The 228,421-nt window shown below is 71.8% G+C and carries 195 protein-coding genes, 4 pseudogenes and 1 riboswitch (1 of these 200 cut by a window edge); of the genes and pseudogenes, 103 read left to right on the top strand and 96 right to left on the bottom strand.

Going from position 1 to position 228,421, the window contains the following annotated elements; all coding sequences use genetic code 11:
• Together Q8A52_RS22240 and Q8A52_RS22235 are read right to left on the bottom strand one after the other, a co-directional pair.
• Nucleotides 1-1,142, bottom strand: the 5' portion of a protein-coding gene (locus Q8A52_RS22240) for an acyltransferase family protein (protein WP_316754451.1). 58 nt of this gene lie to the left of the window's left edge; only the first 1,142 of its 1,200 coding nucleotides appear in the window; it begins with the start codon at nt 1,140-1,142; the stop codon falls past the left edge of the window.
• Between the two features lie 255 nt (nt 1,143-1,397).
• Complete coding sequence (locus Q8A52_RS22235) at nt 1,398-2,237, bottom strand: chitosanase (protein ID WP_316754450.1); 840 nt, start codon at nt 2,235-2,237, stop codon at nt 1,398-1,400.
• Nucleotides 2,238-2,521: 284 nt separating this feature from the next.
• Here Q8A52_RS22235 and Q8A52_RS22230 point away from each other — a divergent pair, with 284 nt between their 5' ends.
• From Q8A52_RS22230 to Q8A52_RS22145, 18 genes are read left to right on the top strand one after another with little or no spacing between them, the layout of a single operon-like run.
• A complete protein-coding gene (locus Q8A52_RS22230) occupies nt 2,522-4,033 on the top strand; it encodes a phage tail sheath C-terminal domain-containing protein (RefSeq protein WP_316754449.1) in 1,512 nt (503 codons plus the stop codon).
• A 1-nt stretch (nt 4,034) separates the two neighbouring features.
• Nucleotides 4,035-4,547 carry a phage tail protein gene (locus Q8A52_RS22225; RefSeq protein WP_316754448.1) on the top strand — a complete coding sequence of 171 codons (513 nt, stop codon included), beginning with the start codon at nt 4,035-4,037 and terminating at the stop codon, nt 4,545-4,547.
• Between the two features lie 23 nt (nt 4,548-4,570).
• Nucleotides 4,571-5,266, top strand: a complete 696-nt coding sequence (locus tag Q8A52_RS22220; RefSeq protein WP_316754447.1) for a hypothetical protein — start codon at nt 4,571-4,573, stop codon at nt 5,264-5,266.
• Nucleotides 5,263-6,027, top strand: coding sequence for a hypothetical protein (locus Q8A52_RS22215; RefSeq protein WP_316754446.1), 765 nt, complete (start codon nt 5,263-5,265; stop codon nt 6,025-6,027). The genes Q8A52_RS22220 and Q8A52_RS22215 overlap by 4 nt, the downstream gene beginning before the upstream one ends.
• Entirely contained in the window at nt 6,024-7,214 is a 1,191-nt protein-coding gene (locus Q8A52_RS22210; RefSeq protein ID WP_316754445.1) for a DUF4255 domain-containing protein, read from the top strand. The genes Q8A52_RS22215 and Q8A52_RS22210 overlap by 4 nt, the downstream gene beginning before the upstream one ends.
• Nucleotides 7,211-9,292 carry an AAA family ATPase gene (locus tag Q8A52_RS22205; protein ID WP_316754444.1) on the top strand — a complete coding sequence of 694 codons (2,082 nt, stop codon included), beginning with the start codon at nt 7,211-7,213 and terminating at the stop codon, nt 9,290-9,292. Before Q8A52_RS22210 ends, Q8A52_RS22205 begins: the two co-directional genes overlap by 4 nt.
• Nucleotides 9,289-9,687: a hypothetical protein gene (locus Q8A52_RS22200; RefSeq protein WP_316754443.1), complete on the top strand. Its 399-nt coding sequence runs from the start codon at nt 9,289-9,291 to the stop codon at nt 9,685-9,687. The genes Q8A52_RS22205 and Q8A52_RS22200 overlap by 4 nt, the downstream gene beginning before the upstream one ends.
• Entirely contained in the window at nt 9,684-10,364 is a 681-nt protein-coding gene (locus tag Q8A52_RS22195; protein ID WP_316754442.1) for a hypothetical protein, read from the top strand. The genes Q8A52_RS22200 and Q8A52_RS22195 overlap by 4 nt, the downstream gene beginning before the upstream one ends.
• Nucleotides 10,364-10,681: a LysM domain-containing protein gene (locus tag Q8A52_RS22190; protein WP_316754441.1), complete on the top strand. Its 318-nt coding sequence runs from the start codon at nt 10,364-10,366 to the stop codon at nt 10,679-10,681. Before Q8A52_RS22195 ends, Q8A52_RS22190 begins: the two co-directional genes overlap by 1 nt.
• Nucleotides 10,671-11,777: a hypothetical protein gene (locus Q8A52_RS22185; RefSeq protein WP_316754440.1), complete on the top strand. Its 1,107-nt coding sequence runs from the start codon at nt 10,671-10,673 to the stop codon at nt 11,775-11,777. Before Q8A52_RS22190 ends, Q8A52_RS22185 begins: the two co-directional genes overlap by 11 nt.
• Before the next feature lie 42 nt (nt 11,778-11,819).
• Nucleotides 11,820-12,410: a phage baseplate assembly protein V gene (locus tag Q8A52_RS22180; RefSeq protein WP_316754439.1), complete on the top strand. Its 591-nt coding sequence runs from the start codon at nt 11,820-11,822 to the stop codon at nt 12,408-12,410.
• A 10-nt stretch (nt 12,411-12,420) separates the two neighbouring features.
• Complete coding sequence (locus Q8A52_RS22175; RefSeq protein ID WP_316754438.1) at nt 12,421-12,768, top strand: hypothetical protein; 348 nt, start codon at nt 12,421-12,423, stop codon at nt 12,766-12,768.
• Nucleotides 12,765-13,133 (top strand): GPW/gp25 family protein, encoded by a 369-nt coding sequence (locus Q8A52_RS22170; protein ID WP_316754437.1) that lies wholly within the window; start codon nt 12,765-12,767, stop codon nt 13,131-13,133. Before Q8A52_RS22175 ends, Q8A52_RS22170 begins: the two co-directional genes overlap by 4 nt.
• Nucleotides 13,130-15,949, top strand: a complete 2,820-nt coding sequence (locus Q8A52_RS22165) for a putative baseplate assembly protein (protein ID WP_316754436.1) — start codon at nt 13,130-13,132, stop codon at nt 15,947-15,949. The genes Q8A52_RS22170 and Q8A52_RS22165 overlap by 4 nt, the downstream gene beginning before the upstream one ends.
• A 6-nt stretch (nt 15,950-15,955) precedes the next feature.
• Complete coding sequence (locus tag Q8A52_RS22160) at nt 15,956-18,535, top strand: putative baseplate assembly protein (RefSeq protein ID WP_316754435.1); 2,580 nt, start codon at nt 15,956-15,958, stop codon at nt 18,533-18,535.
• Nucleotides 18,532-20,643, top strand: a complete 2,112-nt coding sequence (locus Q8A52_RS22155; RefSeq protein ID WP_316754434.1) for a hypothetical protein — start codon at nt 18,532-18,534, stop codon at nt 20,641-20,643. Before Q8A52_RS22160 ends, Q8A52_RS22155 begins: the two co-directional genes overlap by 4 nt.
• Before the next feature lie 11 nt (nt 20,644-20,654).
• Entirely contained in the window at nt 20,655-21,938 is a 1,284-nt protein-coding gene (locus tag Q8A52_RS22150) for a DUF6519 domain-containing protein (protein WP_316754433.1), read from the top strand.
• A 15-nt stretch (nt 21,939-21,953) separates the two neighbouring features.
• Nucleotides 21,954-23,888: an eCIS core domain-containing protein gene (locus Q8A52_RS22145; protein ID WP_316754621.1), complete on the top strand. Its 1,935-nt coding sequence runs from the start codon at nt 21,954-21,956 to the stop codon at nt 23,886-23,888.
• Here Q8A52_RS22145 and Q8A52_RS22140 read toward each other — a convergent pair.
• Both Q8A52_RS22140 and Q8A52_RS22135 read right to left on the bottom strand, forming a co-directional pair.
• The gene (locus Q8A52_RS22140; protein WP_316754432.1) at nt 23,866-24,093 is read right to left on the bottom strand and encodes a hypothetical protein; all 228 of its coding nucleotides are present in this window, start codon (nt 24,091-24,093) and stop codon (nt 23,866-23,868) included. The two genes, Q8A52_RS22145 and Q8A52_RS22140, sit on opposite strands and share 23 nt — an antisense overlap.
• Before the next feature lie 71 nt (nt 24,094-24,164).
• The gene (locus Q8A52_RS22135) at nt 24,165-24,920 is read right to left on the bottom strand and encodes an AfsR/SARP family transcriptional regulator (RefSeq protein WP_316754431.1); all 756 of its coding nucleotides are present in this window, start codon (nt 24,918-24,920) and stop codon (nt 24,165-24,167) included.
• 263 nt (nt 24,921-25,183) lie between these two features.
• On the opposite strand from Q8A52_RS22135, the gene Q8A52_RS22130 reads away from it, so the two are divergent.
• Together Q8A52_RS22130 and Q8A52_RS22125 are read left to right on the top strand one after the other, a co-directional pair.
• Complete coding sequence (locus tag Q8A52_RS22130; RefSeq protein WP_316754430.1) at nt 25,184-28,063, top strand: LuxR family transcriptional regulator; 2,880 nt, start codon at nt 25,184-25,186, stop codon at nt 28,061-28,063.
• A gap of 161 nt (nt 28,064-28,224) precedes the next feature.
• The gene (locus Q8A52_RS22125; RefSeq protein ID WP_316754429.1) at nt 28,225-29,130 is read left to right on the top strand and encodes an SGNH/GDSL hydrolase family protein; all 906 of its coding nucleotides are present in this window, start codon (nt 28,225-28,227) and stop codon (nt 29,128-29,130) included.
• A gap of 28 nt (nt 29,131-29,158) precedes the next feature.
• On the opposite strand, the gene Q8A52_RS22120 is transcribed toward Q8A52_RS22125, so the two are convergent.
• Both Q8A52_RS22120 and Q8A52_RS22115 read right to left on the bottom strand, forming a co-directional pair.
• Entirely contained in the window at nt 29,159-30,082 is a 924-nt protein-coding gene (locus Q8A52_RS22120; protein ID WP_316754428.1) for a serine hydrolase, read from the bottom strand.
• Nucleotides 30,079-31,080, bottom strand: coding sequence for a LysR family transcriptional regulator (locus tag Q8A52_RS22115; RefSeq protein ID WP_316754427.1), 1,002 nt, complete (start codon nt 31,078-31,080; stop codon nt 30,079-30,081). The genes Q8A52_RS22120 and Q8A52_RS22115 overlap by 4 nt, the downstream gene beginning before the upstream one ends.
• A gap of 81 nt (nt 31,081-31,161) precedes the next feature.
• Between Q8A52_RS22115 and bla the strand changes: the two genes are divergently transcribed.
• Nucleotides 31,162-32,079 (top strand): class A beta-lactamase, encoded by a 918-nt coding sequence (gene bla / locus Q8A52_RS22110; RefSeq protein ID WP_316754426.1) that lies wholly within the window; start codon nt 31,162-31,164, stop codon nt 32,077-32,079.
• Between the two features lie 80 nt (nt 32,080-32,159).
• Here bla and Q8A52_RS22105 read toward each other — a convergent pair whose 3' ends face one another.
• From Q8A52_RS22105 to Q8A52_RS22085, 5 genes are all read right to left on the bottom strand, one after another.
• Nucleotides 32,160-32,417, bottom strand: a complete 258-nt coding sequence (locus Q8A52_RS22105) for a hypothetical protein (RefSeq protein WP_316754425.1) — start codon at nt 32,415-32,417, stop codon at nt 32,160-32,162.
• Nucleotides 32,404-32,718: a DUF6400 family protein gene (locus tag Q8A52_RS22100; RefSeq protein WP_316754424.1), complete on the bottom strand. Its 315-nt coding sequence runs from the start codon at nt 32,716-32,718 to the stop codon at nt 32,404-32,406. Before Q8A52_RS22100 ends, Q8A52_RS22105 begins: the two co-directional genes overlap by 14 nt.
• 78 nt (nt 32,719-32,796) lie before the next feature.
• Nucleotides 32,797-33,870 (bottom strand): NAD(+)/NADH kinase, encoded by a 1,074-nt coding sequence (locus Q8A52_RS22095; protein WP_316754423.1) that lies wholly within the window; start codon nt 33,868-33,870, stop codon nt 32,797-32,799.
• Nucleotides 33,871-34,006: 136 nt separating this feature from the next.
• Nucleotides 34,007-35,671, bottom strand: a complete 1,665-nt coding sequence (locus Q8A52_RS22090; RefSeq protein ID WP_316754422.1) for a serine/threonine-protein kinase — start codon at nt 35,669-35,671, stop codon at nt 34,007-34,009.
• A 93-nt stretch (nt 35,672-35,764) separates the two neighbouring features.
• Nucleotides 35,765-36,790 carry a GlxA family transcriptional regulator gene (locus Q8A52_RS22085; protein ID WP_316754421.1) on the bottom strand — a complete coding sequence of 342 codons (1,026 nt, stop codon included), beginning with the start codon at nt 36,788-36,790 and terminating at the stop codon, nt 35,765-35,767.
• 216 nt (nt 36,791-37,006) lie between these two features.
• Here Q8A52_RS22085 and Q8A52_RS22080 point away from each other — a divergent pair, with 216 nt between their 5' ends.
• The 5 genes from Q8A52_RS22080 to Q8A52_RS22060 all read left to right on the top strand — a co-directional run bounded on the left by Q8A52_RS22080 (nt 37,007) and on the right by Q8A52_RS22060 (nt 42,095).
• The gene (locus Q8A52_RS22080) at nt 37,007-37,180 is read left to right on the top strand and encodes a CsbD family protein (RefSeq protein ID WP_316754420.1); all 174 of its coding nucleotides are present in this window, start codon (nt 37,007-37,009) and stop codon (nt 37,178-37,180) included.
• Nucleotides 37,181-37,247: 67 nt separating this feature from the next.
• A complete protein-coding gene (locus Q8A52_RS22075; protein ID WP_316754419.1) occupies nt 37,248-37,931 on the top strand; it encodes a DUF899 family protein in 684 nt (227 codons plus the stop codon).
• Nucleotides 37,932-38,059: 128 nt separating this feature from the next.
• A complete protein-coding gene (locus tag Q8A52_RS22070; RefSeq protein WP_316754418.1) occupies nt 38,060-39,466 on the top strand; it encodes a hypothetical protein in 1,407 nt (468 codons plus the stop codon).
• 131 nt (nt 39,467-39,597) lie between these two features.
• Complete coding sequence (locus tag Q8A52_RS22065; RefSeq protein ID WP_316754417.1) at nt 39,598-40,863, top strand: AAA family ATPase; 1,266 nt, start codon at nt 39,598-39,600, stop codon at nt 40,861-40,863.
• A complete protein-coding gene (locus Q8A52_RS22060; protein WP_316754416.1) occupies nt 40,860-42,095 on the top strand; it encodes a vWA domain-containing protein in 1,236 nt (411 codons plus the stop codon). Before Q8A52_RS22065 ends, Q8A52_RS22060 begins: the two co-directional genes overlap by 4 nt.
• Before the next feature lie 76 nt (nt 42,096-42,171).
• Here the strand turns inward: Q8A52_RS22060 and sbnA are convergent, their stop codons facing one another.
• From sbnA to Q8A52_RS22035, 5 genes are read right to left on the bottom strand one after another with little or no spacing between them, the layout of a single operon-like run.
• The gene (gene sbnA / locus Q8A52_RS22055; RefSeq protein WP_316754415.1) at nt 42,172-43,194 is read right to left on the bottom strand and encodes a 2,3-diaminopropionate biosynthesis protein SbnA; all 1,023 of its coding nucleotides are present in this window, start codon (nt 43,192-43,194) and stop codon (nt 42,172-42,174) included.
• Nucleotides 43,195-43,231: 37 nt separating this feature from the next.
• Nucleotides 43,232-44,302, bottom strand: a complete 1,071-nt coding sequence (gene sbnB, locus Q8A52_RS22050) for a 2,3-diaminopropionate biosynthesis protein SbnB (protein ID WP_316754414.1) — start codon at nt 44,300-44,302, stop codon at nt 43,232-43,234.
• Entirely contained in the window at nt 44,299-45,303 is a 1,005-nt protein-coding gene (locus Q8A52_RS22045) for a TauD/TfdA family dioxygenase (RefSeq protein ID WP_316754413.1), read from the bottom strand. Before Q8A52_RS22045 ends, sbnB begins: the two co-directional genes overlap by 4 nt.
• Before the next feature lie 38 nt (nt 45,304-45,341).
• Nucleotides 45,342-48,605, bottom strand: a complete 3,264-nt coding sequence (locus tag Q8A52_RS22040) for a non-ribosomal peptide synthetase (RefSeq protein ID WP_316754412.1) — start codon at nt 48,603-48,605, stop codon at nt 45,342-45,344.
• Nucleotides 48,606-48,618: 13 nt separating this feature from the next.
• A complete protein-coding gene (locus tag Q8A52_RS22035) occupies nt 48,619-51,174 on the bottom strand; it encodes a Pls/PosA family non-ribosomal peptide synthetase (RefSeq protein WP_316754411.1) in 2,556 nt (851 codons plus the stop codon).
• A gap of 382 nt (nt 51,175-51,556) precedes the next feature.
• On the opposite strand from Q8A52_RS22035, the gene Q8A52_RS22030 reads away from it, so the two are divergent.
• Both Q8A52_RS22030 and Q8A52_RS22025 read left to right on the top strand, forming a co-directional pair.
• Nucleotides 51,557-52,660, top strand: a complete 1,104-nt coding sequence (locus Q8A52_RS22030) for a PP2C family protein-serine/threonine phosphatase (RefSeq protein WP_316754410.1) — start codon at nt 51,557-51,559, stop codon at nt 52,658-52,660.
• 129 nt (nt 52,661-52,789) lie between these two features.
• Nucleotides 52,790-53,473 (top strand): hypothetical protein, encoded by a 684-nt coding sequence (locus Q8A52_RS22025; protein ID WP_316754409.1) that lies wholly within the window; start codon nt 52,790-52,792, stop codon nt 53,471-53,473.
• 64 nt (nt 53,474-53,537) lie between these two features.
• Here the strand turns inward: Q8A52_RS22025 and Q8A52_RS22020 are convergent, their stop codons facing one another.
• The 6 genes from Q8A52_RS22020 to Q8A52_RS21995 all read right to left on the bottom strand — a co-directional run bounded on the left by Q8A52_RS22020 (nt 53,538) and on the right by Q8A52_RS21995 (nt 60,262).
• On the bottom strand, nt 53,538-55,397 hold the full coding sequence (locus Q8A52_RS22020; RefSeq protein ID WP_316754408.1) for a M1 family aminopeptidase: 1,860 nt from the start codon (nt 55,395-55,397) through the stop codon (nt 53,538-53,540).
• A 234-nt stretch (nt 55,398-55,631) separates the two neighbouring features.
• Entirely contained in the window at nt 55,632-56,138 is a 507-nt protein-coding gene (locus tag Q8A52_RS22015) for a hypothetical protein (protein ID WP_316754407.1), read from the bottom strand.
• Nucleotides 56,122-56,613, bottom strand: a complete 492-nt coding sequence (locus tag Q8A52_RS22010; RefSeq protein ID WP_316754406.1) for an RNA polymerase sigma factor — start codon at nt 56,611-56,613, stop codon at nt 56,122-56,124. The genes Q8A52_RS22015 and Q8A52_RS22010 overlap by 17 nt, the downstream gene beginning before the upstream one ends.
• Nucleotides 56,614-56,698: 85 nt before the next feature.
• Nucleotides 56,699-57,310: a class F sortase gene (locus Q8A52_RS22005; protein WP_316754405.1), complete on the bottom strand. Its 612-nt coding sequence runs from the start codon at nt 57,308-57,310 to the stop codon at nt 56,699-56,701.
• On the bottom strand, nt 57,307-57,672 hold the full coding sequence (locus Q8A52_RS22000) for a sortase-dependent protein (RefSeq protein ID WP_316754404.1): 366 nt from the start codon (nt 57,670-57,672) through the stop codon (nt 57,307-57,309). Before Q8A52_RS22000 ends, Q8A52_RS22005 begins: the two co-directional genes overlap by 4 nt.
• Before the next feature lie 118 nt (nt 57,673-57,790).
• Nucleotides 57,791-60,262: a SpoIIE family protein phosphatase gene (locus Q8A52_RS21995; RefSeq protein ID WP_408649231.1), complete on the bottom strand. Its 2,472-nt coding sequence runs from the start codon at nt 60,260-60,262 to the stop codon at nt 57,791-57,793.
• 413 nt (nt 60,263-60,675) lie between these two features.
• Between Q8A52_RS21995 and Q8A52_RS21990 the strand changes: the two genes are divergently transcribed.
• Entirely contained in the window at nt 60,676-62,742 is a 2,067-nt protein-coding gene (locus Q8A52_RS21990) for a SpoIIE family protein phosphatase (RefSeq protein ID WP_316754402.1), read from the top strand.
• A gap of 21 nt (nt 62,743-62,763) precedes the next feature.
• Here the strand turns inward: Q8A52_RS21990 and Q8A52_RS21985 are convergent, their stop codons facing one another.
• A complete protein-coding gene (locus Q8A52_RS21985) occupies nt 62,764-65,052 on the bottom strand; it encodes an ATP-binding protein (protein WP_316754401.1) in 2,289 nt (762 codons plus the stop codon).
• A 354-nt stretch (nt 65,053-65,406) separates the two neighbouring features.
• Nucleotides 65,407-66,210 (bottom strand): intradiol ring-cleavage dioxygenase, encoded by an 804-nt coding sequence (locus tag Q8A52_RS21980; RefSeq protein WP_316754400.1) that lies wholly within the window; start codon nt 66,208-66,210, stop codon nt 65,407-65,409.
• Nucleotides 66,211-66,445: 235 nt separating this feature from the next.
• Between Q8A52_RS21980 and Q8A52_RS21975 the strand changes: the two genes are divergently transcribed.
• Nucleotides 66,446-67,966: a M1 family metallopeptidase gene (locus Q8A52_RS21975; protein ID WP_316754399.1), complete on the top strand. Its 1,521-nt coding sequence runs from the start codon at nt 66,446-66,448 to the stop codon at nt 67,964-67,966.
• Nucleotides 67,967-68,160: 194 nt separating this feature from the next.
• The gene (locus Q8A52_RS21970) at nt 68,161-70,152 is read left to right on the top strand and encodes an N-acetylmuramoyl-L-alanine amidase (protein WP_316754398.1); all 1,992 of its coding nucleotides are present in this window, start codon (nt 68,161-68,163) and stop codon (nt 70,150-70,152) included.
• Between the two features lie 21 nt (nt 70,153-70,173).
• Here Q8A52_RS21970 and Q8A52_RS21965 read toward each other — a convergent pair whose 3' ends face one another.
• The gene (locus Q8A52_RS21965; RefSeq protein ID WP_316754397.1) at nt 70,174-70,971 is read right to left on the bottom strand and encodes a hypothetical protein; all 798 of its coding nucleotides are present in this window, start codon (nt 70,969-70,971) and stop codon (nt 70,174-70,176) included.
• Between the two features lie 96 nt (nt 70,972-71,067).
• Here Q8A52_RS21965 and Q8A52_RS21960 point away from each other — a divergent pair, with 96 nt between their 5' ends.
• From Q8A52_RS21960 to Q8A52_RS21950, 3 genes are all read left to right on the top strand, one after another.
• Nucleotides 71,068-71,811 carry a class I SAM-dependent methyltransferase gene (locus Q8A52_RS21960; RefSeq protein WP_316754396.1) on the top strand — a complete coding sequence of 248 codons (744 nt, stop codon included), beginning with the start codon at nt 71,068-71,070 and terminating at the stop codon, nt 71,809-71,811.
• A gap of 97 nt (nt 71,812-71,908) precedes the next feature.
• Nucleotides 71,909-73,345 (top strand): WGR domain-containing protein, encoded by a 1,437-nt coding sequence (locus tag Q8A52_RS21955; protein ID WP_316754395.1) that lies wholly within the window; start codon nt 71,909-71,911, stop codon nt 73,343-73,345.
• Nucleotides 73,346-73,580: 235 nt separating this feature from the next.
• Nucleotides 73,581-73,796 carry a hypothetical protein gene (locus Q8A52_RS21950; RefSeq protein ID WP_316754394.1) on the top strand — a complete coding sequence of 72 codons (216 nt, stop codon included), beginning with the start codon at nt 73,581-73,583 and terminating at the stop codon, nt 73,794-73,796.
• A gap of 100 nt (nt 73,797-73,896) precedes the next feature.
• Here the strand turns inward: Q8A52_RS21950 and Q8A52_RS21945 are convergent, their stop codons facing one another.
• Entirely contained in the window at nt 73,897-74,598 is a 702-nt protein-coding gene (locus tag Q8A52_RS21945; RefSeq protein WP_316754393.1) for an SDR family oxidoreductase, read from the bottom strand.
• A 177-nt stretch (nt 74,599-74,775) separates the two neighbouring features.
• Between Q8A52_RS21945 and Q8A52_RS21940 the strand changes: the two genes are divergently transcribed.
• Nucleotides 74,776-75,777: a sporulation protein gene (locus Q8A52_RS21940; RefSeq protein WP_316754392.1), complete on the top strand. Its 1,002-nt coding sequence runs from the start codon at nt 74,776-74,778 to the stop codon at nt 75,775-75,777.
• Between the two features lie 134 nt (nt 75,778-75,911).
• Nucleotides 75,912-76,367, top strand: a complete 456-nt coding sequence (locus tag Q8A52_RS21935; RefSeq protein WP_316754391.1) for a tellurite resistance TerB family protein — start codon at nt 75,912-75,914, stop codon at nt 76,365-76,367.
• Between the two features lie 49 nt (nt 76,368-76,416).
• Here the strand turns inward: Q8A52_RS21935 and Q8A52_RS21930 are convergent.
• The 6 genes and pseudogenes from Q8A52_RS21930 to Q8A52_RS21905 form a co-directional block, all read right to left on the bottom strand.
• Nucleotides 76,417-76,602: pseudogene (locus Q8A52_RS21930) on the bottom strand (M56 family peptidase); the annotation flags it as partial.
• A gap of 12 nt (nt 76,603-76,614) precedes the next feature.
• Nucleotides 76,615-77,004: a BlaI/MecI/CopY family transcriptional regulator gene (locus tag Q8A52_RS21925; RefSeq protein WP_316754390.1), complete on the bottom strand. Its 390-nt coding sequence runs from the start codon at nt 77,002-77,004 to the stop codon at nt 76,615-76,617.
• Nucleotides 77,005-77,122: 118 nt separating this feature from the next.
• A complete protein-coding gene (locus Q8A52_RS21920) occupies nt 77,123-77,851 on the bottom strand; it encodes a TIGR03943 family putative permease subunit (protein WP_316754389.1) in 729 nt (242 codons plus the stop codon).
• Entirely contained in the window at nt 77,848-78,882 is a 1,035-nt protein-coding gene (locus Q8A52_RS21915) for a permease (RefSeq protein WP_316754388.1), read from the bottom strand. Before Q8A52_RS21915 ends, Q8A52_RS21920 begins: the two co-directional genes overlap by 4 nt.
• Nucleotides 78,883-78,997: 115 nt before the next feature.
• Complete coding sequence (locus Q8A52_RS21910; protein ID WP_316754387.1) at nt 78,998-79,819, bottom strand: lysozyme; 822 nt, start codon at nt 79,817-79,819, stop codon at nt 78,998-79,000.
• Nucleotides 79,820-79,971: 152 nt separating this feature from the next.
• Entirely contained in the window at nt 79,972-81,198 is a 1,227-nt protein-coding gene (locus Q8A52_RS21905; protein WP_316754386.1) for an NUDIX hydrolase, read from the bottom strand.
• A gap of 207 nt (nt 81,199-81,405) precedes the next feature.
• Between Q8A52_RS21905 and Q8A52_RS21900 the strand changes: the two genes are divergently transcribed.
• From Q8A52_RS21900 to Q8A52_RS21870, 7 genes are all read left to right on the top strand, one after another.
• Nucleotides 81,406-81,810, top strand: coding sequence for a hypothetical protein (locus tag Q8A52_RS21900; protein ID WP_316754385.1), 405 nt, complete (start codon nt 81,406-81,408; stop codon nt 81,808-81,810).
• A gap of 97 nt (nt 81,811-81,907) precedes the next feature.
• Nucleotides 81,908-83,518, top strand: coding sequence for a multicopper oxidase family protein (locus tag Q8A52_RS21895; protein WP_316754384.1), 1,611 nt, complete (start codon nt 81,908-81,910; stop codon nt 83,516-83,518).
• Nucleotides 83,519-83,771: 253 nt separating this feature from the next.
• Nucleotides 83,772-84,785 carry a sugar ABC transporter substrate-binding protein gene (locus Q8A52_RS21890; RefSeq protein ID WP_316754383.1) on the top strand — a complete coding sequence of 338 codons (1,014 nt, stop codon included), beginning with the start codon at nt 83,772-83,774 and terminating at the stop codon, nt 84,783-84,785.
• A 69-nt stretch (nt 84,786-84,854) separates the two neighbouring features.
• Nucleotides 84,855-87,260, top strand: a complete 2,406-nt coding sequence (locus Q8A52_RS21885) for a sensor histidine kinase (protein ID WP_316754382.1) — start codon at nt 84,855-84,857, stop codon at nt 87,258-87,260.
• Nucleotide 87,261: 1 nt separating this feature from the next.
• Nucleotides 87,262-87,690: a roadblock/LC7 domain-containing protein gene (locus Q8A52_RS21880; protein ID WP_316754381.1), complete on the top strand. Its 429-nt coding sequence runs from the start codon at nt 87,262-87,264 to the stop codon at nt 87,688-87,690.
• Between the two features lies 1 nt (nt 87,691).
• Nucleotides 87,692-88,051 (top strand): DUF742 domain-containing protein, encoded by a 360-nt coding sequence (locus tag Q8A52_RS21875; protein WP_316754380.1) that lies wholly within the window; start codon nt 87,692-87,694, stop codon nt 88,049-88,051.
• Between the two features lie 31 nt (nt 88,052-88,082).
• Nucleotides 88,083-88,697 (top strand): GTP-binding protein, encoded by a 615-nt coding sequence (locus tag Q8A52_RS21870; protein ID WP_316754379.1) that lies wholly within the window; start codon nt 88,083-88,085, stop codon nt 88,695-88,697.
• Nucleotides 88,698-88,746: 49 nt separating this feature from the next.
• On the opposite strand, the gene Q8A52_RS21865 is transcribed toward Q8A52_RS21870, so the two are convergent.
• The 3 genes and pseudogenes from Q8A52_RS21865 to Q8A52_RS21855 form a co-directional block, all read right to left on the bottom strand.
• Nucleotides 88,747-88,935, bottom strand: coding sequence for an SDR family oxidoreductase (locus Q8A52_RS21865; protein ID WP_316754378.1), 189 nt, complete (start codon nt 88,933-88,935; stop codon nt 88,747-88,749).
• 160 nt (nt 88,936-89,095) lie between these two features.
• A pseudogene (locus tag Q8A52_RS49085) lies at nt 89,096-89,287 on the bottom strand (SDR family NAD(P)-dependent oxidoreductase); the annotation flags it as partial.
• A gap of 16 nt (nt 89,288-89,303) precedes the next feature.
• The gene (locus tag Q8A52_RS21855) at nt 89,304-89,450 is read right to left on the bottom strand and encodes a hypothetical protein (protein WP_316754377.1); all 147 of its coding nucleotides are present in this window, start codon (nt 89,448-89,450) and stop codon (nt 89,304-89,306) included.
• A 166-nt stretch (nt 89,451-89,616) separates the two neighbouring features.
• Between Q8A52_RS21855 and Q8A52_RS21850 the strand changes: the two genes are divergently transcribed.
• Entirely contained in the window at nt 89,617-90,633 is a 1,017-nt protein-coding gene (locus tag Q8A52_RS21850; RefSeq protein WP_316754376.1) for an NAD-dependent epimerase/dehydratase family protein, read from the top strand.
• 135 nt (nt 90,634-90,768) lie between these two features.
• On the opposite strand, the gene Q8A52_RS21845 is transcribed toward Q8A52_RS21850, so the two are convergent.
• On the bottom strand, nt 90,769-91,875 hold the full coding sequence (locus Q8A52_RS21845) for a sensor histidine kinase (RefSeq protein ID WP_316754375.1): 1,107 nt from the start codon (nt 91,873-91,875) through the stop codon (nt 90,769-90,771).
• Between the two features lie 2 nt (nt 91,876-91,877).
• Nucleotides 91,878-92,624 carry a response regulator transcription factor gene (locus tag Q8A52_RS21840; protein ID WP_316754374.1) on the bottom strand — a complete coding sequence of 249 codons (747 nt, stop codon included), beginning with the start codon at nt 92,622-92,624 and terminating at the stop codon, nt 91,878-91,880.
• 114 nt (nt 92,625-92,738) lie between these two features.
• On the opposite strand from Q8A52_RS21840, the gene Q8A52_RS21835 reads away from it, so the two are divergent.
• Complete coding sequence (locus Q8A52_RS21835) at nt 92,739-93,446, top strand: glycosyltransferase family 2 protein (protein WP_316754373.1); 708 nt, start codon at nt 92,739-92,741, stop codon at nt 93,444-93,446.
• Nucleotides 93,443-94,060 carry a TIGR04282 family arsenosugar biosynthesis glycosyltransferase gene (locus Q8A52_RS21830; RefSeq protein ID WP_316754372.1) on the top strand — a complete coding sequence of 206 codons (618 nt, stop codon included), beginning with the start codon at nt 93,443-93,445 and terminating at the stop codon, nt 94,058-94,060. The genes Q8A52_RS21835 and Q8A52_RS21830 overlap by 4 nt, the downstream gene beginning before the upstream one ends.
• A gap of 260 nt (nt 94,061-94,320) precedes the next feature.
• Here Q8A52_RS21830 and Q8A52_RS21825 read toward each other — a convergent pair whose 3' ends face one another.
• Both Q8A52_RS21825 and Q8A52_RS21820 read right to left on the bottom strand, forming a co-directional pair.
• Nucleotides 94,321-94,788, bottom strand: coding sequence for a hypothetical protein (locus Q8A52_RS21825; protein WP_316754371.1), 468 nt, complete (start codon nt 94,786-94,788; stop codon nt 94,321-94,323).
• The gene (locus Q8A52_RS21820) at nt 94,788-96,014 is read right to left on the bottom strand and encodes a molybdopterin-dependent oxidoreductase (protein ID WP_316754370.1); all 1,227 of its coding nucleotides are present in this window, start codon (nt 96,012-96,014) and stop codon (nt 94,788-94,790) included. Before Q8A52_RS21820 ends, Q8A52_RS21825 begins: the two co-directional genes overlap by 1 nt.
• A gap of 177 nt (nt 96,015-96,191) precedes the next feature.
• Between Q8A52_RS21820 and Q8A52_RS21815 the strand changes: the two genes are divergently transcribed.
• A complete protein-coding gene (locus Q8A52_RS21815; RefSeq protein ID WP_316754369.1) occupies nt 96,192-97,586 on the top strand; it encodes a hypothetical protein in 1,395 nt (464 codons plus the stop codon).
• A gap of 78 nt (nt 97,587-97,664) precedes the next feature.
• On the opposite strand, the gene Q8A52_RS21810 is transcribed toward Q8A52_RS21815, so the two are convergent.
• Together Q8A52_RS21810 and Q8A52_RS21805 are read right to left on the bottom strand one after the other, a co-directional pair.
• Nucleotides 97,665-99,581 carry a collagenase gene (locus Q8A52_RS21810; protein WP_316754368.1) on the bottom strand — a complete coding sequence of 639 codons (1,917 nt, stop codon included), beginning with the start codon at nt 99,579-99,581 and terminating at the stop codon, nt 97,665-97,667.
• 146 nt (nt 99,582-99,727) lie between these two features.
• Entirely contained in the window at nt 99,728-100,687 is a 960-nt protein-coding gene (locus Q8A52_RS21805) for a LysR family transcriptional regulator (protein WP_316754367.1), read from the bottom strand.
• Between the two features lie 515 nt (nt 100,688-101,202).
• Between Q8A52_RS21805 and Q8A52_RS21800 the strand changes: the two genes are divergently transcribed.
• Entirely contained in the window at nt 101,203-102,657 is a 1,455-nt protein-coding gene (locus Q8A52_RS21800; RefSeq protein ID WP_316754366.1) for a glyceraldehyde-3-phosphate dehydrogenase, read from the top strand.
• Between the two features lie 95 nt (nt 102,658-102,752).
• On the opposite strand, the gene Q8A52_RS21795 is transcribed toward Q8A52_RS21800, so the two are convergent.
• The 3 genes from Q8A52_RS21795 to Q8A52_RS21785 all read right to left on the bottom strand — a co-directional run bounded on the left by Q8A52_RS21795 (nt 102,753) and on the right by Q8A52_RS21785 (nt 104,321).
• Nucleotides 102,753-103,223 (bottom strand): VOC family protein, encoded by a 471-nt coding sequence (locus tag Q8A52_RS21795; RefSeq protein WP_316754365.1) that lies wholly within the window; start codon nt 103,221-103,223, stop codon nt 102,753-102,755.
• Nucleotides 103,224-103,385: 162 nt separating this feature from the next.
• The gene (locus Q8A52_RS21790) at nt 103,386-103,814 is read right to left on the bottom strand and encodes a DUF7144 family membrane protein (RefSeq protein ID WP_316754364.1); all 429 of its coding nucleotides are present in this window, start codon (nt 103,812-103,814) and stop codon (nt 103,386-103,388) included.
• Nucleotides 103,815-103,847: 33 nt separating this feature from the next.
• Nucleotides 103,848-104,321: an SHOCT domain-containing protein gene (locus Q8A52_RS21785; protein WP_316754363.1), complete on the bottom strand. Its 474-nt coding sequence runs from the start codon at nt 104,319-104,321 to the stop codon at nt 103,848-103,850.
• Nucleotides 104,322-104,806: 485 nt separating this feature from the next.
• Between Q8A52_RS21785 and Q8A52_RS21780 the strand changes: the two genes are divergently transcribed.
• A complete protein-coding gene (locus Q8A52_RS21780; protein WP_316754362.1) occupies nt 104,807-105,331 on the top strand; it encodes a potassium channel family protein in 525 nt (174 codons plus the stop codon).
• A gap of 3 nt (nt 105,332-105,334) precedes the next feature.
• On the opposite strand, the gene Q8A52_RS21775 is transcribed toward Q8A52_RS21780, so the two are convergent.
• From Q8A52_RS21775 to Q8A52_RS21765, 3 genes are all read right to left on the bottom strand, one after another.
• Complete coding sequence (locus Q8A52_RS21775) at nt 105,335-105,541, bottom strand: hypothetical protein (protein WP_316754361.1); 207 nt, start codon at nt 105,539-105,541, stop codon at nt 105,335-105,337.
• A 232-nt stretch (nt 105,542-105,773) separates the two neighbouring features.
• A complete protein-coding gene (locus Q8A52_RS21770) occupies nt 105,774-106,292 on the bottom strand; it encodes a hypothetical protein (RefSeq protein WP_316754360.1) in 519 nt (172 codons plus the stop codon).
• 44 nt (nt 106,293-106,336) lie between these two features.
• Entirely contained in the window at nt 106,337-109,072 is a 2,736-nt protein-coding gene (locus tag Q8A52_RS21765) for a LuxR C-terminal-related transcriptional regulator (RefSeq protein ID WP_408649230.1), read from the bottom strand.
• Between the two features lie 116 nt (nt 109,073-109,188).
• On the opposite strand from Q8A52_RS21765, the gene Q8A52_RS21760 reads away from it, so the two are divergent.
• The 3 genes from Q8A52_RS21760 to Q8A52_RS21750 all read left to right on the top strand — a co-directional run bounded on the left by Q8A52_RS21760 (nt 109,189) and on the right by Q8A52_RS21750 (nt 113,456).
• A complete protein-coding gene (locus Q8A52_RS21760) occupies nt 109,189-110,646 on the top strand; it encodes a purine-cytosine permease family protein (protein WP_316754358.1) in 1,458 nt (485 codons plus the stop codon).
• Nucleotides 110,647-110,725: 79 nt separating this feature from the next.
• Nucleotides 110,726-111,715 carry an aldo/keto reductase gene (locus Q8A52_RS21755; RefSeq protein ID WP_316754357.1) on the top strand — a complete coding sequence of 330 codons (990 nt, stop codon included), beginning with the start codon at nt 110,726-110,728 and terminating at the stop codon, nt 111,713-111,715.
• Nucleotides 111,716-112,370: 655 nt separating this feature from the next.
• Entirely contained in the window at nt 112,371-113,456 is a 1,086-nt protein-coding gene (locus Q8A52_RS21750) for a glycerophosphodiester phosphodiesterase family protein (RefSeq protein WP_316754356.1), read from the top strand.
• A 52-nt stretch (nt 113,457-113,508) separates the two neighbouring features.
• On the opposite strand, the gene Q8A52_RS21745 is transcribed toward Q8A52_RS21750, so the two are convergent.
• From Q8A52_RS21745 to Q8A52_RS21715, 7 genes are all read right to left on the bottom strand, one after another.
• Nucleotides 113,509-114,015, bottom strand: a complete 507-nt coding sequence (locus tag Q8A52_RS21745) for a hypothetical protein (RefSeq protein WP_316754355.1) — start codon at nt 114,013-114,015, stop codon at nt 113,509-113,511.
• 189 nt (nt 114,016-114,204) lie between these two features.
• On the bottom strand, nt 114,205-114,678 hold the full coding sequence (locus tag Q8A52_RS21740; protein WP_316754354.1) for an SRPBCC family protein: 474 nt from the start codon (nt 114,676-114,678) through the stop codon (nt 114,205-114,207).
• Between the two features lie 171 nt (nt 114,679-114,849).
• Entirely contained in the window at nt 114,850-115,656 is an 807-nt protein-coding gene (locus Q8A52_RS21735) for an aminotransferase class IV (RefSeq protein ID WP_316754353.1), read from the bottom strand.
• A 199-nt stretch (nt 115,657-115,855) separates the two neighbouring features.
• Nucleotides 115,856-117,382 carry an AMP-binding protein gene (locus Q8A52_RS21730; protein WP_316754352.1) on the bottom strand — a complete coding sequence of 509 codons (1,527 nt, stop codon included), beginning with the start codon at nt 117,380-117,382 and terminating at the stop codon, nt 115,856-115,858.
• Complete coding sequence (gene pabB, locus Q8A52_RS21725; protein ID WP_316754619.1) at nt 117,379-119,496, bottom strand: aminodeoxychorismate synthase component I; 2,118 nt, start codon at nt 119,494-119,496, stop codon at nt 117,379-117,381. The genes Q8A52_RS21730 and pabB overlap by 4 nt, the downstream gene beginning before the upstream one ends.
• Before the next feature lie 509 nt (nt 119,497-120,005).
• Nucleotides 120,006-120,653: a class F sortase gene (locus Q8A52_RS21720; protein ID WP_316754351.1), complete on the bottom strand. Its 648-nt coding sequence runs from the start codon at nt 120,651-120,653 to the stop codon at nt 120,006-120,008.
• Nucleotides 120,654-120,761: 108 nt separating this feature from the next.
• The gene (locus Q8A52_RS21715) at nt 120,762-121,334 is read right to left on the bottom strand and encodes a hypothetical protein (protein WP_316754350.1); all 573 of its coding nucleotides are present in this window, start codon (nt 121,332-121,334) and stop codon (nt 120,762-120,764) included.
• 179 nt (nt 121,335-121,513) lie between these two features.
• On the opposite strand from Q8A52_RS21715, the gene Q8A52_RS21710 reads away from it, so the two are divergent.
• The 4 genes from Q8A52_RS21710 to Q8A52_RS21695 all read left to right on the top strand — a co-directional run bounded on the left by Q8A52_RS21710 (nt 121,514) and on the right by Q8A52_RS21695 (nt 127,822).
• Nucleotides 121,514-121,939 (top strand): VOC family protein, encoded by a 426-nt coding sequence (locus Q8A52_RS21710; RefSeq protein ID WP_316754349.1) that lies wholly within the window; start codon nt 121,514-121,516, stop codon nt 121,937-121,939.
• Between the two features lie 121 nt (nt 121,940-122,060).
• Nucleotides 122,061-122,969 (top strand): DUF6424 family protein, encoded by a 909-nt coding sequence (locus Q8A52_RS21705; protein WP_316754348.1) that lies wholly within the window; start codon nt 122,061-122,063, stop codon nt 122,967-122,969.
• A 58-nt stretch (nt 122,970-123,027) separates the two neighbouring features.
• Nucleotides 123,028-125,199, top strand: a complete 2,172-nt coding sequence (locus Q8A52_RS21700; protein ID WP_316754347.1) for a TerD family protein — start codon at nt 123,028-123,030, stop codon at nt 125,197-125,199.
• Between the two features lie 136 nt (nt 125,200-125,335).
• Nucleotides 125,336-127,822: a DEAD/DEAH box helicase gene (locus tag Q8A52_RS21695; RefSeq protein ID WP_316754346.1), complete on the top strand. Its 2,487-nt coding sequence runs from the start codon at nt 125,336-125,338 to the stop codon at nt 127,820-127,822.
• Here Q8A52_RS21695 and Q8A52_RS21690 read toward each other — a convergent pair.
• Nucleotides 127,819-128,277 (bottom strand): hypothetical protein, encoded by a 459-nt coding sequence (locus Q8A52_RS21690; protein ID WP_408649229.1) that lies wholly within the window; start codon nt 128,275-128,277, stop codon nt 127,819-127,821. The two genes, Q8A52_RS21695 and Q8A52_RS21690, sit on opposite strands and share 4 nt — an antisense overlap.
• Before the next feature lie 69 nt (nt 128,278-128,346).
• Nucleotides 128,347-128,805 (bottom strand): flavodoxin family protein, encoded by a 459-nt coding sequence (locus Q8A52_RS21685; protein WP_316754345.1) that lies wholly within the window; start codon nt 128,803-128,805, stop codon nt 128,347-128,349.
• Nucleotides 128,806-128,967: 162 nt separating this feature from the next.
• Here Q8A52_RS21685 and Q8A52_RS21680 point away from each other — a divergent pair, with 162 nt between their 5' ends.
• Nucleotides 128,968-129,648, top strand: a complete 681-nt coding sequence (locus Q8A52_RS21680) for a lipoprotein (protein WP_316754344.1) — start codon at nt 128,968-128,970, stop codon at nt 129,646-129,648.
• Between the two features lie 74 nt (nt 129,649-129,722).
• Here the strand turns inward: Q8A52_RS21680 and Q8A52_RS21675 are convergent, their stop codons facing one another.
• The gene (locus Q8A52_RS21675; protein WP_316754617.1) at nt 129,723-131,720 is read right to left on the bottom strand and encodes a DUF1996 domain-containing protein; all 1,998 of its coding nucleotides are present in this window, start codon (nt 131,718-131,720) and stop codon (nt 129,723-129,725) included.
• A gap of 523 nt (nt 131,721-132,243) precedes the next feature.
• Between Q8A52_RS21675 and Q8A52_RS21665 the strand changes: the two genes are divergently transcribed.
• Entirely contained in the window at nt 132,244-132,387 is a 144-nt protein-coding gene (locus Q8A52_RS21665; RefSeq protein WP_316754633.1) for a hypothetical protein, read from the top strand.
• A 149-nt stretch (nt 132,388-132,536) separates the two neighbouring features.
• Nucleotides 132,537-132,708: riboswitch (cyclic di-AMP (ydaO/yuaA leader) on the top strand.
• Nucleotides 132,709-132,716: 8 nt separating this feature from the next.
• A complete protein-coding gene (locus Q8A52_RS21660) occupies nt 132,717-134,282 on the top strand; it encodes an NlpC/P60 family protein (RefSeq protein WP_316754343.1) in 1,566 nt (521 codons plus the stop codon).
• A 31-nt stretch (nt 134,283-134,313) separates the two neighbouring features.
• Here Q8A52_RS21660 and Q8A52_RS21655 read toward each other — a convergent pair whose 3' ends face one another.
• Nucleotides 134,314-135,366, bottom strand: coding sequence for an NAD-dependent epimerase/dehydratase family protein (locus Q8A52_RS21655; protein WP_316754342.1), 1,053 nt, complete (start codon nt 135,364-135,366; stop codon nt 134,314-134,316).
• Nucleotides 135,367-135,613: 247 nt separating this feature from the next.
• Here Q8A52_RS21655 and Q8A52_RS21650 point away from each other — a divergent pair, with 247 nt between their 5' ends.
• The 5 genes from Q8A52_RS21650 (at nt 135,614) to Q8A52_RS21630 (ending at nt 141,667) form a co-directional block, all read left to right on the top strand.
• Nucleotides 135,614-136,978 (top strand): FAD-dependent oxidoreductase, encoded by a 1,365-nt coding sequence (locus Q8A52_RS21650; RefSeq protein ID WP_316754341.1) that lies wholly within the window; start codon nt 135,614-135,616, stop codon nt 136,976-136,978.
• 1,107 nt (nt 136,979-138,085) lie between these two features.
• Nucleotides 138,086-139,051 carry a DUF1152 domain-containing protein gene (locus Q8A52_RS21645; protein WP_316754340.1) on the top strand — a complete coding sequence of 322 codons (966 nt, stop codon included), beginning with the start codon at nt 138,086-138,088 and terminating at the stop codon, nt 139,049-139,051.
• Between the two features lie 308 nt (nt 139,052-139,359).
• Complete coding sequence (locus Q8A52_RS21640; RefSeq protein WP_316754339.1) at nt 139,360-140,517, top strand: hypothetical protein; 1,158 nt, start codon at nt 139,360-139,362, stop codon at nt 140,515-140,517.
• A 123-nt stretch (nt 140,518-140,640) separates the two neighbouring features.
• Nucleotides 140,641-140,928, top strand: coding sequence for a YkvA family protein (locus tag Q8A52_RS21635; RefSeq protein ID WP_316754338.1), 288 nt, complete (start codon nt 140,641-140,643; stop codon nt 140,926-140,928).
• Between the two features lie 43 nt (nt 140,929-140,971).
• A complete protein-coding gene (locus tag Q8A52_RS21630; RefSeq protein WP_316754337.1) occupies nt 140,972-141,667 on the top strand; it encodes a 2-phosphosulfolactate phosphatase in 696 nt (231 codons plus the stop codon).
• Nucleotides 141,668-141,681: 14 nt separating this feature from the next.
• Here the strand turns inward: Q8A52_RS21630 and Q8A52_RS21625 are convergent, their stop codons facing one another.
• Nucleotides 141,682-142,686: an AraC family transcriptional regulator gene (locus Q8A52_RS21625; protein WP_316754336.1), complete on the bottom strand. Its 1,005-nt coding sequence runs from the start codon at nt 142,684-142,686 to the stop codon at nt 141,682-141,684.
• Between the two features lie 303 nt (nt 142,687-142,989).
• Here Q8A52_RS21625 and Q8A52_RS21620 point away from each other — a divergent pair, with 303 nt between their 5' ends.
• The 3 genes from Q8A52_RS21620 to Q8A52_RS21610 all read left to right on the top strand — a co-directional run bounded on the left by Q8A52_RS21620 (nt 142,990) and on the right by Q8A52_RS21610 (nt 149,707).
• A complete protein-coding gene (locus Q8A52_RS21620; RefSeq protein ID WP_316754335.1) occupies nt 142,990-145,500 on the top strand; it encodes a SpoIIE family protein phosphatase in 2,511 nt (836 codons plus the stop codon).
• Nucleotides 145,501-145,716: 216 nt separating this feature from the next.
• Nucleotides 145,717-148,323, top strand: a complete 2,607-nt coding sequence (locus Q8A52_RS21615; RefSeq protein ID WP_316754334.1) for a SpoIIE family protein phosphatase — start codon at nt 145,717-145,719, stop codon at nt 148,321-148,323.
• Between the two features lie 64 nt (nt 148,324-148,387).
• Entirely contained in the window at nt 148,388-149,707 is a 1,320-nt protein-coding gene (locus tag Q8A52_RS21610) for a hypothetical protein (RefSeq protein ID WP_316754615.1), read from the top strand.
• A gap of 72 nt (nt 149,708-149,779) precedes the next feature.
• Here Q8A52_RS21610 and Q8A52_RS21605 read toward each other — a convergent pair whose 3' ends face one another.
• On the bottom strand, nt 149,780-151,288 hold the full coding sequence (locus Q8A52_RS21605; protein ID WP_316754333.1) for an FG-GAP and VCBS repeat-containing protein: 1,509 nt from the start codon (nt 151,286-151,288) through the stop codon (nt 149,780-149,782).
• 165 nt (nt 151,289-151,453) lie between these two features.
• Nucleotides 151,454-153,289, bottom strand: coding sequence for a glycoside hydrolase family 15 protein (locus Q8A52_RS21600; protein ID WP_316754332.1), 1,836 nt, complete (start codon nt 153,287-153,289; stop codon nt 151,454-151,456).
• 168 nt (nt 153,290-153,457) lie between these two features.
• Between Q8A52_RS21600 and Q8A52_RS21595 the strand changes: the two genes are divergently transcribed.
• Nucleotides 153,458-153,664, top strand: a complete 207-nt coding sequence (locus tag Q8A52_RS21595; RefSeq protein ID WP_316754331.1) for a hypothetical protein — start codon at nt 153,458-153,460, stop codon at nt 153,662-153,664.
• 162 nt (nt 153,665-153,826) lie between these two features.
• Here Q8A52_RS21595 and Q8A52_RS21590 read toward each other — a convergent pair whose 3' ends face one another.
• Nucleotides 153,827-154,984, bottom strand: coding sequence for a sulfite oxidase (locus tag Q8A52_RS21590; protein ID WP_316754330.1), 1,158 nt, complete (start codon nt 154,982-154,984; stop codon nt 153,827-153,829).
• 149 nt (nt 154,985-155,133) lie between these two features.
• Between Q8A52_RS21590 and sthA the strand changes: the two genes are divergently transcribed.
• The 3 genes from sthA to Q8A52_RS21575 all read left to right on the top strand — a co-directional run bounded on the left by sthA (nt 155,134) and on the right by Q8A52_RS21575 (nt 159,281).
• A complete protein-coding gene (gene sthA / locus Q8A52_RS21585) occupies nt 155,134-156,543 on the top strand; it encodes a Si-specific NAD(P)(+) transhydrogenase (protein ID WP_316754329.1) in 1,410 nt (469 codons plus the stop codon).
• 294 nt (nt 156,544-156,837) lie between these two features.
• Nucleotides 156,838-158,310 (top strand): APC family permease, encoded by a 1,473-nt coding sequence (locus tag Q8A52_RS21580; RefSeq protein ID WP_316754328.1) that lies wholly within the window; start codon nt 156,838-156,840, stop codon nt 158,308-158,310.
• Nucleotides 158,311-158,321: 11 nt separating this feature from the next.
• Complete coding sequence (locus Q8A52_RS21575; protein WP_316754327.1) at nt 158,322-159,281, top strand: hypothetical protein; 960 nt, start codon at nt 158,322-158,324, stop codon at nt 159,279-159,281.
• A 361-nt stretch (nt 159,282-159,642) separates the two neighbouring features.
• Here Q8A52_RS21575 and efeB read toward each other — a convergent pair whose 3' ends face one another.
• Together efeB and efeU are read right to left on the bottom strand one after the other, a co-directional pair.
• Entirely contained in the window at nt 159,643-160,914 is a 1,272-nt protein-coding gene (gene efeB, locus Q8A52_RS21570) for an iron uptake transporter deferrochelatase/peroxidase subunit (protein ID WP_316754326.1), read from the bottom strand.
• 77 nt (nt 160,915-160,991) lie between these two features.
• Nucleotides 160,992-163,406 (bottom strand): iron uptake transporter permease EfeU, encoded by a 2,415-nt coding sequence (gene efeU, locus Q8A52_RS21565; RefSeq protein ID WP_316754325.1) that lies wholly within the window; start codon nt 163,404-163,406, stop codon nt 160,992-160,994.
• Between the two features lie 239 nt (nt 163,407-163,645).
• Between efeU and Q8A52_RS21560 the strand changes: the two genes are divergently transcribed.
• The 4 genes from Q8A52_RS21560 to Q8A52_RS21545 all read left to right on the top strand — a co-directional run bounded on the left by Q8A52_RS21560 (nt 163,646) and on the right by Q8A52_RS21545 (nt 167,129).
• Nucleotides 163,646-164,308 carry a DedA family protein gene (locus Q8A52_RS21560; protein WP_316754324.1) on the top strand — a complete coding sequence of 221 codons (663 nt, stop codon included), beginning with the start codon at nt 163,646-163,648 and terminating at the stop codon, nt 164,306-164,308.
• Nucleotides 164,305-164,907 (top strand): phosphatase PAP2 family protein, encoded by a 603-nt coding sequence (locus tag Q8A52_RS21555; RefSeq protein WP_316754323.1) that lies wholly within the window; start codon nt 164,305-164,307, stop codon nt 164,905-164,907. The genes Q8A52_RS21560 and Q8A52_RS21555 overlap by 4 nt, the downstream gene beginning before the upstream one ends.
• Entirely contained in the window at nt 164,904-165,644 is a 741-nt protein-coding gene (locus Q8A52_RS21550; RefSeq protein WP_316754322.1) for a phosphatase PAP2 family protein, read from the top strand. Before Q8A52_RS21555 ends, Q8A52_RS21550 begins: the two co-directional genes overlap by 4 nt.
• Nucleotides 165,645-165,917: 273 nt before the next feature.
• Complete coding sequence (locus Q8A52_RS21545; protein ID WP_316754321.1) at nt 165,918-167,129, top strand: serine/threonine-protein kinase; 1,212 nt, start codon at nt 165,918-165,920, stop codon at nt 167,127-167,129.
• A 15-nt stretch (nt 167,130-167,144) separates the two neighbouring features.
• Here the strand turns inward: Q8A52_RS21545 and Q8A52_RS21540 are convergent, their stop codons facing one another.
• Both Q8A52_RS21540 and Q8A52_RS21535 read right to left on the bottom strand, forming a co-directional pair.
• Nucleotides 167,145-168,092: a lysylphosphatidylglycerol synthase domain-containing protein gene (locus Q8A52_RS21540; RefSeq protein ID WP_316754320.1), complete on the bottom strand. Its 948-nt coding sequence runs from the start codon at nt 168,090-168,092 to the stop codon at nt 167,145-167,147.
• Nucleotides 168,089-169,576, bottom strand: coding sequence for a hypothetical protein (locus Q8A52_RS21535; protein ID WP_316754319.1), 1,488 nt, complete (start codon nt 169,574-169,576; stop codon nt 168,089-168,091). Before Q8A52_RS21535 ends, Q8A52_RS21540 begins: the two co-directional genes overlap by 4 nt.
• Nucleotides 169,577-169,762: 186 nt before the next feature.
• On the opposite strand from Q8A52_RS21535, the gene Q8A52_RS21530 reads away from it, so the two are divergent.
• The 3 genes from Q8A52_RS21530 to Q8A52_RS21520 are packed head-to-tail and all read left to right on the top strand — an operon-like array spanning nt 169,763 to nt 171,198.
• Nucleotides 169,763-170,146, top strand: a complete 384-nt coding sequence (locus Q8A52_RS21530) for a BlaI/MecI/CopY family transcriptional regulator (protein WP_316754318.1) — start codon at nt 169,763-169,765, stop codon at nt 170,144-170,146.
• Entirely contained in the window at nt 170,143-171,036 is an 894-nt protein-coding gene (locus tag Q8A52_RS21525) for a M48 family metalloprotease (RefSeq protein WP_316754317.1), read from the top strand. Before Q8A52_RS21530 ends, Q8A52_RS21525 begins: the two co-directional genes overlap by 4 nt.
• 33 nt (nt 171,037-171,069) lie before the next feature.
• Entirely contained in the window at nt 171,070-171,198 is a 129-nt protein-coding gene (locus Q8A52_RS21520) for a hypothetical protein (protein ID WP_316754316.1), read from the top strand.
• 126 nt (nt 171,199-171,324) lie between these two features.
• Here the strand turns inward: Q8A52_RS21520 and Q8A52_RS21515 are convergent, their stop codons facing one another.
• Both Q8A52_RS21515 and Q8A52_RS21510 read right to left on the bottom strand, forming a co-directional pair.
• The gene (locus Q8A52_RS21515; RefSeq protein WP_316754315.1) at nt 171,325-173,667 is read right to left on the bottom strand and encodes a glycoside hydrolase family 65 protein; all 2,343 of its coding nucleotides are present in this window, start codon (nt 173,665-173,667) and stop codon (nt 171,325-171,327) included.
• The gene (locus Q8A52_RS21510; RefSeq protein WP_316754314.1) at nt 173,664-174,404 is read right to left on the bottom strand and encodes an HAD family hydrolase; all 741 of its coding nucleotides are present in this window, start codon (nt 174,402-174,404) and stop codon (nt 173,664-173,666) included. The genes Q8A52_RS21515 and Q8A52_RS21510 overlap by 4 nt, the downstream gene beginning before the upstream one ends.
• Before the next feature lie 94 nt (nt 174,405-174,498).
• On the opposite strand from Q8A52_RS21510, the gene Q8A52_RS21505 reads away from it, so the two are divergent.
• Together Q8A52_RS21505 and Q8A52_RS21500 are read left to right on the top strand one after the other, a co-directional pair.
• A complete protein-coding gene (locus Q8A52_RS21505) occupies nt 174,499-175,188 on the top strand; it encodes a nucleoside/nucleotide kinase family protein (RefSeq protein WP_316754313.1) in 690 nt (229 codons plus the stop codon).
• A 73-nt stretch (nt 175,189-175,261) separates the two neighbouring features.
• On the top strand, nt 175,262-175,528 hold the full coding sequence (locus Q8A52_RS21500; protein WP_316754631.1) for a hypothetical protein: 267 nt from the start codon (nt 175,262-175,264) through the stop codon (nt 175,526-175,528).
• Here the strand turns inward: Q8A52_RS21500 and Q8A52_RS21495 are convergent.
• Nucleotides 175,485-175,697 (bottom strand): annotated as a pseudogene (locus tag Q8A52_RS21495) (hypothetical protein); the annotation flags it as partial. The gene Q8A52_RS21500 and the pseudogene Q8A52_RS21495 sit on opposite strands and share 44 nt — an antisense overlap.
• A gap of 664 nt (nt 175,698-176,361) precedes the next feature.
• Between Q8A52_RS21495 and Q8A52_RS21490 the strand changes: the two are divergent.
• The 4 genes from Q8A52_RS21490 (at nt 176,362) to Q8A52_RS21475 (ending at nt 182,266) form a co-directional block, all read left to right on the top strand.
• The gene (locus Q8A52_RS21490; protein WP_408649235.1) at nt 176,362-177,930 is read left to right on the top strand and encodes a phospholipid carrier-dependent glycosyltransferase; all 1,569 of its coding nucleotides are present in this window, start codon (nt 176,362-176,364) and stop codon (nt 177,928-177,930) included.
• Between the two features lie 128 nt (nt 177,931-178,058).
• Nucleotides 178,059-178,982, top strand: a complete 924-nt coding sequence (locus tag Q8A52_RS21485; RefSeq protein WP_316754312.1) for a MurR/RpiR family transcriptional regulator — start codon at nt 178,059-178,061, stop codon at nt 178,980-178,982.
• Between the two features lie 403 nt (nt 178,983-179,385).
• Nucleotides 179,386-179,766, top strand: a complete 381-nt coding sequence (locus Q8A52_RS21480) for a hypothetical protein (RefSeq protein ID WP_316754311.1) — start codon at nt 179,386-179,388, stop codon at nt 179,764-179,766.
• A gap of 82 nt (nt 179,767-179,848) precedes the next feature.
• Nucleotides 179,849-182,266, top strand: coding sequence for a SpoIIE family protein phosphatase (locus Q8A52_RS21475; RefSeq protein WP_316754310.1), 2,418 nt, complete (start codon nt 179,849-179,851; stop codon nt 182,264-182,266).
• 279 nt (nt 182,267-182,545) lie between these two features.
• Here Q8A52_RS21475 and Q8A52_RS21470 read toward each other — a convergent pair whose 3' ends face one another.
• Nucleotides 182,546-183,241 carry a peptidoglycan-binding domain-containing protein gene (locus Q8A52_RS21470; RefSeq protein WP_316754309.1) on the bottom strand — a complete coding sequence of 232 codons (696 nt, stop codon included), beginning with the start codon at nt 183,239-183,241 and terminating at the stop codon, nt 182,546-182,548.
• A 55-nt stretch (nt 183,242-183,296) separates the two neighbouring features.
• Nucleotides 183,297-184,145 carry an ATP-grasp domain-containing protein gene (locus Q8A52_RS21465; protein WP_316754308.1) on the bottom strand — a complete coding sequence of 283 codons (849 nt, stop codon included), beginning with the start codon at nt 184,143-184,145 and terminating at the stop codon, nt 183,297-183,299.
• A gap of 190 nt (nt 184,146-184,335) precedes the next feature.
• On the opposite strand from Q8A52_RS21465, the gene Q8A52_RS21460 reads away from it, so the two are divergent.
• Nucleotides 184,336-184,908, top strand: a complete 573-nt coding sequence (locus Q8A52_RS21460) for a MarR family winged helix-turn-helix transcriptional regulator (RefSeq protein ID WP_316754307.1) — start codon at nt 184,336-184,338, stop codon at nt 184,906-184,908.
• A gap of 15 nt (nt 184,909-184,923) precedes the next feature.
• Here Q8A52_RS21460 and Q8A52_RS21455 read toward each other — a convergent pair whose 3' ends face one another.
• From Q8A52_RS21455 to Q8A52_RS21410, 10 genes are all read right to left on the bottom strand, one after another.
• Complete coding sequence (locus tag Q8A52_RS21455) at nt 184,924-185,625, bottom strand: gamma-glutamyl-gamma-aminobutyrate hydrolase family protein (protein WP_316754306.1); 702 nt, start codon at nt 185,623-185,625, stop codon at nt 184,924-184,926.
• A complete protein-coding gene (locus tag Q8A52_RS21450; RefSeq protein ID WP_316754305.1) occupies nt 185,622-187,112 on the bottom strand; it encodes an aldehyde dehydrogenase in 1,491 nt (496 codons plus the stop codon). The genes Q8A52_RS21455 and Q8A52_RS21450 overlap by 4 nt, the downstream gene beginning before the upstream one ends.
• Nucleotides 187,113-187,171: 59 nt before the next feature.
• Nucleotides 187,172-188,629 carry an APC family permease gene (locus Q8A52_RS21445; protein ID WP_316754304.1) on the bottom strand — a complete coding sequence of 486 codons (1,458 nt, stop codon included), beginning with the start codon at nt 188,627-188,629 and terminating at the stop codon, nt 187,172-187,174.
• Between the two features lie 160 nt (nt 188,630-188,789).
• Nucleotides 188,790-189,410 (bottom strand): TetR/AcrR family transcriptional regulator, encoded by a 621-nt coding sequence (locus Q8A52_RS21440; protein ID WP_316754303.1) that lies wholly within the window; start codon nt 189,408-189,410, stop codon nt 188,790-188,792.
• A gap of 28 nt (nt 189,411-189,438) precedes the next feature.
• Complete coding sequence (locus Q8A52_RS21435; protein WP_316754302.1) at nt 189,439-190,284, bottom strand: fumarylacetoacetate hydrolase family protein; 846 nt, start codon at nt 190,282-190,284, stop codon at nt 189,439-189,441.
• Nucleotides 190,285-190,296: 12 nt separating this feature from the next.
• The gene (locus Q8A52_RS21430; RefSeq protein WP_316754301.1) at nt 190,297-191,244 is read right to left on the bottom strand and encodes a 3,4-dihydroxyphenylacetate 2,3-dioxygenase; all 948 of its coding nucleotides are present in this window, start codon (nt 191,242-191,244) and stop codon (nt 190,297-190,299) included.
• A complete protein-coding gene (locus Q8A52_RS21425; RefSeq protein WP_316754300.1) occupies nt 191,237-192,697 on the bottom strand; it encodes an aldehyde dehydrogenase in 1,461 nt (486 codons plus the stop codon). Before Q8A52_RS21425 ends, Q8A52_RS21430 begins: the two co-directional genes overlap by 8 nt.
• Nucleotides 192,698-192,819: 122 nt before the next feature.
• Nucleotides 192,820-193,632, bottom strand: a complete 813-nt coding sequence (locus tag Q8A52_RS21420) for an acetoacetate decarboxylase family protein (protein WP_316754299.1) — start codon at nt 193,630-193,632, stop codon at nt 192,820-192,822.
• Nucleotides 193,633-193,642: 10 nt separating this feature from the next.
• Nucleotides 193,643-194,851: an NAD(P)/FAD-dependent oxidoreductase gene (locus Q8A52_RS21415; protein ID WP_316754298.1), complete on the bottom strand. Its 1,209-nt coding sequence runs from the start codon at nt 194,849-194,851 to the stop codon at nt 193,643-193,645.
• Nucleotides 194,852-194,854: 3 nt separating this feature from the next.
• The gene (locus Q8A52_RS21410) at nt 194,855-195,043 is read right to left on the bottom strand and encodes a ferredoxin (RefSeq protein ID WP_316754297.1); all 189 of its coding nucleotides are present in this window, start codon (nt 195,041-195,043) and stop codon (nt 194,855-194,857) included.
• A gap of 368 nt (nt 195,044-195,411) precedes the next feature.
• Here Q8A52_RS21410 and Q8A52_RS21405 point away from each other — a divergent pair, with 368 nt between their 5' ends.
• From Q8A52_RS21405 to Q8A52_RS21385, 5 genes are all read left to right on the top strand, one after another.
• Complete coding sequence (locus Q8A52_RS21405) at nt 195,412-196,761, top strand: glutamine synthetase family protein (RefSeq protein ID WP_316754296.1); 1,350 nt, start codon at nt 195,412-195,414, stop codon at nt 196,759-196,761.
• A gap of 89 nt (nt 196,762-196,850) precedes the next feature.
• The gene (locus Q8A52_RS21400) at nt 196,851-198,137 is read left to right on the top strand and encodes a cytochrome P450 (RefSeq protein WP_316754295.1); all 1,287 of its coding nucleotides are present in this window, start codon (nt 196,851-196,853) and stop codon (nt 198,135-198,137) included.
• Nucleotides 198,138-198,251: 114 nt separating this feature from the next.
• Nucleotides 198,252-198,977, top strand: coding sequence for a TetR family transcriptional regulator (locus Q8A52_RS21395; protein ID WP_316754611.1), 726 nt, complete (start codon nt 198,252-198,254; stop codon nt 198,975-198,977).
• Nucleotides 198,978-199,121: 144 nt separating this feature from the next.
• Nucleotides 199,122-199,544: a Zn-ribbon domain-containing OB-fold protein gene (locus Q8A52_RS21390; protein ID WP_316754294.1), complete on the top strand. Its 423-nt coding sequence runs from the start codon at nt 199,122-199,124 to the stop codon at nt 199,542-199,544.
• Between the two features lie 221 nt (nt 199,545-199,765).
• Nucleotides 199,766-202,528, top strand: coding sequence for an alpha/beta hydrolase (locus tag Q8A52_RS21385; RefSeq protein ID WP_316754293.1), 2,763 nt, complete (start codon nt 199,766-199,768; stop codon nt 202,526-202,528).
• A gap of 31 nt (nt 202,529-202,559) precedes the next feature.
• Here the strand turns inward: Q8A52_RS21385 and Q8A52_RS21380 are convergent, their stop codons facing one another.
• From Q8A52_RS21380 to Q8A52_RS21370, 3 genes are read right to left on the bottom strand one after another with little or no spacing between them, the layout of a single operon-like run.
• Nucleotides 202,560-202,946 carry a PPOX class F420-dependent oxidoreductase gene (locus tag Q8A52_RS21380; protein WP_316754292.1) on the bottom strand — a complete coding sequence of 129 codons (387 nt, stop codon included), beginning with the start codon at nt 202,944-202,946 and terminating at the stop codon, nt 202,560-202,562.
• Nucleotides 202,947-202,956: 10 nt separating this feature from the next.
• Nucleotides 202,957-203,715 carry a type 1 glutamine amidotransferase domain-containing protein gene (locus tag Q8A52_RS21375; RefSeq protein ID WP_316754291.1) on the bottom strand — a complete coding sequence of 253 codons (759 nt, stop codon included), beginning with the start codon at nt 203,713-203,715 and terminating at the stop codon, nt 202,957-202,959.
• Between the two features lie 49 nt (nt 203,716-203,764).
• A complete protein-coding gene (locus Q8A52_RS21370) occupies nt 203,765-204,943 on the bottom strand; it encodes a MalY/PatB family protein (RefSeq protein WP_316754290.1) in 1,179 nt (392 codons plus the stop codon).
• Nucleotides 204,944-205,251: 308 nt separating this feature from the next.
• On the opposite strand from Q8A52_RS21370, the gene Q8A52_RS21365 reads away from it, so the two are divergent.
• From Q8A52_RS21365 to Q8A52_RS21355, 3 genes are all read left to right on the top strand, one after another.
• Nucleotides 205,252-206,091: an SAM-dependent methyltransferase gene (locus Q8A52_RS21365; protein ID WP_316754289.1), complete on the top strand. Its 840-nt coding sequence runs from the start codon at nt 205,252-205,254 to the stop codon at nt 206,089-206,091.
• A gap of 117 nt (nt 206,092-206,208) precedes the next feature.
• Nucleotides 206,209-207,591 carry a S1 family peptidase gene (locus tag Q8A52_RS21360; protein ID WP_316754288.1) on the top strand — a complete coding sequence of 461 codons (1,383 nt, stop codon included), beginning with the start codon at nt 206,209-206,211 and terminating at the stop codon, nt 207,589-207,591.
• A 128-nt stretch (nt 207,592-207,719) separates the two neighbouring features.
• The gene (locus tag Q8A52_RS21355) at nt 207,720-208,403 is read left to right on the top strand and encodes a class I SAM-dependent DNA methyltransferase (RefSeq protein WP_316754287.1); all 684 of its coding nucleotides are present in this window, start codon (nt 207,720-207,722) and stop codon (nt 208,401-208,403) included.
• 243 nt (nt 208,404-208,646) lie between these two features.
• Here Q8A52_RS21355 and Q8A52_RS21350 read toward each other — a convergent pair whose 3' ends face one another.
• Nucleotides 208,647-208,832: a hypothetical protein gene (locus Q8A52_RS21350; protein ID WP_316754286.1), complete on the bottom strand. Its 186-nt coding sequence runs from the start codon at nt 208,830-208,832 to the stop codon at nt 208,647-208,649.
• 100 nt (nt 208,833-208,932) lie between these two features.
• Nucleotides 208,933-210,093 (bottom strand): ROK family transcriptional regulator, encoded by a 1,161-nt coding sequence (locus Q8A52_RS21345; protein ID WP_316754285.1) that lies wholly within the window; start codon nt 210,091-210,093, stop codon nt 208,933-208,935.
• A 127-nt stretch (nt 210,094-210,220) separates the two neighbouring features.
• Here Q8A52_RS21345 and Q8A52_RS21340 point away from each other — a divergent pair, with 127 nt between their 5' ends.
• The gene (locus Q8A52_RS21340) at nt 210,221-211,423 is read left to right on the top strand and encodes a Gfo/Idh/MocA family protein (RefSeq protein ID WP_316754284.1); all 1,203 of its coding nucleotides are present in this window, start codon (nt 210,221-210,223) and stop codon (nt 211,421-211,423) included.
• A 36-nt stretch (nt 211,424-211,459) separates the two neighbouring features.
• Here the strand turns inward: Q8A52_RS21340 and Q8A52_RS21335 are convergent, their stop codons facing one another.
• Together Q8A52_RS21335 and Q8A52_RS21330 are read right to left on the bottom strand one after the other, a co-directional pair.
• Nucleotides 211,460-212,158, bottom strand: a complete 699-nt coding sequence (locus Q8A52_RS21335; RefSeq protein WP_316754283.1) for a L,D-transpeptidase family protein — start codon at nt 212,156-212,158, stop codon at nt 211,460-211,462.
• A gap of 214 nt (nt 212,159-212,372) precedes the next feature.
• Nucleotides 212,373-213,758, bottom strand: a complete 1,386-nt coding sequence (locus Q8A52_RS21330) for an aminotransferase-like domain-containing protein (RefSeq protein WP_316754282.1) — start codon at nt 213,756-213,758, stop codon at nt 212,373-212,375.
• Between the two features lie 61 nt (nt 213,759-213,819).
• Between Q8A52_RS21330 and Q8A52_RS21325 the strand changes: the two genes are divergently transcribed.
• Nucleotides 213,820-215,211, top strand: coding sequence for a pyridoxal phosphate-dependent decarboxylase family protein (locus tag Q8A52_RS21325; protein WP_316754281.1), 1,392 nt, complete (start codon nt 213,820-213,822; stop codon nt 215,209-215,211).
• A 4-nt stretch (nt 215,212-215,215) separates the two neighbouring features.
• Here Q8A52_RS21325 and Q8A52_RS21320 read toward each other — a convergent pair whose 3' ends face one another.
• Nucleotides 215,216-216,013 carry an SDR family NAD(P)-dependent oxidoreductase gene (locus tag Q8A52_RS21320; protein ID WP_316754280.1) on the bottom strand — a complete coding sequence of 266 codons (798 nt, stop codon included), beginning with the start codon at nt 216,011-216,013 and terminating at the stop codon, nt 215,216-215,218.
• Between the two features lie 50 nt (nt 216,014-216,063).
• Here Q8A52_RS21320 and Q8A52_RS21315 point away from each other — a divergent pair, with 50 nt between their 5' ends.
• Nucleotides 216,064-216,591 carry a hypothetical protein gene (locus Q8A52_RS21315; RefSeq protein WP_316754279.1) on the top strand — a complete coding sequence of 176 codons (528 nt, stop codon included), beginning with the start codon at nt 216,064-216,066 and terminating at the stop codon, nt 216,589-216,591.
• A 1-nt stretch (nt 216,592) separates the two neighbouring features.
• On the opposite strand, the gene Q8A52_RS21310 is transcribed toward Q8A52_RS21315, so the two are convergent.
• From Q8A52_RS21310 to Q8A52_RS21300, 3 genes are all read right to left on the bottom strand, one after another.
• The gene (locus Q8A52_RS21310) at nt 216,593-217,507 is read right to left on the bottom strand and encodes an SDR family oxidoreductase (RefSeq protein ID WP_316754278.1); all 915 of its coding nucleotides are present in this window, start codon (nt 217,505-217,507) and stop codon (nt 216,593-216,595) included.
• Nucleotides 217,508-217,593: 86 nt separating this feature from the next.
• Nucleotides 217,594-218,223 (bottom strand): MBL fold metallo-hydrolase, encoded by a 630-nt coding sequence (locus tag Q8A52_RS21305; RefSeq protein ID WP_316754277.1) that lies wholly within the window; start codon nt 218,221-218,223, stop codon nt 217,594-217,596.
• The gene (locus Q8A52_RS21300) at nt 218,223-219,311 is read right to left on the bottom strand and encodes an S-(hydroxymethyl)mycothiol dehydrogenase (RefSeq protein ID WP_316754276.1); all 1,089 of its coding nucleotides are present in this window, start codon (nt 219,309-219,311) and stop codon (nt 218,223-218,225) included. The genes Q8A52_RS21305 and Q8A52_RS21300 overlap by 1 nt, the downstream gene beginning before the upstream one ends.
• Nucleotides 219,312-219,515: 204 nt before the next feature.
• Between Q8A52_RS21300 and Q8A52_RS21295 the strand changes: the two genes are divergently transcribed.
• Nucleotides 219,516-221,225 carry an MBL fold metallo-hydrolase gene (locus Q8A52_RS21295; protein WP_316754275.1) on the top strand — a complete coding sequence of 570 codons (1,710 nt, stop codon included), beginning with the start codon at nt 219,516-219,518 and terminating at the stop codon, nt 221,223-221,225.
• A complete protein-coding gene (locus Q8A52_RS21290) occupies nt 221,222-221,983 on the top strand; it encodes a sulfite exporter TauE/SafE family protein (RefSeq protein ID WP_316754274.1) in 762 nt (253 codons plus the stop codon). Before Q8A52_RS21295 ends, Q8A52_RS21290 begins: the two co-directional genes overlap by 4 nt.
• 7 nt (nt 221,984-221,990) lie before the next feature.
• On the opposite strand, the gene Q8A52_RS21285 is transcribed toward Q8A52_RS21290, so the two are convergent.
• Nucleotides 221,991-222,278, bottom strand: a complete 288-nt coding sequence (locus Q8A52_RS21285; protein ID WP_316754609.1) for a metal-sensitive transcriptional regulator — start codon at nt 222,276-222,278, stop codon at nt 221,991-221,993.
• Nucleotides 222,279-222,369: 91 nt separating this feature from the next.
• Between Q8A52_RS21285 and Q8A52_RS21280 the strand changes: the two genes are divergently transcribed.
• Together Q8A52_RS21280 and Q8A52_RS21275 are read left to right on the top strand one after the other, a co-directional pair.
• On the top strand, nt 222,370-222,957 hold the full coding sequence (locus tag Q8A52_RS21280) for a rhodanese-like domain-containing protein (protein ID WP_316754273.1): 588 nt from the start codon (nt 222,370-222,372) through the stop codon (nt 222,955-222,957).
• A 36-nt stretch (nt 222,958-222,993) separates the two neighbouring features.
• Entirely contained in the window at nt 222,994-224,754 is a 1,761-nt protein-coding gene (locus Q8A52_RS21275) for an ABC transporter ATP-binding protein (protein WP_316754272.1), read from the top strand.
• 83 nt (nt 224,755-224,837) lie between these two features.
• On the opposite strand, the gene Q8A52_RS21270 is transcribed toward Q8A52_RS21275, so the two are convergent.
• Nucleotides 224,838-225,131: a hypothetical protein gene (locus tag Q8A52_RS21270; protein ID WP_316754271.1), complete on the bottom strand. Its 294-nt coding sequence runs from the start codon at nt 225,129-225,131 to the stop codon at nt 224,838-224,840.
• 171 nt (nt 225,132-225,302) lie between these two features.
• On the opposite strand from Q8A52_RS21270, the gene Q8A52_RS21265 reads away from it, so the two are divergent.
• Both Q8A52_RS21265 and Q8A52_RS21260 read left to right on the top strand, forming a co-directional pair.
• The gene (locus Q8A52_RS21265; RefSeq protein ID WP_316754270.1) at nt 225,303-225,668 is read left to right on the top strand and encodes a nuclear transport factor 2 family protein; all 366 of its coding nucleotides are present in this window, start codon (nt 225,303-225,305) and stop codon (nt 225,666-225,668) included.
• A 396-nt stretch (nt 225,669-226,064) separates the two neighbouring features.
• Nucleotides 226,065-226,295 (top strand): annotated as a pseudogene (locus Q8A52_RS21260) (bifunctional 5,10-methylene-tetrahydrofolate dehydrogenase/5,10-methylene-tetrahydrofolate cyclohydrolase); the annotation flags it as partial.
• On the opposite strand, the gene Q8A52_RS21255 reads toward Q8A52_RS21260, so the two are convergent.
• Complete coding sequence (locus Q8A52_RS21255; protein WP_316754269.1) at nt 226,296-227,270, bottom strand: CU044_5270 family protein; 975 nt, start codon at nt 227,268-227,270, stop codon at nt 226,296-226,298.
• Entirely contained in the window at nt 227,263-227,814 is a 552-nt protein-coding gene (locus Q8A52_RS21250; RefSeq protein WP_316754268.1) for an RNA polymerase sigma factor, read from the bottom strand. Before Q8A52_RS21250 ends, Q8A52_RS21255 begins: the two co-directional genes overlap by 8 nt.
• Before the next feature lie 105 nt (nt 227,815-227,919).
• Here Q8A52_RS21250 and Q8A52_RS21245 point away from each other — a divergent pair.
• On the top strand, nt 227,920-228,421 hold a 502-nt coding region (locus Q8A52_RS21245), incomplete at its 3' end, for a cbb3-type cytochrome c oxidase subunit I (RefSeq protein WP_316754267.1).

Raw genomic sequence — 228,421 nt, 5'->3', positions numbered from 1 at the left:
GGGGCGGGCGGGGTCGGCCGGGGCTCGGCGGAGCGGCGATTGCGGAGGAGCAGCCGTCTCGCGGGACGCTCCACCGCCTCGTACAGGACCCAAGAGAGGATGAGTGACACCGTGAACAAGGCGGCGGTGACGGCCAGGCCCGCCGCCACGCCGAAGTGCGGGTACTTGCCTAGCACACTGGTGGCGGCGCGCAGCACCAGCAGGTGGGCCATGTAGAAGGCGAACGAGAGCTCTCCGAGCCGGACCAGCCGCCGGCCGCGCCACAGGGAGGGCAGGCCACGCAGGTCCGCCACGGCGGCCGCCGGGATGAGCAGGGCGAAGCCGGTGAGGGTGCAGGCGGTGGCGGGGTATCCGACGGTGACCTGGGGGACGAAGAAGTAGCCGATGATGGCGAGGGCGAGGGAGGCCTCCAGGCCGGGCCCGCGCCACCGGCCCAGCAGCACCAGCCTGGCCGAGGCGGCACCGAGGACGAACTCGGGCAAACGGGCGGCGGGGAAGGAACTGATCGGCTGGTCCGCCCAGTGGTGCGCCTCCGCCCAGGCCAGCACCAGGACCGACAGCGCCGAGAGCCCGGCCAGAGCCGTCAGCCCCCGGGCGCCGAGGCGGCGCAGCAGGAGTGCCAGCAGCGGGAAGGCGGCGTAGAAGAAGGCCTCGCAGGCCAGTGACCAGCTGACCGGGTCCAGCGTCTGCCACCACGGGCGCCACCAGGAATGCACCAGCAGGACGTTGGCCAGCGCCTGGGGCAGCGTCGGCTTCGGCTGGCGGGCCAGTGTGTACGCCATCAGCAGCGCGATCGCGGCGGTGGCCAGATGGACCGGGTAGATGCGGGCGATGCGGCGCCGCCAGAAGGCGAGCGCGCGATCGTTCGGCCGTGCGGACCAAGTCAGTACGAACCCGGACAGAACGAAGAAGAACGAGACACCGACGGCGCCGGCCCCCAGTCCCCATGTCACGATCCGGCCGCCGTCGCCTCCGAAGTAGCCGAAGTTGCGCACATGCAGTCCGAAGACCAGCAGCGCGGCCACCCACCGCAGTCCGGTCAGGGACGGCAGCGAGGGCATCGAGGCGGGCGGGGGCGTCGTGGGGTCGGCTGCGGTGGCACTGGTGGACGGTAGCCTCGGCACCCTGGTCGCCGTCGTCATCGTGTCACCTGCCGGGGGATGTTCGTTTGGGGCATGAAAGGGAACGTTGCCCATTCGCCCCCCTTCATTCCGGCGTTTTAACAAACATCACACCTGTGCCGAAGAACATCGTCGACCTCACACGTTCAACGGCGCGGAACACACCCGAATGGCTGACCGAGCGGGGGCTGGGGTTACGCCACGGAGCAGGACGAGGCGCCGGGGCGGTCCGACCGCGGTCGGACCGTCCCGGCGCCTCGTGTCGTGCCCCTGCGATCAGCCGATGTGATAACTGTCGCCGTAGACCTTCCAGTCCAGCGGCGTGTTCAGGTCGAGGTTGCCCTTGCGCAGGAAGACACGCTGCTCGGTGTCGACCCGGCTGGTGTCGCTGTGGGCCTCCTCCTGCTTCATGGCCCACACCCGGGCGTCGAGGAAGGCGTTGAGGTACGCCGTCTCGTCGCCGCCCTGCGCCGGCGGCTTCGCATGACGCAGCGCCCGCTTGCGGATGCTGCCGAAGCTGGTGGGGTCGTCGCCGTCGCCGTGCATGACGATGGCGTCGTAGTACGTGAACTGGCCGAGCGCCCGCAGTCCGTCCGCCTTGCCCTGCCGCACCGCGGGGTTGAAGTAGACGCGGTCGCGCTCGTCGTTCTGCGCCTGCTGGAACGCCGAGTCCTGTGCGGCCTTGCGCCAGTCCCGGGGGAAGTTCGGGTCGAGCCCGTCGTGCGAGTCGCTGCCGTTGACGCGGCGCAGCGCGGGCAGGTACTTGGCGAGGACGTTGCCGGGCTTGCGGTCGGTGTAGAGCTGAACGAGGTCGAGCATGTCGCCGGTGCCGGAACAGAAGCCGATGATGCCGGCGGTGTAGCCGCGGCCGTCGCCTATGTCCTCGATGTACTTGTACTGCGCCTTCCAGTCGAGCGAGGAGTTCTCCGCGCTCGACACGAGCTTCATGGCGATTTCCTTCTTCGCCGGGTCGTCGAGGCCCGGGGCGGCCGCCTGAGCCGCCGTGGCGTGCTGCGCGGCCAGGAGACCGCCGAGGGCCACGGCGCCGGTCAGGGCGACGAAGGTCCGGCGGGAGGGGCCGGACGGGGATGCTGCATGATGGTCGAGGTGCACCACGGGGGCTCCAACTGAAAGTGGGGGGTGGGAAGTTGTCCCTCTAGCGTACTGACAGGAAGGTTTCCTATTAGACGCTCCACTGAAAGCCCTAGGGTGGAAGTTCGTAGCATCGAACAAGCCGAAGTCGTGACTCAAGGGGCGAGTCGGCTTCCTCCCGTCGGGGGAGGCGCACGCTGGGTGGTGCGGCGTTGACGCCTCGGTGACGGCCCGGTGACTGGTGTCTCCCACCATACGAATCACCTGCCGGCGGCCCGATGCCGTCGGGTGAGGGAGGCAACGGCGCCATGACGCAATTCTCCTATCCCGGTGTCTATATCGAGGAGATCGAGAGCCCGGTACGGCCGATCGCCGGTGCGGAGACCTCGGTGACGGCATTCGTGGGGCTCGCGTCGGCCGGACCGAGGACGCCCACGGCGGTGGAGAGCTGGGCGGACTTCGAGCAGCGGTTCGGCGGCCTGTGGACCGGCAGCGAACTGAGCTACGCCGTCTATCAGTTCTTCCTCAACGGCGGGAGCAAGGCGGTCGTGGTCCGCGTCGGCGGCGACCCGGCGTACGCGCAGGTCGACCTGGGCGACGGGGTGAAGCTCAGGGCCAGGACACCCGGCACCGCCGGCAACTCGATCAAGGTGACCGTGAAGCACGACTCGGGCGAGCCCAAGCGCTACACGCTCGTCGTCTCCGACGGGAGCACGACGGAGTCGTACGTCGTCTCCGTCGACCCGGCGCTGGAGAGCTCACGCCTGGACCGGGTGCTCAGCACCTCGCAACTCGTCGAGCCGGACACCCAGGTCTTCGGCACACGTCCGGCCGCCGTGGAGAACAAAGCCTTCACCGGCGGTACCGACGTCGCTCTGACGAGGTCCGACATACTGGGCAGCGCGACGCCGTCCCCGCGCACCGGTCTGGAAGCACTGGCCGACGTCGACGTCTTCAACCTGCTGGTGATTCCGAACCAGTTGGCGAAACCCACCACGGGAACGGACACCCGTGACAGCGACTGGGCGCCGGTGATCGACGCGGCTGCCCGGCTGTGCGAACAGCGGCGGGCGATGCTGCTGCTCGACCCGCCGTTCGGCTGGGACACCGTGGACGCGGCCGTACAGGGGGCCCGCGGCGGGCTGCCCGTCGGCGGCGTGACGGCACGCAACGCGGTGGTGTTCTTCCCGAGGCTGAGGATCTCGGACCCGCTCGGCGACGACCGCGAGGTCGGCCCCGCCGGCACGGCCGCCGGTGTGATGGCTCGCACCGACACCCGGCGCGGCGTGTGGAAGGCGCCGGCCGGGACCGACGACGGCGGACTGCTGGGGGTGCGCTCGCTCACCTTCCGGCTGACCGACCAGCAGAACGGCACCCTCAACAAGCTCGGCGTGAACTGCCTGCGCACCTTCCCCGTCTACGGCAATGTCCTCTGGGGCGCCCGCACCTGCCGAGGCGGCGACGACTTCGGCGACCCCTGGCGCTATGTGCCGGTGCGGCGCGTGGCCCTGTACATCGAGGAATCGCTGTTCATCGGCACCAAATGGGTGGTGTTCGAGCCCAACGACGAGCCCCTGTGGTCCTCGATCCGGCTCAACGTGGGCGCTTTCATGGACCGCCTCTTCCGCCAGGGCGCCTTCCAGGGACGGACCGCGAAGGAGGCGTACTTCGTGCGCTGCGACGCCGGAAACAACCCGCAGGACGCCATCGACCGCGGCGTCGTCACGGTCGACGTGGGCTTCCAGCCGCTGTCCCCCGCCGAGTTCGTCCACATCCGTATCCAGCAGAAGCGCGACGACGCGACGACCCAGGGGAGCTGAGATGGCGCAGTTCACGGTCAACACCGCCCGCCTGGACCCGTACAAGAACTTCAAGTTCCGGGTGAAGTGGGACGGCAAGTACGTCGCCGGCATCAGCAAGGTGAGTGCGCTCAAGCGGACCACCGAAGTGGTCGAGCACCGGGACGGCGGAGACCACTCCACCGCCCGCAAGTCACCCGGCCGCACCAAGTACGAGGCGATCACCCTGGAGCGCGGGGTCACCCACGACCCGGAGTTCGAGGCATGGGCGAACAAGGTGTGGAACTACAGCAACGACGTCGGTGCCGAGATCGCTCTCGCGGGCTTCCGCAAGGACCTGGTGATCGAGGTCTGCAACGAGGCCGGTCAGCCGGTGCTGGCCTACCAGGTCTTCCGCTGCTGGGTGTCGGAGTACCAGGCGCTGCCCGACCTCGACGCCAACGCCAACGCGGTCGCCATCCAGCACCTGAAGCTGGAGAACGAGGGCTGGGTGCGGGACGTGGGGGTCACCGAGCCCAGCGAGCCGAACTTCTGACGGCACGTCAGCGGGGGATGAGGATGGACACGGTGAGTGCCGTCGAGTTGCTGGACGCGTGGGAGGCGGGCTGGAGCCGCGATCCGCTGCGGCGCGGTCTGGCCCTGCTGGCCGCGGCCCGGCGCACCACGCCGACCGCCGCAGCGGAGGTGTCCGTGGGCCGCCGGGACCGCGCCCTGTTCGCGTTCCGCGCCGCCCTGTTCGGTACCGCCGTGGACGCGGTGTCCCGCTGCCCCGGATGCGACACCGAGGTCGAAGTCGCATTCGACCAGCGGGAGTTGCTTGCCGAGAACGAGCCTGCGGCCGGAGACGCGGCGACCGTGCGAGCAGGCGGCCGGGACGTCCCGGTGCGCATGCCCACGAGCGCCGACCTGGCCGCCGTACTCGACGCGGACGTCCCCGATCCCGAGGAGGCCCTCGTACGCCGGTGCGCTCCCCCCGGAGAGCCGGCCCCGGCGGCCGCAGCGGTCGCCGCGGCATGGACGGCCGCCGACCCGCTGATCGACCCGTGCGTCGGCCTCGCCTGCCCCGACTGCGGCCTGGCCTGGGAGGAGCCCTTCGACATCGTCGGATACCTGTGGGCGGAGCTGGACATCTGGGGCCGGCGGACCCTGCTCGAGGTGCACGAGCTGGCCCGCGCCTACGGCTGGACGGAGGCACAGACCCTCGCGCTCAGCCCATGGCGCCGTCAGTGCTATCTGGGGCTGGTGGGCACATGACCGGCCCCTTGACGCGCCTCGTCGGCCGCAGCCGCTCCCCCGTCCCGGGCCTGCGACCCCGCCCCGTCTCCCGCTACGAGCGCTCCTCCCCGGCAGACGGACCGCCCCCACCGGCCCGCCCCGACGCCCCGGAGCCCCCCGCGCGGCAGGCGGCGGCCATCGACGGCACCGACCCGTCCGTCGAGGAGGAGGGGCCCCGGGCACCCCTGCCGACCGGAACCACCGACGCCGAGCCCGCCGTCCCGGGCCGGGAGCCGCCCACCCGCGCCCTCTCCGTCGTCCGGCACCCTGCCGTACGACGAGAGGACGTATCCGTCGTGCGGGAACGTCCTTCCGCCCTACGCCAGGACGTCCCCGTACGACGCGAGGAACCGGCGCCACTCCCCCACCCCGTCCCAGCCGAGGCCACGCAGGAGCCGGGCCGCCCGGCGGATCCACGGCGCAGCTTCCTGCAGAGCCCCGAGCAGGAGACCCCCGAGCCTCCTGGTCACCACGCCCCGCACGCCGTCGTCGCCTTCGACCGGCCGCTGCTCCACGCCGAGGCACCGCCCCCGCTCGTCGCCGGCGCCCCGGCGGCCGCGTCCGCCACGGCGGCGGAACCGGCTGTCGTGGTCGAGGTCTCCATCGGGCGTCTGGACGTCCGTGCCCCGGCCCCGCCCGCACCGCCGCAGCCGCCGGTCCCGCGGCGGGACGCGCAGGCGGACCACGCCAAGGCGCTGCAGAACTATCTGCGCCGACGCGCCGAGGGGGAGCTGGGATGAGCAACTCCCTGGCCATCGCGGCCGTCACGGCCACCCTGCGGGCCCGGCTGTTCGCCCGGCTCGGCGGCCCCAGGGTCACCGTCGCCCCACCCAACAAGGCGCCCGACGCGGTGAGCGGCGACCATGTGAACCTCTTCCTTTACCGCGCGGACCTCAACCCCGCCTTCCGCAACGCCGATGCGTCCGGCGCGCGTCCCGGTGAGTCGCCGAAGCCGCTGCTGCCGCTGGTACTGCACTACCTGCTCGCCGCGTACAGCGACGACGAGGGCAAGGCGCACGAGCTGCTCGGGGCCGCGATGCTCGCGCTGCACGACGAGCCGCTCCTGTCGGGCGACGAGATCCGGGCGGCGACGGCCGCGGCACTGCCGGGCAGCGATCTGCATCTGCAGCCCGAGCGCGTGAAGATCAGCCAGGAGACCTTGAGCCAGGACGACATCGCCAAGATGTGGACGGCGTTCGGGACACCGTTCCGGATGTCGTCCGCGTACCAGGTGACGGCCGTCCTCATCGACAGCGCCCTGCCCGGCCTCGCTCCGATGCCCGTGCTGAGCCGGGGCCCGGACGACCGGGGAGCGGCCGTGCGGCCCGACACGGGCTCGCCTGCGCTGCTCGGAATCCGTTGTGCCGCCGCGGGGCAGGTCGATGCGCTGCCCGGGGAGCGGGTCACGCTGCTGGTGGAGCAACTGCCGACCACGGCACTGAGCGTGCGGCTGCGGCATCTGCGTGTGCCCCGGACCGCGAACGTGGCGCTGCCGGCGCCCGCCCCCGGGGCCGGCGAGGTGACGCTCACCCTGCCCGCCACGGGACTGCCCGCGGGGCCATGGGCACTGGACCTCGGCCCCGCCGATGGCGGCTCGCCCCGCACCAACGAACTCGTCCTCGGCGTCGCCCCGGCGGTGACCGCGCTCGCGGCCGAGGCGGCCGGCGGCACCCCGGCGCGCACGAAGGTGACCGTGACGGCCGCGCAGCCGGTGCTGCCCGGTCAGCAGGCCGCGGTGCTGGTCGGAGCACGGCAGCTGGCGGTGGGGCTGCTGACCGCGGGCTCCAGAACGGTCTCGGTGACCGCCGTCCTGCCGTCCGGGAAGACCCGGGTGCGGTTGCGGGTGGACGGCGTCGACAGCGAGATCGTCGACCGGGCCGACGGCACGTTCCGGACCGGGCCGACGGTGGAGGTGACGATCCCGTGAGCATCGGCGTTCCGGCCGACCTCCGCTGGGAGGAGGCCAACAGCCGTTATCTCAAGGCCTCGTTGGCCTGGCTGCGGGCCCGGCTGGAGGCGTTGTCCCGGTTCCCGGACGCGCCGGAGCCGACGGACGGCGGCAGGCGCCGCCCGCCCTGGCGGGAGCGTCGGCCCGAACTGCCGGCCGCCGCCCCGGCCCTGGCGGACACGGGTGTCCTCGGCCGGCTCGCCGCGGCGCGGGAGGCCGCGGCCGCCGAACCGGACACCGCGCCGCCCGCGCTGGTACAGCTCGCGGACCGCTTCGGGCTGACCGACTTCGAACGCGACGTGCTGCTGCTGGTGGCCGCTCCCGCCGTGGACCCGGGCATCGGCGCGGAGATCGCCGCCGCGCACGGCGATCCGCTGGCGACCGCGCCGACGTTCGCGCTGGCACTGCGTCTGTTCGACGACGCGCGCTGGGACGTGCTGTCGCCCCTGCGGCCGCTGCGGCACTGGCGGCTGGCCGAGGCCGTGCCCGCTCCCGCGCAGCCGCTGCTGACGGCACCGCTGCGGCCGGACGACCGGATCGCCAACCTGGTGCGCGGCCTCAACCACCTCGACGAACGCCTCGCTTCGGTGCTCGAGCCGGTGGCCGATCCGGCAGTCGGCGTCGCCTCGACCGATTCCGTGCGGCACGCGGAGGACGCGGTGACGGCGGCCGTGCTCGCCGAGACCCCCGACGGCCGGTTCCCCGTCGTACAGCTCACGGCCCGCGACACGGACAGCGCCGCACTCGTGGCCGTACGGGCGTTCGCGCGGCTGGGACGTGAGGTGTACCGGCTGCGGGCCGGGGTGCTGGGCCGGGAGGGACGGGACCCGGAGACGGTGGCGCTGCTGTGGCACCGGGAGAGTCTGCTGCTGCCGGTCGTGCTGCTGTTGGACGCGATCGACGCCGACCCGGACGACACGGCCCTGACCACCGCCGTGCGACGGCTGCTGCCCCGCACCGGCGGGCCGGTCGTCCTGGCCGCGCGTGAGGTGTGGCCGGTGGAGGGGAGTTCCACGGCGGTGGTCGATGTGACCGTGCCGCCGCCGGGCGAGCAGCGGGCGCTGTGGGCCGCTTCGACGGGGCTGGACCCCGGCGGGGCACCGGTCGCGCTGGCGGCGCAGTTCCGGCTGAGCCTGCCCGCGCTGCACCGCGTCGCGACCGCCCACCGGCCGGGGCCGGACGGCCCGACCGCCGGAGAGGCAGGGGACCGTTTGTGGGCCGCCTGCCGGGACGCCGCACGGCCCCGGCTGGAGTCCCTGGCGCAGCGGATCGTGCCCCGCGCGCGCTGGAGCGATCTCGTGCTGCCTGAACCGCAGATGGAGACCCTACGGCGGATGGCCGGTCATGTTCGGCACGGCGCCACCGTGTTCACGGACTGGGGCTTCGCCGAGCGGACGAGTCGGGGGCAGGGCGTGACCGCGCTGTTCTCCGGTCCCAGTGGCACCGGCAAGACCTTCGCGTCCGAGGTGCTGGCGCACGAACTCCGGCTGGATCTCTACCGCGTGGACCTGTCGGCGGTGGTCAGCAAGTACATCGGAGAGACCGAGAAGAACCTGCGCCGGGTGTTCGACGCCGCGGAGTGCGGGGGGTCGCTGCTGCTGTTCGACGAGGCCGACGCGCTGTTCGGGCGGCGCAGCGAGGTCCAGGACAGCCACGACCGGTACGCCAACATCGAGGTGAGCTATCTGCTGCAGCGCATGGAGGCCTATCGGGGTGTCGCCGTGCTCGCCACCAACCTGCGGGCGGCGCTGGATCCCGCGTTTCTGCGGCGGCTGCGGTTCGTCGTGGAGTTCCCGGTGCCCGGGGAGGAGGAGCGGCGACGGCTGTGGGAGGCGGCCTTCCCCGATTCCGTGCCCCTGGCGAGCGGCCTCGACCTCGGCCGGTTCGCCGAATTGCCGGCGACCGGCGCGGCCATCCAGGCGATCGCGCTGGGCGCGGCCTTCTCGGCGGCGGCGTCCGGGCGTCCGGTGGACACCGCGATGGTGATGGCGGCCGCCCGCGCCGAGTTCCGCAAGCTGGACCTGCCGTTGCCCGTGCTCGTCGGGGAGGGGTCATGACGGTCCGGAGGATCGTGGTGCGCATCGACCTGATGGTGCTCGACGCCGGTGTGGCCGGGGGCTGTTCGGCGGCGGAGGCGGCCGAGGTGCTGCGGGCCGCGCTGCGGGCGGACCTCGCGGCGGCGGAGACGACGGCAGCCCCGGCCGGCGAGCGGGCGGGGGGACCCCCGAGCGGGCGGCTGAGCGTCACGGCCGAGGACAGCGGCCTCGACGCCGTCGCACGAGCGGCCTCGCTGGCGGTGGGCCGCGTGGTGGCGCACACGGTCGCCTCCGGCCGACCGCCGCGGGACGCGGACATGGGGAACGCGGAAACACGGGGCATCGAGACACAGGGCACGAGGACACGGGGTACGCAGACGCGCGGTTCTGGCGGTTCGGGCGGTGAGACCGGATGACCTCGTCCTTCCTGCCCGGCACCCCCGTCGTCCCTCGCGGTGCGATCGTGCTCCTCGACCCCGCGACCGGCGCCGTCCTGCGGGTGATCGCCCTGCAGTACAACCCCGACACCGTCACCCGCACGCTCCAGCCGCAGGGCGTCGGCGCCGAGGCCGGGGAGCGGAGCGAGGCGCTGCGGCTCAAGGGGCCCGCGCACGAGACGGTGAAGGTCGAGGTCGAACTGAACGCCACGGATCAGCTGGAGGACCCGTCAGGTGCCGACGCGGACGTGGTGGCCCGGTTCGGGCTGCTGCCGGTGCTGGCCGCGCTGGACCAGCTGGTCAACCCGACCGCGCGGGCGCTGCTCGACCAGGACGCCGCGGCCCGCTCCGGGGCGTTCGAGATCGCGCCCATGGAGTCGCCGCTCACCGTCTTCGTGTGGAACCGGGACCGTGTCGTACCGGTGCGGATCACGGAATTCACGGTCACCGAGGAGGCGTTCGACTCCCGGCTGCAGCCGATCCGGGCCAAGGTCGGCCTCGGACTGCGCATCCTCACCATCGACGACCTGGGCTTCACCCACCGCGGCGGCGCCCTGTTCCTCGCCCACCAGCGGCGCCGCGAGCAGCTCGCGGCGCTGCACCGCTCGGCCCGCCCGGGTCCGACGATTCTCGGCACCCCACCGGGAGGCAGCTGATGTTCACCGCCGCGAGCCGCTATCACGGCATCGAGGTCGCCCGCTACGAGCCTCCGGGCGGCGGCGACCCGGTGCCGTACGTCCGCCGCAGGCTGCTGCCCGACCCGGCCTCGCTGACACCGCTCGGCTTCCACCCGGTGGCCGAGGGCGACCGCCTGGACCGGATCGCGGCCGCCGGGCTGGGGGATCCCGAGCTGTTCTGGCGGATCGCGGACGCCAACCCCGTACTGGATCCGGAGGAGTTGACGGCCCGGCCCGGCCGCCGTCTGCTGCTCGCGCTGTCCGCCGCTGCCGCCGGGAGCACCCGTGGCTTCTGACCTGCTGCTGGCGCTGCGGCTCGGCGCCGTGCGCGCGGAGCCCGTGCCGCCCGAGGTGGTGGACGCCCTGCTGTCGGTGCAGGTGACCGAGGGCGTGGGCAGATCCGGCGGTTTCCAGCTGCAGTTCGCCACCGCCAAGCGGTCCCTGCTCTTCGCGGAACTGCTCCCGCAGGGGGCGCTGGACCCGCCCGCGCGGGTGCAGCTCGTGCTCACCGTGCGTGGACGCACGACGGTGCTGATGGACGGTGTCGTCACCCGTCACGAGGTTGCCCCTTCGGCCGAGCCGGGGCAGGCGAAGCTGACGCTCACGGGCGAGGACGTCTCCCGGATGATGGACGTGATCGACTTCAGCGGGGTCAAGTACCCGTGCCTGCCGCCCGAGGCGCGGGTGGCGGTGATCTGCGCCAAGTACCCGATGTACGGGCTGGTTCCGGCGATCGTGCCGAGTGTGTTCATGGTGCCGCCCAACCCGCTCAAGGAGGTGCCCAGTCACCAGGGCACCGACCTCGCCTACGTACGGCAGCTCGCCGCGCAGGCCGGCTATCTGTTCTTCGTAGAGCCGGGGCCCGAGCCGGGAGTGAACATCGCCCACTGGGGACCGCCCGACAAGCTGGGGCTCCCGCAGGACCCGCTGCTGGTGAACTGCGACACGGCGAGCAACGTCGAGAGCCTGTCCTTCTCCTTCGACGGCTTCTCCGCCACCCAGTACATCGTGCTGATCCAGAACCCGGAGACCAAGTTCCCGATCCCGGTCCCCGTTCCCGATGTCACCCCGCTCAGCCCGCCCATGGGCCGCCGTCGGCCACGGCCGCTCAAGGTGGAGCCGATCCACGGCCTGGCCAAGCTGACCCCGCCGCAGGCGGCGGGCGTTGCCCTGGCCCGGGCCGCGGACAGCTACGAGGTGATCTCGGGACAGGGCAGTCTCGACGCCCTCCGCTACGGCCGGCCGCTGCGCCCCCGCCGGCCGGTGCCGGTGCACGGCGCGGGCACGGCGTACGACGGGACGTACTACGTCAAGAGCGTCACGCACTCGATCAAACGCGGCGCCTACACCCAGCAGTTCAGCCTGACCCGCAACGCATTCGATCCCCTGTGAGCGGTCCCGCTGCAGACGATCGGCGCGAGGAGACGAGACGTCATGACGAGTATGGACGACATCGGTTATGTGGAGTCCCCGGGCCTTCTCAGCCCGGCACAGCGCGAGGACGGCGAACCGCCCGGCGCTCGCCGCTTCTACGGCAAGTACCGCGGCTCGGTCGTGCAGAACACCGATCCGCTGGGCATGGGGCGGCTGCTGGTGAGCGTGCCGGACGTGTTCGGGCTGTTCCCGAGCAGCTGGGCGATGCCCTGCGTACCGCTCGCCGGGCTGCAGTCGGGGGTGTTCGTGGTGCCGGCGCCGCAGGCCGGGGTGTGGGTGGAATTCGAGGGCGGCAACCCCGACCACCCGATCTGGACGGGCTTCTTCTGGGGCAGCCGCGCCGAGACGCCGACCACGGCCAGCACACTCGTCCCCGCCTCCCCCGCCTTCCTGGTGGAGAGCACGGGCAAGAGCAAGGTCGTCGTCAGCGACACCCCGGTGGCGCCCATGAAGGGCGGCGGGGTCCTGCTGCAGTCCCCGTCCGCGGCGATCACCGTGGACGGCTCGGGCGTGACCATCACCGCTCCGACCATCAACATCGTCGGCCTCGTCAACATCAACAACGGCGCGCTCGTCGTGAAGACGGCGTGAGGAGACCGCCATGCCGGGTTTCGCCCTCACCACGGCCACCGCGCTGACCTGCGCACACCAGGGGCAGGTCACGCTGACGCCCGGTCAGCAGCAGGTGCTCGCCGGTGGCGCGCCCGTGGTGACGACGGCCGACGTCAACGTCGTCGCACCGTCCTGTGCACTGTCCTCGTCCACCCCTCCATCCCCCTGCGTGAAGGTCGACTTCGCCCTGGGCGCCTCGGCCCGGGTCCTGGTACAGGGCCGCCCGCTCGTCGTGCAGCCCGCCGGGCCAGCCACGGGCCTGTGCCTGTCCGCCGCACAGGTGCCGCAGGGCCCGCCCGTCGTGTCGGCGATCCAGCAGTGGGTGGTGGCCACATGAGCGCGCACCTCGACTTCCCCTTCCACATCGACGCGCACGGGCGGTCTGCGGGCACCACCGACGAGGGCCATGTCCGCGATCTGATCGAGCAGTTGCTGTTCACCGTGCCCGGCGAGCGGGTGAACCGCCCGGACTTCGGCTCGGGTGTGCTGCAACTGGTGTTCGCCCCGGGCAGCCCGGAACTGGCGGGTGCGGTCGAGTACTCCCTCCAGGCCGCGCTCCAGCGGTGGCTGGCCGACGTGATCCAGGTCGAGCGGGTCGAGGTCGAGACCGAGGAGGCGGAGCTGCGGATCACCGTCGGCTATGTGCTGCTCGCGACGGGCGAGCCGGGCACGGCCGTACTGGAACGGGGGACGGGAGCATGACCGACGTACGTGACCTGCCGCCCTGTCTGCCCGGCGAACGCGCGGACCTGACCCGGGACAGCGGGCTCGGCGCGGTCGTCGCCGTGGACGTCGACCGGGCCACGCGCACCCTGCGGGTGCTGCTGCTCGGCGCGGCACCCGAGCCGCTGCCGGACGTCGGGTGCGTACGGATCGACGGGCCGGGGCGCGCGGTGCACCCGGTGGACGTACGGGTGGAGGGCTCACCGTCGCCCACCCGGCAGGCCACGCTGCTCGTCGCCCTGGACCGGCTGGGCGACCGCTCCCCCTACACGTTCTCCCTCGTCGACCCGGCCCGCCCGGACGCCCCGTTCCCCGGCTTCGACCCCCGGCACAGCGGCGCGCCGTTCACCTTCACCGCCGACTGCGGCGAGGAGGCCGACTGCGCGCCCTTGCCGGACTGCGCGTCCCCCGCGGGGCCGGAGCCCGCCCTCGACTACCTGGCCAAGGACTACGCGAGCTTCCGCCGTCTGATGCTCGACCGGCTCGCCCTCACAGCGCCCCAGTGGGCCGACCGGGAGGTCCCGGACCTCGGCGTCACGCTCGTGGAACTCCTCGCGTACATCGGCGACCGGCTCTCCTACCGGCAGGACGCGGTCGCCACCGAGGCCTACCTCCACACCGCTCGGCTGCGCACCTCGGTCCGCCGTCATCTGCGACTGGTCGACTACCGCATGCACGACGGCTGCAACGCCCGTACCTGGATGCACCTGGAGGTGGAGAAGGCAGCGGTGCTGCGTGCGGGAACATACTGGTTCGCCACCGCACTGCCCGCCGGGCCGCTGGTCTCCGAGGCCGAACTTCGCCACGTCCCGGCGCACTTCGAGCGGTACGAGCCCGTGGTGCGGGCCGATCTCGCGCTGCGCCCGGCGCACAACCGGATCCGGCTGTGGACCTGGGACGGCGAGGAGTGCTGTCTGCCCGCCGGGACGACGTCCGCCACCCTGGTCGACCCCGGAACCGCGGACGCACGCCTGCTCGCGCTCGCGCCCGGCGACGTACTGGTCCTGGAGGAGGTGCGCGGACCGGCCACCGGTGCGCCCGGCGACGCCGATCCACGCCACCGGCAGGCCGTACGGCTCACGGCCGTCGAGAAGACAATGGATCCGGTGCACCGGCAGCCGCTGCTCCGGGTGAGCTGGGCCGCGGAGGACGCGCTCACCTTCCCGCTGTGCCTGGCCGCCGTCGGCGGTGAGCGGTGCTGTCTCATCGCGGACGTCAGTGTGGCCCGCGGCAATGTGGTGCTGGTCGACCACGGCGGCAGCGGCACGCCTCCCGTCCGCCTGACCGCGCCCGCCCCGGCGGCCCGCCCGGTGGTCTGCGACGGACCCGGCCGCCCACGGCACACCGAGCGGCCCCTGCGGTGGCAACCCCGCCTGGACACCGGCCCGCTCACCCGGCGCGCCCCCTACCCCGGCCCGGCCCAGATCGCCGCCGCGCAGGCGAAGACGCTGGACGCGATCCCCGTGCGAGCGGCCAAGGCAGTCGAGGACATGTACCGGCGGGTGACGGCCGGCGGCCCGCTCACCGGCGCCGACCTCGCCCTGGCCCGCACGCTGTGGGGCGAGCGTGCGGTGGCCGGCGCGGGCCTGGACAGGGCCCGCGACGCCCGGGAACGGCGGGCCGCACTGGTGCTGCTGCGCTCCCGGTCCGCCGCGCTGCTGGCCCGCCGCACGGCACGGCTGGCCACACTCGCCGCGCACGCCCGTAGCGGCGCGCCGCTCGACGCGGAGACGGCCACCGAGGTCGTGGCGGGCTGGGGTCCCGTGCTCGCCGCCGGTCTCGATCCGGCCGATCCGAGGGCCGCCGGGCCCGCATCCGCCGCTCTCACCCAGGATCCCCGGCTGGCACTCCCCCAGCTGACGCTCACTTCGGCGGGCGAACGCTGGGCCGTGCGGGCGGACCTGCTCGACAGCGGCCCCGACGATCCGCACCTGGTGGCCGAGGCCGACGACGACGGCACCGCCCGGCTGCGCTTCGGCGACGGCCGGCTGGGCCGGGCCGTGACGGCCGGACAGGAGTTCAGGGCGGCCGTCCGGGTCGGCAACGGGCCCGCGGGCAATGTCGGGGCGGACACCGTCGTGCACCTCGTCGTCGGCGCGCCGACCGGCGCGCATGTCACCGCGGTACGCAATCCCCTGCCCGCGATCGGGGGCACGGCGCCCGAACCCGTCGCCGACGCCCGGCTGTTCGGGCCCACGCAGTACCGGCACCGGCTGGAGCGGGCGGTCACCGCGGAGGACTACAGCGCGCTCGCGGGCGAGCTGCGCGGGGTGCAGCGGGCGGCCACCGGCCTTGCCTGGAACGGCAGTTGGTACGAGGCCGAGGTGGCGGTCGACGCGCTCGGACGTGGCGAACCGCCGCTCGCGCTGCTGCATGCGGCGCGCGACCGGCTCGCGCTGGTCCGGCGGATCGGCCACGACCTGCGCGTGGACCCGCCCCGTACGGTCCCGGTGGCGGTACGGCTGCGGCTGTGCCTGGCACCGGACGCCCGGCGCGCCGCCGTGGAACGCGAGGTGCGCGCCCGGCTCGGCAACGGCCCCGGAGGGCTGTTCCACCCCGACCGGCTGACCTTCGGCAGTGACCTCTACGCCGGGCGGCTGGTCGCCGAGGCCATGGCGGTGCCGGGTGTGGTGTCGACGACGGTGCTGCGGCTGGGCCGTGCGGAGGCGGCCGTGCCGCTCGTCCCGGACGACGGGGTGCTGGCCTTCGGGCCGCTGGAGATCCCCTCGGGCGGCGCCGATCCCTCGGGGCCGGGCGCCGGGGTACTGCGGATCGATCTGGTCGGAGGACGGTGAACCCCCATGTGCGCTACCGGTGAGGGCCCCTGCTGCTGCACGACGCAGGCGCAGACCCCGCTGCCGAGGGACAACCCGCCCGGCGCGGCGGCCCTGCACGCCAGGGCGGGCACACACGCGGCGTTCCTCGCCGCGATGACCCGGGCGCTCGCCGGCTCCGCACACCCCGCACTCGCCACCCTCACCACCCGGGACCCGGCCGACCCCGCCCTGGCCCTGCTGGACGCATGGGCCTGCGTCGGTGACGTCCTGACCTTCTACCAGGAGCGCATCGCCGACGAGGGCTACCTCGGCACGGCCACCGAACGCCGCTCCCTCGTCGAACTGGGCCGGCTCATCGGATACCGCCCCCGTCCGGGCCTGGCGGCCGACGGCTGGCTCGCCTACACCCTGGATCCCGATCCGGCGGACGTGGCGGTGACCGTTCCGGCCGGATCGCAGGTGCAGAGCGTTCCGGATCCGGGTGAGCAGCCGGTCGTGTTCGAGACGGCGGAAGAGCTGGTGGCGCGGCCGTCGTGGGGAGTGGCGCGGGCCCGGGTACGGCGTCCGACGGCGTTGACGCGCCGTACTCTGCGGGGACGGCGGGTGGTGTACGTCGAGGGCGTGAGCACCGGGCTCGCCCCCAACGACCGGCTGCTGTTCCACTTCGACGACGGCGAGCCACCGGACGTCAGGATCGTGGAGTCCGTCCGCACCGACCCGCTGGCCGGCACGACCTCCGTCGGTTTGGTGGGGATCCCCGACGAGAACGATCGGCAGCGCGGGGACGGTCCCGGAAGGAGGGGCGACGCGGCATTCGTACGGCTGGACGCGCTCCGTGTGAGGGCGGCACCGTACGGCGCCGCCGCGCCCCTGATGCGCAGCGCCCCTCCCGTGATCGGAGCGACCGCCGCGGTCCAACTGGACTTCGAGGAATGGCCGTTGGACACGAGTCTGTACGACCTGCCCGATGCCCGGCGGCGACTGCTTCCGCTCGACGGGGACCACCCACGGATCCTCCCGGGCAGCTGGATCGTCGTCGACCCGCCGGGCGCCGACGGCGTGCCGCACCGGGTGCGCGACGCGCGCAGCACCGGCCTCACGTCCTACGGAATCTCCGCGCGGTCCACCGTGCTGGCCCTGGACGAAGAGTGGTTCACCTCGGCGCCGCACGGCCTGAAGGATCTCCGCGGCTACACCGTCCACGCCCAGGCCGAATCCCTCCCCCTCGCCCCCGAGCCCGTCACCGACGGCGTCACGGGCACATGCATCGACCTCGACCGCGTGATCGACGGGCTGCCTCCGTCCCGCACGGTCCTGGTCACCGGCTCACCCACCGACGGCTCCGCCCCCACCGGCGAGGTCGCCCACGTCGAGTCCGCGCTGCCCGGCGACGACCCCGAACGGCCGGGCGCCCCGCCGTACACCGTCCTCACCCTGGCCGCCCGTCTCCGCCGCACCTATCGCCGCGACACCGTCACCGTGTGGGGCAATGCCGTACGCGCCACCCACGGCGAAACCAAGGACGAACCCGCGCTCGGCAGCGGCGACGCGGCCCGGCCCAGCCAGAGCTTCACGCTCGGCGCGCATCCACTGACCTACGTGGCGGCGCCGGACGCCGACGGCGAACAGGCCGAACTCACCGTCCGGGTGGGCGAAACGGCCTGGCACGAGACGGACGAGATCGCACGCAGCGGCCCGGCCGACCGCTCCTACGAACTCCATACGGACCCCACCGGCACCGCCACCGTCACCTTCGGGGACGGACACCGCGGCGCGCGGCTGCCCACCGGCGCGGCGAACGTCGCCGCCCGCTACCGCGTCGGCATCGGCCGCGCCGGCAATCTGCGGGCCGGGCAGCTCAGCCAGCTGCGCACCAAGCCCCTCGGGATCAGCGCCGTCACCAACCCGCTGCACACCGGCGGCGGCACGGACGCCGACACCGACGCCGCGCTGCGCGGCCGGGCCCCATTGCCGACGCTGGCGATGGACCGGCTCGTCGGCCTGCGCGACTACGCCGACTTCACGCTCGCCCGGGCCGGCATCGGCAAGGCGGCCGCCACCCGGCTGGCCGTCGGCGGCCGCGAACTCGTCCATGTCACCGTCGCCGGTGTCGACGACGCCGGCCTCGACCCCGACTCGGCAGTCCTCACCTCCCTGCTCACCGCGTTCCGCCGTTACGGCGACCCGGGCGTGCCGGCCGCCGTCGCGCCCCGCACCCGCTGGAACCTCGTGTTCCAGGCCCGGATCGGCATCGATCCCGACCGGTCCCCCACGCTGCTGGAGCCGCACGTCCGGGCCGAGTTCGAGCGGGTCTTCGGCTTCGAGGCGCGGGAGTTGGGCCGGAGCGTCTACCTGGCGGAGGCCGTGGCCGCGCTGCAGGGCGTGCCCGGGGTCGTCTTCGTGGACGTACGGAGGTTCGGCGCGACGCTCGGGGACACGGTGGCCGATGCGGACGCGGTCACGGGGGTGGCGCAGCGCGTCCTGGCCCGCCCGGCACGGGTCGAGGGCGACCCGCTCTCGCAGTCAGTGCTCCCGGCGGATCTCGTCACCGCCGCCCCCGGCCTTCCCCGCTTTGTCGTACTGGATCTGGAGGTGGCCTCATGACCAGCCCGCCCGCCGATCGCCTCTACGAGCTGCTGCCCGCGATCGACCGCATCCGCGACGAGGAACAGGGTTTCCCGCTGCGGGCGTTGCTGCGGATCGTCGAGGAGCAGGTCCGGGTGATCGAGGACGACCTCGACACCTGGTACGCCAACTGGTTCGTCGAGACGTGCGAGGACTGGGTGGTGCCGTACATCGGTGCCCTGGTCGGCGCCCGCCGTCCGCCGCCCGGCGCCGCACCCGGGGCGATCCGTGCCCTGTCCCCGCGCCGGGACGTCGCGGACGCCATCGCCAACCGGCGCCGCAAGGGCAGCGCGGCGGCGCTCGAAGCGGTCGCCCTGGACAGCTCCGGCTGGCCGGCGCGGGCGGTCGAGCTGTACCGGCATGTGGTCCGCGCCCAGCACGTACGCCACGTACGGCTCGACCGTCCGGCCACTCTCGCCGTGCGCGACGCCCTCGCCTGCGCTCGGCTGGGCGGTCCCTTCGACGACGCGCCGCATCTGGTCGACGTGCGGCGGCCCAACAGCGCGGCGACCCGGGGGCTGCACGGCATCCCGAGCCTCGCGCTGTTCGTCTGGCGGCTGCGGGCCTTCCCGGTGACGAAGGCGCCCGCGTTCTGCATCGACCAGCGCTACAGCCGCTACCTCGTCAACGTCCTCGGCATCGACACCCAGTTGTTCACCCCGGCTCCGCAAGGTCCGGCGCCGGCCCGGGTGTCGGGTCCGGGCGATGTGCCGCACCCGCTCGGCCGGGAGGAGTTCGCGGACGCGGTATCCGAGTACTACGGCCCCGGCAGGAGCCTGCGGATCTGGCGGGACACGCTCGACAACCCCGTACCGGCGGAGCGGATCGTCGTCGCCGACCTCACTGGCTGGCGCTACCGCCCGCAACCCGGGCAGGTCGTCGTCGACCCGGTGCTCGGCCGGATCGCCTTCCCGCCGGACGAGGCTCCGGAGGACGGTGTCTGGGTGAGCTGGTACTACGGCTTCGCCGAGGCCATGGGCGGCGGCGCCTATCCGCGGCCGGTGACACCGGTCGGCGAGCGCCGGCTGTACGCGGTCGGCGGTACGGACGGGCTGGGGTCCATCACGGCGGCGCTGCGGCAGTGGCGAAGGGACAAGACCGCGGACCCGTCGCTGCACGAGGCCCTGATCGAGATCCGTGACTCCGCCGACTACACCGAGGCGCTGCGGATCGATCTCGACCCGGACGACCACCTCGAAGTACGCGCCGCACCTCACCAGCGCCCGGTCGTGCGCCTCCTCAACCAGAAGGCCAACCGCTTCGACGCGCTGACCGTGCGCGCCACGGCGAAACTGCCCCCGCCCGGTACGGTCGCCGACTGCCCGCCGCCGGCCGCACGCCGCCCCCGCCTGATCCTGGAGGGCCTGACGGTGACCGGACGCAGCCTGGACGTGGTCGGTCAGCTCGGCGAAGTCGTCCTGCGTCACTGCACGTTGGTGCCCGGCTGGGAACTGGACCACGACTGCCGCCCCCGCTGGGGCGCCGAACCGTCCGTCGAACTGCGCCGCACCACCGCGCGGTTGCGGGTGGAGCACTCGGTGATCGGCACGATCGTGGTGGACCAGGACGAGACGAAGGGCAATCCACTGGACATCGAGATCCTGGACTCGATCGTCGACGCCACGGCCCACGACCTTCCCGCGCTGACGGCCCCCGAGGACCGCTTCGCGCACGCCGCGCTCACCCTGCGCCGGTGCACGGTGCTGGGCGACGTACGCGTCCATCTCCTCGCCCTCGGTGAGGACAGCATCGTCACCGGCTGTCTGCACACCTGGCGGCGCGACACCGGATGCCTGCGGTACTCGTACGCGCCGGTGAGCCACCCGGGCCCACCCCGCTACCGCTGTGTGCCCGGCCCGGGAGCCACCGCTCCCCGCCCCCGCTTCACCAGCACCCGCTACGGCCACCCCGCCTACTGCCGGTTGCACCCCTCCTGCGACCCGCTCATCGCCGCCGGTGCCTGCGACGGTTCCGAGATGGGCGCCTTCCACGACCTGTACCAGCCCCAACGTCTGAGCGGCCTCGTCGACCACCTGGCCGAATATGTGCCTCTCGGCGTCGAGGCAGCCGTCATCACCGCCACCTAGGGGGACGCGCCGTGCACGGTGACTTCTCGAACATCACCTTCTCACCCGACCGCAACTACTCGACCGTGTTCGACCTTCAGGGCCGGGTGGGGCTGGACGCAAATCGCAATGAGCAGACGGCGATTCTGCTGCACTACCTGCGGACGGCGATGACCGATCTCGTGGGGCCCCACGCGGGACCGGCCGCCGATCTCGGGTTCGTCGTCAAGGACTTGGCGGACCTCGACTTCACCATCAAGGGCGGCCGTTACTACGTCGACGGGATCCTGGTGCACAATCCCGCCGACGTCGCGTACACCGCGCAGCCGCACGCCTTCATCGACGCGCGCGGCCCCGACAAGCTGACCGGCCGCCGCTACCTGGTCTACCTCAAGGTCTGGGAGCGCCATGTCACCGAGGTGGAGGACCCTGCGCTCCACGAACCCGCACTGGGCCTGCACCACCCCGACTCGGCGAGCCGGGCCCAAGTGGTGTGGCAGGTGCGGGCGCACCCCCTCACCGGCGACGAGGAACCGGACACCTGGCTGGACGCCCAGCGCTCAGCCGACCGGACCGGCGCCCTGCAGGTGCGGGCCACCCGGGAGGAGGGCGCCGACGACGACCCGTGCACGGCGCTCCCCGGCGCGGCCTACACCGGTGAGAACCAGCTGTACCGCGTCGAGATCCGCAGTGGGGGCACGGCGGGCGAGGGCGCGGGCTTCGTCTGGTCCCGCGACAACGGCTCGGTGATCTTCCCGATCAGGGGCTGCGAGAAGGACACGGTCCAGGTGACGACCCTGGGCCGCGACTGGCACACGGCACTGGAGCCGGGCCAGTGGGTCGAGGTGGTCGACGACGCGGTGTCCACCCGGCGGGAACTGGGCACGCCCGCCCCGGCAGCGCCGCTGCACCGGGTCGAGGACATCGACCTCGACACCCTGACGGTCACCCTCGCCACGGCGCCCTCGCCACCCGGCCCCGAGCGCCACCCCTATCTCCGCCGCTGGGACCACGTTCCCCCCGCGAAGGCCCCCGACGGTGCCGTCCCCATCACGGAGGGCCCCTGGATCCCTCTGGAACACGGCATCGAGATCCGGTTCGCCCCGGCCCCGGACGGTCCGGCCCATCAGTACCGCAACGGTGACTACTGGACCTTCCCCGCCCGGCGCACCCTCGCGGACGTCGTCTGGCCGCACCCGCAGGGATGTCCACCGCACGGGGTGCCGTACCACTACGCTCCGCTGGCGCTGGTGACGGGCAGCAAGGTGAGCCCGCTGCTGACGTCGTTCGCGGTGCCGCTCTCGCCGGGGGCGTAGGGGTGCGTCTTGAGCATGCACGACCACACCTGCACCACCGCGTCATCGCGGGAGATCCGGTCGCCGGGCGCCCTGGACCAGGGGCGTCCGCTGGAGCGGCGCACGCGTACGGCCTTGGAGCCGAGGTTCGGCTTCGACCTCGGGCATGTCAGGGTCCACACGGACGCCGGAGCGGCCACGACGGCACTTGTGAGGGGAGCCGAGGCGTACACGACCGGCCCGGACATCGTCTTCGCACCCGGCCGCTATGCGCCCGGTACACGGGCCGGGGACAGTCTGATCGCCCATGAACTGACGCATGTCGCACAACAGCAGGGCACCACAAGGGCATTGACGCCGCCGGGCGTCGCGCCCGTCGACAGTCCCGGCGAAAGAGAGGCACGGAGCAACGCCGCAGCGGTGCTGAGCACCGGTCCCGGTGCCGGATCCCCGCTCCCGGTGCGGACCCGGGCGACCGCTCCGGTGCTCCAGTGTCAGGAGATGTCCCCCGAGGACCAACGGGCCGGCACGATCACGGCGTTCCGGAACGCGGTGCGCGGTCGGGACTGGGGGACGGCCGCGCGCCTGCTGGCCGAGATGAGCACCGGTCAACGGCAGACGGAACTGGGGCTGCTCCCGTCGGATACGCGCGCTGTGCTGCGTACGGCCTCCGCGGCACTGGACCCCGGCCCGGACAACCCGGTGACCCGGCAGATCGAAGCCATTGAGCACGGCGGCGGCGCCGAACCCGCCGAAAGGATCTCTCCGGCACCGGAGCGTCTCGACGTCGCCCGGATGAGCAGCGTCGACAAGTTGCTGCGAGCCTGGGAGTACGCCAAACCCCGGATCGGCGACGATGTCCGCGAGCAACTGGCCGGTCTCGTCACGCCCCAGTCCCTTGCCGCGATGGCATTCTTCGTCGCCCTCTACATCGGCTCGCAGGTGACCCCGGTCGGCTGGGTGGCCGACGCGCTCGCGCTGGCGGGGCTGACCGTCTCGGCGGTCTTCGCGGGGCGCGTCGTCTTCGACGTGGCCACGGACGTCACCCGGTTCTTCCTCGCGATCAAGGCCACCGACGAGGCCGGACTGCGCACCGCGGGCGAAGCCCTCTCCCATGCGATCGCGGTAGGGGGCGTGGCCCTGGTCATGGAACTGCTCACCAGGTCCGTCCGCGGCACGGGCGGCGCGGGCCGTTCCGGTGGGGGCGCACCGCCCACGGGCTATGCGCCGGCCGTCACTCCGGAAGGTGTGCGGATCTGGGTGCCGGTGGCGGCGGCCGAGCAGGCGGTGGCCGCATCGCGTCTGCAGCGGGCCGCCGCCACGTACATGGTGGCGGCGCCTCCGCCACGGGGACCGTCCTCGAGCGGCGCACGGGAAAGCACACCCGCGGCCGGGGGAACGCGACCGCAGCGGGGACCCGAGGTCTTCGACGAACTCTCCGAAGAGCTGGGGCTGGAGGCGGAGCGGCAGCAGGCGGGTACCGGCAACGCGGTCCAGGATGCCCAGCAGGCGGGCTTCGTGGGCGAGGAAGGCGCGCCCGGCACCGTGGACGCGGCATTCCAGCAGCACGGCGACGCCTCGGCCGTGCGGTCCGAGTACGGGGTGTCGGGCAAGGAGGTCGAGTCCGCGCACATCGGTCCCACCTCCTTCCTGAAGAAGGTGGGCGGCTACAGCCGCCGGGCGGCCGAGACGCTGTTGCTCAGACGTAAGGTCCACGGCGCGTTCGACCGCTACTGGAAGGACTGGGCCAGGGACCAGCGCCGGGCGGGGCGGACGGAGGTGACCGTGGCGTCGCTCTACGAGGTGATGCTCAAGGCCATCGACCAGATCCCGGAGCTGGAGCAGCGGACGAAGAACGCCCTCGCGTGGCGGCTCGAACTCGAGTTGTTCCGCGATCTCGGGCTGCAACCGCAGGACACGGTCCCGCTGCCCTATCCGAACGTGAAACCTACTGGTCCTGCCGCCCCGTGAGGTCGGGCGCGCGGGCCGGGCGGAAGTCGTCGAGCCAGTCCCTGACGCGCTCCACGATGTCGTCACGGCCCGTCAGCAGAGCGGACTCACCGGCCACCCGCGCGTCCGTCGTCGCGACGACGCGGGCGCGCAGCGCGGATGTTCCCGGTTCCGACCACACGGTGATCAGCAGGATGGCGGTGGGGGTCTCCGGTATCTCGGTCATGCCGGTCCGCTCGTCGGGAAGGGCCGTGGGCCGGCCCGGGTCCAGGGTGGCCGACCCGTGTCACATGCCCGTCAACCGCGGGTCACTGCGGAGACCGGGAGACCTGGAGACGGGGAGACCGGCAGCATCGCCGTGAATCCGGGGGAAGGACCGATTCCCAGTTCTCCGTGGAGCAGGTCGCGAAAGGCCCGGTAGTGCCGGATCGCCTCCAGCACGTTGTGCTCGGCGAGATGGACCGCGACGACCGCCCGGTGGGCGCTTTCCCGCAAGGGCTCGATGTGGACGCTTTCGAGGGCGGCTTCCAGGGCGAGGGCGTGGTGGCCCTGGGCGAGGAGGCGTTGGGCCAGGGCCTCCAAGGCGTGCAGGCGGAGCTGGCGGAGGCGTTCGCGTTCGAAGAGGATCCAGTCGTCGTCCCAGCCGGGCAGGAGGTCGCCCGCCCGCAGGAGGTGACGGGGCGGGTCGGGCGGTGGGGCGGTTGCGGGGGACGACGCGCCGACCATGTGCAGGGCCGAGTCCATGAGGGTGCGTACGTCCACCGTGACGGTCTCGGTGAGCGAGAGGGTGTCGCCCTCACTGCACACCAGCGGCTCGCGCCGTCCCCGGTGCAGCCGCCACAGGGCCGTGCGCAGGCTGCCCAGCGCGCGTTCCTCGGTGACGTCCGGCCACAGGGTCCCGGCGACGACCGTGCGGCTGCCGTGATGGCGCAGGCCGAGGTAGGCGAGAAGGCGTTGGGCTCCGGTGCCGACGTCGACGGCGGTGGGGCCGTAGGTGAGGGTGAAGCGGCCGAGCAGGCCGACCCGTGGGGCGAGGGTGTCGGCGGTGCTCATGGTGTGGTCCCGGCACCGTCGTGCGTCGTCCTGGACCTGCTGTCCTCGGCCATGGCACCTCCCCCGGCGCGGTGTGCGGGCCTGTCGATGCAACCGCATCGGGAGTTCGGCCGCATCGGGGAGTTCCCCATGCCCGTATGCATTTTCACTAATCGCCAATACCGGACAAGGATGCTCAATCACCCACATCGATCACCTTCGCGGGGCATCCTGATGACGTGGCACCCGGCCGCGTGGGGACGGCGGGGGTACCGGGGGGCGTCATGGACGATACGGCGGTCGTGGTCGGCGCGGCGGTGGCGGACAGGGCGATGCGGGCCGCCGGGGACGGGCCTGTTCCGGTGGGGCGTGATCATGAACGCGACCTGCTGGAACGACTGTTGGACGGGCTGCCGGACAGCGGCGGAGCGCTGATCCTCAGCGGGGATCCGGGGATCGGCAAGAGCGTGCTCCTGCAGTACGCGGTCGACCGGTGCCGGACGACCGTGCTGCGGGCCGGCGGGGTGGAGTCGGAGGCCGTGCTGCCGTACACGGTCCTCGCCGATCTGCTGCTTCCCCTGCGCGCCTACTTCGCGGAACTCCCGTCGGCGCAGCGGCGGGCGGTGGAGGGCTGTCTCGCGCTGGCGGACGCGGGCGAGCCGAATCCGTACGCGGTGTGCGCGGGCGCGCTCGGCGTACTGACCGCGGCCGGGGAGGAACGGCCCCTGCTGGTCGTCGTCGACGATCTGCACTGGGTCGATCCGTCGTCACGGCAGGTGCTGCAGTTCGTGGCGCGCCGGCTGACCACGGAGCGGGTCGCGCTGGTGATGGCCACACGGACCGGCACCGACGAGGACGGCGCCTGGGAGAGCGTGCCCCGGGCGGCGCTCGCGCCGCTCGTCGACGACGACTGCTGGGCGCTGTTGCGCAGGCACGGGCTCGACCGGGCGGACGCGGCGGCGGGCCGGCTGGTCCGACTGGCGCAGGGCAATCCGCTGGTGCTCGTGGAGTACGGGGCGGCGCTCGCCCGGTCGCGTGCCATGGGGGCCGACCCCTGGGACCAGGCCTGGGAGGCTCCCGGACCGCTGGTGGAACGGGCCTGGCGGGGACGGCTACGGGCACTGCCCGGCCGTACGCAGCAGGCGTTGGTCTATGTCGCCGCCTGTCGCACACCCGAACTGACCCTGCTGGCAGGGGCCTTGGCGGGACTCGGCATGGGACTCGACGCGCTGGACGCGGCCGAGGAGGCGGGGCTGGTGCGGCTGCGGGACGGGGTCTGCGAGCTCCGGCACCCCGTGCTGCGGCCGGTGGTGCTGGCAGGGTCTTCAACGGCCCGGCGGCTGGAGGTGTACCGGCGGCTGGCCGCGCTGTCCTCCGGCGAGCTGCAGACCTGGTACCTCGCCGCCGCCGCGCCCGGCCCTGACGAGGAGGTCGCCGCCCGGCTGGCCGAGGACGCCGAACGGGCCCGCGGGCGGGGCGCCTTGGCGGCTGCCGCGCACGCCTGGCACCGCGCGGCCGAGCTGTCCCCGGACCCCGCCGACGCGGCCCGCCGGCTCCTCGACGCCGCCCGTGACGCCTTCTACGGCGGTACGACGCGTGACGCCGCCCACTGGTGCGAGCAGGCCCTGGCGTACAGCCGTGACCCTCGGCTGACCGCCGACATCGAGTTGCTGCGCGGGCAGGCCTGCACCTGGCTCGGTGACCCGGCGCGCGCCCATCGGCTGCTGGTCGACGCCGCCCGCGCGGTGCAGCCCGTGGACCGCTCCCGGGCCTGTCTGCTGTACGGGGCGGCGGTGGCGCCCGCGACAATGGACGGCCGGTTGCGGCGTGCGTCCGACATCGCGGCCCACTGCCAGGTACTGGCCGACGGCGGCCGCGACACCCAGCGCCGGCATGCGGCCGTGATGCGGGCCAAGGCACAGGCGCTGGGCGGCGACGTCCGCGCGGGCCGCGCGGCGCTGCTCGCGCTGCTGGACGAAGGCCTCGCCGCGTCGGCCACGGACGCCGGGCACGGGCCCGCGGCACGCGTCCGGCACCTCACGGAGGACATCGCCCACAGCCCGGAGGAACGCCAGGTCGCCATGGACCTCGCCCAGGGGCTCGCCTGGACGGACCACGAGGAGGTCGCCCGCCGTGTGCTGGACGCGGTGATCGAGGTTACCCGGCGCGGCAGTTCACCGACCCTGCTACCGTACGCGCTGCTGGGGCGGTGCGAGGTGGAGATGTGGACCCGGTGGCCGACGGCACGGGCGGACGCCACCGAGGCGCTGCGCTGGGCCGAGGAGTTCGGCCATCTGGCGATGACGGGCTATGCGCTGATGCAGCTGGCGCGCCTGGACGGACTGCGCGGCGACACGGCGGGCTGCGAGGAGCGGGTGGCGCAGTACGAGCGCTGGTGCGGCGACCGGCTGCGCGGCCTGAGCATGTTCGCGCAGGGGGCGCTGGGCACGGCCGCGCTGACCGCGGGCGATCCGGACGGCTGCCGTACCCACTTGGAGGCGGCCTTCCACATGGCGGACGAGATGGGGCTGGTCAACCCCAATCTCATGCCATGGGTGGCCGATCTGGCGGAGGCATGTCTGCGCACCGGTGCCAGGAAACGGGCCGTCGCCATCGCCGACTGGCTCGCCGAGCGCGCCCGGGCGACCTCGCTGGCCTGGCCCGCGGCCGCCCACGCCCGGTGCCGGGTGATGCTCGCGCGGTCCGCCGACGAGGCCGCCGACTGGCTGTCCACCGCCGAACTCGCCCACGCCCGGCGGGAGATGCCCTTCGAGAGGGCACGCACCCGTCTCGTCGGGGGCGAGGTGCTGCGCAGGCTCCGTCGTCCGTCGGCGGCACACGAGCCGCTGCTGTCCGCGCAGCGGACGTTCAGCGCGCTGGGCGCGCTGCCGTGGGCGGCCCGGGCCGGGGCCGAGGTCGCGGCGGCCGGGCACCGCACCGGCGTCCGCCGGGCCGAGCCCGATGTGCTGGAGTTGCTCACCCCGCAGGAGTTCCAGGTGGCGCGCGCCATCGGCGAGGGCCTGAGCAACGTCGAGGCCGCCGCGTCCCTGTTCCTGTCCCGCAAGACGATCGAGGCCCATCTCACCCGCGTCTACCGCAAACTGGGCGTCCGCTCCCGCTCGGATCTCGCCCGCTGTCTGGCGCACGCCGGGCTCGTGGGGTGAAACGCGCCGACGCCCTGTGGCCCCGCACCCCGGTGCGGGTTACTCGGTTCCGACCTCTGGCCCCCGGGACATACCGAACGGTATACAAGCCTGGTCGAACGCGCGAGAGCCGCCTGCTGGTGTCGGCCGCGCGCGATGTTCCGTGCTCAGGGGGGTCTTCGATGGTGAACGACACACATCCGGGCGAATCGGCAAGACCTCGGCGGTGGCCGGTCGCGGTGGGGGCGGCGCTCGGCGGCTGCACCCTCGTCGCCGCTTCCGCCGTACCGGCCTCGGCACACCGCCACGACACGCAGTACGTGTCGCTCGGGGACTCCTACACCTCGGGCCCCCTCATCCCGCGGCAGGTGGACGCGAACTGCGCCCGCTCGGATCACAATTACCCCTCGATCGTGGCGGCACAGCGCGGTGTGTCCGCGTTCAAGGACGTGAGCTGCGCCGGAGCGACCACCGAGGAGATGTGGAAGCCGCAGGGCACCAACGGTCCCCAACTCGGCGCGGTGCGACGGGACACCGACCTGGTGACGGTCCAGATCGGCGGCAACGACGTCGGCTTCGGCTCCATCATCCAGACCTGCGCCCGGCTCGCCTCCCAGGACCTGGCGGGAAACCCGTGCCAGCGCTACTACGCCTCGTCCGGGACCGACCAGTTGACGCTCAACATCGTGCAGAGCGCGCCGAAGGTCGACCGTGTGCTGCGCGCCGTGCACGCCAGGGCGCCGCACGCCCGGCTGCTCGTCGTCGGCTACCCGGACCTCCTGCCCGACGACGGCAGCGGCTGCTACCCCTCGGTGCCGTTCGCGTCGAAGGACTTCCCCTATCTGCGGGACACCGAGAAGCGCCTGAACCTCATGCTGCGCCTGGTCGCCGCCTGGAACCACGCGGAGTACGTCGACACCTACGCGCCCACGCGCGACCACGACATGTGCAAGGCCCCGGCCGACCGCTGGATCGAACCACTGCAGCCGGCCTCGCCCGCGGCCCCCGCACACCCCAACGCCACGGGTGAGCAGGCCATGGCGGGTGCGGTACTGGAACGCCTGGAGAAGGGGCGCGGACGCGACTGAGCGGACCGCCGGCCGAGTGGCGACGCCTTCAGCGGCGTAGCGCCTCGAAGGCCTGCCGTGCGGCGATTCCGATCGCCAGGTCGACGTCCGGCGCCAGCTTGGCCCGGCGGTCGGAGCGGGTGAGCGCGGCCATCGCCGCCCGGTCGCCGGATTCGGCCTCCACGACGCCGATCTCGTGCCTCAGGTGGAGGAAGGTTCCGGTCTTGCCGCTCACCCGGAGTGTGTCCGCGCGCAGTTCGCTCGCGAGCCGCTGGGTGAAGACCTGCAGGCCCATGAGCCTGCGCAGTTCGGACGTGGCGTCGGGATGCGCGATCTCGTCCCGCCACACGCGCTCGAGGAGATCGACGAGCGCCGCCGCGGTGCCGAGGTTGGCATGGGCCGGATCCAGCGTCTCGATGGAGTGACGCCCCGAACGGTCGTCGCGGATGGCCAGTTCGAGGGCGAGCGAGAAGTCGTTGCCCGCCGCGCCGGCGGCGCATTCGTACATGCGGTTGAGCCGGTGGCGCATCCGGATGCCGGAGCACTCCCAGGTGCGCAGACGGGCCTCGACGTCCTGCACCGGCAGGAGGTCGAGCAGCGCGTCGGCAGCGGCGTTGTCGCTCACCGAGAGCATGAGGAAGAGGAGGTCGCCGACGGCCACGGTGGCCGGGTGCCGGAATGCCGCGAGCCCGGTGGCACCGACGCTGCTCGTGTCCGGCTCGACGGTCACCGGCCGTGCCGGGTCGAGTTCTCCGCTCGCGATGCGGTCCAGCGCCACGAGGGCGAGCGGGACCTTCACCACCGAGGCCAGGGGCACGGGCTCGTCGACATCGAAGCCGAGCTGCTCGCCGGTGTCGATGCTGCGGGCGAGGAACGATCCGTGGACTCCGAGGGCCGCCCAGTCCGCGGCGATCGCCTCGGCGACCTCCAGCAGGGCACTGTCGCTGGCTACATGGCTCGGGCGGGGGCTCATCCGTGGGCCGCCAGCCGTGCGGAGGCGTCCCGGCGCCCTGTCCCGGGGGGCGGCGTGGCCGGGGTGCTCCGCGCGGCTCCGACGGCTGCCGCCAGCAACATGACCAGCCAGTCCGGCACGCTCGTCACGCCATCGTGACGCCGTGTGGTGCCGGGGTCGTACCCCCGGTGCAGCATCGCGTCGGCGAGCGGCGCCCAACGCGCCCCGTGCAGCCGCGCATAGGACTCCGCGCACAGCAGGGTGACCCGGCCGGCCAGGGTCTCGGCCAGCGCGGTCGCCGTGGGGCCGGCCGCACGGATCAGCCCTTCGGGCAGCCCGGCCCGTGCGGCCGCGCGGGTCAGCCGGTCCTGTGCGTAGGGGACCTGGTCCTCCGCCATGGTGAGGATCGGAACCGCGGCCGGCCGCCGGAGTCGGCCGCGCGCGGGCCGCAGGTCCTCCAGGTGGACCGCGCGCGGACGGGGCCGCTGCCCGCCCTCGACCGGTTTGGTGCGGGTACCGTCCGGCCCGTTGGGCGGCGCGGACGCCAGGCCGAGGGGCACGCGGAGCGCGGCGTTCTCCGGGGGTACGCGCAGCAGTGCGTACGTCAGCGATCCGTCGGCCAGACCCACCAGCCGCTCCTGCGGCGGCAGTTCGTGCACACGCAGCGTGGTGCCGCGTTCGGCGCCCGCGCGCATGACGCGCGCCAGTGCCGCCGGACCGCAGTCCGCCGGTACTCCGACCGCGCCTGCCGCCGCCTCGCGGGCCGACCGCGCGACGTGCCGCAACCGCTGGGCCCGGTCCAGGACGTCCTGGGCGTACGGCAGCAGGAGTACGCCGAACTCGGTGGTAGTGATCCGACGCCGTGAACGGTCGAACAGCGAGCCGCCGAAGTGCGCCTCGAGCGTCTTGATGCGCCGGCTGAGGAGCGGCTGGGCGATCCCGAGCCGGTCGGCCGCGCGCGAGAAGCTCGATTCGTCGACGACCGCGACGTACGCCTCGAGGTGTGCGAGCAAGTCCATCCAGCAGTCATATCAATTGGTTATGGTGCGTTCAAAGTTCACTCTTGGACATGGGTGCGGTTCTGCTGTTTACCTCTGCACATGACCACTTCCGCATTCATGCCGCGGCGCGGCCTGTTCAGGGCCGGCCTCGCCGCCTCGGCCGCCGCACTCACCCCCACTGTCACGGCCTCGTCCGCTTCGGCGCAGGAGCCACCCCAACCGGATGGCGTCGTAGGTGAGTTGCGCGAACTCGAACAGCGATACGCCGCGCGCCTCGGCGTGTACGCCCGTAACGTCCGCACCGGGCAGGTGGTGTCCCATCGGGCGCGGGAGCGGTTCGCGATGTGCTCGACGTTCAAGGCGATCGCAGCCGCGGCGGTCCTGCGCGAACAAGGCCGCTGCTCACCGGTGGACAAGGTGATCCACTACCCGCCCGCGGACCTCCTGGCGAACTCCCCGAAGACCGAGGCGCACGTCGACATCGGCATGTCGCTGGGCGACCTGTGCGCGGCCGCGATCCAGTACAGCGACAACACGGCGGGAAACCTGCTGCTGCGCGAGATCGGCGGGCCGGCCGGGCTCACCGGGTTCTTCCGTTCCATCGGCGACCGGGTGAGCCGTCTCGACCGCTGGGAGACCGACCTGAACACCGCTGTGCCCGGCGACCTGCGCGACACGACCACGCCGGCGGCGATCGGCGGATGCATCGAGCGGTTGACGCTGGGCCGTGCCCTGGCCGACGAGGATCGCAAGCGACTGGTCACCTGGCTGAAGGGCAACACGACCAGCGGCCAACGGTTCCGCGCGGGCCTGCCCGGCGACTGGGTCGTCGCGGACAAGACAGGCACCGGTGACTATGCGACTGCGAACGACATCGGCGTCGCCTGGACCACACGGCGCACACCGGTCGTGCTGGCCGTGCTGTCGTCGAAGACCGCCCAGGACGCGCCGGTGGACAACGCACTGATCGAGTCCGCGGCACGGATTCTGGCGCACGCGCTCGCTCCGGGCGAGTGAGGGGTCACTGCGGGACACGTTTACGCTGAGGGTCCGCCCGGTCGCCGTACGTTACGCCGAGTCCTGTGCGGCGCCGCCGATCACTGGCGGCGCAGGCCGCTGGTGATGCGCTCCCAGCGGGAGCGGGTCGCGCCGAAGCCGGTCTCGTGCTCCCAGATGTGGCTGCACGACGGGCACTGCAGATGGAGCAGGCTGCCGGTGTTACGGAGCAGATACCGCCAGTGCTCGGAGCAGGTGCGGCGCTGCTCGCAGGTGTCGCACCCCTGGCTGTCGTCGCAGTTCGGGCAGCTGACCCAGGCGCGGCGCCCGATGTCGGCCTGCGGGTCAAGCGGCAGCACTGCCGTGTCCCCTCCTCGGCAGCACACCGGCCGCGACCAGGTCGTCGTACACCTGTCGCTGTTCCTCGCTGAGGCCGGAGTACAGCAGGTCGTATGCCGCCTCCTCGTCCTGGAGCACGGCGACGGGGTCCCAGTCGGGGCCGAGGGCATCCAGGACATGGGCCCGCCGCAGCACCTCGTGTGCGCCGAGGTCGACGGCGAAGTCGACCGGCGCGGAGGTGTCCGGCCGTCCGGCGCCGTTCCCGCGCACCGCGTCGGGTTCGTCCGGATCGACAGGATGGGTCGGGCCGTGGGAGGACATGTCACCGAACCTAGGTACGCCCCCTGGCCTGCGGCAAGAGCAGGTGGGAGAAGTCACAGCCGGTCCACCGGGCCGCACCTAGGGAACCCGGGACGGATCGTCCGGTCCCCTCAGGAACTCGAGGTGGGCGAGGTCGCCGGGCGGCGGGGTGGTGACCGACCACAGCGGGGCGGCCGTCCCGTCGGCCACGGCGGCCGGGGCGTCCGTCAGGTTCATCCGTTCGCGCAGCCGGCCGTAGAAGTCCATCGGCCCGAGCCGCACGGCCCGCAGCCTCTGCGGCGCGGCGTACACCCCGATCCAGTCCCCCGGATCGAGCACGCCACGCAGCTGGCCGTCCACGCTGACCGCCGCCCGGCCGGAGCGTTCGAGCACACGCAGTCCGATGGGCTCGTCGGGGGCCGTGACGACCGACCGGTTGAACGTCATGTGCGGAGCGACCGGTGTGAAGACCAGCGCCTCCGAGCGGGGCGACACGACCGGGCCGCCGGCGGCGAAGCTGTAGGCGGTCGAGCCCGTGGGCGTGGCGACCAGCAGCGCGTCGGCGGAGTAGGACGCCAGGAGCCTGCCGGAGATGTAGACGCCGACCGAGACCTGCCGGTCCCGCGACAGCTTCTCGACGACGACGTCGTTGAGCGCCGTGACATGAAGGGGGATGCCCCAGTCCTTGTCTGCCTCGCACTCGGGGCGCACGCTCGGTGGCGGCAGCAGGGGGCCGCGGCCGTACCGCAACAGCCCCTCCACGTCCGAGGGCACTTCGAGGCGGCACGACGCACGCATCGTGAGCAGCATGCGCTTCTCGACCTCGTGCCGCCCCTCCCGCACGGCGTCCAGAGCCGGACGCACCGCTGCCACGGGGGCCTCCGTGAGGAAGCCGACGCGTCCCAGGTCGAAGCCCAGAACCAGGGAGTCGTTCGCGGCGGCCAGCCGGGCGCCGCGCAGGAACGTGCCGTCACCCCCCAGTGTGACGATGAGGTCCGGGTCGCCCGCGGAGTCGAGCTCGTCATGCGTACTGTGCCTGCCGCCGTCTCCCCACACATCGATGTCCGTGCACGGCACGTCGTGCTCGGCACACCACGCGCGTACGGTCCGTGCGGCCTCCACGGCTTCCGGACGCCCACCGTGCACGACCAGGCCGAGCCGATTCACCGTCATATCTGCCTCCAGACAACCCAGCGGAACGGCCAGTAATCCTCACTGGCAACAGGTGTACCGCGGTGAGTGCCACGCCGCTGCGGGCGGGAGTGTCACGAGCATGCGTTCTCGCACCCCGCTCGTGAAAAGGATGCGGTCAGCCGTCGTAGGGCATCGTCTTGGTCACTTTGCCCTGCGGTGAGGCCTCGAGGTAGCCGCCCTGGCTGTACTCGTTGCTGATGTAGACCGCCATGCCCAGCTGGGTGTCGGACAGCGTGTTCGGCTGACGGAGGAGCAGATAGCGGGTCGTGGGCTTGTCGACGTTCAGCTTCTTCTCCGCTTGGGCGAGCAGGGACGGAAGGGCGTCCCAGTTGAAGTTCTTGAGGCTCACCGGCTGGTCGCCGCCCATCAGGGAGCCGGAGATGATGTCTTTCGACACGCCTCCGTCGGTGCGATAGGTGTAGGAGTCGTACTGGGTCCGGCTGCCGGGGGCCATGAGGTCCGCGGAGACGTAGTCGGGGTAGACGGTGAGGTCACCGTAGCTGTGGCGGCCCGTCTCGTCCTCGATGGCCTTCAGCGCGGTGCGGATGCCGTCGGGGGTGAGCAGGTTCTTCGTCTTGCCGGACGTCTGGTGTTCCGCCGGGCTCGGACTCGTGGTCGCTGCGGTCGCATGGGAGGTGGCCCCGGCCGGCGTGCCGGTGGCGCCGGGAGTTCCGGAGGCGTCGTCGCGGTTGCCATCGGCCAGCTGCCCCCTTACCAGGCTGCCGGCCACGATCGCGGCGACCACCGAACCGACGACGACCGCACTCCGGATCCGCCGCTGCCGCTTGACGTTCTTGTCGGCCGGGGAAAGAGCGACATCCGCCGTGGTCATACCCGGAGGGGGGCCAAAGGTCGCCGTGCCGTACGGCGGAGGGGGCGTCGGGGGTGCGAGCGGGGTCGGCGGTGCGAGCTGATACGAGGTGGTCGCCTGCCCGGGGGCGGGTTGGGCCGCGGCGGCGAGCATGCGCTCGACGGTCTCGCCGTCCGGCCGCGCCGCCGGGTCGCGCACCAGGAGGGCGTTGAGCACGGCGGTCAGGGCGCCGGCGTGGCTGGGAGGCGGTACGTCGTCGTAGAGCACTGCGGCGAGCGTGGCCAGCGTCGTGGCCTTGCGCAGTGGGTGGTGACCCTCGACCGCCACGTACAGCATCATCGCCAGGGACCACAGGTCCGCCTCGGGGCCGCCCGGCTGGCCCGAGATGCGCTCAGGTGCCATGTAGTCGGGGGTGCCGATCAGTGCTCCGGTGGCCGTGAGCGTGGTCGACTCACGCACCGCGGCGATGCCGAAGTCGGTGAGGACCGGGCGGCCGTCGCGGCGCAGCAGGACGTTGGCGGGCTTCACGTCGCGGTGCTGGACGCCGGCGGCGTGGGCCGCGCGCAGCGCCGACAGGACACCCTGGCCGATGCGGGCCGCCTCCGCGGGAGCCATGGCGCCGTGGCTGAGCCGGTCGGCGAGCGAACCGCCCTCGACGAGCTCCATGACGATCCACGGGTAGGAGTCCCCGCCGCCGTCGACGATGTGGTGGATGGTCACGACGTTCGGGTGCTCGACCCTGGCGAGCGCGCGGGCCTCGCGCAGGACCCTCTCCCGCAGCATCCGCGCGGCCTCCGGGTCGTACTCGGCAAGACCGGGATCCTGTGGCCGTACTTCCTTGATGGCCACACTGCGGTGCAGCAGCAGGTCGTGGGCGCGCCACACCGTGCCCATGCCGCCGCCACCGAGCCTGACCTGCAGTTCGAAGCGGCCGTCGACGATCCGTCTGCCGCTGTCCCCCTCACTCATGCCCAGGAGAATAGCCCGGGTCATTCCGCCCGGCGCTGAGGGCCCCTGTCGCACCCGCCCGGGCCGGGCGCAGCAATTGCACGGCTCCGGGAGCTACAACTCGACGGGCGTGCCCTTCGCGTCGGCGGTGACACGGAACGTGCGCCGGTATGCGGTGGGCGTGACACCGAGGGCCGCCTGCAGGTGCTGGCGCATCGACTGGGCGGTGCCGAAGCCCGCATCCCGTGCCACCTGGTCGACGGAGAGGTCGGTGGACTCCAGCAGATGCCGGGCGCGTTCCACGCGCTGCTGGGTGAGCCATTGGCCGGGGCTGACGCCGGCCTCCTCACGGAAGCGGCGGGTGAAGGTGCGTACGGACATGGACTCCTGCTCGGCCATGTCCCGCAGCTGAATCGGCTCGTGGAGCCGGCCGAGCGCCCAGGCGCGGGCCGCGGTCGTGGTGGCCACTTGCGGGTCCGGCACCGGGCGGTGGATGTACTGCGCCTGACCGCCGTCGCGGTGGGGCGGTACGACGGTGCGGCGAGCGACGTCGTTGGCGACGGCGGTGCCGTGGTCGCGGCGCACGATGTGCAGGCACAGGTCGATGCCGGCGGCGACCCCCGCGGAGGTCAGGACGTCGCCGTCGTCGATGAACAGGACGTCGGCGTCCACCTTCACCTGGGGGAACAGCCGCTGGAAGCGATCGGCGTCCGCCCAGTGCGTGGTCGCCGGGCGGCCGTCGAGGTAGCCGGCCGCCGCGAGGACGTACCCGCCGGTACAGATCGCCGCGAGCCGGGTGCCGGGACGGATGTACGCGAGCGCGGCTGCCAGCTCGTCGGTCAGCAGACCCTTCTCGAAGACCGGCCCCAGTTCGTACGAGGCCGGGACGACGACCGTGTGGGCCGTGGCCAGGACCTCCGGACCGTGCCCTACCTGGATGGCGAAGTCGGCGTCGGTCTGGACCGGACCCGGCGGCCGGACGGAACAGGTGATCACCTCGTACAGGTGCCGCCCCTGCGCGTCCTTGGGGCGCCCGAAGATCCGGTGCGGGATGCCCAGCTCGAAGGGGAGCAGGCCGTCGAGGGCGAGGACGACGACGCGATGCGGACGGAAGCCGGAGGCACGGTCGTTGCTGCGCATGGCCCGATCCTAGCGGACAGCACCGATCGCGCCAGATGAGCATCCGTTCGCAATAAACCGAGACCGACCGGCGAGCGACAGACAGGAGAAATAAAATATTTCAACTTTCCAGCCGATTTATCGTGCCCGCAATTCCCATTCCTGTGTTTGAACCAGCCTGCAGTGGTGAGTCGAATAAACGAACCAGGCGCCGACGAGACGTTGGGAGTGAAACCAATGGCCGGCAACCAGAAGGCGAAGGCCAAGGCCGAGCAGGCCAAGGGCAAGGTCAAGGAGGCCGCCGGGCGCGCTGTGGGCAACGAGAGCATGGAGGCGGAAGGCCGCATGAAGCAGTCCAAGGGCGATGCCCGACAGGCGAAGGAGAAGACCAAGGACATCTTCCGCCATTGACCGGGGAAACTCGACAGCCGCAATAGACTGGAATGGCCCTGGGGGTCGGCCATTCCAGGAGGAAGCGATGTTGCGGCACACCCGACTGTCCGGCGAGTCCGACGACTATCTCGCCGCCCGCGAGGAACTCCGCCGCGCCGAGATCGACCTCATGCGCCGGCGCGAGGAGGTCGCGGCCCGGCGACGGGCGCTGCCCCAGGGGCCGGCCGTCGACGACTACGTCTTCCTCGAGGGCCCGGCCGATCTCGACGCCGGCGACACCCCCGTCCGCGAGGTCGCACTGAGCGGGTTGTTCACCTCGCCGGACCGGCCGCTGATCGTCTACCACCTCATGTACGGCAAACTGCAGACCGACCCGTGCCCGATGTGCACCCTGTGGATCGACGGCTTCAACGGCGTCGCCCACCACGTGAACCAGAACGCCGACTTCGCCATCGCCGCGGCCGCCGACCTGCCCGCCCTGCGGCAGCACGCCCGCAACCGCGGCTGGTCCCGGCTACGCCTGCTGAGCTGCGGGGACAGCTCCTTCAAGTACGACCTGGGCAGCGAGGACGAGGACGGTGCGCAGGACTCGACGATCTCCGTCTTCACACGGGACGACGACGGCACGGTCCAGCACCGCTACTCCGCCCACCCGCGCCTGGCCAAGGACATCGCCGAGCGCGGCATCGACCTGCTCGCCCCGGTCTGGCACCTCCTCGACCTGACACCGGCCGGCCGCGGCGACTGGTACCCGCAACTGTCCTACTGACGCAGGCTCGCCGGCTCGGGGGCTGCCCAACGCACCTGACAGATCGTCGTGACGGACGCTATGCTCGCCGCGATGACCACTCACTGTGTTGACAGATTGGGGGTCCCGTCCGCGCAAGGTGAGTGCTGATGCTCACCCGGACCGCGAACGGGGATTCCCGTACTTCCTTCTGGCTGCGCGTGCGCGAGTTCGCCGTGCCGCCCTCCATGATCGAAACCGCGACCGCCCGCCGCCGAGCCGGTGATTGGGCCGGGGCGTGTGCCGCCGCGGGTATCGATGTCGATCTCGGTCTGCGTTCCGTGGCACGCACGCAGGGCCGGGACCTTGTCGCCCGACTCCGGGCCGATCTACGGCATTTGGCGCCGGACCTGTTGCGCTGGCACATGCCGAGGATCGCTCCCGACGGACTGCTGCGCCCTGGTCTGACCGTCGCACTGGCCCGGTACGACGCGGCGGGGAGAGACGGCCCGTACCCGGTGCACCTCGTGGCCCGTACTCCCCCGGCCTGGGCGGATGCCGGGCAGCGGATCAGCCTCACGCTGTGGGACGGGTCCCACGGCGAGCCGAGCGCCCGCCGCCATCCACACCCCCATCCCAGCCCCCGGTTCCGCCTCGACCTGCACCGCCACCTGTGGGACGCGCGCAGGAGCGATGAGTTGAGAGTCCGGTCCGGGTTCGACGGGCTGCCCTCGGGCAGTTCTCCCGGCGTGGACCCCGATCTGCTGGAAAGGCTGCCGCCGGACCGCAGTTGTGCCGTCCACCGGTGGGCGGCCGAGGCGGGAATCCTGCTTCACGACGAGGGTCGTCCGGCCGACTGCGGCGTGACGGTGCGGCTGGGCGGGCGGCATCGGCTGATGCTGGATCTGGTCGCGGACGGGCACGGTGTCGGGCCGCCCGGCCTGCGGATCGTGGCGGAGTCCGCGCGTGGCGGGGACTCCGGGCTGCCGGTCCTGCCCGACGCGGCGACCTGGGTGCCGCCCGACGTCGAGCTGCTCCGCGCGGGTCTGATCGAGGTCGATCAGCTGCACCCACTGGTCGCCTCGGCGCTGGTACCGGGCCGTGCACCGGTTGATCCGGTCCGTGACGCGGACCCGGCGGGACAGCCGCGCATCGTGGAGTGCCGGGGAGCTCAACACCGGATCGGTCTGGTCGACGGGGTCCTGGCCCCGCTGGACCACGACCCCGCCGAGGTCCGGCGGGAGGAGCTGCTGGCCGCGCTGGCCGGTACTCCGCTCCCCTGCCTACAGGCCATCGACGAGGCGCACCGTCATCCGGACTGCCTCACGGGCGTGCGTGAACGCCTCGACCACGGAGACACTGCCGGCGCGCTGGCCGTCGTCGAGGGGCTGCTGGGCCCCGACGCGGTGCTGCGCAGCGGCGCGTTGCGCGACGAACTGGAGACGGCCGCACGACGGCGGATCACCTACGGGCTGTTCAGGGCCGGCCTGATCGGACCGGGGCCCGACCGCTTCCGTCCGGAGCGCCCCCCTCCCCGTGGCCGCCGCTCGCACCCGCGCCACGCGATCGCTCGCTGACCCCGCACGCCGCCACTCGCCGACCCGTCACGCCACCACTGGCTGACCCACGCCACGCGGCCATTCGCTGCCCGAAGGACTCCGGTCCCGCTCACCCACACGTCTCACCACGCACCCAAAGGTGATCACACATGCCCTCATACAGCCCGTTCGTCATGACCGACTCGCTCTGCGACCCCACCCCCACCTCCCAACTCGACGTCGCCGGAGACTTGTTGGCGCTGCTGCGGGACACCACGACCGAACCGCGCCCCGACACCCAGCTGGAGGCGCTGACGCTGGCCGTGGCCGCCGACCTGCCCGTGCTGTTGTGGGGTGAGCCGGGCATCGGCAAGACCGCGGCCCTGACCCAGCTCGCCGAGGCCCTGGACCTGCCGCTGACCACGGTGATCGCCAGCGTGCACGAGCCGTCCGACTTCTCTGGGCTGCCCATCGTCGGGGACGACCCCGCCGAACAAGGTGTCCCGATGGCCCCGCCGGACTGGGCCGTACGACTGGTCCGGGCCGGCCGGGGGCTGCTGTTCCTGGACGAGCTGTCCACCGCGCCGCCGGCCGTTCAGGCCGCACTGCTGCGTCTCGTACTCGAACGCCGGATCGGCGCCCTGCGGCTGCCGCCCGGCGTCCGGATCGTGGCCGCCGCCAATCCGCGGTCCTCGGCGGCCGACGGCTGGGAGCTGAGCCCTCCGCTGGCCAACCGGTTCGTGCATCTGCAGTGGGCGCACGACCACGAGGTCGTGGTGCGCGGCCTCGGTGGGACCTGGCCCCGGGCGACCCTGCCCCGGCTCGATCCGCGGAGGCTGCCCGAAGCGGTCGACCTGGCCCGCCGTGCGGTGTGCGGGCTCCTGTCCGCCCGTCCCGCTCTGGTGCACCGGCTGCCCAGCAGTGAGACGCGCCGGAGCGGCGCATGGCCGTCGCCCCGGAGCTGGGACATGACGCTGTGTCTGATCGCCTTCGCAACCGCGGCAGGCTCCTCCCGAGAGGTACTTTCCCTCCTGGTCAGGGGCACGGTGGGGGACGGCCCGGGGCTGGAGCTGCTGGCCGCTCTGGACCGGTTGGACCTTCCGGATCCCGAGGTGCTGCTCGCCGATCCGGCGGGTGCCGAGCTGCCCGAGCGCGGGGACCGGCGCCAGGCCGCACTCGAAGGAGTGGTGGAGGCGGTCCGCAACCGCCCGGAGAAGGCCCGCTGGGACGCGGCATGGGCCCTGCTGGTCCGTGCGGTGGAGACCGGAGCCCCGGACCTGGTGGTCGTCCCCGCGACCACCCTCGCCTCGCTGCGGCAGCAGGACTGGGACGTACCGGAATCCATCGAGCGGCTCGCCGGGGTGGTGTCGCTGTCGCGGCGTGCGGACCACGCCACGGCACGGGCCGCCGCACTCACCTCGAAGGCGGGCCGATGACGACGGACACGCCGGGGACACTGGACTTCGACAAGCTCTTCGCCGCCCGGCTGCACGCCGCCCGGGTCCGGCCCTACTTGGCGACGGCACTGTTCGCCCTGCACCCCGTCGAGTCGCGGCAGGTGCCGACGATGGCCGTCGACCGGTACTGGCGGTGCTATGTCTCACCGGTGTTCGTGGACCGGATGCCGGTGGAGGAACTGGCCGGGGTCTGGGTGCACGAGGTGTCGCACCTGCTGCGCGACCATCACGCACGCAGCGACAGGGTCGCCCGGGAACGCGGGCTGACCGGTCCCGGGGAACGGCTCCGGATGAACATCGCCGCCGATCTGGAGATCAACGACGATGTGTTCGGCGACGGGCTGGTCCGCCCGGAAGGCGCTGTCCGGCCGAAGTCGATGGGGCTGCCCGACGGGGAGCTCATGGAGGACTACCTGCACCTGTTCCGGCTCGGGCCGTGGCTGGAGAACCTTTCCTGGCTGGACTGCGGCAGCGGTGCCGACGGGCTGGACCGGGAGTGGGACCTGGGTCCGGACGGCGCACACGGGCTGAGCGCGCAGGAGCAGGACGGCGTCCGGTTCCGGGTGGCGCAGGGCATCACCGGCCGTCCCGGCAACGCCCCGCAGGGGTGGCGGCGCTGGGCGGAGGAGGCGTTCCATCCGCCGCAGCCGTGGCGGGAGTTGCTGGGAGCCGCGGTCCGCTCGGCGGCGTCCGGCTCCGGCGCGGGCGAGGACTACTCGTACGGCCGGCTGGCGCGGCGCTCGGCCTCGGTGCCCGGCACTGTGCTCCCGAGCCTGAGGCGCATGCCGCCTCGGGTCTCGGTGGTCATCGACACGTCCGGGTCGGTCAGCGACGCCGAACTGGGCAGCGCGCTCCTGGAGGTCGCCGCGATCTCCCGGGCCGTGGGCGGCCGCCGCGACCTGGTCACCGTGCTGCCGTGCGACGCGTCGGCCCGGATCGTGCACCCGCTGTGCCGTGGTGAGGGCATACCGCTGATGGGTGGTGGCGGCACGGATCTGCGCACGGGCTTCGCCCGGGCCCTGCGCATCCGGCCGCGGCCGGATGTCATCGTGGCCCTCACCGACGGGCAGACCCCCTGGCCGGCGACACGTCCACCGTGCCGGACCGTGGTGGGTCTGTTCCCGCGCGCGCGGCCGTCGTGGGACGAGGACGATCCCGACTATGTGCCGGACTCACCACCCGCGTGGGCGCGGGTGGTCCACATTGGGTGAGTTCACGACGGCCCAGGTCCTGTCGTCAAACTCCCGTCGTCGGTCCGAAGGGCAGAAGGGAGTTTGACGACAGGGCCTAGGATCTGCGTCGGCGCGCCGACTCCGGCGAGACCGTCTTGGCCTTGCGGGAGGCGGTCAGCGCCTCGGAGTCGAGGATGTCGTCCCCGTACAGATCCTGGAGCCAGTTGATCTGGTAGATGGTGTCGAGATAGCGCTCGCCGAGGTCCGGCGCGATGGCCACCGCGGTGACGTCCCGGGTGTCGTGCCGGGTCAGCCAGTCGAGCGCGCCGCTCACCACGGTTCCGGTGGAGCCGCCGAACAGGAAGCCGCGTCGGGCCAGCCGGTGGCACATACGGATGGTGTCGGCCTCCTCGACCCGGATCACCTCGTCCACGTAGGCCTCGTTCAGCAGCGGCGGGCGCATGCTCATGCCCAGGCCCGGAATCATCCGGCGGCCCGGCTCCCCGCCGAAGGCCACCGAGCCCACGCTGTCGACGGCGACGATCCGTACCGGGCGGTGCCACCGCCGGAAGTAGCGGGCGCAGCCCATCAGGGTCCCGGTGGTGCCCGCCCCGATGAACAGCACGTCGAGCTGCGGGAATTGCGTGGCGATCTCCGGTGCCGTGGTGCGGAAGTGCGCCCGCCAGTTGCCCGGGTTGGTGTACTGACTGAGCCACACATACCGGTTGTCGGACGCGCACAGCGAACGGACGTAGTCGATCCGTTTGCCGAGGAAGCCGCCGTTGGAGTCGAGGTCGGCCACGATGTGCACCTCGCTGCCCAGTGCCTCCATCAGCAGCCGGGTGGACAGGTTGCAGCGGGAGTCCGTGACGCACAGGAACCGGTATCCCTTGCTCGCGGCGATCATGCTGAGCGCCACGCCCAGGTTTCCCGACGAGGACTCGACGAGGATCGAGTCCGGCGTCAGGATTCCCTCACGCTCGGCGCTCTCCACCATCTCGTTCGCGGCCTTCAACTTGATGGAGCCGGCGAAGTTGAAGCCCTCGCACTTCAAGTAGAGACACACCCCTAGGATCGACTCGAGGTCGACGTAGAGCCCGCCTTCGTTGAAGGCATGCGGCGCGGATATGACGGGCACTTGGGCCTCCTGGTGCCAGGGCCGACGAAGTGGGGTTTCAGCCGTACCGGCGCAGGTCGTGGAAGAAGTTGTCGATGAGGCGGAGTTGTCCCGCCCTGGCCACCTCGTCGTAGACGTACTTGCCGACGGCGAGGTCGAGTACGCCGAGTCCGAAGGGCGAGAAGATCACCGTCCGGTCGGCGGGCAGGATGTGCCGTGCGCACATGACGTCGTCGAGGGTGCCGTCGAGGAAGTCGCGGCTGCCGGTGAGCTGTTCGGCCAGATGCGGTGAGGTGTCCGCCTTCAGGCAGTGCTCGACGTCGTCGACGACGTTGGCCGAGGCGAGCAGGATCTCCGGGGCGAGGTCGCGCAGGGACACATGCAGAACCAGCGGGTGGTGCGCGAACCAGGCCTGGTCGGTGACGTGGGGTTCGCCGGCGACGGTGGCGAAGACCACCAGGTCGCTGGAGCGGATCAGCTCCTCGGCGGTGTCGTGGACCTGGACCTGTGCGGTGGTGCCGGCCTGTCGCAGGTAACCGGTGAAGCCGGCGGTGCTGTCGGCGGACACGTCGTACACACCGATCTGGTCGAACGACCAGCCGGTGCCGGCCAGGAAGGTGTGGATGTAACGGGCGATCAGACCCGTGCCGAAGAAGCCGATTCGGGTGGGGCGGGGCCGGCTGCGGCTGAGCCAGTCGGCTGCCAGTGCGGCGGATGCCGCGGTTCGCGTGGCGCTGATGATGGAGCTCTCCAGGCAGGCGAACGGGTAGCCGGTGTCGTGGTCGTTGAGGATGAGGACCGCGGACGCACGTGGCAGGCCTGCCGCCACGTTGTCAGGGAAGCTGGAGACCCACTTCAGACCGTCGACATGGTCCTCGCCCCCGATGGAGGCGGGCAGCGCGATGATCCGCGACTTGGGCCGGTCGGGGAAGCGCAGGAAGTACGACGGGGGGTTGACCGAGTCTCCGGCACCGTGCAGCCGGTAGGTGGCCTCCACGAGCTCCACGATCTCCTTCTCGCGGCCGGCGAGTGCCTGCTGCACCTGTGCGCCGGAGATCACCGCGAACGTCGGCGTCGTGGCCGGGTGGGACTTGGTCCGCCGGGTGGCGGGTGACAGTGTGTCGCTCATCGTCGGCTTGCCTCCGGGGTCGGGACGCAGTCGGTCAGGCGGCAGGGCTCGGCCATGCCGACCAGCACCTGACGTTCTCCGCCGTAGGGCTCTCTGCTGTGTGCGGTGCGAATGTTGTCCACGAGCATCAGGTCACCGGCCTGCCAGGGCTCGCGACGGGTGTGCTCCTCGTAGGTGGAGTTCAGGAGCTGGACCACGTCTTCGCCGATCGGAGTGTCGTCTCCGAAGCGGGTGTTGAACGGCAGCCCGTCGTCGCCGTAGACGTCCACGAGGTACTCGCGCACCTCCGGGGCCAGCGTCCACTCGTTGAGGAAGGCGATCTGGTTGAACCAGCAGCGCCGGCCGGTGACCGGGTGCCGCACCACGGCGCTGCGGCGCTGCCGGGTGCGCAGTGAGCCGTCGGGCTGCCAGGCGAAGTCGATGGCGTGGGCCCGGCAGTAGCGTTCCACGGCGGCGGGGTCGTCGGTGCCGAAGGACTCCGCGAGGGATGCCCCGATCTCGTCGTTGTAACTGCGGGTGAGCAGCCAGCCCTCGTGCTCGAACCGCTCGCTCAGTGTGCTGGGTAGCGCCTGGAGCACTTGCTCCGCGTCGGCCACCGCGGTCGCCCCGCCCTCGGCGGGCGCGGTCAGACACGCGAACAGCATCAGGCCGGGAACCTCGACGGTGTAACTCAGCTCGTGGTGCATGCACATCGGCTGGTTGGCCGGCCAGGTCGAGGAGGAGTACAGCCCCGGGCCGTACGCCTCTCGGGGGGCGAAGGCTTCTCGCTCCGTCATCAGACCGCCCGACAGGGCGGCGAAGACGGCGCCGACCTGATCCGTCTCGCGCAGTCCCAGGCCGCGGACGAGCAGCGCACCGTGCTCGGTGACCTGCGCGCGCACCGCCTCCCGGTACTCGGCCGCCCACCTCGCCGCGTCGCCGGGGGAATCGATGTGCAGGATCGGAGGTCTGTCCGGTTTCAGCTCCACGTCGAGTGGTGCAGCCAGCGGTGAGGACGACATCTCGGTTTCCCTTCGGTTGCCCGTCTGGGGCTGGAGGATCAGGAGGAGGTGAGCGATTCGGCTGCGCCCAGGACGATCTGTGCGGCTTCGGCCGGACGGGTGCGCAGGAAGTAGTGGCCGCCGTCGGCGAGCTCGTGCAGGTCCACGTGCTCGGCCAGCAGCCGCCAGTCGCGGTGCCGGTCGCGGGGGCCGGGCGTGTTCGGGTCGTCAGCGGCGATGACCACGGTGACCGGCGCGGCCAGCTTCACGGCCGGCGGGCGTTCCAGGGCGTCGGCGAAGTAGCGGTGTGCGGACACGCAGTCGTGACGGTAGGCGGCACCGATGTGCCGGGCGTGCTGGGCGTTCAGTTCCCCGAGCTCGGTGTAGCCGCCGTCGGCCGTCAGGTGGGCGGCGATCTCCGCGTCGCTGCGGCCGGTCAGCTCGTCCACGGCGGCGCGGCGGTCGGCGGCGGTGCCGAGCAGTTGCGCGCCGAGGAACACCCGGGAGACGTCGGTCCCTCGATCCTGCAGTCTCCTCGCCGTCTCCACGGCAAGGGCTGCGCCCGAGGAGTGGCCCCACAAGAAGACCCTGGCCGGGCCGAGCCTGGTGATCTCGGTGACGACCTGCTCCGCCACTTGGGTGAGCGCGGCGAATGGCTCTTTGTGGGCGGCCAGGTCATGACCGGGCAGCTCCACCGCGTAGAGCGCGGTCCCGCTGCCCGCCAGAGCGGTGGCCATCGGCTGGTAGTTGACCGCGTTGCCGCCCGCGTAGGGGAAGCAGACCAGGGCGCACTCCGGTACTCCGCCCGCGTCCGACAGCGGCTGGAGCAGTTCCGGGCGCTTCCGGCCGGAGCCGTCGAGGAGCGCGGCCAGGTCGGCGAGTACCGGGTGCCGGGTGATGTCCTTGAGGGACACCGCGCGGTCCAGGGCGATGGTGAGTTTCACCGCCGACAGTGAGGTGCCTCCGGAGTCGAAGAAGTGGTCGGTCCTGCCGATCCGTTCCTCGGGGACCCCCAGCAGTTCCGCCCAGGCGGCCGCCAGCTTCCGCTCGGTCGGGGTGAGGGCGGAGCGGTCGGGCGGCCCGGCGGCCTCGCTCTCGCCGGTCGGCTGTGTCTGTTCGGCGAGCGCGGTCAGAGCCTTCTTGTCGGTCTTGCCGTTGGGGGTCAGCGGCAGGCCGGACTGCCAGTGGAAGGCCGAGGGGACCATGTAGGCGGGCAGTGCCGCACCCAGCGCCTCGCGCAGTACCTCGGTCTCCTGACGGCGGCCGGTGTAGAAGGCGACGAGGTGCTTGCTCTGGTCGGCCCGCTCGGCGACGACCACGGCGCCGTCCCGTACCCCCTTCACCCGCAGGAGGGTGTTCTCGATCTCCCCGATCTCGATCCGGAAGCCGCGGATCTTGACCTGGTTGTCGCGCCGGCCGAGGAACTCCAGCTTGCCGCCGGGGTGCCAGCGCCCCCAGTCACCGCCCAGGTAGAGCCGCTCCCCCGGGAAGTACGGGTTCTCCCGGTACGCCTCGCGGGTCCGCTCGGGGTCGTTGACATACCCGCGCCCCACGCAGACACCGGAGAACGCGATCAGTCCCGGCGCGCCCAGCGGCACGAGCGACAGATGCTCGTCGACGACGTGGACGTGCACGTTGTTGACCGCCCGCCCCAGCAGCACGCGTTCGGGCACCTCTGTCATGATCTCGTGGTTGGTGTCGTCCGAAGTCTCGGTCAACCCATAGGCGTTGACCAGCTTGATGCCCGGCTGGATCGCGAACCAGCGCTGGACGAGCTCCCGTTTGAGCGCCTCACCGGTCACCGACACACATCGCAGGTCCGGCAGTTCCCGGGGATGCCGCTCGAGATACGACACCACCACTTCCAGGTAGGAGGGGACGACCTGCACCGCACGGGCCCGGCCGCGGACGATCGTGTCGAGGAACCGCTCGACGTCCACGATCGCGTCCTGCCCGACCAGCAGTGTCCGCCCGCCGACCAGCAGTGCGGAGATCAGCTGCCACAGGGAGATGTCGAAGCACTGCGGTGCCGTCTGCGCCACCACGTGCCCCTGGGCGATGTCCAGGTCGTCGATCTTGGCGTAGAGATGGTTGAGCATGCCCGCGTGTTCGCACATCGCTCCCTTCGGCTCGCCGGTGGAGCCGGAGGTGAAGTAGATGTAGGCCAGTTGATCGGCGGAGATCTCCAGCCCGAGGTTGCTGTCGGCATGCTGTTCCGCACAGGCCTCCTCGATGAGCAGCTTCTCGACTCCCGGCAGGCCGGCGAGGGCCTGGTCGAGGGTGTCGGTGCTGCCGGGCTCGGTCAGCACCAGCCGGCATTCGGCGCGCGAGAGGGTCGCCGTGATCCGGCCGGCCGGGAAGTGCGGCTCGATCGGCAGGTACACGCCTCCGGCTTTGAACACCGCCAGCACCGCGGCCAGCCAGTCGAGATTGCGTTCGGTGACCACCGCGACGACGTCTTCCCGGCCCAGCCCCCGCCGCAGCAGCGCCCGCGCCAGCCGATTGGCGCGCGCATTGAGCTCCGTGTAGGTCCATTCACGCTCGCCCTGGGCCGCCGCCACCGCCTGCGGATGCTCGCGCACACGCTGCTCGAACAGCTCGTGTGCCCGTCCCTCCGGGAGTCTGCGACGGGGACCGGCCAGCCCGTCGAGCTGCTCATGCACCTCGTCGTCCGACAGGAGGCTCTGCCGCGAGTGATCGGCATCGATGTCATCCGTCATCAACCGCAGCGCGGCCAGGTGATAACCCCCGATCCGGGCCGCGCACTCGGAGTCCAGCGTCTGGGTGCGGTACCGCAGCCGCACGAACAGCCGCCCGCCCTCGTCACACCAGGCGACTCCCAGTGCGGCCTCGTCGACCAGTCCGCTCTCGGCCCCCGCGGGATCGAACACGATCTCGTACGACGGTCCGGTCACCCCCAACTCCCGGCGCAGCTCGGTCACCGGGAAGTCACGGAACGCCAGCAGCTCGGCCTCGACGTGATGAGCACGCTTCACCAGCGCGCGCCATGTCCCCGGTGCCACGGTCAGCCGACAGGGCAGCGGGCCGCCCCGGGCCCCGGCGGCATAGCCGGTCACCACTTCGCGCTCACCGGACAGCGCGGCCAGCACCCTGGCATGGGCCGCCAGCAGCACCGCGCTCAGCGGGACCCCCGACTCCCGGGCAAGCCCGCGTACCGCCCGCGCCACGTCCTGCGGGACTGCGGCCTCGTACTCGGCCACTCCGGCCATCGACAGCCGGACCCACCGCGGTACGGCGGTAAAACCACCGGCGGTCAGCACACCGCTCCAGAACTCCCGGTCGGCTTCCACGCGCGCTCCCATCGAATGGCCTTCCTCAACTCATCGTCTTCGTGGCGCCGTTGGGCGCGGACAGGGCCGCTGCCGGGCCGATGCCACAGGACTGTTCGGAGGCGTCGGGCATGTCCACGGCGGGGTTGCCACCCCACCGTGCGTTCGGCGGGACTTCCTCGCCCTTCATGAGGAAGGAGTCGGCCGCCAGCACGGCACCGTCGCCCAACGTCACGCCGTAGTGCACATGGGAGCCGACGCCGAGCGTGCAGCCGGCACCGAGCGTCGTGGTGTCCGACTTGAAGGTGCCGTCCTCCTGCGAGTGGCACTGGATCTTGCTGCCGGCGTTCAGGGTGCACCCGTCTCCGATGGTGCTGAGCGTCCGCTCCGTCATGTAGCAGCCGTCGTCGAACACCCTGCTGCCGACGCGGGCACCGATCATCCGCCAGAACAGGGTCTTGAAGGGGGTCCCGTTGAAGATGTTCAGGTGCCGGTCCGGAACCTTCCACAGGCGCTCGTGCCACCAGAAGTACGGGTCGTAGATGGAGCACAGCTTGGGGCGCAGCGCGCGGAACGAGGTGATGCAGCGCTCCAGCAGCACGTAGTAGAGCGCTGTGAAGGCGAGTGTGCAGGCCAGATACATGGCGATCACCAGGTGTCCGAGCCAGCCGTACGCCTCGGCGGACTGCAGGGCGAACAGCGTGAGCGCGAAGGTGTAAAGCCAGCGCACGAACAGCATGAAGGCCATCGAGCGAAGGTTGTAGCGGTTCTTCGCGGCGAGACGGTGGCGCAGTGTGTCCCCGGTCCTGAGGTCGTCGAACCGTGAATCCCGCTCCACCGACCGGGGTATCTCGAAGCAGGGCGAGCCGAGAAGACCCACGCCCTCGCGGATCTCACCGTCGAGAGGAATCAACACCTTCGTCGCGAGGAGGCAGTTGTCGCCCGTTCTGCCGCCCGCCGGGTAGACGATGTTGTTGCCGAGGAAGTTGTGCGGACCGATCGATGCCCGGGACACCCGGAAGGACGTGCTGGAGAATTCCGCATTGGCGATGGAGAGCCCGTCGGCCACCATCGTTCCGCTGCCGACGGAAGCCAGGAACGGGGTCTCGTGCTGCACCTCGGTGCCGAAGTTCGAGCCCGTCTGCTCGACCTTGGACAGGTCGTACCCGAGTCCGCGGAGGTAGTACACGATGAAGGAGCTGTCGCCGAAGAGCCAGGCGAAGAACCTGATGTTCGTCATGCGCACCGTCGCCAGGTGCAGCGCGTAGTGAAATCCGTACAGGGGATAGACCTTGTCGGGCTTGATGGCCAGGGCCACCAGCCGAGGAACGGTGAACAGGGTGACGAGGCCGAGGACGACGAAGCCGAAGAACACCGCGAAGGACAGCGCCAGCGCGTCGCTGAGCAGTGATCCCGTCGAGAGTCGGGCCGAGTCCGGTCCCAGTCGTGAGCCGAGCGCCGGAACCAGGGTGAACAGCATGTACAGACCGCCGACGGCCAGCGGTATGTAGAGGAAGAACAGCTGGAACAGGGTGACCAGGCCGAACCAGACCCGGCGCGGGGTGCCGCACCTCGCGGGAGCGACCCTGACATGGTCGACCTCGGTGGGCTCCGCCGGGGATCCGTGCCAGCGCTCGCCGTCCGGGACCCTCTGACCGCGGTGCAGGGCGGAGGAATGACCGAGCTGCGCTCCGTCGCCCATCGACGTGTCGATGTCGAGGACCGTCTTCTCGCCGATGAACACGCCCCGGCCGAGGGTGACACTGCCGGTCTGGATACGACCCGCGTGGGCCCGGTAGCCGAGGAAGAACGAGTCCTTGCGGATCACCGTGCCGGCCCCGATGGTGAGCAGGTCGGTGCAGACCGGGACGGTGCGGGAGAGGATCGTGACTCCCTTGCCGACGCGTGCGCCGAGCGCCCGGAGGTACAGCACATACAGCGGATTCCCGACGAGGAAGACCATCGGATTGCCGTGGAGCAGTACCTTGACGAGCCAGAAACGCAGATAGGTCAGGCCCCAGACGGGGAACTCACGGTGTTTCCAGCGGCCGATGAGAATCCATTTGGCGGCGATCGGGAACCCGCACATCACCAGAAACCCGAGGCCGCCGAAGACCAGCGATCGCAGATAGATGTCGACCAGGCCCGAACCGGTCGCGATCCAATCGTAGCCGCGGGCGGTGACAAGTCCGAAGACCAGCGAGTACGCCAGGAAGAACAACAACTGGGCAGTTCCACACAGGACATAGGTCAGCCGGCTCGCCAACGTCACCGGCGTCGGGGCGGCCGGCTGCGCCGAAGGCTTCGAAGGGAGCGACGAGGCGTCAGGAGCGGTAACCGTCTCCTCCAGAGCCGCGGCGAGACTTTGAATCGTCGGGTTCCGATAGATGTCCTTCATGGACGCGGACGGCAGGTCGGGAATTTTCCTGACCCTCGCGCAGAATTGCGCCATCACCAACGAGTTGGCACCGAGGTCGTCGAAGAAGTTTCCATCGACCGGAACTCGCTCCACGCACGTGACGTCAGCCAGTACTTCAGCAAGTCTGTCGACGACTGACGCGGCCGGTCCGGATATATGGACCCCGGAGGACTGCTCGACCATCCGACCTCCCGGAGGACGTTTCCAACAAGGCATTGCGCCCGTTACTGATCACGGACCGTGGATTTCAGTTTCAGTCGATCACCGTGCGGGTGCCACTCCTGATCGATCGCAAGACGGGACGGCAGCGCGCGACAGGCCCGTGTTCCCTGGTTTCCGGCTGGGTCGGCAGTCCTCGCAGATCACCCGGATGGCGGTCCACGCATGCAGTCCGGACATGCCGTTGAGTGGAGCAATCTCCGGTGCGCCGTGGCCCGGCACAGGAGGCTGGCCTTTCTGTTGAGACCGTGTCCAGGAGTCCCGTGTGTGCAGGCTGCGTCAGTCGGACCGTCGTGCGTCCCGGACGGAGGCCGGCCCCCGGGCACCGAAGCCCGAGCCCGCGTGGATGCGCCGGCTTCCGGTCCTCTACGTCGTGGCCGTCCTGCTGCTGGAGCCCGTCACGCCCGTGGAGTGGCCGGTCAGTTTTGTGCTGGTCGCCCTGCCTCTGGTGGCCGCCTTCGCCCACGGACCCGCCGTTGTCGCCCTCACCACGGTGTTCGCCATCGCCTTCGAAGGGATCCTGGCCGGGACTCCGTGCTGCGCGGGCCGTGACGTCGGATACCTGTGGGACCGGCACTATGTGGCGGCCTACATCTGTACCGCCCTGGTGGGCACCCTGGGAACGATCCTGGCCGCCCACCGGATTCGACGGGAGCGGACCCTCGCCGATGTGCGCTTCGTGGCCGAGATGGCGCAACGCGTCCTGCTCAGACCGGTCCCGCACCGGATCGGTGACCTGGTACTGGAGAGCTTCTATCTGTCCGCCTCCGCGGAGGCGCGGATCGGCGGTGACCTCTACGAGGCCGTTCCCACCGTGCACGGCGTGCGACTGCTCATCGGCGACGTCCGCGGCAAGGGCCTGCTCGCGGTGGAGACCGCCGCCACCCTGCTCGGTGCGTTCCGGGAGGCCGCGCACGACGAACCGGACCTCCCCGCCCTGGTGGGCCGGGTGGAGACCAGCATGTCGCGCGGGGCCGAGCAGCTCCCCGGCAGCGATGTGGGCGAACGGTTCGTCACCGCCGTCTTCGCGGAGGTCCGCACCGACGAGCAGACCGTCCGCGTCGTCAACTGCGGCCATCCGCCACCGCTGCTCATCCGTCCCGACGAGGTACGCGAACTGGACCTGGGGCGGCCCTCTCCGCCCCTGAACCTCGGCGTGCTCGTCGGGGAGCCGTACCACGTCGACACCTACGCCTTCCGCCCCGGCGACCAGTTGCTGCTGTACACGGACGGAGTCACGGAGACCCGCGCCCCGGACGGCTCCTTCTATCCCCTCGTCGAGCGCGTCCGCGCCTGGGGTCCGCTGCCTCCCCGGGAGCTTCTGGAAAGGCTCCATCACGACCTGCTCGCCCACAGTGAGCACGGTCTGCAGGACGACACCGCCGCGCTCACCGCGTGCCTCCTGCCGGACGAGGGCAAAGAGTTCGCCCCGGCAACCGACTTGGGGTAAGTTCGCGATCTTCGGGAGCGCAGGCCCCGGAGTCCTCGAAAGCCCGGGTCCTTGACGAACTACGACCGGACCCCGGCGCGGTTGCGCCTAGATGCCGCACTGGCCGGCCCGGCGACCACCTTCCGGGGCATGACGGCCCATCCCGACGAGCACAACTGCGAGTGCCACTGGGGCAGCGCGGAGGAGCTCGCACAGCTCAAGGTGCCGGACGTGCCGCTGGACCCCGACCTCCTCGATCGCACCTGGGAGGCCATCGACTGGAGCGACCACGCGTCCGTGCTGCGCCGGATCCTGCCCCAGTTCGCCTCGGGCCTCGTCGACGGAAGTACCGAGCCCCGCTTCGGCATGGAGACGGCGGGACGTTCGTTCGCCCTCGGTCACTGGCAGCAGTGGCCGGCCCGACAGGGCGCGGCGGTGCGGGAGTTCCTCGTGGCATGGTGGACGTACACCCTGGTCGCCCCGGAGCCGGCCGTACCCGGGTACGAGGTCCTCGTGCTGTGCGCCGAGGCCTCGGGGGCGCTGACCCCTTGGCTGCGCCTGTGGGAGGCGTCGACCGGTCCCGTCGCCGACCGTCACCTTGCCGAAGCGGCGGCGCACTGGGAGTACGACCTGCTCGGTGACCAACTTCCGTGGTCCGCCTGGGAGAACGAGGAGGACATGCGCGCCGAGCTGACCGCCTGGCTGGTCCGCCATGCTCCGGCCCGGCTCCGCGGCCGCGACGGGTCCGAGGAACTCCTGCACCGCATACGGCTCCTCGGGCTCACCGGACCCGCCCGCTGGACGGACCCGCACTGGCCGGGCCACCGCTACTGAGGTCACGGCGCGAGTCGGCCGCGGGCGACGCCATGGGGCGCCGGCCGCGGCCGATCGCTCCGGGTCAGCCCTCGATGCGGTGCTGGGTCCAGAACGAGGTCAGGTCCGTGCTCGTGGCGGCCTGGGCGGCCGCCTTGAACTCGGCGGTGGTCGAGACGCCGTACCAGTGCGAAGTGGCGTAGTCCTTCAGGAACTTGGTCATGGCAGTGTCGCCGAGGACGCGTCGCAGGTCGTGCAGCGCGCACTTGCCGTAGCTGTAGACCACGGTGGAGTACCGGGACGAGTGGGCGTCCCAGTAGGCCATCGAGTTGGTGATCTTCTCGGCGGACGAGGCCCACGAGACACTGTTCCAGCAGTTGGTGCCGGTCTTGCCCAGTGCCAGGTCGGTGGCGTAGTCGGTGAACGCCTCGTCGAGCCAGGGGCTGTTGTACTCGTCGTCACCGACGATGCCGTACCACCACTGGTGACCGATCTCGTGGGTGAGTGCCGTGGTGCTGACCAGGTCGAGCACGAAACCCGGGTATTCCATGCCGCCGAACCAGAAGTTGTTGTCGATCACCGCGTCCAGTTCCCCGTACGGGTAGGCGCCGAATCGTGAAGCGTGGGCGTCCACGGCGGACTTGGCGGTGGTGAGCATCGACTGGGCGCTGGAGGAGCTGATGCCCGAGACGGAGTAGATGTTCACCGGGACTCCGGCCGTCGAGGTGCCGGAGATCTTGCTGAAGGGCCCGGCGGCCCAGGCGAAGTCCCGCACCTTGGTGGCCGTGGCGGTGGTGACCGTACGGCCGCTGGAGCCGGGGGTGTCGACCGATGTGCCGGTCGCCGGCACGAGCAGGCTGCTGGCGTGGTCGAGGGTCACCTTGAAGTCGGCTGCCAGCGAGTAGAACGACTCGCCGTTGTTGGTGTACGGGTCGAGGTGCCAGCCGGCCCCGTCCTTGACCGCGAGGACGGGCAGGGCGTTGCCGATGAAGCTGAAGGCCCCGTCATAACCGAAGCGGTCGGCGCCGCTGGGGACGGTGATGCCCAGGTCGAAGCCGATCGTGGCGCTCTGGCCCTGCGCCAGCGGCGACGACAGGTCGATCTTGAGAGCGGTGCAGGCGACGGAGAGGGCGCCCGCGGTGCCGCCGGTGACATTGCTGACGGTGATCGGCGGGGCCGAGCAGGTGCCGTGGTAGTTGTCCCACAGCCTCAGGTACACCTCGCTGAGCGCGGTGGAGGAGGCGTTGGTGAAGGCCACGCTCTCATGGCCGGTCCACACCGTGCCGCTGGTGTTGCTGCTCAGGCTGACCGTGTACGAGGGTGCGGCCGGGGTCCGGGTGGAGTCGGCCGGAGGTGTCGTGCCGCCGGAGGTGTCGAGGGCGATGTCGTCGAGGACGAAGCTCGTCTGCAGGCTGGAGTCCTCGGTGCCGGTGAAGGTGAGGCTCACGGTCTGGCCCGCGAACGCCGACACGTCGAACGACTTCTGCACATAGCCGGTGTTCTTGTTGAGGTTCGAGTACGTCGCCAGCGTGGTGGAGCCGATCTTCGCCGTGAGCTTGTCGTAGGCGATCGACGAGGTCGTCTCGGTGGTGTCGATGTGCAGCCAGAAGGTGAGGGTGGCGGTGCTGCACCCGGAGGGGATCGTGACGCTCTGCGAGAGCGTGTCGGTGTGGGTGCTGCCGACGCCGTTCAGCCAGGCGAAGCTGGTGCCGCCGTGGGCGGTCTGACCGCTGCGGCTGGTGATCACACCGGACGAGGACTGGGTCCAGGGCGAAGTCCCGCTCTCGAAGCCGCCGTTGGTGACGACCTGGGCCGGGGTGCAGGCGGCGGCACGCGTGGCTGTGGGCGATGAGGCGGCCGCCGGGATGGCGGGGAGTGAGACGGCGGCCAGTGCGGCGAGTGCGGCCGCGCCCGCGGCGACGGCCTTGTGGGGGGTCGATCTCACACGAAACTCCTTTGCGGCGGCCGGGATTCCGGCCTGCTCGGTGGCAGCCCCGCCCGGCTGGGGTGCGTCGGCGGACTGCCTCGGGTTTGCGCGTTTGGGTCGGACTGATCACTCGGGGAGTGCTCCACCGCGGCCCCTGGAGTCGGGGCAGCGGCTGCCGGAAGCGTGACAGATTTGACCAGAGCATGCCATCAAGATGTCAAAAGTGGTCGTGCCACCCGGAGTCGTCCGGAGTCAGGATCTGCCGTCGGGGGTGGCGACGGCCGAGGGCCGCGTGCGCGACGGCTCGGCCCCCGCCTGGGTCGGTGTCACCGACGGGCCACGGGTGGGCGACGCGGAACGGCTCGGGGCACGGGTGTTGTCGCGCCGCTGCGTGCTGCTGGGGTGAGGTCCGGCCGACTCCGGCCTCGACGACTCGGAGGGCGACGCCGGCTCCGAGGGTGACGCCGACGGGGTGGGCGGCGCCGTACGGCCGCTCGCGGGGGGCGGTGCCAGCGGCACCGCGGGCGACACGGGCGCCCCGGGGGAGGCCAGATGGAGCTGAAGCGCGATGAGCGCGGCCACGCCGCAGGACAGGCCGACGCCGGCCGCGGCGCGCGTCCGTCGGCGGCGGCTCGCGGCGCGGCGGATCGCCTCGTACCGGCCGGGGGGTGCGCCGAGGTAGTCGGCCGGGGGCCCCAGGATCACCGCGAGCGGGTCGTCGGGATCGAACTCCGGGCCCTCGTCAAAGCGTGTGGTCAAGGCTTCTCCTCAAGTGGGCGCGGAGCAGTTCTCGGGCCGCGTGGAGGTCGGCCTTGACGGTTCCTTCCTTGCGCCCGGTCAGCGCGGACACCTCCCGGATCGGCATGTCAGCGTAGTAGTGCAGCAGGATCGGGACGCGCAGTCGTTCCGGGAGCGACTGCACGAGCAGCCGTACCGAGGGGTCGGCCTGTTCGTCGTGGGGGCGGACGGCGGCCTCCGAGGTGGCGCGGTGCATGGCCCTGCGCTCGCGCTCCAGCTTGCGCCAGTGGTCCCGGACCAGGTTGGCGGCGGTGACGTAGAGGAAGCCGCGGGGCTCCTCCACGGTCGTCCAGCGGGCCCAGAGCCGGGTGAACGCCTCGGAGGCGACCTCGTGGGCCGTCTCGTCGTCGTCGACGAGACGGCGGCACCAGCCGGCGAGGCGCGGATAGAGGGCGGCGAACAGCTCGGACGCTGCCCTGTCGCGGGACCGTTTCAACGCTCTCCATGGTCGTGTTGCTTGCACAGGGAAGGATGCCGGGCCGCCGGCGTACGTTCCGCCGGCCCGGCATCCGTGCGGGCGGTCAGGGGTTCGTGGAGCTCAGCGCGGCGAAGACGATCACGTTGTCGAGATAGCCGTCGCCGGTGTGGGGACCGCCGCACGTGATGACCCGCAGCTCAGGACGGCCGACGTCCCCGTAGACCTCGTCCGCCGGGAAGTCCGCCTTGGGTACCGTCCGTACGGCGCCGACGGTGAACTCCGCCGCCGTGCCGTTCTCCAGGCGCGCCGCGATCCGGTCGCCGCGGTGCAGCCGCGCGAGGTGCCGGAAGACCCCGTCCCCGTAGGCGCCGACCGTCACATGGCCGAGGATGACCGACGGGCCGACCTGGCCCGGCGTCGGCGAGTGCCGGTACCAGCCCGCCCGGTCGTGCGCCGTGACGGGAGGTACCTGCACCGTGCCGTCCGGCTCCAGCCCCAGCCTTATGAGCGGGGTGTCGACCCCGATGGCCGGGATCCGCAGCCGGACCGGGACCGACCGCCCGAGGGCCCGCACCGCCTTCGCCGAGGCCGGGGGAGTCGGTGGTGTGCTCGCGGCGCGTGCGGTCGAGGCCCGGTGGGTCGCCGGACCTGCGCACCCCACGAGCAGCGAGGCGCTCGCCGCGGTGACGAAGGCGCGCCTGGAGAGCGGGGTCATGCTCCGGTCGCCCGCCGGCGGCGTACGACGAGGACCGCGCCGCCGCCCGCGAGGAGCACCGCTGCGGCGGCTCCGCCGATCAGGCCGCCCTCGGTCCCGGACCCGGAGGACGCCGCCCGTACCCCGGTGTCGGGGGCGCCCGAAGGCACGACGGAGACCTCGCTCGGGACCGGCGCCGCGGTGGGCCGGGCGCCCGTCCCCCGGGAGGGTTCGGCGCTGGGCCTCTCGGTGGGGGCGGCACTCGACGCCCGGGTCGGCGAGGCGGAGGGGGTCGCGGTCGCCCCGTCGGCGAACGCGGGCACGGCGCTCGCCAGCACCGCCGTGCACGCAAGTGCCATGCCCTTGGGGACAGTTCGGCGCATCGAATCGCTCTCTTTCGTCGGTCCACCCGGTGGCCGGGAGGCTGCGTGACAGATCGAGCGGAGAGACGAGGCAGCGCGGGGGCACGTTGCAAAGAGACGGCAAAGCCGCCGGAGGTCGTTACGAGATCTCCTGTTCGGCCCAGATGACCTTGCCCCCGGCCGTGTACCGGGCACCCCAGCGATGGGCGAGCTGCGCCACCAGAAACAGGCCGCGGCCGCCCTCGTCCGTGCTCCGGGCGTGCCTGAGCCGGGGAGCGGTGCTGCTGGCGTCCGCGACCTCGAGGGTCAGGCGGGTGTCACGCAGCAGCCGCAGCCGAATGGGCGGCGCGGCATGGCGGATCGCGTTGGTGACCAGCTCGCTCACGATGAGCTCGGTGGTCATGGCCAGGTCCCCGAAGCCCCAGGCCTCCACCTGCCCGGTCGCCCGTGCACGGAGGTCACCGACGGCGGCCGGGTCCACGGGCACCTCCCACGAGACCACATGGTCAGGACCCAGGGCACGGGTGCGCGCCAGGAGGAGGGCGATGTCGTCCGGTTGCGGCGCGGCCACCAGTTGCTCCACCGCGGACGCGCACAGTGCGCCGAGGTCGGCGTCCTGCCGGGACAGCGCCTCGGCGAGCCGGGACATGCCGGACTCCATGTCGTGGTCGGCGCCCTCGATAAGACCGTTGGTGTAGAGGCCGAAGAGGCTGTCCTCGGCGAGCTCGATCTCGCCGGCCTCGAACCCGAGCCCGCCCAGCCCGAGCGGCGGCCCGGCGGGGGGCTCCGGGAAGTCGACCTGCCCGTCGGGGGTGACGACCACCGGGGGTGGATGTCCCGCGCGGGCCATCGACAACCGCATGGTGACCGGGTCGTAGACGGCATACAGACAGGTCGCCCCGAGGAAGGTGGTGCTGCTGCGGTCGGCCGCGTCGTCGCTCGTCTCCTCCTCGCTCAGCCGGAGCACGAGGTCGTCGAGATGGGCCAGCAGCTCGTCGGGGGGCATCTCCATGTCGGCCAGGGTCTGCACCGCGGTGCGCAGCCGGCCCATGGCCGCCGCCGCGCTGATGCCATGGCCGACCACATCGCCGACGACGAGGCCCACCCGGGCGCCGGAGAGCGGGATCACGTCGAACCAGTCGCCGCCGACCCCGCCGGTCGCGTCCGCAGGCAGGTAGGAGGACGCCACCTCCAGTGCCGTGCCGCCGGTCAGGGCCTGGGGCAGCAGACTGCGCTGGAGGGTGAGCGCCGCCGTGTGTTCCCGGGTGAAGCGGCGGGCGTTGTCGACGCACAGCGCCGCACGCGCCACCAGTTCGCGGGCCAGCAGGACGTCGTCGGGCTGGAACGAGACCGGATTGACCGACCGGGCGAACGTGGTGAGGCCCAGGGCGGTGTTCCGCGCCCGCATCGGTACGGAGATGAGGGAGTGCAGCCCGTACTTGCGCATGCTCTCGGTCCTGGCGGGCTGTTCGGTGACCCACAGTGCGTCGGCGGGGTCGAGGACCGGGATGAGGATGGGTTCGCCGTTGATGAGCAGGTCCACGCCGTGCGGCGGGGGAAGGAAGTCCACTCTGTCGCCGACCCGCGCCACGGCCTCCGGGCAGCCCTCGCGTGCCGAGCTCAGCCCGGCTCTGCGCATCACCGGCCTGGCGGGTGCGGGTCCCGCGTCGGTGAGCCACGTTCCGTGACCCTCGGTGCTGAGAACGGATTCCAGGAGATCGACGATGACGAAGTCCGCGAAGCGGGGCACCGCGAAGTCGGCGAGCTCCTGGGCCGTCCGCATCACGTCCAGCGTCGTGCCGATCCTGGTTCCGGCCTCGTTGACCATCGACAGGAGCCGGCGCACGTTCCACCGCTCGGTGACGTCGTGGACCATGTAGCAGACCCCGATGACGGAGTTGTCCGCGTCCACCAGGGGGAAGAAGGAAGCGGAGTAGGCGTGTTGGCGACGCGGATCGGCCCAACTCCATCCCAGGTACTCGTAGTCGGTCACCGGCTCGCCGGTCGCGAGCACCTCTCCCATCAGCCCTTCGATGGTCTCCGCCTGGATTCCCGGCAGCAGTTCGGTCAGCCGGCGCCCCAGCCGCTGCTCGCGCGGCACACCGCCGAGACGTTCCAGAGTGTCGTTCAGCCACATGTAGCGCAGCTGCAGGTCCATCACGGCCATACCGATGGGCGAGCGGGTCAGGAAGCCGTCGAGGACCGACTGGCCGACCGTCCACTGCCGCCGCTGCTCGCGGGCGGAGAGCAGGAAGCACTCGGTTCCGCCGATCCGGAAGGACGCGGACACCCGGAGGTCGACTTCGATCGCTTCGCCGTCGCGGCGCCGTACGGGAATGAGACCGCTCCACCCCATTCCGGAGCGGCAGCGCTCGACGACGGCCGCCAGACGTCCCGGGTCCGCGTGCGTCGCCAGCAGGCGCGCGGCGGAGCCGCCGACCACCTCCGAGGCGAGGTGGCCGAGGAGTGCTTCGGCGCCCCGGGTCCAGCCGATCACGACACCGTCTGCGTCGATCAGGGCCGCCGCGTCCGTGGACGCGTCGAAAAGATCGCGCGCTCCTGCGGACGTGGGCGTCTCGGAACCGTTTCGCGCAGAATCCATTGATCCCATCCTCTACAGGACTATGTTCCTGCTTGCGCGCCCGATCCGCACGGTCCGGCGGGCGGCCGCGGGGCCCTGCCGGACGGCCCGGACGGACCCCGACGAGGCCGGCCCTTGCCGATGGCACATGCGGCGAATCCCGGGATGAAGGATCTTGGCGACCGGTTCGATCACGGGATGCGTCGGACCGCCGGGATCCTCGACCACGGCCGCTGCGGGGCCGAGTTGGCCGCGTACCGCTTCACCGATGGGCTCCGAGGCTGCCGACCACCACCGGTTTGACCTGCCCATGCAGACCCGCCCGTGGTGGGCAAGCCGCGGAACCCCGAGGCAGCATGGAAGTACCTGGAGCCAGAACCCAGACGTGCGGCAATGCCGGCGCAGACCGGCCTGTCCTGCCGACCGGTCGAGGAGGATCTGGGATGACAGCCGAATCCTTCAAGCCCAACGGTGATGTCCCGGGCCCCGAGACGGTCCGGCCGACCGGTCTGCTGGATGTGCTGAGCGTGGCCGCGATCGTCCTGGACACCGAGGGACGCATCGTGTTCTGGACCCCGCAGGCCCAGGAGCTCTTCGGCTACACCGCGGAAGAGGCCCTGGGCATGGAAGCGGCGCGGCTGCTGATCCGCCCGGAGCACCTCCAGGCGGTGATGAGTCTGTTCGCGGAGGTGCTGGCCACCGGCCGGGCCTGGGCCGGTGCCTTCCCCATCCGGCACAAGGACGGCAGCACCCGCCTGATGGAGTTCCGCAACATGCGGCTGCTGGACGACCGCGGCGACGTCTACGCCCTCGGCATCGCGGCCGACCACACCCTGCTCCAGCGTGTCGAGACCGACCTGGCCCTGTGCGAGCGGCTGATCAACCAGTCTCCGATCGGCCTGGCCCTGCTGGACCCCGACCTGCACTATCTCCTGGTCAACCCGGCCCTGGAGCGGATCGACGGCATACCCGCCGAGGACCACATCGGCCGCCATCTGCGGGACACCCTGCCCTTTTCCGACGTCGACACCATCGAGTCCGCCCTGCGCCAGGTGCTCACCACCGGCACCCCGCTGCTCGACCAGTACCACGTGAGCCGTCCCCCGGCCGACCCCGAACACGATCACGCCTGGTCGCTCTCCTTCTACCGGCTGGAGGATCCGAGCGGGCGCGTCCTGGGCGCGGCCGCCTCGGTCGTGGACGTCACGGAGCGGCACCGCGCGGCCACGGAGGCGGACCGGGCCCGTCGCCGTCTGGCACTCATCGCCGACGCCTCCACCCGGGTCGGCACCACGCTGGAGGTGGAGCAGACCGCCCATGAACTGGCCGACATCGCGATTCCCGAGCTCGCCGACATCGTGGCCGTGGACGTGCTGGACTCCGCCCTGGCCTTCCGCCGCAGCAGCAAGCCCGAGAACGGCCCCGAGCTCTTCCGGGCACTGGCCCTGAAAGCGACCCGCCCCACCGTGGCACTCCAGGCCGCCGACCGTCCCGGCGACCTGGCCGCCTACGACGGGGACCGGTTGGTCACCCTGTGCGTCCACTCCGGCAGACCGGTCCTGGTCCGCCATGTGGGCAGCGACGATCTACGGCGCATCGCCCGCTCCCCCGATGTCAGCGAGCTGCTGGCCCGGGCCGGCGTCCACTCCTATCTCGCGGTGCCGCTGATCGCGCACGGCGAGGTCCTCGGCGCACTCGACCTCAAACGCACCGTCAACCCGCTCCCGTTCGACCAGGACGATGTCGTACTCGCCAGTGAGCTCGCCAGCCGCGCCGCGATGTCCATCGACAACGCCCGTTGGTTCCAGAGCGTGCGCAACACCGCCCTCACCCTCCAGCGCAGTCTGCTGCCCGACCATCCGCCGCACCACACCGGCCTGGAACTCGCCTCCCGCTATCAGCCGGCCCTGGCGACCAGCGAAGTCGGCGGCGACTGGTACGACGTGCTCCCCCTGGCCGAAGGCAAGACCGCGCTGGTCGTCGGGGACGTCATGGGCAACGGCATCGACGCGGCCGCCACCATGGGCCGGCTGCGCACCGCCACCTGCGCCTACGCGGACCTCGACCTGCCGCCGAACGCGGTGCTCCAGCACCTGGACAAGATCACCTGCGATCTGGAGCACTACATCGTCACCTGCCTCTATGCCGTCTACGACCCGCACACCAGGGAGTGCCACATCGCCAACGCCGGACACATGCCGCCGGCGCTGGCCGGCCCCGGCCGTGCCCCCGAACTGCTGGACCTGCCCACCGGAGCGCCGCTCGGCGTCGGCGGCATCGCCTTCGAGACCACGACGGTGGATCTTGGCTCCGGCGATCTGCTGGTCCTCTACACCGACGGCCTCGTCGAGACCCGGCAGCACCCCATCGACGACCGGCTGAACGTCCTCCTGAGCTTCCTCGACGAGCCGCACCGGCCCCTCGAGGAGACCTGCGACCTCCTGCTGTACGGCCTGCGCCACCCCGACGACCACGACGACGTGGCCCTCCTCGTCGCCCGGACCCTGTAAACGGTTCCGGGAGCGCGGTGGTCAGGGCGGGATCGGGGACGAAGGCCGCCCGTCCCCGGTCCGGGCGGCCGTCCACAGGGCGATCTGCGTACGTGATCGCAGACCCAGCTTGTCGCGGACCTTGTCCAGATGGGTGGCCACAGTGCGCGCCGAAAGACCGAGCCGCTCCGCGATCTGCCGGTTGGTCAGTCCTTCGGCGACGAGTTCGGCCACCATGAACTCCCGTCCCGTGAGCGGGGACTGATCCTCCACCACAGCCGTGGCGTCCATCGCCGGACGGTGGGCGCCGCCCCTTTCCCGCAGGGCGTACCCGACGAGCCGGTCCCCGCGCAGCTCGCGGCCACCACTGACGGCCGCCTCCCGTGCCGCCGCCGACAGCCGTGCCTTCGCCCGGTCCACCGTTTGCTCCACCTGACGTCGCCAAGGCGTCTCCGGCTCGGTGTCCAGCCGGCGGCGTGCCTGCGTGCTCGCTTCGTACAGGCGCAGCGCCCTCTGTGGATCCCCGCTCTCGGCGGCCACCAGGGCCAGACCCTCAACGGGGTAGAGCGCGTGGAAACTTCCCTCCGGGACGATCCGCAGCACTTCGGCGAACAGCGCCTCGGCACTCTCCAGCCGACCCAGGGACAGCCGTACGGCGCCCGCGGTGTGCAGCGCGGCCGCGACCCGGCTCCAGGGCGCGTGTGCCCTGAGCACCGGCAGACAGCGTGTCATGAGCGCATCGGCCTCGGCCTCCCCGCCCGCCTGGAGCAGCGCCCAGGCCAGGTGATGGGTGCACCATGCGGTGTCGTGCGGTCTGCCGAGGGCGGTGACGACGCCCAGGCACTCACGCAGGTCCGCGACCGCCTCGGCGAATTCACCGCGGCACAGCCGTGCCGCCGCCCTCGCATCCAGGGCGTTGGCAAGACCGGCGGGGTCGTTGCGCAGGCGCTCCAGGTCCACCGCCTGCTCGCCCAGGCGCAGTGCCCGTACCGGGTCGGCCTGCTGGCAGGCCACGCGCGCGGCGAGCGCGGGCACCGCGCCGCCGAGCGCAAGCCTGTCGACCTCGCGCAGCAGGCCGTCCAGCAGGGTGCGGGCGGCCGAGGGCTGCTCCTGCTGGTAGTGCACGCGGGCCAGTTCCAGTGCCAGCCGCGGGTGCGAGGCACCGTCGCCGCCGGGGCCGGCCGCGGCCAGGGCCGCGGCGAGGTTGTCCCGTTCGGCGAGGAGGGGACCGTCGGCCTGGTCGGCGAACACCTCGTCACCGACCCGTTCGGCCAGCCCGGTCAGCCACACGAGGGCCCGTTGCCGCGTGGCCCGCAGTTCGCCCGACGCGAGCAGACGCTCCACGGCGTAGGCACGGATGGCGGCGAGCTGCCTGAACCGTGCGGGCCGGGCGTCTCCCGGCAGACGTACGATCAGGGACTTGGCCTCCAGTGCGCACAGAATCCGCAGGATCTGCCGCGGCGCGAGGCCGCCGCCGGAACAGACCTGCTCCGCCGCGGCCGTGTCGAATCCGCCGACGAGAACCCCCAGCCGCCGCAAGACCGCCTGTTCCGCCGGTTCGAGCAGCCGGTGGCTCCAGTCGATCGCGGCGGCCAGCTCGTTGTGGCGCCGGGGCCCGGTCCTGTTTCCGTCGGTCAGCAGGGACAGCTGGGACAGCTGGTCGTCCAGTCCCGCGAGGATGTCGCTCAGCGGAAGGGTGCCGACGCGGCGCGCCGCGAGCTCGATGGCGAGCGTCAGTCCGTCGAGTCGGCGGCATATCTCGGCGACGGTCGCGCCGTTGCCGCGCCGGAGCGTGAATCCCGGTGAGCGGCTCGCGGCCCGTTCGACGAACAGCCGGACGGCGTCCGACCGCAGGAGGGCCGTCGGGTCGTCGTCCGTAGGGCCGACCCGTGGAAGGGACAGCTCGTCGACCCGGAACACGGTCTCTCCGGGTACCCGCAGGGCCTCCCGGCTGGTGGCCAGGATCCGTAGCCGGGGACAGCGGCCCAGCAGGGTGGCGGCCAGCCGGGCGCAGGGCTCCGCCAGATGCTCGCAGTTGTCCAGGACGAGCAGCCGGGACGAGTCGCCGATCGAGCGGACCAGGACGTCGGCACCGGAGTGCCCCGCCCGTTCGCCCACGGCCAGCGCGGTGGCCACGGACTGCGCGAGCAGGGCGCCGTCGTGCAGGGAGTCGAGCTCGACCAGGTCCACCCGTGAGCCGCGGCGGGGCAGACGCCGCACGAATTCCAGCGCCAGCCGTGTCTTGCCGACCCCGCCGGCACCGGTCAGGGTGAGCAGCCGCGAAGTCCTCAGCAGGGCGCGCAGGTGGGACAGCTCCTGCTCTCGGCCCACGAAGGAATCGAGCGCCTGCGGCAGGACACTGCTCGGGGCGGGTGGGCCGTCCGGGGCGCCGGCCGGCGCGGCGGGCTGCGTACGGCGGGAATCCCCCCGTGCCGCACGCTGTCTGAGCGCCCGTTGTCTGCATGCGTTGGAGCAGTAGCGGGCCGGGCGACCGCCGTGCGGTCCCGAGGTCAGCGCCGCGCCGCATAACTCACACGTTCGACTCCGGCTCATGCCCGTTTCCTGGCCGCGGATTCCCGGGGTGAAACCACTGGGTCCCACGAGGTTTCGGGCTTGCGTGTCCCGCCGCGCACCCACGGTGGCCGGGACCGTCATGCCGGGCCGGCCACCGCTCATGAATGCCCGTCAGGGAGTGGCTGCGGGATCGATCCCCAGGACGACGGTGCCGGTCACTCCCTTGCCGAGGTCGCTGCCCACCTGAGTGATGGTCAGCAGGGTCGAGGAGCCGCCGTTGCGGTAGATGCCGTCCCTCGCGTTGAGCGTGCGGGTGGCGCTGTTGTTCCGGTAGGGGGTCAGGGCCGCGACCTTGGTGTTGTACGTCTCCGGGAAGTAGAGCTGGCCCGTGTGGGAGACGTGTCCTCCGTGGTACGTCCCGTTGGACACGGTTCCGCCGACATGCGTCTTGACGTGGATGTGCAGGGCACGGCCGACGTACCACCCGGGGTAGACGGTGGTGAACTCCGCGACACCGCCGGCGTCGGTCAGCTGCACGCCGCGCAGGAAGGTGGTGTCCGGGGTGGAGCCGCCGGCCACGTAACCGGAGTAGACGCCGAGAGCGTCGCAGTGCCAGATGTCGACCGCCGTGTTCGGCAGTGGGAAGCAGGTCGCGATGTCCACCACCGTGACCCGGAGGGTGAGCGGTACGCCCGCCTTGCCCTCGGTGATGTTCTTGCGGACCGTCTCCAGGTTCAGGTAGTAGGGCCCCTCGGTCTGCTCGGGCGTGAGGACGCAGGCGGCGGCGAGCCCGGCAGCGGGCCGGGCCGCGGTGCTCCGGTCGGTGGCCGCCGTCGCCCGGGCGGCCGTGAGACCCAGGGCGGCCGCACCGAGGGTCGCGCCACCGAGGGTGGCGATGACGGACCTGCGCGTGGCGCCGGCCGACTCGGGTGTGTGCTCGGGTTCCGTCGCGTTGTCGTGGGGGGTGTCAGTCATGGTGTGACGATGGCGCGTACGACGGCGCGTGGGATCGATCGGATGACCGACGAATTGGCCGCGTTACGAAACTCGTCGCGGGAACCGCACGAAACACATCGTGGGTACAACCCGTCCGAGTGAACAGCGGGCCGTGATAGCCCATTGGAGCGCCGGACATGAAGGCATGAACAGTCAATACGACCATCTGCTGTCATAGTGCGGCCATGGAGATCACGACCGTCGGCAGCCGAGGGTGAAGGCGTCGTTCACACGTCGCCGCACGGCCCTGGCTCTGGCCCTCACCGGTGCCGCGGGGGTCGCCGGCGCGGTCGTCCTCGGCGGCACCCTCCCCCACACGGGCCACCGCACTCCCGCCGGCGGTCCTTCCGCCGCCTCCTCGGCAGCGGTCCCCTCCCCCGGCGCCAGGGGTATCGGCGATCCGCTCATGCCACTCGACGGCAACGGCGGTTACGGGGTCCGCCACTACACACTCGACTTCGACTGGAGGGCACCGCAAACGCCCTTCGAGGCGAGTGCCACCATCAGCGCCACCGCCACACAGGCCCTGTCCCGCTTCGACCTCGACTTCGCCGGCAACACGCTGCACACCGTGACCGTGGACGGCACGCCGGCGGCCTTCGTCCGCGACGGCGACGAACTCGTCGTCACCCCCGCGAGGCCCATCGCGAAGGGTAGAGCGTTCACCGTGCGCGTCGCCTACACCGCCGACCCGACGCAGCAGCGGCATCGCGGCGACGCGATCCAGAACTACGGCTGGATGCCCACGCCCGACGGCACCCTGACCTACGCGCAGCCCGACGGCGCCAAGATGATCTTCCCGGCGAACGACCACCCGAGCCTGCGGGCGCGCGTCACCTTCCACATCACGACGCCACCCGGCCTCGGCGCGGTGGCCAACGGCCGGCTCGTCGAACGAGTCCGGCGGCCCGACGGACACATCCGGTGGACGTACGACTCCGAGCAGCCGGTCGCGGCGCAGCTGGTCCAGATGGCGATCGGGAGGTTCACGTTCGTCGACAGCACCGGCCCGCGCGGACTGCCCGTCCGGGACGTGGTCCCCGGCGGCATGGTCGACGACACCGCGGCATACCGCTCCCTCACCCCCGAGCACCTCGCCTGGCTGGAACAGCGGCTCGGGCCGTACCCGTTCGGCCGCTACGGCGTGCTGGTCGGCGACACCGAGCTGCCGGTGGCGCTGGAGACGCAGTCGCTGTCCGTCGTCCCCAGGGACAACCTGCTGGGTGACCGGGTCGACGCCGAGCGGGACCTCGTACACGAACTGACCCACCACTGGACGGGTGACAGCGTCGCCATCCGGCGGTGGTCCGACCTGTGGCTGAGTGAGGGTCACGCCCGTTACTACGAACGCCTCTACTCCGAGGCGCACGGCGGCCCCGACCTCGAATCCGCCATGCGGGCCGCGTACGAGCAGCACGACCAGTGGCGGCACGACGACGGAGCACCCGCCGAACCCACCGGGCCGACCCTGTTCAGGAACATGCGGTACGACGGCTCGGCACTGGTGCTCTACGCCCTCCGGGAGAAGGTCGGGGAGCAGACTTTCGAGCGGATCGAGCGGTCCTGGGTGACGAGGTTCCGGGGGCGGGCCGCCGGAACCCGCGACTTCATCGCCCTGGCCTCCGAGGTCGCGGGCCATGACCTGGCCTCTTTCCTGACCCCGTGGCTGTACGGGGCGCACACCCCGCCCATGCCGGGGCACCCCGAATGGCAGGTGGACCCCGTTCAGGACTGACCGTCACGCCCTGGGCACTGGAGCGGACTTGGTGCCGCCGACCGGGTGGCCTCTGACGTGCTGCTGGTCCACGCCGGTGACCCTCGGCGCGACGGGGCGTGCCGGGCACGGAATCGTACGAGGGGTGGCGTAAGGGGCAACTCCCTTGTCCTGGCCGCGTCCTGCTGCGACGAGCCTGGTTGGAGACACCTGCAATGAAGAAACGCTTCTCCCCCCGTGTCCCCAGTGCCGTTCGCAGGCACCGCCGGACGATCCTCGTGACGGCATCGGCGGCACTGATGACCCCGCTGCTGGCTCCGCTGCTGTCCGGCGCGCCGGGCGGTGTGGCGGCCGACCAGCGGCTGGAGAACGACTTCACGGCTGCCGCGGACGAGTACGAGGTGCCGCGGAGTGTGCTCATGGGCGTGTCCTATCTGCAGTCGCGCTGGGACTTCCACAAGGGCGCGCCGAGTGTCGGCGGCGGCTATGGACCGATGCACCTGGTGGACACCCGGCTGGCCCAGAAGGCGGACCCGCCGACGCAGCAGCGCGGGAGTGCCATGGCACTTGCGGGACCCTCCCCCTCCCAGACGGCCGAACCGTCTGGCAAGCGTTCGGGTCAGCCGTCCGATCTGCAGCAGGCCGCCCGCCTGACCGGGGAGGCGGAGGATCAACTGCGCAAGGACGCCGCCGCCAATGTGCGCGGCGGTGCGGCGCTCCTGGCGGAGACGCAACGGCAGCTCGGCAAGCCGCTCAGCGACAACCCGGCGGACTGGTGGGAGGCCGTGGCGCGCTTCCCCGGCCTGGACGACACCACCGAGGCGGCGACCTACGCCAATGACGTCTTCGGAGTGATCCACCAGGGGGCGCACCGCACCACCGACGCGGGACAGTCCGTCAGCCTGCCCGCCAGCCCCGACGTTCACCCGCGTACCCTGAAGAACGCGGCGCGCCCCAAGGAGGTCGAGTGCCCCGCCGAGCTGGCCTGCTCCTGGCTCAGCGCGCCGTACACGGAGATCGACGACGACGCGTACGGCAATCACGACCTGGGCGACCGGCCCAAGGACCAGAAGATCGAGTACATCGTCATCCACGACACCGAGGCGTCCCTGCGCTCCATGTTCCAGACCGTGCAGGATCCGACGGAGGCATCGTGGCACTACTCCATCCGATCCAAGGACGGCCATGTCACACAGCACATCAGGACCAAGGACATGGCCTGGCACTCGGGCAACCAGTTCGTCAACGCCCGCTCCATCGGCATCGAGCACGAAGGCTTCCTCACGCAGCCCGACACCTGGTACACGGAGCAGATGTACCGGTCATCGGCCCGTCTGGTGCGCTATCTGGCCAAGAAGTACAGCGTCCCACTGGACCGGCAGCACATCTTCGGCCACGACAACGTGCCCGCCCCGACGGCCGACAGCATCCCCGACATGCACGACGACCCGGGCCCCTTCTGGGACTGGCGGCACTACTTCGACCTCCTGGGCGTCCCCCTGCGGGCCACGGCCGGGCCGGACAGCCCCATGGTCACCGTGCTGCCGGACTACTCCACCTACAAGCCGCGCTACACGGGATGCGCCGGGCACGGTGTGCCGTGCGCTCCGCACGGTTCCAGCGCCGTCCGCCTCCATACCGAACCGGCCGACGACGCCGCGCTGATCCAGGACCCGGGCCGGCGCCCGGACGGTGAGGACTCCACGGAGGACGTCAACGACCTGGGTTCGCGGGTCTCCGCCGGCCAGACCTACGCCGTCGCCGAGCGCCGGGGCGACTGGACGGCGATCTGGTACCTGGGCAGGAAGGCCTGGTTCAAGAACCCGACGAAGCGTCCCACGGCCGTCGGTGCGGCGGGCCGGATGGTGACTCCGAAGGAAGGCCTGAGCGAGGTCCCGGTGTACGGGCGCGCCCTCCCGGAGGAGGACGCCTACCCGGACGGGATCGCGGAGCCGACCGAGTCGCCGCTGCCGTACACCCTCGACGAGGGGCAGCGCTACGTGACGATGTCCCACACCACCGGTTCCTATATCGACAGGTCGACCTTCGAGTACACGCCGAGCCCGGTGGTGAAGGGCCAGGAGATGTACTACGAGATCCAGTTCGGCCACCGGCTCGCCTACGTCCGGGCCAGTGACGTGGACGTGGTGGACGCTCCGGCCCTGGCGGGCCCGCAAAGACAGGCCGGCGGCCGTCCCCCGCGGTGACGGGGCGGCCGCCGGGTCGCATCAGAGCGTGAGCACCGGCCGGGTGGAGAACTCCTCGGAGAGGTCGTCACCCTCCGGGCCGTACACGAACTCGACCATGGCGGGGTTGCGGTTGGCGGTGGCCAGCGGCAGCCATGCCAGCAGGTGGCCGTAACCGCCGCACACCGACTCGCCACCGTCGCCGCCGTGTATCGCCGTGGCATCGCTCGTCAGCTCCGCACGATAAGTGTCGTGGGCGATGCGCAGGCCGAAGGCGTTCGGCTGATTGTGCGGCCCGGTGCGGTCCCCGTACGGGATGCGGTCCAACGGGCAGTCGTTCCCCCACCGGAACAGGGTGTCCGCCCCGGCCCCGCAGGCGTGCTCCCACTCGTCGGCGCTCGGCATGCGCAGTCCACGAGCCGCGAGCACGGCCGGCATGTCGGCGGGCAGTTCGGTCAGGTCCTCGTCCTCGACCGCCATGAGCAGCGTGGGCAGGAGGGCGCTCCGGCGGGGGCTGAGCACCTCCGCGAGATGGGCCCGCAGATCCGGGCCGTACCCGAAGCCCTGCTCCAGACTCGCGTCGTAGTCGGCGGTCTGCTCGGGCGTCGGACGCCAGGCCCCCAGATCGAATCCCAGCGTCACCGGCCCCCCGGGGACCAGCGCGAACTCCTGCCCGTCGCGCTCGATCCGGACGCGGTGCAGCGGACCGCCCAGATGCTCGACCGTCTCGACGGCGGTCACACGGCCCTGCACCAGGCCGGCGGCCTCCCGGGCGAAGCGCCGTGCGGTTGACGGGTCGAAGGCCCGCCACTGGTCGAGCGTGAGATCAGCAAGTGCCATGCGGCGCAGTGTGGCACGCGGGTCCGACAGTCGGGCGTCGGCCATGGCGTCCGAGACGGCAGCCCTGAGCCCCGCCCGTTTCGCATACTGAGCGGCATGGCTACCTACGACACGCTCGGCGCAACGTATGCCCGGACTCGACGGCCGGATCCGAGGATCGCCGCCCAGATCCACACCGCACTCGGGGACACGACGGACGTGATCAACGTCGGAGCCGGCACCGGCTCGTACGAGCCGCCGGGGACCGTTCTCGCGGTCGAGCCCAGCCAGGTCATGCTCACCCAGCGCCCGCCGGGCTCCGCCCCCGCTGTGCAGGCGGTGGCGGAACGGCTCCCGCTGCGTGACGACGCCGCCGACGCCGTCATGGCGCTGCTGACCATCCATCACTGGGCCGACCTGGCAGCCGGAATCGCCGAGCTGCGCCGGGTCGCCCGCCGCCGCATCGTCGTCCTGACCTGGGATCAGGACGTCTTCCGTGAAAGGTTCTGGCTCGTACGGGAGTATCTGCCGGAGGCGGCCGCGCTCGACGACGCCCGCGCGGTGCCGATCGACCGGCTCGTCGAACTGCTCGGCGGGGCCGGCCAGGAGCCGGTCCCCGTCCCCCACGACTGCGTGGACGGGTTCGGCGCCGCGTACTGGCGCCGGCCCCACGCCTATCTCGACCCTGAGGTGCGCGCGGGGATATCCATGTTCACCCAGGCCGGCGACGACCTGATCACACCCGGCCTGAACCGGCTCGCGTACGACCTGACGACCGGCCACTGGCACACCCGTCACGCCGAACTCCTCACCCTCGACAGCGTCGACGTCGGCTACCGGCTCCTGGTGGCGGACCTCTGACGGACCCGTTGTCAGTGCCCTCCCGTAAGTTCCGATCATCGAAGGGCGCACCGCGGGGCGGTGGCGCCGGTGGGGTCGTGCACGGGAGGGACCGGTCGTGGCGGAGACGACGTATCTGGAGCTGTCCGAGGACGGCGGCGGGGCGCACAAGTTCTACGAGGTGACGGTCGACGGCACCGCGGTCACGGTGCGCTACGGCCGTATCGGCGCGTCCGGCCAGGTGCAGACGTCGTCGTTCGCGACACCGGCCAGGGCCCAGGCGGCCGCGGCCAAGAAGATCGACCAGAAGGTCCGCAAGGGGTATGCGGCGGCCGTACGCGGTCAGCGTGCGCCCCGTTCCGTGACGCGGCGCCAGGTCGGCTCCGCACCGTCGACCGCGCGCGCCACGGCGCCGGTGCTGTGGCGCTTCCGCACCGGGTCGGCCGCGTTCGGTATCCATGTCGACGAGGAGCGCGTCTGGGTGGGCAATCAGGCGGGCGATGTCTACAACCTGGGCCACGACGGCGAGGTGATGGCCCGTTACCGGCTCCCCGACGGAGTCAAGTGCCTGGTGGCGGACGACTTCTGGATCTACGCGGGGTGCGACGACGGCCGGGTGTACGACCTGTCCTCGAAGCTGCCGTTCGCCGCGTACGAGATCGCCGCGAACGTCGACATCTTCTGGCTGGACATCCACGAAGGGGTGCTGAACGTCTCGGACGCGGCGGGCGGCCTCACGGTGATCGACCACGAGGACGAGCACCAGTGGTCCCGGCGGTCGTCCGGCGGATCGGCCTGGATGGTGCGGGCCGACGAGCGCGCGGTGTACCACGGACACGGCGAGGGCGTGACCGCCTACGCCCCCGACGGGGGCCGCGAGCTGTGGCACACCGACACACGCGGCGGTGTGCTGTTCGGGTGGCAGGAGGCGACGTCGGTCTACGCGGGCACGGACCGTCATGTGGTGCAGCGCCTGTCGAAGGCCACCGGACAGGTCGAGGGCGTCTACACGTGCGACGCCGTGGTGTACTCGTGCGCCACTGCCCCGGGCGGCCGCTATGTCTTCGCCGGGGACAACTCCTCCTCCGTCTACTGCTTCGACGCGTCCGGCACCCGGCTGTGGAAGCTGCGCACGGGCAACGGCTCGGCCCTGTCCATGCAGTACTTCGACGAGCGGCTGTATCTGGTCACCACCGACGGGTCGCTGGTGTGCGTGGACACGTCGGAGGCCGCCATCGCGGCCGCCCAGCAGGGCTCGGTGCCCGTCGCCGTCGACGTGAAGTCGGCTGCCGCCCTGCCCACCTACAACCCGGCGACGTCGGTGTCCGCTCTGGCGACCGTCAGCACGCCGCCCGCGGGCGGGGTGGTCGTCGAGTGCATCGATCAGGGCGGGCGGCTGCGGGTCCACGTGGTGTCCGAGGGCTTCGAGCCCGGCTGGAACGTGCAGTTCCCGCGGGAGATACGGCAGGTGGGGGCGCGCTACGTGGTCGATGCCGTCCATGCGGCGGCGGGCGGTTTCTACCGTGTGCGGGGCGAGATCCGCCGCGTGCGGTGAGCCGGGCCGGGGCTCGCCATGGCCTGCCCGGCCGCAGCGGAAGCGGCTGACGGGGCCGCCCATCGGCCAGCCGGCGTCCGACGGCACGGTCGGCCGTACGGGTTCCTCCGTACGGGTTCGTTCCCCCGTTCGGGTCCGAGTGGGCCACGGCACCGACGGTGAACCGTCGCCGCCGATCACGCTTGGACGGTGTCGGCAGATTCGGCACGCACGCCCCGTGACGAAGGAGAAGAGGATGGCGATCGATACGATGGAACGATTCCTGGCCGCCCTGAGCCCGCACGACCGGGAACTCGTCCAGCAGCAGCCGCGTGCGGAGCAGGAGAGGCTCGCCGACGCCTGGGAGCGAGAGCTCGCCGAGGACACGGACCTCGACACGCTGAGCGAACTGTCTCCCCCCGCGGCCGAGAGCGAGGCCGCGGCGCGGGTCGTCAAAGGCCGCTTCGAGTAGGTGACACGCGGCATCCTGGCGGCCCGCCGACGCGCGTTCGGCCGCCAGGGTGTGCCCAGCCGCCGACACGTCCTGTCGTTCAGGGCGGTCGTGCGCGCAGTTATCGGGCGAGCTGCTCGTACATCGACTCCAGGTCTCCCGACAGCACACCCTTGACCCAGCGGGTGACGTCGTCGGCGAGCACCTCGTGCGCTCCCGCCTCGATGCCGTCGAGGGCGGCCACGGCGATGTCGTGCGGGCTGGACTTCGGCCCCTCTATGGCGGCCGTCATGTCGGTGTCGACGTACGCCATGTGCAGGCCGGTGACGCCGATCCCGCGCGGGTGCAGTTCCAGGCGCAGATTGTTCGTCTGGGACCAGAGCGCGGCCTTGGATGCGCTGTAGGTGCTGCCGTTGGCGAGCCAGGACAGCACGGAGTGCACATTGAGGATGTGGCCGCCGCCGTTGCGCTCGATGATCGGGACGAAGGCACGGCTCAGCAGCAGAGGGCCGTAGAAGTTGATCTCGAACTCGCGTCGGATGTCCTCGACCGGCGAGGTCAGGAAGCTCGCGCCGGTGGCGACGCCCGCGTTGTTGATCAGAACCGTGACGTCCTGGGCCTGCGCGGCCACGGCCGCCACGGAGTCGGGGTCGGTGACCTCGAGCGCCAGCGGCACGGCGTCGGGATGGGTCACGGTACGGGGGTCACGGGCCGTGGCGTAGACCTTGCCGGCGCCGCGGGCGTACAGCTCTTCCACGAGGGCCTTGCCCACGCCCCGGCTGCCGCCGGTGACGAGGACGGTGGAGCCCTTGATTGCAGTCATGGCATTCTCCCACAGATGAAACCGATCGGTTTCCACTCACTGTAAACCGATCGGTTTCCAACTTCAACGCGGCACACCCCCGCAGCCCCCCGCCTACGACCACCCCCGCGCCTATGCTTCTACTCGCTTGTAGAAGCCGCAGGCGGACAACGCGCACACGAAGGAGAGAACGCCACGATGGTGTTCAAGCGACTGCTCGGCTCGCTGGGCGTGGGCGGCCCCACGGTCGACACGGTCCTCGACCCCGCACCGGTCCGGCCCGGAGGCACACTCGCCGGTCAGGTGCACCTCAAGGGCGGCACCTCCGACTTCGACATCGAGCACATCACCCTGGAACTGGTGGCGCGGGTCGAGGCCGCGCACGAGGACGGCGAGAGCGAGGGGGCGGTCGTCTTCGACCGGTTCACCGTCGGCGGCGGTTTCCGGCTCGCCGAGGGCGGGTTGCGCAGCGTGCCGTTCAGCGTGGTCCTGCCGTGGGAGACCCCGATCACCGAGCTGTACGGACAGCCGCTGGGCATCGTCCTCGGCGTGCGCACCGAGCTGTCCGTGGCGGGCGCGAAGGACAAGGGCGACCTGGACCAGTTGAACGTCGCGCCGCTGCCCGCACAGGAGGCGGTCCTCGAGGCTCTCGGCCGGATCGGGTTCGGCTTCAGGTCCGCCGACCTCGAGTACGGGCGCATCGGCGGCACGGGGCAGCAACTGCCCTTCCACCAGGAGCTGGAGCTCAGCCCGCCCGCTCAGTACGCCCACCAGCTCAACGAGATCGAGGTCACCTTCCTGGCCGGCCCGGGCGGCGTGGAGGTCGTCCTGGAGGCCGACCAGCGGGGCCGCTTCTTCTCCGAGGGCCATGACGCCCTCACCCGGTTCAGCGTCGGGCACCACGACTGTCGGGACTGGAACGCCGAAGTCAATGGCTGGATCCGGCAGTTGATCGAGCATCGGGGGTCCTACGGCGCCCACTCCGCGTACGCCCACACGGACCCGTACGGCGGGTACGACCACGGCCACGGCGGATACCACGGGCACGACCATCACCAGCGTTCCGGCCCCGGCATGGGCACCGCGATCGCCGCCGGCGCGGCCGGACTCGCGGTCGGTGTCGTCGGGGGCATGGTCGCGGCCGAAGCCATCGACGAGATCGGGGACTTCTTCGAGGGCGACGAGGAAGACGAGGACTGAACCGGAACGACGGCGAGCCGCCGATCGTAGACAGGAGGGAGAAAGAGGACGGGAGGGGGAAGCAGACCCGACTTCGCACCCCCTCCTGATAGTTTCTACATGACTGTAAAAGTTCACGACCGTATGGAGTTCGCATGGCCCTGTGGGACCGCTTCAAGGAGTCCGCATCGCAGATGCAGACCCAGTTGGTGGCGAAGAAGAACGATCTGAAGAGCGGCGCATTCCGCGACGCGAGCATGGCGATGTGCGCGCTGGTCGCCGCGGCCGACGGCACCGTGGACCCCTCCGAACGCCAGCGTGTGGCTCAGCTGATCGCCACCAACGAGGTTCTGCAGAACTTCCCGGCCGACGACCTGCGCCGCCGGTTCGAGGACAACCTGAACAAGCTCACGGCCGACTTCGCCTTCGGCAAGGTGAGCGTGCTGCAGGAGGTCGGCAAGGCGAAGAAGAAGCCCGCCGAGGCCCGTGCCGTGATCCAGATCGGCATCGTCATCGGCGGGGCCGACGGCAACTTCGACAAGGACGAGCAGGCGATCGTCCGCGAGGCGTGCTTCACCCTCGAGCTGCCGCCGCACGAGTTCGACCTCTGACCGGCAGCAGCCAGGCCCGCCCCGGCACCGGGCGGGCCTGGCTCACAAGGTTGCCGGGCAGCTGGGCCGTGCCGACCACCATCACCAGGCCGAGACAGACCGTGCTGCACGGCGCCATCACCGCGGCCACCCCGGTCAGCAGCCGCGTCGCGGTGCGCGGATGCAGGTGTTGTTCGGCCAGGCGTGCGATCGGCCAGGCCGTCAGCGGGAGGACCAGCGGCAGAAAGACGAACATCCCCGTCAGGATTCAGTCGTCCCTCTCCGCCTCGGAGTGGCCCAGCAGTTCGCGCAGCAGCCGTTCGTCGTCCGGGCCGAGACCGGTGACGAAGCTGGCCAGCACGGCCTGACGGTCGCTCTCGGCGTCCAGCACCCTGCGCATCTTCCGGGCGGCGAGGCCCGCCTGGTCCGACGCGGGCGTCCAGGCGAAGGACCGGCCCGCCCGCTCCCGGGTGACCGCTCCCTTCGCCAGCAGCCGGGTCAGGATCGTGATCACCGTCGTATAGGCGAGGTCCCCGCCCAGGCGCTCCTGCACCCAGCCCGCGGTCGCCGGGCCGTCCGCCTCCCGGAGCGCCGACAGGACCATCGCCTCCAGCTCGCCCTGCCCCCGCCGCCGGGCACGCTGCCGGTGATCCGTCACGCCCCGTCTCCCTTCCGCCGCCGCCCGTTTCCCCGGCGGCCATCGTATGTCGGCCGGGGTTGCCCCTCCGGGCCTGGCCGGGACGGCCTCCGGCTTCGCGGTGAACGCCGGACGGACCCTAGGACGGGGTGAGAGGCAGGTCGTCCGTGAACGCATTGACCGGCTGGGCCATGGGCTGGAGCCGGCGTACGTCGAGGGCCGCTTCCGCGGATCTCGTGCCGAGGTTGCCCTTGGCGTGCCACGTGCCGGTCACCGCCAGCCAGCTGTTGGCGGGCGGGGCCGGGGTCCCGTACACGCGGACCTTGACCGTCTGCGAGTCGGCGGCGCAGCACGTGAAGATGATCCGGGTCAGATACCAGCCGCCGCCCGGCCCGGCCGGGGTGGCGAAGCCGGTGAGCCGTACGCTGCGGCCCTTGATGGCGAGGGTGCGGTCCTGCTGGACGCGGCTGGTGAAGTCGGTGAGCGTCATGGGCAGGGGTGAGGCGGCGGGCAGAGGGTCGAACCGCTTCTGCGCTTTGACCGCCTTGTTGTTCGAGTGGGCCGCGGTGTAGGCGCCCAGGGCGGGCGGGGCGTAGAGCAGCAGGCTCAGGGCGGGGAGGAAGAGCAGCCAGGCGATGCGGGGTGCGGTGGAGTGGTCGTGGCCGTGCGCGTGACCGGCGTGTTCGTCGCGTTCCCGGTCCAGGGCCGCGCTCACGAGGCCCAGCAGGGTGAGCAGCACGCCGGACGCGATGAGCGGCGGGCGCAGGCCTTCCTTGACGTAGCGCAGGTAGAGGTCGGTGAACAGGGCCGCGTGCAGCAGGCCGAGGCCGGTCAGCACCAGCAGCGCTGTCTGGGCGTGACGTTTCACAGCAGCACGCCTCCGATCAGGACGCCCGCGGCGACCGCCACCACGGTGGTCGCCATGGAGAAGCGCCAGGCGAAGGCCCGGCCGAAGGTGCCCGCCTGAAGGGCGATCAGTTTCAGGTCGACCATCGGGCCGACGACCATGAACACGAGGCGGGCGGTCGGCGAGAAGCCGGTGAGCGAGGCCGCGACGAAGGCGTCGGCCTCCGAGCACACCGCCAGGAGGACGGCGAGGGCGGCCAGGAAGAGCACCGAGAGCCAGGGCGAGCCGGAGAACGCGTCGAGGACCGAGCGCGGCACCAGGACGTTGAAGGTCGCCGCGGCCATGGCGCCGAGGACGAGGAAGCCGCCGGCGTGCAGGAAGTCGTGCTGGAAGCCGAGCCGGAACTCGGTCCAGCGGCTGTGACCGTGCCGGTGGCCCGTGTACCGGACGGCGGGCCGCAGCCATTCCTCCTTGCCCAGCCAGAGCCACAGCCAGCCCATCAGCGCGGCGGTGACGAGCGAGGCGAGCAGCCGGGCGGCGACCATCGCGGGGCTGCCCGGGAAGGCCACGGCGGTGGCGGTCAGCACCACGGGGTTGATCGCGGGGGCGGAGAGCAGGAACGCGAAGGCCGCGGCCGGGGTGACGCCCCGGCGGATCAGGCTGTTCGCGACGGGTACGGAGGCACATTCGCAGCCCGGCAGGATCGCGCCGGCCACCCCGGCCACCGGGACGGCGAGAGCGGGGTGCCGGGGAAGCGCCCTGGTGAACAGGTCGGCCGGTACGAAGGCGTTGATCGCGCCGGACAGCACCGTGCCCAGCAGCAGGAACGGCAGTGCCTGGACGGTGATGGCCAGGCAGACGGTGCGCCAGGCCTCGACGGCGGGGTGGTTCAGCCACTGGGTTCCGGCGAGCGCGAACGCCACCGCCACCGCGCCGGCCGCCGTCGCGGCCCCGGCGACGAACGGCCGCGGGAGCAGCCGCCGTCGCGGTGGGCTGACGGGTACGACCGCCACCCCTCCCGCCGCATCAACCAGTTCATCCGCTTTTGGCATTTTTACTCCAAATATCGGATCCGTGGCTGAACATAAGCGAAGAGGGCGGTCAGCGCCGCGCGCACACGCCGCCCGGCGCGAACGGAGGATTCAAGAACGGGCGTTGACGGGTGGTTCAGCCGGTGGCCAGCTCTTTCAGCCGGTCCGTGGATCCGTTGAACCTGTCGCGGTCGCCCACGATCTCCCCGGTCGAGGTGTACTGCCACATCGTGTGCGTCGACCAGCCCGCGGGCAGTTCACCGACGGACGAGGCGTATCGCGCGACCCACAGGGGGTTGGTCGCCCCGAAGCCGCCGTAGCTGTCCGTGCAACTGTTCCACCAACTGGTGGCGGTGTAGATCACGGCGTTGCGGCCGGTGCGGGACTTGTACCGGTTCAGGAAGTTACGGATCCATGTGACCATCGCGCTCGGCGACTTGCCGTAGCAGTCGTCGCCGTAGGGGTTCCATTCGATGTCGAGCACACCCGGCAGCGTGTAGCCGTCGTCGGTCCAGCCGCCACCGTGGTCGACGAAGTAGTCGGCCTGCGAGGCGCCGGTGCCGGTGTCGGGCGTGGCGAAGTGGTACGCGCCGCGGATCATGCCGACCTTCCGCGAGCCGCTGTACTGGGAGGAGAAGGAGGGGTTGGTGTAGTAGGTGCCTTCGCTCGCCTTGGTGTAGGCCCACTTGACCCCGCCGCTCCACAGCTTCGACCAGGCGACGTCACCCTGGTAGCTGGCGACGTCGACACCTTCGGTCTGACCGGCGCGCGCGTCACCGGGCGTTCCGCTGCTGCCGTCGTGGGTCATGACTCCCATGCCCATATGGGCGGAGCCGCGCACCGGAGTGCCGTCGGCCGAGGCGGGAACGGCCGCCGAGGGCACGAGCAGCGCCAGAACGGCGGTGGGGACTACGGCCGCGGCAAGACGGGCCCGGCGGGCACGTGTGGCTGTGGCCATGGCTGTGTGTATGGAAGATCGTTGCACGCAGACCATCTGACCCGCAGCCGGCCGCCGCCGCACGCCAAGCGCCGCCCAACGGAGGGCCATCGGGGCAGGATGGCTCCGATCGAGTGACCCGCGGGATTACCCGGAGAGGGTCTCGCCACGGCTCACCCGCGTTGATCCGTGAACCGCCGCACGACCGGCCACAGGTAGTCCACTCGAGGTCCGCCGAGGCCTGCCGACTCGGCCTCGGAGCCGACCAGGACGATCCGGTCCAGCTCCGGCTCACCTCCCTGCGCCGTCTCCGCGGCGACCAGGGCCGCGAATCGCCGGTGAAGCAGTTCGGCCGGCCGGGCCGGGGCGCGGAACAGGAAGCCGACGTTCCCGCGCTCTCCGCGGGTGACCAGCCAGAGGGCCAGATCCTCGGGTGGTGTGTCGAGGCCCGTCTCCTCGGCCAGTTCCCGGGCGGCATGGGCACGGAGCGCGGGCACGTCGAGCGGCTCGCCGTGCGGCGGCGGTTCCATCGAACCGCCGGGCAACTGCAGTCGCCCCGGGGTGGCCGTCGAGGTCGACATACGGCCCACCAGGAGACGTCCGTCGTCCGTCGGCTGCACCAGGGCGACGAACAACGAGGACACCGAGGGCGCACCCGGCACCCGGCGCAGGCCGCGGTATCGGTAAGTGGCCCTCGCCCAGAAGAGGACGAGGCTCCCCGGCTCCACGCGCAGACCCGTGCACGCCACCGCCGGACCGTCGAAGAGGCTCGGGTCGGCCCGGAGCGCCTCGTCCCAGACACGGTCCGTGGCCGACCGGACGCCGGCCGACAACGCAGGCACCTTGCCCTCGACGAAGCTGATCGCGCGCACGTCGAAAAGCTCCGTCGGAGCGACGTTCCAGTCGGACGGCAGGTCCGCGTCGCACAGGACGCACACGAAGTGGTCCTCACGCACGACATTGACCTGTCGGCACGCCACACAGCGGCGGAAGACCACCTCGTGGGTGAAGCCACTGGGACGGACGAGCCCGGCCCGGTCCAGGGCGTCCGCGACGGACGGCCATGAGCCGAGGTCCGGGCAGTAGCCGGTCGACTGGTTGCTGACCTCGTCGACCGCCCACCGTCCGGAGTCCTCCCGGAAGCTCATCTCACCGGCGCCGAGCACCGGAGCGCCCCCGGCGCAGACCACATGCTCGCTGCGGCGCGGCGCCAGGCGCAGCACGCCTTCGGCATCGACCACGAAGGTGAACGGCTCGGCCAGTTCCTCCGCGCCACGAGCCGACACCCATCGGGCGAAGTCCGCCGCGGAGCGGATGCCCTCGCCTTCTCCACCGGGCCGCACGAGCCCCTTCAGATCACCGGGTCCGACATAGCCGTATGTCCGTGCCGCCATGCCCATGCCCCCGTACACTCCTTGCCGCCGCCTAGGCACCGATCATGCACCGGGCGCCGCGTCGAGGCCCATTACTCCGTGCGAGTGGTGCATCGGCCGGGACGGTCGTAGCGTCGATACAGAGGCGATCGCCCACTACCGGGAGCAACGATGGCAAGACCTGCGGTGTACACAGCGATCATTCTCGGGGCGGGCACATTGCTCACAGCGGCGATGACGACGGCGTCCGCCAACCCGTCGGCATCGGCTCAGGCGGCCCCGCAGACGGTGACACAGCAGTCCGCCCCGGTGCTCGTCGACTGCTCGTTCCGCTCGAACACGCAGCCCGAGAACTTCATCCTGGCCTGCGGAGACGGCAACAGCCGGCTGGTCGCGATGCACTGGTCGCAGTGGGGCCCGACCTCCGCGACGGCCGTGGGTGTGAACGTGGTGAACGACTGCAAGCCGTACTGCGCGGCGGGTACGTTCCACGGATACCCGGTGGTCATCCGGCTCGAGCGCCCGGAGCCCTGGAAGAAGGACCCGCGCGTGGAGCACTTCACGCAAATGAGCCTCACCTACACGGACACCCGGCCTGAGGGATACAACCGGGTCATGACCATCCCGCTGTGGGACTGACCGCGGCCCCTGTGGGACCGACCGCGGCGGCCGACACCACCGAACGAGTCGCCCCCGGTTAACGGACATATCACCACAAAACGTGTGTTATTCAGTCATGCACACACCTTCGCGCCGTACCTTGCTCCGTGCCCCGATCGCGGCCGTCGGCTTGGGAGTAGTCGCCGGCTGCACCGAATCCGGACCGCACCCGCAAACCAGCCCCCACCTCGGTGACGGGGCAAGCGTGGACAGCGGCGGTTTCGTCCCCAAAGGCCCCAAGGGGTATGTCACCCCCTCGGGTCCCGAGGTCCGCGCCACCGAGCGGAGGCGCGGGTCCGGCCCTGTGCGCACGTACAAGTTCACCGCCGAACCGGTGACCGTGGATCTGGGCGGACGAAGGGTGAACACCTGGGGCTACGCCGACACCCTGCCCGGACCGCTGGTCCGCCTCACCGCCGGGGACGTCCTCAGCCTCACCCTGGCCAACCGCCTGCCGACCACGACCACCCTCCACTCGCACGGCGTGCGCCTGCGCTGCGACATGGACGGCGTGCCCGACCTGACCCAGCCGCCCATCCCGGCCGGAGCGGACTTCACCTACCGGTTCACCGCCAGCCACCCGGGCACGTACCTGCTGCACTCCCACGTCGGAATGCAGCCCGACCGCGGTCTGTACGCCCCCCTCATCATCGACGACCCCAAGGAGCCCCTCGCCTACGACAAGGAGTGGCTGATCGTCCTGGACGACTGGCTCGACGGCGTCAACGGCTCCACCCCCGACAACGTCATGTCGCAGCTCATCCCCCCGGGCAAGCACGTGACGATGGAGGGCATGGGCGTGGCCATGGGTGCCGAACGCGGCCATGCGGGCCCGAAGGGGGCCGGTCCCTCGCGCGTCCTGCACCATTCCTTCAGCCCCATGCTGCACAGCGAGGGCGGCAGTGTGGCCTACCCCTACTACCTCATCAACGGACGCGTACCCTCGGCCCCGTCCGTGTTCAAGGCCCGGCCCGGCGACCGCATCCGGCTGCGGATCGTCAACGCGGGCTCCGAAACCGCCTTCCGCGTCGCGCTCGGCGGCCACACCATGACCGTCACCCACACCGACGGCTATCCGATCGAGCACAAGCGCACCGACGCGCTCATCGTCGGCATGGCCGAGCGCTACGACGTCCTCGTCACCGTCAAGGACGGCGTCTTCCCGTTCGTCGCCCTCGCCGAGGGCAAGAACGGCCAGGGAATCGCCCTCCTGCGCACCGGCAAGGGAAGAACCGTTCCGCCAGCCAATGTCCGCCCCTCCGAACTCGACGGAGAGTTGGTACCCGCCCGCCGTATGCGACCGCACGAGTCCGTGGACCTCGGCAAACGCGAGCCCGACCGGGAACTGCGCGTCAGACTCACCGGCAACATGAAGCGGTTCGACTGGGGTTTCGACCACAAGCCCTACTCCGTCACGCAACGCCACCCCGTCCGTCAGGGCGAACGCGTGCGGCTCACCCTCGTCAACGCCACTGACATGTGGCACCCGCTGCATCTGCACGGCCACACCTTCGCCCTCGCCGCCCTCTGGGACGCCGGAGCCCGCAAGGACACCTCGATCGTGCTCCCCCACCGCAAGCTCGTCGTCGACTTCGACGCCGACAATCCCGGCCTCTGGATGCTCCATTGCCACAACCAGTACCACTCGGAAAGTGGCATGATGACGGTCCTCGGCTACCGCGCCTGACCGCGCCGCCACGCTCGACCGCCGCTCCCGACCAGGGAGCGGCGGCCCAGGTCGCGCCCGTACAACTCGCGCGCACCGACCGGATCGTCACGATGCGGCAGCGACAACGTACTAACGCTGATTGCTCACTTGACTACCTGCGGTCACACACGATTGGCTCCGGCCAGGAGAGTCGCCGGTCGGCACACACATGTGCCGCGGGTTGCGATCCATCCCCCTCATGCTCGGCCGCACAGCGAGGTGCCGCACCCTCATGAACATTCCTCCCCCAAGTCCGGCCCACCGCAGACCGGCGCACGGCCTCGCGCCGGCCGCGGTGCTGGCCGTCACCTGTCTGCTCATATCCGGCTGCTCCGGATCCGACGGCACACGGTCGGAGTCGAGCGCCGGCAAGGCGGGCACCGCCCGGATCAAGATCACCCTGGTCAGCCACGGCGACCGGGGGGACACCTTCTGGGACCTGGTGCGCAAGGGCGCGGAGGCCGCCGCGGCCAAGGACAACGTCGAACTGACCTATGCCGGCGACCTGGACGCCGCCGGGCAGGCCGAACTGGTGCGGGACGCCATCCGGGACAAGAACGACGGCATCGCGGTGACCCTGGCCAAGCCGGAGGCGATGAAGGGCCCGATCGCCCGGGCCAGGGCGGCGGGGATACCGGTGGTGGCCCTCAACTCCGGTATAGACGTCTGGAAGTCGGAGGGAGTCCTGGAGTACTTCGGCCAGGACGAGAGCGTCGCGGGCCGGGCAGTCGGCGACAAGCTGGACGGTCTCAAGGCCGGGCACACCCTCTGCGTCATCCACGAGCGCGGCAACGTCGCCCTGGAGGCGCGCTGCGCCGGAGTGAAGAAGACGTTCACCGGCCGCACGGACATGCTCTATGTGGACGGCACCGACATCAACGCCGTGACCGACTCCATCGCATCCCGGCTGCGGCAGGACCCGAGCATCGACGAAGTCGTCACGAACGGCGCGCAGTTCGCGCTCGCCGCGGTGAACTCCGTCAAGCAGTCGGGCAGCAAGGCGCACATCGCGACCTTCGACCTCAGCAAGGACCTGGTCAAGGCCGTGCAGAGCGGGGACGTGCAGTTCGCCGTGGACCAACAGCCGTATCTGCAGGGCTACCTGGCCGTGGACGCGCTGTGGCTGTACCGGACCAACGGCAACGTCAGCGGCGGCGGAGTGGCCCCCGTACTCACCGGCCCCGCATTCGTGACCAAGACGAACGTGGCCGCGGTGGCGAAGTACGCCGCCAACGGCACACGTTGACCGGACCCGCCCGACCCACCGCGCTCCGCGCGCACTCCCCCGCCCCGCTGACCGCCCTCGAGGACGACGATGTCTCCACGGACAGGTGCCCGGCGCCGCCTCGGCTCCATACGTCTCTCCCTGATCCTGCTGGCGCTGGTGCCGAGCGTCACCCTCACCGCCATGTGGGGCGTGACGACGACCCAGATGTTCACCGAAGGACTACGGCTGCGGTCGCAGACACAGCTGAGCAGGTCCACCGGGGCCATGGGCACCGAGGCGACGCTCGCCCTGCAGCGGGAGCGCAGTCTGTCGGCCGTATGGGTGGCCTCGGGGCACGGCTCCCGGGCCGCACTGGACGCGCAGCGGAAGAAGACCGACGCGGCGGTCGCCAAGCTGGTCGACCGGACGGACGCGATCAAGAAGGCACCGGCCCGCATCAAGGACCGGCTGTACTCGGTCGTCGCCTCGGTGAGCAGCCTGGAGTACTACCGCGGTCAGGTGGACGACCCCACCGACATCACCGCCGCGCAGGCACTCGGCCAGTACACCTCGATCATCGACGACCAGATCCACGGCTTCCAGGAGCTCTCCCAGGTCGACGACGGCGACCTCACCTCGCAGGCCGGGCCGCTCGTCGCCCTGGAGCACGCGGCCGAGCTGGTGTCCGAGGAGGACACGCAGGTCACCCTGGCCGGGCCGGCCGGGTCCATGGACGAGAAGACATGGGCCGCGTTCGCACAGTTGGTGAATGCCCGCCGCTGGCTCGTGGAGGACCAGATCGTCCCCTCGCTCACCGGTGACGCGAAGCGGCAGACCGAGCGGATCCTGCAGAGCGCGGACTGGAAGACCCTGGAGTCCATCGAGGACAAGGTGCTCGCGGCCCGCGCCACCATGGGCAAGGACCACAGGATCGCCCTGCCGGACGTGCAGAAGCAGTGGCGTGCCGCGCTGATCAAGGTCTCCGACGCATACTCGGCCCTCATCGGGCAGCAGACGACCGACCTGCTCCACCGCAGCGCCGACAAGGCGCACGAGCTGCTGGTCACCGCCGCCTGTCTGAGTGTCGGCGGACTCGTCGCCCTGCTGCTGTGCGTCGGCATGTCCTGGCGCATCACCCGCTCACTGTCCCGGCGGCTGCACGGTCTCAGGATGGCCACCCTCGGCCTGGCCGAGGACCGGCTGCCCGACGTGGTCGCGCGGCTGGACCGCGGCGAGCGGGTCGACGTGGAGCTGGCGACACCGCCGCTGGACTACGGCGAGGACGAACTCGGCCAGGTGGCCGAGGCGTTCAACACCGCGCAGCGCACGGCCGTGCACACCGCGGTCGAACTCGCCGACACCCGGCGCGGTTTCCAGAAGGTCATCCTCGGCATCGCCCGGCAGAGCCAGAACCTGGTCAACCTCCAGCTCACCAAGCTCGACGGGCTGGAACGGCAGCACACCGACCCGGACGTCCTCAAGGGCCTGTACGAACTCGACTCCACCGCAAGCCAGTTGCGCCGTTACGAGGAGAACCTCGTCGTCATCAGCGGTGAGCGGCCCGGACGCAGCTGGACCGAGCCGGTCGCGCTGATCGACATCCTGCGCAGCGCCGTCGGCGAGGTCGCCGAGTACCAGCGGGTGGACGTGCGCACCGACGAGGAGGTGAGCCTCGCCCCGCCCGCGGTCGCGGACGTCATCCATCTGCTGGCCGAGCTCATCGACAACGCGACCGTGTACTCCCCCGCGCCCAGCCCGGTCGAGGTGCGCGCGGCGATGGTGGCCAAGGGCCTGGCCATCGAGGTCGAGGACCGCGGGCTCGGCATGTCCGAGGAGGACTACGCCTCGCTCAACGCCCAGTTGGCGGTGGAGCCCCAGTTCGACGTGGTGGCCCTGGCCGACGACCTCCGGCTTGGCATGTTCGTGATAGCCCGGCTCGCCACCCGGCACGGCATCGCCGTGACACTGCGCCCCTCGCCGTTCGGCGGCACCACGGCGATCGTCCTGGTGCCGCACGAGATCGTCGTACGTGAGACGCCCGCCCCGGCCGCGCCGGACACCGGGGACGGGACGGCGGACGAGAAGGAGACCGAGGCCGCCCCGCCCCTCCCCCAGCGAGCGCGGCACGCGAAGCCGGCCCGGACCGCCGACGCCCGCCAGGAGCCACCCCGGTCCAAAGAGGCCGGCCGTTCCGGCAGCCCCGTCCCGCTGCCACGACGTGTGCCGCAGACGAGCCTGGTGCTCGAGCTGCGCGAGGAGTCGGCGCCCGCCGGGGAGGACGGCTTCCCGGACGACTTCACCGCGGAACGCGCCGCCTCGTCGTTGGCCGGCTTCCAGCGCGGCACGCTCAAGGCGCGTGACGAGGAGGGCGATCCGCAGTACGACCAGGCAGAGGAAACCGCACCACAGGACCCGGAGGTAGACGTCCCCGCCGCAGCCGAGCTCCCGGCTCCGCCCGAGCAGCCGGACCCCGCTCCTCGACCCCGCCCGCCGACCGCTCATGAAGGACGCTGACATGACCCGCCCCACCCCTGCCACGCACACCCAGCTCGACCAGTTGCTCACCGGACTCGTCGACCGGGTCGCCGAGGTGAACCACGCCGTCGTCCTGTCCGAGGACGGACTCGTGGTCAGCAAGTCGACCGGGTTCCTGCGCGACGACGCCGAACGCCTGGCTGCGACCGCGTCCGGCCTGATGAGCCTCAGCAAGGGCGTCAGCATGGACTTCCGCGGCGGCCCGGTGCGCCAGGCCCTGATCGAGATGGCCAACAGCTATCTGATCCTGACGGCCGCCGGACCCGGCGCCCATCTCGTCGTCCTCACCGGCCAGGGCGCCGACGTGGGCGTGGTGGCGTACCAGATGAACATGCTGGTGAAGAAGATCGGCGAACACCTCAGCGCGGCACCGCGCACCGGCCTCGTCGTGTCCGAACGCGGCGAGTGAGGTGAGCGGGGGCGACGCGGCGGGCCGTCTTGTACGGCCGTTCACCCTGACCGGCGGACGGACCCGGCCCAGCCGCGCCGACTTCACCCTGATCACGACGGTGACCGCGGTGGATCCGCCGCCCGCGTGGGCCGGCCGGCTGCAACCCGAGCACACCCGGATCCTGCGGCAGTGCGCTCGGCCGGTCGCCGTCGCCGAGCTCGCCGCCCATCTCGACCTGCCCATGAGCGTCGTCGTCATCCTGCTCTGCGACCTGCTGGAGTCCGGCCGGATCACCGCCCACCCACCGCACCCCCTCTGCCACGCGGAACCCGATCTGGAGCTGCTGCAGAAGGTGCGGGACGGCCTCGGGCGCCTCTGAGACCCACCGAAGACGAAAGGGCACCGCCACCATGGCCAGCCAGATCCGCCGGACGGGCCCCGGCTCCGCCGCCGGGGCGGTCGCCGCCCCCGACACCGTCAAGATCCTGATCGCGGGGGGATTCGGTGTCGGCAAGACCACCATGGTCGCGTCGGTCAGCGAGATCGTCCCCCTGCGCACCGAGGAACCGCTCACCGCCGCGGGCCTCGACGTCGACGACCTCGACGGGATCGAGGAGAAACGATCCACCACGGTAGCCCTGGACTTCGGCCGGATCACCATCGGCAGCGATCTGGTGCTGTACCTCTTCGGCACCCCCGGGCAGCAGCGGTTCTGGTTCATGTGGAACGACCTGGCGGTGGGGGCACTGGGCGCCGTGGTCCTGGTCGATGTCCGCCGACCGCGGGCCAGCTTCGCGGCCATCGACTTCTTCGAGCGGCGGCGCATCCCCTTCGTGGTCGGCGTCAACGGCTTCCACGGGCTGCACCCGTACACGCCCGAGGAGGTCCGGGACGCCCTGGCGCTGCCCGAGGGCACCCCTGTGCTGCTGTGCGACGCGCGGGAGCGGGAGTCGTCACGGGACGTGCTGATCGCCCTGCTCGACCGGCTGATCGCCGGGGCCGCGCGGGCCGGCGGGAACGGTTGAGGGGAGGACTGGAGCTGACCACGGTCGTGTCCGGCGTCGCCCGCCCGTCTCACCAGGTCGGCACGTAGCCCCCGTCGATCCGGATGTCGCTGCCCAGAATGTTCGCGGCCCTGTCGCCCGCCAGGAACACCACCAGGTCGGCGATCTCCGAGGCCCGGGAGAAACGGCCGCTGACCGTGACGGCCGCCGCCCGTGCGGGCCGGCGGGAACGGTTGAGGAGAGGGCCTGAGCTGACCACGGTCGTGTCCGGCGTCGCCCGCCCGTCTCACCAGGTCGGCACGTAGCCCCGTCGATCCGGATGTCGCTGCCCAGAATGTTCGAGGCCCTGTCGCCCGCCAGGAAGACCAGGCGTTGACGATGGAGCCGTGTCCCGCGTCCAGCATCCGCGGCAGCACGGCCCGGGTCACCGCGACCGTGGCGAACAGGTTGAGATCGAGGGTGTGCCGCCACTCGGCGTCGGTCACGGCGAGGAAACCGCCGGGGCGTGCGGGGGCCGCGCCCACATTGTTCACCAGCACGTCGACACGGGGCCGGCTTCCGCCGCCAGCCGCTCCGCGCTGTCCGGCTCGGTCAGGTCGAGCGGGATCCAGCGGGCGGACCCGCTCTTCACCAGCACGTCCAGCCCGGGGGTGGAGGTTCTGGCGGCCGCGACCACCTGGGCCCGGCCGCCGCCAGCGCTTCGGCCACGGCCAGTCCGATCCCCTTGCCGGCGCCCGTGACCACGACCGTCCTGTCCTGCAGTTCCGCTGCCATCGCCCGCTCCTCGCTGCGGTTGGGTCCCGTTCTCTCCAGACTGAGGCCGAAAGGCGGCCCACGCCCGGGCTGCGGGAGGGCCACGGCGCCGGGGCCGTCCTTACGGACCGGTGACGTGCCGGGCGCGCTCATGTCGTCGGGGGCGGTACGGACCTAGCGTGTGGGCATGCGTGTACTGGTCACCGGCGGTGCCGGGTTCATCGGGTCCCATGTCGTCGAGGCGCTGGCGGCGCACGGGCACGAGCCCGTGGTGTTCGACGTGCGGTCGGCAGCGGGCGGCGACGTGCGTGACGGGGCGGCGGTCGCCCGCGCCCTGTCCGGCGTGGACGCCGTCTGCCACCAGGCGGCCATGGTCGGTCTGGGCCAGGGGTTCGCCGATGCGGCGGAGTACGTCTCCCGCAACGACCTCGGCACCGCCGTAGTGCTCACCGCCATGGCGGACGCGGGGGTACGACACCTGGTGCTGGCCGGGTCGATGGTGGTCTACGGGGAGGGCCGCTACGAGTGCGGCCGGCACGGGGTCGTACGGCCCGGGCCGCGGGCCGTGGCCGACCTGGACGCGGGGCGCTTCGAACCGGTGTGCCCCAGGTGCGGAGCGGAGCTGTCCCCCGGGCTGGTCGGTGAGGACGCCCCGGTCGATCCGCGCAACGTGTACGCCTCGACCAAGCTCGCCCAGGAGCATCTGGCGGCCGCCTGGGCGAGGGCGACGGGCGGGTCGGCCGTGTCGCTGCGCTACCACAACGTGTACGGGCCCGGGATGCCCCGGGACACCCCGTACGCCGGGGTCGCCTCCTTCTTCCGGTCCGCGCTGGCCCGGGGCGAGGCCCCGCGCGTCTTCGAGGACGGCCGCCAGCGGCGGGACTTCGTGCACGTACGGGACGTGGCGGCGGCCAATGTGGCGGCGCTGGAGTCGGATTCGGCCGGGGGTGCGCTCACCGCGTACAACACGGGCAGCGGGGAGCCGCACACCGTCGGCGAGATGGCGCGGGCGCTGGCCGTCGCGTACGGCGGCCCCGAACCCGTCGTCACCGGGGAGTACCGGCTCGGCGACGTACGGCACATCACGGCGGACTCGTCGCGGCTGCGGGCCGCGCTGGGCTGGAAGCCCGAGGTCGGCTTCGAGGCGGGAATGCGCGAGTTCGCGCGCGCGCGGCTGCGCGGGGAAGAACCCGGCGCACGGTGACCGTCGCGCCGGGCGTCATCGCCGGGGCCTGTCCGGCGGATCAGGTCGCAGGAGAGAATCGGCATCCGATCGGCGCAGGTGAGCGGGGCGTGTCAGACCCCGCGTCCGCGGCATGATCCGCCGGACAGACCCTGGCTAGGCCGCGGGCAGGGTCACCTCGAACCGGCAGCCACCGGGGATGTTGCGTACGGCGGCCCGGCCCCGGTGGGCCTCGACGATCCCGCGGACGATGGCCAGGCCCAGGCCCGCCCCGGCGGGCGGCGTCCGCGCGTGCGTGCCGCGCCAGCCGGTGTCGAAGACCCGCGGCAGGTCCTCCTCCGGAATGCCGCCGCAGCCGTCGGACACCGACACCACAACGCCGCCGGGACAGCGTTCGGCGGCCACCGCGACAGTGCCGTCGGCCGGTGTCCGCCGGATCGCGTTGACCAGCAGGTTGCCCAGGACCCGGCTCATCTCCTTGCCGTCCACCTCGACCGGCACGGGTTCGACACGATCGCCGACGAGCCGCACCCCGAGTTCGCGGGCGAGCGGATCGGCCCCCGCGAGGGCGTCACCGACCAGGTCGTACAGCGAGATCCGGGACGGGGACAGGGCCAGGGTGCCGGCGTGGATGCGGGAGAGTTCGAACAGGTCGCCGACCATGTCGTTGAGCCGCTCCACTTCGGTGCGGATCTGCTTGAGGTAGCGGTCCGGGTCGGCGGCCACACCGTCCTCGAGGGCCTCCGCCATGGCCCGCAGGCCGGCCAGCGGGGTGCGCAGGTCGTGCGAGATCCAGGCGACCAGGTCGCGGCGGGAGGACTCCAGCGCGCGCTCGCGGTCGCGGGACTCGGCGAGCCGCGCGCTGGTGGCCGCCAGTTCCCGGCTCAGGGCGGCGAGTTCGGCTGTTGCCGGAACCGCCGGGGCGGCGAAGTCGCCGTCGTCGCCGAAGGAGCGGGCGGCGAGCTGGAGTTCACGGCTGCGGGCGACGACCCAGCGGCCGAGCAGCAGCGCGGTGGCGAGGGAGACGACGGCCGCCATCGCGACCACCGTCGTCACGACGCTCAGGTCGTGCGCCGAAAGGAACATCGCCTCCGCCACGGCCAGGGTCCCGGCAAGCATCGCGAACACCGCGACGGAGGCCACCACGGTGAGCGACACGGTGAAGGACCGCTTGCGGATCAGCCGCAGGACGAGCGCTCCGGCGAGGCCGGTCGCGGCGGCGCCGAGGAATGCGTACAGGGCGATGAGGAGGGTGTCGCGCACCTTCAGCTCCCTTCCTCTCCACCGGAGTCGAAGCGGTAGCCGACGCCCCACACGGTCTGGATGAGGCGGGGGCTTGCCGGGTCGTCCTCGACCTTGCCGCGCAGCCGGCGGACGTGGACGGTGACCGTGGACAGATCACCGAAGTCCCAGCCCCAGACCTCGCGCATCAGATCCTCGCGGCTGTAGGCCCGGCCGGGATGGCGCAGGAAGAAGGCGAGCAGGTCGAACTCGCGGAGCGTGAGGGCGAGTTCGACGCCGTTCTTGGTGGCGCGGCGGGCGCCGGGGTCGACGTGGAGCCCGGCCGCGCCCAACGGGTCCTTCCCGGGGCCGGGCCGGGTGCGCCGCAGCACGGACTCCACCCTGAGGACCAGCTCCCGGGGGCTGAAGGGTTTGGTGACGTAGTCGTCCGCCCCCACCTCCAGGCCCAGGATGCGATCGTCCTCGTCGCCGCGCGCGGTGAGCATGATCACCGGCACCGGGCCGTGCCCGCGCAGCCTGCGGCACACCTCCAGGCCGTCCATGCCGGGCAGCATCAGGTCCAGGACCACCAGATCCGGCCAGTGCGCGCTCGCCCGGGCGAGCGCCGACGGCCCGTCCGGGGCCCGGTCCACGACATGGCCCGCGCGGTCCAGATAGCCGGAGACCACCTCGGCGACGGTGGGATCGTCCTCCACGACCAGGACGCGGGCACCCTCGCCCGGCCGCCTCGTGGCGGTCGCCGACTCGTCGGCTTCGTACGGCTGCTGCATGCGTCCAGCCTCGCACCACGCCCCCGCCCGTGCGGCCCACCAGGGCGGTCCTGCCCCGGACGTCCGTGTTTCGTAAGGACCAGAAGCCCGATATGCACCATTCGCGTTCGTAGGGTGAAAGCCGTGACGACCTCTCCCCCCTCCCCGGACGTCGACGTTGTCCTCCCCTGCCTGAACGAGGCCGACGCCCTGCCCTGGGTGCTCGCCCGCATCCCGCGGGGCTGGCGCGCACTCGTCGTGGACAACGGGTCCACCGACGGCTCGGCGGACATCGCCCGCGCACTGGGCGCCACCGTGGTGCACGAACCCCGCCGCGGGTTCGGCTCCGCCTGCCACGCGGGCCTGGCCGCCGCCACCGCGGACGTCGTCTGCTTCTGCGACTGCGACGCCTCGCTCGACCCCTCGCTGCTCGCGCCCTTCGTCGGCGAGGTGTGCGCCGACGAGGCGGACCTGGTGCTCGGCCGGCGGCGGCCGCAGGGCCGGGGGGCGTGGCCGCCGCACGCCCGGGTGGGCAACCTCGCGCTGGCCCTGATACTGCGCCGCCGCACCGGACTGCGCCTGCACGACCTCGGCCCGCTGCGCGCCGCCCGCCGCGAGGGACTGCTGACCCTCGCCCTGACCGACCGGCGCAACGGATACCCCCTCCAGATGGTCGTGCGGGCCGCCGACGCGGGCTGGCGCATCGCCGAGCACGACGTGCCGTATCTGCCGCGATCCGGCGTCTCCAAGGTGACGGGCACCTGGCGCGGCACCTGGCAGGCGGTACGGGACATGCGCCGCGTCCTGGCGGAGCCGCCCGTCCGAGAGGGGATCCCCCGGTGACCACGTTGCTCGTGATCGCCAAGGAGCCGCTTCCCGGGCGGGTCAAGACCCGGCTGACGCCCCCGTTCACCGCCCAGCAGGCGGCATCGCTCGCCGAGGCGGCCCTCGCGGACACCCTGCACACCGTGGCGGCCACTCCCGCCGCGCGGCGCGTCCTCGTCCTGGACGGTGCGCCCGGCCCCTGGCTGCCGCCCGGCTTCGACGTCGTACCGCAGTGCGCGGGCGGGCTGGACGAGCGACTGGCCGGCGCCTTCGCCCGGTGCGCCGGCCCGGCCCTGCTCATCGGCATGGACACACCGCAGGTGACCCCGGATCTGCTCACGGTGGACTTCGCCGGCTGCGACGCGTACTTCGGTCCCGCCGAGGACGGCGGTTTCTGGGCCCTGGGGCTGGCCGAACCCGACCCCGGACTGCTGCGGGGCGTCCCCATGTCGACGCCGGTGACCGGCGCCGTCCAGCGGGAGCAGCTGGTCGCCGCGGGCCTGCGGGTGCACGACCTGCCCCGGCTGCGCGACGTCGACACCGCCGCCGACGCACAGGCCGTCGCCGCAGCGGCACCGTACGGCCGGTTCGCGGCCCGGCTCGCCCGGCTGACGACGGTCCCGGGCCGCTGAGCACCGCACACGAGCTCACGCGGCCCGGCACCGCGCCCCAGGGCCGACGCCTGCACCGAGGCCGACACGCCGGGCACGGCCCCCTCTTCCCGCGGCGCGCCGAGGGCCGACTGCTGCCCCTGGAGCTGGAGCGCTGGTGCGCCGAGGCCGACGGGGTCGACCTGGAGGGTTGCCGGCACAGTGCGAGGGCGCGGTTCTCGACGTCGGACGCCGGCCCGGGCGGCCGATGGCGCTCGCCTCGAGGGCCGGCGTGCCGGCGCTCAGTGGGGCTCGGGCGGCTCGGGCGACCGGTGCTTCGCCGCCCGGCGCAGCCGGAGCGCCAGCAGCAGGGCCGAACCGCCGAACAGTACGGCGGTGATCAGCAGCCAGCGGGCCAGGAAGCCGTCCGTCGACAGGCCGGCGGCCAACTGGTAGCTGCTGTCCACCTGACCGCTGATCAGGGGGAACCAGATCAGGAGCAGCAGCAGGGACAGGGCCGCCGGGACCCGGACGTACATCGCCCACTCCCGGCGGCCGGTCGTGCCCAGGCCCCGGACGACGGCTCGGTCGGCCGACGAGTACAGCGGGAGCAGCACCAGGTCGTGCAGCAGTGCCGCGCCGACGAACCACAGCGCCACGCCGAGCCAGTCACCCGCAAGGAGGCGCACCCCGGCGTATCCGGCCAGCGCGAACGAGCAGCCGAGCAGCAGCAGTTGCAGCGGGCTGCCGATGGGGATCCGGTGCGTCATCACAGGTCTCCGAAGGTCATCCGGGCCACCCACTTGGTGTTGAGGACACCGGGCGCCGCGGGGACGATGATCCGCGCCGGGTAGCCGTGGTCGAGGGTCAGGTCCTCGCCGTTGGCGTACAGGGCGAGCAGCGAGCGTGGGTCCGCCACCTGGTTGGCGCGCAGCGCGGCCTTGCGGAACGCGCCGTGGCGCTGCAGGGACTCGACGAACACGTCCGGTGGATCTCCGTCGTATCCGACGAGGGCCGCGAGGTCGCGCAGGCGCACCCCGCGCCACCACTGGTCGCCGGTCGCCCAGCCCTCCACACAGGCGATGGGCAGCGCGGAGCTGTGCAGGGGCAGCCGGGCGAGTTCGGCGCGGCCGAGCCGGACGGTTCCGGTACGGCCGGTGACCACCAGGCGCCAGGCGTCGTCGCTCGTCTCCGCCGCGGTGATGCGCGCGTACGCGGCCGTCTTGTTGATCTGGAAGCCGCCGGGGCCGCTGCCCGGGTCGGCCCAGCCGTGCGGTGCGAGCAGGGCGGTCGCGCGCAGCGGCTGGTCGAAGCTGCGGCCGGCGCTGGTCGCGAACAGGAGCAGGGAGCCACCGCCGACGAACCACAGCGCGCCGCGCCGGGAGACGGTGGGGGGACCGGGCCGCGGCGACAGCAGCTCGCCCTCCTCCCGCTGCCCGCGCAGGGTCCGTACGGCCGTGGGCAGCTTGAGCACGGCGTGCGCGACGAAGGCCGCGAAGAAGACCCAGGCGCCGTAGAAGTGCAGGGGGTAGAAGGAGCCGGGAAAGATGTAGTCGAGCTGGATGTTGAGGACGCCCGTCGTGAACTCGAACAGCGCGCCCCCGACCAGCAGCAGCAGCGAGAGCCGCTCCAGCGCGTGGGCCACGGAGCGGGCCGGGGGCAGCGTGAACAGCCTCGGCACGACCGACCACAGCTTGGCCAGCAGGACCGGGATGAGCGTGAGCCCGAGGGTGACGTGCACGCCCTGGGTGAACCGGTAGAGCCAGTGCGGGCTCGTCGGCCAGGAGAAGAGGTAGAAGCCGAGGATGCCCTTGTCGGGGGTCGTGTCGTTCACCGGCGACAGGTCCGGGTTGTACGAGGCGTACGAGACCAGCCCGGTCACGAACAGCACGGTGATGCCGACGAGCAGGACGACGCCGAGCACGGAGGTGAACCAGGGGCCGCGCACGGAGCTGCGCCAGAAGCCCGGAGAGGTGGGGAGCCGTTGGTCGTGCATGATCAGACCGTAGGGCGGGTGCACCCCCGCACCGGGTGCGCAACCCCTGACGAAACGCCGACGTCCGGCCCATGCGCCGACGTCACGGCCGCCTTTCGGCCTAGGGCCGGTCGCGGATCATGCCGCATACGCGAGGTCTGGCACGCCCGTCCGCCGAACAGGCCCTAGCGTTCCGCTGTGACCCGCGCCCACCTCCGCGACCTGTGTGCCGTCGCGGCCGCCGCCCTGCTCGTCCTGACGGCCGTCCTCGTCGGCCGCCGCATCCAGGACGCCCATCGCACCCTGTTCGTCCACTGGCCACCGCTGTTCGCGGATTGGGACCCCCATGTGGGGCCGGGCACCCCGGGGGCCCTCGTGGTCGCGGTGGCCGTGATCGCATACGGTCCGCGTCTCGCCCTGCGGCTGCCGTGGGGGGCGCTGCTCGCGGCGGCCTGGGGCGCCTCGCTCGCCTGGACCTGGTCGCTGGCGCTGGTCGACGGCTGGCACCGGGGCGTCGCGGGACGGCTCACCACCACCAACGAGTACCTCCGGGTCGTCGGCCGCTTCCACGACATCCCCGGCACCCTGCGCGACTTCACCCACCACGTCCTGGCCCAGTCGCCCGCGCCCTGGCCCGCCCATATCGCCGGCCACCCCCCGGCCGCCACGGTGACCTTCGTGCTGCTCGACCACGTCGGTCTGCGGGGCGGCGGCTGGGCGGGAGCCTGGTGCATCACCGTCGGCACCACCGCCTGTGCGGCCGTGCTGGTGACGGTGGGACTGCTGGCGGGACGGGAACTCGCCCGGCGGGCCGCACCGTTCCTGGTGCTGGCACCGGCCGCGGTGTGGGTCGGGACGTCCGCCGACGGATACTTCGCGGCCGTGGCCGCCTGGTCCGTGGCGCTGCTCGCGGTGGCGGTGGCCGGGCGGTCGGGGGCCGGGGCACGGGCCGCGGCCACCTTCGGCGCGGGGCTGCTGTTCGGTCTGACCTGCTATCTCTCGTACGGCCTCACGCTGTTCGCGCTGATCGGTGCCGCCGTGGTGCTGCTCGGCCGGGTCCGGGTCCACGACCTGGTCCGCGGGCTGCCGTTCCTCCTGGCGGGCCTCGCCGTGGTGCCGCTGCTGTTCACCCTCGCCGGCTTCGACTGGTTCGAGGGGTACCGGCTTCTGGTCACGCGCTACTACCAAGGGGTCGGCGGCATCCGTCCCTACGGGTACTGGGTCTGGGCGAACCTGGCCTGCACCGTGCTGACCGTCGGATTCGCGACCGCGGCCGGTCTCGGCCGTGCCGGTTCCGCTCTCGTCGGCGAACGCGCCGCCCTGCTGCCCCGCCGGTCGCGGGAAACCACCGACGCGGCCGACCCGGCCGCCGCTGCCGACGCGCGCCTCGCCCTGCTCGTGTTCAGCGCGCTGGCGGCACTGTTCGTCGCCGACCTCTCCGGCATGAGCAAGGCGGAGACGGAACGCATCTGGCTGCCGTTCGCCCAGTGGCTGCTGCCCTCCTGCGCGCTCCTCACCGGTCCGCGGGCCTGGCTCACCGCACAGGCAGTCCTCGCCCTGCTCGTCAACCACCTGCTGCTGACAGGTTGGTGAGTGGTCGTCGGCAACCCGCACGCCGCACGAACGACGGCGGCAACCTGTCGGTCGCCGCCGCTGTCCGCAGGGATCGGACTACGGAGTGGCGCAGCCGCCGCTCGCGCACGCCGTGAGCCACTGGTCGAAGTCGTCGTCGTAGCGGGTGCCGATGCCGGTGGCGTAGACGTCGTATCCGCCCGGGTAGTCGCCCACCCGGAAGCGGGCGAGCATGCTCTGGATGTCCGTCGGGTGCTTCTCGAACATATAGCGGGCCGCCAGATAGCCCCACGGATACGTGCGGGTCACATCGCTGTTGGCGTAGGTGTTCTGGAACAGCATGCTCAGCCGGTAGGTGTGCTTGCGCGCCTCGGCGACCGCCTGGTCGTCGGTGATGCCGCGGTAGCCGTAGGAGACGTACTCGGCCAGGCCCTCGATCCACCAGACGTCCGGGACCGACGTCTGCAGGCCGAAGTCGCCCTTCATGTCGTCACGGGCGTCGAGGAAGTGCGTGTACTCGTGGTTGAGGTTCCATATCCGGGCCGGGAAGCCGTTGTCGTAGTTCTTCTGGTACATGATCGAAAGCGGTTGGTTGGCCGGGTCGGACGGGTCTCCTTCCAGGGTGATGCCGCCGTTGTCCGTGCTGACGCCGTAGATCGCGCCGGCGTAGGTCTGGTAGTCGGCTCGGCTGGCGAAGACGACGAGGTGGATGGTCGACACATACTGGCCGGGTATGGGTCCGCCGTCCTTGACGAGGCGGTGGAAGTAGGCGTCCTGGCCCAGCACACTGGAGCAGGCGGCGTCGAGGTCGGCCGCGGTGAGCGACTGCGCGCGGATGGTGTGCGCGGAGTCGCAGGGGTGGGTGATCGGCAGGGCGGCCCTGGTCAGCTGGCCGGGCAGGTCGCACACGCCGTAGTAGGAGCAGTTGGCGCGGTCGTAGTAGTCGGCCTGCGTGGCCACCGCGACCCACAGTCCGGCCGTGGGGCCGGTGATCGCCGAGGTGTCCAGCAGGTCCTTGGCCAGGGGCCGGGCCGTTGCCTGCAGCGCCGGGTGTTCGACGTAACGGGCGAGGTTCATCCCGGCGTTGGAGTCGAGGTAGGCGCGGTCCGTGCCGAGCAGGTCGAGGTGTTCGTGCGCGAAGGTGTCGAGGGTCTCGACGACGCTCGGGTCCTCGGCGACCGCGTCGACGTACTCCGGGTTCCAATTGCCGCGCCAGAGCGGGGTGTAGACGTCGTTGACCGCCGCGACCATGCTGGCGATGTCGTCGTAGGAGCTGTCGTAGTTCTCGAGCATGCGCTGGTAGACGTCCAGATAGCGGGCCTGCTGGTCTGCGCTGTCGGTGAGGATGACGACCTCGCCCAGCACGTCGCCGTTGGCCGCGGTGACGTCGCTCGAATGCCGGCGGGCGAAGAAGGCGTCCAGACCGTTCGTGGTGGCCGTGGTCAGGCGCGGGCCGTAGGGGCCGACGTCGGCCGGGTGGTTGAACTGCACGTAGTAGCCGGCGCGCAGGAACAGGACGAGTTGCCACACGTGGTCCGCGTTGTCACCGCGATAGGTGCGCGCGGCGCGGGTGAAGGCGTTCGCGACGGTGACCATCTGGGACTGGCGGAAGACGTCGTGCGCGGCCGAACCGGTCACCGCGAACAGGGTGTTGACGCAGTCCGTGGTCGAGGCCTTGACCAGGGCGACGAGCGCGGCACCGGTTCTGCTGCCGAAGTCGGCCGGGGTGCACGAGGGTGCTTTCTTGAGGGTTCGGGGACGGGCGGGCGCCGGCTGCTGGGGTGGCAGTTGCGCGGGGCTGAGTTGCCGTTGCTGTACGGCGGGACGGTCGGCGGTGCGGACGGTCGAGCCGGTCGGCGGCGGGGGCGGCGTCGGCTTGTGGGAGGTGGTGACTGCGGTGCTGTCGGCCGGGGCGGGGGGCGCCGCGAGGGCCGGCGTCGACAACAGGCCGGCCAGGATGACGCAGACGGCGAGAACGCCGGCCTTGCGTCCGGGCAGCGCGGAGCGATAGCGCATCTGGGCTCCTCCACGGATGGATGCGCCTCTATGGGGGTTGATGAGGCGTGTGCAGCACTGTGCCAAGGGCTGCGCGCGCCAACAATGGCATGTGACATAGCACATGGCGTCCGACGGCCCATAACATCCGGCCCCGGCGGTCTCGGCTACGTTCCGGCGCCGCTCCAGGTGCGTGCGGCCCAGGACCTCAAGTGCGGTGATTGCGCCACGAGTTCACGATGTGCGGCGACGGCCGACTGGAAGAGCGTCTCGGCCAGCTCCTGGGCCACCGCGCCCGGCCGCCAGGCCAGCACATAGCGGCACCACAACGGCGTACCGACCAGCGGTTTGACCACCACCTGCGGGATCGGGCGCATGGTCGGCTGGACGAGGGACACACCGAGTCCGTCGGCGATCATCCGCTGCAACTGCAGCTGGTCACCGAGGAATTCGTGCACGGTCACCGGGGTGAAACCGGCCGCCTCGCAGGCCGTGTAGAAGACCCCCGGCCACCCCGCACCGTCGTCCGGTGTCACGAACCACGCGTCCTCGGCCAGGTCGGCCAGCGACACCTGGGCGCGGTGCCGCAGGCGGTGGCGGGACGGAAGGGCCACGAACGTCGGCTCGGTGACGATCCCGCGGTGCGTCACCGCGGCCGAGTGCCTCAGCTCCATTCCGGGGTAGTCGGCGGCGATGGCCGCGTCCACCGCGCCCTCCTCCAGGAGCTCGACGATCCGTGAGGAGGCGTACACGCTGTTCACCGAGAGGTCGACGTCCGGCAGCCGGGCCCGGAACCGGGACACCGCGCCCGACAGGACCGGCGAATTGGTCGCCGCCACCCGCAGCGTCCGGCGCGCCTTCGGGGCGCCGCGGGCCGGACGGTGGCCGATCGCTTCGACGCGGGCAAGGACGTCGCGGGCCTGAGTGAGCACCTCGGCGCCGTACGGCGTGGGCCGCACCCCGGTCGCCCCGCGCTCGAACAGGGGCTCCCCGAAGTGACCCTCGATCCGGCGGAGCTGGGTGCTGATGGCCGGCTGTGAGTACCCCAGGTCCGCGGCGGCCCGGCCCACGCTCCCCGCATCGGCGATCGCGCACAGCACGCGCAGATGCCGAAGCTCCAGCTCCATCCGTCCACTCCTCGTCCATCGGCTCCGGCGGCGGATTCCCTTGGCTCCGCCGCCGGTCAGGAAGCGTTTCATCCCGCCGTGGGGCACACAAGACGGGGCCCTGTGCCGTGTCCGGCGCGCCTCCCGGCTCGTTGGACGGGCCGTATCACCGCAGCACTGCGGGCGCGTGCGATGCGCCCGCTGAGGAGAGACGGGACGTGACGAAGCACACGACGCGAGTACCGGCGGCCCTGCTGCTGGCCGGCGCCGCTCTGGCCGCCACCGTGGCGCCGGCGCTGGCGGCCGGCTCGGGGACGGGGGCGTCCGATCAGCCCGTTGCCAAGCTGATCGGCCAGGTCAGCGGGCCGCTGGTGGAGTGTGCCGTCGACAGCGGGCTCCGCACTGCCGGCCGATGGACATCAGTCCCTGACCGGGGCACCCACAGGGGTCCAGCGGTTCACTCCGATGACCCGTTTGAATGATGAAAGCTAGGTGGCGCTAGCATATGAGCGCCACCTAGCTCGAAAGAGATTCCTGTGACTGTCAACGACGACTCGTTCACCGACTGGAAGAACCGCGAAGAGATCGCGGAGTCCATGATCCCGATCATCGGAAAGCTGCACAGGGAGCGGGACGTGACGATCCTGCTCCACAGCCGTTCCTTGGTGAACAAGTCGGTGGTCAGCATCCTCAAGACGCACCGGTTCGCTCGGCAGATCGACGGCGAGGAGCTCACGGTCACGGAGACGCTGCCGTTCCTGCAGGCTCTCACCGCGCTCGACCTCGGCCCGTCCCAGATCGACATCGGCATGCTGGCCGCGACGTACAAGGCCGACGACCGCGGCCTCACGGTGGAGGCGTTCACCGCCGAGGCCGTCGCCGGTGCCACGGGCGCCAACAAGATCGAGCGCGGCGAGGGCCGTGACGTCGTCCTCTACGGCTTCGGCCGCATCGGCCGCCTGGTCGCCCGGCTGCTGATCGAGAAGTCCGGCTCCGGCAACGGCCTGCGGCTGCGCGCCATCGTGGTGCGCGGCGGTGGCGGCCGGGCCGCCGAGGACCTCGTGAAGCGCGCCTCGCTGCTGCGCCGCGACTCCATCCACGGTCAGTTCCAGGGCACGATCACCGTCGACGAGGCGAACAGCACGATCGTCGCCAACGGCAACGCGATCAAGGTGATCTACGCCGACGACCCGACCGAGGTCGACTACACGGCGTACGGCATCAACAACGCCATCCTCATCGACAACACCGGCAAGTGGCGCGACCGCGAGGGCCTGTCGAAGCACCTGCGGCCCGGCATCGACAAGGTCGTCCTGACGGCGCCCGGCAAGGGCGACGTCCCGAACATCGTGCACGGCGTCAACCACGACATGATCAAGCCGGACGAGCAGATCCTGTCCTGCGCGTCCTGCACCACCAACGCGATCGTGCCGCCGCTGAAGGCGATGGACGACCGGTTCGGCGTGCTGCGCGGCCACGTGGAGACCGTCCACTCGTTCACCAACGACCAGAACCTGCTGGACAACTACCACAAGGCCGACCGCCGCGGCCGCTCCGCGCCGCTCAACATGGTCATCACCGAGACCGGTGCCGCCTCCGCCGTGGCGAAGGCGCTGCCCGACCTCAAGGCGAAGATCACCGGCAGCTCGATCCGTGTGCCCGTGCCGGACGTCTCGATCGCGATCCTCAATCTGCAGCTCGCGGGCGAGACCACCCGTGAGGAGGTCCTCGACCACCTCCGGGACGTGTCGCTGACCTCGCCGCTCAAGCGCCAGATCGACTTCACCACGGCCCCTGACGCGGTCTCCAGCGACTTCATCGGCTCGCGCCACGCCTCGATCATCGACGCCGGCGCCACGAAGGTGGAGGGCGACAACGCGATCCTCTACCTCTGGTACGACAACGAGTTCGGCTACTCCTGCCAGGTCGTCCGCGTCGTCCAGCACGTCTCCGGGGTGGAGTACCCGACGTACCCGGCCCCGGCGATCTGATCCGGTCACCTTCTTGCCACGGTGCCCCGGCCGAAGCCACGGCCGGGGCACCGCGCATGTGTCCGGCGAGGCGCCGGCACGGCCGGGTGGTCGCCTCAGCCGCCGTCGGCAGGCCCGAACCAGCTGTCACGGGCGGCTTTGAGGCCGTCATCGTGCTGCTCGGGCAGCAGCCGGAAGAACTTCCAGCAGTACCCGTAGGGGTCGACGCATTCGCAGTACCGCTCACCCCACGGTGCGTCGGTTGGATCCACGGTGATCCGGCAGCCCGCTGACCGGCAGTAGCGCGCGACCGCGTCCACGTCGTCGACTTCCAGGCCGATCACCACGCCCAGCCCACGTGGTCCCGCCTTCGTCTGCCGTTCCCGTTCGCTGTCCGGAAACGGCAGTTCTGTCAGCGCATCCACCAGCAGCTGCAAGTCTCCACGCCGCAAGATCACCATGACCGTTCGGCCCTCGGGCCCGGGCACGGAACCGACCTGCTGGAAGCCGAGCCCTCGGTACAACGCGGCAGCTGCGGCAACATCAGCGACTCGAAGCCCCAACCGAACGGAAGTTGTCTGCCCCACGCATCCTCCACCCCGCCGCGGAACTCATGGCCGACCGGACTCTACCGATCGGCAGGCGCCCGGCTGTGACCGCGTCGGGGCGAAGGCCGACCCGCCTCAAAACGCCGCCCCCGGCGCCGTGCCCACGGCGTCGGGGGCTTCCTCACCCGGGGGTGGCAGGTGCTAGACGGGGCGTGACGGTTGTTCGCTCGGGGACACACACAGCGCCCAGATGACGAAGCCCGAGAAGGCGATCATCACGATCGACCAGATCGGGTAGTACGGCAGGGAGAGGAAGTTGGCGATGATGAGGAGCCCGGCGATGGTCACGCCGGCGACCCGCGCCCACGTCGACCTCTGGAACAGGCCGAGGCCGACGATCACGGCGACCGCGCCCAGGATCAGGTGGACCCAGCCCCAGCCGGAGAGGTCGAACTTGAAGGCGTAGTTGGGTGTCGTGACGAACACGTCGTCGTGGGCGATCGCCATGATGCCCCGGAAGACGTCCAGTATCCCGGCGATCATCAGCATGACGGCCGCGAACGCCGTCAGGCCGCCGGCCCATTGCTGCTTGGTCGTCTGCACTTGCGTCGTGCTGCGTGGAGCGGTCATGCCCGTGCCTCGTTTCCCTATCGTCGGATGTGCTCAGCGACCGGAGGTGGACTGGACGGTTCCGCTCGGGCCGCCCACCGGTCCGTAGTCGCTCAGGACCAGTGCCTTCGCCCTGCTGTACTCCTCATCCGTGATGTCGCCACGAGCGCGCATCTCGGACAGCTTGGCCAGCTCGTCGATGCTGCTGGGCCGGCCCTCGCCGCCCTTGGCCGTCTCGCGGACATAGGAGTCGAAGGCCTGCTGCTGAGCGCGTGCCTGCTCCACCTCCCGGCGCCCCATGCTCTTGCCTCGGGCGATCACGTAGACGAACACGCCCAGGAAGGGCACCAGGACCACGAACACCAGCCAGCCGGCCTTGCCCCAGCCGCTCATGGAGTCGTCATTGAAGATGTCCACGACGATCCGGAACAGCAGGATGAACCACAGGATCCACAGGAAGAACCACAGCATGGTCCAGAAGGCGCTCAGCAGCGGATAGTCGTACGCCAGGTACATCTGCGCGCTCATTTGGTCTCCTCCGTTCCGGGCGCTCACCCGGCAGCCGGTTTGTGCCGGATTCAGCGTGCCCACGGCAAGGACGGGCCGGCCTCACCCGGGGAGGGTGATCGTGCATGCCCCGCTCGGGGCACCGGCTCGGTGTGCGTTCCCCGCTTCCGTGGAGGCCGCCCCGTCGGGAGTGTGCTCCGGTCCGGGACCCGGCTCCGGCCCGCGTGACTCGGTCATGGCTCCTCCTCACGCGATCGGACGGGTCGCCCCCGGACCGCCGACGGGGCGGTGTGTGAGGGCCTCACCGGGCCAGCGTCCCCTCTGCCGTCGCCCGCCGGGTCACCCTCGGCGGGTGATCCCGCCGCACCGCGGTGACGATGAGGGGAAGGTGGACGAGCCCGCCGGCTTCCGGCCGACCGGAACGAGGAGATGTCCGTCGCGATGCAGCGTGGAGGCACGAGATGAGCGGTCCGCTGGCCGGCCCGAGGCGGGTGACGCTACTGGCAGTGACGCGGACGGCCCTCATCACGGCCGCGCTCGTCATCGCCTACTACGTGCTCCCCCTGCGCGAGCGCAGCATGACCGCCACCTCGGCGCTGCTGCTGGCCGGGGTGCTGGCGGTGCTGGCGGTCTTCGCCTGGGAGGTCTGGGCCATCCTGCACTCGCCCCACCCACGGCTGAAGGCCGTCGAGGCCCTGGTCATCACGCTGGCGCTGTTCCTGGTGCTCTTCGCCAGTGCGTACTACGTGGTGGACGGCACCAGCCCGGGTTCCTTCACCGAGCCGCTGACCAAGACGGACGCCCTGTACTTCACGCTGACCACGTTCGCCACCGTCGGCTACGGCGACATCACCGCCGTCTCCCAGGTGGGACGTGTGATGACGATGGTCCAGATGACCTGCGGCCTGCTGCTCGCGGGCGTCGCCGTGCGGATCCTGACGAGCGCGGTGGAAGTGGGGCTGCGTCGGCGGGCGAAGGAGCCGCCGCCCGAGCCGGACGCCGGGAGGGGGGCCGGACGGGACAGGCCGTGACGGTCACGCGGGCCGTTCCGGCAGCCGCCGCATCTCCAGCACGCGCAGCCCCAGCGACTGGCAGCGCTTCAGCAGCCGGTAGAAGTGGGCCTCGTCGACGACCGGGCCGATCAGGACCGTCTGACCGGCCAGCGCCGCATGGTCCAGCTCGGGGAATGCCTTGGCCAGCGTCTCGGACAAGTGTCCTTCGATGCGGATCTCGTAGCGCATGAGCGGCTCTCCCGCGGGGTGTCCGGGGCCAGGCGGACCGTTCCCCCTGTCTGTGATCGTCCGCCTCGGGGTGGCGTCCGGCCTCACCCGGTTCGGGTGACCTGCCGCCGCCTGCCGGGCCCGGCAGGGGAGGCCGTCGGGGTTCCAGGGCACCAAGGCCTCGCAGGTTCGGCCCGTCCGGCCTTCGATCCGTCAGGCCTTCGATCCGTCACGCCTTCGATCCGTCAGGCCTTCACGCCTTAAGGGCCAGCTTGAACGCGATGATCAGCAGGCCGAGGACCAGGTTGACCACGGCCGTGGTGGCCGACTGCCGCCAGGAGGCACCCGCCCGCCGGGCCGCCGCCACCGACCAGCCCACCTGCCCGGCAACGGCCACCGCGAGCGCCAGCCAGAGCGTGCCCGGCAGGTCGAGACCCAGCAACGGGCTCACGGCCACGGCGGCGGCCGGCGGGACGGCGGCCTTGACGATGGGCCACTCGTTGCGGCACACGTGCAGGACGGTCCGCCGGTCCAGGGCCATCTGTGCCAGACGCTCCCCGAACAGCTCCGCATGCACATGCGCGATCCAGAACACCACGCCCGTGAGCAGCAGCAACAGCACGAGCTCCACGCGCGGGAACGCGCCCAGGAGGCCGGCGCCGGCCACCACGGAGGCGGCGAGCATGGATCCGTAGACGCCTCCCGTGTAGTCGGCACGGGCCCGGCGCTCCGCACGGCGTGCCCGTGCGGTGGCGCGTTCGGACGAGGCCATGGTGGTCTCCGCGGGTTCTCAGCAGCCCCGGGCTGCCGGTGCAGTCACAGCAGCCCCAGTTCGCGGGCCCGGCGCACGGCGTCGCTGCGCCGGTTCACCGCGAGCTTCCGGTAGACGCTCTTGAGGTGGGTCTTGACGGTGTTCACCGAGACGAACAGATCGGCGGCGATCTCCTCGGTGGACATCATCTGGGCCAGCCGTTGCAGCACGTCGCGCTCGCGTCCGCTCAGTTCCTCCACGATGAACGGGGCGGGCTCCACCGTAATCCGGGGCGGCCCGCCGCGCCGTGGACCCTCGGAGGTGAGCCAGCCCTCGGTCAGCCCCTGGAGCGGGGCCGTGCACAGGAGCCGCCGGACGCGCGGTCCGGCTTCGAGGAACGGCCGTCGCAGCCGTTCCCGCCGCGCTTCCCGGAGTGCCTGGGCGACGAGTCTGCGGGCGGTCTCGGTGTCGCCCTCCTCGTCGGCGGCCTGGGCGCGTACGAGCGCGGCCCGGACGGTGACCGCGGGACCGGTTTGGCTCTTGGTGCACAGGCGGTCGAGCAGATCGATCGCCTCCCGGCGGTGCCCCGCGGCCAGATGGACGCGCGCCACCTGCACGGCACACGCCGGCTGGTCGTCGTAGGGCACCTGCTCCAGTACCTCCGCGGCGCTGTCGGGCCGTCCTTCGGCGAGGTGGGCGGCGGAGGTGATGAGCGCCGCATGTCCCTGCGCCCAGGGCGAGGGAACGTCGGCGGGAACAGCGGGATCGGCCGCCGCCAGGGCGGCCTGCGCGTCTCCCCGGGCCAGCAGCAGACGCGCCGTCGCGATGGACCGGCCCGCCGCGGTCACGGGGTCCTGGACGTCGGGGCTGGCGTCGGCCGCCTCGTCGAGGAACGCCTGGGCCCGGGCCAGTTCGTCACGGTCGACGGCCACGGCGGCCAGGACCAGCCGCCCGATGCCGCAGCCGGACGGCTGGGGCAGCCCGACCCGCTCCGTCTCCGTCATCGCCGCCAGGGCCTTGCGCTCGGCCCGGCCGGGCCAGCCATTGAGGTAGTCGATCAGTGCCAGATGGCCCAGGGACTCCTCCCGCGGCAGCGCCGTCGAGGCTCCGCCGGGGCCGCCGACCACCGAGGACAGGGCGTCGCGCGCGTCGTCGAAGCGCCCGGCCCACAGGCGCGCCGAACCCAGGTGGGTCAGCAGCAGGGCGGTGAGCTCGGGGTGCTTTTCCAGGAGGTGGACGGGTATCTCGTGGCGCAGTTCCTCGGCCGTCTCGACGGCCTTCTCGGCCTTGCGGGGAGAACCCGTGAGCCGGGCCGCCAGGGCGTCCAGCAGCGTGCAGCTCAGCCACGCCGTCAGGTCGGACCCGTCCGCGGCGAGCCGCTCCTCGGCCTGACGCAGATGGGTCAGGCCCCGGTCGAGGTCGTGCCGGGACAGGTCGCGCGCGGCCCGGACCAGCTCCGCCGCAGGGCTGGTGGTCTCCGGTCCCATCCGGGAGAACAGTTCGGTCAGGTCGTCGCAGCGCAGGCCGGTGAAGAGCTGCCCGATCGCCAGGTCTTCGACGAGGGCGTCGGCGGTGAACTCCCAGTCACCCGCGGCCGCGCCATGGGCCAGGGTCTCCGGCAGGGAGCCGGAGCCGCGCAGCCACTGCGCGGCCCGCCGGTGGAGTTCCGGTTCCAGACCGGGAGAACGTGCCCGCAGATGGGCTCGGAGGATCTCCGCGAACAGCGGGTGGAGCCGGTACCAGGTGCGTCCGAGGTGCTCGACGAAGGCGTTCTGGCGGTGCAGCTCGGCCAGGACGGGCGCGGCACCGGCCTGTCCCGTCAGTGCCTCGGCAAGGTCGGGGCAGAACCGGTCCAGGACGCTGACACGCAGCAGGAGGTCCTGTGTCCGGTCCGTCTGCTGCTTGAGCACCTCCGCGAGGAGGAAGTCGGCGACCGCGCTGCGGTCGGCCTCGAATTCCTTCAGGTACGTCGCGGGATTCGGGCTCTCCTGGGCGGCCAGGGCGCACAGCCGCAGGCCCGCGGCCCATCCCCGGGTGCGGTCCACGAGGGAGCGGGCGGCCTCCACCGGAAGGGTCAGACCGTGCAGCTCCAGCAGGGTGGCCGCCTCTTCCGGGGTGAAGGCGAGCTCGGCGTTGCGGATCTCGGTCATGGCGTCCGCGGCCCGGTAGCGGTGCAGCGGCAGCAGGGGTTCGGTGCGGGTGACCAGGACCAGCCGCATGCCGCTCCCCGCGTGGTGCAGGACGAATTCCAGCTGGTCCGCGATCTCCGGTGCACTCACATGGTCGTACTCGTCGAGCACGACGATCACCGGGCGCTCACGGCCGCTGAGCTCGGCGGCGAGCCGCGCCAGGAGCTTGTGGTCCACCCGGGTCGCGTCCGCCGGGCAGCCGACTTCTGCGGACACCGGCACGCCGACGGCGCGCAGTGCCTGCAGGAGGTAGGCCCAGAACATGCCGGGGCCCTGCTCGCCCGCGTCGTTGGTGAGCCAGGCGACCGTCTCTTCGAGGCCTGCGGCCCAGTCGGCGACGAGCAGGGTCTTACCGGCACCGGCAGCGCCGTTGACCACCGTCAGGGGCGTCTGCAGAGCCTGGTCGAGATGGCCCGCCAGGCGCTCGCGCCGCAGGAAGGTGGCAGGCACCGTCGGCAGGGCGAACCGCGTCTGAAGAAACGGTTCTCCCAGGGGATCGACGTTCGCGTCGGTCGCCGATCCCTCCTCGTTCTCATGGACCGCAGCCACTGCGCTCACCACCCCGTCAATCAGGCCATGGGCAGTGTTCTTCCGCTCAATGATCCCATTCATCCCACAAATGCGCAGAACTCACATGGCCGCATGGTCCGGTCGCTCGGGTCCGATTGACCGGTGGGGCCCGGCGGAGGAATGTGGCCACAGGGGTGTACCAGCACTCAGGAGGCACCGTGACCACCTCAGCGCAGCCGCGGGTGTCGGGCCTGGAGGTCCGGTCCATCGACTACGTCCCCCTGGACGAGCGCCATGGCAAGCTGTGGCACCTGGGCCCGCTGTGGTTCATGTCGAACGCGCAGATCGCCACGCTGGCGGTCGGGCTGATCGGCATCACCGAGGGCGGCAACCTCATCTGGTCGCTGCTGGCGATCGTCACGGGCACCATCCTCGGCACGTTCTTCATGGCCTTCCACTCGGCCCAGGGTCCGCAGCTCGGGCTGCCCCAGATGATCCAGTCGCGGCCGCAGTTCGGCTATGTCGGGGCCCTGCTGGTGTGGCTGTTCGCGTATGTGCAGTACGCGGGCTTCAACGTGTTCAACACCATCCTCGCCGGGGAGGCGCTGCACACCACGCTGCACGGGGGCGTCAAGCTGTGGGTGGTCGTGGTCACCGCGATCGCCCTGGTCGTCGCGCTGGTGGGCTACGACATCATCCACAAGGCCGAGCGGATCCTGACGTACACCTTCCTGGTCGTCTTCGGGGTCTTCACGGTGGGCGTCCTGGTCAATCTGCACTATCCGCCGGGCTCCTTCGACCTGAGCGGCTTCAAGTGGACCCCGTTCCTGGCGCAGTTCGGCGTGGTCGCCGGTTACCAGATCAGCTGGGCCATCTACGTCTCGGACTACTCGCGCTATCTCCCCCCGGATGTGACGGTCCGCAAGACCTTCTACTGGACCTACTTCGGGTCGGCACTCGGCGGTATCTGGCTGATGGTCCTCGGTGCGCTGCTGGCCGCCTGGGCCGGCAAGGGCTTCGAGACGATCGCGTCGATCAATGCCGCCGGCGACGAGGTGTTCAGCGGCTTCGGCGCGATTGTGCTGCTGTTCGCCGCGCTGGGGCTGGTGTCGGTCACCGCGCTGAACATGTACGGCGGGTCGCTGACGCTCATCAGCGCGATCGACTCGTTCAGACGGGTGCGACCGACGCTCGGCGTGCGGCTGGTGACCATCGGATTCACCGCGGCGCTCTCCGTGGTCGGCGCGCTGGCCGCGACCTCCCACTTCCTCCAGAACTTCAACAACTTCCTGCTGCTGGTGCTCTATCTGTTCATCCCGTGGACCGCGGTGAACCTGATGGACTACTACGTCGTACGGCGCGGGCACTACGCCATCGCCGAGATCTTCAACCCACACGGCATCTACGGCCGATGGGGCCTGCACGGCATCATTGCTTACCTGGTGGGATTCGCCGTCATGATCCCCTTCTTCTCGGTCGGCACCCTCTTCGTCGGCCCCGCGGCCAAGGCGCTCGACGGAGCGGACATCTCCCTGTTCATCGGGTTGCCGGTCTCGGCGCTGCTGTACTGGTGGCTGACCCGGTCGATCGACGTGGCGGCCGAGCAGCGAGTGGCCGAGGCGGAGGCCATGGAGCTGGAACGGGCCGCGCACGAACACCGCGAACCCTCGCCTTGACTTCGAGAGCACTCCAAGTCCTAACGTCCCGGACGTAACGGCACGACGATCGATTTCGCAAGGAAAGGCTGTGGCTTCCATGGAACGGCGCACTCTGCGAGACCTCCGGGTATCCGCCATCGGGCTCGGCTGCATGGGCATGTCCGCGTTCTACGGCTCCACCGATCATGACGAGGGCATCAGGACCATCCGGCGCGCGCTCGAACTGGGCGTCGACTTCCTCGACACGGCGCAGCTCTACGGGCCGCTCACCAACGAGAGCCTGGTCGGCGAGGCGATCAAGGGGCATCGCGCCGAGTACGTCATCGCCACCAAGTTCAACTACCGGATGGACGACGCCGTTCCGGGCGACATGAGCACCGTCGGCCGGCAGGACGGCTCCGCCGAGCATGTACGCAGCTCGGTGCACGGCTCGCTCAAGCGCCTCGGGACCGACTACATCGACCTCTACTACCAGCACCGCGTGGACCCCGACGTGCCGATCGAGGAGACCGTCGGCGCCCTCGGGGAGCTGGTCTCGGAGGGCAAGATCCGTCACATCGGGCTGAGCGAGGCCGGGCCGGAGACGCTCCGCCGGGCGAACGCGGTCCACCCGATCACGGCGCTGCAGACCGAGTACTCGCTGTGGACGCGCGACCCCGAGGCCGAGGTGCTGCCCACGTGCCGGGAACTCGGGATCGGGTTCGTCCCCTACTCCCCGCTGGGCCGTGGCTTCCTCGCGGGCCGGTTCTCCTCCCCCGACGACCTCGACGAGGGGGACTTCCGCCGCACCGGTCCCCGCTTCACCGGCGACAACCTGGACGCCAACCTCCGGCTCGCGGCGAAGGTGAAGGAGATCGCCGCGGAGAAGGACGTGACCCCGGCGCAGCTGGCGATCGCCTGGGTCCTGGCCCAGGGCGACGACCTGGTCCCGATCCCGGGCACCAAGCGACGCACCTACCTGGAGCAGAACGTCGCCGCGGTCGACGTCGAACTGACGAAGGAAGACCTGTCCCGCATCGACGCCGAACTCCCGCAGGCGTCCGGCGAGCGCTACAACGAGGCCGGCATGAGGTCCGTGAACCTCTAGCGCGGGCCCTGTTCCCCCTGCCGGGTCGGCCGGTGCGCGGTCGCTCGCAACCCCCCGATGGCGTCGAACAGTTCGGGGGTAAGGAGCCGGAGCTTCGTTCGCCTCCCCATGAAGACATCGCCGAGTTCCATCGTCCGTGGCGCGTCCGTGGTGAGGGCCGGCCAGGTCGTGTCGTGGTCGTGTGCTGTCCACGGCCGGCCGGTGTTGTAGAGGAAGCCGAAGAGGTAGTAGACGTCGGAGCCGTGGAAGGCGCCCGTGGTGCCGGTGCCGATGACCGGGTCGGTGGCGTCGTGGCCGGGCGGGACCTGGATGGACGCGGCCTACGGGATGCCCTGGTCCCTTGTAGACGGTCACTCCCCTCCAGCGGTGCGGCCGAGGAGACCAGGGCGGTCGAGTGCTGCGGACCCGGGACGGTGGGGGACGTCACGCAGGCTCACGGGCACTCCCTGTCGGGTGGGGGCGGGCGAGTCGCCCCATGCTGCGTCGAACTCCCGGGTGCGGCAACCGAATCGGCCGGACTCACAGGTTCCGCGGGGAGCGGGTGACCGCGGCGCGCAACGCGCCGTTCACAGGACCATCACGCCCACGCCCTTCCGCATGTGCGGGGCGGGACTAGCGTCGTCTGTTCGCCCGAACCGACACGAGTGAGGTTTCGATGTCCGCAAGACACATCCTCGCCGGCCTGGCGCTGGTGCCGGTGTTCGCGTTCCCGGTGGCCGCCCACGCGACGACGTCCGGCCACGCAGGTGTGCCGCCGGTGCCGGCCCACAAGGCCCGCTTCGATCTGCAGGCCCACCGGGGCGGCATCGGCATGACCACCGAGGAGTCCCTGGAGGGGTTCGGCAAGGCGATGCGTCTCGGGGTGTCCACGCTGGAGCTGGACACCCACGTCACCAAGGACCAGAAGGTCGTGGTCAATCACGACCGGCAGATCAGCGCCGTGAAGTGCCGCGACACGGCGCCGGTCACGCCCGGCGACCCGATGTACCCGTACGTCGGGAAGTACATCAAGGATCTGACGCTGGCCCAGATCAAGACCATGGACTGCGGCTACCAGCAGCTGCCGGGCTTCCCCGAGCAGGAGGTCGTCAAGGGGTTCCGGATGGTCGAGCTGAAGGACGTCCTGAACCTGGTCAAGAGCTATCACGCCAAACAGGTCAAGCTGAACATCGAGACGAAGGTCGAGGCGGGCGCGCCCGAACAGACGGCGCCGCGCGAGCTGTTCGTCCGCCGGGTGTACGAGGATATCCACCGCTCGGGCATCGAGGACCAGGTCACGATCCAGTCCTTCGACTGGGGCGCGCTGAAGGTGATGCACCGACTCGCCCCCAGGTGGCCCCTGGTGGCGCTCACCAACTACGACTTCCTGCAGGTCGGTCAGCCCGGTGCCTCGCCGTGGCTCGGCGGGATCGACGCGGACGACTACGACGGCGACTTCGTCAAGGCGGCCGCCACGATCCCGGGTGTCACGACCCTCTCCCCCAACTACGGCTTCCCGCAGAGCGGCAAGGTCGGCGACCCGGGCTTCCGCTTCTACTCGGACGCCGCCATGGTCGCCGAGGCACATGCCCGGGGTCTCAAGGTCGTCCCCTGGACCTGCGACGACCCGGCCACCGTGGAAGCACTGATGGACTTCGGCATCGACGGCATCATCACCAACTACCCCAACCACGTACGGCAGATCATGGCCGACCGGGGCATGCGCCTGCCCCGGCCGTACCACCCGCACCGGGAAGGCTGAGCGCGACGGAGCCCGCCCCGGCACGCGGGGCGGGCTCCGGACCTCGCACGGTTCAGCCGGCCTGCTTCAGGTCGGTGATCCTGCGGGTCTTCAGGTCGGACTGCACGTCGATCTTCGTGACCTGCGGGTGGGCGCCGTCGCTCCAGGTCAGCGTGACCCGGCTGGTGGCGTGGCCCGCGCCCGACCCGGTGTAGACGACCTTCCACTTCACGGGCACGTTCTGCGCGAGGAGGATGCCGTCGGCGTGCTCCCTCGCCTCGTACGCGGCGACCTTCCGGCTGGCCGCGGCGGACAGGTAGAAGGAGCGCAACGCCTTGGCGTTGGCGGCCGCCGCCGGGTCCTCGTTGTCCCAGACGGAGTCGATGTAGGCACCGTAGAAGTCGGCGACGCGCTGGGTGACGTCACGCGGGTCGCCCTGAGCGGCGGACACGGCCGTGGCCCGGGTGGTGTGGGTCGTGCCGGTCCCGGCGAGGGCCGGCGTCACGGCGGCGAGGGAAAGGGCCGCGGCGATCGTGGCGGCGGCGACGAGGGGCCTGCGGCCGCGGGTGCGGATGGTCATGGTCTCTTGATCCCCGTTTCGTTGCGGCCGGTCGAGCCCGGCCGTCGGCGGATGTGAAGACCGTATTCCCCGTGCGCCGGTTCCGACATGTGGGGGAAAATTGCCTGTTAACCGAAATGCGTAAATGGTTGCGCCGAATCTCGGACTCGCGGGCCGCTTCTTTCGGACAGGCGGCCGCCGGTTCTTCCGTCAGGCGGTCGTCGGCCGGTTCCGCTCGACCAGCCGGGCAAGCCTGTCGAGGGCCATGCGGGTGCCGAGTTCGTTGTCCTCCCGGGGAATCTCGTCGGGGATCCCCTCGTGCACCATGTCGACGTCCGTCCCGCCGTCCGCCCCGGTCAGCGAGGTGGTCAGGGTCATCGGGCGGCGCAGGGCGTCGTGGTCCGACTCGAACTCGATTTCCTCGACGACCAGTTGGTCCGGTACCAGACGCGCGAAGTGCCCTCGGTACGTGTCCGTGCATCCGCCGGATTTTCCGGGGTTGCCCGGCTCGTCGTAGACGAGGGAAACACGGAAGGCGCCGCCTTCGCGGGCGTCGAACGCGTGGACATGAGCGGTCATGCCGTCGGGTACGCGCCAGGCGGCGACCGCGTCCGGGTCGACCAGGGCCCGGTAGACGGCCGCCGGGGGCGCCTGAATGTGCCCGGAGACTCGCGTGGCGTACATGCCCTCAACCTACTCCGCCCGGCCTCCCGCCGGGCTCACCAAAAGCATCGCGGGATTTCTGATTTCCCACCTCTACGCTCGTCAGTCCGCCCCGAAGTAAACGGAAATCCGCGCACGGCAAGCGCGCCGGTCCATTTGAAAATCAGGCCCGGCGCGGCTCCGGTGCATATTTCAGTGCGCCCGGGGAAGCGGCTCCATCATTTCCTCGAGCCATCCTCTCCATTCCGGCGCGCGCACCGCGGGCCCCGCATTCATCGGCCGGCCCGTCCAGGCCGTGACGGGCCGGATTCCGTGCAGCGCGTTCACCACCCAGACTTCCCGGCCGTCCAGTTGAGCCAGGGTTCGTTCGCGAGGGGCGACGCGCACGCCCGACTGCCGCGCGCGCTCCTGGACGAGCCCGATCGTGACACCGGCCAGCACGGGCAGCTGAGGCGGCGGCAGACACAGGACGTCGTCCTCCCACCACACCAGACTCGCCGTCGCGGTCTCCAGCACCAGCCCGGTGGGCGCGACCAGGACGGCCTCGTCGGCGCCGTGTGCGACGGCCCGTTCCCGCAGACGGGCCAGGGCGGGCAGGTCCGGTCCCTTGCGGCGCGGAAGGGTACGGGGATCCGGCTGTCCGGTCGCCCACACGCGGACGGCCTGTCCCAGGGGCGGGGCCGGCCGCAGGCGAAGCCTCAACTGATTGGATCCGGCGCCGAGCTCGACCCGGGGGAACCATTCGCCGACGCGTGGCAGCGCCGCGGTCACGTCCTGCCAGAACTCCACGAGTCGGCGCAGGGGCGGCCCTCCGCCGCCCTCGCAGTCGCCACAGGCGCGCAGGAAGCGTTCCCGGTGGCGCTCGTGGCCCCGCATGCGTCCGTCGCGCAGCAGCCAGGAGTCGGCGACGAGCAGCCGCCCGTCGGCCGGCGGGCAGGGCGTCAGCCCACCGCCCGGGCTCCAGGCCAGCAGACCCTCCGTGATGGTCGGTTGTGTCATCGGTGCACCTTCCTCGGCTCCTCAGTATTTCCGGTCCGCGACGGCCGGTGCGCCGTTGCGGGGTCCGTAGGGTGCGTGCTCCAGCCAGGCGCCGCACCACGGCAGCGACGGTTCCGCCGACAGCGGTGGTGGCGGCGGCCTACGTGCCGTCGGCACCGAGGCCGGGGGCCACGTCCGGTGGACGGTCGTACGGCACGGGTCACCACGCTCCTCGGCGGACGAGGTGGCGGCGGAGCTTTCCGGTGGAGGTGCGGGGCAGCGAGGGGACGAAGCTGACGCTGCGCGGGACCTTGAAGGCGGCGAGCCGGTCGCGGGCCAGGCAGATGAGCTCGGCCTCCAGACCGACGGGGATCGGGGTGACCGGGACGACGAACGCCCGCAGTTTGCCGGCGCCGCGCAGGTCGGTGACGGCGACCACGGCGACCTCCTTGACCGCCGGATGCGCCCCCAGCAGTGCCTCGGCCTCCAGCGGGGAGACCGTGATGCCGTTGACCGTCTCCATGTCGTCGGCGCGGCCCAGGTGCCGGAAGGTACCGTCGGGTTCGCGGCGTGCCCGGTCGTGGGTGGCCAGCCAGCCGCCGACCAAGGTGCGTGCGCTCTCCTCGGCCCGGTTGAGGTAGCCGGGCGTCACCGTCGGTCCGCGGACCCACAGTTCGCCTTCCTCGCCATCGGATACGGGGTGGCCCGAGCGGTCGCGCAGTTCGACCTCGAAGCCGGGAACGGGGCGGCCGACGGTCCCCGGGTGGTTGTGCAGGAAGCTGTTGGCGCAGAACGCGTGCCCGGCCTCCGTCGAGCCGATCTGCTCCAGGACGGGCGCGCCGAGCAGCTCGGTGATCCGGCGGCCGAGATCGGCGGGCATGCCCTCACCCGCGGAGATCGCGGCCCGGACGGACGCGAAGCACGCCTCGTGGCCGTCCGCGCGCTCCGCAAGGAGGGCCGCGTACGCGGAGGGCACGGAGTAGAGCAGGGTCACCCGGTGCCGCACGACGAGGTCGTCCACGGCGGCCGGGGTCGGGCGGCGGTCGACCAGGACGGCGGAGGAGCCGGAGAAGAGTGGGAAGACGAAGGCGTTGCCGAAGCCGTAGGCGAAGAACAGCCCGGACACCGAGAGGGTGACGTCGTGCTCGGTGATCCGCAGCAGCCGTCTGCCGATGAGGTCGTGGTACGTCCGCGGGTCGCCGTGGCAGTGCACGACTCCCTTGGGCCGGCCGGTCGTTCCGGACGTGTACTGGATGTAGAGCGGCGTGTGGGCTTCGACCTGGTGGGCGGTGGTCATCGGCTCGGCGCCACGGATGAGCGCGATGAGCCGGTCTGCGCCGAGGCGCGCGCGGCGCGGGAAGCGCTCGTCGAGGCCCGGTCCGGTCACGCACAGTGCGGCTTCGGTGTCGTCGGCCATGAACTCCAGCTGGGGTGGGGTGAGTTCGGGGTTGACCAGGACGGCGACGGCACCGAGGCGGGCGGTGGCGAGGAAGGCCGTCACCCAGGCCATGGAGTCGGGCAGGGCGAGCAGCACCCGGTCGCCGGGGCCGACGCCGTGACCGGCGAGCACGGTGGCCGCGCGGGCGGCGAGGTCGTGCACCTCGCCGTGGGTCCAGGAGCCGTGGCCCTGGTGGAAGGCGGGCCGGCCGGTCCACCCGCGCCGCTCGGCGAGCTCGGCCAGGTGGGCGGCCAGATTGCCGGGCGCGCCGGTGCCGGCGGCGCTCAGGGTGGGCTGTGGTGCTGTCATCGGGTCCGCTCCTGTTCAGGGGCCGGGAGCGAGCCGTGTTCCCGGTGGGCGCGCATCGGCGCGGCGGCCTTGAGCAGCATCTCGTCGTACTCGGCGGCCGGGTCGGAGTCGAGGACGATCGCACCGCCGGCCCCGAGGTGCATCCGGCCGCCGGCGAACACGGCGGTGCGGATGACCATGCTGAGATCGGCGCCGCCGCCGCAGCCGAAGTAGCCGAGGGCACCGGAGTACACGCCGCGGGCCTCGGTCTCCAGCGCGTCGATGATCTCCATGGTGCGCAGCTTGGGCGCGCCCGTCATGGAACCGCCGGGGAAGCAGGCGCGTACGCAGTCCACGGCGGCGGTGCCCTCGCGCAACCGTCCCTCGACGGTGGACACCAGCTGGTGCACGGTGGCGTACGTCTCGGTGGCCATGAGCCGCGAGACCCGTACCGTTCCGGTCTCGCAGACCCGTCCCAGGTCGTTGCGGAGCAGATCGACGATCATCAGGTTCTCGGCGCGGGTCTTCTCGTCCGTGGCCAGCGCGTCCCGCAGGCTGTCGTCCTCCTCCGGGGTGGTGCCGCGGGCGGCGGTGCCCTTGACCGGCCTGGCCTGTGCGGTGCCGTCCGGGGTGATCCGCAGGAAGCGCTCGGGCGAGGAGCCGGCCACGTCGAGCTCCCCGAAGCGCAGGAAGGCGGCGTACGGCGCCGGGTTGACGCGCCGCAGCACCCGGTAGAAGTCGTACGGGTCGTACGGTGCCGGGAGCCGGGCGGCGTTGGTGAGGCAGACCTCGTAACTGGTGCCCGCCCTCAATTCCTGTTGGCATGCCTCGATGTCCGCGAGGTAGGTGGCCCGGTCGCGCACCAGCCAGGGCTCGGCGGCGCGGGCGTAGGGGACAGACGTCGCGGCTGCGGCCGCCGGGTCAGAGGCGACGAAGGTGAGCTGGGCGAGGGTCTGGTCGAGCCAGTCCTCGGCCTCGCGCGCGGCCTGTGGGGTGTCCTCGGCCAGACAGACGGCGTAGGTGGCCTCCTCCTCGTGGTCCACGACGACCAGCCGGTCGGCGAACAGCCAGCAGGCGTCGGGGGTCTGGGCCTGGTGGCGGTTGGGGGAGCCGCAGTCGGCCTTCGTCTCGTAGCCGAAGTAGCCGACGTATCCGCCGGTGAAGTCGAAGGGCAGTCCGGCGCCGTCGACCCGCCGGGTCGCCAACTGTCGCTTGAGGTGGTCGAAGACGCTCGCCCGGACCTTGCGCGGCGGGCGTCCGGGCCGTTCGACCTCGCAGACGCCGGCGTCGACGTCGTACCGCACGAACTCGCTGAGCGGACCGGAGCCGTCTCCTAAGAACGAGAAGCGGGAGCGGCCCTGTTCGACGAGGGAGCTGTCGAGCCAGAAGGCCCGGGGGGCCTCGGCGTGGAGCCGGGTGAAGGCCGCCTCGGTGTCGACGGCGGTGGCGATGCTGCGGTGGTGCAGCCGGTAGGTGGGGGCGACGGACCGGCGGGGGCGGGGCATGGCCGCGGCGGTCGGGGTGATCGTGGTGTTCTTCGTACGGGTCCTGTGGATGCGTTCCGCCGTGAGGTTGCGGAAGTTCATCATCAGGCGGTGACCGTGGTCGGTGAGAACGGCCTCGGGGTGGAACTGCACGCCCCACAGGGGCCGGGTGCGGTGCCGCAGGCCCATGAGGACCCCGTCCTCGGCCCAAGCCGTGGCCTGGAGGGTGTCGGGCAGTGGCTCGGCGACGGCCAGCGAGTGGTAGCGCACGGCGGTGAAGTTCTGCGGGAGCCCGTGGAACAGGCCCTGCCCGTCGTGCCGTACCGCCGAGAGGTGCCCGTGCCGGGGCTGTGGCGCGGGCTCCACGCGGGCTCCTTCTCCCGCCGCGATGCCCTGGTGGCCCAGGCAGACGCCGAGCACCGGGATCGGGGACTGCGCGACGACCTGGGCGGCGATGCCGAAGTCCCGTGGCTCGGCGGGGTGTCCCGGCCCCGGCGACACCACGACGTTGTCGAAACCGCGCAGGTCGGGGAGGTCGTCGGCCGGGGTGTCGTTGAGGACGACCACCGGCTCCTCGCCGTTCACCTCGGCGATCAGCTGGAACAGGTTGTACGTGTACGAGTCGTAATTGTCGATGAGCAGGGTCTTCACCCGCTCACCTCCCTTGCGTCGTTCTCGGGCCCGGGCCGTACGGCGTTTGTGCCGGCCGCGCAATGCCTGCAGCGGCGGATACAGCCATTTCTCGAAGAAACGCTGAAGGCGCGGCATCAGAATCCAGGTGACGAGGGCCGTCACGCACAGGCAGAGCACCGGCGGGAAAACCGCGCTCATATTCACGAACCACATTTTCCATTTCGGTGGCGGGCGGGACGCCTCCGGCGCAGGGTTCCACGGACCACCCCCAGGCATGGAAGTCGGCCTCACGGCCCGTCATCACGTGATACGCCACCGTGACGGTTACGGGATTCCTGGTCACGCCATTGATTACGCACGACCGTCACTGCACGTTCATGCTTTCAACGAGCATTTTCGACTGTCCGGAACGCAACCCTTTGCCGGCTTTTCCGGGGCGTCTGCGGCATTCGAAGTTCGACCACCCGAACAAAAGCGACCGCCCCGGCCCGCCGTCCTTGGGGACGGGGCAGGCGCGGGGCGGGTGGTCAGACGAGGTGTGCGAAGACCACGAGGTTCTCGGTGTAGTCCCCGACCGACCGGTCGTAGTCGCCGGCGCAGGTGATGAGGCGTGCCTCGGCCCGGGCAGTGTCGCCGTACACCCGGTGGCTGGGGAACTGGTCCTTCTCGAAGGTCTCGGAGCTGTCGACCACGAAGGTCGCGTTCTTCCCGTCGGCCCGTGCCACCGAGAAGTGGTCCCCCGCCTCGAGCTCTCCGAGGTCGGCGAAGACAGCGGCGGACGTGGTCGTGTCGACGTGCCCGGCGATGATGGCGGTGCCCGCCTCTCCGGGCGAGACTCCCCTGGCGTACCAGCCGACGAGGTTCACGTCGTCCCCGGGCGGTGGCAGGAGCTGTCCCGACGGGCCGATGGTGAGGGTGGTGAAGGGGGCGTCCACGTCGATCTTCGGGATGAGCAGACGCGTCGGCGAGGAGCGGGGCAGGTGCTTGCCGACCGGGTGCGCGGTGGGCGAGGACCCTGCGGCGCGCGCTGCGTCGGACGGCTTGCCGTGACCTCCGATCACACTGGCGGCCACGAGCAGGATCGCGACACCCCACATCACCATGCGCATGCCGGAGCGGGCGTCCGGTTCGGCCGGCTCCGGTTCGCCGGGGGTCGCGGACGGAGAAGGTGCCATCGGACTCCACCTCACTAGGACACGGCAGCGCAGCGATCACGGCAGAGGGGAAGCCGACCGCCGGCACGGTGCGCACACGGCGGCGGCCTCGGCTCGGTCGGACGCGGGTCAGGAGGCCGGCCCGGCGACTCTCCTGCGGCGCAGCGCGTACATACCGGTGGCACCGACGGCCAGTACTGCCAGCCCGCCCGCGGTGACGCCGCCCGGTGCGGCGAGGCCGCCGCCTCCGGTGTGCATACCGCCGCTGGGCTTGTCGGTGTCGTCGCCCCACGAGTCCTTGCCGCGGTCGCTGTCCGACCCCTCGTCGCTGTCGTTGTCGGAGTCCTTGTTCTTGTAGGTCTCGGGGTCGTACTTGCTGTTGTCGCCGTCCGAGGCCCAGTCGTCGCTGCTCAGCATGGTGAGCGCACCGCCACCCGTGTGCATGCCGCCGCGCGGCTCGTCGCGGCTGCCGTCGTCCTCGTCCTCCTTGCTGTAAGAATCGCCCTTGCTGTGAGAGTCACCTTTGCTCTGGGAGTCACCTTTGCTCTGGGAGTCACCCTTGCCGTGCGAATCGCTGTCCTCCTGGCTGTAGGAGGAGTCGTCATGGCTTTCGTCACCTCCGGAGGCAAGGGCCCCGGGAGCGGCGATCGCGAGGGCGGCGGTCGCGGCCGCCGTGGCCAGGATCATGCGAGCAGAACGCATGTGGGAGTCCTTCCGCCGTGGCCCGGGCAGCCGACACTCCATCAGCTGGAATCACCCGGCCCCGACATGAACCACCGTCAGTCAGGCCCCCGAAGCACACCATCCGGGCCGCCCAGCCGGGTTACCAACACACCCCGGCCAGCCCCTTCTCCGCCGGGATCCCAGACACGGGTGGCGGTATGAATCAGGACGGCAGAAACCCGCTGGCCGAAGGACGGGTGGCGACCCGGCTCCCGGCCGCGGACCTGGACCGGGCCCGGCGCTTCTACGCCGAGAATCTCGGCCTTGACCCCGTCGACGAGCGGCCCGGCGGGCTGCTGTACCGGTGCGGAGGCGTGGACTTCGTGGTGTTCCGGTCGGCGGGCACTTCGCCCGGCACATTCACCCAGATGGCGTGGGAGGTCGACGACATCGAGGCCGTCGTGACGGAACTGAGGCGGCGCGGGGTGGTGTTCGAGGATGTGGATCTGCCGGGGCTCCGGACGAGGGACGGGATCGCCGACATCGAGGGGAACTACCCGAGCAAGGGCGCACGGGGTGAACGCGGCGCCTGGTTCCGGGACAGCGAGGGGAACATGATCGGCATCGGTCAGCCGGTCCGCTGAGCGGCGCGCGGGACTACTCCGTTCGAGTCGACGCCCCCGTTTTCCGGGCGCACGATGAAGTCAGGGGTAGTTCGCGCCGCGGGCCGGACGCGAGCCCGCGGTCGGCACGAGGAGGCAAGCCATGACCGTCGCCCCTACGCGAGGGAGGACCCGGAAACCGGTCACGCTCCCGCCCGGCGGAGTCGAATCGGAGAACCATCCGTGGCGCATACGTCTCGTCGAGCATCCCAAGCGCTTCGAGTCCTCCTTCTTCCGCGCGGCTAAGCGGGCCGCGCAGCAGATCCTGCGCGAGGTGAGCGACGACGACCTGCCCTACGGTCCGCGGCCGGCCGCCCCGGAGCACTGGGAGATGCACCACGGCGGCAGCCTCTGGGTCAAGGGGAAGAGCGGCTGGCGGATGTTCCGCGCCCGGGTGGGCATCGAGTGGAGCATGCAGTTCTGCGCGGAACCGGTGAAGGTCGACCGGCTCCGGCGGGAGGCGGCCGAACTCGTCGAGGCCTTCCCGCTGACCCTGCCCGCGCTGCGGGACCTGGGCTACGAGGAGGCGGAGCAACTGCTGCGCACCCCGGTCAAGGACGCCGACGGCGTCGAGGCCTGGACCGACTCCCTCTTCAACGCGTGCGTGCCGATGAGCCACGGCAACCACCAGGGGATCCTGCCCAAGGTGCCCGGCGAGCACCACTACCCCTGGCCGGTCAAGGGCGCGGACTTCGTCCGGTACGACGACTTCCAGCTGTGGGTGACCCTGCCCGACGGCACGCACGGCGCCGTCGCTCCGTTGGACCGGCGCGGCTCCGGCGACGGGCATGTGCGGCTGGCCTTCGTGCCCGAGGGCAGCGAGGCGGCCCCGGCGCTGGCCCGGGCGCAGGATCTCGGGCTGATGGCGGTGCTGCCGCCCAACAGCTCGGCCGCCCTCCAGGCGTTCTCGGCGCAGATCACCCCCGGCAGCCGCACCGCGGCCGGCACGCCGGCCGGCCACACGGCGCCACACGGCGGCACACACCCCCCGGGGGACCCGCGCTCCGCCTAGGGCCTGTCGCCCGAAAACCCGTATGCGGCGGCTCATCCGGTTCTGGGATCATGCCGAAATGAGTCACCCTCTCGAACATCTGGTCGTCCGGCACACCCACCGCATCCCCTCCCCCTCCGGTCCGGCAGGGGAAGGCGATGTGGTGGCACGTCAGTTCGACGCTGCGCTGATGTCGGTGGGCTTCAAACTCTCGGCGGACCTGCTGGCGCACCTGTCGGGACTGTCCGGGACGACGGTGGTCGACACGGCCGTACGCACCCTGGGCACCGTCCGCGAGATGGTCGGCGACCACGTCCGGCACAACGTGTACTTCATCGACTTCCCGCAAAACGTCCCGGACACGTTCGACTTCTGGATGGGCTGCGTCACCGAGGCGCTGGCCGACGACAGCGCCCGCGAACGTGTCATCGCCCAGCTGCGCAGCGGCGTGCTCGACCTGCTGACGCTCCCGTCGTACGGCAACTACCGGCACACCTATGCCGAGATGCTCGCCGCCCACGACGAGCTGATCGCGGCCGCCGGTGACCGGATGACGGTACTGCGCCCGGGCGGCGCCCCGGACGACGAGGTCACCGCCCTGTATCTTGCCCTGGCCGGAAGTCCCGCACCGCTGGGCGAGGAGCAGCTGCGTGACCTGGGGATCCTCGCCGGGCACTGCGTGGACGGCCCGCAGCCGGAGGCGATCCCGGTGCGGGAGAACCGCGCCCTGGTCAACCGCGCGCGGCTGGCAGCGGGCGCGGACCTCCTGCTGGACACCGTCACCGATGTGCTGCGCCTCGCCTGCGCGGTGTGCGACGGTGACGTGACCCTCCAGGAGCCGACCCGGTTCCGCGCGCTGGGCCGCCCCGTGCGCCGGGCACTGCTGGCGGGCCTCGACGCCGTCGTCGCCGCGGCTCCCGCCAAGCTCGCCGACGTCCACATGCACCGCGAGGCCTGGAAGCGTCTCGGCGAGCGCCTGCACCCGCACGAGTACCCGCGCATGCCGCACGCCGCCGACGTGTTCGCCGTCGCCCGCGGCGAGAAGGCGGCGCCGTCCCTCGACAGCCGCGTGGAGGAGCTGCTCGGCACGGGCGACGTGGCCGCCGCGGCGGAGCTGCTGACGTCCGCGCCGGGCAAGCTGTTCCGCTCGCTCGACCGGCTGCTGCGCACCGCCCGGACCCAGGACGAGCGCGATGCGGTGGTGGCGGCCGCGGAACGGGTCGCCCCCGAGGTCTTGGGCCGGGTGGTGCTGTCGGTCCGCGAGCACCTCCACAACCGCGCCGGGAACACGGCTGAGCGCCGGGTCTTCGTCAACCGGTTCGGGCGCGCCCATGTCGCCTCCGACGTGCGCCCGCCCCTGCCGAAGCAGGAGCGCGAGCACCTGATCACCGCGCTGGACGCGGAGGTACGGCGCCGTCTCCCGGACGTCGGAGACCTCCTGGTGGACCCCGGCATGCTCGACGTCGCGCTGCCGCTCAGCGGCAAGGCGACCGCGTCGGGTCTCGGCGTGCTGCCCCGCGGCTCGGTCACCCCGGTCGAGGGCGAACTGCTCCGCTTCTTCGTCCACTGGAAGCAGAGCGAGCGCCGCACCGACTTCGACCTGTCGGCGCTGCTCCTCGACGCCTCCTACCGGACCGTCACCTGGCTGTCGTACACCGCTCTGTCCTCCGTCGAGGGCGAGCACTCGGGCGACATCACCGACGCTCCCGAGGGTGCCTCGGAGTTCATCAACCTGCGTCTGGGCGCCGTGCGCGGCACCTTCATCGTCCCGCAGGTCGACATCTACTCCGGGGAGGGCTTCGAGGAGGTCGAGGAGTCCTTCTTCGGCTTCATGCTGCGCGAGGGCGAGCAGCGGGGCCGCCCATTCGAGCCGCGTACCGTACGCCTGAAGTCGGAGCTGCGCGGTCCGGGCCGGGTCGCGCTGCCGCTCGCCTTCCGGCGCGGGGACGACGGCCGGTGGCGGGCCAAGTGGCTGCACCTGTACCTCAAGGGCCATCCCTCCGCGAACCGGGTCGAGGGAAACCGGGTGACGGTCGCGACGCTGCTGCGGGGCGTCGTCGAGCGCGACCAGCTGACGGTGCGCTACCTGACCGACCTGATGACCGACGGTGGCACGGCGGCCACGCTGTGGGACGGCGAGACGGTACCGGAGGGTCCCGTCACCTTCATCGGCTTCGAACCCCCCGAGGGCCTGCACCCGGACTCCCGGATCCTCACCCCGAAAAACCTGCGCGACCTGATCCCCGCCTGACTGCTAGTGTCGATCAAGGCGAGGCCATGAACGGGCTTCCTTCTCAAACCACTCTGATACCAGCCCCTTCGCTCTCCTCGCCACGGGCCTCGTCGGCCTCGCCGACGAGGCCCGATGTGCAGGTGTCCGGTGGACTATGGTCGCTTGCGTGAGACTACGCCCCCACCAGCGCGAAGCCGTGGACGCGGTGGTACGCGCACTCCAACCGCCGGCAGGAGCCTCCCTGCCCCCGCGTGGGCTCAGGACCCAGGTCGTCATGGCGACCGGATCCGGGAAGACCCTCGTGGCGGTCCGCAGCGCCGAGGAGCTGCGCGCGGGCCGGGTGCTGGTGCTGGTGCCGTCGCTGGACCTGCTCGCCCAGACCGAGGCCGCGTGGCGCGCGGGCGGGCGCCGGGGGCCGATGATCGGGGTGTCCTCGCTCCGTGGCGACCAGGCGGTGTTCCCGAACACCACGGACGCGGGGGAACTGGTCGCCCGGGTGCGTCCCTTCGACAAGGTCACGGTCTTCGCGACGTACGCCTCTCTCGGTCTGGGAACCCTGGAGCGGGCGCACGCCGCCGGTCTGCCGGGCTGGGACCTGATCGTGGTCGACGAGGCGCACCGGACCTCGGGGCGGATCGGCAAGCCGTGGGCGGTCGTGCACGACAACGCGAGGATTCCGTCGCTGCGGCGGCTGTACATGACCGCGACGCCCCGGCTGTGGCAGCCGGAGGAGGACCAGCTGGAGCAGGGGGCGCCCGGTGAGCTGGTCGCCTCCATGGACGACGACGCGGACGGCCCCTTCGGCGCCCGGTGCCACACGCTGACCCTGTCGGCGGCGATCGACCGGGGGATCTGCGCGCCGTATCAGGTCGTGTGCGTGGACGTCACCGACACCCAGCTGCAGGCCGCCCAGCTGCTCGGCTTGGAGGGCCGCACGGACGAGATGCGCGGGGCCCGGCTCGCCGCTCTGCAGGCCGCGCTGGTCAAGGCGGCCGGCGAGGAAGGGCTGCGCCGCACGCTGGTGTTCCATCACCTGGTGCGGGAGGCCGAGGCCTTCGCGGCCGGTCTCCCGGCGGTCGCGGCACAGCTGCACGCGGCCGAGCCCCGCCGCTACCCGCGGACGGTGTGGGCCGACTGGCTGTGCGGCGACCACGCGCCTCAGCACCGGCGCCGGGTCCTGGACGACTTCGCCCGGGTCGGCGGCCGGGGCGACAGGGCGTTCCTGAGCTCGGTGCGGGTCCTCGGCGAGGGCGTCGACACCAAGCACTGCGACTCGGTGTACTTCGCCGATGTCCGCGGCTCCATGCCCGACCTCGTGCAGGCCGTGGGGCGCGCGCTGCGCATCCGGCCCGGTGAGGGCAAGACGGCGTCGCTGGTGGTGCCGGTGCTGCTCGGGCCGGGCGAGACCCCCGACAACATGCTCACCAGCCGGGCCTACGCGGGGCTGGCCCGGCTCCTGGAGGCGCTGCGCGCCCATGACGCACGGATCGTGGAGCGCCTGGCCGAGCCGCAGGTGTCCAGCCACTCCCCCAAGGGCCGCAACGTGGGTGGGGCGCGCGAGGAGCACGGTGACGCGGAACTCCCCGGCGTGAGCGCGCCCGCCAGGGCCCTGCTGAAGTTCTCCACTCCGCGTGATCCGGCACGGCTCGCCGCCTTCATCGAACTGCGGGTGATCAACCCGGAGCACGCGCACTGGCGGCGCGGCGTCGAGGCGGCCGGCCTCTACGCGCGCGTGCACGGCGACCTGCGTGTGCCGTTCACCTTCCGGGTGCCCGGGGGCGAGGAGGCGGAGGCCGAGGGGTGGCCGGTCTCGCTCGCCGGGTTCCCGCTCGGACAGTGGATCGCCGACGCCCGCCGCTTCCGTGCCCGCGGCACCCTCGACGACGACCGCGTCCGTCTGCTCGAGCAGCTCGGCATGGTCTGGTCCCACTTCGACCTCGCCTGGGAGGAGGGGCTCACCGCCGCCCGCGCGTGGGCGGCCGAGCACGGGCACCTGCTGGCGCCCCATGACGCCACGCACCAGGGGTTCAGGATCGGCATCTGGCTGAAGAACCAGCGGGCCGCCGCCCGGAGGGCGGCCGTGAGCGACGAGCGGCCGCAGGAGGACGCGACGGCGGCGGGTGCGCTGTCCGAGGAGCGCCGCGAGCAGCTCGACGAGATCGACCCCGCCTGGTGCCCCGCATGGACGGTGGAATGGCAACGCCGCTTCCATCTCACCCGGCTCCACCTGGAGGAGGGCGGGCAGCTGCCCACCGCCGCGGGCGAGGCCGTACGGCAGGGAGAGGACCTCGGCCGGTGGGTGGGCGCGCAGCGCCTCGGCTGGGACGGGCTGACCGTCGGTCAGCAGTGGCTGTGCGAGCACGTTCTGGGCATGGAGCCGGCCGCCGCGGAGGAGCGGCCGAGGCCACGTGTGTCGCACGCGGACGCATGGGCGGTCAATCTGGCCGCCGCCGCGCAGTTCTTCGAGCGCGAGGGCCATCTCGGCGTCCCGCGCAAGCACGTGGAGACCGTCACCGTCGGCTCCGGCGAGGACCGGCAGGTCAGGCTCGGCGCCTGGATCAGCAACCAGCGCAGCCGCGCCGCCGCACTCACCCCCGAACGGGTGCGGCAGCTGACCGACATCGGCATGCGGTGGGCCTAGGGCGGTACCGGGGTCAGGTCCGCGCGCCGGCCGACGGCGGTGAAGGCGAGTACGGCGTTCTGGCCGCCGAATCCGAAGGAGCTGCTCACCGCGTGCTCCATCCGGAGCGGCCGGGGCGCCTTGGCCACGACGTCCAGGTCCATGACCGGGTCGAGCGTGTCCAGGTTGGCGGTGGCCGGGACGACCTGGTGCCGGAGCGTCAGCACGGTACAGGCCGCCTCGATGGCGCCGGCGCCGCCGATGGCATGCCCGATGGTGCCCTTGACGGCGGTGACGGGCGGCGGGCGGCGGAAGACCTGGTGGAGCGCGTTGTGCTCGGCCGTGTCTCCCTGAGGCGTGGCCGCCGCAGGGAACGCCGTGGATTCACCAGCTGCACGAGCGGTGATTATCGCTGGCCCGTGCGCTTGTGCCCGCTTCGGCCACTCCGTTCGGCCGAGAGGCGAACGCGCTACCACCCGGATGCGGGAACGGTCCTGCCGGACCGGTCATGACGAGGGCCGCGGCAGCTGTCCGGGTCCGGCTCCTCAGTCCTCCGAGACGAGTCCCGCCGCGATGGTCGCGCCCAGTTCCCAGCACGCCTCGATGTCGGACTTGGCGGGCTCACCGGTCACGGTCACCGCGTCCGCCGTGCGCCGCCAGCCGAGGCCCGTGGTGATCGACTCGATCCCCCGTACGGCGCCTGTGACGTCGTTGCCGCCGTGCACGTAGTAGCCGAAGGGCCGGCCGCGGGTCTCGTCCAGGCAGGGGTAGTAGACCTGGTCGAAGAAGTGCTTGAGGGCGCCGGACATATAGCCGAGGTTCGCCGGTGTGCCGAGCAGGTAGCCGTCCGCGGCGAGCACGTCGGAGGCGGTCGCCGACAGCGCCGCCCGCCGCACGACCCGTACGCCCTCGATCTCGGGTGTCGTCGCGCCGGACACGACGGCCTCCAGCATCGCCTGGCAGTTGGGCGACGGCGTGTGATGAACGATCAGCAAGGTAGCCACACCCCGAACCCTGCCGTGGCGGCCCTTCCGCCCGCAAACGGCGGTGGACACCCCGGGGCGGCGCGGCGTCCGGGGCTCGTACGACGCTGGTCCCGGGCTCGTACGACGCTGTCAGCACCCTTGGATACAGTGTCCCACCTGGATCAATGGGGGGAGACGGCGTTGCGGATCACGATGGGGACCGTGCGGGGCGGACTGGCTCCTGTGCTGTTGCTGGCCGGCGTGCTGACGGGTTGCGGCGAGTCGTCGCAGGAGGACCCGAAGGCGACGGCGACGGCTCGGGCCGAGGGAGCGACGGGCTCGGCGGCCAAGAGGGGTGGCACCATCGGCGCCGCCGGCTCGGCCTGTGAGTTGCCGGTCACCTTCGACATCGCCAAGGGCTGGAGGGCCAAGGCCGTTGACTCCGGCGCGGCTTCGGGCGGTTCGGACGGCTCCGACGACGAGCGCGCGCAGGACGTCGCCGACGCCCTCCTCCATCAGGGTCCCGTCACCGCCGCTTGCGAGATCGACGCCAAGCCGGCCGGGAACATCGGCTTCCTGCGCGTGTGGACCGGCTCCACGGCCGACGCCGACGCGCGCACCGTCCTGCGGGCCTTCGTGGCTGCCGAGGACAACACGAGCAAGGAGAAGTACCGCACGTTCAAGGCCGGCGACCTCTCCGGCGTGGAAGTGGAGTACCTCTACACCAGCAAGCTCCTGGACGAGGTGAAGAAGGAACGCGCCCTCGCCGTCAGCACCCCGGACGGTCCGGTCGTGCTGCACCTCGGCGGGCTGGACACGGAGGAGCACGAGGCGATGCTCCCGGCGTATGAACTCGCCAAGCGCACGCTGCACGTGGCCTGAGCCGCGGTCTTCACTGCGGGCTCGTCGTCCTGCCCAGGCAGGCGCGGGGATGGCAAGGCCGTCCGCGGCGGACGTCACACGGAACGGCCTCCCATCCGGCGCAGCACCACGAAGCCCGCGATCACCAGCAGCGCGCCGATCCCGGCGGGCCACAGGTTGGCGCCCGTCTCCGCGAGTCCGCCCTGGGCCTGCGGTTGGGTCTGCACGGCGGCTGCCGAGGGGTCGTTCGCTCCCGCGGCCGGGGTCTGGGCGGCCTCACCGATCTCGGCGGGCTGGGTCGTCCGGCCGCCGCCCTGGCCCGAACCACCCTTGTCCGAACCGCTGTTGCCGGAGCCACCCTGGTCCGAACCGCTCGTGCCCGAGTCGGTCTTGTCGGAACCGCCCTTGCCGGAGCCGGAGTTTCGCGAACCGCCCTTGCCGGAGTGGCCCTTGTCCGAGGTGACGTGCGTGGGTGACGAGGAGCTGTACACCTGGGGCAACTCGCTGGCGGGAGCGGACGTCGTACCGTCGTCCGTCGGCTCGGCGGACGGCGGGTCGGCCGGGGCCTGAGAGGGCTGCTCGGTCGCGGTGTCGCCGGGAGCCGGCTCCTCACCGTTGCCGGGCGAGGCCGGGCTGGAGGCCGGCGGCTCGCTGGGGTTCCCGCTCGGGTCCTCACCGGGGTCGGCGCCGGCACCGCATGTGCGGCCGGAGTTGATGCAGTCGACCATCTGCTTCATCAGGTCCTCGTCGAAGACGTTGATGAAGTCGCCATGGTCCGTGACCGGCTTGTGCAGTTGCTCGGGGAAGGAGTCCACGGCGAACAACGGCACCGTCCGGCCGCCGTCCTGGAGGCTCGGCGCGTCGACGTCGTAGACGATGCGCTGCACCAGCTGCGGAATGGCCTGGAACCCGTTCGGGCAGTTGCCCTCGGCGTCGGCGAATGCCACGTGGGTGCGGTGGTTGGCGCTGTCGATGTTCCGGCCGTCCCAGCAGCTCTGGAACTTGAACGAGCGCACGACGTCACTGCCGGACGGGCACAGCGGGTACTTGTCCTTGAGCTGCCGGTCCTCGAACCCGGTGCAGCTCCACGACGCGTTGGCGTTGGCGGGGCCGTTGACGAACGACTTGGCGTCGCCGGTGATGATGCGCAGCAGGCGCGGCATGGCCGTGACCTTGCTGCGGGGGTTGCCCACGAAGGTCAGCGTGACCTGCTTGGGCGTGACGATCTGACCGGCGTTGCCTTCGGTTCCGCCGCCGGGGGCGCCGGCGTCCCGCTCCTGCTTGCCGTTCTGCAGGCGCAGCACTGGCCAGTAGTACGTGGACCTGTCGCCCTTGTCCGCACAGCTCGTGTCGCCGTTCGCCAGGTCGTCGTCGCTGGCGAAGGCGTTGTTGTCCTGGTTTCCGACGTAGTCGTGGAAGTGGTGGGCACCGTTGGAGACACCGGGGGCGACGATCACGTTGTCGGAGTTGAACACGCCGTTCGCGTTGACGCCGCAGCTGCTGCTGAAGGAGCCGCGGGAGGCGTCGGACTGCGGGGCCGGGGTCTGCACGTTGGGCTGGACGGAGGTGATGTCCGCGTAGTCCGCGGCCACGGGGCCGTTGCCGGCCTGGCCGCCGTTGCCCTGGCCGCCCCCGTTCTGCCCCTGGCCGCCGTCGGCCGGGTTCTGACTGGCGGCGCCCTGCCCCGTGCTGCCGCCGCCCTGGCTCTGGTTGCCGGAAGGCTGCAGCGTGCACGCCGCCATGTCGTCCAGACCCTGCGGGCGGTCCCCCACCTGGTCGATGGCGTCCGAGATCTGTCCGATGGCCTCGGCGCGCTTGTCCTTCAGCGGGTTCATGATCGCGTCGTCGGCGGACCCGGAGTTCTGCTGCTGGGACTGCCCCCACTGCTGCAGTTGCTGGTAGGCCGCGGCAACCTGCTGGTCGAGGAGGGCGAGTTGTTTGTCGACGTCCTCCCTCGCCCCGTCCGGCACATCGGTCAGCCGGCTGCCCACGTCCGGGCAGTCGATCGTCGCGCCGGCGGCCAGCACCCGGCCGGTCTGGCTCGACTGGTCCGAGCCGCTCTCGGTGGCGGAGGCGTAGACGTTCGCCGCGATCAACCCCCCTCCGCCCAGCATCAGTGCGACCGCTGCGAAGGTCGCGCGTCGTGCGCCTGTCGGGCGTCTGCGCGTATTGCGTCCCACGGAAGTACCCCTGGTCTCGTCGAGGCCGGCTCGGCATGGAAGTCCCCCGCTCCATACGGACCCGGAGGCGACCGTGTTCAACCGCCCCAAAGATTCATCGCAACCTCACAGAGAACGCGGCGATCCGAGTCGGAACGTCACGACTTGCCGGGCCAGGGAGGAATGCGCCATTCGCCGACAGCGTCCCCGCCGCGACAACTCGAGGAGAAATACTCGCCAAGACGGATGATGCGGGGATCGACCACTCGGCGGCGTTCCAGGCCCTGCCCGGCAAGGCGGCACTGCTGACACCCGAGTTGGTGTACGCGGACGCCAACGAGGAGATTCTGCGCCTGTTCGGACGCAAGCGCGAGGACCTCGCGGGCCGGCATAGTGCGCTCAGCGCCGCCTCCCGCGTCGCCCAAGGCCCCGCACGGGCTCTGAACGCGCTCGGCAGGTGCACGCATGTGGTCGACGGCGCCGGCCCTTCCGCCACTACCGGGATGCGGACCCGGAGGCCCTCGCCGATGCCGTGCTGCGGGAACTCCTGCCCACGGAAGGCGCGACCGACGACACCGCGTTGATCGCCGTACGGCTCTGAGTCACCGAGGACCCCTCAGTACCGAACCTCCAAGCGAATATCACAAATACGTATCGGACATTTCACACGTCAACCTTCACACGAGGCGCACAAGTTGGTTAGGTTGACGACCAGGCTGCACGGCTCCCCCCGGCGAACCCCGCCGGGCCGCGTGGCCTCCGCCGAGTCCGGGCCCTTTCGGGGCAGCCGGAGCCGGGGACCCAACCGACATTGGGGTGAATCGGCCCAACTGCCCACCAGGGCATGGCCGTAGGGCACGCCTTCCGGAATCGACCGCCCGAACCCGACAGCTAACTCGGTAGGCGGAGTACGGAAGGAGTACGTCTCCCATGGCGACGGAGAGCCGTGACGAGGTTCGGCAGCGGATCGACAACCTCTACGACCGGGCCGAGAACGCCACGGGGAACTACAACGCGACCCGCGCGATGTCCGCGGGGAAACGTGGCCGCGGAGTTCCGCTCCGCAAGCGGCCGGGCGGGGACACCGATCCCGAACTCGACAGCGTGACCCGTCAGTGGTTCGACGCGGCGCGCTCCAAGCTGGGTCCGACCGTGCCCGCCGTACTGCCCGCCGACCGTATGCCTCAGCAGCGCTCGCCCGGGAATCGTGGCGCCGCTCCGGCACGGGGCGGCTTCCCCGGTGCCGAGCCGGAGAAGGCCGCCCGGTCTCTCCCGCCGGAGCTGACCGCCGGGTTGAGCGGTCGTCCCGTCGCGGAGCTGACCGGTCGGCCCGTGGCCGAGTTGCCTGGTCGGCCCGTGGCCGAGTTGCCCGGTCGGCCCATCGCGGAGCTGACCGCGCGGCCCGTCGCGGCACTGCCCGCCGTGCCCGAGCCGCGGCTGGAGCTCGAGGCGGCCCCCGGCGCACTGCTGCCCGCGCCCGCCGCCGGGCCGCGCCGGCCCTCGCCGGCGGACTCCAAGGGGCAGAACCAGCGAAAGCTCACGGCCGCGCGCGACCTCCTGAGCCGCCACGCCGCCCGGAGCAGCGCCCCGATCGCGGCGATCGAGTCCCGGCCGGCCGCCCAGGAATCCTGGTTCCCGCAGGAGACCCTCGGCACGACGGACTCCTTCACCACCGGCACCCTGCCCGTCCAGCAGGCCGTCCCCGGCGCTGCCCCGGCCCCGTTCGCCATGGACGCCCTCACGGACACGGACTCCTTCGCGACCGGCTACCTGCCCATGCAGACAGACATGACGGGCACCGTGATCGGCACGGGCGCGCTCACCCACGCGGGGAGCTACGCGACCGCCCCCCTGCCCGCGCAGACAGGCATGACGCCCGCCCCTGTCGCCATGGGCGCGCTCACCGACACCGGAACCTTCACCACCAGCCCCATGCCCGCACCGGCAGCCATGCCCGCCGTCACGGCCGCCCCCTACGCAACCGGCTCTTTTGCAACCGACGCCTACGCAACCGACCCCTACACAAGCGGCTCCTTCACAACCGGCTCCTTCGCCACCGGCGCGCTGACGGACACCGGTTCCTTCGCCGCTCCCGTTGCCCCGGTCGGCGCGGGCAGCGTGCCGGAGGCGGCGTACGGCGGCAAGGCCATGAAGGCGCTCGCCTTCGCCCGCGCGCAGATCGGCAGGCCCTGTGTCTGGGGTGCGATGGGGCCGGGCTCGTACGACTGCTCCAGCCTCACCCAGGCCGCGTGGAAGGCCGCCGGGGTTGCGCTGCCGCGTGCCGCGGCGGAGCAGGCCGACGCGGGGAGCCCGGTCGCGATGGCCGACATCCAGGTCGGTGACCTCGTCGTCTTCTTCGACAACGCGAGCCATGTCGGTTTCTGCACCGGCAACGGCATGATGATCCACGCGCCGGGGCCGGGATCGTACATCCGCGAGGAGTCGATCTACGGCGCCGGGGAGTCGGCGATCCACCGGGTCATCCGGCCCGCGTGAGGCACGAGGGCGCGGTCGTACGGGGCGCGACTCACCCGCGTCGGCCGCGCCGACTCTCGTAGTGGTCCAGGAGAGTCTCCTCGATCGGGCGGTAGGTGATGCCCAGGTCGTGCACGCTCCTGCTGTTGTCGACCCGGAAGCGGATGCCGAGGTGCTTGCGGATGTAGTCCTGGGTCAGGCCGAAGGCGGGGCCCAGGATGCGCACCGGCCAGTGCGGGAGCGCGGTGCGCGGCAGGCGGAGGTCCCGGGGACGGCGGGTGCGGATGATGCGGGACATCTCGTGGAAGGACGTCATGGTCTCGGCCGCGACGATGTAGCGCCCCTTGGCGTCGGGGTTCTCCGCCGCCGCTATGTGCGCGTCGGCCACGTCGCGTACGTCCGCCGTCGTGAAGCTGAAGTCCGGGGCGCCGTAGCAGAAGTAGCCCTTGAACAGCTCGTCGAGCAGGAACAGGCTGCCGGACTCCGACGCCGGGGTGAGTGAAGGGCCCAGGATCAGGCCTGGGTTGATCGCGACCATGCGCCAGCGGTCCTGGGCGGCCTCGGCCTCCCAGGCGGCGCGTTCGGCCACAGTCTTGGCGTAGTGGTAGGGGTTGTCGGCCACCGTGCTGGTGGTGTTGAAGTAGCGCTCCGAGAGCACTTGGTCGTCCATGTCGAGGACGTCCGCGTAGTCGCCGAACATCGCCCCGACCGTCGAGGTGAAGACCAGTGTCTCGACGGTCGGCGTCCGCTCCACGCTCCCCAGGACGTTGCGGGTGCCGAGCAGGGCGGGGTCCACCATGTCCCGTTGGCCGTCCTCGATCTTCTCCGGCATGAAGAACGGCGACGCGACGTGGAAGACGACGGAGCAGCCGCGCACGGCCTCGTCGAAGGAACCCTCGGCCAGCAAGTCGGCCTGGAAGAGGGTGAGTTGGCCGGGGAAGGCCTCCTGCAGATCCCACAGCGGCCGTACCTTCGCCGGGTTCGCGGTGTTGCGTACGGTGGTGTGGACCCGGTATCCCCGTTCCAGCAGGCGCCGTACGAGATGGCTGCCGACGAACCCGCTGCCGCCGGTCACCACGACGGTCGTGTCCCCGCGTCCACCCACGCTGTCACTCCTCGGTTCCGGCCGGCGGTTCGTCGTGGAGCGGGATGATCCCGGCCCCGGGTCCAGCCTCGGGCACGCCCAAGACCGGTGTCCACCCGCCTGCCGCGCACCCCGCGACCTGCACATCTCCCCAGGGGCATAAGATCGGCTTATGGGGTCATAGACCGGACCCGCGTACTAACTTAGGGCTGCCTTAGCTTAGGCTTCCCGTTCGAGTCGCCTGTTATCGCTCGAAGGGAACCTGATCATGCCGCGCCCCCTGCGGGTAGCCATCGTCGGAGCCGGCCCCGCCGGGATCTACGCCGCCGACGCCCTGCTCAAGTCCGAGGTGGCCGCCGAGCCCGGCGTCTCCATCGACCTCTTCGAGCGGATGCCCGCCCCCTTCGGCCTGATCCGCTACGGCGTGGCTCCCGACCACCCCCGCATCAAGGGCATCATCACGGCCCTGCACCAGGTGCTCGACAAGCCGCAGATCCGCCTGTTCGGCAACGTCGACTACCCGACGGACCTCAACCTCGACGATCTGCGCGCCTTCTACGACGCCGTGATCTTCTCCACCGGCGCGATGGCCGACCGCGACCTCTCCATACCCGGCATCGACCTCGCCGGCTCCTACGGCGCCGCGGACTTCGTCTCCTGGTACGACGGCCACCCGGACGTGCCGCGCACCTGGCCGCTGGAGGCCGAGAAGGTCGCCGTCCTCGGCGTCGGCAACGTCGCCCTCGACGTGGCCCGCATCCTCGCCAAGACGGCCGACGAGCTGCTGCCGACGGAGATCCCGCCGAACGTCTACGACGGCCTGAAGGCCAACAAGGCGCTGGAGATCCACGTCTTCGGCCGCCGTGGGCCGGCGCAGGCGAAGTTCAGCCCGATGGAGCTGCGGGAGCTGGACCACTCCCCCAACATCGAGGTCATCGTCGACCCCGAGGACATCGACTACGACGCGGGCTCGATCGAGACGCGGCGCGGCAACAAGCAGGCCGACATGGTCGCCAAGACCCTGGAGAACTGGGCCATCCGCGACGTCGGCGACCGGCCGCACAAGCTGTTCCTGCACTTCTTCGAGTCGCCCGCCGAGATCCTCGGCGAGGACGGCGAGGTCGTCGGCCTGCGCACCGAGCGCACCGCTCTCGACGGCACCGGCAACGTCAAGGGCACCGGCGAGTTCAAGGACTGGGACGTCACGGCCGTCTACCGCGCCGTCGGCTACCTGTCCGAGAAGCTGCCCAAGCTGCCCTGGGACCTCGACTCCGGCACGGTCCCGGACGAGGGCGGCCGTGTCATCGAGGAGGGCGGCGCGCACCTCCAGTCCACGTACGTCACCGGCTGGATCCGGCGCGGCCCGGTGGGTCTGATCGGCCACACCAAGGGCGACGCCAACGAGACGGTGTCCAACCTCCTGGACGACTTCGCCAACGGTCGTCTGCACACGCCCGCCTCGCCCGAGCCGGAAGCCGTGGACGCCTTCCTCGCCGAGCGGGACGTCCGCTTCACCACCTGGGAGGGCTGGTACCGCCTCGACGCCGCGGAGAAGGCGCTGGGCGAGCCGCAGGGCCGCGAGCGCGTGAAGATCGTCGAGCGTGAGGACATGCTCCGGGAGAGCGGGGCGTAAGTCCTCCGGACGGGGCGGGGGCGGCGGCAGGTGGCCGCCGGCCCCCGCTCGTGTGTCACTCCTGCATGGCCCGGGCGAACCGTTCGTGCAGCGGCACAGGTGACAGGAGCCGGGTGAACGGGCCGCGCGCGTCCTTGCCCACGACCCCTGCCAGATGCGTGGACAGCTTGCGGCTCTCGACCGGCGCGTGGCGCGTCCAGGGTCTGCCACTCGCCCGGGAGGAACACCGTGCGTCCGGCCCGGGCCCTTCGGCCGGTCTCCACCGCGCCGACGGCCACCAGCTCCGCCTGGGCGGCCTTGTGGCGGGCGGCCGTCCAGCCGTTCCAGCGGCGGACATTGCGGTCCGTGGGCCGGGCGAGCGCGCGACGTTGCAGGTGGAGGGCGGCGGCGTAGGGGCCGACACCGAGTGCGCGGGAGGTCTCGGCGACGAGGTCCGGCGCGCTGAGGGCCGGGGTGGCCTCGTAGCCGCCCGCGGGCACCGGGGGGCTGCCGCTCTGGCCGCCATTCGGTCCAGCCCGTCGAGCAGCGCCCCGGTCTTCTCCAGGCGCTCCGGCAGCCATGGCAGCGCCGGCCGGTCGTACAGGGCGAACGCCCCCTCCAGGTGCACCGGTTCGGCCAGTGCCGGACGCAGAAACACATCGGCCCCAGGACGGCGACGGCGACGGCGAACAGGACGTCGTCCACCGCCGTGGACAGGGTCCCCCCGTCGTGGAGCGGTTGCGGACACGGGAGCACGACGCCCTCGTACGGCCGGAAGCCCGCGTCCCCGGCGGCGAACCCGGCGAGGGACTTGTCCCTTGCCCATCTCGATGAGCGTTCCGTGGTCGTCCAGCCGTGCCCGCAGCCGCTCGTACAGTTTCAGCGCGCCTGCGGCGGCCGGGTCGCCTGCCGGGGGCTCGGTCAGCGCCCAGGCGATGACGGAGGCCGCCTCGTGGTGCGCGGGCCGGGGTGACGGGCAGCCACTCCCCGGGCGAGCCGTCCGGACCGGCACGGTGCAGGAGGCCCCCCGCACGGCCGCCAGCGAGCACGACCCCGCTCCCCTCGGCGGGCTCACGTCCTGCGGACAACTCCAACGGCCCTGTCCCGGAGGTCTGTTAACGTCCTTCGGTGTTCTCCCTCCGTGAACCCGCCCTCTTCACCCGCCTGCGCGACGCACGGCGGGTGCTCGTCGTCGGAGCGGGCGGCGGTTTCGACGTCTACGCCGGGCTTCCGCTGGCCCTCGCCCTGCGGGCGGAGGGCAAGGAGGTGCACCTGGCGAACCTGTCCTTCGCCGATCTGTACGGCCTGGACCTCGATGTCTGGATGGACCAGGACGTCGCGGCGGTCCGCCCGGACACACCGCTGCGCGGCGACTACTTCCCCGAGCGGGCGCTCGCCCAATGGCTCGCGGCGCAGGAGCTGCCGTCCACCGTGTACGCGTTCGCCCGCACGGGTGTCGGCCCGCTGCGGGCCGCCTACCGGGCGCTCCTCGCGCACCTGGGCGGTGTCGACGCGATCGTGCTGGTGGACGGCGGGACGGACATCCTGATGCGGGGCGACGAGCACGGGCTGGGCACGCCGGAGGAGGACATGGCCAGCCTGGCCGCCGTGGACGGGCTCGACGAGGTCCCGCACCGGCTGGTGGCGTGCCTGGGCTTCGGAGTGGACGCGTATCACGGCGTCAACCACTCGCTGGTCCTGGAGAACCTGGCCGCCCTCGACCGCGAGGGCGCTTATCTGGGCGCGTTCTCGCTCCCGCGGGAGAGCCGTGAGGGCGCCCTCTACCTCGACGCGGTGGCCCACGCCCAGCAGTGCACGGCGAGCCACCCCAGCATCGTCCACGGCTCCGTCGCCGCCGCCGTGCGCGGCGACTTCGGTGACGTCCGCTTCACCGAACGGACCAGGAACACCGAGTTGTTCGTCAACCCGCTGATGGCCCTGTACTTCTGCGTGGACCTGCCCGGACTCGCCCGGCGCAATCTCTACCTCGACCGCCTGACGAAGACATCCCTGATGCGGCAGATCAGCACGGTCATCGCGGAGTTCCGCGACGAGCTGCCACGGCAACGGCCGCCCCGGGCCTACCCGCACTGACGGGTGACGACAACCGCCCATGGCACGCCGAGCGAACAGGGCCCTCCCCTAAGCGGATGGGCGGGCGGGCCCCGTTCGCCGGACCCATTGTCGTGGTCCGGACAGGTCACCGGCATGAGTGAACAACGATCACGTGAAGTGCGGCATACACACCCCGAGTGCGGCGCACACTTCCCGTGTGCGCCGGTCCGGTCCCGGGGTACCGCGCCCCGGCGCTCGGGTCCCGCCGCGGGCAGCCCCCGCCGACGCACCACGATCGCCGAGAGTGATACTGGAAGGCCCACCCCGCCCCCGACGCTGATTGGCCCATGTCGAACTCCGCAACCGACAGCCCCACGATTCCCGACACGGTGTGGCAGGCCCGCGGCCGCCACGTCGGCCCCGCTGCCGAGGACGACCTGCGGCGGAACCTGCGCCGGCTCAAGGACAGCGAGGTCCTCGACGACTTCACTGAACCGACGCCGTCCGACGACGACCCGGAGCGGGTCTTCGAGGCGCGCTGGCGCGTCGCCGACGAGGTGACGGTGCGGGCCCGCCTGACGCTCGCGCCCCCGCAGGAGCAGGAAGAGGGGCGGGTGTGGCAGCTCCTGGCCGAGGCGGAACGCCCCTGGAGCGAGTGGTGGCCCTCCCCCGCCGCCATGTTCTGGCCCGAAGCGGACGACGCCTCCTGGGACCACCACCATGCCGTGGCCGATCTGCGCCTGGGCGGTGTGAGCCCCCTCCCCTCCGACGAGAAGGCCATGCGGCGCGTCATCCGGAACGCCGCGCGCGAGACTTGGTCCGTCAATGTCGTCGTGCACGAGGCCATGACCCCGGACGAGCGCGGCCGGCAGCCGCTGGCGCATCTGCTGCCGCCGGGGCTGCGGCACCGCGTGGTGGAGCACCGTGCCGCGCCGCAGCAACTGCGCGCCGTCAACTGGGCGCTGCGCGACCTCGGCGTCTGGGTGCCGCGCGGCGGAGCCGTGATCGTGCCCCCGGTTCCGGCACCGGCCGGCTACGACGGCCCGGAGTACTCGGTGCGCAGCGTGTTCCTGGACGGCTCCGAGCCCACCGAACTGCTGGACGTGCTGCGGCGCTTCGAGGCCGTGGCGAAGCCGGTGCCGCAGGGCGTCGAGGAGGCGCTGACCGGGCTGCGCGAGCAGTGGAGCCTGCTGACCCTCGAGGAGGAGCTGGCCCGCGAACGCAGCCTCGTGGCCAGGTACGCCGAGGCGCTCGAGGCGATGACCAAGTCCCGGGACCTCTACCGGGACGCCGCCGAAAAGGCCCACGAAGCCCTGGCCGCCTACAAGGACACCCCTGCCCCGCCCGCCGGGCAGCCCGGTGCTCCGGCGGCCTCCCCGTTCCGGCAGCTGACACGTACCTTCGAACGGCTGACGGGCAATGCCAAGGGGCTGCGCCCGACTGCTACCCCCGCCGATCCCTCGCGGGACGGGGACGACAGCGGCGAGGCCGACCGGGCGTCGTAGCCCTCGGGGAGGCGACAAAGCGGCCGGGACCGGGAAGACGAAGAGGACCGGGCACGCGAACAGGACCGGGTATGCGAAGAGAAGCAAGCGGGCCCGGCACGCCCCCGGAGGTCAGGAGGCCCCATGGACACCACCACGACCGTGCTCCTGGTCGCCGCCGTAGTCGCGGCGGCCCTCCTCGTCGTGGCCGTACGTCTCCTGGTGCGCCTGGTCAGTGCCCGGCGGACGCTGCGGCGGGCCGGACTGCCGACGGGGCCGCGCTGGGTCTTCTGGGGTGCCGTCCTCTATCTGGTCCTGCCCACCGATCTGCTGCCCGACCCGGTATATCTGGACGACATCGGAGTCCTGCTGCTGGCCCTGCGCTCCCTGCGCGCCGCCCGCACACTGCCTACGGACGGGGCCGAGTCCTGAAGCGGCTCACCCGCCAGGCCCTCGTGTGCCTCATCATGGGGTGATGCAACCGACCTTCACCGGTGTGTCCGGTCTCTCCGCCACGCCCGAAGTCGCCGTGGTCATCGATGTGATGCGCGCGTTCACGGTGGCCGCCTGGGCCTTCCGGCGCGGGGCGGAGAAGATCGTCTTCACCGGCACGCTCGACGAGGCCCTCGAGCTGAAGGCGCGCAACCCGGGCTGGCTGGCCTTCCAGGACGGCCCGCCGGTGCCGGGGTTCGACCTCGCCAACTCACCGGCCCGGCTGCGGTCGCTCGACGTCGCGGGCCGCACGGTGGTGCAGAAGACCACCGCCGGGACCGTGGGCGCCCTGGCGGTGGCCGACGCCCGGCTCCTGTTGTGCGCGAGCTTCGTGGTGGCAAAAGCCACGGCGGAGGTGCTGCGGCGCGCGCGGCCGCACGCGGTCACCTACGTGGTCACGGGGGACGGCGGACGTGCGGAGGAAGACCTGGCGTGCGCGCAGTACATCGCGGCACGAGCCGTGTCCGGCCCGGCCGACGCCGCGCCGTTCGTCGACCGGGCCAGACGCTCGGAAGCCGCCGCACGCCTCGCCGACGGGGTGCGCCGCGGCTGGCAAGGTGTCCACCCCGAGGACGTGGACCTGTGCCTCGAGGTGGACACCTTCCCGTTCGCCATGGCGGCGGTCCGCGAGGACACCCACCTGGTCCTGCGCCCGGTGAAGAACGGGTCGCCGCGCTGATGTGCCCGGTGCCGTCAGCGCGACCGCAGTGTCTCCGAGGGGAGTTCGCCGAAGCGGACACGGTACTTCTCGGCGAACCGGCCCAGGTGGCCGAAACCCCAGCGGTAGGCGACCTTGCCCACGGTCGTGGCTTCGGGGTCGGCGGCAGCGAGTTCGGCGCGGACCCGGTCCATGCGCACGTCCCGCAGATAGGTCATGGGCGAACTGCCGACCTGCCGGCGGAACACCTCCTGCAGCCAGCGCGCGCTCACCCCGGCGAGGTCCGCGAGTTCCGTGGTGGTGTAGGGGTGCTCCGGCCGGGCGTGGATGGCGTCCACGACGCGCTTGACCGGGCGGGCGAAGCCGCTCGGGACCGGCCGGTCCAGAGCCTCCCGGTAGGCGTGGTCGGTGGCCAGCAGCAGTCCGGTGAGCAGCGAGTCCCGCATCCGGGCGGCGAGCAGCGGCTGCCGCAGGAGCCCGCGCTCGTCCATGGTCTCGTCGACCACCAGCCGCAGCAGCCGCGCCCAGGTGCGGCCCGGGCCGGTGGTGAGGTCCATGGTCGGTGCCAGCCGCAGCGAGGGGCCGACGGCGTCGCCGGTGAGTGCCTGCAGGTGCCGCACGAGCGCGCGGGGCTCTATCTTCACGGCCAGCAGTCGGCAGTGGCGGCCCCATCGATCCAGCGTCGTCCGCCCCTCAGGCTGAAACACCCCCGCCCGCGCGGGGCTGGCCACCGCCACGTCCCCCGCGGCCTGCCGCCAGGCCAGGTGGCCCGTCAGAGGGACGTCGACGTGGTAGGCGCCGAGGTCGTCGAAGCGCATACGGACGTCGGCGCCGCAGCGCAGCTCACCGAGGGTCAGCGGGCCTAGCCGGGCCATCTCGAAGTCCACGTCGAGGCTCTCTCCCGGCTCCAGCAGGTCCATGACGGTGTCGTAGAACATGGCACCGATCGCGGCACGGGCCTCGTCGAGGTCCGCCGTGCGCAGAGTAAGACGTATACGTGCCTGGTCCGTGCGCTTCCGGAAGTCAGCGGTGTCCGCCACGGGGCGCGGCCTCCTCTCGACGACTGGGCCGACCCGTTGTGCCAGCCTAGGGGCCGGATCCCGAGCGGGATACAGGGCGGTCGCGGCCCCGACGACCTCCGCACACTGCCCGCGCCCTCCTGTCACACCTCGCACCAACCCCACACGGCACCGGACCACCCGCGCGGCGGCCCGCGAGGAGGCCGGAGCGGAGGCGTGCGGGCGCGGCTGTCGCATCCTGTCCGCCCAGGTGCGTTCCGCGGGCGTCGTGACGCATTCTTGCTGTGTCACCCACTCGGGCGGCGCACGGACGAGGTAGGACCGATGGCTGGGAGCGGGGAGCACGCAGGCCGGACGCGCGGAACGCTGGCCGCGCTGCTGGTCGACGCCTCCACCCGGGCACTCGACGCGGCCGACGGCCGCGTCGGGGGCGTATACCTGCGCTCCGGCACCCCTGGCATGCTGCGCCTCGCCGTGCTCGCGGGGCTCCCCGGTCAGCTGTTCCGCCCCTGGTGGCGGCTGCATGTGAACGCTCCGTTCCCCGTCGCCGACGCCTATCGGCTGGGTGTTCCGATCACCCTGGCGAACGCCACCGAGACGGTGCGCCGCTATCCGCAGTTCGCGGCCGGTCTGCCGTTCCAGTTCGGGTCGGTCTACGTGCCCGTGCCGGGAACGTCGACGCCGTACGGCGTGCTCGCGGTGCTGCGTCCGTCGGCCCTGGACTCGGTCGACGAGATACCCGGCCAGGAGATCCTCACCCAGCTGGCCGAGGAACTGGGGGCCGGGATGCGCGGCCTCGCCGAAGGGGACGAGCCGTCGGTTCTGTGGGACGGCGAGCCGCTGTGCGTGCGGCCTCCGGCGGCGCGTCCCACCGTGGGGCGCGTCGGGCGGTTCACCTGGGATCCGGCCAGCTCGTCGGTGACCGTGGACGACCGGCTGCACGAGCTGCTGGGGGTGCCGCCGGGGGACTTCGCCGGCACCGCAGAGGCGCTCGCGGACGCCATCGCGCCCGCCGACGCGCGCCAGCTGCTGGCCGCGCTGAGCGACACGGCAGCCGGTAAGCCCCCGCCCGCACCGCTCCAGGTGCGGGCCGAGGACGGCACCCCGCGGCTGCTGGAGCTGTGGCCCCCGCCGAGCCCGGCCGACCCGTGCGTGGTGAGCGGGATCGTCCTCGACCCGGGTCCTGCGCCGTCCGCCGACGGTGCGGCCGACCTGCTCCCGCAGGGGGTGTTCTGCCTGGACCGGATGGGTCTGATCGTGTACGCCAACCCGGCCGCGGAACGCCTGCTGGGACCCGGCCGCACCGAGCTGCTGGGCCGCCCCCTGTGGGAGGCCCTGCCCTGGCTGAACCAGCCCCCGTACGAGGACCATCTCCGTGGCGCCCTGCTCTCCCCGGACCCGGTGTACTTCCATGTCCGGCGCCCGGCCGACGGCGAGCCCGACTGGCTCGCGCTGTCCCTCCATCCCGGCCCGGACATCCTCACCTGCACCGTCGTACCCGCGAACCGCCTGGACACCCCGGTCGGCCTGACGCCCCTCGACCCCGTGACGGCCGAGGCGCCCGGCACCGACCCCACTGTGGCCGCGGGCCCCTCGATGGCCCCGCTGTACCGGCCGATCGCCCTGGCCATCGCGCTGACCGACGCGGTCACCGCCCGCCAGGTGTCGGCGGTCGTCACCCAGGAACTGCTTCCCGCGTTCGACGGCCGCCGCCTCGCCATCTATCTGTTGCAGGAACGGCATCTCTTCCTGGCCTGGGAGACCGGCTTCCCGCAGGGCTTCCTCGCGCCCTTCGAAGGCGTCGGCCTCGATGCCCATCTGCCCGGTGTGGAGACGCTCACCCACGGCCGCCCGATCTTCTTCGAATCCATGCAGCAGCTGGCCGCCGCCTACCCCGGCATACCGCTGGACGCGGTCGAGGGCGCCCGCGCCTTCCTCCCGCTGATCGCCTCCGGCCGGCCGGTGGGCTCCTGCATCCTCGGCTTCGACCGCTCCCGCAGCTTCAGCACGGAGGAACGTACGCTCCTGACCGCGCTCGCCGGGCTGATCGCGCACGCGATGGAGAAGGCGCAGCGCTACGACACCGAGGCCGCCCTCGCCCGCGGCCTCCAGCAGGCCCTTCTGCCCCGGCGGCTGTCCGCGCATCCGCTGGTGGAGACCGCCGGACGCTATCTGCCCGGCACCCAGGGCATGGACGTGGGCGGCGACTGGTACGACGTCGTCGAGGCCGGGGACGGCCTGGCCCTGGTCATCGGCGACGTCCAGGGACACGGCGTCCAGGCGGCGGCCACCATGGGCCAGTTGCGCAGCGCCGTGCGGGCCTTCGCGCTCGGCGACCATCCGCCCGACGAGGTCATGAGCGGCACGAACCGCCTTCTCATCGACCTCGATCCCGGCCAGTTCGCGAGCTGCTGCTACCTCCGGCTCGACCCGGCCACCGGCCTGGCCCGGGTCGCCCGCGCCGGACACCTCCCCCCGCTGCTGCGCGCCCCCGACGGCCAGACCCGTGCGCTGCAGATTCCCGGTGGCGTCGTCCTCGGCGTGGACCCGCACGCGCAGTACCCGGTGGCGCAGCTGCGCCTGGAGCCCGACGCCATCCTCGCGCTGTACACCGACGGGCTGGTCGAGAAGCCCGGCAGCGACATCGACGAGGGCATCGCGGCACTGCGCACGGTTCTGGAGAAGGCCGGATCGGCCGCCGGGCGGCGCGGCGGCCGTTCTCTGGCGGGGGTCGCCGACCGGCTCACCGCGACGGCCCGGCAGGCGACCGACCGGCCCGACGACGTGGCGCTGCTGCTCGCCACCCGGCGCACGGCGCCCGGGCAGCGCCTCTGAGCCGCCACGGGTTCGTTCGGATCAGTGCCATCACCTCGTGCGACGCCCCTCGCCTACCGGGGCCGGGCAGTGTAGACATGGCACATGGTCCGACTGCCCGGCCGGCCCGATACTCGGCCGCCCCGTCGTCCCGGGGATCCGCATGCACCGCTGGACGCGCGGGAGCAGGAGGAGACCGGGCCGCGCCGCACCAGGGCCGGGAGGCTGTGGTCGGCGATGAGCGGACGCAGCGTCGCCGGACAGGTGTTCGTGCTGCAAGTGGTGATCGTGCTGCTGCTGGTCGTGGCGGCCGTGGTGGCGCAGGTCCTGCAAGTACGGCACGACACCACCCAGGAGGCCCGCAACCGCTCCCTCGCCGTCGCCGAGACCTTCGCCAACGCGCCTGGCACGGCTGCGGCGTTGCGCAGTCCCGACCCCACGGCGATCCTCCAGCCGAAGGCCGAGGCCGCGCGCAAGACGTCCGGGGTGGACTTCATCGTCGTGATGAGCACCGAGGGGATCCGCTACACCCATCCCAAGCCGGACCGCATCGGCAAGAAGTTCGTGGGGACCATCGCGCCCGCGGTGGCCGGCCGAACCGTCATCGAGGAGATCAACGGAACGATCGGGCGGCTGGTGCAGGTCGTGGTCCCCGTCAAGGCGGCCGACGGCACCGTGGTGGGTCTGGTCTCGTCCGGCATCACGACCGAGCATGTGGGCGGCACCGCCGACCAGCAACTGCCGCTCCTGCTGGCCGCCGCCGCGGCGGCGATGGCCCTGGCCACAGCGGGGACGGCGCTGGTGAGCAGACGGCTGCTGCGGCAGACGCACGGCCTGGGCCCGCACGAGATGACCCGGATGTACGAGCACCACGACGCGGTGCTGCACGCCGTCCGGGAGGGTGTGCTCATCGTCAGCGGCGAGGGCCGGCTGCTGCTCGCCAACGACGAGGCGCACCGCCTGCTGGAGCTGCCCGAGGACGCCGAGCGGCGCGATGTGCGGGAGCTGGGCCTCGATGCCGACACGGCGGAGCTGCTGGCCTCGGGACGCGAGGCCACCGACGAGGTGCACCTCGTCAAGGACCGGCTGCTGGCCATCAACCAGCGGCCCACGGACGCACGCGGCGGCCCGCCCGGCAGCGTCACCACACTGCGCGACTCCACGGAGCTGCGCGCCCTGTCGGGCCGCGCGGAGGTGGCGCGCGAGCGCCTCAACATGCTGTACGACGCCGGCGTCGGCGTCGGCACCAGCCTGGATGTGACCCGCACCGCCGAGGAGTTGGCGGGGCTGGCCGTGCCCCGGTTCGCGGACTTCGCCACGGTCGACCTGTACGACGCGGTGCTGCGCGGGGAGGAGCCGCAGCCCGGGAACGCGTTGCGCCGGGCGGCGTGCAGCGGTATCCGCAAGGACGCACCGCTCTACCCGGTGGGCGAGCGCATCCGGTTCGTGGACTCCTCGCCGCAGGCCCACAGCCTGATCTCCGGCCGGTCCGTGGTGGAGCCGCGGCTGCGCGAGGCGCCGGGCTGGCTCGCACAGGACTTCGAGCGCACCGAGCAGGTGGTGGAGTACGGCATCCACTCGCTGATCACCGTGCCACTGCGCGCGGGCAACCTGGTCCTGGGCGTGGCCAACTTCTGGCGCTCGGAGAAGCCCGAGCCGTTCGACACGGACGAGCTGGCCCTCGCCGAGGAACTCGCCGCCCGCGCCGCGGTGTCCATCGACAACGCCCGCCGCTACACCCGCGAGCACAGCATGGCGGTGACGCTGCAGCGCAGTCTGCTGCCCCGCAGCCTGCCCGAGCAGAGCGCCCTGGAGATCGCCTACCGCTATCTGCCCGCTCAGGCAGGGGTGGGCGGCGACTGGTTCGACGTACTGCCGTTGTCCGGTACCCGGGTGGCCCTCGTGGTCGGGGACGTCGTGGGGCACGGGCTGCATGCCGCGGCCACCATGGGACGGCTGCGCACGGCGGTGCACAATTTCACCGCCCTCGATCTGCCGCCCGATGAACTCCTCAGTCTCCTGGACGAGTTGGTGGGCCGCATCGACCAGGACGAGACTCCCGCGGACGGCGCCGCGGCGGTCACCGGCGCGACCTGTCTGTACGCGATCTACGATCCGGTCTCCCGGAGTTGCACCGTCGCCCGGGCCGGCCATCCGCCGCCGGCCGTGATCCGCCCCGGCGGCAGCGTGGAGTTCCCCGAGGTGCCCGCGGGGCCTCCGCTGGGTCTGGGGGGCCTGCCGTTCGAGACGGCCGAGCTGGAGCTGGCGGAGGGCAGTCGCCTGGTGCTGTACACCGACGGGCTCGTCGAGGACCGGGACCGGGACATCGACGAGGGGCTGGAGCTGCTGCGCACCGCCCTGGAGCAGTCCGGCGACGCGCCCGAGGACACCTGCCGGGCCGTACTCGACCTGCTGCCGGAGCGGCCCGGCGACGACATCGCCCTGATCGTCGCCCGTACCCGCGTGCTCGGGTCCGACCGGGTCGCGCAGTGGCAGGTGCCGTCCGATCCGGCGGCGGTCTCCGAGATACGGGCCTCCGTGACACGGCAGTTGGCGCAGTGGGAGCTGGAGGAGCTCACGTTCACCACGGAGCTGGTCCTCAGCGAGCTGGTGACCAACGCCATCCGCTACGGCCGTGAGCCCATTCGCGTACGGCTGCTGCTCGACCGCACCCTCATCTGCGAGGTCTACGACGGCAGCACGACCTCACCGCATCTGCGCTACGCGACGACCACGGACGAGGGCGGACGCGGTCTCTTCCTCGTGGCACAGCTCGCCGAGCGCTGGGGCACCCGGTACATCTCCGGAGGCAAGGTCATCTGGGCCGAGCAGACCCTGCCCTGAGGCCGTCGGAGCGGGCGCGGAATTGTGTTGAGGACCTGTCAGGGGATCGGAGATGATCTCCCTCATGTTCTCGCGCAGGAATCGCCGCCCCAAGACCCCCGAACTGCTCAAGGCCTGGGACTGCCTGGACTCCGGAGACGTGCCCGGGGCACTGCGGCAGTTGCGGGCCGGCGGGGAGGAGCAGCCCCTCGGGGAGGTGGCTCTCGTGGTCGGCCGGGCCGCGGACGGTGCGGGCTTCGACGACCTTCAGCAGGCCGCGGCGGCGCTGGTGGCCCGGCCCGAACATGCCCAGGCCCTCTTCGACTTCGGCTACGCGTGCGTCGAACGCGGTCTGTCGTACCTGGCGATCCCCGCCCTGCGCGAGGTCCTGCGCGGCAACCCGGGCCGTCTCGGCGTCGTGCGGGAGCTGGTGTCGGCGTACGAACGCGAGGGCCGGCACCGCGAGGCGGTCGAGGAACTGGCCCGGCACGAGGCCGACTTCGCCGACTGGCCGGACCGCTACCTCCTGGTGTTCAACGCGATCATGTCGGGCGACCTCGCCCTGGCCCGGCGCCAGCACGCGCTGCTGCCGGACCCGGAAGACCCCATGTGGCTGCCCACGCAGGCCCGGCAGAGCCGCATGCTGGAACGCGCCGCCGCCGTCGGACCCGCGACCGCGCTGGACCTCACCGATCTGCGCGGCTGGCAGTACGTGATCGGCGGCACCGTACTCGGCACGCTCTCCCCGTACGGCTTCGACGCGGGGATGACGGGGCGTTACGCCTGGCTGCAGGACACCCCCGACCAGTGCCTGCGCGGGCTGCTGCGGCTGCGGACGCTGCTGGCGGCCGCCGAGGTGCGCCCGCGGTCCGTGTCGCTGCTGCCCGACCGGGGCTCACGGATCCTCGGTCTGGCCGCCGCCGAGGTGCTGGGGCTGCCGGCGGAGCCCTTCGCGGCCGGGCGTGAGGACACCGTCGTCGTGGCTTACGACCTGAACGACGTCGCCGGTGAGGACGAGGGCCCCGAGATCCTCGGCCAGCTCTTCGAGCGGACCCCGGGGCAGGTGCTGCACGAGCACGCGAGCTCCTGGACCGACACCCCGGTCGTCACCGCGGACAGCGTGACGCTGCTCCACCAGTCGGTGGTGGCACCGTGGGGCGAGCAGCTGCGCCAGGGAGCCGACGGCGGTGTCGAGCAGGGACCGGCCGACGACCGCCCGGAGACGGAGCTCGCCACCGAGATCACCGGCGCGGACCCGACCCCGGACGAGGACGACGGTCAGGCCCCGCTGGACTCGGACGAGTCGTTCGCCGCCTTCGTCACGGCCACGCACAGCACCTGGCTGCGAGGCGATCGGGCCCGCCTGTCGTCGTCGGGCCCGGTACCCAGCTCCCGCTTCGCCTGACGCACCCGGAGGCCGACGACAGCGCCCGCACCGTGCGTGGGCAGGTGCGGGCACACGAATCGCGGGCCCGGACTACTCGTCGATCACCGCACCGAAACGGGCCCCGTGGGCGTTTCCACCGAGGGCTGCCGCGCCGTACGACCATGAACCAGTGGCCAGCAGGCCGCTGTTGCTCGCGGGCAGGAGCCACAGCGCGCCGTCGCCCGCGTTCTCGCCGGGGGCCGCCGCGAGGAGTTCGGCGCGGCCGTCTGCGTCGGTGTCCGCCAGCCGTACCTGGGCGCCCCAGGCATCGTCCATCTCCGCGGTGCCGGGGATGTGCGGGCTGTTCTGGTCGAAGGACTGGGCATGTGTCGCGGTCAGGCCCTCGCGGGAGCCGCGCAGCAGCCAGACCGCGCCCGCGTCGGCGACGGTGCCCACGTCCTCGCCCGGCGCGCCGACCGCCACGTCCGCGAAGCCGTCGCCGTTCACGTCGGCGACGGACAGGTCGGCACCCCAGGCGTCCCCGGCCTCGGACGCGCCCGGGACACCCGGGGAGTTCTGCGACCACCACTGCGGGCCGGTGCCGGGACCGTCCACGCCCGCGGGGCCGTCCACGCCGCCGTAGTACACGCCGATCTTGCCGCCCGCGTCGCCCTCCGCCTCGTCGTCGGCGCTGCTCAGCCGGCCGACGACCAGGTCGTCGAAGCCGTCGTTGTCGATGTCGCCGGAGGCGGTGCCCAGCCCGCCGGGCAGGTCCCGCCGGTAGGTCAGGCCGCCGGTACCGCCCGCGTAGTACGCGGACCAGCCCTTGGTGTGGTCGTCCTCGGGGCTGTAGCCGGAGAAGACCAGGTCGGCGAAGCCGTTGTGGTCGTAGTCGCCGGTGGTCAAAGAGCCGGGCTGGAACTTGTGGCCGGTGGAGTGCGGGGCGCCGGCGAGTCGCAGCACGCCCGCGTGGTACGTGAACGCATGCAGGCCCACCTTCTGGTCGGCCACGACGAGCTGGTCGGCGTCGGTGTCCCCGGTGAACCGGGCGGCGGCCGCCCCGAGGCCGAACCGGGCGCCCGCGGCCGGCTTGGCGGCGGTGACGGAGGCGGTGCGCACCGCGCCCAGGCCGGCCTTGGAGCCGTACAGGACGGTCACCCGGCCGGCGTCCGCGACGCTGCCCTCGTCCTCGCCGGGCGCGCCGATGATCGCGTCGTCGTAGCCGTCGCCGTCCAGGTCACCGGTGGCGACGGCCTGCCCGAAGTCGTCCCAGGCCTCGGAGGTGCCGGGCACCCCCTTGGTGGACTGGCTGATGACCGCCGTACGGCCCTTGGGCACGGTCGCGTTGGTGCCGATGCCGTTGGGGGCGCCGTACTGCACGGTGACGTACCCGGCGCCCTCCTTGCCGTCCACGGTGCCCTCCGGGACGCCGGTGAGGATGTCGGTGTGGCCGTCGCCGTTGAAGTCGCTGTTGCGGTCGGCGGCGGAGGTGCCGCCCGGGACACCCGCGAACGCGGACGGCGCGGCCAGGATGCCGGCGCCTGCCAGCAGCAGGAAGGAGGCCGCGGTGACAGCGGCGGAGGCTCCGGAACGGCGGGCCGGGCGTGGGGTGCTGCTCATCTTCGTTTCCCCCCTGGGATGTTGATGACTCGTCAGGTCGGCCGGTCGTGCCGACACCGGGTTCGACACGGGGGCCCCGGGGGGAGTTGTGGCGCCGCGACGGGCTGTGACGATTCGGTGACATCCCTTGTGAATCAGGGATGTAAGGGGATGTGACGGGTGATGTCAGCCGAGGGCACGGTCCAGGTTGAACGCGGCGCTGATCAGTGCCAGATGGGTGAACGCCTGGGGGAAGTTGCCCTGTTGCTCGCCGGTGCGGCCGATCTCCTCGGCGTACAGGCCGAGATGGTTGGCGTAGGTGAGCATCTTCTCGAAGGCCAGCCGCGCCTCGTCCAGCCGCCCGGCGCGCACCAGCGCCTCCACGTACCAGAAGGAGCAGATCGAGAAGGTGCCCTCGTCGCCGCGGAGCCCGTCGGGGCTGGCCTGGGGGTCGTAGCGGTAGACGAGGGAGTCGGAGACCAGGTCGTCGGTGAGGGCGTCCAGGGTGGACAACCACTTGGGGTCGGTGGGTGCGATGAACTTCGCGAGCGGCATCATCAGGAGCGAGGCGTCGAGGACCTCGCCGCCCTCGTGCTGGACGAAGGCGCGGCGCACCGGCGACCAGCCGAGGTCCATGATCCGCCGGTAGACGGCGTCACGGGACGTCCGCCAGCGGCGGTGGTCGGCCGGCAGGCCGCGCCGGTTGGCGAGGCGGATGGCCCGCTCGATCGCCACCCAGCACATCAGGCGCGAGTACAGGAAGTTCTTGCGCCCGCCACGGGTCTCCCACACGCCCTCGTCGGGCTGGTCCCAGTGGTCGCAGACCCAGTCGACGAGGCGGCAGACGTTGTCCCACTGGTCGCTGGAGATGGGCTCGGCCCACTTGTCATAGAGGTAGATCGAGTCGATGAGGGCGCCGTAGATGTCGAGCTGGAGCTGGTCGGCGGCGGCGTTGCCGACCCGGACCGGGGCGGATCCCAGGTGGCCCTCGAGGTGATCGAGTTCGCGTTCGCGCAGGTCGGTGCGGCCGTCGATGCCGTACATGATCTGCAGCGGGCCCGAGGCCGAGCCGTCGCCCGGGCCGATGAGAGCGGTCAGGAAGTTCATGAACGCCCGGGCCTCGCCGTTGAAGCCCAGCCGCAGCAGCGCATAGACGCAGAACGCGGCGTCCCGGATCCACACATAGCGGTAGTCCCAGTTGCGCTCGCCGCCGAGCTGTTCGGGGAGGCTGGTGGTCGGCGCGGCCACGATGGCGCCGGTCGGCGCGTAGGTGAGCAGTTTCAGGGTGAGCGCGGAGCGGTGCACCATCTCCCGCCAGCGCCCGCGGTAGCGGGACTGGTGCAGCCAGCGCCGCCAGTAGCAGACCGTGGCCTCGAACTGGTGCTCGGCTTCGGTGTGGGCGCAGCCGCGGGGCGCTATGGCGTCGCCGACCCGGTCGAGGGCGAAGACCGCGGACTCGCCCTCGGCGAGCTTGAAGTCGGCGCGCGCGTCCACGCCGTCGCTCTCCAGGGTCACCGTGGAGGTGAGCGCGAGGGCCATCTCCGGGGACTCGAAGACGGCCGTGTCGCCGAGCAGGTTCAGCGTGTGCGGAGCGGCGCCGTAGTCGAAGCGCGGGGCCACCCGGACCCGGAAGGGTACGGTGCCGCGGACGCACAGGACGCGGCGGATCAGCCGGTGCCGGTCGGCCTCCACGGACTCTCCGGTGACGGGCATGAAGTCCTGGACCTCGCCGACCCCGTCCTCGGTGAAGAACCGGGTGATCAGCACGTTCGTGTCGGGGAAGTAGAACTGCTTGGTGCGGGCCGGCACGGCGGCGGCGAGCTCGAAGCATCCGCCGCGCTCGGCGTCCAGGATCGACGCGAAGACGCTCGGGGAGTCGAAGGACGGGCTGCAGTACCAGTCGATCGTGCCGTTGCTGCCCACCAGGGCCACGCTCCGCAGATCGCCGATCAGTCCGTGCTCGGCGATCGGCAGATAGCGGGGGCTGCCGGGTGTGTCCTGGTACGGCGGCGTCTCGGTCATCGCGGCAGCCTCCCGGATAGGGGCGTGCGGGCTGTCTCCAGCTTAGGAGGGACGGGGCCCGCGGGCTCTTCCGGATGCAGGGCGGGCTCCGGCGGTGAATCGTGAGAGTGGGCCCGGTTTCGTGGCATCGGCAGCGGTGCGGGCGGCCGGGCCGGAGGAGGAGGCATCATGTCGACGTCACAACCCGAAGCGTCCCGGTCGGCCGACGACCACACGACCCCGGACGCCCTGCTCCACACCCACCCCGAATCCGGCGTGGCGCCCGAGGACCTGGTGCTCGCCACGGGCCGGGACATCACTCCGTCCAATCTCGAATGGGCACGGCGCAAGCTGGAGGCCGAGGGCCCGATCGCCATCGAGAAGCTGCTCCCCTGAGGGCTGTCCGGGGTCGTCTCACAGACGGGGGGAAGCCGGCTCGGCACGACCGGCCGGAGACGCGGCACGCGCCCGGCCCACGACTCCACCGGAGACGCGGACCGGGCGCCTGGCGCGGTCCTGGGTGCGGATGCGGGGGTACCAGGGGGGGTGTCGTTCGGATCATCCCGGCGTCGCGGGATCGTTGTCCGCACCGGCGTCGTCCGCGGGCACGCACACGACCGGGACGCGGTGGATCGCGTTGTTGGCGAAGCCGCCGCGGTTCCAGTGCTGGTCCGCAGGCTGGGTGTGGCCGTCGGCGTCGGTGGCGCGGGCGGCGAGGACATGGGGGCCGGAGGTGGCCGGCCAGGTCCAGCGCCACCGGCGCCAGGCCCACCGGTGCCCGTCCGCCGGGTCGAGGGCGGCCGGGTGCCAGTTCGCTCCCCCGTCGGTGGTGACCTCGACCGCCGTCACCGGCGCCTGCCCGGACCAGGCCCGTCCCTCCAGGGGTACCGGTCCCGGCCGGACCACCCGGGTCCGGGACATGAAGTCCGGGAAGCCCGGTGGCAGCAGCAGGGCCCGCGGCGCGATACGGGTGACCGGCTCGCCCTCCTCCCCGGGGCGCTGCCGGAGCCGGTAGGCCACGGCCTGCTGGAATCCCGTGAACGGTTGCGCACTCACCGTGATGCCCCGCAGCCACTTCACATGTGCCATGCCGTACCAGCCGGGCACCACCAGCCTCAGCGGGTGACCGTGCTGCGGGGGCAGCGGGGCGCCGTTCATGCCGTACGCCACCAGCACCTCCGGGTCGTCGTCCAGGGCCACGGCCACCGGCAGGGCGCGCTGGTAGTCCTGCTCGATCCCGCGCTCCACTCCGTGGTCGGCTCCGGTGAAGACCACGTCGACGGCCGCCGGGTCCACGTCCGCCTCGGCGAGCAGCAGCCGCAGCGGTACGCCGGTCCAGTCGGCCGTGCCGACGGCCTCCACCAGCCAGGGCTGGCTGACCGGGCGGGGTGCCAGCAGGGCGCGGCCGTTTCCGGCGCACTCCAGGGTCACCCGGGTGGTGACCGCGGGGAACGCCCGCAGATCGGCCGGGACGAGATCCAGCGGGCGGCTGACCAGGCCGTCCACCGTCAGGCGCCAGCGGGTGGCGTCCGGGACGTAGGGGATGTCGTAGTGGGTGAGGACGTAGTGCAGGCCGGGCGGGGTGACGTCGTGGCGCAGGGCTTCCAGGGGGAGTCCGTGGTTGCGGGCGGCGAGCGCGAGTTCGTCCGGGCCGATGCCCTCCTCGGGTCCGGCCAGCCGGGCGGGTGCGCTCACGTCGTCGAGTCGACGACCCATGACCCTATTGTCCCTCCGGTGCGTGCGGTACGGCGAGGAGAGCGACGGGGATCCGGCAACTGACGCGAGCCGGATGGGGGTTCCGTTCGGGACGATGGTTTCCCGTTCACCCTTTCGAAGAGAGGCCGTGGGCTGACACACTCCGGAAGGTGCCCGACTTCGACTTCGACATGCTCGTCATCGGATCCGGCCCGGGCGGTCAGAAGGCCGCCATCGCCGCCGCCAAGCTCGGCCGCCGGGTCGCCGTCGTCGACCGCCCCGACATGGTCGGTGGGGTCTCCATCCACACCGGCACCATTCCCTCCAAGACCCTGCGCGAGGCGGTGCTGTACCTCACCGGTCTCACCCAGCGCGATCTGTACGGGCAGAGCTACCGGCTGAAGGAGGACATCACCGTCGCCGATCTGACCGCGCGCACCCAGCACGTGGTGGGCCGGGAGGTCGACGTCATCCGCAGCCAGCTGTCCCGCAACCATGTCTCGCTCTACGCCGGCACGGGCCGCTTCGTCGACCCGCACACCATCGCCCTGCGCGAAGTCAACGGTCATGAAAGGCTGTTGAGCGCGGAGCACATCGTGATCGCCACCGGCACCCGGCCCGCCCGGCCGGACACCGTCGAGTTCGACGGGCGCACGATCATGGACTCGGACAATGTGCTCACGCTGGAACGGGTGCCGCGGTCCATGGTCATCGTCGGTGCCGGGGTCATCGGCATGGAGTACGCCTCCATGTTCGCCGCACTGGGCAGCAAGGTGACCGTGGTCGAAAAACGCCCGGGGATGCTGGACCTGTGCGACGTCGAGGTCATCGAGTCGCTCAAGTACCACCTGCGGGACCTCGCCGTCACCTTCCGCTTCGGGGAGACCGTCGCCGCCGTGGAGCGCCACGCCCGTGGCACCCTGACCGTCCTGGAGAGCGGGAAGAAGATCCCCGCCGACGCGGTGATGTACTCCGCGGGCCGCCAGGGTCTCACCGATGAACTCGACCTGGCCAAGGCGGGGCTGACCGCGGACCCGCGCGGCCGGATCCGGGTGGACGAGCACTACCGCACCGAGGTGCCGCACATCTATGCCGTCGGCGACGTCATCGGCTTCCCGGCGCTTGCCGCGACCTCGATGGAACAGGGCCGGGCGGCCGCGTACCACGCGTTCGCAGAGCCCGTCGGACGCATGCACAACCTCCAGCCGATCGGTATCTACACCATCCCGGAGATCAGCTTCGTGGGCCGGACCGAGGACCAACTCACCGAGGACTGCGTGCCGTTCGAGGTCGGCATAGCCCGCTACCGGGAACTGGCCCGGGGGCAGATCATCGGCGACTCCCACGGCATGCTCAAGCTCCTGGTCTCTCCCGAGGACCGCACGCTGCTCGGCGTGCACTGCTTCGGGACGGGCGCCACCGAGCTGATCCACATCGGGCAGTCCGTGATGGGCTGCGGCGGTACGGTCGACTACCTGGTCAATGCCGTGTTCAACTACCCGACGCTGGCCGAGTCGTACAAGGTCGCGGCGCTGGACGCCACCAACAAACTGCGACAGATCGAACACCTGGAGGAATGACCGAGGCGCGGAAGGGTCGCTTCCGGGATGGGAGTTGGACCCTCGCCGGGCGAGGGAGATTACCGGCTGGTCAATCTTGAAAGGTCAAAGAGTGCCGCTATCATCACACCCACACGCGGTGTGACCGACTGCCGACGCAGGGCTGATCGGAAATTCACCAGTCTTTTTCTTCTCCTGGCCGGCCACTGACCCGAGGCCATCCCTCTACGGGTTCGAGGCGGGTCCCACACCCCCCACCCGTACGCCTCGGGCCGGCCCGTCCGTGCGCGTGCACGACCGGAAAGCAGCACAACCATGAGCAACAGCAGGGGCAGAGGGCTGCAGGCCAATGCCCTCGGTACGTTCGACACCGTGGTCATGGCCGTCGCGGGCAGCGCTCCCGCGTACTCGCTGGCCGCGACCACGGCGGTGCTGGTCGGCGCGGTGGGGCTGGCCAGTCCGGCGGCCCTGCTCTATTGCGCGATACCCATGCTGGGCATCGCGCTGGCGTTCAGCTACCTCGGCCGGATCGATGTGAACGCGGGCGCCAGTTACTCCTGGGTGGGACGCACCCTGCACCCGTTCCTGGGCTTCGTCAGCGGCTGGGCGCTGGTGGTCTCCGCGACCATCTTCATGGTGGCCGGTTCACTGCCCGCCGGTTCGATGACGCTCGCGCTGTTCGACGAGAACCTCGCCGACAACACGGCCCTGTCGACGGCGATCGGCGCGGCCTGGTTCCTGATCATGCTGGGTGTGGTGCTCGGCGGCGCCCGGCTCACCGTCCGCGCGCAGCTGCTGATGTCCGGCGTCGAGCTGGTCATTCTGGGCCTGTTCGCGGTGCTGGCGCTCTTCCACACCGGTGATGCCCGCGCCTTCGACTGGTCCTGGCTCGGCTTCTCCCACTTCGACGGGATGGCCGGGTTCGCCTCGGGCGCGCTGATCGCCGCGTTCTACTACTGGGGCTGGGACGTCACCAGCAACCTCAGCGAGGAGACCCGCAACAGCCGTCGTACGACCGGGCTCGCGGGCCTGATCGGCGTGGGTGTCGTCTTCCTGCTGTTCGAGGTGTTCACGATCGCGGTGAACGTGCTCCTGTCCTCGAAGCAGATCGAGGAGAACGACGCCAACGTGCTGGCGGTGCTCGGTGAGGAGGTCTGGCCCGGCTGGGGCGGCAGGCTGCTGATCGTCGCCGTGATGCTGTCCACCATCGCCACGCTGGAGACGACACTCATCCAGGTCACGCGCTCGCTGTTCGCGATGGGCCGCGACCGTACGATGCCGTCCGCGCTGGGCCGGGTGCACCGCACCTGGAACACGCCCTGGGTCGCCATCGCCGTGGTCGGCGGGGTGGCGCTGGTGATGTTCATCGCCTCCAACGCCCTGGGCTCGGTGGGCGACATCCTCTCCGACGCCATCTCCGCGATCGGTCTGCAGATCGCCGTCTACTACGGTCTCGCGGGCCTCGCCGTGGTCGTCGCCTACCGCAAGATGCTGCTGACGTCCGTGGGCAACTTCGTTCTCGGGGGGCTGTGGCCGCTGTTCGGCGCCCTGTTCATGTTCTGGATCTTCGTCGAGTCCCTGGGCGAGCTGAGCGGCGCGGCAATCGCCATCGGCCTCGGCGGTCTGGCCGTCGGGCTGATCCCTATGCTCTGGTACTGGAAGCAGGGCAGCGACTACTACCGGCCCGCCAAGCTCGACGCCACGCGCACGGTCGAGGCCGACTACGTCCCCGACGACCACGCGGCCGCGCGGACCGGCGCCTACGAGGGTCTCCCCACCGACTTCTGAGGGAGAGCCCGATGGCGCGAGACCGCTTCACGCCCGACTTCGATCCCGACTGCGGGGACTCGTCCCTCAGCTCGGCTCGCCACGACATCGTGATCGGCCGCTGGCAGGGCCTGCGGGAACTGCTGCGGGCCACCAGCACCGACTGGCTGTCCCGGGGGCACCGGATCCGGCAGCTCGCCCAGGCGTGCGCGGGGAGTTCGACGGTGGAGTCCTGGCTGGCCGCCGAGCCCCGCAGCGCCGACGCGCTGGTGCTGCGGGGGGCCACGGAGACGGCCAGGGCCTTCACGGTGGCCATCTCCGCGGGCCGGGGGGTGCCGATCGACCGGGACCGTATCGACACCGCCGTGCTGGCCTGTCTGCAGGCCACCGAGGCGTGGCCGGAGGACCCCACGCCCTGGATCTCGCTGATCTCGGTCGCACGCCTGTATCCGACAGGCGTGCGCCGGCAGGAACTGGCGCGCTGGTGGGACGAGTTGCACCGGCGCGACCCGTACACCGTGGAGGGCCACCTCCAGGTGCTGCACTACTACTCCTCGCGCTGGCACGGCACCCACGGCCTCATGTACGACTTCGCCCGCGACGCGGCCGGGGTCGCACCGGCCGGCTGCGCGCTGCCGGTGCTGGTGCAGTACGCCCGGGTCGAGGAGTACCGGTACGCCCTCGACGGCGCGCAGGGACAGCACTCCGCGGTGGCGATGGGCCAGCACTGGAACCACGACGGCGCCGTCAGCGACGTACGCCGCAGCTGGCAGCGCTGGATCACCAACCGCGGGGACACCCCCGTCGCCCCGGGTGAGCTGCGCGATCTGAACTACCTGACCCATGCGGCCTGTCTCGCGGGGGCGAACGACATCGCGGCCGCGCTGCTGCGTATGCAGGGCCGCAGGGCGACGCGTACTCCGTGGTCGTTCACGGGGGATCCGGAGAAGCAACTGGTGAAGTGGCGCAGCGACCTGCGGCTGCGCGACTGAACGCCGCAGGGCCGGTCTGGTCTGCGCCCCGCTCGGCGGCCCGGGCGAGGCCGGCCGTCCACTGACGTGCAGCACCAGCACGAAGGCGGTCATCCCACCGACCCTGATCCACTCCTGCCGCGTCATCGAAGTGCGGACGCGGTGCCAGGCCGAGCGCTTCGCCTCGGCCTGCGCGGGGAGGGGCGGAGCGGAATCAGGGGCGGCCGTCATCGGGAGGATCTTTCCTTCGGTCGAGCATCGGCGGCTGCCGTCCACAGCCTTGCGCCATCCTTCTGCACCTGCAACCCATGCGCAGTAATGGCCGGTAAAGGTGCGGACAGGTCTTCGCCACGGACCGGAAAAGTGCGCCGGCCCGGAAGAGTCAGGCCGCCATCAGCCCCCGGCCCAGCCAGTCCTCGGCATCCCTGACACCGGGCAGCGCGAAGAAGTAGCCGCCGCCCGTCGGGGAGATGTAGTCGACGAGGGGTTCGTCGATCAGCCTGGTCTGGGTGGCTTCGAACTGCCTTCTGACGTCCTGCTGGTAGCAGCAGAAGACCAGGCCCATGTCGAGGTTGCCGACGTTGTCGACACCCCGGTCGTAGTTGTAGCCGCGGCGCAGGATGCGTGAACCGTCCGTCTTCGCGGTGCGCGGATTGGCCCGGCGGATGTGCGAGTCGAGGGGGATCGCCGTGCCGTGCGGGTCCTTGGCGTACTGCGGGACGTCGGTCTCCTTGGCACCGTCCAGCGGGGCGCCGGTGTCCTTGCGGCGGCCGAACATCTTCTCCTGCTCGGTCAGGGAGACCCGGTCCCAGAACTCGACCAGCATCCGGATGATCCGGATCACCTGGTAGCTGCCGCCGGTCGCCCAGGCCGGCTCGCCCTGCCCGTCACCCACCCAGATCAGGCGGTTGGTCTCGCGCGCCGAGGTGACGTCCGGGTTGGCTATGCCGTCCTTGAAGCCGAGCAGATTGCGCTGGGCGCCGGTGGGGCGCGGGGCGTTCTGGAAGCCGTCGATGCGCCACTTGATCTGCATGCCGCCCCGGGTGTGGCGGGCGATGTCGCGCAGCGCGTGCAGCACGGTGTCCTGGCTGTCGGCGCACAGTTGCAGCGACAGGTCGCCGTGGCACTCGGCGGCGTTGAGCTTGTCGTTGGGGAAGGTGCGCATCGGTGTCAGCCGGGCGGGCCGTGCCTTCGCCAGGCCGTAGCGGTCGTCGAAGAGGGAGGCGCCGACGCCGACGGTGACCGTCAGCGCGTCGGAGGGGACCTCGGGGCCGAGGATGCCGTTGTCGGAGGGCGGGGCGCCGACGCCCAGGTCGGTGGGGGTGCCGCCGGCGGTCAGGAAGCGGGCCCGCTCGGTGATCGTCCGGAGCAGGTCGGTGAGTTCGGCGCGGCTGTCGGCGATGACGTCGAGCGAGACGAACGTGGCCGCGGCGGGCGCCGGGGTGACGATTCCGGCCTGGTACGTGCCGTGGAAGGGCACCTTCGTGGTGCCTCCGGCGTCGGCTGCCCGCGCTTCGGCCGTGCCGCCCATCTGGCCGAGCGCGAATCCTCCGCCCGCCAGGACCGCGCCCGCGGCCCCGGCGCCCAGCGCGCTCCGCACGAAGGAGCGGCGGCCGGCACCGACCGGGTGGGCCGGGGTTTCGGCACAGGACATCGGGGGGTTCCCTTCTTCGTACGTGCTGGGGGTGTTGGCGTGCCCGGTGCTGGGGGTGCTGCCGTGCCCGGCGCCCATCAGGCGGACTTCCTTATCTCGAGGAGGTCCGGCACCGGGGCGAGGTCCTCGAGGAGCCTGCCGGTGGCGCCGTTGACGCGCTCTCGGGTGGCGGCGTCGAGTTGGCCGACCGGGGTCCACTGGTCGCCGTGGTGTGCCGCGTCCAGGAGCTTCTGGAGCCGTGCGACGTCCGCGTCGACCGTGGGGAGCAGCTTCGGGGCGCGGGGGGCCAGCAGCGGCTGGAGCACGGTGAGCAGTTCGCGGGTGCCGGCGAGGTTGGCGTCGGCGGTGGCGAGTCCGGTGCCGCTGCCTTGATCGGTGTCCCCGGTCAGCTCGAACTGGAGGGTGTTCTCCAGGATCTCGTGGGCGCGCAGGGGCAGGTCGCCAGGCTCGAAGTCCTGGGTGGGAAAGGCCTTCTGGAGTCCGTTCACCGCGTCGAGGAGCTGCCGCGCGGGCGCCTTGAGCTCGTCCGCGGACCGTCCGTGCCACAGCCCGTACTCGATGCGGTGAAAGCCGGTGAAGTCCTGGTCCTGCACGCCGCCCGCCAGGCCGTCGGGCCTGCCGTTGATCTTCTGGTCGAAGTCCTCGAAGGTGCCGTAGGCGGCGCCCAGGGAGGAGTAGGTACGATGCGCGGTCAGCCAGTCGGTGCGGGCCTTGTCCAGGTGGTCGCGCTTGATGTCGTCGTTCAGCGTGCCGGTCTGGGTGACGAGCGTGGCCAGGCCTTGGTCGACATACTCCTTGTACGCCTTCAGGGGCGCCGCGAGGTCGCTCTCCGACACCGGCACGACCGCCTTGCCGGCTCCTTTGCCGCTGACCGTGACGGCCTTGGAGGTGACGGCCCTGCCGCTCGCGGGGACGCAGCGCCAGGCGTACGTGCCGCCCACGACGGTGGCGACCAGGTCACGGGTGGTGCCGGGGGCCAGGCCCTCGATCTCGCCGTACACCGCGCCGGTGGCCGGGTCGATCAGGTACACCTCGGCGGTCTTGCCACCGGTGTTGTGCATCTGGAAGGTCTGCCGCCCGGGCTTGGGCGCGGTGAACCCCTTGCCGCACTCGCTCTCGGACACGGCGACGGTCTGGGCGCCGGCCGGCTTGGGCCGGGCGAGGGCGACGACCGTGCCGGCCACCACTGCGGGGACGGCGACGACGGCAACGGGCACGACCCAGGCCGGACGGCGGCGGCCCGTGGGGGTGGTCCTCGGTCCCCGGGCAGGCTCCTCGGCGTCGTGGTGGGACTCGGCAGCGGACGATGCGGGCTCTTCGGCCGTGGAGGATCCGGGCTCTTCAGCCGCGGACTCCGCGGCGGCACGCGTCGGCCCCTCGCCGGCGGCCCCCGACACAGCCGGCGTCAACTCGTCCACGGCGCCGCGAGCGGACGCGGGAGGCACCGGATCATCGGACGCGGGAGCGGACCCGGACACGGTGCCGGCCGACTCGGTCGCCACTGTGGCGCCCTCGGCCCGGGCGGCGGCCCGCTCGGCCGCGGCGGCAGCGCGTTCCGCCGCGGCGGCGGCGCGCTCGGCCGCGGCGGCGGCACGTTCGGCGGCGCCGGAGGCGGGCTCGGCGGCGGGCTCGGCCGTGATGGCCTCTGCGGCAGCGGGCGCGGCGGCCTCCTTGGGCGTCGTCGCGGTCACCCCGCGCACGAACAGGGTCATCACCACGGCGAGATAGCCGACGTAGCCGGCCACCTGGAGCCAGGTCATGGTCGGAGTCAGGTTGAACACGCCCTGCACCAGGGCGCTGTACCAGGAGCCGGCGTCCACGCTGCCGCCGAGGTCGACGGCGTACGAGGCCTTCCCGGGCAGCACTCCGCCCTCCTGGAGGTCGCGCAGACCGTAGCCGAGGACGCCGGCCGCTATGACGATGAGGACTGCGCCGGTCGCGGTGAAGAACTTCGAGAGGTTGATCTTCAGGACCCGCCGGTACAGACCCCAGCACAGACCGGCCGCGAGGACGAGCCCGACGCCGGCGCCCGTGAGCGGGCCCGCGGACTCGCCGGCCGCACGGGCCGTGGTCCACAGGAACAGGGCGGTCTCCAGGCCTTCGCGGCCGACCGCGAGGAAGGACGTGAGGATCAGCACGCCCGAGCCCATGGCCAGCGCGCCGGTCACCTTCTCCCTGATCTCACCCGAGAGGCCGCGGGCCGAACGGCGCATCCAGAACACCATGGCGGTGACGAACGCGACGGCGATCACGCTGAGGGTCCCGCCGAACGCCTCCTGGGCGGTGGCGGACAGGGAGGCCGCGGTGAAAGTGAGCACCGCGCCGAAGCTCATCGCCAGGGCGACGGCGGCCAGAACGCCCGTCCACACCTGCGGCAGCCGTTTTCTGGCATCGGCCCGCACCAGGGTGGCCACCAGGATGGAAACGATCAGTCCGGCTTCGAGTCCCTCCCTCAGCCCGATCAGGAAACTCGGAAACGCGTCGTCCCACATGCCCCGCAACCCTCCCGACTTAGTGAAGGCATGCCTTACCTCCGCCGACCATCATGACTACACCCATGTAGTCACTCGGTCATGAAGCGGCAATGCGCGGGCAAAGTCGTCGAATCGCCGGGGAATCAACGAGGAACGAACCACACCAGCCAGTCGTCTACAGTTGCGTAGACCGTCTACAAAAATGTAGTCAGGACTGACCTGTTGTCGAACGAGACGAAAGCTGAGGGCCGGCGACGATGACCACTCCCCCACACCTGTCGTCGCAGCTCGCCGTCAATGTGCTGGACGCCCACTCGCTGCTGGCCGCCTTCGGCGTGCTGGGCGTCGGCGTGGTGATGTTCGCCGAGACGGGGCTGCTGATCGGTTTCTTCCTGCCCGGCGACTCGCTGCTGTTCACGGCGGGTCTGCTGTGCGCCGGCACGGCCGACCGGGGCCTGAAGCTGTCGCTGGCGCCGCTGCTGGTCGCGGCGGCCACGGGCGCGCTGGCCGGCTCGCAGTGCGGGTATCTGCTGGGCCGGAAGGCGGGCGGAGCCCTGCTCGCGCGCAGCCGCTCGGCCCGGCTGCACGAGGGCGCGCAACGCGCCGAGGAACTGCTGGAGCGGTACGGCCACGCGAAGGCGATCGTGCTGGCCCGCTTCGTGCCGGTGGTGCGGACGGTGCTGAACCCGATGGCCGGGGCGCTCGGCGTGCCCGCCCGGACCTTCACCCTGTGGCAGGTGACCGGCGGGCTCGTGTGGAGCATCGGCCTGACCCTCGCCGGGTACGCGCTCGGCTCCTCGATCACCGGCATCGACAAGTACCTGCTGCCGGTGATCGCGCTGATCGTGCTGGTCTCGCTGCTCCCGCTCGTCGCCGAGGTGCTGCGCTCCCGCAAGGCGGCCAGGGAGGCCCGCGGATGACTCTTGCGATCCAGGGCTCGTCGATCGACGGGGAGGCCTACCAGGACGTGGTCGCGGTGGCGCACCACTCCCCCGGGTGGCTGGACGACGTGGTGAGCATATGGGCGGCGTATGGGCTGGCCGTGTTCGCGGTGCTCATGGCCGTGGGCTGGTGGCGGGCGCGCCGGGTGAGCGCGGCGGCGGCGCTCATGGCGCTGGCCGTCCCCGTGGCCGTGCTGGTGGCCTTCGCCGCGGACGCCGGGCTGAAGCTGGTGGTGCGGGAGCACCGGCCCTGTCAGAGCCTGCGCGTGAGCACACTGGAGGCGTGTCCGGCGCCGGGCGACTGGTCGTTCCCGAGCAACCACGCGGCGATCGCCGCCGCGGCCGCGGTGGCCCTGTTCTTCGTTTCCCGGTGGCTGGGCACCGTGGCGGCCGCGGCGGCCTGCGCCATGGCGGCTTCGCGGGTCTGGGTCGGGGTCCACTATCCGCACGACGTGGTCGTGGGAGTCCTGGTGGGTGCCGTCGTCGCCTTCGGGTCGATGTCGGTGCTCAGGCGCCGGCCGGAGGGCCTGGCCCGGCGGCTGTCCACGACCTGGCTGCGTCCCATCCTGGTGTCATGAACCGCAGGGGCGTCGCGGAACTCGCGGGCAGCGTCGGGCTCGGTGCCTGGACGGCGTTCGGGGTGCTGACCATGGTCGTGGTGGGCGGCCACGGGGCTCCGCTGTCCCTGGACGGGGACCTGCTCTCCTGGTCGCTCGCCCACCGCCCGGACGTCGCGGTGGCGCTGGCCCGTGGGGTGACCGCCACGGGGACGGGGATCATCCCGTACGCACTGGTGGTGGCGGCCGGACTGTTCGTGGGCCGCACACCGCCCCAGCGGCTGGGCGCGGCACTGTTGGGCGCCGCCTTCCTCGGTGCGGGGCAGGCCCTGCGGTACGGCGTCATGGAACTGGTCGCCAGGGCCCGCCCGCCGATGGCCGACTGGCAGACGCACGCCTCGGGCTTGGCGTTCCCGTCCGGGCACGCCACCACGTCGGCCCTCACGGCCGGGTCGGTGATCCTCGCGATATGGATACGCGCCCCGCGCGGCCGGACACCGATCTGCCTGGCCGTGGGCTGCTGGGGCGCGCTCGTCGGACTGACCCGGGTCTTTCTCGGCGTGCATTGGTTCACCGACGTACTGGGCGGCTGGCTGTTCGCCATGGGCTGGCTCGGAGTCTGCGTGTGCGCGGCTGCCTGGTGGCTCCCCGCGGGGCTCATCGAGGGCATGACCGCCAACAGGGATACGGCCGATGCGCCGCCGGAGGAGCACACGCCCCGAGGTCCGGGCGGCCGAGGACGATCACGCCCTGTGTGACTTCCGGGAGCCGCCCGGGGTGTGACACCGGGACATGCCGCTGCGCTGTACGGAGTGGCCTGAGGGGGCCCGTGGTGCTCGCTCCCCCGAATGGACGAGTGACCACGCGCCGGGCAGGCGGGCGTTCCCCCGTCGTCTGCCTGCCCGGCGCGAACTTCCGGGCCTGGATCCGGGCGGCTTGACGGCCCGGGTAACCTGGGCAGGCCGCGCCCAAATGATCTTTAATGGTGAGAATTCGGGTCTTGCGGTGTTCAGGTGTTGTCGTGAGTCGGGGTGGGTGCACACGTGCTGCTGGCGGACCGCTATGAGCTGGAAGAGCTACTGGGACGCGGCGCGATGGGTGAGGTGTGGCGGGCTGCCGACCAGGTCCTCGGACGCCCCGTCGCGGTCAAGCTCCTGCGGGCGGAAGAGGCGACGGACACGGAGCGGTTCCGGATGGAGGCGCAGATCGCGGGCCGCCTCAACCACCCCAACGTGGTGGGCGTCTACGACTTCGGCTCCCACGACGGGCAGCTGTACCTGGTCATGGAACTCGTCGACGGCTGGAGCCTGGCCCAGGAGCGCTCGCTGCGCGGCACGCTGGACCCGCAGGCGGCAGCAGCCGTCGCGGCGCAGGTGGCCGCGGGCCTGTCCGCGGCGCACCACGAGGGGGTGATCCACCGGGACATCAAACCCGCCAACGTCATGCTGACGTCCGGTCGCACCGCGAAGATCACCGACTTCGGGATCGCCCGCTTCACCGGCGACGCCGGCAGTACGCTGACCGCCACCGGCAAGATCCTCGGCACCGCCGACTATCTCGCCCCCGAGCGCGCCCTGGGACGCCGGGCGGAGCCCGCCTCCGACGTCTACTCGCTCGGCTGCGTACTGTATGAACTGCTCACCGGCCACCCGCCGTTCCGCGGCTCGACCTCGCTGGCCGTGGTGCAGCAGCACGTCGATGTCGAGCCCCTGCCGCCGGCCCAACTGCGCCCGGAGACACCCCAACTGCTCTCCGAGTATCTGCTGCACCTGCTCGCCAAGGATCCGGCGCACCGGCCGACCGCGGGTCAGGCGGCCGATTGGCTTGCCACGCAGGAGTGGAAGCCGTCCACGACGGGACCGGCCGACACCGCTGCCATGCCCGCTCCGGTCCTCCCGTCCTCCGTCCCCCCGCAGACCGCTGTCGCCGACGCTGCGCACTCCCGGCAGCGCGGCTCCCGGAAACCGACCTCGAGGGCCGTGCTGGGCGGTGCGGCGATCGCCGTCTTCGGCGCGGCCGTCGCCCTCGGCGCATCGCTCGGTGCCGGCGACAACAGCCCGTCGTCGCCGACTTCGCCCACCCCGGTAACCGTCAAGTCCGCCCCTGCCGACGAGACTCCGAGCGCCGCACCGACGTCAGCTGCCCCGTCTCCCACGGCGCCGCAAGGAGAAAATCAGGAGGGCGACCAGGGCAACGGCAGGCACGGCAAGCACAAGCACGGCAAGGACGGAAATTCCGACTGAGCCGACGCCGGGCGGCTACAGCGCCTTGCGGCGGATCAGTAGGGCGAGCACCAGCAGGCCCGGGAGCAGTGGAAGCCAGACGGTCAGGAGGCGGTAGCCGAGCACCACGGACGCGGCCGTGGCGCCGGGGGCTCCGGAGGAGGTGAGCGCGAGGGCGAGTGCCGCGTCGAGGGAGCCGAGGCCGCCCGGGGTGGGCAGCAGGGCGGCGGCGCTGCTGGCGGCGAGGTACAGCAGCGCCACCCGGACCGGGGGCAGCGGCAGGGCCACGGCCTGGGTGACGGCGATCAGCACCAGGGAGTGCAGGGCGGCGAAGGCGAGCGAGCCGCCCCACAGAGCGGCCGCGCGCCGCGGATCGGCGTGCACGGCGCGGATGTCTGCGAGTACGGCCGCCAGGCCGCGTCGGCACCGCGGCCACAGCGGGCTGTTGAGCAGGACGATCACGAGGGCGGCCGTGGCGGGTACGGCTACGAGCGCGGCCGGGGGGACGTGCGGGATCCGCAGCAGGCCGGGGCAGGCCGGTGCGAGCGCCGCGATCAGCGCGCCGCGGGCCACGGCACCGGCCGTCGCCTTGACCGCGAGGGCGCTGGCCGAACGGCTCGCCGGAAGTCCGCAGCGCATCAGGAACCGCACGTTGACCGCGCCCGCCCCGAGACCGGCGGGCAGGACGTGATTGGCGGCCGAGGCGGCGAACTGGGCGGCCACCAGGCGCCCGCCGGGCAGTGGCCGGGTCACCGCGCCCTGTTGGGCGAGCGCCGAGGACGCCCAGGTCGCGGCCGCCGCCGTGGCGCCCACCAGCAGCCACCCCTGGTCGGCGAGGGCCAGCCGCACGGCCCCCGTGTGAAGCGCCGGCCAGTGCCGCAGTGCCAGGTAGGCCGCGCACATCAGGACGGCGAGACAGGCGGCGGCGTGCCAGTAGGCCCGTCGGCGGCCGAGGGCGGGCGCGATGTCCGTCGAGGACGTCATGAGCCCGCTGCCGGAGCCGCGTAGTAGAGGCGGAGCGCACCGAAGGGCACGAACTGCCAGTCGCGGGCGTAGGCGGGCGGGCGCCTGCCCGCGGCGACGAGGGTGGCGACCGGCATCCGGCGTGCGGTCCCGGCGATGACCGCCGCCGTGCTGTTGGCGTTGTGGCCCGCGGTCGCGGCGGAGGAGCAGCCGGCGTAGAACGCGATGGGGATCGCGTCGTGCCCGGTGACCAGGCAGGGCGGGCCGACGCCCAGGTGGTGCAGTTCGGCGGCGGTGCGGGCCCAGCCGCGGTGGGCGGCCGTGGTCCGGCCGACGGTGTGTTCCAGGACGGCGTACTGCACCGCCAGGTGTCCGGCGAGACAGAGCGCGACCAGGGTCACGGCCACCGGCCGCCAGGCCCGTGCGGGCGTGGTCACCAGGTGGACGAGCGCATCGGCGACGGGGAGGGCGAGCAGGGCGTAGGCGGGCAGCAGGAAGCGGGGGGCCGCGTATCCGATCATGAACAGGTACGGGAACGCGGCGGTGGCGCCGCAGGCCAGCGGCACGAGGGTGGCGGCGGTGCGGTGGGCCCGGACGGCAACGACCAGGCCGAGCACGGCGAACAGGGGCAGGACGAGCCACCAGACGGTGACCACGGGGGCGGGCATCGCTCCGGTGCACGGGCGGCACAGGGCCCGCCCGCCCAGGCTGCGCAGTTGGTCGGCGACGGCGACGTGCCAGCCGAGGCCGCCCTGGATCGCGGAGCCGTCCGAGAGCCGCTGCGCGAGGCCGCCGTAACTGACGTACGCCTCGATCACCCACTCCGCGGCCCCCGACGCGAGCCCGGCCAGCAGGAAGGCGAGCGGCCGCCAGAGCCGGCGGTACAGCGCGAGGGCGAGCAGGGGCACGGTCGCCCAGACCGCGTCGGTGGGCCGCATCCATGCCATCAGCGCCCCGCTCGCGGCCAGGCCCCACAGGGCGGCGCGGTCGGGGCGGTCGGCGCGGGCGCGCAGGAAGCAGGCGGCAGCGGCGAGTGCGCCGACGGCGACCCAGTAGTTGGGCATGGCCTGTGGGCCGTAGAAGAGCGTCACCCACAGCGAGGCGAACAGGCCTCCCGCCAGGGCCAGTACCCGGACCGGGAAGAGGCCTCGCCATGCGCGCAGCGCCAGGAACAGGGCGCTGCCGGACAGCACGGCGAGGTAGATCCGCAGCAGTGATGTGGACGACGACCATGTGGTCACCGGCGCCACGAGCAGCGAGATGCCACGGGCGCGGGGTGCGCTGAAGAAGGCCGCCGGGGCCTGCGAGCTGAACTGGCTGACGTACACCGTCTCGTCCCAGCCGAGGCCCATCCCGGGGTGGACGACGAGGAGCTGGGCGAGGGTGAAGGCGGCCGCCACGGCGGCGAGGAGGCCCCCGGCGCGGGCGCCTCGGGTGCCGTCGGACATGTTCCCGGCTCGGCCGCGTCGTGCCCCGGCGAGCATGGCGTTCGTGCTGCCGGCCATGGTCCACCCCTCTGCCCCTACAGCTTGTAGGAGCCCCATCACCCTACAGTGTGTAGTGCCGAGGGCGGAAATCGCGGAGAAATACGGGATTCGCGAAAAACATGGTCAAACTAACCCGCATCGGAGGAGTGTGCAGCAGGGGTACGGCCATACGAATGACGGCCCTACGCGCTGTAAGGTTGGGCCATGGCTGGCACACGGTCCCGCGGCAGGGTGGAGCGGCGCAGCGCCGGGGAGTTGGAGAGCGAGGTCCTGGCCACTCTGTGGGCCACCGAGCGGCCGCTGACGCCGGCCGAGATCCAGGCGGAGCTCGACGGCGGGCTCGCCTACAACACGGTGCACACCATCCTCAAGCGGCTGTACGACAAGGGACTCGTCCTGCGTGACGCCGACGGGCGGCGCGGCGCGTACCGGCCCGCCAAGAACGCGGCCGAGCTGACCGCCGAGGCGATGCACGAGGCCCTGGACCGCGGCCCCGACCCGATCGCCGCACTGCAGCAGTTCGTGTCCGGGCTGAGCGCCGAGGAAGAACGGGCACTGCGCGATCTGCTCGGCGGAGGCGGCGCATGAGGTTCGACGTCTACGCCCCGCTGCTGCCGGCCCTGCTGCTCCCCGCCGTCAGCCCGGTGATCGGCAGACGGGTCGCCCCCGCGCTCGCCGCGCGCGTCCTGGCCTCCGCGGCCGTCCTGACCGCGGCGGCCACCACCTGGTCCCTGCTCCTGCTCGCCACCGCGCTGCTCGGGGACGCGCCGCCGGTGGTCCGGGAGGCCCGCGAGGACGGGCACCGCATCGCCGATCCGGTGCCCGAGGTGATCGGGGTCGCCGCGTGTCTGGTCCTGGCCGTCGTCGCCTGGCGCGTGCACCGGGCGCTGCGAGCGGAACGCTCCACCCGCCGGGCACTGCGGCGGCTGTGCGCGGGGCAGCCGGCGGACACCGAGTTGATCGTCGCCGCGTCTCCCGTGCCGCAGGCCTTCGCGATCCCCGGTCGCCCGGGCCGGATCCTGGTCACCTCCGCCATGCTGTGTGCGCTCGAACCCGCGGAGCGCCGGGTCCTGCTCGCCCATGAACGCGCCCATCTGACGGACCGGCACGGCCTGCTGGTGACCGCGGCCACGCTCGCCGCCGCGGCGAACCCGCTGCTCTCGCCGGTCCGTGACGCCGTGGCCTTCCTCGTGGAACGCGGGGCGGACGAGCAGGCGGCGGACGCCGTCGGGGACCGCGCGGCCACCGCCCGCGCCCTGGCCCGCGCCGCGCTCACCGCGGGCCGGGTCCGGCCCGCGTGCGCGCTGAACTTCACCGACCGCGCCGTCACCCGCCGCATCGCGGCCCTCCAGACGGCCCCGCCGCCCCGCATGCGGTCGGCCGCCGCGGCCGTCCTCGCCCTGGGCGCCCTCCCGGCCCTGCTGGCCGCCGACGCGACGGACGATCTGTACCGGCTGCTGGCGAGCGTGCTGACCTGACCTCGTGGACCGGAGCGGCTCCGTGCCGGCCGGGTGGCGGAACTGCTGGTCGGCCCGCCGGTGATCGATGAACTCGGGGTGCGCCCGAAGGCCCGTGGCACCGGTCCGGGCCGCCGTCCGCCGTCCACGCTCACCGCCACCGCGGCCGGCGGTCGCGCCTGATTCCTGACCCGGAACCAGGCGCACGGCACCCTCGCGTTCCACCGCCATGCCGGATGGTCCGAACCGGCCCCGCTGCCGGGCCGCGAGACGGATGTCGTGGTGTTCATGGCACCGCGCCGAGCGCGCTCAGCCGCTGTTCGGGCCGCGGTGCGACGGCTGCTCGGGGGCCGGGCCGGGCGGCGCCGGGGGCACCGGCCGCACGGCGGGGCCGTCGGGATCGAGGGTGAGCGGCTCGCCATGGTGGTGGATCGTCAGCGGCTCACCGTCCAGGAGCGTGTAGACGGCCTTGTCGGCCTCGATCTCCACCCGCAGCCGACGGCCGAGGAACTGCAGGCCGAAGGCCAGCCGCCGGAACCTGTCCGGCAGCCGGGGGGCGAACCGCAGCCCGTCGCCGGACCGGCGCATCCCGCCGAACCCCGCCACCAGCACCATCCAGGTGCCGGCCAGGGACGCGATGTGCAGTCCGTCCCGGGTGTTGTGCTCCAGGTCCTCGAGGTCCATCAGGGCGGCCTCGGCCGCGTAGTCGTAGGCGAGCCGCAGATGGCCCGCCTGTGCGGCGATGACCCCCTGGCAGCACGCGGACAGCGAGGAGTCCCGTACGGTCAGCGGCTCGTAGTAGGCGAAGTTGCGGGCGATGTGGTCGTCGTCGAAGAACGCGCCGCAGGTGTACATGGCGAGCACCAGGTCGGCCTGTTTGACGACCTGCTTGCGGTAGAGATCGAAGTACGGGAAGTTCAGCAGCAGCGGGTACTGGTCGGGGCGGGTGCCGGCGAAGTCCCAGCGCTGGTAGCGGGTGAACCCGGCATGCTGTTCGTGGACGCCCAGTTCGTGGTTGTAGGGGACGTACACGGCCTCGGCGGCGTCCCGCCAGGCGGCGCTCTCCTCCTCGTCGACGCCGAGCCGGTCCGCCTCCTCCGGGTACCGGGCGACGGCGTCGGCCGCCGCGAGCAGGTTCGCGCGGGCCATCAGGTTGGTGTACGTGTTGTCGTCGGCGACCGCGCTGTACTCGTCGGGGCCGGTGACGCCGTCGATGTGGAAGACCCCGTGGTGGTCGTGGTGGCCCAGCGACCGCCACAGCCGGGCCGTCTCCACCAGCAGCTCGACGCCGGCCTCCCGCTCGAAGGCCGTGTCCCCCGTGGCCTCGACATAGCGGATGACGGCGTCGGCTATGTCGGCGTTCACATGGAAGGCCGCGGTGCCGGCCGGCCAGTACGCCGACCCTTCGGAGCCCTCGATGGTCCGCCAGGGGAACGCGGCGCCGTCCAGACCGAGCTGGGTCGCCCGCTCCCGGGCCTCGGGCAGGGTGCTGTGCCGCCAGCGCAGCGCCTGGCCGACGGTTGAGGGGGCGGTGTAGGTGAGGACGGGCAGCACGAACATCTCGGTGTCCCAGAAGGCGTGCCCGTCGTATCCGGACCCGGTCAGCCCTTTGGCCGGGATCGCTCGCTGCTCGGCGCGGGCCCCTGCCTGCAGGACGTGGAAGAGGGCGAAGCGGACGGCCTGCTGGATCTCCTCGTCGCCGTCCACCTCGATGTCGGCGCGGGCCCAAAAGTCGTCCAGAAAGCCGCGCTGTTCGTCCAGCAGCCCCTGCCAGCCGTCGTGCGCGGCGGCGGCCAGGGCGGCGTCCACCTGGTCGGCCATGGCGGGCCGGGAGCGGGTGCCGGACCAGCCGTGGGCGACGAACTTCTCCACGCGCAGCCGTTGTCCCGGCTCCAGTACCGAGGTGACGGTCAGCCGGGCCACGTCCGTGTCGCTCTCGCTTCGGGTCGTGGTCCGCTCGGGGCCGGTGACGCCGTGGTCGGCGGCCACCGCCACACGCAGGCCGCTGCGCCGGGTGCGGTGCACCAGCCGCAGCCGGTGGCCGGAGGCGAAGTCGTCCTCCTGCTCCAGCGGCGAGTGGAGAGCGACGGCCGCGCGCGGGTCGCCGTTGGACCCGGGCAGTTGCTCGTTGGCGACCAGCTCCGACTGGATCACCACCCGGGAGCGGCTGCCGACGGCCTCCACCTCGTAGGCCACGGCCGCCACCGCCCGCTGGGTGAGCGACACCAGCCGCGTCGAGCGCACCCGGACCGTCGAGCCCGCCGGCGAGGTCCACTCACAGGTCCGCTCCAGCACGCCCCGGCGCAGGTCCAGCGTGCGCTCATGGGCGACGAGCCTGCCGTAGCGCAGGTCGAACGGTTCGTCGTCGACCAGCAGTCGCAGGATCTTGCCGTCGGTGACGTTGATGACCGTCTGGCCCGACTCCGGATAGCCGTAGCCCGCCTCGGCGTACGGCAGCGGATGCACCTCGTGCACCCCGTTGAGGTAGCTGCCGGGCAGGCCGTGCGGCTCGCCCTCGTCGAGGTTTCCGCGCCAGCCGACATGGCCGTTGGACAGGGCGAACACGGACTCGCTCTGCGCCAGGACGTCCAGGTGGAGGTCCGTCTCGCGCACGGCCCACGGTTCGACCGTGTATGCCCGGTGGGTGATCACTGCTTGCCTCCCAGCTCGGCGAGGTCCTCGACGACGACGTCCGCGCCGTGCGCGTACAGCGCGTCGGCCTGTCCGACGCGGTCGACGCCGACCACGTATCCGAAGTGGCCCGAGCGTCCCGCGTCCATGCCGGCCAGCGCGTCCTCGAAGACCGCTGCCGCCGAGGGCTCGACGCCGAGGTCGCGGGCGGCGGCGAAGAAGGTGTCCGGGTGCGGTTTGCCGGGCAGCTTCCGTTCGCTCGCGACGACCCCGTCGATCCGTACGTCGAAGAGGTGTTCGGCGCCGACGGAGCGCAGTACGTCACGGCAGTTGGCACTGGAGGAGACGATCGCGGTGCGCAGCCCGTGGGCGCGGACGGCCTCGAGGTAGCGCAGTGTGCCCTCGTAGGCCTCGACGCCGGAGGTGCGGATCTTCTCCAGGAGCAGGTCGTTCTTGCGGTTGCCGAGACCGTGGACGGTGCGGGCGTCCGGCGGGTCGTCCGGGGCGCCCTCGGGCAGAGCTATGCCGCGGGAGTCGAGGAAGGCGCGGACCCCGTCGGCGCGCGGGCGCCCGTCGACGTACTCGTCGTACTCCGCGTCGGCGTCGAACGGCCGGCCCTGCTCGCCCTCGTAGTCGCGCAGGAACTCGTCGAACGCCTCCTTCCAGGCGGCCGCGTGGACGACGGCCGTCTTGGTGACGACCCCGTCGAGGTCGAAGAGACAGGCCAGGATGGTGTCGGGCAGACCGAGCTCAGTCATACCCAGCACCCTTCCCCCGAAGAGCGGCTTCCAGTGGGTGGCGAAGGCCACAGCGCGGGAACCCGGGACGGGCCGCGGTGCGACACTCTCCAGCGTGTCCTTGACTTTCGACGATCTGCTCGCCCGCGCCCGCCGTCTCGCCCAGCGCGGTCCACGCGCGCTGCTCGGCATCGCGGGCAGCCCGGGCGCGGGCAAGACGAACCTCGCCGAGCACCTGGCGCGCGAGCTGAACGGTACCGGCGAACCCTGGGTGGCACAGGTCCCCATGGACGGCTTCCACCTCGCCGATGTCGAACTGGACCGGCTGGGCCGCCGCGACCGCAAGGGCGCGCCGGACACCTTCGACGCGGGGGGATACGCGGCGCTGCTGCGGCGGCTGCGCGCGGAGACCGGCGAGGTGGTGTACGCGCCGGGGTTCGAGCGGGTGCTGGAGCAGCCGGTCGCGGGTGCGATCCCGGTGCCGCCGACGGCCCGGCTGGTGGTGACGGAGGGCAACTACCTGCTGCTGGAGGCGGGTTCCTGGGCTCGGGTGCGGCCCTGCCTGGACGAGGTGTGGTTCTGCGAGATCGACGAGGACGAGCGGATCCGCCGGCTCGTCGCCCGGCACGAGGAGTTCGGCAAGGAGCACGAGGCTGCCGTGGCCTGGGTGCTGGGCACGGACCAGCGCAATGCCGACCTGGTCGCGACGACACGGGATCGGGCCGACCTGGTGGTGCCCGCGTCCGCGGTGCCCGCGCCGTACGAGGCGGAGAACCCTGATCGAGGTCATCGCGCCGCGGGTTAGCCTGCCCGCATGGGCTTGGACATCACGGTGTTACCCGGACGCCGAGTGGGACTGCGACCCCGGCGAGGGATGGGTGGAGCCCGCCTCGGCACAGGTGCCCTGGTCCGCGCGGTACGAGTTCCACAGCACGACCGGCTCCTACAAGCCGCACTTCTGGGCCGGGGAATCCTGGGACGACGTACGGGAGTTCGCCGGTCCCGTGCTGCGCAGGACGCTGGACGCGTTCCTGGGCCACCTGGTCTGGGACGGCGGGGGCGTTGACGAGGTCGTCGTGGTCCCGGACTCCGGCCCGTTCCCGGGTGACTGCCGCGCTGCCAGGCCAGGGCCAGCAGTGAGGTGATCCCGAGCGAGGTGTCGCCGATGTCGTCCTGGGCGTCGGGGTGTTCGAGGTTGCCTTCCGGGGTGAGGCGGGCCAGGGCCTGCTCGGCAACGCCGGCGAGGACGGCGTCGTACGCCTCGGGGGTGTCCGGCAGGTCGTGCAGCGGGCCGCGCTGGCGTGGGAGGTGCACGGGAGTGCTCATGTGGTCTCAGCCCTTCATTCCGCTGGTTCTTGTCCCGGAACAGGGTCGGGCCGAGGGGACGGTGAAGCGGTCGTTCTGCTGGAGACAGACGAGCCGGTGCCCCTGCAAGTGCCGCCGATGGAGGGCGCGTTGGCACTGGCGTGAGCCTTTCTGTGAGTCGCCGGATCGCCGTTCACGCGCCGAGACACGTCCCGGTCGCCGGACCCTGGCCGACAGGACGAACAGCATCTGCCACCTGTCGTTCACATGGGGTCTCCCCGGCCGCACGGGGTGCTCCGGGCGGCACAGTGCCGGTCGTGGACGTCCCGCAGCTGCGTGGCCGGTTCGACCGGGTCGAGGTGAACTCCGACCGGCTCCGGGCCGTACCGGTCTGTACGGCAGAGGGTCTGTCGGTACGACTCGTGAAGCGGTGACGCGCCTGGTGGCGGGAGCGCTGCGACAGTAAAGCCATGACACGGCAACTGATCGCTCCCGCCACCCTGCGGTGGCTGTCGGCGCAGGGCGGATGATGGCGCGGGAACAGCAACCGGTCCTCGATCCCGAGGTCCGTGACGGCGGTGGGCAGCAGGCCCAGTGGGCGAGTGCGCCCGCACGCCTGTACGACGGCCTGCGGCGCCGTCGAAGGTGGATCGTGCCGCTCCTCGCGGTGCTGATGCTCACCCAGATGGCCGTGGCCATGGTGACCGCGGCGGCGCAGCAGACGCCCACGATCGACGAACCGGTGTACGTCGCCACGGCCACGGACTATCTGCACGAGCATCGCCTGCGCTACAACCCCGAGCACCCGCCGCTCGGCAAGCTCGTGATCATGGCGGGAGTGGCGGTGGCCGACCCGCACTACGACGCGGCGTTCCCCGGCAGCCAGGGGCAGGTCGGGCGGCATCTGCTGTACGAGTCGGGGAACGACCCATGGCGGCTGATGCTGTGGGCCCGGCTGCCGGTGATCGCACTGACACTGCTGTTCGGGCTGGTCGTCCTGGCCTTCGCGCGCGAGGTGGCCGGTACGGCGGCCGGGCTGACGGCGCTGGCCCTGTACGCCTTCTCGCCCGACGTCATCGCGCACGGTTCGCTGGCCACGCTGGACGTGCCCACGGCCGGTTTCGTGCTGACGTCGGCGTGGCTGGTGTGGCGGGCCCGCCACAGACCCAGGCTGTATCTGCCGCTCGCAGGGGCAGCGCTCGGAGCGGCGCTGGCCACCAAGATGAGCGCGCTGCCCGCGATCCCGGTGCTGATGGCGCTGGCGCTCGTGTCGGTGTGGCACACCCGCCGACCGGAGGAACCTGCCGAGCGCCGCAGGGCCCTGGCGCTCGGTCTGGCGGGCGCGGCCGTGGTGGCGCTGGCCGCGGTCGCCGTCGTATGGGCGACGTATCTCGCGGTCGACCCACGGCTGCGGTTCTCCCCCGCCGAGCCGGTGCCGGTCATCCGCGGGCTGCACGAGCGCCTGGTCGAACTCATGCCGTTCCCGGGGGCGTTCCGGGCCGGGATGCGTGCCCAGTTCGGTCTGGAGAACCTTCCGTGGCAGGGCTATCTGTTCGGCCACCTCTACACCGGCTCGCTCTGGTACTACCTCCCGGCCGCCCTGCTGGTGAAGACCCCGCTCGGCATGCTCGCGCTGTGGGCGTCGGGTGCCGTCGTGGTCGTCGCGGTACGTCGGCTGCGGCCCGCCGCGCCGTATGTGCTCATCCCGCCCGCCGTGCTGCTGGCCGCGGCGATGACCGGGTCGCGGGACTTCGGCACGCGGTACGCCCTGTTCATGCCGATGTTCCTCGCGGTCGCGGGCGGCTGTGTGCTCGCGGTGCGGTGGCGGTGGGCGCCGGTGGCGGCGGGGGCGCTGGTGGCCTTCGTCGCCGTCAGTTCGCTGCGCACGCACCCGTATTACCTGCCGTACTCCAACGAGGCGTTCGGCGGTCCGGCGAAGACCCATCTGCGGCTGCACGACTCCAACGTGGACTGGGGCCAGGACCTGGGCCGGCTCGCCGACCGGCTGGAGCAGCGCTACCCGGGCGAGCGGGTCTGGCTCGTGTACAAGGGCAGCGCCGTGCCGTCGTACTACGGCGTCCACGCGTCCGATCCGCGCAAGGTGCCGGAGGGCGACGTGCACGGTCTGCTGGTCGTGTCGGACTCGTGGGTCGCCAAGGCACGCGGAAAACTGGCCGAATTGATCAAGAGCGCTCATCCGATCGACGAGGTCGGTCACTCGATCACGATCTATCGGCGCTGACCGGCGCCCCGGTCCGCGCCCGCAAGCTGTGCGTTCGCTCCGGGGCAGTCAGGAGCTGTCGCACAACCCTGGTCACCACGTTCTGTGAGCTATGTTGAGTTTTCGTGGGAGACAAAGGAGGCGCACCGGTGTCATCGCCGCAGCAGGCACGCGCACAGGCGTCCGCGATCACCTCGGGAAAGACCGTTCCGGAGGCAGTATCTGCACCGACCTCCCAGCTCAGGGAGCTCTTCGACGGCCCGCGACTGTCCCCGGGGCAGCGCCGCATCGCCCAGTACCTGATCGAGCACATCACCGAGGCCGCGTTCCTGTCGATCACCGATCTCGCCGATCGGGTGGGCGTCAGCCAGCCGTCGGTGACCCGGTTCGCCGCCGCGGTCGGCTTCAGCGGTTACCCCGCGCTACGGGAGAAGCTCCAGTCGATCGCGCTGCGCACCCTCGCCGGCGGCCCAGGAGCGGCCGACGAGGACCGGAGCAACGAACTCCAGGCCGCCGTCGACGCCGAGATCCAGAACCTGGAGAACCTCCGGCGCGACTTCGCCGACCCCGACCGGGTCATCTGGCTCGGCCGCGAGCTGTCCCGCTCGACCCCGCTGACCGTGCTCGGGCTGCGCATCTCCGTGTCGCTGGCCGAGTACTTCGCCTACGCCGCCCGCCGCATCCACCCCGACGTACGGCTGGTGACCCGGGGCGGCACCGTCGCCTACGACGCGCTGCTGCAGTCGCGCGAGGCCGGCGGCACCTGGGTGCTGGCCTTCGGGATGCCGCGGCACGCGCAGGAGACGCTCACCGCGATCCGGGTCGCGCGCGGCGCGGGCCTGCGGGTCGCCCTGATCACCGACCTGGTGCTCGGGCCGCTGGCCGACGAGGCCGACGTCACCTTCACCACCGGCACCGGCTCCCGCCTGGTCTTCGACTCCTATGCGGCACCCGGCGTGATGTCCGCCGCGCTGCTCCAGGCCATGACCGACGCCGACCCGGAGCGCACCCAGGCCCGTCTCGAGGACTACGAGCAGGTCGCCGAGCAGCACCAGTTCTTCCTGAAGGACTGACACCGGTCCGACCGCCACCGGCCCGGCGGTTTCCCTCCCCTTTCGCCCACAAGGCCTTGTACGGGGACAATTCACCTCATATCGCGCATGAATGTTTTCATACGTCTTGCAAAGGCGACGGCATATATAAATACTGCTCACGGATCGCACCCGCCCCGAGAAAGCCGACGGACCGCCCATGCGCACGCAGCACCACCCGCCGCGCCGGCACCCGACGCCCGGGGCCCCAGATCGGACACCCCCAGCCGCCGTCCCCTACCCACGTCGGCGCCAGGGGTGTTCGGGCGGGCGACGCCTGCGCGGCTCGCCCGTGGTGGCGGCCCCAGTCATCCCCTAGACCGGGGCCGCCCCAGAATCCGTCGGACCACCCCTCACGACGCCGCACACCGCACACCCGGAAGCGATGATCATGACCCTGACGACCACGCGCATCAGCCAGGACTGGCCCTGCCAGGTCAAGACGCCCGGCAGCTACGACTGGGAGCGCTCGGCGGCCAAGTGGCTGCGCGAACTGGTGCCGGCCCGCTACGCCAGCTATCCGGCGCTCATCCGCCACCCCGTGCTGCTCGCCCGGCACGCGCAGATCCAGGTCCAGCACGAGATCCGGGTGGCCCGGACGGCGCTGCAGACCGCGCGGGCCGAGCTGCCCGTGCTGGGGATGCCCGAGTCGGTCATCGAGCACACGATCAAGCTGTACGCGGCCGAGGTCATGCAGCTGCAGCACATCGCCCGCAGTGTCCGGGCGGTCACCGAGGCCCTCGTCGGACACAGCACGGGCCGCTGACCTGCCGGTCACCGGCAGGCGGAGAAAAGCCTGATTCCCCAGAGGTATGAGCGCACGGGCTCAGGTGTGCGATGCTCACTTCGTGACGAGCGAGCCCGCACCACCGGTGGAGAGCGGCACCGCCCCCGACCTGGCGGCGCTGGCCAGGGTGGTGGCCAGGCAGCGCGCGGAGATGGACCGGCTGCAGGAGCAGGCGGCGACCTCGGCGGTACTGGAGCGCGCCAAGGGGGCGCTGATGGCCATGACGGGCTGCTCCCCGGACACCGCGCACGAGGAACTCGTCGAACGCGCCAGGACCGGGCACCGCACCCTCATCGAGGAGTGCTGGCTCACGCTCGGCGCGCTGATGCCGCCCCAGGCCGACGCCCTCGACGCCACGGACTCCACCGGGATGGCGGCCGTCACCGGGTCCGGTCCCGCACGGCCCGAGGGGCCCGCCCCATGGGACGCCTCGGCCACCGGGACCGACGACCGCTCCGAGGTGCTCGCCCGCCTCGGCAAGGCCTTGGTCCGCGTCGACTCGCCGCAGGAACTCGCCGGCTCCCTGCTGGAACACCTCGGTCCGGAGGTGGGCGCCGACGCCGTCGTGCTCTATGTGCTGCGGCCCGACGCCGGACTCGAACTCGTCGGGCACGCCGGCCTCGACGAAACCTTCGCGAGCCAGTGGCGCCATGTGCCGCCGCTGAGCGGAGTCGCCGCGCTGGACGCGCTGCGGGCCCGCGAGCCGCGCTGGCTGGAGGACTTCGGCACGGACCGGGACCAGTACCTGCTGCTCGGGAATCCGCCCGAGCGGTGGCTGTCGCGCGCCTGGCTGCCCGTGCCGGCGGGCGACACGGCCGACGTGGCGCTGGGCGTACTGCGCCGGCCCGCCGGCCCCTTCACCGCACGCGACCGCAAGCTCCTGCGGGCCGCCGCCCGGCTCTGCGCCGGCCGGCTGCGCGCCTTCGACCAGGCGCAGGAGCGCACCGCCGAAGGCGTCGCCGACATGGTGCAGGCGGTGTTCGACGCCCTCCCGGGCGCGGCGGTCCTGCTGACCCCGCTGCGCGGCACCTCGGGCGACGTGGAGGACTACCGAATAGACGCCGCGACCCCGCAGGCCGTCGACGTCCTCGGCCGAACCGGGCGCGAGCTGCTCGGCATGCGCATCCTCGAGTGCTATCCGTCGGTCGCGGGCGAGCCGCTGTGGCAGGGGTACCTCACGGCACTCGCCGGCGGAGAGCCGTACGCGGGCGAGCCGTTCGCCTATCACGAGGTCGTCGACGGGGTGCAGGAGACCGCCACGTACTCGGTGCAGGCGACGCGGCTGGGCGGCGGACTGCTGGTCAGCTGGGTCCGGCACGATTCCACGGCCCGCCAGGAGCAGCGGCTGGCGGACGTGCAGCGGCTGGGCAACCTCGGCTGGGCGAGCTGGAACCTGGTCACCCGTGAGGCGACCTGGTCGCCCCAGGTCTACGCCCTGATGGGCCGGGACCCCGCACGCGGCCCGGTCCGCCTCCAGCAGCTCCCTGACCTCGCGCTGCCCGAGGACGCTCCCGCGCTGTCCCACGCCGTCACCGAACTCGTCCGCGCCGGGAAGCCGTTCGACGTGCCCTTCCGGATCAGGTCCGCGTCCGGCGTACGGCATCTGCGGGCCGTCGCCGAGGCGGTGGCGGACCCGGAGGGCACCCCCGTCGAGGTGCACGGCTTCGTACAGGACCTCACCGCGCTGCGCAACGCCGAGCTCGCGTTGGTGGAGAGCGAGCGGGCCATCCTGCTGCAGCGCGGCATCCTGCAGGCAGAACGGGCGCTGGCCACCCGGCTCCAGCACGCGCTGCTGCCGCTGCCGAAGGCCCCCGTACGGCTGGCCGGACTGCGGGTCGAAGTCGCCTATCTGCCCGCCCAGTCGGAGATCCATGTCGGTGGCGACTGGTTCAGCGCCATCGAACTGCCCGACGAGGACGCGCTGTTCGTGATCGGCGACGTGGCGGGCCACGGCATCGACGCCGTGGCCACCATGGCCCAGCTCCGCTTCACCGCGAAGGGCATGGTCAGCACCGGTTCCTCGCTGACCGGTGCGCTCGCCCGGCTGAACACCCTGCTGCTGCACTCGAGGGACAGCAACACGACCGCCACCATCGTCCTCGCCCGGTACGAACCGGTGGACCACCGGCTGAAGTGGGCCCAGGCGGGTCATCTGCCGCCGCTGCTCGTGCGCGGGGGCGAGGCGCGCTATCTGGACCGGCCCGACGGAATCCTGCTCGGGGCCAGCACATCCCCGGAGTTCGAGGCCGCGGAGTGCCGTCTGGAAGCCGGGGACCGGCTGCTGCTGTTCACCGACGGTCTGGTCGAGCGGCCGGGCGAGCGTCTCGACACGGGCCTGGACCGTCTCGCCGAGGCCGTCCTCGCCCATGACGGCAAGGGGGCCGACTCCCTGGACGCGCTGCTCGCCGCGATGCTGGAGGGCGAGCGGCGGGACGATGTGTGCGTCCTGGACATCCGGGTGCCTGCGGAGGAGGCCTAGGGCCCGTCGTCATCCTCGTCGCGGTGCCACCAGTACCAGCACAGGCCTACGACGAGGGCGATCAGGAAAACGGCGGGCAGCACGAGGCCCAGGATGCGGGAGCCGCTCATCGGGGACGCCTTCGGATCAGGGCGGCGGAAAGCCGTACGTCAGGTGCCTCATGGTGACGTACCGGGGGATTTCGACCGTCCAGCCTTTCCGCAGTCGTTGCCGGGCGTTCGACTATGCGGCGGTGATGTCATTCCGCCGGGTGACCAGGATCGACGCCCCCGAACGGCGTCAGCCGCCGTCGAGGCTCGTGCGGGACTCCAGTGCCCGGCGGGTGTCGTTGCCGTAGACCCCGGTCTCGTCCCCGGAGATGCCGTACCAGAGCTGGAAGCGGGCCACGGCCTCGGTGAGGACGGTGTCGTAGTGGCCGTCGGCGGAGCCGCCGCGGTAGACGTCCGGAACGGCCAGCAGGCGCTGTTGGAGTTCGGTGACCTCGGGGCCGCTGTCACCCTGGCGCAGCGTGCCCGGCCCGTCCGGGTCGGTGGCCGCGGTGACAGTGGCGGTGGCGGCGGGGCTGGGCGTGGTGGGTGCGGTCATGGACGGAGGGGCGGGAGGGGCGGCGGTGGCGGCATCTCCTCGGCCGGGCAGCAGCAGCGCGCAGCCGAAGCCGGCCAGCGCGGCCGCGGTCACCGCGACCACGACGCCGGCCCGGCGCAGTCCGGTGCCGAAGCCGAAGCGGCCGTCGGCCGGTGTCGCGTGCCGGGTGTGACCGAGGGGCGGCAGTTCCTGGGTCTCGTCCTCGGCGACATTGCGCCACCGCGGCTTCGCGACGGCTTCGTAGCCCTCCGCACCCTCCGCGCCCTCGGCGTCCTGCCGCATCTCCCGCATCAGTTCCGCGAGGGCGTCGAAGCGCCGCAGACGCAGAACGCGGACGGGTTCCAGGGCCGGGCCATGGGGCGGCTGTTCAGGGTCGGGCGGTGTCGACACACTGCTCTCCTTCCGCGATCCCCGTGAGGAGATACGGAAGGGGTACCGCGCCGGTTCAGCGTGTGGCCGGGCCGGGCCCGCTCCCGACGAAGCGCCGCAGGGACTTCGTCATCGCGGTGACGAAGGCGTCCCTGGTCTCGTCCGTGAGGGCGTCCAGGGACAGATACGGGTTGAGGTCCTCCAGCTCGACCAGCAGGAGGCCGCCGTCCGGGGCGCGGCAGGCGTCGACGCGCTGGATGCCGTGCTCGAGGCCGTTCCAGTCGATGAAGCGCCGGGCGAACGCCAGGTCCTCGGGCGTGGGATCGTAGGGCTCCAGCCGCCAGCGCTGCGCGGCGTCCGGCGCGTACAGGGCGTACTGGAAGTCGTGGTCGACGTAGTAGAACGACACCTCGTGGGCGAAGTCAACGCACGGCTGGACGAGCACCGTCCCGTCAGCCAGGTCGCGCAGCCGGCCGGCGGGGACGATCTCCAGGCCTATCGAGTCCGCGCCGAGCTTGGGCTTGACCACGTAGCGCTCGGCGGCCGGCAGCAGGTGCAGGTCCTCGGCCCGGTCCACGGTGGGGATGACCGGGAAGCCGGCCGCGGTGAGATCGAGCAGATACTGCTTGCCGGCCATGTCCGCCCGGCCGGTGAGCGGGTTGTACACCCGCGTCCCGTTGCCCAGCGCCCGCGCGCGGAAAGCGTCGTACGCCTCCTGGTACCCGAGGACCGGACCGCTGTTGCGGATCACCACCGCGTCGAAGCCGTCCATCAGCGCCCTGGCGTCCAGCGGATGGCAGAGCGCCAGGTCGAAGTGCTCGCGCAGCCGGGAGGTCAGGAAGATGTCCTCGTCGCAGTAGCGCCGCCCGCGGGCCGGGTACGCCAGGTCGGTGACGTAGAGGACACGGGGGCCGACGGCGGGCATGGGGGCTCCTCGGGCATCGGGGCGGGCGGGTGCGGAAAGGTTACGTCGCCGTGCGGGCGGCCCCGCCCCCGACCCCGGGGGCATCGGCCCCGGGGCCCCGAGGGAGAGCTCCGTACAATTTGAGTCCGAACGATCATCCACGGCCGTCCCCGGCCGTGCGGTGTCCGCTCAACGACGCGAAGGAGCGCCCGTGCCCGGCCAGCGATCCATCACCGAAGCCGAGAGGCTCGCCACGGAAAAGCTCGGCGGCATCCCGATCCGCCGGGACCAGATGGCGGCCGTGGCCAACATCTACCGGGCCGCTTCGGCGGTGCGGCAGCACCTGGAGAACTCCGTGCTGCGCGGCTCGGACCTGACCTGGACGGCGTTCGTGGTCCTGTGGGTGGTGTGGGTGTGGGGCGAGTCGGAGACCCGGCACGTGGCGGAGGAGGCCGGGATCTCCAAGGGCACGCTCACGGGCGTGGCGCGCACCCTGGAGTCGCGCGGGCTGCTGCGCCGGGCCGGGCATCCGGAGGACGGCCGGCTGGTCCTGCTGAGCCTGACCGACAAGGGCGAGGACCTGATGCAGCGGGTGTTCCCGGAGTTCAACGAGGAGGAGGCGTTCGTCACCGCACGGCTCGACGACGCCGAGTGCCGCAGCCTCGCGGAGGGGCTGCGGCAGGTCGTCCTCCAGGTGGAGGAGCACGGCGAGGAGCGGCGCCGGCAGTTGCTGGGCGGTGCGGAGCCCGCGCCCCGGCGCAGCGGGCGGCGGCCCAAGGGGTGACGTCGGGGGCCGTGCTCAGGCCCGGCTCCGTGTGGCCCGTACCAGGGCGTCGAAGAGCGCCTGCTGGGCAGGGTCCCGGTGCGCCGTGTCCTCCGGGTGCCACTGCACGGCCGTGAACCAGCCCGGGGCATCCGGGAGTTCGAGGCCCTCCACGGTTCCGTCCCCGGCGGTCGCCGTGACCGTCAGTCCGGTGCCGAGCCGGTCGACACGCTGGTGGTGGTAGCAGGAGGCGTCCGCCTTCTCCGCGCCGGTGGCCTGCTCCAGCAGGGTGCCGGGCCGTATTCGTACCGGATGGACAAGGTGGCGGTGCTCCCGCTCCGGGCCGCCCATGTCCTGCTCCAGGCTTCCGCCGAGGGCCGCATTGACCACCTGCAGGCCGCGGCAGACGGCCAGCAGGGGCAGGCCCGACTCCAGCGCGTGGCGGGCGAGCCGGAGGTCGAAGGCGTCCTGGAGGTCGTCGACGTCGTAGACGGTGTCGTGGGTGTCGGTGGCGCCGTAGCGGTGCGGGGCGAGGTCGCCGCCGCCGGGGAGCAGCACGCCGTCGAAGCGGGCGAGCCGGTCGGCGACGCCGGTGTCGGCGGGGTGGATGCCCGCGGGTTCGCCGCCGGCCCGCCACACGGCCTCGATCAGGGCGCGGGCGTTGACCTCGGCCGCGTACCGCAGGGCGGAGGTGGTGGTGCTGAAGCGGGCGGGGATCGCGATCAGGGGGCGGGTCACAGCTGGATCCAGGCCGTCTTGAGCTCGGTGTACTTCTCCAGGGCGTGGACGGACTTGTCACGGCCGTTGCCGGAGTGCTTCATGCCGCCGAAGGGGACGGTCAGGTCGCCCTCCTCGTAGCAGTTGACCCAGACCGTGCCCGCCTTCAGCTGCCGCGAGACCCGGTGCGCGGTGGACAGGTCCGAGGTCCACAGGCCCGCCGCGAGTCCGTACTCGGTCGCGTTCGCGAGCCGTACCGCCTCGTCGAGGTCGTCGAAGGCGAGGATCGACAGCACCGGGCCGAAGACCTCCTCGCGGGCCAGGCGCATCCCGGGGGCGACCGCGTCGAAGACGGTGGGGCTGAGGTAGCTGCCGCCGGTCTCGGTCAGGGTGCGCTCGCCGCCGGTGCGCAGCCGGGCGCCCTCGGTCCCGGCAGTGGCGATGTGATCGAGGACGCGGCCCAGGTGGGCCTCGCCGACCAGGGCTCCCATCTCGCTGGCCGGGTCGAGCGGGTCGCCGACGCGCAGTTCCCGGGCCCTTCGTACAACGGCGTCGGTGACGCGTTCGGCGAGCGAGGAGTGGACCAGGAGCCGGGAGGGGGCCGTGCACATCTCCCCCTGGTTGAAGAAGATGCCCCAGGCGGCGGTGGCGGCGGCCCGGTCCAGGTCGGGGGCGTCGGGCAGGACGATGTTCGGTGACTTGCCGCCGAGTTCGAGCCAGACGCGCTTGAGGTTGGAGTCGGCGGAGTAGCGCAGGAAGTGCCGGCCGACGGCGGTGGAGCCGGTGAAGGCGAGGACGTCCACCTCGGGGTGCAGGCCGATCGCCCGGCCCGCGGTGGGGCCGTCGCCGGTGACGACGTTGAGCACGCCGGGCGGCAGACCGGCCTCCGTGCCGATCCGGCCGAGCAGCAGGGCGGACAGCGGGGAGGACTCGGACGGCTTCAGTACGACGGTGCAGCCGGCGGCGAGGGCCGGGGCGACCTTCCAGCTCGCCAGGGTGAGGGGGAAGTTCCAGGGGACGACGGCGCCCACGACTCCGGCGGGCTCGCGGGTGACGAGGGCGAGGGCGTCGGGGGCGGTGTGCGGGGATTCGTCGGTGAGCTTGTCTGCAAGCTGGCCGTACCAGCGGAAGGTGGTGATGGCGGCGCGCAGTTCGATGTCGTACGCGTCGGTGATCGGCTTGCCCATCTCCAGACTGATGGTGAGGGCGAGCCTCTCCCGCTGCTCTTCGAGGAGTTCGGCGATCCTCAGCAGCACCCGGCCGCGCTCGGCGGGGGCGAGGCGCGGCCAGGGGCCGGAGTCGAAGGCCCGGCGGGCGGCGGCGACGGCGAGGTCGACCTCGGCCGGCCCCGCGTCGGGGACCCGGGTGAGGGGCTGTCCGTCGCGGGGCGAGACGACCGTGAACGTCGCCCCTCCCCCGGCTTCGTCTCTCCCGTCGATGTGGTGCCGCGCGGGCAGGTCGAGTGCCTTGGCCCGGCGCAGCAGTTCGTCATGGGTGACGTCCAGCATGGTGTTCCGTTCGGGGACAGGGGCCCGGCTCCCGGGGGAGCCGGGCCCGGCGGGGTGCGTCAGTGGTCGGCGGTCCGGGCGTGGACCACGCGCGCGATGCCGGCGCCCAGGAGCAGCACCGCGGGGACGGCGAGGACGAGCCAGATGGCCGTGGTGGCGTCGCCGCCGATGAGGGTGGTGAAGTTCGCGAGGACCACCCAGATCACGGCGGCGATACCGAGGGCGCCGAGGGCGGGGGCGATCAGGGTGTTCCAGCGCCGGGTGTCGAGGCGCTCGCGGCGAAAGAAGACGATCACGGAGACCGAGGTCAGGAAGTACAGAAGCATGCAGGCGAGGACGCCGACACCGCTGAACCAGGAGAAGAGGGTGAGGACCGGGTCCTTGCCCGCGACGGCGAACGGCATGACCAGCAGTACGGCGATCGCGGTCTGGACGGCGCCCGCGGCCCACGGCGAGTGGCGCCGGTTGAGGGAGCGCAGCCGGCCGGGCAGCAGGCCCTCGCGGCTGAGGGAGAACAGATAGCGGTTGGCGGAGTTGTGGAAGGCAAGGATGCCGGCGAACAGCGAGGTGCCCAGCAGGACGGGCAGCACGTCGTTGGCCCAGCCGCCGAACTGGTTCGCGATGGGTGCGAAGACGAACACCGTGGAGTCGCCGCCCGCCAGCGCCCTGCCGGCCGCCTCGGTGACCTTGGAGGGGCCGTAGGAGGAGACGAGCATCCAGGAGGTGAAGGCGAAGAAGCCGGTGACCACGGCGACCGACAGATAGGTGGCCCGTGGCACGGTCCGGTGCGGTTCGCGTGCCTCCTCGCCGTAGATGGCGGTGGCCTCGAAGCCGAACATCGACGCGACGGCGAACATCAGCGCCACGCCCGGGGCCCCCTGCAGTACGGCACCCGGCGAGAAGGTGTGGGCGACGCCGAGGCCCTCGGGGCCGCCGCCCTTGACCAGGGTGACCAGGGCGAAGGCGAACAGGATGCTGAACTCGGCCAGGACGAACACGGCGAGCACCTTGGCGCCGATCTCGATGCCCGCGGCGCCCAGCGCCTGGACGACGACCATCGTCACGAGGGCCCACACCCACCAGGCGATCTGCACCCCGGCGTAGTGCTGGACCAGGCCGCCGACGGTGAAGCCGTACAGGCCGTACATCGCGGCCTGGACCGTGCAGTAGGCGAACAGGGCCACCGCTGCGCTGCCGCTGCCCGTGGTCCGGCCGAGGCCCTTGCCGATGTAGGTGTAGAAGGCGCCCGCGTTCACCACGTGCCGGCCCATGGCCACGAAGCCCACCGAGAACAGCAGGATCACCGCGCCGGCGACGGCGTAGGCGGCCGGGGCCCCGGGGCCGTTGCCGACCGCGACGGCGATCGGGACGGCGCCCGCGATGCCGGTGAGCGGCGCCTGGGCGGAGAGGACGAAGAAGAGGATGCCCAGGACTCCCAGGGCGTTGCGCTTGAGGGTTCCCGCTGCCTGGGGGGCCGCTCCGGCCCGGGGTGCTGCGTCGACCGTCTGACTGTCCACTCGGATCACCTGCTGAGGAGGGGAGGGAGATTTCGTTTTGAGCCAAACGAGTTGCCTCATGCTGGGCTGGAACTATCCATATGGCAAGGGGGTGGGGGAGGAATTTACGCATGAGATACCCCCCGTCGCGGGCGCGACGGGGGGTCCGTGCCGGGCACGCTCAGTCGTGGTCCGCGGCCGGGCGTTCACCCGGGTCACGCAGGTCGCGGAGCAGGACGCGGAGCTCCGCGAGGGCCTCCTCGGTGACGTCCCGCTCGCCGAAGACGAGCTGGTGCAGCACCAGGCCTTCCAGCGCCGCGAAGACCAGCCGGGACAGGCCCCGGTCGACCGGCCGGGACAGCATCTGGGACAGCTCGCGCCGGGTGGCCTCGAAGTACTCCTCGTACAGGCCTCGCAGATGCGGCAGCAGCTCCGGGCGGCGGCGCGCCTCCAGCAGCAACTCGTACTGGAACGCCTGGAGGTCGGGACCGGACTCCACCATGTCCGCCAGGCCGACCGAGAAGTCGGCGATCTCACCCGTGCCGGGTTCGAGGGCGCTGCTGCTGAGGGAGGAGCGCACGGCGTGCGCGAGCGCCTCCTCGATCAGCGCGTCCCGGGAGCCGAAGTGGTGCACGACCAGCCCGTGGGTGACCCCGGCCTCCTCCGCGACGGCCCGGTACGTCAGCTTGCGCAACCCGCCCCGGGCCACCACGCGCACGGCGGCGTCGAGCAGGGCCACCCGGCCGGCGCCATAGTTCTTCACGCGCTTGCGGGGGCGGTGCTCACCGGCGGGCTCGGTCATGGATGTGACCCTACCCGCGCCGTTCGCCTCATCGCCGTGGTGGCCGGATGCCGCGGAACTCCCAGTCCCCGCCGAGCGCCGTGGACAGCACCTCCTCGGACTCGGTGGGCTGGGCGCCGACGTCGCCACGGACCGGGGTGGGCCCGGTGACGACGTGGTTGGAGAGCCTGCCCAGGCCCTCGACCTCCACCTCCACGACATCGCCCGGCCGGACGGGGCGGGAGTTGGCCGGGGTGCCGGACAGCAGCACGTCACCGGGGTACAGGGTGATCGTCCGGGCGATGTCGGCGACGAGATAGTGCATGTCCCACGTCATCTCGTCGGTGGAACCGTCCTGCACTACCTCGCCGTTGACGTAGGTGCGCAGTCGCTTGCCGTGGAAGTCCCAGTCGGTGACCAGGCCGGGACCGAGCGGGCACAGGGTGTCGGAGCCCTTGACCCGGAGCATCGAGCCGGCGTCGGTGTCGCGGAAGTCGTGCAGTCCGTAGTCGTTGGCGACGGTGTAGCCGGCGATGTACTCGCCCGCCTCGGCCGGGGAGATGTTCCGCGCGGTCCGTCCGATGACGATGGCCACCTCGCCCTCGTAGTTCAGCCACTTGCAGCCCTCGGGGCGGACGATCGCGCCCCGGTGGGAGTTGAGGGACGAGGTCGGCTTGTGGAAGTAGGTCGGGGTGTCCGGGAGGTCGATCCGGAACTCCTCCACCCGGCTGCGGTGGTTGAGGTGGACGGCGATCACCTTGGAGGGGACGACCGGGGGAAGGTGCCGGGCGTCCTCGGTCTTGACGCGGCGGCCGTCCCCGGCGATGAGCTGGTCGCCGTCGAGGGTGACCTGGACGGCGGCGCCGTCGAGGAGGACACGGCGGTATTCGGGCATGGTCGGGGCTCCTCAGATGCGGCTGTGCGGGGTGCGGGGGGACGACGGGGGCACGGACTGACCGGTGCCGGTCCAGCCGTCGGCGGGGCGGTCGAACCAGAGGTGCACCTGGCCGGTGCCGACGGAGTTCTCGTACTCGCCGTACTGACGGGCCCTGGCCACGCAGGCCTGCTCACCGAGTGCGCCCGCCATCATCAGGTAGTGGAAGAACTTCGCCTCCGGCTTGAACTTCCAGAACTCGTCCATGCTGTCGAGGACCTTGTCGTGGCGACCCTCCTTGAACCAGGCGATCCGCTCCTCGTCCGCCGCGCGCGCCTCGGGGGTGAAGATGTGCACGGGGTCGCTGGCCTCGTGGTCGCGCAGCTCACGCAGGGGCCAGAAGGTGTGCGAGAGCGCACCGGAGGCGACCAGCAGCACCCGGCGCCCCGGGGTGGCGGCGATGCCGTCCGCGAGGGCCCGGCCGAGGCGCAGATGGTCCTCCATGTCGCCGGTCTGGCAGACGCCGATGGTCACCCACCGCTTGTCCGTGAGGCCCTCGCCGAGGAACTTCCAGAGGTTGATGGTGGCGTAGTAGATCGGCAGGTGGTCGTCCTCGATAGGGGTGATCCAGGTGCCGTGCCTGTCGGCGAACTGTGCGACGTTGTGGGCGAGTTCGGGGTCGCCGGGGAAGTCGTACGGCATCCGGCACATGCCGCGCGGCAGCTCCTCGGAGGTGAACAGGCCCGCGCGGCGGTGCTGGGCGGTGACGACGAACTCGACGGTGGTCGCCCAGTGGGAGTCGAGGACGACGACGGTGTCGTATTCATCTGCGGCATCCCCCTCGAAGACGTCCCGGCGCAACTGCTCCAGGCCGGTGACGAGGGTGATCTCCTTGCCCCCGTTGAGCTCCAGCCGGTCGGCCTCGGGCAGCACGATGGTGGGGACGTGGGCGAGCAGCCCCGCCCCGACGATCTCACCCATGGTCCTTCCATCCCTTCGGGGCGGTGACGGTGTTCTTCAGGTCGCAGTAGAAGTCGAAGCTCCAGGTGCCGCCCTCGCGGCCGACGCCGGAGAGGCGGGAGCCGCCGAAGGGCGCCTGGAGGTCGCGTACGAAGAAGCAGTTGACCCAGACGGTGCCCGCGACCAGCTGCGCAGTGACGCGCCCGGCGCGTTCGCGGTCGCCGGTGGCGACGGTGGCGGCCAGTCCGAAACGGGTGTCGTTCGCGAGGCGGACTGCCTCCTCCTCGGTGGCGAAGGTCTGCAGGGTGAGGACCGGGCCGAAGACCTCCTCCTGGACGATCTCCGAGTCCTGGGCGACATCGGTGAGGAGCGTCGGCGGGTAGTACCGGCCGTCCCCGGGGTGGCCGCCGATGACGGCACGGGCACCCGCCTCGATCGCGCGCCGCACGAACCCGTCGATCTTCTCCAGCTGGCGGGGGTGGATGTTCGGGCCGACGTCGGTGGCCTCGTCGCGCGGGTCGCCCTGCCTCAGCCGTGCGGCCTTCTCGGCGAAGCGCCGGGTGAACTCGCCGGCGATCGACTCCTCGACCAGGATGCGCGTGGCCGCCAGACACACCTGACCGGCGTTGTCGTACTGCTCCACCGCGAGGTCGACGGCGAGGTCCAGTTCGGCGTCGGCGAAGACCAGCAGCGGTGACTTGCCGCCCAGCTCGAGACTGAGGGGAGTGAGGTTGGCGGCGGCCGCGGCGGCGATGCGCCGGGCGGTCGGCACGGAGCCGGTGAAGCTGATGCGGCGGACGTCCGGGTGCGCGGTGAGGGTGTCGCCGATCTCGGCGCCGTACCCCTGCACGACGTTCAGGACACCGGCGGGCAGTCCGGCCTCGGCGGCGATGTCGGCCAGCAGCGAGGCGGTCAGCGGGGACCATTCGGCGGGCTTGAGGACCACGGTGTTCCCCGCGGCGAGGGCCGGGGCGACCTTCCAGGTGGCCAGCATCAGCGGGGCGTTCCACGGGGTGATCAGCACGCACGGCCCGGCCGGGTCCCAGCTGACGTGGTTGGTGTGGCCGCGCGTCTCGAAGTCCTCGTGGCCGAGCTGGAGCAGCCAGTCCGCGAAGAAGCGGAAGTTGTGCGCCACGCGGGGCATCACACCGCGCCGGTGCGAGCGGAGCAGGGCTCCGTTGTCCGTGGTCTCGACGATCGCGAGGTCCTCGATCCGCTTCTCGACACCGGCGGCGATGGCGTGCAGGACGCGGGCGCGTTCGGCCCGGGGGGTGGCGGCCCAGGCGGGAAAGGCGGCCTTGGCGGCGGCGACGGCGGCTTCGGCTTCGGCGGGACCGCCGCGGGCGATCTCGCCGAGGGCGGTTCCGTCGATGGGCGAGTGATCCGTGAACGTGTCGGCCGAGGCGACGCGTCGGCCGTCGATCCAGTGCCGGGTGTCGATGGACACACCGGCGACGACGATCTTGTCAGACATTAGGAACGGCTCCTGTCGAACGAGGGGACGGCGACCCACCCAGGGGCGCGGGGCTGCGTCGATGTGCGGCTCCGGCGCGCGGGCGCGATCAGCCACCGACGACCGGAATTTCGATGACGGCCTCACTCGGCACTCGCCCCCGACATCCCGGACTCCAGCAAGCGACCCCCGTCCCATACGACGCCCACCTGCCGGTAGTACGCGGCAATCGGCTCCCGGATCTCCAGCCGCGCCAACTCCTCCGTCGGCGCCTCGAACAACTCCAACTCGGCCTCACCGACCCACGCCTGACCACCCTCGAAGGAAGCGGCCCCCGACTCGATCAGCTCGTCCAGGGCCAGCCCCTTGCCCTTCTCGATCGAAGGCAGCCAGCGATGATGCGCCATGGGGTGGGCATTGACGAACCCGTTGGTCGCCGAAGGCTCCCGCAGGGTCACGACAACCTGCGCCAACCGCCGATCAGCGGCAGCGAGCGTCGCCCCGAACCGCGCCCCCGCCTCGATCCGGGGAGCGGGACCGTACGGATGCGGCCGTGTCTGGTGAAGGGACCCGAGCTTCTTCGGATACCCCTGGTGCAGCCCCCGCGCGATCGCAAAGTCCTTGTCCACCCAGATGTACACGCACCGCGAGTACGTCTGTCCCCGGTACTTGCACCGGACGACCGCGAAGGCCTCCTTGTACTGCGACAGCACCGGATCGAGCAGCTCCGAGCCCGACTGGGAGCAGGACTGCCAGTCGGCCCAGATCAGGGCGACCGCACCGGGGTCTTCGTCGGCCAACTCCAATGGCTCGGGGAGCAGCTCACGCACCCGCGAGGGATCCGTGCGGTATTCGACGGTGAGCAGGTCGCCGGAGTAACGCCAGGGCGGCGAGGGGATCAGCGAAGAGGCACCCATCGCCGTCTTGGGGTGGAAGTAACCGCGGACACTGGTCACTTGAGGCTCCTTACGCGGTGAGGGCGGGCTGCTTCAGCAGTTCGGCGCGATAGCGGGCGGCGGCGGACGCGACGCCGGGGCCCCCGAGCGCGACCACGCCGACCAGGCGGCCGTCGCGGTGGTAGCCGGCGAGAAGGTCGCCATCGGTGTGGCCGTCGAGGACCCGGACGTCGGCGAGGCCGAGGGCGGGGGCGCCGAAGGACTGCAGCCGGAAGTCGTGCTGGTCGCTCCAGAAGGTGGGCAGGGGCGCGAACGGCGCGGGATCGGCGTCGGCTCCCGTGAGATGGGCGACGAGGGCCTTCGCCGCGTGCTTGGCGGTGTCGGTGGGGATGGACCAGTGCTCCACCCGGCGCGGCACGCCGTCGTAGCGGGCGTTGGGGAAGCGGGCGACGTCGCCGACCGCGACGACCTCCGGGCGGCCGCCGACCCGCAGCAGCTCGTCGGTGAGGACGCCATCGGTCAGGTCGAGGCCGTTGCCGTCCAGCCACTCGGTGTTGGCGACCGAGCCGACCGATTCGACGACCACGTCGGCCGGCCGGACCGAGCCGTCGCTCAGCACGACACCGGCGACCCGGTCGTCGCCTTCGAAGCCCGCGACACCCGTGCCGAGCGCGAAGCGCACCCCGCGCTCCTCGTGGCGCCGGAGCAGCGCACGGGCGAGGAGGTCGCCGAGCGGGCCCACCATCGGCAGGGGCAGCGGATCCACGACGGTCACCTCGGCGGCGCCGAGTGCAACGGCGGTGGCGGCGACCTCGCAGCCGATGAAGCCGGCACCGACCACGACCACCCGTGCGCCGGGCCGGGTCAGCGCCTCGCGCAGGCCCTGGGCGTCGGCGAGGGTGCGGACCGTGTGACGGCCGGCGAGCGGTCCGGGGCAGCGAAGCCGCCGGGGCCGCATTCCGGTGGCGACGACGAGACCGTCGTACGGGATCACCTCGCCACCGTCGAGTTCGACGCTCCGTCCGGCGAGCCGGGCCGCGACCACCCTGCGGCCGAGGCGCCACTCCGCGTCGGCGACGCTCGCGCGGGGGCGGAAGGCCAGTGACTCGAAGGGAGCCTTTCCCGCGAGGACCTCCTTGGAGAGAGGTGGGCGGTTGTATGGCATGTGGGGCTCGTCCCCGATGAGGGTGATGGCCCCGGTCCAGCCCGTCGCGCGCAGCTGTTCGGCGGCACGCAGCCCGGCCATGGAGGCGCCGGCGACGACGACACGACCGCTCATGGGTCAGTCCTCGATCCGGATGGCCTGCAGCGGGCAGACGTCCGCGGCCTCTTCGACCTCGTCGCGCAGGGCGTCGTCGGGGTCGCCGACGTGGGCGAGGCGCCCGTCGGCGTCGAGCTGGAAGACGTCGGGGGCCGCGAAGACGCACTGGCCGTGGTCCTGGCACTTGTTCATGTCGACGACGACCTTCATGGCCGGTCCTCCTGAGGGTGAGGGCGTCGGAGCGGAGTGAAGGAAAAGCGAAGGCAGGGGGTGGGGCCCCTCCGGCTCAGGAAGGGCCCCGGCCAACGGGGTGCGGCGACCGCGCCCCGAACTCGTTTGGCTTCAAACAAGGTAGGCAGTCGCCACCCCCTGGTCAATACCTATCCGGATGGATAAATTCTTGGCCCGAACCCCTTGCGGCGCGGACCATCCCTCCATACCGTTTGGCTTCAAACAGCACACCGGAAGACGCCCGGGAGTCATCTCTCCCCATCGCGCGCCGGTCCTGCCTGCACACGCCACCCACCTCCCGGACCCCATGTCCCGGAGGTGCCCGACGTCCGCCCCAGGAGACAACGGTGAGCGCTCACGACATCCAGGAAGTCCGCCGCCACATGGAACGGCTCGCCACCGACGGCATCGACGTGGTCCGGGTGACCTATCCTGACCTGCTCGGCACCGACCGGGCGCGCGACGTCCTGGTCCAGGAGCTCCCCCGGGCCATGGAGCACGGCCTCGCCTTCTGCCGGGCCGTGTACCACACCAGCCCCCAGGGCGATGTGGTCCCGGTCAGCGGCGGACTGGACGCCGGGCTGCCCGACATCGCCGTACGACCCGACCTCGACACACTGGTGGCGCTGCCCTGGGAGCCGGGAGTCGCCTCCTGTCTCGCCGAGGTCGTCGACCCGGCCACCGGGTCACCGGCGCCCGAATCGCCCCGCGACCTGCTGCGCACCGTCCTCGACCGTTGCGCCGAGCACGGGCTGCACCCGGTCGTCGGACCGGAGCTGGAGTACTACCTGTGCGAACCGGACCCGGCCGGCGGCTGGCGCCGGTACGCCCGGAATCCCGGGGTCGTATACACCGCCGGACTGCGCGCCGACCCCGACAACCACCTGCTGCGCACCTTGCGCCAGGCGCGCGACCTCGGCATCGGCGTGATCAGCGGCAACCACGAGTTCGACGGCGGACAGTTCGAGATCAACCTCGATCACTCCGACGCGCTGTCGGCCGCCGACCGCTCCTTCCGCTTCAAGGCCGCGATCAAGGAGCTGGCCCGCCGCGAGGGCAGGCTCGCCACCTTCATGGCCAAGCCGTTCAACGACTCCGGCGGTTCGGGCTTCCATCTGCACCTGTCCTGCGACGGCCCCGACGGCCGCAACGCGTTCGACGACCCGGCGGGGGCGTGCGGCCTCTCGCTCACCGCGCGGCACGCGGTCGCCGGCGTCCTCGCACACGCTCCGGCCCTCGCCGCGCTGCTCAACCCGACGGTCAACTCGTACAAGCGCTTCGGGCCCGACACCCTCGCCCCCTGGCTGATCGACTGGGGCCTGGACAACCGCAGCGCCATGGTCCGCATCCCGCCGGAGCGCGGTTCCGGTGCCCGGCTCGAGCTGCGGCTGGGCGACGCCAGCGCCAATCCGTACCTCGCCATCGCCGGGACCGCGGCCGCCGCGCTGCTCGGTGTGCTGGCGGCCGAGGAGCCTCCGGCCCCGCTGGAGGGATACGGCTACGACACCGCCAGGTCGGACATGCTGCCGACGACCCTGGCCGCAGCCCTGGACGCGCTGGAGGCGGACACCGCTCTCGCCGACGTCCTCGGCAAGGACTTCACCTCGTCCTTCCTCTCGTACAAGCGCGACGAGGTCGAACGCTTCCAACGGCACGTCACCGACTGGGAGTTCACCGAGTACGCCTACCACCTGTGACACCGCCCGCGACGCCGTCCGTGACACCGCCCGCGCCGTTGCCCATGACGCCGTCCGCGCCGCCGTCCCCGATGCCCAGGAGCCATTTCATGACCACCGAGACCCCGACCGCCGCCGCGAGCGAACCGATGCCCCTGTCGGACGTCGATCTCGCCGACCTCGACAACTTCACCGACGGGGTCACGCCCTGGCGGATGTTCCACACCCTGCGCCACGAGGACCCGGTGCACTGGCAACCGGAGGAGGCACCCAACTCCGGCTTCTGGGCGGTCACCCGGCATGCGGACATCGCCCGGGTCGACCGGGACGCCGAGACGTTCACCTCGTCCCGGTTCGTCAACCTCGAGGAGCTGGACGACGACCAGATCAAGAAGCGCGCCTCGATCCTGGAGCTCGACGGTGTCCGCCACCGTGCGCTGCGCAGCGTGATCCAGCGCGGGTTCGGCGCGAGCGTGATCAACAGCTACACGGACTTTCTGCGCGGGCTGACCGCGACCACCCTGGACGCCGCCCTCGCCAAGGGCAGCTTCGACTTCGTCAAGGAGATCTCGGCCGACTTCCCCATCAATGTGCTGGCGCGGTTGCTGGACGTGCCGCCGGAGGACAACCAGCAGCTCATCGACTGGGGCAACCGGATCATCGGCAACACCGACCCGGACTACGCGGACGTGCTGCTGCACAGCGAGGAGAGCGAGCGGTACCGCGACCTGCCGTTCCGCTCCCCCGCCTCGCTCGAGGTCTTCGCCTACGGGCGGGAGCTGGCCCGAAAGCGGCGCGGCAAGGACGGCACGGACCTGGTGTCGAAGCTGGTCAACACCACCCCGCGCGACGGGGTCCCGCTCTCCCCGCAGGACTTCGACAACTACTTCCTGCTGCTGGTGGTCGCCGGCAACGAGACCACCCGGCACACCATCACCCACTCCATGCTGGCCCTCCTCCAGCACCCCGAGCAGCTCGCCCGCCTCCAGGAGGACCCCTCCCTGATCCCCACCGCCGTGGAGGAGTTCCTGCGCTGGGCCTCGCCGGTGTACCACTTCCGTCGCACCGCGACCCGCGACGTCGAGCTCGGCGGCAAGCGGATCGGGGAGGGCGACAAGGTCGTCATGTGGTACGCCTCCGGCAACCGCGACGAGGAGGTCTTCGGCAATCCGTACGACTTCGACGTCGCCCGCCAGCACAACGACCACGTCACCTTCGGCAAGGGCAGCCCCCATCTGTGCCTGGGCAATCTGCTCGCCCGCACGGAGATCCGCATCATGTTCGAAGAGCTCATCCCCCGGCTCGCGGACATCCGCCTCACCGGTGAGGTCCCGCGGGTCCGCTCGAACTTCGTGAACGGCATCAAGAAGCTGCCGGTGGAGATGACCCTGGCCTGAGCGGGCCGACACTCAGTTCCCCCTAGAGTGTGCACTGAGTGCCAGATGCCGCGATCGAGTGCTACGTTCGCGTCCATGAGCTCCAGCAGAGCGGCAGCGTCCGCGAAGCCGCCCATGCGAGACGCCCTGGTCGCGGCGGCATTCCAGCTGTTTCTGGAACGCGGATACGAACAGACCACCGTCGACGACATCGTGGCACTCGCCGGAGTGGGCCGGCGCTCGTTCTTCCGCTACTTCCCCTCCAAGGAGGACGTGGTCTTTCCCGACCACGAGCGCTGCCTGGCCGACATGACCGGCTTTCTGGCCGGGAGCGAAAAGGACGCGGAGCCGGTGCAGCGGGTCTGCGACGCGGCTCGGCTGGTGCTGCGGATGTACGCCGAGAACCCCACCTTCTCCGTGCAGCGCTACCGGCTCACCAAGAAGGTGCCGGGGCTGCGGGCGTACGAGCTGTCCGTGGTGTGGCGCTACGAGCGGGAGCTCGCGGAGTACCTTCGCGGGCGCTTCGCCGGGCGGCCCGACGGGACCCTCCAGGCCGACGTGATCGCGGCCGCGGTGGTCGCCGCGCACAACAACGCACTGCGCTCCTGGCTGCGTTCGGACGGCCATGGCGACGCCGCCGCCACGGTGGACCACGCCCTCGGCTATGTGCAGTCCGCCTTCGCCCGGCCGAGCACGCCGGAGTCCGCCGAGAAACTCCCGGTACGCCCGGAACGCCCCATCGTTTCCGTGGAGGCGGAGCGGTCCGGGAATCCCGAGGACGTGGTTGTACTCGTCTTCCGGCGCGGGGCACCGCTCTGGCGCATGGTGCAGGAGATCGAGTCGATCCTGGGTCGCGAATGAAAATTCTGGGTACCGAGTGCCTTTACGAGTGGCACTCAGTGCCATACCCTGTGGGCGTGCACGGCGGCACGGTGAGCCGCGCACGTGCGTGCACGGCCCGCGCCGGCACGCGGGATTCCGGCCGAGCGCAGGGAGTTGACCAGCGTGTACCACCACTCAGGAAACGTCGCTCATTCGGCGGCCGGCTCCGCGACGAGCGTCCTCGAACCCGTGTCCGCGTCCGCCGACACCAGGGACGCCATCGTCTACCAGCGCTGCACCTGGTGCGGCACCGCGATGTACCACCGGCTGCTGTGTCCGGTGTGCCAGGGCAGCGAGCTGCGTACGGAGCGCAGCGAGGGCATGGGCACGGTCCGGCACTCCACGGTGGTGCACCGCAACACGCCCGCCGCGCGCAATGTGTCGCTGATCGAGATGGCCGAGGGGTTCGTTGTACGGGGCCGGGTCATGGGCCCTCCGGTGGGCATCCACAGCGGGGACCGCGTCCGGCTGTCCACGGCCAAGGATCCCGTCCGCGGCGAGCCGGTATTCCAGCTCCTCGACGAGCCGTACCGCGCCTGGACCTGACGGCCGGCTCCGGGCGGCATCGGGGCACGCGAGGTACATGAGGGCCGGCTCCTGACGATTCTCGCCTCGGCCTCCGCGCCTGCTCCCCACCAGTCTCGGCCATTGTCGCGATCACCCTCTGCGCACAGGCAACCCACAGCCTCTCCTCTCCGTCCTCCGGGGCGCGAGGGACCCCCGGGACGGCCGGGGCGTCCGAACTCGCCGTGCGAGGAGGGGAAACAGTGGTCCGTGCCCGGCGAATATGGGTCACCGCCGCCGCGGTGCTCGCGGTGGCGGGAGGATCCTCAGGATGGTCGGCGCAGGCTCAACAGCCGCCTGAGAGCAAGCCCTTGGCGGCCGTGACCGATGGGAGCCTGCCACCCGGCTGGCGCATCGCCGGGAAGCCCACGGCTTCCCAGTTGGTGTGGCGGTCCTCGGCTCCGGTGCCGATGGGCGACGCCAGGGTCGAATTCCGGTCCGGAGGCCGGTTGTTGGGAGTCCCGGCACCGGGGAAGGACGAGCACACGTTCCGGCTCGGTATCGACGGCGTCCGGCCGGCCGATCTGAAGAGCCTCGAAGTCTGGTCCGGCGGACGGCGCCTGGACGCCCCGGGAGCCACCGGGGCGAGCGGCGCCCGACCGGCGGCGAGGCCTCCGGCCCCGCTGCCCGCGAACTCCGTGGACCCCGGCAAGCCGGGCTCGTACCGTACGGTGACCGGCGAGTACAACCTCAAGTCCGTGCGCCTGCCCGGGTTTCCGGCCCCGGTGGAGATGCGCGCCGTGGTGGTGGCGCCGACCGGTGCCACCGGCCGCCGCCCGCTCGCGCTGTTCCTGCACGGCCGCCACTCCATCTGCTACGTCCCGCACGGCGAGATCACCGGCGAATGGCCCTGCCCGAGAGGCACCAAGCCGGTGCCGAGCCACCGCGGCTATCTGAGCGACCAGAAGCTGCTGGCCTCACAGGGCTATATGACGGTTTCGATCGCGGCCAACGGCATCAACGGCCAGGACTTCGCCGCCGAGGACGGTGGAGCGCAGGCCCGTTCGTCGCTGGTGCGGCTGCACCTGGCCCAGTGGGCCGACTGGGCCGACCACCCCGACTCGGCACCGGCGATCGTACGGAACGCGCCGCGCGCCGACCTGTCCCGCGTGCTGCTGATCGGGCACTCCCGCGGTGGCGAGGGCGTGAACCGGGCCGCACTGGACAGTCTGTACCCGCCGCCCGCCGACCAGGACGGCTACCACGGCACGGTGCGCTGGCACATCAGCGGCACCGTCCTCATCGGCCCGACCGTGTTCGGCCAGAACCCGGTGCCCGACGTGCCGTCGATGACGATCCTGCCGGGCTGTGACGGCGACGTCTCCGACCTGCAGGGCGAGGTGTACGTCGACGGCACCCGCGCGGTCAGCGACGGCACCGCCCTGCACAGCGCGGTCTATGTCATCGGCGCCAACCACAACTACTTCAACACCGAGTGGACTCCGGGGAAGGCACAGGCCCCCGCGGAGGACGACTTCTGGGACGACCCGGACCACCGGGACCCGGTGTGCTCGAAGCGCGCCGCCACCCGGCTGACCCCCGACCAGCAGCACAAGGCCGGTTCCACGTACATCGCGGCCGCGGCCCGGCTGTTCGTCGCCGGTGACGACCGGGTGCGTCCGCTGCTCGACGGTTCGGGACGGCGGGCCCCGTCCGCGGATCCCGCCCGTGTCCTCAGCCACGCGGTCGGCGCCAACCGCGGTGCCGCGTTCCTCCCGGACGGCAAGGTGTCGGTGACCGGCGGCAAGCTGTGCTCCGCGGTGGATCCCAGCCCGGCCGTGGCCTGCCTGGGCCGGGGCGCCAAGGGGGCCTCGCCGCACTTCGCGATGTGGGAGACGGACAAGGAGGCCGGGCGGCACGCGATCGCACTGCGCTGGACGTCCGCCGGTTCCGCCGTACGAGTGAAGACGGCCGAGCCGCTGTCCCTCACCGGATCCAAGGAGCTGGCGCTGCGGCTGTTCGTGCCACCGAACTCGACCGGGACGCAGCTGGACGTGTCCGTCACCGACACCCACGGCCGCCGGGCGACCCTCGGCCGCGCCCATGTGGACGGGCTTCCGGGCAGCGACCGGACCGCGTCGTACTGGGCCCGCGAGGTGCGGGTGCCGCTGACGGCGGCCACCCGGGCCGGGCTCGACCTGCGCCACATCAAGTCGATGGAGCTGACGCCGCGTTCACGCAAGGGGCAGGCCTGGCTGATGGACGCGTGGGGCTGGCGCCCCGGCACTCCCGCGGCACGGGCGGCCGCGCTGCCGCGCGTCGACGTGGGCCGTGCGACGGTGGACGAGGGTGACTCGGGCGTCCGTACCTACCGGGTGCCGGTCCAGGTGTCCGGGCAGGGCAGCGGGCAGGTCCGGGTGTACGTCTTCGACCCGGCGACCGGCACCGCCAAGAACCGGGTCGTGACCGTACGGCCCGGCGGCCACGACGTCGACGTACCGGTCGAGGTGAAGGGCAACACGCGCTACGGCGCGGACGTGCAGCACGACATCGTGGTGAAGGCGATCCACAGTGCGGTCGTCGGCTCCTACCGGGGCGGGATCACCGTGCGCAACGACGACCCCGCACCCAAGATCACCGTCACCCCGGTCGCCGGCAAGGTGAAGGAGGGCAAGACCCTGAAGTGGCGGCTGTCGCTGTCCGAGGCCGCCGACAGCGACCTCACGACGGTGTTCACCGCGGTCCCGGTCACCGGATCGGAGCTGTCCACCAAGGACGTGGACCCGCACTGGCTCGCGGAGGCCTCCGTCGCGGAGCCCGACCCGGAGCGCCCGCTGTCCAAGGCGTCCGTCTATCTGTGGGTGAACATCCCGGCGGGCCGGACCAGCACCGAGGTGACCCTGCCCACGATCAAGGACCGGGTCACCGAGCCCGAGGAGTCCGTGAGCCTGAAGCAGATGGACGACAGCGGCACGCCACTGCCCGACGGCGTGACGCTGAACGGCACGGTGCTGAACGTGTCCTAGCGGCCCCCGCCCTGGGGGAGCCGAGGCTCCCTCAGGGCGTCAGGGTCACCCGGATCCCGACGGTGCCGTCCCGCCCGTTGCGGAGCCGGCTGCCCAGCAGTGTGAGGCGGCCGAGGATCCCGTACTTGCGGGCGATGAGATTGCGATAGCGGCCGGTCGTGGCCGCGTCGCCGATCTCGGCGTTCGCGGGAACCTGGTCTCCGGTCGGGTTCCCGCGCACGTCACAGGCCCCGACGAGGACGTCCGCGCGGCGGCGGATCCGCTTGACCTTCCAGGAACCGGCCGCCGTCCACACGCCGAGCGCGTCCCCGTCCCGCACCACCCAGACCGGGGTGGCGACCGGTGTTCCGTCCTTGCGGTAACTGGTGACCAGCAGGTACTTGCCCGATGCGAGCCGGTCCAGCGACGTGTCATCCATGACCGGCAGTCTAGGCGGAGGCCCGCCGTCCGAGGAGTTCGAGATAGCGCCGGGCGAAGAGATAGGCGTCCCCCGGCCAGCGTGCCGACACATAGGTGCCGTCCTGGACGACGAAGGCGTGCGTGTCGTCGGCGGCGGTACCCCGTCGGGTGAGCTCTCTGGGCCCCCGCTCGAACTGCGTGCCCGGGTCGGCGAGCGCGGAGCGCACCTCGTCCTCCACATACGCCGGGTAGGTGCGGTAGTAGCGGCCGAGGCGCCAGGCGGTGGTCAGATAGGCGGTGCGTTCCATGTACTTGGGCAGACAGGTCGTACGGCGGCCGGCCAGCACACTGCGGCCGGTCGCCGGGTCCTGGGCCCGGGCCAGGACCAGCACCCCGTGACAGATGGCGCCGACGGGCCTCCCGAGTGCCCAGAACCGGGCCGCCTGCCGCTGGAGTTCGGCCGAGCCGAGGTACTGCCGCATGCCGGGCGCGTGTCCGCCCGGCAGCAGCAGCCCGTCGAAGTCGTCCACCGCCACCTCCGCCCAGGCGGCCGTGGCCGTGAACTCCGGTGCCTCGGTGAGCTGTTCGTACCACCGCTTGGGCTCGTCCGCCGCTCCCAGCTGCCCGAAGAGCACGCCGGTGAGCAGCCGGGGATCGGCGGCGGGCCGGGTCCCCGCGCGTTCGGTGGCGAGAACCACCTCGTGTCCCGCCTCGGTGAGCAGCCGCCAGGGCACGGCCACCTCGGTCACATCGAAGTCGCGGTCGGGGACCGGCATCAGCACGCGCATGGGCCCATGATGGCAGCCGGGCCAGGTGTCCATGACACGACGGTCCGGCTCACCGGAGAGCGGCCGCCATCCTGCGCACCCCGTCCGTGATCACCTCCGGCGACGTGGCCAGATTCAGGCGTACGTGTCCGGCGCCGCCCGTGCCGAACGGGATCCCGGAGGTGAGGGCGACCCGGCCACGCTCCAGGAAGACCTCGGCCGGATCGTCGCCCAGACCGAGGGCCCGGCAGTCGAGCCAGGCGAGATAGGTGGCCTCCGCCGGCCGGTGGCGGACGGCGGGCAGGTGCTCGGCCAGCAGCGCCGCGAGCAGCCGCCGGTTGTCGTCGAGGCCTGCCAGCAGCGCGTCCAGCCAGGCGCCGCCGTCGGTCAGCGCGGCGGTGTGGGCGATGACGCCGAGGTGACTGGGGCCGTGACTCACCTCCTCGGGCAGCCGGGCCAGGTCGGCGGCCGCCCGGGGCCCGGCGATCGCTACCGCGGCCTTCAGTCCGGCCAGGTTCCAGGCCTTCGACGCCGACATGAGCGACAGACCGCTCTCTCCGCCCGGCAGGCTCAGATACGGCACGAAGGCGGCGCCCGCGGCGGTCAGCGGGGCGTGGATCTCGTCCGCCACGACGCGCACGCCGTGCCGTTCGGCGAGGGCGGCGACGGCGGCCAGCTCATCGGCGGTGTGCACCGTCCCGGTCGGGTTGTGCGGGCTGCACAGCAGATACGCGGCCCGCCCGCCCCCGGCGACGGCCCGTCGGAACGCCTCCTCCAGCCCGTCGAAGTCGATGCGCAGGCCGGCGCCGAGCGGGGCCTCCAGCACCCGCCGGTCCATGTGCCCGACGAACTGGAAGAACGGCGGATAGACCGGCGAGTTGACGACGACCGGGTCCCCGGGCCCGGTGACCAGCCTGAGCATCTCGACGACGCCGAGCATCACGTCCGGCACGATCGCGGTGCGCTCCACGGCCAGACCGTCCCAGCCCCACCGTTTGGCGGCGAAGGCGGACAGCGCCTCGGCGTAGGCGGTGCCGGCGGGATAGCCGGTGTCGCCGAGTTCGAGCGCTTCGGTGACCATGCGGACGACGGGCGCGGCGAGCGGTACGTCCATCTCGGCCACCCACAGCGGCAGCACGTCCTCGGGGTAGGTGCGCCATTTCATGCTCGTACGACGTCGGAGACGGTCGAGGGTGAGTGCGCACAGGGGATTCGGTTCACCTGTCGTCTCGTGCGGGATGCTGGTCATGGGGCTCAACATAGGGGGCTGTGGTGTGACGTGGAATCGGGCGGACGCGGTCCTTGCGGCCGCTGGTGCATCGGGGTGATCCGGGACCGTGTCCGCTCGCCCGCCGACGCGTTCTTCGGGACTGTCCGGAACTGTGCCGGGCTCATTCCCGTACGGAGGCGGCGGACGTCCCTGCCGCGGTCCCCGCACTCGCCCCCCCGGCGGGCTGCGGCCGGTCCGAAAACCCCGGACGTGCGGCGGGAGATCAACTCGGGCGTCTAGATTGCCTGTTGACCCTGTACTCGCACCAGGCCCCAGGAGCTGACCCCGTGACCGACAACCCGGCAGCCACGAACGACGTAGCGACCTCGCTGCGCGCCCGCATCAACACCGGCCAGCCGCACACCGCCCGGATCTGGAACTACTGGCTCGGCGGCAAGGACAATTACGAGGTCGACCGCGCGGCCGGCGACCAGATCCGTCAGCTGCACCCGGGCATCGGCGAGTACGCCCGCGCGGACCGGCTGTTCCTCGGGCGGGCCGTGCGGCATCTGGTCGGCGACGTCGGCATACGCCAGTTCCTGGACATAGGCACCGGTCTGCCCACCGCCGACAACACGCACGAGGTCGCCCAGAGCGTCGCCCCGGACTCCCGGATCGTGTACGTCGACAACGACCCGCTCGTCCTCGCCCACGCGCGTGCCCTGCTCACCAGCACGCCCGAGGGCCGCACCGACTACCTGGACGAGGACCTCCGCAACGTCGACGCGATCCTCGAGCACGCCTCCGGGACACTGGACTTCAGCCGGCCCGTCGCGCTGATGCTCCTCGGCGTGGTCATCTTCATCGGCGACGACGAGGACCCGTACGGCCTGGTGCGCCGGCTGGTGGACCGGCTGCCCTCCGGCAGCCATCTCGTGCTGTCGCACACCATCACCAGCCCGGCGATGCCGGACGTGGACGAGGCGGTCAAGTTCTGGAACGAGCACGGCACGCCCAAGCTCACCCAGCGCACCCCCGAGGACGTCGCCCGGTTCTTCGACGGCCTCGAGCTGCTGGAGCCCGGTGTGGTGTCCTGCTCGCGCTGGCGGCCGGAGAACCCCGAGAACGCGGACGGCACCGAGCCGGAGGAAGTGGCCATGTTCAGCGGGGTGGCACGCAAGGCCTGAGAAGATCACCCATGGGGTGAACGCCGTCGCGCCGGGCCACGTATGCATGGAAGGGCGCTCAACGACCGGAGGGCCCCGCGGTGTTGACACCGCGCGTTCACGGTTCGGGAGCCATGCATGAGGCACGCACGACGACGGGTCGTCCGGCGGGTGACGCAGCTGGCGGCGGTCGGCGGACTCCTTCTGGGAGGCGCGATGGTCACCACGGCCATGGCGAGCGAGACTCCCGGTACGTCCGCCCTCCCGCTCAGCTCGGCGGATACGGCCGGACACACCGGCGCCGCCCTGGTGTCCAGGCTGGGCACCGCCCGTACGGCGGGCAGCTGGATCGGCGCCGGCGGCCGCCCGGTCGTCGCGGTCACCGATGAGCGGGCCGCGGCGGAGGTGAAGCGGGCGGGAGCCGAGGCGAAGATCGTGTCGCACAGCATGAACGAGCTCAAGTCGGCCACCGCCACACTGCGTTCGGCGCCCCGGGTGGCGGGCACGGCCTGGGCCGTGGACTACCGGACCAACCGGGTGGTGGTCGAGGCGGACAAGTCCGTCTCCGCCGCAGACTGGTCCAGGCTGACCCAGGTCGCCACGGGCATCGGCAGCTTCGTGCACATGGAGCGCACCGAGGGGACCTTCACCACGCGCCTGAACGGGGCGCAGCCGATCCTGTCGACCGGCGGACGCTGCTCCCTGGGCTTCAACGTCACCAACGGACGGAGCGACTTCATCCTCACCGCCGGACACTGCGGCCCCCCCAACACCATCTGGTTCGGGGACAACCAGGGCAACCAGCAGCTGGGCACGACGGTCAACACCAACTTCCCGGGCAGCGACTTCTCGCTCATCCAGTACGCGTCCGGCAAGGCCGGCGACGGGGCCGACGTGGTCGCCGTCGGCGGCGGGAAGGGCGTGCTGATCACCGGAGCGGCCGATCCGACGGTCGGGCAACGGGTGTTCCGCAGCGGAAGCACCAGCGGGCTGCACGACGGCCAAGTGACCGCGCTCAACGCGACCGTGAACTATCCCGAGGGCACGGTCACCGGGCTCATCCAGACCAATGTGTGCGCCGAACCGGGCGACAGCGGCGGACCGCTCTTCTCCGAGGGCGTTGCGCTCGGCGTGACCTCGGGCGGCAGCGGCGACTGCACCACCGGCGGTACGACGTTCTTCCAGCCGGTGACGAAGGCGATGTCCGCGCTCGGCGTCCAGCTGATCGTCTCGAAGCAGAACGCCAACGGCGGCCAGAACGCCGCACCGTCCGGGGCGCCGTCCGCCGCGGCCGGCCAGGGCGCCGTCGCGCCCAGCGCGGCCTCGCCGGGGTCGGCGGCCCCGGTCACCGGCACCACGGACGGCTCGACGCTGCTGTCCCGGATCACCGACACCCGCAACGTCGGTCCCGGTCTGCTGGTCATCGCGGGCAGTCTGATCGCGCTGGTAGCGACCCGGTACTTCCGCGCGGAGGCGGACCGGCGGGCGTATCAGAGGTATTACTCGGCGACCTGGGGTTGATCCACCCCGGCGTGCGCATACTCTTGGTGATCGCTCCGGCACGAGCCGCTCCGGCCCGGTCAGGCGTTCCACGGCCGTGCGACTTGTGAACAAATCACACCCAGAGGTCTCCAAAGGGGAGATTATTCGTGAACAGCCCCACCGAGCACGGTTACGGGAACATACCGGTCGACCGCACGGGCCAGGCAGAGGCCTTCGACGCCATCGGCAACCGCTACGACGTGGCATTCCCGCACAAGGACGGGCAGATCGCCGCCACCGAGTGGCTCATCGAGTCCCTCCCGGCCGGGTCCCGCGCGCTGGACCTGGGCTGCGGCACCGGGCTGCCCACCGCGCGCCAACTGGTGGACGCCGGCTTGGAGGTCGTCGGCGTCGACCTGTCGGGCGGGATGCTCGACCTGGCCCGCCGGAACGTGCCCGCGGCGGAGTTCCATCAGCTCGACCTCGCTGACCTGCGGCCCGGCGGCCCCAGCGACCTCGGCCGCTTCGACGCGGTCGCGGCCTTCTTCTCCCTGCTCATGCTGCCGCGCGCGGAGATCCCCTTCGCGCTGCGGACCATCCACCATCTGCTGGCTCCCGGCGGCCTCTTCGCGTTGTCGATGGTGGAGGCGGACGTGGACGACTTCGCTATCCCGTTCATCGGAAGCACCATCCGGGTGTCCGGCTATCTGCGGGAGGAACTGCGCGAGGTGGTCGTGGCGGCGGGCTTCGAGATCGTCGGGGAGACCTCGTACAACTACGCGCCGGCGAGCGTGGACGTGCAACCCGAGGAGCAGATCTTCCTGCGCTGCAGGCGGAAGCAGCACACCTGACCGGCCGTCCCGGACTTCGCCGACCAGGCGTTCGTCCAGGTGTGTGATCCGCTGCCGGTCGGGGCCGAGACGCCCGCGTCGGCTCGGGCGTCCCTCCGACCTCCGCGGGCCCTCGTCGAACTGCTGCGGACGGACTCAGCTGACCGCCGTGGCCGACCGGGACTCGTAGAAGGGCGGCGCCTGGCCGGACGCACCGGTCGCCGAAATCCGCGCCACGAAGAGCAACAGGGGCGGAGACGGCGCTCAGGCCGCCCGTGAGGGGGACGGGGCCGCGGCGGCCCACTCCAGGACGAGGCGCCGGTACTCCTCGCGCTGCTCGACGCTCAGTGTCCCGCCCGATCGGAGCCACAGGGCCCGGATCTCCTCGTTGACCTCCGCGGCCGATCGCTCGGTGACGGTTTCAACAGTGGTGGACATGCTGTGAAGCATATGCCGGTGGACGTGAAGGCGATGTGAGTAAGTATGAGCGATCCGGTCATTTCGGACCGTGTTACTCATCACGTCCATCTGTCAAGGAGTACGGGGGAGTTCATCCCTCGGCGGAACCGAGCACAAGCACCTGGATCGCGAGTACGGCCGCCCCGCGGGCCCAGTCGTGGAAGTCGGAGACCTTGGTCTCCAGGTCGACCGGCGCGGCCAGCGGATGGCGACGGGCACGCACGGCCTCGTCCACGACCGCGCCGGCCACACCCATCAGGCCGACCCCTTCCCCGGCGAGCAGGATCCGCTGCGGCATCGCGAAGTTGGCGATCTGGGCGACCAGTGTGCCCAGCGCCCGCGCCGCCTCGTCGATCACCCGGGAGGCCATGGGCTCGCCCGCGGCGGCCGCCGCGAGGATCTCCTCGTACGTCGCGTCGCGGCCGGAGGCGGCCCGGATCTGATAGCGGATGCTCGGGATCGCGAGGAGCGACACGGCGCTGCCGCGTTCGCCGTCGGGGGTCAGGGGACCGTTCGGGTCGATGATCCAGTGGTGGGCGAAGCCGCGGTCCTGTTCGGCGAACGGCACCCGTCTGCCGCCCAGCACCAGTCCGTATCCGACCCCCGCCCCGATGGTCAGCACGGCGAAGCGGTCGAGCCCGCGCCCGGCGCCGAACCAGGTCTCGGCCTCGACCAGCGCGGCGACGTCGTTCTCCACGACCACGGGCAGCCCGGTGCGTTCCTCGACCAGCGCGGCCAGGGGGACGCCCCGCCAGCCCAGGAAGGGCGAGTCCCCGACGACGGCGCGGTCCCGTACATGACCGCCCGCCCCGATGCCGATCCCCGCGAGGGCCGGGAAGCGCTCGGCCAGCCGGGCGGTCATCTCCCCCAGCAGATCGGCGACTTCACCGGGGTCGTGGGCGGTCAGGGGCTGGTCGAGGCGGGCGACGACTTCGCTCCTGAGGGTCGTGACGACGCCGTAGACCATCTCGGCGGTGATCTTGAAGCCGAGGAAGAAGCGGGACTCGGCGACGATGTCCAGCGGCTGGGACGGCCGCCCCTGGCGCACCTCCACGGGGACACCCGCCTCGGACACCTCGACCAGCAGCCCCGACTCGATCAGCGGCTTGGTCAGCCGGGTGAGACTGCCCGCCGAGAGGTCGAGCCGGCGGGCGAGCTCGGCCCGCGACAGCGGCCCGTTGACAAGCACCTCGATCGCCACGGAGCGTTCCCCGGCACTCAGCGGCTGCCAGCTGACGGCGTGTGTGGTCATGATGTTCTCACAGAGTTTCTTTCACCTCGGAAGCAACGAGGCCACCCTAGGCCGAAACGAGCCGGATGGAAATGACAACGACGCGACTATTGACGACTGGATTGTTCTGCCTCAAAAGTAAGTAGCCATGACATTCTCTGTAGGCATCGTCGGAGCCGGCCAGTTCTCCGGTCAGTTCGCCAAGCTGTTCCTCGCCCATCCGGGAGTGAGCGAGGTGTATGTGACCGACCTCTTGCCCGAGCGCGCCGGGCGACTGGCCGCCGCCGAGGGCCTGACCGGCACCTTCCCCTCGTACGAGGCGATGCTGGAGTCGCCGGCGGTCGACGCGGTCGCGATCTTCACCCAGCGCTGGACCCACGGTCCGCTGGTCGTCCAGGGCCTGGACGCCGGCAAGCACGTCTACTCCGCGGTCCCCATGGCGATCACCACGGCGGAGATCTCCGCGATCATCGACAAGGTCCGCACCACCGGGCTGACGTACATGATGGGCGAGACCAGCCAGTACAACCCGGCGACCGTGCACGCCCGCAACCAGATCGCCGACGGCGCCTTCGGGCGGCTCTTCTACGCCGAGGGCGACTACGTCCACGACATGGACCTCGGCTTCTACGACGCCTACCGCTACAGCGGCGGCGACAACTGGAAGGCGACGGCCAGCTATCCCCCGCTGCTCTACCCGACGCACTCGGTGGGCGGGGTGCTCGGCGCCTGGCGGACGCACGCGGTGAGCGTCTCCGCGATCGGCGTGCGGGACGAGCGCGGGGACGGCGTGTTCGACGAGGAGATCAGCCAGTTCGGCAACGACATCTCCAACGCGAGCGCGCTGTTCGAGGTGGCGGGCGGCGGCTCGTTCCGCACCAACGAGTTCCGGCGGGTGGGCTACCCGTCCCACATCCGCGAGTCCCGCTTCCGGTTCTTCGGCACGGAGGCGAGCATGGAGCAGCTCGCGACGGTGGCCCTGTGGCAGGACAAGAACGGGGTGAAGGACATCTCCGAACTGCTGGAGCCCAAGCCGACCCTGTCCCCCGACGACCCGTCGCTCCAGCACATCGCGCCGGAGCTGCGGGCCGCGTTCACCTCCGGTTCGGCGCCGGTGCACGACCGGTCACGGCTGCCGCGGGAGTTCGACCAGTTGCACAACGGACACGAGGGCAGTCATCACTTCCTGGTCGACGACTTCGTGACCGCGGTCAACACCCGCACCCTGCCGTCCGTCAACGCCTGGGTCGCGGCCCGCTACACGCTGCCGGGGATCATCGCCCACGAGTCCGCCCGGCAGGGCGGGACGCGGCTGGAGATCCCCGACTTCGGTGACGCCCCAGAGGCGTGACGTCTCGACGCTGCCGCCGGCCGGGGCCTGCTGTGCTCAGGTGCCCGGCTTGCGGCCGTACACGAAGACGTCGTCGCCCGTCTTCAGGAGCGACCAGTACTTCTTGGCGTCCTTCTCGGTCATGTTCACACAGCCGTGCGAGCCCGGCGGGTTCCACATGCTGAGGTCGACCTGGTGGAAGGCCTGGCCGCCGTCGAAGAACTGGCTGTACGGCATGGGCACGTTGTACTCGTGCGAGACATGGTCCTTGTCGCGCCAGTAGATCTTCTTCAGACCGGTGCGGGTCTCGAACCCGTCGCGCCCGGTGCGGACCGGCACCGGCCCGTAGACCAGCTTGTTGCCGTCCTGGACCCAGCTCAGCTGGAGCGTCAGGTTCACGCAGGCGATGCGACCCTTGTTCACCGGGCACTTGCCGTCCTTGTTGGGGTTGTTCCCGACGGCCTTCTGCTTGTTCATCAGGTCCATCACGCCCCAGGTGACGGGACCCGCGTAGCCGACGGCAGGCGTGATGCCGTGCTTGTTCTGGAAGGCCTGGATGGCCTTGCAGTCGGCGGCGGACTGCTTTCCGTCCACCGGGCGGCCCAGGAACTTCTCCACCTGCTTCTGGTACGGCCCGGCCTGCGTGGTGCAGCTTGCGGCCGCCTGGGCCGGCGCCGTGGTGAGCGCGAGAGAGAGCGGCGCCACGAGTCCCGTGACGCCGAGGGCGATGACGCCTCGTCTGCGTATGTCCCCCATGGTGGGTGATCACCTTTCACGATGGTTGCGGTCTCCATCGTCCAGACCAGTGGGCGAGGCTACCGGTTGTACGGGACGCCCGGATTGTGACGGAACGGTGAAGTTCTTCACCCTGGCGCCTCACGGCCCCGCTCCCCCAAGCTCGAGCAGGGGGACCCCCATGACGCCGCAGGGCCCGCCCTTCGGGCGGACGACGGGGATTTGACGACAGGACCTAGCCCGCGGCGCACTCCCGCAGGATGCGGACCGCCCGCGTGAGCGTGTCCGGTGTCGCGGTGAACGGCAGGCGCAGATGACGGGTCAGGGTCGTACGGTCCGTGGCGAAGTGCGGACCGGGAGTGACCGCGAGGCCTCGGCGGGCGGCCCTGGCCGCCAGGTCGGTCGCGGTCAGCGGCCCGGGGAGCCGCAGCCACACCGTCAGCCCGCCGTCCGGCACGGTGTGGGCCCAGCCGGCTCCGGCCAGCAGCGAGGTCAGATGGTCGCGCTGGTCGCGCAGCCGCTCCCGGCGGTCGGCCAGCAGCCGCGCCGACCCGTCGCCGAGCAGTTCCGCGGCGATCAGTTGTTCCAGGGGCGGCGGGGAGAGCTGGGCCTGGAGCGGGTTGCGCGTCAGCCGCCGCACGAGGTCCGCGCCCGCCCGGATCCAGCCGACCCGCAGCCCGGTCCAGACCGTCTTGCTCAGCGAGCCGATCTGGATCACCTGCCGCCCCGACAGGTGGGGCTCGGTGCCGGGCGGTGTCCTGAGGTCCAGGTCGCGCATCGTCTCGTCGGCGAGCAGGGTCACCTCGTGCCGCTCGGCGAGTGCGGCGAGGGCACGGCGTGCGGGTCCGTCCATGTGGGCGCCGGTCGGGTTGTGGAAGTCCGGGACGAGGTAGGCGAGCCGGGGACGCCCGCGCCGTACGGCGTCGGCCAATCGCTCGGTGTCCCAGCCGGTGTCGGCGGCGACGGGCACGGGCAGCAGCCGGGCCCGGCGTCCGCGCAGCACGGCCAGGGCGCCGGGGTAGGCCGGGTTCTCCACGACCACCGGTGACCTGCGGTCGGTGTGGAGGTGGTCCAGGAGCAGGGTGAGCGCCGCCTGGGCGCCCGAGGTGATCAGGATCTGCTCGGGGCGGGTCGCCAGGCCCTGGCCGGTGTAGCGGTCGGCGAGGAGTTCGCGCAGGCGGGGCAGTCCCGTCGTGGCGACGCCGGAGTCGACGAGCAGGGCCGCGCTGCGCTCGGCGGCGCGGTCGAGGGCGGCGAGGTAGGCCTCGTGGGGCGCGGCCGTGACGGCCAGGGTGAGATCGAGATCCGCGCCGCCCGCTCCGCCCCGGTCGAGGGACCAGGGGGTGGTGCGTTCGGTGAGTCGGGCGGGCAGGCGTACGACGCTGCCACTGCCGTGCCGGGTGTGCAGCCAGCCGTCCTCCCGCAGCGCGGTCAGCGCGGCCACGACGGTGCCGCGGCTGATCCTGAGGGCCCGGGCCAGCTCCCGTTCCGAGGGCAGCCTGGTGCCGGCCGGCAGGCGCCCGTCGACCACCGCGTCCCGCACGGCCGTGGTCAGACACCGGGCCAGGGGTCCGCGCGGGGTGCGCCAGGCGCCGAGCGCGGCGACGAAGCCAGTCTCCATTGGTCCAGTTTCCAGCAAGTGGACCAGTCGGACGCCACCCCGTCGCCGTACGCTGCGGCTCATGCACCGCACACTCGCCGACGACCTCTTCCGGCTTCCCGAACTCCTGCAGTCCGCCCGTGACTTCGCCACCGCCGAGCTGGCCGGCCTGGCCGAGCGTCCGGTCGCCCGGCTCGGGCAGGCGCCCGCCCGCGCTCCCCTCCCGGGCGACGGCACGGGTGCCGAGGGTGCCCTCGCGCGGTTCGCCGAGCGGTGGGCGCCGGGCTTCTCCGGCTCGGCCGGCCCGCGCTACCTCGGCTTCGTCACCGGCGGTGCGACACCGGCGTCGGTCACCGGGGACTGGCTGACCTCCGCGTACGACCAGAACCTGTCCGGCGCGGGCGGCTCCTGGGCCGCTGGACTGGAGCGCGAGACGGTGGCCTGGCTGCGCGAGCTGTTCGGGCTGGGCGCGGAACACAGCGGGGCGTTCGTGACGGGGGCGACGGCGTCCAACACGGTGGGCCTGGCGATCGCCCGCGAGTGGCTGGGCGAACGGCTCGGTGTGAGCGTGTCCCGGGAGGGTGCCGCCGCGCTCGGCCCGGTGGACGTGCTGTCCGGCAGCCCCCACTCCAGCGTGCCGAAGGCGCTGTCCGTGCTGGGCATCGGCCGGGACCGGCTGCGGCACGTGCCACTGCTGCCGGGGAACCGCGAGGCGGTCAACGTGGCCAGGCTCGAGGAGGCGCTGGCGGAGCTGGACGGCCGGCCCGCGATCGTGGTGGCGAACGCGGGCACCGTGAACAGCGTCGACTTCGACGACCTGCGGGCGATCGCGGCCCTGAAGGATCGGTACGACTTCTGGCTGCACGTGGACGCCGCCTTCGGCGCCTTCGCCGCCCTCTCCCCCACCCATGCGCATCTCGTGGACGGGCTCGACGCGGCCGACTCGGTCTGTGTGGACCTGCACAAGTGGCTGAACGTGCCCTATGACGCGGCCGTCCAGTTCACCCGCCGGCAAGATCTGCAGGTGGCGGTGTTCCACAACGCGTCGCCGTACCTGGGCCTGCCCGCCGGTGAACCCGACTTCCTGCACCTGACCCCGGAGAACTCCCGCCGGCTGCGCGCCCTCCCGGCCTGGTTCTCTCTCGTCGCGTACGGTCGCGCGGGTCACCGCGAGATCGTCGAGCGCAATGTCGTCCTGGCCCGCGGCCTGGGCGAGGGCATCGCCGCCGTGCCGGGGCTGCGTCTGCTGGCGCCGGTCCGGCTGAACGTCGTCTGCTTCACACTCGCCGAGGATCCCACGCAGGACCGGATCGACGCCCTGGCCCGGGCGGTCACCGCCTCCGGTGAGGTGTTCCTGACGCCGACGGTGTACGACGGGGTGCCCGGGCTGCGGGCGGCGTTCAGCAACTGGCGCACCACCGAGGCCGACACACAGCGGGTGCTGGACGTGCTCGCCGCGGCGTCGGCCGCCTGACGCCTCACTCGTCCGGGGACGGCCCGAGTGCCGCGCGGAATCCGGTGTTGACGGCGGTGAGTCCGCCGTCCGCCCGAAGGGTGGTGCCGGTGATCCAGGCGGCGTCGCGGGAGGCGAGGAAGGCCACGGCGGCGGCGATGTCCTCCGGTTCTCCGACGCGGCCGAGCGGGTACAGGGCGCGGACGGCCTCGAGTTCGTCGTCCCGCCCGTCCCAGGCGGAGGTGCGGACCGTGCCCGGCTCCACCAGGTTGACCCGGACTCCACGGGCGGCCGCGTGTCCGGCAAGGGTGCGGGTCAGGGAGCCGAGTCCGGCCTTGGCGGCGCTGTAGGCGTGGTTGCCGAAGTCCTGTTCGGCGTTGACGGAGCCGATGCTCACGACGGCGCCCCGGCCGGACGCGGCCAAGTGCGGGAGGGCGGCGCGGCAGCAGCGGAAGGCGCCGGTGAGGGTGACGTCGAGGTCGCGGGCCCACGCGTCGTCCGGCTCGTCCTCGAAGAGGGGGACGTCGGGGGTGCAGTTCGCGGCACAGTTGACCAGCACGTCGAGCGAGCCGAAGGACTCGACGGCATGGGCGACGGCCGCCTCCACGGAGCCCCGGTCGGCCACGTCGCAGGCGAACGCCCGTACCGCCAGGCCCTGTTCGCCCAACGCGGCCGCCGTCCTTTCTGCCTCGGGCAGATCCCGGTCGGTCACCAGCACCCGTCCGCCCTCCTCGGCCAGCCGCCGGGCAACGGCCGCACCGATGCCACGGGCCGCGCCCGTGACGAGAACTCCGTGTCCTTCGAACCGCTTGAGGTCAGTCATGGGCGAAACCTAATCCCGTGGCGGCAGGCAGGGCGGCTAGCGTGCGGCACATGTCCGCGTTCATGCAGCAACTCCCCGCCCTGATAGGCGTCGTGATCGGCGCGCTCGGTTCGTATCTGGCGGTCGTCAGGGGTGATCAGGCCCGGTTCCGGCGTGAGCAGGCGGCGCGCTGGGAGGAGCGGAGGTTCGCGGTGTACGCCGACTACGCCCGGACGCTGAAGAAGTCGGTCACGCTGACGTACCGGCTGGCCGCCCACTTCCAGATCGACCCGCACCCGCATCCTCTGACTCCCGACGAGGCGAACCCGCTGCTGGCCGAGGCGGCCATCGCCCGGGATCCGTCCGGGGAGGCGCTGATCCTGCTGGGCAGTCCGGCGGTGGTGGAAAAGGCCCGGACGTGGGTCGTGACGCTGATGGAGATGGAGCGGTTCCTGCGGGAGGGACGACGGGATCCGGAGGAGTGGCAGGCGTTGCTGGAGCGGCAGCGCGCCGGCCGCGAGGGCTACTACGCGGCCGTACGCGAGGATCTGGCGTTGCCGCCCGGTCACTCGGCGCGCTGGCCCCTGCCTCAGCCGTGAGTCACCGATAGCCGGTCACGTCCGCCGGTTTGCCCGCGTCCCGTACCTCGACGAGGTAGCGCCACGCGTCGGGGCGGCTGCCGTCCAGGTCCGTGAAGCCGTACTCCTGGGCCAGTCCGCCGCTGGACAGGGACTGTCCGTTCCAGCGGGCCACTTCGGGGTCGCCGGCGAGGGCCGCGACGGCTCGGCCGACGAAGCGCGGGGTCTCCGAGATGGCGAAGTGCGGGACCCGGTCGAGGGCGTCCCGCCAGACGTCCTCGGTGACGCCGAAGTGTTCGAGCATGATCTCCGAGCGCAGCCAGCCGGGGGTCAGCGCGACGGCGGTGGCCCCACGCGGGCCCAGTTCATGGGCGAGGGCGAAGCCCATGCGCAGGACGGATGCCTTGGCCAGGTCGTAGAAGAAGTTCACCCGGTAGGTGTCGCGGTTGTACTCGGCGGTTCCGTCGGTGACCTCCACGACCAGGCCGCCCGGGTGCCGCAGGAGCAGCGGCAGGGCGTGGTGGCTGGTGATCGCATGGGTCTCGACCGCGAGCCGGAGCAGTCTGCGCCCGTTGTCCAGGTCGTGCTCCCAGACCGGGGTGTCCCACTCAAAGAGGTTCTCGCCGCCCCAGATGTCGTTGACCAGCACGTCCAGGCGGCCCTGCTCGTCCGCGACGCGGTCCACGAGCGTGCGGACCGCGGACGGTTGCAGATGGTCCGTCGGTACGGCGATGCCGTGGCCGCCGGCCGCGGTGACCAGGTCGGCGGTGTCCTCGATGGTCTCGGGGCGGTCGTACTCCGAGCGCCGGTCGCGGGTGCTGCGTCCGGTGACGTAGACGGTGGCGCCCGCCGCGCCGAGTTCCACCGCGATCCCGCGTCCCGCGCCCCGTGTCGCCCCGGCGACCAGCGCGACCTTTCCCTCCAGCGGACCTGACATGTCCGGCCTCCCGTACCCGTGCGACTGCTGTCGCCGTCCACAGTGACGGGAAAGCCGGACATCTTCTGTCGCCTTTTCGCTGGGCGCTAGTGGCCCCGGGCGATCCACTCCTCCAGGTGAGGGGCCTCGGCGCCGATGGTCGTCGCGTCGCCGTGGCCGGTCAGGACCTTCGTCTCGGCCGGGAGGGTGAGGAGCCGGTCGCGGATCGACTCGATGATCGTCGGGAAGTGCGAGTAGGTGCGGCCGGTGGCGCCGGGGCCGCCCTTGAAGAGGGTGTCGCCGGTGAAGACGGTGGCCAGACCGGGGTCGTACAGACACACCGCGCCCAGCGAGTGGCCGGGAGTGTGCAGCACCGTCAGGTCGAGGCCGGGCCCCTCGATGACCTGTCCGTCGGCCAGATGGGCGTCGGGTTCCCGGTCCGGGTGGGTCAGCTTCCACAGCGGCAGGTCGTCCGGGTGGAGCCAGATGGTGGCCCCGGTCAGGTCCGCCAGGGCGGGCGCGGCGTCGATGTGGTCGTTGTGGGCGTGGGTGCACACGATGGCGGTCAGCCGGCGGTCGTCCACGGCGTCGGCGATGGCCTCGGCGTCGTGCGCGGCGTCGATGACGATCACCTCGCGTTCGTCGCCCACGATCCACACGTTGTTCTCGACGTCCCAGGTACCGCCGTCGAGCGTGAACCGGCCGGAGGTGACGAGGCGTTCGATGCGCGTGGTCATCAGAGCACCACCACCGATCGCAGGACGTCGCCCTGGTGCATCCGGTCGAACGCCTTCTCCACCTCGTCGAGCCGGATGGTCTCGGTCACGAACGCCTCCAGGTCGAGACGGCCCTGGAGGTGCAGGTCGATCAGCATGGGGAAGTCGCGGGACGGCAGACAGTCCCCGTACCAGGAGGACTTCAGGGCACCGCCGCGTCCGAAGACGTCCAGCAGCGGGAGTTCGAGCTTCATCTCCGGGGTGGGGACCCCCACGAGGACGACCGTACCGGCCAGGTCGCGGGCGTAGAAGGCCTGCTCGTACGTCTCCGGGCGGCCGACCGCCTCGATGACGACGTCGGCGCCGAAGCCGCCGGTGAGCTCGCGGATCGCCTCGACGGGGTCGGTCTCCTTCGAGTTGACCGTGTGCGTGGCGCCCATGCCGCGCGCCTTGTCCAGCTTCCGGTCGTCGATGTCGACGGCGATGATCTTCGCCGCGCCGGCCAGGCGCGAGCCGGCGACGGCCGCGTCGCCGACACCGCCGCAGCCAATGACGGCGACCGAGTCGCCACGGCCGACGTTGCCGGTGTTGATCGCGGCACCGATCCCGGCCATCACACCGCAGCCCAGCAGTCCGGCGACGGCCGGGGAGACGGCCGGGTCGACCTTGGTGCACTGCCCGGCCGCGACCAGGGTCTTCTCGGCGAAGGCGCCGATGCCGAGGGCCGGGGAGAGTTCCTGGCCGCTCGAGGCCAGGGTCATCCTCTGCTCGGCGTTGTGGGTGTTGAAGCAGTACCAGGGGCGGCCGCGCAGACAGGCCCGGCAGTTCCCGCACACCGCGCGCCAGTTGAGGATCACGAAGTCGCCGGGTGCCACGTCGGTCACGCCCTCGCCGACCGACTCCACGACCCCGGCCGCCTCGTGGCCGAGCAGAAAGGGGAACTCGTCGGTGATGCCGCCCTGCTTGTAGTGCAGGTCGGTATGGCAGACGCCGCAGGCCTGGACGCGTACGACCGCTTCTCCCGGCCCCGGGTCCGGCACCACGATCGTCTCGACCCGCACCGGCTGGTCCTTCCCCGGTGCGATCACGCCGCGTACTTCCTGCGCCATGGCCTGGCCCCTTCCATCGGTGTGCCTGTCCCGGTGTGCCTCTCCTTCGACCCTACGCGTGACCGATCGGTAACTGCACGGAGCGCAACGGCCGTCATGGATCTTTCCCAGCCCCATGCGTCACATACCCCCGGGGGTACCTCTGCTACGGTGGCCATATACCCCCGGGGGTAATCGACCGGCGGGTTCACCGAGGAGAGGAGTGTGGCCGTGTACTTCGTCGACACCATCGACATACCGGGACTGGGCAATCGCGGCTATCTGGCGGGCGGGGCGCACGGCGCCGTGGCGGTCGATCCGCCACGCGACATCGACCGGGTGATCGCGGCCGCCGCCCGACGGGGCGTGCGCCTGACGCACGTCGTCGAGACGCATGTGCACAACGACTACGTCACCGGCGGGCCGGAGCTCGCCCGGGTCACCGGCGCCGCCTACGTCGTGCCCGCCGGTGCGCGGGTCGCGTACGAGCGGGTGCCGGTCACGGACGGCGACCGCCTGGAGATCGAGGACGGGCTGGCGCTGCGCGCCGTGGCCACCCCCGGGCACACCCCGCACCACACCTCGTACGTCCTCGAGGACACGGGCCGGTCCGTGGCCGTCTTCACCGGAGGCTCACTGCTGATCGGCACGGTCGGACGGCCCGACCTGGTCGAGCCCCGGCTGACGGGTGAGCTGGCTCGGGCCCAGTACGCCTCGGCCCACCGGCTGGCCGCCGAGCTCCCGGACGAGACCGCGGTGCTGCCCACACACGGCTTCGGCAGCTTCTGTTCCGCCGGCGGGGCCACGGGCGACGCGACGGCCACCACCATCGGCCGCGAGCGTGCCGTCAACGAGGCACTGGTCAAGGACGCGGACACCTTCGTCGCCGAGCTCCTGGCCGGGCTGGACGACGTCCCGGCCTACTACACGCACATGGGCCCGGCCAACGCCGTCGGCCCCTCCCCCGTCGACCTCACCCCGCCCCGCCGGGCGGACGCCGAGGAGATCGCCGCGCGGCTGGCCGCCGGAGAGTGGGTGGTGGACCTGCGCAACCGGGTCGCGTTCGCCGAGGGGCATGTCGCCGGGGCGTTCAACTTCGAGGCGGAGGGGCAGCTCGCCACCTATCTCGCCTGGCTGCTGCCGTGGGGCAAGCCGGTCACGCTGCTCGCCGATTCGGCCGAGCAACTCGCGGCCGCCCAGCGGGAACTGGCCCGCGTCGGCATCGACCGGCCGGCCGCGGCCGCGACCGGCTCACCCGAGGCATGGGTGCGTCCGGGAGACCGGCCGCGGTCCTTCCCGCGCGGGACCTTCGTCCAACTCGCCGCGCAGGACCCTGAGGGACTCGTGGTGCTGGACGTACGGCGCGACTCGGAGCGGGCGGGCGGATACATCCGGGGTTCGCTGCACATACCGCTGCACCGGCTGCGCGAGCAGATCACGCAGGTGCCGAACGGCACCGTGTGGGTGCACTGCGCCGGGGGCATGCGGGCCGCCATCGCCGCCTCCCTCCTGGACGCCGTCGGGCGCGACGTCGTCGCCGTCGACGACGGGTTCGCCGCCGCCCGCGAGGCCGCGCTGCCCATGGCGCGGCTCACCCCGGCCGAGGCCAACGGACGCGCGATGGCGGACGCCGTGCTGCTGGACGTCCGCGAGGACATCGAGTGGGCGTCCGGACACGCCCCCGGCGCCCTCCACGTCCCCCTGTCGGCGCTGACGGCAGGGGCGCCCCTTCCCGAGGCCGCCCGGAACCGCCCGATCGTCACCATCTGCCGCTCCGGGAAGCGCTCCCGCGAGGCCGTGGCCCTGCTCACCGCACGGGGCGAGGACGTGGTGGACGTCGTCGGGGGGATGCGGGCCTGGGCCGCGGACGGCCTGCCCGTGGTCGACACCTCCGCAGCTGCGACACGCCCCGGCCGTCAAGGGCCTCGCACGTGAGCGTCCTGTTCCTCGCACTGGGCGCCGGGGCCCTGACCGGGCTGGCGCTCGGGGCGCTCGGAGGTGGTGGAAGTGTGCTGGCGGTGCCCGCGCTGATCTATCTGCTCGGGTTCACGCCGGCCGCGGCCACCACGGCCGGCCTGGTCGTCGTCACCGTCACCTCGGCCACCGCGCTCGGCGCGCACGCCCGCGAGGGCACCGTGCGCTGGCGGGCGGGGCTGCTGTTCGCGGCAGCGGGGCTGGTACCCGCGGCCATCGGTGGCGCGGTCTCCCGGGATCTGCCGTCCGCCGTGCTCACCGGGGCGTTCGCGCTGCTCGCCGCGCTGGCCGCGGTGCGCATGCTCCGCCCGTCCGCCGCCGAGACGCACGGTGTGCCCGCCCGCGCCTCCCGGGTCGCCGGGGCCGGTGCGGGGCTGGGCGCGGTGACCGGCGTCCTGGGCGTGGGCGGTGGGTTTCTCGCCGTACCGGCGCTGGTGAACGTCGTCGGCCTGCGCATGCGCGCCGCGGTCGGCACGAGTCTGCTGGTCATCACCCTCAACTCGGCGACCGCCCTGGCGGCGCGCGCCGGTTCGGCCCTGAGCGTCGACTGGTCCGCCGTCGGTCCGTTCGCCGCGGCCGCGGTGCTCGGCGCCTGGGACGGCAAACGGCTCGCGGGCCGGCTGTCCGCGGGCTCGCTCCAGCGGATCTTCGCGTACGCGCTCCTCGCGGTCGCGGCGTTCATGCTGGCCGACGCGGTTCTCCAGCGCACCGCCACCTGACGCACCGCTACGCCAGCGACAGGAACAGCTTCTCCAGCCGGGCCTTCATCTGCTCCGTCGTCTCACCGTCCGACCGGTTCCCATCGGCGTCGATCAGGCACTGCTGCAGTCCGGTCGCGATGATCGCGAACCCGGCCCGGTCCAGGGCGCGCGAGGCAGCGGCGAGCTGGGTGACCACGTCCTCGCAGTCTCGCCCCTCCTCGATCATCTTGATCACTCCGGAGATCTGCCCCTGCGCCCGGCGCAGCCGGTTCAGCACCGACTTGAGCTCATCACCCTCGAACTGCAGCTCCACAGCCAACTCCATCCGTATACCCTCAGGGGTATTTTACCCGCCCCTGGGGTCGCCGGCTCCTCACCCGTCACCAGGAAGGATCGCATCCACCATGACCACCCCCGTCACCCTCGACCCCGGGCAGGCCCGCGACCGTCTGTCCGAGCTGACCGTCCTCGACGTCCGGACCCCGGGCGAGTACGCCGCCGGGCATGTGCCCGGTGCGTTCAACGTGCCCCTGGACCAGATCCGCAGCGCCCTGCCCGCCCTGCGCGAGGGGTGCGGTGAGCTGCTCCTGGTGTGCGCCTCGGGCGCCCGTGCGGAGAACGCCCGCGGCGTCCTCGCCGAGCACGGCGTGCGGGCGATGGTCCTCACCGGCGGCACGCACGGCTGGGCGGACCGCGGCCACGAACTGCGCCGTCCGGCACCGGGCGCACGGACCTCCTGGCCGATGGAACGCCAGGTGCGGCTGACCGCGGGCAGTGTCGTCCTGACCGGGCTCGGCCTCGGGCAACTGCACCCCGCCTGGCTGCTGCTGTCGGCCGGCATCGCCGGCGGGCTGGTCCTCTCGGCGTTCACCAACACCTGCGGCCTGGGCGCCCTGCTCGCGAAGCTGCCGCACAACCGCCCGCGCCCGGCCGACCTCGACGCGACGCTGGCGGAGTTGATACGGCACCGGGCCTCCAGCCGCCCGACGTAGCCTGAGTGCTCCACCCGACTCCGGACGAGGAGCACCGTGAGCGACGCTGCGACCGACAGGGAGAGCGAGCCGCCCGTATGGCGGCTCCTTCTCGGATACGTACGGCCCCATCGGTGGGCCCTGTTGGCGGGCGCGCTGCTCGCACTCGTCACCGGGGCGACCGGTCTGCTGCTGCCGCTGGTGGCCCGGGGGCTGATCGACGACCTGGCGCACGACCGGTCCATCGCCGGGCTGTTGCTCGCGATGGCGGGCCTGGTCGTCGCCAACGCGGCGCTGGGCGCCCTGGGTTCGTATGTGCTGCGCCGCACCGCCGAGTCCGTGGTGCTCGGCGCCCGGCGCTCCCTGTCCTCGTATCTGCTGCGGCTGCGGATCACGGCCGTGGACCGCAGCGAGCCGGGCGATCTGATGGCCCGGATCACCTCGGACACCACCCTGCTGCGCGAGGTCACCACCGACTCACTGGTCGCCCTCGGCACCGGCGGGCTCACGCTCGTCGCCACGGTGGTGATGATGGGCGTCGTCGATCCCGTGCTGCTCGGCGTCACGGTGGCGGTGATCGCGGGCGCGGGCACGGTGCTCGGCGCGATCGTGCCGCGCATCAACCGGGCGAGCCGGCAGGCACAGGACGCGGTCGGTGTGATGGGCGCCTCGCTGGAGCGGATCCTCGGCGCGCTGCGCACGGTGAAGGCGTCGGGCGCCGAGCACCGCGAGGAGCAGACCCTGCACGCGGCCGCCGAGGAGTCGTGGCGGCAGAGCCTGCGCGCCGCCAAGTGGTCGGCCGCGGCGGGCAACACGGCCGGGCTGGCGATGCAGATCGCGTTCATCACCGTCCTCGCCGTGGGCGGGGCACGGGTGGCGACCGGGGCGATCGGCATCGGCACCCTGGTGGCGTTCCTGCTGTACGTCTTCTATCTGATGTCGCCGATCCAGCAGGTCGTCGGCGCGATCACGCAGTACCAGACCGGCGCCGGGGCACTCGCCCGGATCCAGGAGGCGCTGCGGCTGCCCGCCGAACCGGCCGCCGCCCCCGCCCCGTTGCCGTCCGCGGGGGCCGAACCCGCCTCGCTCGCCTTCACGGACGTCCGCTTCCGGTACGCCGACGACCTGCCGTATGTGCACCACGGGGTCAGCTTCGCGATACCGGCGCGCGGGATGACCGCGTTCGTGGGCCCTTCCGGCGCGGGCAAGACGACGGTGTTCTCCCTCATCGAGCGGTTCTACGACCCCGAGTCCGGAGACATCACGCTGGACGGCCGGAGCCTGGCGGACTGGGAGCTGCCCCGGCTGCGCTCGGCCATCGGGTACGTGGAGCAGGACGCGCCGGTGCTGTCCGGATCACTGAGGGACAACCTGCTGCTCGGCAATCCGGAGGCGGACGAGGCCAGCGTGGCGCGGGTGGTGAAGACGACGCGTCTGGACGACCTGGTCGCCAGGCTACCGCTGGGACTGGACACGCTGGTCGGACACCGTGGGACCAAGCTGTCGGGCGGCGAGCGCCAGCGCGTGGCCATCGCCCGCGCCCTGCTGCGCCGCCCCCGGCTGCTGCTCCTGGACGAGGCGACCTCGCAGCTGGACGCGGTGAACGAGGCGGCTCTGCGCGACACGGTCGCGGACGTGGCGCGGTCGACCACCGTGCTCGTGGTCGCGCACCGGCTGTCCACGGTGACGATGGCCGACCGGATCGTCGTGATGGACGCGGGCCGGGTGCGCGCGGTGGGCACGCACCGGGAGCTGGTGGCGGCCGATCCGCTCTACGCGGAGCTGGCGGCGACACAGTTCCTCGCGACGGCGGGCTGACCCGCGCCTCTCGGCCCCGGACACGGCCGTGGGCCGCCCGATTCCGGACGGCCCACGAAGCAGGGGGTGTGGCGCGGCGCCGGCTACTGGACGGCGGGCAGCAGCCCGGTCACCGGGGCGACCAGGTCGGTGACCTGGTGCAGCTGGTTCAGGTCGTTCAGCCGGTTCATCGAGTGCAGCTGGTCGGAGACCCGGGGGATCTCCCCCCTGTGCTCCGCCGGGATGTCGCTGACGGCGAGCGAGTCGAGCATGGCGATCGAGTTGATCTTCCCGTTGTCCGGTGCGCTCGCGTCGGCCGCGTTCGCCAGCGGTGCGGCGAGGCCCGTGACCCCGGCGGCAAGACCGACGGCGGCGACGATACGTCGTGTTGAGATCATGCTTTCAGCAACGTGCCGGGGTCGCGCGCGGACACGGGCGCACGGCTCCCCTCACCCGACAGGCGGAGCGCCCGGCTGCGCTTGCCGAGGCAGCCGGGGCGGAGGAGTCTCGTAGCAGGGGTCCTCACGGCTCGTCCCCCGTCGGGCCACGGGCTCCCGTAGGAGGTCACCATGGGCACCGCGACAGGCTCCACCTTCGACACCGAGACACTGCGCCGGGGCATAGAGGGGAACACCGGGAACACCCTTCTGGCGCTCTACGCGGACGACGCGGAGATCCGCATCATCGACCGCAACAGCCAGCCCAGCCAGCCCAAGGTCCTGCACGGCAGGTCCGCGATTGCCGAGCTGCTCGACGACGTCTACAGCCGCGACATGACCCACAAGCTGGAGCAGTGCATCATCCAGGGCGACCACGCCGCCTTCAGCGAGTCCTGCGAGTACGCCGACGGCGTCCGTGTCCTCGCCGAGTCGATGGTCACGCTGCGCGAGGGCAAGATCGCCGAACAGATCATGATCCAGGCATGGGACGAGTAGGCAGAGGGGTTGCGAGAGTCCAGGTCACGTCTCGACTGACCTGGACCTTCTCCGCCCGGGCCGCGGTGGGGCGGGTGCGGGGTGGCCGGCCTCGGCGGCCACGACCAGTTTCCGCAGCAAATCGGCTGGTGTCCGCCGCTCTTCTTCGGTCAGTGCTGCGAGCAGCACGCCCTCGCCCGCGTCCTCCGACACCGCGTGCGCTTCGGATGCGGCATGCCCGGCGGTGGTGAGCCGCACCGTATCCGCCTGCGGTCGCCCGTCTCATGGGTACGGGTGATCAGCCCGGTCTCCTCGCTGCTGTCCGCGAGTTGCGGCTCGCGAGCCGTTGGAATCGGGCCGCCTGCCTGCTGGCCTCGGCGGCCGCCACCGAGCCCGCCGCCCCGCGCCCACATCGCCCTGGTCGCCGCCGTGGGCCGGCCCCGGCTCGTCCGGGGCCAGGACATCAAGCCCGGCGCGGTCGTGATCGACGCGGGCTACAACGCCGGGACCGTCGGCGACGGCGACTTCGATTCGGCCGTGGAGCGGGCCTCGCTCATCACCCCGGTGCCGGGCGGCGTCGGTCCGATGACCGTCGCCGCGCTCCTGGAGCAGACCGTTGCCCCGGCCGCCCGTCAGCTCGGGGTGTGATCAGCGCATCCAGGCGCTGTACTCCATGACGTCGCCGGCCCGCACGCCGTACTCGGGCTCGTCCTCGGTGAATGTCGACTCCAGTCCGAGGACGGCGCCGGTGGCCGGGTCCAGGACCAGCATCCGGCGGTTGGCCTCGGAGTCGTACACATACGCCTGACCGGTCCGCCCGAGCCGGTCCGTCACCTGCCCGACGGCCCGCAGGCCCTTGGCATCCGCGAGGAGGCGGGCGATCGCCGCCGACTCACGGGCGCCGAGCGTCCAGTGGTTCAGCAACTCCGCAGTGGCGTCGAGGAGTTCGGGCGTGGTCAGGGAGTCGCTGCGGACCGTCTCCGCCAGATAGGAACGCAGTCGTACGGCGTCGTGCGGAGGTGCGGCCTCGGGCGGGGCGTCGCTCCAGCTCGGCGGATAGGTCTGCCTGCTGAGGACATGGCCGTCCTCGACCAGGCGCGGCTCGCGGCCCTCGTCGGTGAGGACCGGGCGGCCCGGGTGACGGGGGTCGGTGGCCACGACGAGTTCCGTATGACTGTCGTCCGCCCTCCAGCGCACGATGCGTTCCTCGGGGAGGGTGACCGGCGGCTTGTCATCGCTCATCCCGAGGCTCCAGGACTGCACATGTGTGCCCTTGCGGAGCTTCGGGGTGCCGTCCGCGGCGGTCGCCTCGGCCAACTCGGCCAGTTGCCTCAGCGGTACGGGGGTGGAGTGGGCCCGCACGGTCAGCGGGCGGGGTGCGGCGACGGCGGGCGCGGTGCCCGGGCCACTGAGCAGCACGGCCAGGGCGGTCCCCCCCACGACGACGGTGGCACCTAGACCCCACACCAGCCGCGGGCGCCAACGGCGGTGGCCGGCTTCCGCATCGTGCAGCAGCCGGTTGAGCCGCCGCTCGGCCCGGTGGTCCAGCGGCCCGTCACCGAAGTGGTCACCGTCGGCCGGCACCGGGTTGGCACGGCGCAGGAGTTCGAGTTCATCAGCCATGGCGGTGTTCCTTCGACGCTGTCGCGCTCGCGGGCGGTGGTGTCGGACGCATGCTGTCGATCTGGGCCTTGAGCCGGCGGCGGGCGCGGTGCAGCCGCATCGCCGCCGCCCGTTGGCCGCAGCCGAGGGCCACGGCGACCTCGTCGACACCGAGTTCCTCCCAGGCCGTCAGACGCAGCACCTCCTGGTCCGCGGGAGAGAGCCGGGCCAGCGCGTCGTGCACCCAGGCGCCGGGCCCCTCGGCATCGGGGCTGTCCACGATCTGCCGCCCGTGCGCTGTCTCGTCGTTGCCCAGCCGGTCCACCAGCCTGCGCCGGCGTCCGTAACCGCGTACCGCGTTCGCCAGGCAGTTGCGTGCCACGCCGTACAGCCAGGGCAGCGGGGCCGGCGGCAGGTCCGCCCGGCGCCGCCAGGCCACCGTGAACACCTCCGCCACCACTTCCTCGACCCCGTCGGCCCGCCCGTCCAGTCGCCGCGCGACATAGCGGCTGACCGCCCAGTAGTGCTCGCGATAGGCAGCGGCGAAGATCTCGTCGTTGCTCATGTTCCGTTCGTGTCCGGCACCCTCGGGATCGTCACACCCTTTTCCGTGATTCTCGTCGCGTCGTCCGAGTGTGACGTGTGGGGCCGACGCGGACACAGGCGGGGCGTGAAGAGGATCAAAAACGTCAAGGCCGTCCAGTGGCTGACAACCACCGATCACAAGACCATCGGAACGCTCTATCTGGTCACGGCGTTCGGATTCTTCTGCCTCGGCGGCGTGATGGCACTGCTCATGCGTGCCGAGCTGGCCCGTCCGGGCTTGCAGATCATGTCGAACGAGCAGTTCAACCAGGCGTTCACCATGCACGGCACGATCATGCTGCTGATGTTCGCGACGCCGCTGTTCGCCGGTTTCGCGAACTGGATCATGCCGCTCCAGATCGGCGCTCCGGACGTCGCCTTCCCCCGTCTGAACATGTTGGCCTACTGGCTCTACCTGTTCGGGTCACTCATAGCCGTCGGCGGCTTCCTCACCCCCGAGGGCGCGGCCGACTTCGGCTGGTTCGCCTACTCCCCGCTGTCGGACGCGGTCCGCTCGCCGGGCATCGGCGCCGACATGTGGATCATGGGTCTGGCCTTCTCCGGCTTCGGCACCATCCTCGGCGCGG

It is taken from the genome of Streptomyces herbicida, from assembly GCF_032656585.1.
In the GTDB taxonomy this organism is placed as follows: domain Bacteria; phylum Actinomycetota; class Actinomycetes; order Streptomycetales; family Streptomycetaceae; genus Streptomyces; species Streptomyces herbicida.
Note: the sequence above shows the minus strand (reverse complement) of the source record. Positions and strands in the feature narration are given on the sequence as shown.

Coding starts and splice junctions, on each gene's coding strand:
- Q8A52_RS21885 (WP_316754382.1), top strand. CDS start 84,855: ATGTCTCCACGGACAGGTGCCCGGCGCCGCCTCGGCTCCATACGTCTC.
- Q8A52_RS21650 (WP_316754341.1), top strand. CDS start 135,614: ATGCCGCGCCCCCTGCGGGTAGCCATCGTCGGAGCCGGCCCCGCCGGG.
- Q8A52_RS21320 (WP_316754280.1), bottom strand. CDS start 216,013: ATGACTGACCTCAAGCGGTTCGAAGGACACGGAGTTCTCGTCACGGGC.
- Q8A52_RS22230 (WP_316754449.1), top strand. CDS start 2,522: ATGACGCAATTCTCCTATCCCGGTGTCTATATCGAGGAGATCGAGAGC.
- Q8A52_RS21715 (WP_316754350.1), bottom strand. CDS start 121,334: ATGCGTTCTGCTCGCATGATCCTGGCCACGGCGGCCGCGACCGCCGCC.
- bla (WP_316754426.1), top strand. CDS start 31,162: ATGACCACTTCCGCATTCATGCCGCGGCGCGGCCTGTTCAGGGCCGGC.
- Q8A52_RS21345 (WP_316754285.1), bottom strand. CDS start 210,093: ATGACCACACACGCCGTCAGCTGGCAGCCGCTGAGTGCCGGGGAACGC.
- Q8A52_RS21810 (WP_316754368.1), bottom strand. CDS start 99,581: ATGCGCTATCGCTCCGCGCTGCCCGGACGCAAGGCCGGCGTTCTCGCC.
- Q8A52_RS22090 (WP_316754422.1), bottom strand. CDS start 35,671: ATGAGTGAGGGGGACAGCGGCAGACGGATCGTCGACGGCCGCTTCGAA.
- Q8A52_RS21990 (WP_316754402.1), top strand. CDS start 60,676: ATGACAGCCGAATCCTTCAAGCCCAACGGTGATGTCCCGGGCCCCGAG.
- Q8A52_RS21855 (WP_316754377.1), bottom strand. CDS start 89,450: ATGGCAGCGGAACTGCAGGACAGGACGGTCGTGGTCACGGGCGCCGGC.
- Q8A52_RS21700 (WP_316754347.1), top strand. CDS start 123,028: ATGAGTCACCCTCTCGAACATCTGGTCGTCCGGCACACCCACCGCATC.
- Q8A52_RS21535 (WP_316754319.1), bottom strand. CDS start 169,576: ATGGCCGGCAGCACGAACGCCATGCTCGCCGGGGCACGACGCGGCCGA.
- Q8A52_RS21785 (WP_316754363.1), bottom strand. CDS start 104,321: ATGAGCGCGCAGATGTACCTGGCGTACGACTATCCGCTGCTGAGCGCC.
- Q8A52_RS22115 (WP_316754427.1), bottom strand. CDS start 31,080: ATGGACTTGCTCGCACACCTCGAGGCGTACGTCGCGGTCGTCGACGAA.
- Q8A52_RS21395 (WP_316754611.1), top strand. CDS start 198,252: ATGCGAGACGCCCTGGTCGCGGCGGCATTCCAGCTGTTTCTGGAACGC.
- Q8A52_RS21250 (WP_316754268.1), bottom strand. CDS start 227,814: ATGAGCAACGACGAGATCTTCGCCGCTGCCTATCGCGAGCACTACTGG.
- Q8A52_RS22170 (WP_316754437.1), top strand. CDS start 12,765: ATGAGCGCGCACCTCGACTTCCCCTTCCACATCGACGCGCACGGGCGG.
- Q8A52_RS21430 (WP_316754301.1), bottom strand. CDS start 191,244: ATGGGTGAGATCGTCGGGGCGGGGCTGCTCGCCCACGTCCCCACCATC.
- Q8A52_RS22160 (WP_316754435.1), top strand. CDS start 15,956: ATGTGCGCTACCGGTGAGGGCCCCTGCTGCTGCACGACGCAGGCGCAG.
- Q8A52_RS21280 (WP_316754273.1), top strand. CDS start 222,370: ATGACCACCCCCGTCACCCTCGACCCCGGGCAGGCCCGCGACCGTCTG.
- Q8A52_RS22065 (WP_316754417.1), top strand. CDS start 39,598: ATGCCCTCATACAGCCCGTTCGTCATGACCGACTCGCTCTGCGACCCC.
- Q8A52_RS21765 (WP_408649230.1), bottom strand. CDS start 109,072: ATGAATGGGATCATTGAGCGGAAGAACACTGCCCATGGCCTGATTGAC.
- Q8A52_RS21375 (WP_316754291.1), bottom strand. CDS start 203,715: ATGCGCGTGCTGATGCCGGTCCCCGACCGCGACTTCGATGTGACCGAG.
- Q8A52_RS21560 (WP_316754324.1), top strand. CDS start 163,646: ATGACCACTCCCCCACACCTGTCGTCGCAGCTCGCCGTCAATGTGCTG.
- Q8A52_RS21740 (WP_316754354.1), bottom strand. CDS start 114,678: ATGTACGCCACGCGAGTCTCCGGGCACATTCAGGCGCCCCCGGCGGCC.
- Q8A52_RS22135 (WP_316754431.1), bottom strand. CDS start 24,920: ATGAGCACCGCCGACACCCTCGCCCCACGGGTCGGCCTGCTCGGCCGC.
- efeU (WP_316754325.1), bottom strand. CDS start 163,406: ATGTGGGACGACGCGTTTCCGAGTTTCCTGATCGGGCTGAGGGAGGGA.
- Q8A52_RS22060 (WP_316754416.1), top strand. CDS start 40,860: ATGACGACGGACACGCCGGGGACACTGGACTTCGACAAGCTCTTCGCC.
- Q8A52_RS22080 (WP_316754420.1), top strand. CDS start 37,007: ATGGCCGGCAACCAGAAGGCGAAGGCCAAGGCCGAGCAGGCCAAGGGC.
- Q8A52_RS22085 (WP_316754421.1), bottom strand. CDS start 36,790: ATGCGCAGCAACGACCGTGCCTCCGGCTTCCGTCCGCATCGCGTCGTC.
- Q8A52_RS21720 (WP_316754351.1), bottom strand. CDS start 120,653: ATGGCACCTTCTCCGTCCGCGACCCCCGGCGAACCGGAGCCGGCCGAA.
- Q8A52_RS21525 (WP_316754317.1), top strand. CDS start 170,143: ATGAGGTTCGACGTCTACGCCCCGCTGCTGCCGGCCCTGCTGCTCCCC.
- Q8A52_RS21255 (WP_316754269.1), bottom strand. CDS start 227,270: ATGGCTGATGAACTCGAACTCCTGCGCCGTGCCAACCCGGTGCCGGCC.
- Q8A52_RS21775 (WP_316754361.1), bottom strand. CDS start 105,541: ATGCGCTACGAGATCCGCATCGAAGGACACTTGTCCGAGACGCTGGCC.
- Q8A52_RS21705 (WP_316754348.1), top strand. CDS start 122,061: ATGACCGTCGCCCCTACGCGAGGGAGGACCCGGAAACCGGTCACGCTC.
- Q8A52_RS21850 (WP_316754376.1), top strand. CDS start 89,617: ATGCGTGTACTGGTCACCGGCGGTGCCGGGTTCATCGGGTCCCATGTC.
- Q8A52_RS22030 (WP_316754410.1), top strand. CDS start 51,557: ATGCGCCGGCTTCCGGTCCTCTACGTCGTGGCCGTCCTGCTGCTGGAG.
- Q8A52_RS21465 (WP_316754308.1), bottom strand. CDS start 184,145: ATGCCCGCCGTCGGCCCCCGTGTCCTCTACGTCACCGACCTGGCGTAC.
- Q8A52_RS21350 (WP_316754286.1), bottom strand. CDS start 208,832: ATGCTTCACAGCATGTCCACCACTGTTGAAACCGTCACCGAGCGATCG.
- Q8A52_RS21805 (WP_316754367.1), bottom strand. CDS start 100,687: ATGGAGCTGGAGCTTCGGCATCTGCGCGTGCTGTGCGCGATCGCCGAT.
- Q8A52_RS21755 (WP_316754357.1), top strand. CDS start 110,726: ATGGAACGGCGCACTCTGCGAGACCTCCGGGTATCCGCCATCGGGCTC.
- Q8A52_RS22195 (WP_316754442.1), top strand. CDS start 9,684: ATGACCTCGTCCTTCCTGCCCGGCACCCCCGTCGTCCCTCGCGGTGCG.
- Q8A52_RS22155 (WP_316754434.1), top strand. CDS start 18,532: ATGACCAGCCCGCCCGCCGATCGCCTCTACGAGCTGCTGCCCGCGATC.
- Q8A52_RS21270 (WP_316754271.1), bottom strand. CDS start 225,131: ATGATCTCAACACGACGTATCGTCGCCGCCGTCGGTCTTGCCGCCGGG.
- Q8A52_RS22125 (WP_316754429.1), top strand. CDS start 28,225: ATGGTGAACGACACACATCCGGGCGAATCGGCAAGACCTCGGCGGTGG.
- Q8A52_RS21870 (WP_316754379.1), top strand. CDS start 88,083: ATGGCCAGCCAGATCCGCCGGACGGGCCCCGGCTCCGCCGCCGGGGCG.
- Q8A52_RS21790 (WP_316754364.1), bottom strand. CDS start 103,814: ATGACCGCTCCACGCAGCACGACGCAAGTGCAGACGACCAAGCAGCAA.
- Q8A52_RS21340 (WP_316754284.1), top strand. CDS start 210,221: ATGACATTCTCTGTAGGCATCGTCGGAGCCGGCCAGTTCTCCGGTCAG.
- Q8A52_RS21940 (WP_316754392.1), top strand. CDS start 74,776: ATGGTGTTCAAGCGACTGCTCGGCTCGCTGGGCGTGGGCGGCCCCACG.
- Q8A52_RS22040 (WP_316754412.1), bottom strand. CDS start 48,605: ATGGGAGCGCGCGTGGAAGCCGACCGGGAGTTCTGGAGCGGTGTGCTG.
- Q8A52_RS21820 (WP_316754370.1), bottom strand. CDS start 96,014: ATGCACGACCAACGGCTCCCCACCTCTCCGGGCTTCTGGCGCAGCTCC.
- Q8A52_RS21610 (WP_316754615.1), top strand. CDS start 148,388: ATGTTCTCGCGCAGGAATCGCCGCCCCAAGACCCCCGAACTGCTCAAG.
- Q8A52_RS21380 (WP_316754292.1), bottom strand. CDS start 202,946: ATGGATGACACGTCGCTGGACCGGCTCGCATCGGGCAAGTACCTGCTG.
- Q8A52_RS21530 (WP_316754318.1), top strand. CDS start 169,763: ATGGCTGGCACACGGTCCCGCGGCAGGGTGGAGCGGCGCAGCGCCGGG.
- Q8A52_RS21635 (WP_316754338.1), top strand. CDS start 140,641: ATGGACACCACCACGACCGTGCTCCTGGTCGCCGCCGTAGTCGCGGCG.
- Q8A52_RS22175 (WP_316754438.1), top strand. CDS start 12,421: ATGCCGGGTTTCGCCCTCACCACGGCCACCGCGCTGACCTGCGCACAC.
- Q8A52_RS22120 (WP_316754428.1), bottom strand. CDS start 30,082: ATGAGCCCCCGCCCGAGCCATGTAGCCAGCGACAGTGCCCTGCTGGAG.
- Q8A52_RS22025 (WP_316754409.1), top strand. CDS start 52,790: ATGACGGCCCATCCCGACGAGCACAACTGCGAGTGCCACTGGGGCAGC.
- Q8A52_RS21900 (WP_316754385.1), top strand. CDS start 81,406: ATGACGACGGCGTCCGCCAACCCGTCGGCATCGGCTCAGGCGGCCCCG.
- Q8A52_RS22130 (WP_316754430.1), top strand. CDS start 25,184: ATGGACGATACGGCGGTCGTGGTCGGCGCGGCGGTGGCGGACAGGGCG.
- Q8A52_RS21425 (WP_316754300.1), bottom strand. CDS start 192,697: ATGTCTGACAAGATCGTCGTCGCCGGTGTGTCCATCGACACCCGGCAC.
- Q8A52_RS21410 (WP_316754297.1), bottom strand. CDS start 195,043: ATGAAGGTCGTCGTCGACATGAACAAGTGCCAGGACCACGGCCAGTGC.
- Q8A52_RS21965 (WP_316754397.1), bottom strand. CDS start 70,971: ATGGCACTTGCTGATCTCACGCTCGACCAGTGGCGGGCCTTCGACCCG.
- Q8A52_RS21480 (WP_316754311.1), top strand. CDS start 179,386: ATGATCATGACCCTGACGACCACGCGCATCAGCCAGGACTGGCCCTGC.
- Q8A52_RS22045 (WP_316754413.1), bottom strand. CDS start 45,303: ATGTCGTCCTCACCGCTGGCTGCACCACTCGACGTGGAGCTGAAACCG.
- Q8A52_RS21370 (WP_316754290.1), bottom strand. CDS start 204,943: ATGACCAGCATCCCGCACGAGACGACAGGTGAACCGAATCCCCTGTGC.
- Q8A52_RS21335 (WP_316754283.1), bottom strand. CDS start 212,158: ATGGGGGACATACGCAGACGAGGCGTCATCGCCCTCGGCGTCACGGGA.
- Q8A52_RS21960 (WP_316754396.1), top strand. CDS start 71,068: ATGGCTACCTACGACACGCTCGGCGCAACGTATGCCCGGACTCGACGG.
- Q8A52_RS21315 (WP_316754279.1), top strand. CDS start 216,064: ATGTCCGCGTTCATGCAGCAACTCCCCGCCCTGATAGGCGTCGTGATC.
- Q8A52_RS21935 (WP_316754391.1), top strand. CDS start 75,912: ATGGCCCTGTGGGACCGCTTCAAGGAGTCCGCATCGCAGATGCAGACC.
- Q8A52_RS21605 (WP_316754333.1), bottom strand. CDS start 151,288: ATGAGCAGCACCCCACGCCCGGCCCGCCGTTCCGGAGCCTCCGCCGCT.
- Q8A52_RS22200 (WP_316754443.1), top strand. CDS start 9,289: ATGACGGTCCGGAGGATCGTGGTGCGCATCGACCTGATGGTGCTCGAC.
- Q8A52_RS21970 (WP_316754398.1), top strand. CDS start 68,161: ATGAAGAAACGCTTCTCCCCCCGTGTCCCCAGTGCCGTTCGCAGGCAC.
- Q8A52_RS21490 (WP_408649235.1), top strand. CDS start 176,362: ATGCTCACCCAGATGGCCGTGGCCATGGTGACCGCGGCGGCGCAGCAG.
- Q8A52_RS21840 (WP_316754374.1), bottom strand. CDS start 92,624: ATGCAGCAGCCGTACGAAGCCGACGAGTCGGCGACCGCCACGAGGCGG.
- Q8A52_RS21265 (WP_316754270.1), top strand. CDS start 225,303: ATGGGCACCGCGACAGGCTCCACCTTCGACACCGAGACACTGCGCCGG.
- Q8A52_RS21300 (WP_316754276.1), bottom strand. CDS start 219,311: ATGGCGCAGGAAGTACGCGGCGTGATCGCACCGGGGAAGGACCAGCCG.
- Q8A52_RS21995 (WP_408649231.1), bottom strand. CDS start 60,262: ATGGGATCAATGGATTCTGCGCGAAACGGTTCCGAGACGCCCACGTCC.
- Q8A52_RS21745 (WP_316754355.1), bottom strand. CDS start 114,015: ATGACCATCCGCACCCGCGGCCGCAGGCCCCTCGTCGCCGCCGCCACG.
- Q8A52_RS22000 (WP_316754404.1), bottom strand. CDS start 57,672: ATGCGCCGAACTGTCCCCAAGGGCATGGCACTTGCGTGCACGGCGGTG.
- Q8A52_RS21325 (WP_316754281.1), top strand. CDS start 213,820: ATGCACCGCACACTCGCCGACGACCTCTTCCGGCTTCCCGAACTCCTG.
- sbnB (WP_316754414.1), bottom strand. CDS start 44,302: ATGAGCGACACACTGTCACCCGCCACCCGGCGGACCAAGTCCCACCCG.
- Q8A52_RS21770 (WP_316754360.1), bottom strand. CDS start 106,292: ATGGCCTCGTCCGAACGCGCCACCGCACGGGCACGCCGTGCGGAGCGC.
- Q8A52_RS22070 (WP_316754418.1), top strand. CDS start 38,060: ATGCTCACCCGGACCGCGAACGGGGATTCCCGTACTTCCTTCTGGCTG.
- Q8A52_RS21620 (WP_316754335.1), top strand. CDS start 142,990: ATGGCTGGGAGCGGGGAGCACGCAGGCCGGACGCGCGGAACGCTGGCC.
- Q8A52_RS21330 (WP_316754282.1), bottom strand. CDS start 213,758: ATGGAGACTGGCTTCGTCGCCGCGCTCGGCGCCTGGCGCACCCCGCGC.
- Q8A52_RS21980 (WP_316754400.1), bottom strand. CDS start 66,210: ATGACTGACACCCCCCACGACAACGCGACGGAACCCGAGCACACACCC.
- Q8A52_RS21895 (WP_316754384.1), top strand. CDS start 81,908: ATGCACACACCTTCGCGCCGTACCTTGCTCCGTGCCCCGATCGCGGCC.
- Q8A52_RS22140 (WP_316754432.1), bottom strand. CDS start 24,093: ATGACCGAGATACCGGAGACCCCCACCGCCATCCTGCTGATCACCGTG.
- Q8A52_RS21400 (WP_316754295.1), top strand. CDS start 196,851: ATGACCACCGAGACCCCGACCGCCGCCGCGAGCGAACCGATGCCCCTG.
- efeB (WP_316754326.1), bottom strand. CDS start 160,914: ATGTCCTGTGCCGAAACCCCGGCCCACCCGGTCGGTGCCGGCCGCCGC.
- Q8A52_RS22075 (WP_316754419.1), top strand. CDS start 37,248: ATGTTGCGGCACACCCGACTGTCCGGCGAGTCCGACGACTATCTCGCC.
- Q8A52_RS21945 (WP_316754393.1), bottom strand. CDS start 74,598: ATGACTGCAATCAAGGGCTCCACCGTCCTCGTCACCGGCGGCAGCCGG.
- Q8A52_RS21510 (WP_316754314.1), bottom strand. CDS start 174,404: ATGACTGAGCTCGGTCTGCCCGACACCATCCTGGCCTGTCTCTTCGAC.
- Q8A52_RS21540 (WP_316754320.1), bottom strand. CDS start 168,092: ATGACGTCCTCGACGGACATCGCGCCCGCCCTCGGCCGCCGACGGGCC.
- Q8A52_RS21710 (WP_316754349.1), top strand. CDS start 121,514: ATGAATCAGGACGGCAGAAACCCGCTGGCCGAAGGACGGGTGGCGACC.
- Q8A52_RS21905 (WP_316754386.1), bottom strand. CDS start 81,198: ATGGGCATGGCGGCACGGACATACGGCTATGTCGGACCCGGTGATCTG.
- Q8A52_RS21440 (WP_316754303.1), bottom strand. CDS start 189,410: ATGACCGAGCCCGCCGGTGAGCACCGCCCCCGCAAGCGCGTGAAGAAC.
- Q8A52_RS21735 (WP_316754353.1), bottom strand. CDS start 115,656: ATGACACAACCGACCATCACGGAGGGTCTGCTGGCCTGGAGCCCGGGC.
- Q8A52_RS21555 (WP_316754323.1), top strand. CDS start 164,305: ATGACTCTTGCGATCCAGGGCTCGTCGATCGACGGGGAGGCCTACCAG.
- Q8A52_RS21660 (WP_316754343.1), top strand. CDS start 132,717: ATGGCGACGGAGAGCCGTGACGAGGTTCGGCAGCGGATCGACAACCTC.
- Q8A52_RS22215 (WP_316754446.1), top strand. CDS start 5,263: ATGACCGGCCCCTTGACGCGCCTCGTCGGCCGCAGCCGCTCCCCCGTC.
- Q8A52_RS21305 (WP_316754277.1), bottom strand. CDS start 218,223: ATGACCACGCGCATCGAACGCCTCGTCACCTCCGGCCGGTTCACGCTC.
- Q8A52_RS21580 (WP_316754328.1), top strand. CDS start 156,838: ATGAGCAACAGCAGGGGCAGAGGGCTGCAGGCCAATGCCCTCGGTACG.
- Q8A52_RS21415 (WP_316754298.1), bottom strand. CDS start 194,851: ATGAGCGGTCGTGTCGTCGTCGCCGGCGCCTCCATGGCCGGGCTGCGT.
- Q8A52_RS22190 (WP_316754441.1), top strand. CDS start 10,364: ATGTTCACCGCCGCGAGCCGCTATCACGGCATCGAGGTCGCCCGCTAC.
- Q8A52_RS22095 (WP_316754423.1), bottom strand. CDS start 33,870: ATGACGGTGAATCGGCTCGGCCTGGTCGTGCACGGTGGGCGTCCGGAA.
- Q8A52_RS21575 (WP_316754327.1), top strand. CDS start 158,322: ATGGCGCGAGACCGCTTCACGCCCGACTTCGATCCCGACTGCGGGGAC.
- Q8A52_RS21640 (WP_316754339.1), top strand. CDS start 139,360: ATGTCGAACTCCGCAACCGACAGCCCCACGATTCCCGACACGGTGTGG.
- Q8A52_RS21450 (WP_316754305.1), bottom strand. CDS start 187,112: ATGCTGGACGTCACCCATGACGAACTGCTGCGCCGGGCCAAGGCACTC.
- Q8A52_RS22165 (WP_316754436.1), top strand. CDS start 13,130: ATGACCGACGTACGTGACCTGCCGCCCTGTCTGCCCGGCGAACGCGCG.
- Q8A52_RS21750 (WP_316754356.1), top strand. CDS start 112,371: ATGTCCGCAAGACACATCCTCGCCGGCCTGGCGCTGGTGCCGGTGTTC.
- Q8A52_RS21950 (WP_316754394.1), top strand. CDS start 73,581: ATGGCGATCGATACGATGGAACGATTCCTGGCCGCCCTGAGCCCGCAC.
- Q8A52_RS21825 (WP_316754371.1), bottom strand. CDS start 94,788: ATGACGCACCGGATCCCCATCGGCAGCCCGCTGCAACTGCTGCTGCTC.
- Q8A52_RS21890 (WP_316754383.1), top strand. CDS start 83,772: ATGAACATTCCTCCCCCAAGTCCGGCCCACCGCAGACCGGCGCACGGC.
- Q8A52_RS22180 (WP_316754439.1), top strand. CDS start 11,820: ATGACGAGTATGGACGACATCGGTTATGTGGAGTCCCCGGGCCTTCTC.
- Q8A52_RS21695 (WP_316754346.1), top strand. CDS start 125,336: ATGGTCGCTTGCGTGAGACTACGCCCCCACCAGCGCGAAGCCGTGGAC.
- Q8A52_RS22100 (WP_316754424.1), bottom strand. CDS start 32,718: ATGTCCTCCCACGGCCCGACCCATCCTGTCGATCCGGACGAACCCGAC.
- Q8A52_RS21910 (WP_316754387.1), bottom strand. CDS start 79,819: ATGGCCACAGCCACACGTGCCCGCCGGGCCCGTCTTGCCGCGGCCGTA.
- Q8A52_RS21880 (WP_316754381.1), top strand. CDS start 87,262: ATGACCCGCCCCACCCCTGCCACGCACACCCAGCTCGACCAGTTGCTC.
- Q8A52_RS21595 (WP_316754331.1), top strand. CDS start 153,458: ATGTCGACGTCACAACCCGAAGCGTCCCGGTCGGCCGACGACCACACG.
- Q8A52_RS21630 (WP_316754337.1), top strand. CDS start 140,972: ATGCAACCGACCTTCACCGGTGTGTCCGGTCTCTCCGCCACGCCCGAA.
- Q8A52_RS21730 (WP_316754352.1), bottom strand. CDS start 117,382: ATGACAGCACCACAGCCCACCCTGAGCGCCGCCGGCACCGGCGCGCCC.
- Q8A52_RS21310 (WP_316754278.1), bottom strand. CDS start 217,507: ATGTCAGGTCCGCTGGAGGGAAAGGTCGCGCTGGTCGCCGGGGCGACA.
- Q8A52_RS21550 (WP_316754322.1), top strand. CDS start 164,904: ATGAACCGCAGGGGCGTCGCGGAACTCGCGGGCAGCGTCGGGCTCGGT.
- Q8A52_RS22145 (WP_316754621.1), top strand. CDS start 21,954: ATGCACGACCACACCTGCACCACCGCGTCATCGCGGGAGATCCGGTCG.
- Q8A52_RS22005 (WP_316754405.1), bottom strand. CDS start 57,310: ATGACCCCGCTCTCCAGGCGCGCCTTCGTCACCGCGGCGAGCGCCTCG.
- Q8A52_RS22035 (WP_316754411.1), bottom strand. CDS start 51,174: ATGGTCGAGCAGTCCTCCGGGGTCCATATATCCGGACCGGCCGCGTCA.
- Q8A52_RS21615 (WP_316754334.1), top strand. CDS start 145,717: ATGAGCGGACGCAGCGTCGCCGGACAGGTGTTCGTGCTGCAAGTGGTG.
- Q8A52_RS22210 (WP_316754445.1), top strand. CDS start 6,024: ATGAGCAACTCCCTGGCCATCGCGGCCGTCACGGCCACCCTGCGGGCC.
- Q8A52_RS21915 (WP_316754388.1), bottom strand. CDS start 78,882: ATGCCAAAAGCGGATGAACTGGTTGATGCGGCGGGAGGGGTGGCGGTC.
- Q8A52_RS21590 (WP_316754330.1), bottom strand. CDS start 154,984: ATGGGTCGTCGACTCGACGACGTGAGCGCACCCGCCCGGCTGGCCGGA.
- Q8A52_RS22220 (WP_316754447.1), top strand. CDS start 4,571: ATGGACACGGTGAGTGCCGTCGAGTTGCTGGACGCGTGGGAGGCGGGC.
- Q8A52_RS21600 (WP_316754332.1), bottom strand. CDS start 153,289: ATGACCGAGACGCCGCCGTACCAGGACACACCCGGCAGCCCCCGCTAT.
- Q8A52_RS22225 (WP_316754448.1), top strand. CDS start 4,035: ATGGCGCAGTTCACGGTCAACACCGCCCGCCTGGACCCGTACAAGAAC.
- Q8A52_RS21360 (WP_316754288.1), top strand. CDS start 206,209: ATGAGGCACGCACGACGACGGGTCGTCCGGCGGGTGACGCAGCTGGCG.
- Q8A52_RS21435 (WP_316754302.1), bottom strand. CDS start 190,284: ATGCCCGAATACCGCCGTGTCCTCCTCGACGGCGCCGCCGTCCAGGTC.